Below are 195,462 nucleotides of genomic sequence, written 5' to 3' on the forward strand. Positions count from 1 at the left end.
GAAGAGACCGCATCGTCGATGGAGCAACTGACGGCCACCGTGCGTCAGAACGCCGACAACGCGCGTCAGGCGAGCCAGTTGGCCGTGAACGCGTCCGAGATCGCCACGCGCGGCGGGGAAGTCTCCGGGCAGGTCGGTGCGACCATGGACGGCATTTCGACCAGCTCGACCAAGATCGTCGACATCATCGGTGTGATCGACGGCATTGCGTTCCAGACGAACATTCTGGCGCTGAACGCGGCGGTCGAAGCCGCGCGCGCCGGGGAACAGGGCCGTGGCTTCGCGGTGGTCGCAGGCGAAGTGCGCACGCTGGCCCAGCGCAGTGCGGCGGCGGCGAAGGAAATCAAGGCGCTGATCGAAGATTCGTCGCGTCGCGTGCAGGACGGCACGGCGCTGGTAGCGCGTCAGCGTCAGACGATGGAAGAGATCGTGCAGGCCGTCAAACGCGTGACGGACATCATGGGCGAGATCTCGGCGGCGTCTGCCGAACAGTCGAGCGGCATCGAGCAGGTCAACCGCGCTGTGACGCAGATGGACGAAGTCACGCAGCAGAATGCGGCGCTGGTGGAACAGGCGGCTGCGGCTGCGGGGGCGCTGGAATCGCAGGCGCACGAGTTGCGCGCGGCGGTGTCGGTGTTCCAGACCGGCGGCATGGGCGGTGCAGCAGCGGCAGGCAGCGTGCATGCGCTCGGTACGCCGCGTCGCGACAGCGCACCGCGACCGATGGCACGCGCGGCATGAGTCGGGCAGGGCAGCGCTGGATTAGCAGTAACGACGTCGGCAGTTTAGTAGTGGAAATGGGGATCGGCGGGCACATGACGCCGTGACAAAGTGAGACACCATGACTGATTCGCGCAACACCTCGCATCTGACGCGTCGCGGTGCCTCCGGCACCGACGGCGACGCTGGCTCGCGCAGCGCGGATTTCGCGCGCGCAAGCGGTGCCGCCCTCTCGGGCGAGCGCGACTTCGCCTTCTCGCTGGCCGACTTCGGCCGCATTCGCAACCTGATCTACCAGCGTGCCGGGATTGCGCTGGCCGAGCACAAGCGCGAGATGGTGTACAGCCGCATCGCCCGGCGCCTGCGTGCGCTCGGCATGACGAGCTTCACCGAATACCTCGACATGCTCGAAGCCGACACCGGCGACAGCGAATGGGAGTCGTTCACCAACGCGCTGACGACGAACCTCACGTCGTTCTTCCGCGAATCGCACCACTTCCCGCTGCTGGCCGACTTCGTGCGCAACCGCGCCAAACCGATTTCCGTATGGTGCTGTGCGGCATCGACGGGCGAAGAACCGTATTCGATCGCGATGACGCTGGTCGACACGCTCGGCTCGCGTCCCAATGCGAGCGTGATCGCCACCGACGTCGACACCCAGGTGCTCGCGCGTGCCTCCGCCGCCGTCTACAACGGCGAGCAGACCGGCAAGCTCTCGCAGGAACAACTGCGTCGGCACTTCCTGCGCGGCACGGGAGCGAACTCGGGGAAGATCAAGGTGCGTCCCGAATTGCAGCAACTGGTCACGTTCGAGCCGCTCAACCTGCTCGCGCCGTCGTGGCACATCGGCGGGCCGTTCGACGTCATCTTCTGCCGTAACGTGATGATCTACTTCGACAAGGCCACGCAGGCGCGCATTCTGGAGCGCTTCGTCCCCTTGCTCAAACCGGATGGCCTGCTGTTCGCGGGCCACTCGGAGAACTTTACGTATGTGAGCCGGGCGTTCCGTCTGCGTGGGCAGACGGTGTACGAACTGGCCGGTGCGGGCGCACGGGGAGCCTGAGATGGCACAGCCACTGGCCGAAGCGCTCGCGACCAACCACTACTTCGACAATGCGTTCAACACGCAGGCGGTGAAGTTGCTGCCCTCGGAGTATTACGTCACGACCGAAGACATCATGCTCGTGACGGTGCTCGGTTCCTGTGTCGCCGCGTGTGTGCGCGACAGCGTCACGGGCATCGGCGGCATGAACCATTTCATGCTGCCCGACGATGGCGAAAGTGAGCGCGACCGGTTACTCTCGGCGTCCATGCGCTACGGCGCCTACGCGATGGAAATGCTCATCAACGAGCTGATCAAGCTCGGCGCGCGGCGCGAGCGTCTGGAGGCGAAAGTCTTCGGCGGCGGCGCGGTGCTCGCGGGCATGACCACATTGAATATCGGCGATCGCAACGCGAATTTCGTGTTGCGCTATCTCGAGATGGAGCAGATTCGCGTGACTGCGCAGGATCTGCTCGGACCGCATCCGCGCAAGGTGTGCTTTTTGCCACGCACCGGGCGGGTGATGGTCAAGAAGCTGGGCGACCGGGGCGATCCGGCCATCGTCCAGCGGGAACAGGCGTACGCGCAGCGTTTGCGTGCACGCGAAGTACGGGGCTCCGTAGAACTCTTTGCGCCACCGGCCAGAAATGCCAAGCCTCGGCCGGGGCCTGACAACCGAAAAATGGAGGAGGCTTGAGCGAACCAATCAAAGTCCTGTGCGTGGACGATTCCGCACTTGTGCGCAGCCTGATGACGGAGATCATCAATGCGCATCCGGACATGACCGTCGTGGCGACCGCACCCGATCCGCTCGTGGCGCGTGACCTGATCAAGCAACACAACCCGGACGTGCTCACGCTCGACGTCGAAATGCCGCGCATGGACGGGCTGGACTTCCTCGAGAAGCTCATGCGCCTGCGCCCGATGCCGGTGCTCATGGTGTCGTCGCTGACCGAGCGTGGCTCGGAAGTCACGATGCGCGCGCTCGAACTCGGGGCAGTGGACTTCGTGACGAAGCCGCGTCTGGGGATTCGTGACGGCATGCTCGAATACGGCGAGATGATCGCCGACAAGATTCGTGCCGCCGCGCGTGCCCGCGTGCGCAGCGCACCGCCCAAGAGTGCCGCGCCGGCGCCGGTGGAAGCCGCGCCGATGCTGCGCAACCCGCTGGTCTCGACGGAAAAGCTGATCATCATCGGCGCGTCGACGGGCGGCACGGAGGCGATTCGTGAAGTGCTTGTGCCGATGCCGCCGGACGCGCCGGCGATTCTGATCACGCAGCACATGCCGGCGGGCTTCACCAAGTCGTTCGCGCAACGCCTGAACGGGCTTTGCCGCATCACGGTGAAGGAAGCCGAGCATGGCGAGCGTGTGTTGCCGGGTCACGCGTACATCGCACCGGGCGGCGACACCCACCTGCAGCTCTCGCGCAGTGGCGCGAACTACGTGGCGCTGCTCGATCCGGCGCCGCCGGTGAATCGACATCGGCCGTCGGTCGATGTATTGTTTCGCTCCGCAGCCGTGCACGCGGGACGTAACGCCATCGGGGTAATTCTCACGGGCATGGGCCGCGACGGTGCGGCTGGCCTCGTGGAGATGCGCCGCGCCGGTGCGCACACGTTCGCGCAGGACGAAGCGAGCTGCATCGTGTTCGGCATGCCGCGCGAGGCCATTGCGATGGGCGGCGCGGAAGAGGTGGTGCCGTTGCACGAGATGGCCCGAAAAGTGCTTCATCAGGTCGCGAAATTCGGCGAACGCACGCAACGGGTATAGTTCGGTTTTTGGCGTTTTTTCGCCGTATGGTCCGCAGCGATTTGCGTCCACACTCAGGGCACTGAGTGACGGCGGAATTTGCCCATGAATATCGTCGGCCCCCCGAGGGGGACCGGCAGAATTGGAGTGATGATGGTTGATAAGAACATGAAGTTCCTGGTCGTCGACGACTTCCCGACGATGCGTCGCATTGTGCGAAACCTGCTCAAGGAGCTGGGTTTCTCGAATGTCGACGAGGCGGAAGACGGCGCGGCGGCGCTCGCCAAGCTGCGCGGCGGCAGCTTCGAATTCGTGGTGTCGGACTGGAACATGCCGAATATGGACGGCCTGACGATGCTCCAGCAAATCCGCGCCGATCCCAACCTCTCGAAGTTGCCCGTGCTGATGGTGACGGCCGAAGCCAAGAAGGAAAACATCATCGCCGCCGCCCAGGCCGGTGCGAGCGGGTATGTGGTCAAGCCGTTCACGGCCGCGACCCTCGATGAGAAGCTGGGCAAGATCTTCGAGAAAATGGAAAAAACGGGGGCCTGAACGTGACCCACGAGTCGAGCACTGAATGGCCGGGTGAGCCCAGTGGCGCTTACGTGACCGGCGAGGCGGATCCGGCCGAGCGCATGCTCATGCGCATCGGGCAGTTGACGCGCATGTTGCGCGACAACCTGCGCGAACTCGGTCTGGACAAGCAACTGGAACAGGCCGCCGAGGCCATTCCGGATGCACGCGACCGCCTGAACTACGTCGCCACCATGACCGAACAGGCGGCGGTGCGGGCGTTGACGGCGATCGAGCTGGCCAAGCCCATTCAGGACCGTCTCGAAGCGGACGCCAACGCGCTCGACGAGCGCTGGGCCAAGTGGTTCGACCAGCCGCTCGAACTCGACGACGCCCGCAAGCTCGTCACCGAGACCCGCACCTACCTGCGTCGCGTGCCGGACGACACCCGCGCGACCAACAACCATCTGATGGAAATCATGATGGCGCAGGACTTCCAGGATCTGACCGGGCAGGTCATCAAGAAGATCATGGACGTGGTGCAGGAGATCGAGAAGCATCTGCTCCAGACGCTGCTCGAGAACATGCCGCCCGAGAAGCGCAAGGAAGCGGAAGATTCCCTGCTCAATGGGCCGCAGATCAAGAAGGAAGGGCGCACCGACATCGTGTCGGATCAGGGCCAGGTCGACGACCTGCTCGCGAGCCTCGGTTTCTGACGTCTGCCGGATCGTCGCGGGCGGCTGAGCCCGTGATGGCGGCGTCTCGTCTGGTCCCCGCCAGCCTCTCAACCGGCTGGCGGAATCCCGTCTGGTGAGGGCTTTTCCCTACATTCGCGCCCCCGATCCCGACGTTGTCGCAACGTCTGCCCCAATATACCGCCCAATCCCGCCTCTATTCCCCCCTTTGTGACTTGACGGTTACCGCCATAATCAGTCGCGATAGGGTGGGTTCGTCCGCCCGCTGTGGATAGGGCATGGCTGAGGAAAGCGATCTCGAAAAGTCGGAATCACCGACCCCCCGGCGCCTTGAGAAGGCGCGCGAGGAGGGTCAGGTCGCGCGTTCGCGCGAGCTTTCGACGTTCGCTTTGCTGGCCGCCGGCGTGGCCGGCATGTGGATGACGGCCGACCGCATCTCGCAGGGTTTCGCGCAGTTGATGCGCCACGGCATGCAGTTCGAGCCGGGCACGGCGATGGACACCCGTCGCATGCTGTCGTACGCCGCCCACTCGGGCGCCGACGCGCTCATGGCCATCGCGCCGCTGCTCGGTCTGCTGGTGATCGCAGCCATCGTGGCGCCGATGGCCCTCGGCGGCTGGCTCTTCACGACCAAGTCGCTCGCCCCCAACTTCGGCCGTCTGAACCCGCTCAAGGGGCTGGGCCGCATGTTCTCCACGCAGGGACTGGTCGAGCTGATCAAGGCGGTGGCGAAGACCCTTCTGGTGGGCGCCGTGGCGTACTGGGCGATTGCCCGCGACAAAGACGCCGTGATGGGCCTGATGACCCAGCCGCCGCGCGCTGCGCTGCCGTACGTGGGCGAGATGATCGTGGTGTGCTGCGCGTTCATCGTGGCGTCGCTGCTGCTGGTGGCGGCCATCGACGTGCCGTTCCAGATCTGGCAGCACTACAAGAAGCTGCGCATGACCAAAGAGGAAGTGCGTCAGGAAAACAAGGAAACCGAGGGCGATCCGCACGTCAAGGCGCACATCCGGCAGCTGCAGCGTCAGGCGGCGCGCCGTCGCATGATGCAGGACGTGCCCAAGGCCGACGTGATCGTGACGAACCCGACGCACTTTGCCGTCGCCCTCGAATACAAGGACAACATGCGCGCGCCGCGCGTGCTCGCCAAGGGCACCGATCTGGTCGCGCAGCGTATCCGCGAGATGGCTGCGGAGCACCGCATTCCGATCCTCGAAGCTCCGCCGCTGGCGCGTGCCCTGCACCGTCACGTGGAAATCGGTCACGAAATCCCGGCCACGCTGTACACGGCCGTGGCCGAGGTGCTGGCGTGGGTCTTCCAGCTTCGCCGCTGGCGTACCGAGGGGGGCGTCGAGCCGATGACCCCGTCGGACCTGCCGGTGCCGGCAGAACTCGATGCGCCCCGGCGCCTCGGGTCGAAACGAGTGTAACGAATGAACCTCAACCCACGCGCGAACCAGCTGCTGCGTACGTCGCAAATGCTCCTCGGCGGCAATTTGAAGTCGCTCGCCGCGCCGGTGCTGATCATCATGATTCTGGGCATGATGATCCTCCCGCTGCCGCCGTTCATCCTGGATCTGCTGTTCACGTTCAACATCGCGCTGGCGGTGATGGTGCTGCTCGTGAGCATGTACACGCAAAAGCCGCTCGACTTCGCCGCGTTCCCGAGCGTGCTGCTGTTCTCCACGCTGCTGCGCCTGTCGCTGAACGTGGCGTCCACCCGCGTGGTGCTGCTCGAAGGCCACACCGGCCCGGACGCCGCCGGCAAGGTGATCGAGGCCTTCGGCCACTTCCTCGTCGGTGGCAACTACGCCGTCGGTATCGTGGTGTTCATCATCCTCGTGGTCATCAACTTCATGGTGATCACGAAAGGTGCCGGCCGTATCGCCGAAGTGGGCGCGCGTTTTACCCTCGACGCCATGCCCGGCAAGCAGATGGCCATCGACGCCGACCTGAACGCGGGTCTCATCGGCGAAGAGGAAGCCCGCAAGCGCCGTGCCGTGATCGCGCAGGAAGCCGACTTCTACGGCTCGATGGACGGCGCCTCCAAGTTCGTGCGCGGTGACGCGGTCGCGGGCTTGCTGATCATGCTCATCAACATCATCGGCGGGCTGATCGTCGGTGTGGTCCAGCACAATCTGGACCTGGCGACCGCGGCCAAGAACTACACGCTGCTGACCATCGGTGACGGTCTCGTCGCGCAGATCCCGGCGCTGGTGATCTCGACCGCCGCCGGTGTGGTCGTCTCGCGCGTGGCGACGGACGAAGACGTCGGCCAGCAGGTCGTCTCGCAACTGTTCAGCAACCCGCAGGTGCTGGGTATCACGGCGGCGATTCTCGGCCTGATGGGGTTGATCCCGGGCATGCCGCACTTTGCCTTCCTGCTGCTCGCGCTGGGTCTCGGCGCGCTCGCCCGCTGGCAGTTCCGCAAGGCCGCAGCAGCCAAGGTGCAGGCGACGCGCCCGGCACCGGTGGCCGCGCAGGCGCCGGCCGAAGTGGCCGAAGCCTCGTGGGACGACGTGGCGCTGGTCGACCCGCTGGGGCTGGAAGTCGGCTACCGTCTGATTCCGCTCGTCGACCGCAATCAGGACGGCGAACTGCTCAAGCGTATCAAGGGCATCCGCAAGAAGTTCGCGCAGGAAATCGGCTTTCTCGCGCCGGTGGTGCACATTCGCGACAACCTGGAGCTTCGGCCGAACCAGTACCGCATCACGCTCAAGGGCGTGATCATCGGCGAGGGCGAAGCGTATCCGGGCCAGTTGCTGGCCATCGACCCGGGACAGGTCAGCGCGCCGCTGCAAGGCACGCCGACGCGCGATCCGGCGTTCGGGCTGCCGGCCACGTGGATCGACGTCGGTCAGCGCGATCAGGCGCAGGCGTACGGCTACACCGTGGTCGATGCGGGGACGGTGGTCGCTACGCACCTGAATCACTTGATCAACGCCCACGCGCACGAATTGCTGGGACGCCAGGAAGTGCAGCAGCTCATCGAGCGTATCGGCAAGGACGCGCCGAAGCTCATCGAAGACCTGGTGCCGAAGACCATCGCGCTCACCACGTTGCAGAAGGTGCTGCAAAACCTGCTCGAAGAGCAGGTGCCGATTCGCGACATGCGTACCATCATCGACACCATCGCCGAGCATGGCGCGCGCGTGCAGGACCCGTACGACCTCACGGCGCTGGTGCGCCTGTCGTTGGGTCGCGCGATCACGCAGAGCGTGTTCCCGGGCAGCGGCGATCTGGAAGTGGTGGGGCTCGACGCCAATCTCGAACGAATTCTCACGCAGGCGTTGTCGGCCGGCGGTGGCACCGGCCTCGAGCCGGGCCTCGCGGACACGTTGTTGCGTGAAACCCAGGCGGCCGTGACGCGTCAGGAGCGTCAGGGCTTGCCGACGGTATTGCTGGTTCAACATCCGCTGCGTTCGCTGCTCTCGCGCTTCTTGCGTCGCAGCCTGCCGCAGCTCAAGGTCTTGTCGTATGCGGAAGTGCCAGATACCCGTAATGTGAAAATGACGGCACTCATCGGAGGTCAAGCGTGAAGATTCGGAAATTCTTTGCGGGCACGTGCCGCGACGCACTGCGCCAGATTCGCGAGGAAATCGGACCCGATGCGGTCGTGTTGTCCAATCGTTCGGTTGCCAACGGCGTCGAGATCGTGGCGTTGGCGGAGGAGGATCTGGACGCACTGGCCGGCGGCGACATGCCGACGCATCGGCCACGTCCGCGCCCGGCGGCGCCCCCGGTTTCCGCCCCGCAGGCGAGCGCGGCGAACGACATCGCAGCGACGAGCGCGTTTGCGCAGTCGATGATGGGCGAGTTGCAAAGTATGCGCGGGCTGCTCGAAGAGCAGGTCGCCGGACTGGTGTGGAACGACAAGCAACGTCGCTCGCCGGCACAGGGCGAGATTCTGCGCACCTTGCTCGCCGCGGGCTTCTCGGCGCAGTTGGGCCGTGCGTTGCTCGAACATCTGCCCGAAGGCAGCGACCGCGAAAGCGGTCTGGACTGGGTGAAGAATGCGCTCAAGCGCAACCTGCCCATCATGCCGAACGAAGACGAACTGATGGATCGCGGCGGCGTGTACGCGCTGATGGGGCCGACGGGCGTGGGCAAGACGACGACCACGGCCAAGCTGGCGGCGCGTTGTGTGATGCGTCACGGCGCGGAGAAGCTCGCGCTGCTCACGACCGACAGCTATCGTATCGGCGGTCATGAGCAGTTGCGTATTTACGGCAAGATTCTCGGCGTGACGGTGCACGCGGTGAAGGATGCGACGGACCTGCGTCTGGCGCTGACCGAGCTGCGCAACAAGCACATGGTGCTGATCGACACGGTTGGCATGAGCCAGCGCGACCGCACGGTACCGGAGCAGGTGGCGATGCTGTGCGGGGCGGAAACGCCGGTGCAGCGTCTGCTGTTGCTCAACGCGACGAGCCACGGCGACACGCTCAACGAAGTGGTGCATGCGTACCGCAGTGCCAGCGCCGAGGGCGGTGGCGATCTGGCCGGGTGTATTCTGACGAAACTCGACGAGACGACCAATCTCGGGTCGGTGCTCGATACGGTGATTCGCCACCGTTTGCCGGTGCATTACGTTTCCACGGGACAGCGCGTGCCGGAGAACCTGCACGTGGCCGACCGGCAGTTCCTGATCGACACGGCGCTGTCGGCGCCGGTGACGGGTTCGCCGTTCGTACCGTCCGAGGAAGATTTGCCGGCCGTGGTGCGCGGGGTCGATCCCAATTACAGCGGGCTGTTCGCGCCTGCTCAACCTTCAGGCGAGGCCTGCTTTGGTTAAACTCGTACTCGATCAAGCTGAGGGGCTGCGCCGTCTGGTGGCGCGTCATACCACGCGTATCGTCGCGGTGGTGGGGAGTGCGCCTGAAGCCGGTCAGACGAGTGTGGCGTTGAATCTGGCCAGTGCGCTGGCCCATCACGGTCAGGATGTCGTACTGGCCGACGAGAGCGGCCATGCGGCGCCTGCGCTCGGCCTGCCGCTGCGCGGCGACATCCATGACGTGATTGCCGGACGCGTGTCGTCCGATGCGATTCGCGTACACACGCGCGACAACGTGGTGCTGGTGCCCGTGGCGCATCGTCATCCGGAGCGTATCGATCCGCAGCACTCGTTGCCGATGTTGACGGCGGGCGAGCCCGACGTCGTGGTCGTCGACTGCACCCACACCGGCGGTGTGCTGAGCCCGCTCGCGGCGCATGCGCACGACGTGCTGGTGGTGCTGGGGTGTGAGCCGGCGGCGATCACGGGGGCGTATTCGTGGATCAAGCAGGCGCATTTCGAGTATGCGCTGGCGCAATTCCGGGTGTTGGTGAATCGGGCCGAGGATATGGAGGCACGCGTGGTGTGCCGCAATCTGGCCACGACGGCGAGCCGTTATCTGGCGGTGTCGCTGGAGTTGGCGGGACATGTGCCGTCGGATCGGCAGGTCGTGCGTGCGCGGCATCTGACGCGCACCGTGGTCGATGCCTTCCCGATGGCGCCGGCAGCGGTGGCGTATCGTCAATTGGCGTCGCAGGTGACGCATTGGCCGCTCGCCATGCGAGAGACGGGTCCGACGGGGATCGGTGATATCGGCGGCGATCGCGGTGGCGAGATGACGCATGGCGTGGGCGCGGCGAGCGCGCACACGGCCTGAGCGTCACGGCACGCGTCGAGAGGAAGCGGAGGGAAACATGTATACCGCGCGCGGGAAGGTCGACACGAACGACACGCTGACCCAATACGCGCCGTTGGTGCGCCGTCTGGCGCTGCAATTGATGGCGAAGCTGCCGGCCAGCGTGGAGTTGGAAGATCTGATTCAGGCCGGCATGCTGGGGCTGCTCGATGCAGCGAACCGGTACCAGGAGACGCAGGGCGCGCAGTTCGAGACGTACGCGAGCCAGCGCATTCGCGGGGCGATGCTCGACGAGTTGCGCGAGCTGGACTGGGCGTCGCGGGGCATTCGCAAGACGGCGCGTGAGATCGAGAAGGCGGTGCAGCGTCTGGAGCAGCGTCTTGGACGGGGACCGTCCGAGAGCGAGATTGCGGGCGAGATGTCGATCGGTCTGACCGAGTATCAGCAGATGTTGCAGGACGTGCACGGCTGCCAGCTGATCTATTACGAAGATTTCGAATCGGCGGACGAAGAGCCGTTCATCGACCGCATCTGCGCCGATCCGGGCGCTGACCCGCTGACGATGTTGCTCGACGAAGGCTTGCGCGGCGGTGTGGTCGACGCCATCGACCGCTTGCCCGATCGCGAGAAGTTGCTGATGAGCCTGTACTACGAACAGGGCCTGAACCTGCGCGAAATCGGCGCGGTGCTCGAAGTCAGCGAGTCCCGCGTGTGTCAGTTGCACAGCCAGGCGATCTCGCGTCTTCGCGCGACGTTGCGCGAGAAGGCGTGGACGTCGGCGAATTGACAGCGACGATGCGCTGAATACAAAGTAGAAACAGGCGTACGTCGAGAATCCCTCGGACCTTACCCCAGGTCGAGGGATTTTTTCATATCAGCATGCATTGGCCCTGCCGTTTTTCGGACAATGGTAGCTTGAAGAAGTGGTGCTATTATTGGCACCATTCTGGCATGTTACCTTCCACTAAACTTCTTGCCAAAATGACTCGCGAGCCCGCAAACGTGAGGTTTTGCGAGTTGGTATCACTATGCGAGGCTTACTTTGGTAAGCCCCGCATTTCGGGTAGTCACACAATTTTCAAGACACCTTGGTTCGGCGATCCTCGTGTCAATTTGCAGAACTCAGGGGGAATGGCGAAGGTTTACCAGGTGCGCCAAGTGTTAAATGCCATCCGCAAATTCGAGGGCAAAGCATGAACGTCAATCACTACACCTATCGCCTGACATGGTCGCCCGAAGATGGCGAGCATGTGGGATTGTGCGCAGAGTTTCCGTCACTTTCATGGCTGGATAAGACACCGGAAGGCGCATTGGATGGCATTCGCAGTACGGTCACCGAGGTTGTCGCAGATATGCGGGCTAACGGCGAAAAAGTCCCGGAGCCGCTCGCAGAGCACCGCTACAGCGGGGAATTCCGCGTGCGCATTCCGCCAACGCTACATCGCGCGTTAGTCATCGAAGCCGCAGAGATGGGGGTGAGCCTGAATCGGTTGGCAAGCCTCAAACTCGCGCTCAGCTAAGGCAGAGTGCCCGGTCAGCGCCAGCTTGGGGTTTGGTCGGGTCAGTTAGGCCGTAACGCTGCCCCCGCTCGAGCGCGGGGTGGTGCGGCCGTCGGGGCCGTAGAGTGGGGCGTTGTTGCTCGGGCCGTAGAGGACGTTCAGCGCCTGCTGCGTGTAGGTCAGGCGCGTATTGATGAGCAGGCCGTTCGTGTCGTTGGCGCGCTTGGCTTCGGCCGCAGCGGCAAGCAGTGCGTTCCACGCCGTGGCGATGCGGGCATCGGTTGCCGCCGCCGCTGTCGCGCCGGCTTCATCCGGGGTAAAGCCCAACGCCTGCAACTGCGCATCGCGGTCGCGACCGAGCGCCGAGAGTTCCACGACCGCGCGCGTCTTGCGCTCGGTCAGCTCCGGCAGCGCGTCCAGCGTGCCGCTCACCAATGCCTGCTGTTCTTCCCCGAGCAATGCCGAAAACGTACCGATAGCGGTCGTCTCGACTGACAGGGCGTTCAGCAGGGCTTCGGTTGTCATGACTTCGATTGCGCAGAGAGCAAATCGCGTGCGGTCGCAATGAGACCGTCCGCAATCTTGGATGTGTCGATGGCCAATTGGCCGTTGGCGATCGCCGCCTTGATCGCCTCTACCTTCGCCACGTCGATATCCGCCGTGCCCGTTTTCGCCAGCCCGTCCTGCAATGCACGCATCTCCGACGACAGCGAGCTCGTGCTCACGTTCGCGCCGCCGCCAACGTTCGCCGAAGGCGCAGCCGTCGCGTCAGCATTCACAGTGCCGGTCGTCGTCCGATCAGTCGTCGCCTTGCTCGCGCCGACACCAGTCAACGGATTGGCGGGTGGGTCGATTTTCATGTGCTTTCCCCAGAAACCTGCCTGTGTAACGGCATTATCCGCCATAACTTTAGGCAAGTAACATCCTGTTACCAGTTCAAGTGCCCGGGTGATTTCAGCGAATACTTAATGATAGTGAGCGATCACTTATAGGGCAACTTCGACTTCGACGTTGCCATTTTTTCCTGTCTTTACCGTGCCGCTGACGACTTGTCCGGCGCGGGTGCGCACCTGCACGGGATCGCCCGCGCTGGCACGCGTGAGCACCTGACCTTCCGTGCTCACTTCGAATCCTGAGCCGCGCGAGACCACGCGCACGGTTTGTCCCTGCTGGACGGCAATCGCACTGCGCAGCAGGTCCGAGCGAATCGGCAGACCGGACGTGATCCGGTTCACCGCCACCGTGCCGACGATCTGGCCGGCATCGGTTGCGACCGTGCGCGGCAGCAACGTGAGATCGCCCTGACGCGGCGACAGGTCGTTTGGCCCGATCGTCTCGCCCGGATTGATCTGACGGGCGGCGACGAAGTACGTGGCGTTGATGCTCACGCGGGCTTGCAGATACAGCGTCCACGGACGCTCCCCTGCACAGCGCACGCCGACGCTCGTCGTTCCCCACAGGCGCGCACCGGGCGGCAGGAAGGGTTCGAGCGCCGTACATGCGGGCATGTGGTCCGAGACCGACTCGCCCACGGTAATGCTCACCTGGCCGGGCAGGCCGGTCGTCTGCTCGCGCAGGAACCGCTCGGCAGTCTGACGGATGACCTGGGTGTTCTGGTATTGGGCAGTCTGCGGTTGCGCGACCTGAGGCGCTTGCACCGCGACGGCTTGCGTGGGCGCGGCGTTCGCCGTCACCGGACGCACCATGCTCGGCACGTTCGACGCGACACCGCCTGCGGCGGCATTGTTACCGGGGATGACGATGGCGCCGGGACCGAGCGTGCTGCCGAGGTTCTGCGCGGCAGGGTCGGTGGCGACACCGGGGTTCACGACGTTCTGAGCGGCGGCGGAAACCGGGCCGACCATGATGCCGAGGGCGCCGACGGTGGCAATGCCGAACGCCACAGCCATCAGACGCGACAGGACCGATCGACGGCGCGCGCGCTGGCCGACCCGAACGCCATGCGGGCGCGGGGCACGGGCGAGACGGTCGCCGGATTTGCCTGCCATGCTCACTCTCCTTGCGGCCGTCGCCCGAGATGATTTCGGGGCATCCGGCACTCAACCCACTTCAAGCTGTGAAGCCGACGACACCGGGCAGTGTCCCTGTGCCTGGGGGGCGAACCCCGCCCGATGCCGTCAGGAAGCCATTCTAGAGATGTCCCGCGACAGGGCATGGCTCGAAATGGCGGTCAATCTCCTTCCTATTCCTCCGATTGAATCCCAGGGGGTACGCATACGATGCGAAGCATGCCAAAAGGTCCGTATTTTTTCCGGACCCGGCAGGACATCCCGTCTGCGCAGCGCATCACCCGCCGTATTGGCCCGCTACATCAAGCCACATCAGGCCGGGCAGGCACCGCGAGCGCGACGGCAAGGTTTCTTTTGCATCACCCAAGTACCCAGCATCAAGGCAAGCATCAGGCGAGACGAGATCATGGACAAACTGGACGCGGCATTGCGATTCTCCCAGCAGGCGCTGTCGATGCGCGCCTATCGCCAGGAGGTGATCTCGTCGAACATCGCCAACGCCGACACGCCCGGATACAAGGCCCGCGACGTCGACTTCAATAACGCGTTGAGTCAGGCCGTCGAGCGCGGCGCGCAGCAGCAGCTCGCCACCGAGTCGAGCGTGTCGCTCTCGCGTACGTCCTCGCGCCACATCGCCGGGCGCGCCGTCACGAGCGCCCCGCCCATGGGCGGCCCCGAGCTGCTCTACCGCGTGCCTTACCAGCAAAGCGTCGACGGCAACACCGTCGAACTCGATGCCGAGCGTGTGAACTTCGCCGACAACGCCGTGCATTACCAGACGGGCCTCACGGTCCTGACGGGCCAGATCAAGACGATGCTGGCCGCCATCACGAATCAAGGGTAAGCGCCATGCCACTCATGAGCATCTTCGACGTCGCCGGCTCGGCCATGACTGCGCAGTCGCAGCGCATGAACGTGACGGCCAGCAACCTGGCCAACGCCGAATCGGTGACCGGCCCGGACGGCCAGCCGTACCGCGCCAAGCAGGTCGTGTTTCAGGTCAACCCGGTCACGGGCACCGACGTGGGCGGTGTGAAGGTCGCCGGCGTGGTCGAGGACCCGTCGCCGCTCAAGACCGTGTACGACCCGAAGAATCCGGCAGCGAATGCCCAGGGCTACGTCACCATGCCCAACGTGAATCCGGTGGAAGAGATGGTCAACATGATCTCCGCTTCCCGCTCCTACCAAGCCAACGTCGAAGCGCTGAACACGGCCAAGACGCTCATGCTCAAAACCCTCACGGTCGGCCAGTAAGGGGCCGCGCGGAGACCAGAAAGATGGCCAGCATCAATACGTCGAACACCGGCAACTTCTCGCAGAACTTCCTCGACTCGATCAACGGGACGGCGAACAGCAGCAGCTCGAAGTCGTCGGCCGGCAGCGCAGACGATCTGCAAAACAGCTTCCTCAAGTTGCTCGTCGCCCAGATGAACAACCAGGATCCGCTCAACCCGATGGACAACTCGCAGGTGACGTCCCAGCTCGCGCAGATCAGCACGGTCTCGGGCATCACCCAGTTGAACACCACGCTTTCGTCGGTCACCTCGCAACTGAACTCGACGCAGAGCCTGCAAGCGGCGGCGCTGGTCGGCAAGGGCGTGCTGATCCCGGGCACCAACATCGGTGTGGGCAGCACCAAGGCCGACGACGGCACGGTCACGAAGACCGCCACGCCGTTCGGCTTCGAGCTGCCGAGCGACGCCGACACGGTCAAGATCGAGATCAAGGACAGCACCGGCAAGACCATCCGCACCGTGAACGCGGGCGCGCTGGACGCCGGCGTGCAAGCCCTGACGTGGGATGCCAAGGACGATGCCGGCGTGGACGTGGCCGACGGCAAGTACACGCTGAGCGTGACGGCAACGGCCAACGGCAAGGCCGTCACGCCGACGCTGCTCTCGTACGCCCAGGTGCAAAGCGTGGTGGCCAGCACGACTGGCGCGCCGCTGCTCAACGTGGGCACGGGCTCGAACATCAAGCTCTCCGACGTACGCGAAATTTTGTAACCGACTCCATCACGACGTAAGTCTTTCACCGAACTCAACGATTGCGTCGCGACACCCGTCGTCGACAACCGAATTTCAGGAGTAACACATGGCCTTTTCGACCGGATTGAGCGGCCTGAACGCCGCTTCCAAGGACCTGGACGTCATCGGCAACAACGTTGCCAACGCGGCCACTGTCGGCTTCAAGCAGGGTCAGGCGCAATTCGCCGACATCTACGCCAACTCGCTGTTCGGCGCGGGTAACAACACCGTCGGTATCGGTACGCGTGTGGCAGCCATCGCGCAGCAGTTCACGCAGGGCGACATCACGGTCACGAACCGTCAGCTCGACCTCGCGATCTCGGGTAACGGCTTCTTCCGCGTGTCGAACAACGGCACCATCGCCTACACGCGTAACGGCCAGTTCTCGCTCGACAAGAACGGCTTCATCGTCGATTCGAACGGCGATCACCTGACCGGTTATCTGGCCGGCCCGAACGGCATCATCAACAGCGTGTCGCCGGTCGACCTGCAAATCCCGACGGGCGATCTGGCCCCGACGGCTACCAAGAAGATCACGGGTCAGTTCAACCTCGACTCGCGCAGCGCCGTCAACACCACGCCGTTCTCGATCACCGATCCGAACTCGTACACCAACGCCACGTCGCTCAAGGTCTACGACTCGCTGGGCAATTCGCACGACGTCAACCTGTACTTCAAGAAGACGAGCGTCGACGCCACGACCAACAACGCCACGTGGACCGTGTACGCCTCGGTCGACGGCACGACGCAGGTCGGCACCGGCGCGATCGGCACGCTGACGTTCAACTCGTCGGGTAGCCTGATCTCGCAGACGGACTCGACCGGCGCTACCGTGACCGGCCCGATCACCCTGCCGACGATCACCTACGGCAACGGCGCGGCACAGGGCAACCTGACGCTGAACCTCACGGGCACCACGCAGTTCGGTAACAGCTACACGCCGAACACGCTTACGCAGGACGGTTACTCGTCGGGTCGCCTGACCGGCTTCACGTTCAACGCCGACGGCACCATCGTCGGTACGTACTCGAACACGCAGTCGATGGTGCTCGGTCAGGTCGCGCTGGCGAACTTCAACAACGTGAACGGCCTGATCCCGCTGGGCAACAACCTCTGGTCGGAATCGGCTGCCTCGGGCATTCCGATCGTGGGCGTGCCGGGCGGCACGAACCTCGGCAAGCTCCAGGCGGGCGCCGTTGAAGCTTCGAACGTCGACCTGACGGCCGAACTGGTCCACATGATCACCGCGCAGCGCAACTATCAGGCGAACGCGCAGACGATCAAGACGGAAGACCAGTTGATGCAGACGATGGTCAACCTGTAAGACGGAGCGAGCGCGTATGCGTAACTTGCAGGAGGGGCGTCGATGGATCGTCTGATCTATGTGGCCATGACCGGTGCGAAGCAGGCGATGGAGCAGCAATCGACCACCGCCAACAATCTGGCGAACGTCTCGACGCCGGGCTTCCGCGCCCAGCTCTCGGCGTTTCGTCAGGCGCCGGTGCGCGCCGCCGACGGCTCGACGGGTACGCGTACGTTCGTCACGACGTCCACGCCGGGCACCGATTTCACGCCCGGCGCCATGCAGCAGACCGGTCGCGCGCTCGACGTGGCGATTCAGGGACAGGGCTGGCTGGCCGTGCGCGACGCGCAGGGCCGCGAAGCCTACACCCGTGGCGGTAACCTCGAAATGACGGCTGACGGCCAGATCACGCTGCACGGCCTGCCGGTCATGACCGACGCCGGACCTGCGGCGGTGCCGCCGGGCGCGTCGGTGACCGTGGGAACCGACGGCACGATCTCGGCGCTGGGGCAGGGCGACCCGCCCAACTCCATCGCCGTGATGGGGCAGTTGAAGCTGGTCAATCCGCCGGAAGGCAATCTGGTGCGCGGTGACGACGGGCTGTTCCGTCAGGCCAATAACGCACCGGCGCAGGTCGATCCGAATGTCGTGGTGGTCGCGGGCTCGATCGAGACCAGCAACGTCAATCCGGTGAGCGGTCTCGTGAACATGATTTCGCAGTCGCGGGCCTTCGAGATGCAGATGAAGATGCTGCAGACGGCCGATACCAACGAACAATCCGCCAACCAGTTGCTGAACTTCAGCTAACCGGCGTCGGATGCACCGGACTCGCCAGCGGCGAGAACGCGCACCGCCACCGTACACGGGGAGAAACATCCAATGATCCGTTCGCTCTACATCGCTGCCACCGGCATGAATGCCCAGCAGACGAACATGGACGTGATTTCGAACAACCTCGCCAACACCAGCACGAACGGCTTCAAGAAAGGCCGCGCGGTGTTCGAGGATCTGCTGTATCAGACGATCCGCCAGCCGGGCGCGCAGTCGTCGCAACAGACGCTGCTGCCGTCGGGCCTGCAACTGGGCACGGGTGTGCGTCCGGCCGCGACCGAGCGCATCTTCACGCAGGGCAACCTGACGTCGACGAACAACGCGAAGGACGTGGCCATCAACGGCGACGGCTTCTTCCAGGTGCTCATGCCGGACGGCACGACCGCCTACACGCGCGACGGCTCGTTCCAGGTCGACAACAACGGCCAGCTCGTGACGGCATCGGGCTATCCGATTCAGCCGGCGATCACGATTCCCGCCAACGCCCTGTCGCTGACCATTGCGCGCGACGGTACGGTGTCGGTCACGCAGCCGGGCAACACGGCCAACGTGCAGATCGGTACGTTCCAGCTCGCCACGTTCATCAACAACGCCGGCCTGCAAAGCATGGGCGAGAACCTGTACGCCGAGACGGCGGCATCGGGCGCGCCGAACGTGGCGCAACCGGGCACCAACGGCGCGGGCGTGCTCAACCAGAACTACGTCGAAACGTCGAACGTGAACGTGGTCGAAGAGCTCGTGAACATGATTTCCGCGCAGCGCGCCTACGAAATCAACTCGAAGGCCGTGACGGCATCCGACCAGATGCTGCAGCGTCTGACGCAGATGTAAGCTGCGGCCCGGCATGCCGGGCCATTGCCCCACCGCGTCATTGCGCCGCAAACGTAGTCAGTACTTGGGAATGAACGTCGATATGTCCGCACGAAAGACCGAAAAGCAACGCAGCGCAGGCCTGGCGCGGTTTCTTGCGCTCGTGGCCGCCACTGCGCTGACCGGTCTCGCGGGCTGCGCCTACGTGCCGCAGGAGCCGGTCGTCAACGGACCGACGACCACGCGTCCGCCGCCCCCGCCGGTTGCGGCCGATCCGGAAGGCTCGATCTACCGTCCGCTGTTCGAGGATCGCCGTCCGCGTAACGTGGGTGACATCCTCACGATCGTCATCAACGAAAACACGGCGGCGAGCAAGAACTCGGCAGCCAACACCACGCGCGCGGGCAGCGGCACGCTGACGCTGAACCAGACGCCCGGTGTGATCGGCGGCGTGCTCAACAATCAGGGGCTCGACGCCAGCGGCGCGAACAAGTTCGACGCCAAGGGCGCGGCCAACGCCAACAACGTGTTCTCCGGTCAGATCACCGTGACCGTGATGGAAGTGCTGTCCAACGGCAACCTCGCGGTCGCCGGCGAAAAGCAGATCGCCATCAACCAGGGCACGGAGTACATCAAGTTTTCGGGCATCGTCAGCCCGCAGACGATTTCGGGTGCGAATACCGTGCCTTCGACGCAGGTGGCCGATGCGCGCATCGAATACCGTGGCAAGGGCTACATCAACGAAGCCGAAACCATGGGCTGGCTGCAGCGCTTCTTCCTTAACGTTTCGCCCTTCTGATGTCGATGATGCCGTTCCCGTCGCGCCGCGCGCCTAACCTTCGCCCTCTGCCTCAGTCGCGCCAGTCGCTTGGCCGCAGCGTTTGCACGCTGGCCGTGGCGGCAGCCGTGAGCGTGGCCGGCGCGGCCGCCATGCTCGCACCCGGCGTGGCGCATGCCGAGCGTCTCAAGGAACTGGCGTCGATTCAGGGCGTGCGCGACAACCAGCTGATCGGCTACGGCCTCGTCGCCGGTCTCGACAACTCGGGCGACCAGACGACCCAGACGCCATTTACGGTGCAGAGCATGACGAACATGCTCTCGCAGTTGGGGATTACCGTCGCGCCCGGCACCAACATGCAGTTGAAGAACGTGGCTGCCGTGATGGTGACGGCCACGTTGCCGGCATTCACGCGTCCCGGTCAGGCGATCGACGTGGTGGTCTCGTCGATGGGTAACGCCAAGAGCCTGCGTGGCGGCACGCTGCTGATGACGCCGCTCAAGGGCCCGGACGGACAGGTCTACGCGCTGGCGCAGGGCAACCTGCTGATCGGCGGCGCGGGCGCATCGGCCAATGGGTCGAGCGTGACCATCAACCAACTGGCCTCGGGCCGGATTCCGAGCGGGGCGATCGTCGAGCGGGCCGTGCCGACCGCCATGGGCGGCCAGCCGGGCACCGTGCAGATGGAGCTCAACGCCACCGACTTCTCGACCGCGCAGCGCGTGGTCGATGCCGTGAACCGGCGCTTTGGCTACGGCACGGCGCAGGCGCTCGACGGCCGCGTGATCCTGTTGCGCACGCCGACCGATCCGTCGTCGCGCGTGCAATTCCTCGCGCAGCTCGAAAGTCTGGAAGTGCGCCCGGACAACACGGCCGCACGCGTCATCATCAACGCCCGTACCGGCTCGGTGGTGATGAACCAGAACGTGACGATCCAGCAATGCGCCGTGGCGCACGGCAACCTGTCGGTCGTCATCGATACGCAGAACAATGTGAGCCAGCCGGCGCCGTTCTCGGGCGGTCAGACGGTCGTGGCCCCGAATTCGCAAATCTCCGTCCAACAGGAGAACAACGCGCTCAAGATGGTCAAAGCGGGCGCCAACCTCGCCGACGTCGTCAAGGCGCTGAACTCGCTGGGAGCGAGTCCGGCAGACCTGATGTCGATTCTGCAGGCCATGAAGGCCTCGGGCGCCCTGCGCGCCGATCTGGAGATCATCTGATATGGCCGACGGCAACCGCCTGACCGGTGCGGCAGGCAACAACCTGCCCGATCTGACGCAACGCGCAGCCTACGAAATGCAAGGCCTCACAGCCCTGCGTGCCGCCGCGCACCAGCAAACGCCGCAGGCCACGCAGCAGGCGGCCAAGCAGTTCGAGGCGGTCTTCACGCAGATGATGGTCAAGAGCATGCGCGACGCCACCATGTCCGGCGGCCTGCTCGGCAGCGATCAGGAAAAGATGTTCAACGGCATGCTCGACGATCAGCTCGCGCAGCAGTTGGCGTCGCACAAGGGCATTGGTCTGGCCGACCTCATGCTCAAGCAGCTTGCCAAGACGGGCACCACGCTGCCGCCGGCGGCTACGGGCCGTCAGCAGTCGCTGGCCGGTCGTGCGTACAACGCGGCGGACGCGATCGGTGTGGCCGACGGCGCCCCGGCAGCCGCCGGCGAGTTCGTCGACCGTATGGCCAGCGCGGCACAGAACGCCAGCGCGAACAGCGGCATTCCGGCGCGTTTCATGCTGAGTCAGGCGGCGCTGGAGTCCGGCTGGGGCAAGCGCGAGATCCGTCGTGCGGACGGCAGCACCAGCCACAACGTGTTCGGCATCAAGGCGGGCAAGAACTGGAACGGCCCGACCGTGGAAGTGGCGACGACCGAGTACGTGAACGGCCAGCCGCGCAAGGTCATGGCCAAGTTCCGTGCCTACGGCTCGTACGACGAGGCGTTCGCCGACTACGCCAACCTGATTTCGAACAACCCGCGTTACTCGTCGGTCGTGGCGAGCGCCAACGACGCCGCCAGCTTTGCCAACAATCTGCAACGGGCGGGCTACGCGACCGATCCGCAGTACGCCAACAAGCTGATGAAGGTCATGAAGCACTTCACCTGAGGGTGAGGCCGCGCCGGGTGGCGTGGGGGCAGGACTGGCGGGATCATTGGGATCAGCCGGGGATGGCGCCGGTTCCCGCCGGAAGCTGACGGAAAACGGGACGAAAACAAGCGAGGCGACGGCCTCAATTTTGTCGCCGGGCTGCCGTAAACACATCGGTAACGGTGCGCATCGGACTTTTTGCCGCAGGGCGCGCCTCCAACTCAAGCCGCGAGATCATGAGCCTAATCAATATTGGCATGAGCGGGCTGAACGCCGCCCAGTTCGCCCTCAGCACCACCGGCAACAACGTCGCCAACTCGGGCACGGCCGGCTATAACCGTCAGATCGTCGACTACTCTCAGGCGGCCAGCCAGTACGCCGGTGTCGGCTATCTGGGTTCGGGCGTGCTGGTCAACGACGTCTCGCGCGTGTACAGCCAGTTCCTGTCGAACCAGACGAACCAGGCGCAGACCCAGTACAGCCAGCTCAATACGTACTACCAGCAGATCTCGCAGATCAACAACGCGCTGGGCAGCTCGACGACCGGTCTTTCCGCCACGATGAGCCAGTTCTTCACGAACTTGCAGAACATCGTGTCGGCCCCGGCCAACTCGGCAACGCGCGCGACGGTCGTGTCGTCGGCACAGACGCTCGCCAGCATGTTCCAGTCGCTCTCGGGCACGCTGTCCACCCTGCGCAGCAGCACGAACGCCAGCATTGCCCAGTCGACCGACCAGATCAACGTCTACGCCAAGCAGATCGCCGAGCTCAACGACGCCATCGTGCAGGCCCAGGCCAATGGCGGCGGCGCCACGCCGAACGACCTGCTCGACCAGCGCGATCTGGCCGTCTCCCAGCTCAACGCCATCATCCAGACCAATGTGGTCAAGGCGCAAGACGGCACGTACAACGTCTATGTCGGTAACGGCCAATCGCTCGTGACGGGCAATTCCGCGTACCAGCTCACGACGATGGCGTCGACCAACGACCCGTCGGAACTCACCATCGCGTACGTCACGCCCAGCGGCACGAAGGTGCCGGTGCCGGAATCGTCGATCACCGGCGGCTCGCTCGCCGGCTTGCTGTCGTTCCGCAGCGGCGCACTGACGCAGGCTCAGAACTCGCTCGGCCAGATCGGCCTGTCGCTCGCCGGCACGTTCAACGCGCAGAACCAGTTGGGGCTCGACCTCTACGGCCAGCTCGGCGGCAATGTCTTTACCGTGCCGAACCCGACCATCGTCGCCAACGCGAACAACTCGAATAACGCCGTACTCAATTCGAAGATCACCGACGCGTCGAAGGTCACCGCCAGCGACTACACGGTGACGTACGACGGCACGAACTACACCATGACCCGCAAGACGGACGGCGCGAAGTGGACCGCACCGGCCCCCGCCACGCCGGGTGCTCCGCTGACCTTCACGGACAGCGGTGGCAAGGCGTTCGACGACGGCTTCAACGTCACGGTCGGCAACATGGTGGCCGGCGACAGCTTCACCATCGAGCCGACGCGCAACGCCGCCGGCAACATCAGCGTGGCGATCACCGACCCGGGCAAGATTGCGCTGGCCGCACCGATTCTCGCGTCCACGCCGTCGACCAACACCGGTTCGCTCAAGACCGATCAGGGCACGGTCGATGCCAACTATCTGGCCGCGCCGCTGACGTCGCCCGTCACGTTCACGTTCAGCAAGAACGCGACGACGGGAGCGATCACGCTGGTGGCGCCGTCGCCGATGACGGTGACCGTGAACGGCACGACGACGACCTACGCTGCCGGCGACACGGTGCCTTACGACGCCGCGAGCGGCGCGAAGATCACGCTCGGCGGCATGACCGTGAACGTAAGCGGCACTCCGGCAGACGGCGACAAGCTGACCATCGCCCCGAACGCCTCGGGGGCGACGACGGACAACCGCAACGGGCTGGCACTCTCGGCCCTGCAAAACGACAAGACCAAGGTCGGCGGCAAGGACAGCTACGCCAGCGCCTACGCCAATCTGGTCTCGTTTGTCGGTTCGACCACGAACACGTACAAGGCGACGAGCGCTGCGCAGCAAACGCTGCTCAAGCAGGCGCAGACCGCCCAGCAGTCCAATTCCGGCGTGAGCCTCGACGAAGAAGCCGCCAACCTGATCAAGTTCCAACAGCTCTATCAGGCCAACTCGAAGGTCATCCAGACCGCGTCGCAGCTGTTCGACACGATTCTGCAGATGGTCAACTAAGGCCGGGGAGACGACAAAATGCGTATCAGCACCAGCATGATTTTCGATCAGGGAGCGTCGGCCATGAGCCGCAACACTTCCGATCTGCTCAACACGCAGGCGCAGCTCTCGTCGGGCAAGCGCGTGACCACGCCGAGCGACGATCCGCTCGCGTCGGCGCAGGCCGTGGCCGTGTCGCAGGACAAGGACATGAACGCGCAGTACGCGACGAACCGCAATTCGGCGACGACGGCGTTCCAGCTCGAAGACCAGACCTTTGGCAGCATCGTCAACACGTTGCAGCACGTCATGTCGCAGGTCGTGGCCGCCGGTAGCGCCTCGCTCAACGACAACGATCGCTCGTCGATCGCGACCGATCTGCAATCGAGCTTCCAGCAGTTGCTCTCGCTCGCCAACACGACCGACGCGAACGGCCAGTACCTGTTCTCGGGCTTCATGGGCAATTCGGCGGCTTACGTCGCCACGCCGACCGGCGCGAGCTATGCAGGCGACACGGGTATCCGGTATGTTCAGGTCGGCCCGAACCGTCAGATCCCGATCAACGACATCGGCTCGAACATCTTCCAGGCGATCCAGCCGGCCACGGCGAGCACGGTGATCAGCGGCAGCCTGTCGAACACGGGCACAGCCACCTTCACGCCGGTCTCGACGACCGACGTGACCAATGCAGGCGCCAACCATCAGTTCTCGATCAACTTCGCGATCGACAACACGACCACGCCGCCGACCACGAACTACACGATCAAGGATCTGACGAACACGACGACGCCGGACGTCACGGGCGTGTACACGTCGGGCCAGCCGATCACGTTCGCCGGCAAGTCGGTGACGTTCACGGGCGATCCCGGTAATGGCGACACCTTCAAGGTGGATCCGCCGGGCAAGTCCAGCACGAACGTGTTCGACAACCTGCAAGCCCTGATCAACACGCTCAAGACGCCGATCAGCGCGCAGGGTCCGTCGGGCTCGGCCAACATGACGAACGCGCTGACCACGTTCAACCAGATGTTCAGCAACAGCTACGACAACGTGACGACGGTGCGCACGACGGTCGGCTCGCGCATGAACGAGGTGTCGACGCTCAACGACATCGGCAGCGCCAACGATCTGGCGTACACGTCGCAGTTGCAGGATCTGCTCGACGTGGACATCATCTCGGCGACGAGCCAGTTCGCGCAGCAGCAGGCGTCGCTGCAAGCCTCGCAGCAGACCTTCATTCAGACGCAGAAGCTGTCGCTGTTTAGCCTGCTCTGATCCTGACGCCGGAATGATGGACAGGCCACCTTAGGGTGGCCTGTTTCTTTTTGTGCAACGAAAACGGTGACGTCGACCGGACTGAAAGCCCCGCCGCTCAAGGCTTGGGTACGAACGCGGCGGTCGCGCGGATCATCATGTCGATGCCGATGGCGTTGAAGTGGTCCATCACGGGCGCGATGCGCGGCATCATCAGTTCGAGCACCACCAGACCCACGCCCAACGTGAGCGGGAAGCCCACCGCGAAGATGTTCAACTGCGGTGCGGCGCGGTTCAGAATGCCCAGTGCCAGATTGCAGATCAGCAGCGCCGCGACGAGCGGCAGCGAGAGCATCAGCGCCAGGGTGAACAACTGGCCCCCCAACATCGCGAGGTAATGCCAGCCGCCGACCGACAACGGTGTGCTCGAGATCGGCAACACGTCGAAACTCTGGACCAGCGTCGCGTACATCACCAGATGCCCGTTGGTCGCGAGGAACACGAGCATGATGACCACGTTGAGCAACATGCCGAGCACGGCAGTGCTGCCGTCGGCGTTGGGGTTGAGCAGCGTGGCGAAGGACAGCCCCATCTGCAGGCCGACGAAGTCGCCCGCCATGCTCACGGCAGAGAACACGATCTGCATGCACCAGCCGAGCGCCGCACCGATGATCATCTGCTGGACGAGTATCCACAGACCTTCCCACGAGAACGGCGAGACAGCCGGCGCCGGGCCGATCACCGGCGCGAGCGTGAGCGCGACGATGCCCGCCAGCCCGATCTTGACCGTACCGGGCACCCGCGAGTCGCCGAACAGCGGCGCGGTCATGGACAGCGCCAGCAGGCGCACGAACGGGAAGAGGAACGTCGCGATGACGCCCGAGAGTTGGTCGTAGGTGAAGCTGATCAAGGCCGGACGGCTTACCCGACGAGGCCGGGAATGCCGGTGAGCAACTGACGCATGTAGTCGACCATCAGGTTGAGCATCCACGGCCCGGCAATCACGAGCGTGATGAACACGGCGAGCAGCTTGGGGATAAACGACAGCGTCATTTCATTGATCTGCGTGGCCGCCTGAAACAGGCTCACGAGCAGACCGGAGACGAGCGCGACGATCAGCAGCGGGGCGGCGAGCAGCAGACACACCTGCATGGCCTGATGGGCCAGCGCCATGACGGTTTCCGGAGTCATCTCGGTGGCCTCCCCGCTACATCGTGAAGCTCTGGGCCAGCGAGCCCAGCAGCAATTGCCAGCCGTCGACCACCACGAACAGCATCAGCTTGAACGGCAGCGACACGGTGGAGGGCGAGACCATCATCATCCCCATGGCCATCAGCACGCTGGCGACCACCAGATCGATGATCAGGAACGGGATGAAGATCGTGAAGCCGATCTGGAACGCCGTCTTGAGTTCGCTCGTGGCGAAGGCGGGCACGAGAATGCGCATCGGCACGTCCTCGGGACCGTTCATCGGCGGGGTCTTGGCAAGCTTGGCGAAGAGCGCGAGGTCTGCTTCGCGGGTCTGCTTCAACATGAACGAATGGAACGGCTTGGCACCGGTGTCGATCGCCTGCTCGAAGCTGATCTTGTTCGCGGCGAACGGCTGATAGGCGTTCGTGTAGACCTGATCGAAGACCGGCGACATGACGAAGAACGTCAGGAACAGCGCCAGTCCGATGAGGATCTGGTTCGGCGGCGAGGTCGTCACACCGATGGCATGGCGCAGCAACGAGAGCACGATGATGATGCGCGTGAAGGCCGTCATCATCAGCAACATCGCGGGCAGGAAGCCCAGCGACGTGAGCAGCAGCATTGTCTGCACGGACAGCGAATACGTCTGTCCGCCGCCGGGTGCGGGTGTCGTGGTGAACGCCGGCAAGGTGGCCTGCGCGAACGCCGTGCCCGGCCATGCCAGACAGAGCACACAGGCGAGGCAAGCGAGACCGAGGAGCGTCAGACCGGACAGACCGGACGGGAGCCGGGATCGGTTCGAAGCCCGGTCGGGCGTGCCCCGATTGGACGGCGTCGCGACCCAGCCGGTCATTTGCCCCAACGACATGCCGCGCGACATCAGGTGTCCTTCTTCATGGATTCGCGCAATTTTTGCGCAAAGGCTTGCGCGGCGCGATTGGCCTGAGCCCCCGGATGGGCCACAGCGGGGGCGGCGGGCAGATCGGCGACGCGATCGGCGTCGATGACGTGCAGGCTGCGGACCTGTCCCGGCGCCACGCCGAGTACGACCCAGTCGCCTGCGACTTCCACGACCACAACGCGCTCGCGTTGTCCCACGGCGGCGCTACCTACGATACGTACGTTGCCGCCACCCAGCGGTCGTTGCAGCCCGAAGCGTTTGGCCAGCCAGGCCAGCCCGAACAGCAGTGCGAGCACGAGCACGAGACCGAAGCCCGTCTGCACGATGCCTGCGCCGCCGAGGCTCGGCACGGCCGCCGCCTGCGAGGCGGCACCCTGAGCGTGGGCGCTGGAGACGAACAGACCGCCGAGGCCGGCGAAGACCGCGCCGGCGATCAAACGGGCCGGACGGATGGGAGAGGGCAGGCACCGCGCCATGGCGTGGACGGCGTGAGCCATGGTACGGCCGGTACGAGCGGACGCCGCCGTCGTGGCGGTGCTTGCCGCAGCACGCCGCACGGGCTTGCCGCGGACTTTCGTTGCAATCATCGGTTGAGCTTACGGATGCGTTCGGATGGCGTGATGATATCAGTCAGGCGGATGCCGAACTTGTCGTTCACGACCACCACTTCGCCCTGGGCGATGAGGCATCCGTTGACCAGCACGTCCATCGGCTCGCCGGCCATGCCGTCGAGCTCCACCACCGAACCCTGTGCCAGTTGCAGCAGGTTCTTGATGGCGATCTTGGTGCGGCCCAGCTCCACGGTCATCTGGACCGGGATGTCGAGGATCAGATCGATGTCGTTGTGTGTCGCCGTTGCAGGGTTACCCGCAGTGGCGGCCAGCGGCTGGAACACGGGGGCGGCAGCCGGTTGGGGGGCTGCGGCGGGCTGCGGCTCGGCAGCGGTCTGCTCCGCCATGGCACTGGCCCACTCGTCCGCCATGGCCTGGGCGTCGTCACCGGGCGTTTGAGGGGTATCGCTCATCACTCGTTGTCCTTCGTGTAATCGCTGTGCGAATGGTTGATCATCTGGTTCACGCGCAGCGCGTATTGACCATTGAAGACGCCGTAATTGCAGTGCATCACGGGCACGCCGTCGACCTTGGCTTCGAGCACCTCAGGCACGTCGAGCGGAATCACGTCGCCCACGCGCATGTTGAGCAACTGCGAGAGCGTCATGTCGATCTGGGCCAGATTCGTCACGATCTCCACATCGGCGGCCTGCACCTGTTGCGAGAGCAGACGCACCCAGCGCTTGTCGACTTCGAGCGTCTCGCCTTGCAGCGGGCTCGAGAGCTGATCGCGCAGCGGCTCGATCATCGAGTAGGGCATGCAGATGTGGAATTCGCCGCCGGCCGAGCCGAACTCGATGTCGAACGTGGTCGTGACCACGACCTCGTTGGGCGTGGCGACGTTGGCGAACTGCGTGTGCATTTCGGCGCGCACGTACTCGAATTCGACCGGATGCACCGGCTTCCACGAGGCACCGTAGTTCTCGAACACCAGATCGAGCAGGCGCGCGATGATGCGCTGCTCGGTCTGCGTGAAGTCGCGTCCCTCGACGCGCGTATGGAACCGGCCGTCGCCGCCGAACAGGTTGTCCACCACGAGGAACACGAGGTTCGGATCGAACACGAACAGTGCCGTGCCGCGCAGCGGTTTGATGTGGACCAGGTTGAGGTTGGTCGGGACAGGCAGGTTGCGAATGAACTCGCTGTACTTCTGCACGCGCACCGGGCTCACCGAGATTTCGGCGCTGCGGCGCATGAAGTTGAACAGCGCAATGCGGAACAGTCGCGAGAAGCGGTCGTTGATGATTTCGAGCGTGGGCATGCGCCCGCGCACGATGCGCTCTTGCGTCGCGATGTTGTATGGCCTGATGCCGGAATGATCTTCCGACTCCGACCGGTCATCCTGTTCGCCGGTGACACCCTTCAGAAGGGCATCGACTTCTTCCTGCGACAGGAACTCCTCATGCGCCATGAATCACTCACTGAATTACGAACGCGGTGAACAGGACGTCGCCCACGGCTTGCTGCGGCATGTTGGCGGCAAACGGCTGCGCGACCAACGTACGAATCTCGCTAGCCAGACGGCGCTTGCCATCGATCGTCGCCAGATCCTGCGGCTGCTTCGACGACAGCAACAACAACACGCGGCTACGCACTTCGGGCATGTGCTGCGTGATGCGGGCTTGCGTTTCGGCGTCGGCTACCTTGAGCGACAGGCCGATGTGCAGATAACGTTCCCCGTCGTCGCCCTGGAGATTCACCGTGAACGGATCCATGCTCACAAAGACGGGCGGCGGAGGCGGCGGCGGTGCTTTTGCCGTTTCGTGACGTCCGGTCAGCAAATACACGGCCGTTGCCGCGCCAGCCGCTGCCATCAGCGCAACCGCCACGATCAACAGAATCCATTTGCGCATGCCCCCTCCGGAGGGAGCCGCGGCTTGCGTCGGTGCGGGATTTGCCATGTATTCGCCTGCTATTGGGTAATGATTGTCGGCCAACCCGCCAGGGGGTGATCGGCCGAAAAGAAGGGACAATCGCGTCTAACTCGCGTCTTTGTCTTAACGGCAGAAAAACCCGCTTGCTTTAGGGCACCGTGATGCGCTGCGTCACGCGGTCGCGGCCCGTCGGGGCCGACGGCACGGACGTACAACCTCACGGATGCCGGTACTTGTGCCTGTTTTCGGGACGCACGGACGTAGTGCCGAGCGAGGCGACGTCGGTGACGTCGCCATCACCGGTATCTCGGACAGGCTTACGCGAACGTGTCGACGAACCCGTTGCTGGCGCGCACCGGTACGCTCACCGTCGTGGCGATCGGGCCGTCGTCGGTCTGGCCGAAGCCCGACGTGCCACGGCCATTTCCGCCATTGCCACCATTCCCGTTGCCGTTACCGTTCGCGCTTTGCTGGGCGAAGGCCTGTTGCTGCGAGCTGTCGCTGCTCACGGTCGCATTGCCCAGCGCGATGCCGTTGTTGGCAAGGCTGTCGCGCAGTTGCGGCAGCGCGGCTTGCACGGCGTCGCGCACGGCGGCGTGCTGGGAGACGAACATCGCCTGCGCCGAGTCGTTCGCTACGTTCAGCACCACGTGCAGCGGACCGAGATCCGGCGGGTTGAGGCTCAGTTGCGCCGTCTGGGCGTGTGCGCTGGAGAGCCACACGACCTGTTGCGAGAGCTGGTTGTTCCAGTCCTGCGTGCCGACGCGTGCGTTCAGTGCGAGCGCGGCGGGCAAATTGGCCTGCGCTTGCAGTTGCGGCTGGGCATCGACGGCAGGGGTTGCGGCTTGCGCGGCCTGTGCCGCTGCCTGCGTTGCGGTGGTCGCGGCTTGTGTTGCGGCGTCGCGGTTGCCTTGCGCCTGTGCGAGGGCGTCGGCCATGCGTTGGGCCGTCTGCGCGTCGGTGCTGACCAGCGGGGCGGCCTTGGCGTCCGTGGCGGCCGGCTGCGCGGTGGTCGCGGTTTGTGCGGACGTGGCGTTCTTCGCCAGCGTGTCGAGCGAGATGCCTCCCGTCGGGCTGGTCGTGGCGGCCGCGGGCGTGACCGTGCCCTTCACGGGCGCAGCGGGAGCGGCTGCCGTGGTCGTTGCCTTGGCGTCGGTATCGGTGCCTGCCGGCGGCTGGCCCGTCAACTGCGCAGCCCCTGCGGCCTGCATCGCACCGGTCGCGGCGGCGGTGATGGCCGCGCCCGTGCCGGGCTTGCCGTCGGTGACGGTCGCGTCCGTGGTTGTCGTCGCGGCGACGGGTGTCGTGACTTGCAGCGGTGCGTTGTTCATCGCGGCGAGCGCAACGGCCAGTGCCGCAGCCGGATCGCCCGGGGCGGCGGCCTGTGCGTCGTCTTCGTCATCCTTGCCGTCGTCGGTATTCGACTTCGACGGTTTGTTCGAAGCGGTCGTTTGGCCCGACTGCCCGGTTTGGCCCGATTGCGCCGTCTGGCCAGCCTGGGTGTTCGACGCGTTATCCGTCGACTTGGTGCTGTTGTTCGCGGCGTCGGACGTATTCGTCTGATTGGCCTGCGCAGCGTTGTTGTTCGTATTGGCGGCGCTCGGCTGAACGCTCTGACGCGTCTGTTGCGAGAGCACGGTGGCGAACGGCAATGCGCTGGCGTCGTCGCTGTTCGACGATCCGGCACGATTGTTACCGCTCACGGCCTGCCTGGCTGCGCCAGCGGCATCGGTCAGGAAGCTCAGAATCGACATAGTGGGCTCACCTATTCCTTCAAATCGGGGATTCGGCACGACGGCGCAGGCTGCGCGCGGCGTACTCGTCGTTTTCCTTCTGCTCGCGACGCGCCACACGCAACGCGGTGCGGGCCTCTTCGCGCGAGGCGAGCGTGCCAAAGGAGTTCAGGCGGCGCTGCTGCGCCTGCCATTCGCGGCGCGCGGCCGCCAAACGCTCTTCTGCCTGCTGGAGCAGCATGGCCTGCTGTCCGATGGCGGTATCGAGCGTATCGATGAATTGCTGGAAGTTGCGCCAGTCGCAACCCGCCATGCCCTGAATCGTCGCCGTCTGCATGCGCGTGCGGTATTCGTGACGATACTGACGCAGCGCTTCGAGCTGACGCTCGACCTCGGCGCGTTGCGTCTGACGCTCGCCAAGCAGGCGCGCAGCTTCGTCCACGTCCTTCTGGGCGAGTTCGATGAGCAACTTGAGGGGCAGGGTGGAATTCATGGCCGCCTCCAATTAATGGAACAGACCGCGCAACTGCTGCACGGCGTCCGGATAGCTGGCCCGCTCGCGCATTCCCTGTTGCAGGAAGCCTTCGAGACGGGGATAGAGCTCGATCGCCTGATCGAGCATCGGGTCGCTGCCCGGTGCATACGCGCCCACATTGATGAGGTCGCGGTTGCGCTGGTAGCGCGAAAGCATCTGCTTGAAGCGGCGCACCGTGTCGAACTGCGCGTCGTCGATGAGCGCGGCCATGGCCCGGCTGATCGATTGTTCGATGTCGATGGCGGGGTAATGACCGGACTCGGCGAGCTGACGCGACAACACGATGTGGCCGTCGAGAATGGCGCGCGCGGAGTCGGCGATCGGGTCCTGCTGGTCATCGCCTTCGGTCAGCACGGTGTAAAACGCCGTGATCGAGCCGCCGCCGTCGGGGCCATTGCCGGCGCGCTCGACCAGCGCGGGCAGCTTGGCGAACACGGACGGCGGGTAACCCTTCGTGGCGGGCGGTTCACCGATGGCGAGCGCGATCTCACGCTGGGCCATGGCGTAACGGGTAAGCGAATCCATGATCAGCAGCACGTCTTTGCCCTGATCGCGGAAGTACTCGGCCAGCGTGGTGGCGTACGCCGCGCCCTGCAACCGCAACAGCGGCGAGACGTCGGCCGGTGCGGCCACGACCACGGAGCGCGCCAGACCATCCGGTCCGAGAATGTTCTCGATGAAGTCCTTCACTTCGCGGCCGCGTTCGCCGATCAGACCCACGACGATGACTTCGGCCTGCGTGAAGCGGGCCATCATGCCGAGCAGCACGCTCTTGCCCACGCCCGAACCCGCGAAAAGGCCCATGCGCTGACCGCGTCCCACGGTGAGCAGGGAGTTGATGGCTCGCACGCCGACGTCGAGCACCGATTCGATGGGCGCGCGACCCAGCGGGTTGATCGGCACCGAGGCGAGTGAGGCGCTGTCCGTCATGCCGAGCGGACCGAAGTCGTCGAGCGGACGACCCGCGGCATCGACCACACGACCGAGCAGCGCTTCGCCCACGGGCAGGCGCTTGCCATTGTGGCGTTGCGACGGCAGCGGGCCGTCGGCGGCGGGCTCCATTGGGAACACGCGTGCGCCGGGCAGCAGGCCTGCGACTTCCGTCTGCGGCATGAGAAAGAGGCGATCGCCGCCAAAGCCGACGACTTCGGCTTCGGCCGTGGCCGGTTCGCGCGAGGCGTCGTGCACCGGCAGTTCGATGAGGCAACCGGCGCCGACCGGCAGACGCAGACCCACGGCTTCGAGCACCAGACCGGCCGCACGGGTGAGGCGGCCGCATCGGCGCGTCGGCTCGATGGCGTGCACGTGGGCGATGCGCTCGCGAAGCGTGTTCTGCCAGCGGCGCAGATGCGCGTCGCGTGCGATCTCGCGGGGATTCAGGGCGTTGTGTTGCGTGGACCCGGCGCTCTTCGGCGCGGACGCTGCCGCATCGGCATCGCTATCGGCGGCCGAGTCGGCGTCAGGTGACGGATCGACGATATCGCTGTCGTCATGATCGTCGGGTTGCAGCGCACCGGCCTGCGCCGTGTGCGTGGTCGTGTCGATCTCATCCCACAGTCGCACCGAAGGTGTGGTGCCGTCGTTTGCCGGGGTGGGCGCAGACGGCGTCGCCTGGTCCTGCGTATTCTCGGTGCTGGGCAGCACCGGCGCATGCGCGGCGAGCGGGGTGAGTTCGACGTTTACCATGGCAGATCCTTGCCCAGGGCGGCCATCACGCGTTGCCAGCGGGTGGCGATGGTGGCGTCGACTTCGCCGCTGGCCGCTTCGGCCTTGCAGCCGCCGCGCTCGATCGTGGGATCGGCGCGCACGGCCCAGCCGGCGGCACGCAGTTCCACGCCGACATGCGATTCGACGAGTTCGACGTCTTCCGGATTCAGCAGCAAACGGGGCGAGCCCGTCAGCGGATCGTTGGCCAGCAGGTCGCGCACGATCGGCAACAGCGTTTCCGGGCGGATCGTGAGCGTTTGATGCAGGGCCTGACGCGCAATGTCGAGCGCCAGCCCGAGCAGCGGCTCGGCCACTTCGCGGTCGATGGCGTTCACCGCGTCGCCGAAACCGTGGGCGATGTCGGCGAGTTGAGCGGCGCGCGTGTCGACTTCGTGCTGGCCGGCGGCCTGACCTGCGGCATACCCCTCGGCGTGGCCGGCGGCGTAGCCCTGTGCGTGACCTTCGGCGCGGGCTTCCTCGCGCCACGCGGCGATCTGTTCGACGAGCGCGGGGTCGTCGAGCGGGCTGGGCGGCTTGGGTTGCGGTGGTGGCGGGGGCGGCGGCGGATCGAACGACGCCATCTCCCAGCGTTGCCAGGCGGAGAGGCGTTCTTTCGGGATGATGGTCGACATACGCTTGGGCCCCGTTGCGTTACACGTAAGCGTCGTCGCCGCGGCCGCCGATCATGATGGCGCCCTGATCGGCCAGGCGCCGCACCACTTGCAGCACCTTCTTCTGTTCGGACTCGACTTCCGAGACTCGCACCGGCCCGCGCGATTCGAGGTCTTCGCGCAACAGCTCGGCCGCGCGGGCCGACATGTTCTTGAAGAACTTCTCGCGCAGCTCGGCCGGCGCGCCCTTGAGCGCGATGATGAGCGACTCGGACTCGATTTCCTTGAGCAGCACCTGAATGCTGCGGTCTTCCACGTCGAGCAGGTTCTCGAACACGAACATCTCTTCGACGATCTTCGCCGCGAGGTCCGAGTCGTAGTTGCGCACGGCTTCGATGACCGACTCTTCGTGCACGCCGCCCAGATAGTTGAGAATTTCCGCCGCGGTGCGTACGCCGCCCATCGGGCTGCGCTTGATGTTTTCGCTGCCCGAGAGCAGCTTCGTCAGCACGTCGTTCAGCTCGCGCAGCGCAGCCGGCTGAATACCGTCGAGCGTGGCGATACGCAGCACCACGTCGTTACGCAGACGTTCAGTGAAGAGCGCGAGCACTTCCGATGCCTGATCGCGATCGAGGTGCACGAGAATCGTGGCGATGATCTGCGGGTGCTCGTGGCGGATCAACTCGGCCACGGCGGTGGAGTCCATCCACTTCAGGCCTTCGATGCCGCTGGTGTCGCCGCCTTGCAGAATGCGCTCGATCAGGCCCGCGGCCTTGTCGTTGCCGAGCGCCTTGTTGAGCACCGAGCGAATGTATTCCGACGAGTCGAGCGAGAGCGCCGAATGCTGTTCGGCTTCGAGCACGAAGTCCTGCAACACGTCTGCGATCTGGTCGCGCGTGACCTGACGCAGCGAGGCCATCGCCGCGCCGAGCTTCTGAACTTCACGCGGGGCGAGGTACTTGAAGACCTCGGCCGCTTCATCTTCGCCCAGCGACATCAGGAGGATGGCGCTGCGTTGGAGTCCCTCAGCCGCGCTCATCGCCACCACCCACCCATGCTTTGACTACCGTTGCCACGATCTTCGGATCCTGTCGCGCCACCTGGCGCGCGTACTGCAAATTACGCTCGTAGGCGCTGATTTCGCCGCGCTTGCCACCTTCGCCGTCGGCGCTCTCGCCATCGGCCCCGTCGGCACCGGCCGCGCCGCCACTACCACCAGCACCGGCCAGCGTCGGCTCGGCCGGCGGCGGCGGGGTCAGGTGCTTGCGGATGGCCGGACGAATCACGCCGAACCACAGATACAGACCGATCAGACCGATGAGCACCCACTTGCCGACCTGCTTGGCCAGTTCGATGTTCTGACGCTGACGCCACCACGGCAGGTTGGCTTCCGGATCTTCCTCGACCGTGAAGGCGCTGTTGACGATGTTGATCGTGTCGCCGCGCTGGCCCGAGAAGCCGATGGCTTCCTTCGACAGATTCTGGATCTGGTCGAGCTGCGCCTGCGTGAGCGCCACCATGGCGGGCTTGCCCTTCGCATCCGTGCCAGGCCGGTAGTTCACGACAATCGCCGCCGACAGACGCTTGAGGCCGCCGGTTGCCTGTTGTACGTGACGAATCGTGCGGTCGATTTCGTAGTTGGTCGTGGCGTCCTTGCGATCGCTGCGCGGACCTTGCGGCGCGCTGGCGGCACCCGGCGTGGCAGCGCCTTGCTGGGCGAGCTGCTGCTGTTGCGGCTGCGTGATCGGTGCGGTGGCCTGCCCCGGCGGCTGGTTCGACAGGGCGCCCGGCACGCCGCCTGCGGCGTTCGCGCCGATCTGCGACGCTTCGCTGCTTTGCTGGCTGCGCACCGCCTGATCACCCGAGTTCGGCTTGTAGTTCTCCGACGTCTGCTCGACCTGATTGAAGTCGACGTCTGCCGTGACCTGCGCATGCACGTTGCCCGGGCCGACGATCGGGTTCAGGATCGCTTCGATGCGGCGGGCATACGATTGTTCGAGCTCGCGAACGTATTTGAGCTGGCTGGCGTCCAGACCTAGCGCGTTGCCGCTTTGGGCGGAGAGCAGATTGCCGTTCTGGTCCAGCACCGTGACATTCTTGACGGGCAGTTCCGGCACGCTCGACGCGACCATGTGCACGATGGCGCTGACCTGCGCATCGTCGAGCACGCGACCCGGGTAGAGCGTGACGAGCACCGAGGCGCTCGGCTTTTGCTGTTCACGCACAAAGACCGACGGCTTCGGGATCGCGAGGTGCACGCGGGCGGCCTGCACGGCGGAGAGCGATTCGACCGAACGCGCGAGTTCTCCCTCGAGGGCGCGCTGGTAATTGACCTGTTCGGCAAACTGGCTGATGCCGAACTTTTGGTTGTCCATCAACTCGAATCCGACCAGACCGCCTTTGGGCAGGCCTTGCGAGGCCAGACGCAGACGGACGTCGTGCACCTGTTCGGCCGGCACCAGAATGGCCCCGCCGCCCTCGGCGAACTTGTACGGCACATTCATCTGTTGCAACGACGTGATGATGGCGCCACCGTCGCGATCGCTCAGGTTGCTGTACAGCACCTTGTAATCGGGGGCACGGCTCCACAGGAAGACGGCGATCAGCAAGGCGACGAGCGCCGCGCCGCCGATCAGCAGCGGCAGGCGCTCACGCGAGCGCAGCTGCGCGAGCAGGGGCGGCTTGGCGGCGACGTCCGCCGTCTGGGTGGCGGCATTCATGCGCGGCTCCACGCCAGAGGCGTTGACATGACGTTCATCGCGGTGGAAGTGCTCACTAACATGCGACAGAATTCTCCGGGTACGCTTGGCATTGCGCTCACGTCCCTGGGGGGCTTAAGGATTGGAAAGAATCCTGTTGCCGGTGCGCACGATGCCGATGGTCCTGATTATTCGTTGACGAATGTGGAATCGTTCTGAGGATTAGGCGGGTCTTTTCCCGTTAATTAGGCTATTGAGGGCTTGCCAAGCGGTGGTAAGCTCCGACGTGACTGATAAAAGGCATACCGGCGGGGTTGGCGCGAATTCGAACCCATTCGCGTGACTGGCGGGGTGCCGACGTCGTTTTTACCGCTTCAGGCATCTTCATCGCATCGTCGACGAGACAAGCAAGGACAAGGATCATGGCCATTCCGGGGATCGAATCGGTACTGCAAAAGCTGGGCGGCGTAGCGTCGCAGGCGGCGGGCTCGATCATGGGCACGACGAGTGCCGGCGCGGGTTCCGTGTCGAAGACGGGCGGTTTTGCCTCCGAACTCGAAGCGTCGCTCAAGCGCGTGTCGGCCTCCCAGCAGGGCGCCGAAGCGCAGGCACAGGCGTTTGAAATGGGCACACCGGGCGTGGCGCTCAACGATGTCATGGTCGATATGCAAAAAGCCAACATCGGCTTCCAGATGAGCCTGCAAGTGCGCAACAAGCTCGTTTCGGCCTACACAACCGTGATGAACATGCAGGTCTGATACCGAGCACCGAGCCTGCCGTTGCGGTACCCAGAAGCCCCGTCCGATGACGGGGTTTTTTGTTGCTTGGTGTGAATGGTGTCTAGAACCAGTTCCGTGCACCATGTAAAAGACGCATGATCTCGATACGCGGTGGATCCCTGCGATGACGATAAATCGCGAGATAGGGCGTGCGTCGAACAAGGAATTCGCGAGTCCCCGTTACTCGGCCGAGACGGCCCAGGCTCGGATAGCGTTGCAGCCAGCAAATTTGTGCGGAAATCTCCTGAGATTGCCGCTTCGCCGCGGAAGCGTTTTTCAGGAGAAGGTATCTAAGCGCGTCATAACGTTCGTTTGCCGCGCAACGTGTCCAAAAAATCGGGATCACGCGTCGCCGCCCCCAATCAGATCCTTCGCAGCCGTTTCAACGTCCTCATTCGATACCCATTCCGTCGCAGGGTCGTCTGCTTCCAACAGGGCATCCTGAATGGTTTCCAGTACCCAGTTGTCATAGTCGATGGCGCTTCCCGGCGTTGATCCGGGAATGACCGAAAAGGTCAATACGCCCAAGGCATGCAGGAAATCCGAGGCGTCGCCAAGCGAAGAAAAGACCCGGCCGGTAGCAGATGCACCGTCGGTCAGTAATCGAAGCTCGTCTGCAATGATCACTTCAATACGCCAGTATTCACCTTCTGATACGACGAAGACACCGGAGCTGTCCCCGGTAACTCGATCAACAAAATCGTTACAGGAGAGCGTCGGCATGAGCGGGGCAGTGATATGTGACGTGCGGGAGTGCGCGTGCGGCAGACGGGTGCCTGCTGAGGCAGTGTGGTGCATAGTGGTCGGCAACGTAGGGGTCAAAGGGCGGGTGTTTCCGAAGAAACCCCGCAGACCATGCTATTGATCCCTTGGTTGCATGCGTACTGACGCCGAGCGCTGCTGCGAGCGCGGCTATTAAAAGCACTGAAAATTCAATTCACTAGAGAAAGCGCGCCAATAGTCGAAATCGGAAACTTCACGTCGCGCGTGCGATGGGTGACCTAGCGCCTGCGTTGTCAGGTAGACGGCGTTGGCGCTGGCGGTGTGGCGGACGCCGAGGCGTCGGTCGGGACTTCAGGCGGGAGTACGCCCGGCGGCAGCGGGGGCGGTTTGCCGCCACGGCCCGCTTCGAGCTTGTATAGCCAGGCAAGCAACTCGGCGACCGCCTGATAAAGCTGCGCCGGAATTCGCTGGTCGAGATCGACCTGCATCAGAAGGCTTACCAGCTCAGGCGATTCGTGCACGTACAGACCGTGCTCACGCGCTGTGCGCACGATCGTCTCGGCGAGCAGGCCGTACCCCTTCGCCACGACACGCGGGGCCGAATCTTTCGCGCCGTAGGCGAGCGCGACGGCCGTGCGACGCTCCGGTGGCAACGTCATGCGTTACCTCCGGCATTCGTTACGTTGGGCGTCTCATCGCTGACCGGGACCGGCAAACCGGCGACCTCGGTATCGGACATCGGCGCTTGTGCATTCGCACTCATCATCGCACCGACCGCCGACGCGGCATCCGACGCCTGCGCCACGTCATCGGCTTCGCTGAGCGCGCCAAACGACAACTGACTCGCTATCAGACCGACGGACGCCAACCGCTGACGCAAGTCTTCGCCTTCGTTGGACAGCACATCCGTGGACGCGCTCGAATCCGTCAGCAGCTTCGCCTGCAACTGCTGGCCCGACAGGCCGAGCGTGACGTCGATGGTGCCCAGCGACGGCAACGTCAGACGCAAATGCGTGTGCCATGTGGACGGCGCCGCCGCTTCGCCCGGCGCCTGCTGGCCTGCGCGCTCCTCGACCTGCCACTCCATCGGCGCACCCGGCCACGCCATGCCGTTCCATTGGAACTGGGGATTGACCAGCATATCGAGCTGTTGACGCACGAGCGTCACGCTCTCTGCGGGCGTGTTCGCCACGGCGGCGATTGCCCCGGCGGCACCGTGCTGCTGCGGATTCGTCGCGGCATTGGCCCCCAGCGAAAGGTCTCCGCCATCATGCCCCGTCGGCAGCACACCGCTGGTCGTATGCGCCACGCTCGCGGCATGCGCCAGCGCGGTCGCGGTGTTGGGAAGATTGGCGCTCGCGCGCAAACCCCCGTCGGCAGCATCGGCGTTCGCCGCCTGTGCCGGTGCGCCCGGCGGGGCGGCCACCGGGTTCGCCGTGGCGGTCGGCAGCGTTAGCGCCGATGACAAGGTAGACGGACCCAGCGCCGGCCACCCCGTCGCCAAAGCCGCTTCGCCGCCTGCCGGTCCGAGCAGGCGCGTGAGTGGCCCCGGGCCCGGCAAGGTGGCGTCGGCGCCAGCGGCACGCAACTGTGCCGCCAGATTGGCCGAAGCCGGCCAGCGCAACTGGGGCTCGGCCTGCAATTGTTCGAACGAACGGCTGCCCGACGCCCATTGCGACAGATGCGATTCATAGAACAGCCCGCTCGTCGACAGCGCTTCCTTGAGCGCTGCGGCGACCAGCGGCGCAAGCGCCGGGGCGCCGGTGCCGGGGGCGGCCGGCCACACCGGCACGCTCGCCTGCACGGGGCCGGGCGAGTCGGGGGCGAGACGCAGAATGGTATCGATGGTGCGCGCTGCCGCCGAGAGTGTCGCCTGCTGGATCGGCGTGGGCGCGCGCGCCGCGGCTTGCGACGTCGCATTGCCCAGGGCAACCGCAGTGGGGGAAGTCTTGGTGGCGAGATCGCCGAGCGCGGAGGTGGCGTCGCCGGACGGCTGCGAGCCGGCAATGGCGTTGGGGGCCGTCGTCGAGGAGACGCCTTGCCCCATACCGAGCAACGAGTCGAGCCGCCGGGCGAGCGTCGTGGCCAGAACCGAGTCGAGACCGGCCATGCCTTACTCCGAGATGCGGACGACGTGACGCGCGTCGCGCGTCAGGCGCCCAGGTTCAGGCCGTAGACTTCGTGCAGGGCACGTTGACGGCGCGTGCTGTTGATCATGGCGTCGAGGTGCGCCAGGTGCGGTACCGCGAGATCGCGAATGGCGGCGTCGTCAGCCAGAATACGGCGGATGATCGCGTGCTTGCGCGAGCGCTCGTCGTCCGAGAGCGGCAGGTCGGCGTCGAGCTGCTTGATCGAATCGACCTGCGCACGATACTGCGTCTCGAGGTCGATGAGGGCATCCCAGTCGCCGTCGCGCGCCACGCCGAGCATACGCTCCGTGAGGCCGGCAATACTTTCGTAACAGTTCAGCAAAGTCGTCGCTTCATTCATAGCGCACTCCGGTGCCCGCCTGAACGGCGGGGGCACCCGTGCCGGTGCTCGGCGCGATCGCTCGCCAGGCCGATGCAATCGTCTCAAGCAGGGTGTCGACTTCTTGTACCTTGGCGACATCGTTCTCGAGATTCGCTTCGAGCAGACGTCGTCCCATGTAGTCGTAGAGATCACGCAAGTTGCGCGACAGTTCCCCGCCGACTTCCATATTCAATCCGTCGCGCAATCCGCCGATGATCTCGATCGCTTTCGAGATGGCCTGGCCGCGTTCGACGATGTGGCCGGCCTCGAAGTGGATACGAGCTTTGGTGAGCGCAGCCTTGGCACCATCGAACAGCATCACGATGAGCTGATGGGGGCTCGCGGCGACGACGCCGGTTTCGAGCCCGACCTTGCGATACGCATTGGCGGCGTTCTGACCGTACATGTCTGTCTCCGCCGCTTACTTCGAGGACGACGACGAGGAGCCGCCGCCAAGCACCTGCTTCAGATAGTCGCTGGTGTTCTGCAGCTTGGCCATCGTGGCGTCCAGCGCCGTGAACTGGGCCAGATAACGGTTCTGCATCTGCGTCATCTGATCTTGCCAGTCCGATTCCTGCTGCTTGATCTGCTTGATCGAGGAATTCAGGTTGTTCGTCGCGCTGGTGACGGCGCCCTTGGCGCTCAGGAAATCCGTGACCTGCGTGTTGAGCAGCGAGGCGAAGCCTTGCGAGAAACCGATATTGCCGCGGCTGCCGGTGGCGGTGCCCGAGATCGTGAGCTTCAGCCCTTCGACCGGCGTGCCCGAATTGCCGGTCAAGGTCTGACCGCTGCCGGTTGCGCCAAAGCCGCCGATCGTGCCCACGACGTCCTTACCCGTCGTCGTGTTGTTGCCGTTGAACAACTGGTTGTACGCCGAGCCGCCGGTGACGACGACCTTCGAGGCCGAGCCGTAACGGTTCGACGTGATCGTCAGAATGCCGTTGTTCGAGGCAACCGAAACGCCGGACTGCGCGGTGGTGAACTTGCTGTTGCCGTTGATCGCGGCCTGGATGGCCGATGCCAGCTTGTCCTGCGTGTAAGTGCCCGGCGGAATCAGCACGCTGGCGATGTTGCCGTCGAGCGAGACCTGGAGTTCGTTGCTGCCGGCGGCGATCGTGGTCGTTGCGCCCAGCGTGATCGCGCCGGTCGTCGTGCCTTGCGTGGCCGCCTGCGAGATGTTGATGGCGTACTGGCCCGGCTGCGTCGCGTTCGACGAGCTGGTGAAGCTCACCAGCGAGTCCGTCGTCTGGCCGTTGGTCGCGAACAACGAGGCGAGCGCATTGAAGCCGTTCGGCGAGGACATCGCCTTGTTCAGCGCCGTCGTGTCGACGGAGAGCGTACCGTCCTTGTTGAAGCCCACGCCGACCTGCGCCAGCGATGCGAGGCCCGTCGAGCCTACGCCCGGCAGCTTGCCGTTGAGAATCTGGGTCAGGCGGTTCTGCACGAGCTGAACCGTCGAGTCGCCAATCAGCGGACCGTTGTTCGCGCCGTTGCCGGCCGAATCGAACGCGGTCAGCTTGCCGATCGTCGTTTGCAGCGTGTTGTAAGCCGTGGCGAACGACTGCACGGCCTGGGTGACGGCCGACGTGTTACGGCTCGTCGTGACCGTGGTCGAACCCGTCTTCGAGAGCGTGAGCGTGACGCCGGTGACCGACTTGGTCACGGTGTTCGTCGCACTGGTGACCGCCAGACCGTTGATGGTCAGGTTGGCGTTCTGCGCCGCGCTCGTTTGCGTGAGGTTCTGCGTGCCGGTCGGATCGTTGGCGAGCAGGTTGGTGACCGTGGGGTCGCCGCCGGCGGCCACATCGATCTTCATGCTCATGTTCTGACCCGTGGTCTTCGAGGTCAGCACGAGACGGTAAGGCGTGCCGCTGCCGTCGTTGACGATCGTCGCCACGGCATCGCCGTTCTGGGCGTTGATCGCGTCGCGAATGCCGGTCAGCGAGTTGTTGCTGCTGTCGATCGTCAGGTTGATCGGCGAGGAGCTGGCGTTGGCTGCGAAGCTCGCGCCCGTGTACTTGCCGTCGGTGAGGGTGCCGCCCGTGATCGTGCCAAGGGTAATCGTCACCTTGGTCGATGCGCCCGTGCCGATCGTGCTCGTCTGGCTCGAGAAGCCGGTCGTGGTCAGGCTCTGCGCCTGCGCCAACTGCGTGACGTTGATGCTGTACTGACTGACGTTCGCCGTCGAGTCCGCCGTGGCTTGAAGAATCGTGTTGTCGCCGACCGCTGCCGCCACCTGCAGGAACTGGGCGGCGCTGGAGAGCGTGCCAAGCGATGTCTGGAAGGCGGAGAGCGCCGATTGCAACTGGCCGATGGCCGAAAGCTTCGTGTTGTACGCCGCTTCCTGGTTTTGCAGCAGAGTGAGCTTGTTCGTGGCAGGCGTCATCAGACTCTTGACGAGTGCATTGACGTCCAGCCCGGACCCAATCCCAGGGGAGGAAATAGTGCCCGGTCCGTTAGAAGTTGCCATGATTTGCTCTCACTCCGTTGAATTGATCGTTACTACCTGGCCCGCTGGAAAACACGATGGCCTGTAAAACAGGCGGCGGCGGCACCGTTTCGCAGTGACGCCGCCGTCGACCCGGCGAGCTTGCGCTCACCGGGAGTGTCAAGCACTACTCCGCTATTACTGGAGGAGCTTGAGCACTTGTTGCGGCAGCTGGTTGGCTTGCGACAGCATCGAGATACCTGCTTGTTGCAGGATCTGCGAGCGGGTCATGTTGGCCGTTTCCGCTGCGTAGTCCGTGTCCTGAACGCCCGAACGTGCCGAGGTCAGGTTTTGCGTCGTCGCCGACAGATTGCTCACGGCCGACTGGAAGCGGTTTTGAATAGCGCCCAGCGTTGCGTTGAACGAGTCAGCCGTGCCGATGGCGGCGTCGATCTGAGCGACCAGCTTCGTTGCCGAGTCAGCCGTCAGTGCGTTAGCCGTCGAGAGGCTGCCGCTCACTGCCGAGCTGCCTGCTGCAACACCGATCTGGGTCAGCTTCGCTGCCGTGCCCGACACCGTGAAGTTCTGGCTCGAAACCAGGTTCAGCTTGCCGGTCGAGTCGACGAATGCCGTCACGCCGCTGCCGCTGGCGCTGATGGCGTCAGCCAGTTCGCCAACCGACTTGAACGTGCCGGTGATCGACGTCGCGGTGGTCGCACCGGCTGCCTTGATTTGCAGGTCCGTGCCCGACAGGGTCAGCGGCGACAGCGCCGTCTTCACGCCCGTCGACGAACCCGTACCCGTCGTTGCCGCCAGGGTGGCCGGCACGGTGATGCCGGTCAGACCCGTCGTCGTCATGTTGATGGCGGCGGCGGTCGTGTTCGTGAAGTCGATTTCACCGGTCGTCGCGTTGGCGGCGGCGATGTTCGTGCCAGCGGCGGTGTTGATCGCAGCGGCCAGGTCGGCAGCCGTGTTGTACGTGCCGCTTGCCACTGCCGTGCCACCGACCGAGATCGTGTTGGCAGCGTCGAGCGTGATCGAGCCGAACTTGGCAGCCGTCGTTGCCGTTGCCAGCGCAACGCCACCGATCGAGCTGGACGACATGTTCTGCGTCAGGCTGACCGAGATGTTCTGGCCGGCGTTGGCGCCAACCTGGAAGTTCGCCGTACCCATCGAGCCGTTGAGCACCGACAGACCGTTGAACTGGGTTTGCTGGGCCGTACGGGTGATTTCCGACAGGCGTTGCTGAACTTCCTGGTCGATAGCAGCACGGTCCGACGCCGAGTTCGTGGCGTTGGTCGCTTGCACTGCCAGCGTGCGGATACGTTGCAGGTTGTCCGAGATCGACGACAGGCCGCCAGCGGCGGTCTGCACCAGCGAGATGCCGTCGTTGGCATTGCGCTGGGCTTGCGTCAGACCGTTGATCTGCGACGTCATACGGTCGGTAATGGCCAGACCGGCGGCATCGTCAGCGGCGCTGTTGATGCGCAGACCCGACGACAGACGCGTGATCGACGTTTGCAGGGCGGACTGCGACGTGCTCAGGTTACGCTGGGCAATCGTCGAGAAGATGTTGGTATTGATGACAGATGACATTTAGCCACTCCTTTCCCAAAATTTTTTGGCTCCGGCTTAAGCGCCGTAACTTTGGCTCACCAGCCAATCGCCGAAAGCCGCCGTTGTAGGGGATATCGGACGCCCTTTGGGAAAATTTAGGGTGGTTTTGCAAAATGCTTCGACCGCCCCCTTCGACTTGGCAGGTCGATGTCGGAAAAACGCTATCGGGCCAGTCTACGAAATTCCTCCACGATTGATCCATCAAGGAAAGGGGCAATCTGCCGCCTATTCTTGTCCTGTAAGGCTCGGAGAGGTGAGGGTGTCGCCGTGGCACCCGGTCGGACGGCAAAGAATTCTCAAGCCGTGACGCCCGTCGGCGGGCGTCGAAAATATTTTTCCGACGCTGTGAAAATTCTTCGCAAGCGCGGTGAGCGGTGAGCGAAATGCAAGTGGCCCGCATCGGCGGGCCACGAAGTGAGTACTTAGTTCTAATGATTCCCGGAGGAATCTCGCAGGAAATGTGGCGGCGCTGTGCCGTGAGCGTTCAGATGCTCAGGCGCAGACCGGTCCCATCTCGGCGCTGACCAGACCGTGTTGCATGACGTAATACGTCAGCTCGGCGTTGTTGTTCAGGCGCATCTTTTCCAGCAGGCGCGTGCGATACACGCTCACCGTCTTGACCGAGAGCGACAAGGCGTTGGCAATGTCGGTCAGGCGTTTGCCCGAACCGATCATGCACAGCGTCTGGTATTCGCGGTCGGACAGGCGTTCGTGCGGCGGCTGATCGGCGTCCGGGCCAAGGTAGTCGGCGAGCGTCTCGGCGACCATCGGGCTCACGTACTTGCGGCCCGCCGCGACCTGACGAACGGCCGAGACCAGTTGCTGGGCGTTCGAGCGCTTGCTCAGGTAACCGGCGGCGCCGGCCTTGAGGGCGCGCAGGGCAAACTGCCCTTCGCCGTACATGCTGAAGATCATGATCGGCAGGCGCGGGTGTTTGCGGCGCAAGGTCTTGAGAATCTCCAGACCGTTCGTGTCGGGCAGCGAGATGTCGAGCAGGACGATGTCCCACTGGGCTGCGTCGGTCATCTCCAGCGCTTCTGCGCCGCAGTCGGCTTCACCGATGACGGCGATGCTGCCGCTATCGGAGAGCAATTGCCGGACGCCCTGGCGCACGATGGCGTGGTCGTCGACGATGAGCACTCTAAGCGTCATGATGCGTATCCAAGAAGAGCAAGCGATTCCGGGCCGTGCTGGCCGGTCGGGGCAGGCAGGATCTGATGCCAGGGAAGTCGTGCGCTCACGAGCGTCCCCGATCCTTGAACACTGCCGATACGGAGCATGCCGCCGAGCGCCGTGCAGCGCTCGCGCATGCCAACCAATCCGAAATGTCCCTGCTTGCGACGCGCGCCGCGAGCGAGCCCGCAACCGTCGTCGGAAATCGTGAGTTTGAGTGAACGGTGGCTGCCATCGAGCGCCACCACCACGCGCGTGGCGCGGGCATGGCGGGCGACGTTGGTCAGCGCTTCCTGTGCGATGCGATACAAGGCGAGCACCGCGTCGGGTGTGAGGTTCGCGACGCGCTCGCGCGTCACGTCTTCGCAACGCCAGATGCACGTGAGACCGCTTTGCTCGCCGAAGCTGCGCAACCAGGCGCGCAGCGAGACGACGAGACCCGCGTCGAGCGCGGGCGGGCGGTTACGGCCGACGAGTTCGTCGGCGGCATCCTGTGCGGCATTGGCGACATGCTGAATCTGGGTGCAGAAGGATTGCCATTCGGCGGCGTCCGCCGGCGCGCGGGTCGCCAGTCGTGCCACGACCATCTGCAATGCGGTGAGATGCGCGCCGAGGCCGTCGTGCACTTCCTGCGCGAGACGCGTGCGCTCGGCTTCGCGGGCCGCGTCGATCTTGCGGGCCACCGATTGAGCGAGCGGCCGGGGCGATGTCTTGGCGGGCTTGGCCGGTGCACGTGCGGCACGCGAGGCCGGCTCTGCCGGGAGCGCACCTTCGCAGGCGGCGGGCTGATCCATGACCGATGTCTGCGGCGTCGTGGCGCGCGTATGCAGCGCGTCGTCAAGCGACACGCGACGTCTCGCAGCCTGTGCGGCAGGATCGACGAGAAACGGCATGGAGGCAAATCCCTGAGAGAAAAAGTCCCGTGCCGCAACCCACGCGGCGAGACCCAGATTCAATTTAACAAACTTTACATTTCGTCACAATTACACGCGGCGGGTACCCGCATGGTTGACAGAGATGCGTAACTATTTGATTTGGATCAAGAAGTTTTCGCTTGCTTGAGGGGATTTCTATGAAGACCCCGAATATATCAGGGTTTGTCCTAGCGCATCCAGTCGAGCGTATGTTTCAAACGACATTCTCGGTCCAAAACGGTCATAACGCCTGAATCGACGGCGTTATTTCATACGATTGTTATTTTCTTTCAGACGAGAGCACGGGTATACCACGCGCTTCATCGGTGAACTGCTTCTCGTGACGTGCCCGATGAGACGTTGCTTTCGGTCTCCGAATCTACGGGGAGCGTCACGGTGACGATGAGTCCGGGGCCACCGGTCTCACTGTCACCCGGTGCGAGCGTGACCGTGCCATGACTGGCCGCCACGATCTCCTTCACGATGGCCAGTCCCAGACCCGTGCCGGGCTGACCGGGCGGCGCGTTGCGATAGAAGCGTTCGAACACGCGCGCACGCGCCTCGGCCTGAATGCCGGGCCCGTCGTCGATGACGCGCAGGCGGGCAGTGCTGTCGTGACAATCGATAGCAACCGTCACGCGTCCACCCTCGTGGATATAGCGGATCGCATTGTCGACAAGATTCATGACCATCGCATGAAACAATTCGCCATTGCCCGCCACCCACACGTGCGCCTCGGTGGTTTCCAGTCCCAGATCGATATCGCGTCGCTGCGCCAGCGCAACGAGTTCTTCCAGCACCCCGGCCGCTACGGCCACCAGATCCACGCGCGAGCGCGAGAACGCCGGGGTGTCCGCTGCCTCGGCCTGCGAGAGCAGCAACAACTTGTTCGTCAGATCGGCCAGCCCCCGGCTGCTCGTCTGCATGGCCGCGAGCACGTCGGCCAGCGCGGCACGGTCGTCGAGCTGCGCGGCGAACTGCAACTGCGTGTCGAGCAGCGTGAGCGGCGTGCGCAACTGATGCGCCGCATCCGCCACGAAACGTCGCTGTTGCTGCGCCTGCACCGACAACCGTTGAATACACAGGTTGATGGCGTCGACGATGGGCCGCAACTCGGTCTGCAACTGTCCCGCGCGAATCGGCACCAGCTCCTGCGGCGCGCGTCCGGCGACTTCGTCCTTGAGTCGGATGAGCGGATGCAGCTCGACCGTAAGTCCAATGAGCACCAACACTGCGGCCAGCGCTGCCATGGCGATCTGCCGGTGCAGCGACGGCTCCCACAACTGCGCGAGCATCTCGTCTCGGGCATGCATCGTCTCCGCGACGATCACCGCGACCCGATGGGGCTTGCCCGAGTCATACATCGTACGCACGAAACTGATCGCGCGCAGCGGCTCTCCATTCACTGTCACGTTCGAATAAGTCGGCACTGTCGCCGGAAAGAGCGGCGGATGCGGGAAGTCGGGCGGGCCGGCCAGCAGTCGACCGTCTTCGGTAATGACCTGATAGAACACCCGGTCGCGCGCCGGCGATGCGAACAGCTCCAGCGCAGAAGGCGGCACGACCGCGCGCAATGCGCCGTCCACCCAGGCGAGTTCGCCGGCGATCACCTGCGCGGACGTGAGCAGTGCCCGGTCCTGAACGAGTTCCGCCGTGTCGTGGGCGCTCCGATAGGCCAGCCACGCGCTCGCGCCGATATACAGCGAGAGCGGCAGCATCAGCCACATCAGCAACCTGACGCGAAGGCTAAGCATCTTTCTCGCGCAGCAAGTACCCGAGCCCGCGCAGGGTCATGATCGCGGCCCGGCTCGCTTCGAGTTTCTTGCGAAGACGGTGGATGTAGATTTCGATGGCGTCGGCACTGGGTTCGTCGTCGAGACCGAAGACGCCGTCGACCAGCGCGCTCTTGGCCACGGTCTTGCCCTGCTTGCGCATGAGAATTTCAAGCACCGCGTGTTCGCGCGACGGCAATGCCAGCGGCGCGCCGCCGATCGTGAACTGCCGCGTGCCCGCGTGATAGCTCAGATCGGCGCAGACGAGGTCGGCGCTCTGTTCGGGCGCATGACGACGTGCGAGCGCCTTGACCCGCGCGATCAACTCGCGCACTTCAAAGGGTTTCACGAGGTAGTCGTCGGCCCCGGCGCCCAGACAGTCGACCTTCTCGTCGACCGAGCCGCTGGCCGTCAGGATGATGACGGGCACGTTGTTGCGCCGCTCGCGCAGCCGTCGCAGCACGTGTTTGCCGCCGAGCTTGGGCAGCATGAGATCGAGCAGCACCACGTCGTACGTTTCCGTTTGCAGCAGACGATCGGCAGCGTCGCCGTCGCGCGCGGCGTCGACGGTGAAGTTGTCGTCGCGCAGCATGCGGGCGAGCCAGTGGGCCAGAGTCTCGTTGTCTTCGATCAGCAGCAGTTTCATAGCGGGAAAGCAGAATGCGACGGCGAGTGTGCCCGCGTAATGCAAGCGCGCCAACAGTGAGCGCGCCAACAGCGGGTAAACACCCATGAGCGGGGGATGAAAACCTGCATGTCGCGAAAGCTTGATGAAAGCTTCGCTTTTCTACAATTCGTGACAAGGCAGAGGAAACCGTACCCAACACCATGGACCGCTGCCCGGGCCGCGTGTATCGCTCACGTCAGGCCGGCCGACGCCGCCAACGGCAGCTCGAGCCATTATCCCTAAAACGATGGAGACACCACAATGCGAGCAAGCCTTGGCGTGCGTGCGCCGAAAGCCTTCGTGAAACCCCTTCTGGCCGCTGTCGTCGGCGCGTCGCTGGCGCTGGCCGCTGCACCGGGTTTCGCCGCCGATAACGGCAAGATCACGATCATGGTGGGCGGCATCACGAAGATGATCTATCTGCCGGCCAAGCTTGCCGAGCAGTTGGGTTACTTCAAGGAAGAGGGCCTGAACGTCGAACTGCTGTCGCAGCCCGCGGGTGTCGACGCCGAGAACGAACTGCTCGCCGGCGCCGTACAGGCCGTGGTCGGCTTCTACGACCACTCCATCGACTTGCAGAGCAAGGGCAAGGAGATTCAGTCGATCGTCGTCTTCGGTCAGGTGCCGGGCGAGGTCGAACTGGTCAACGCCAAGAGCAAAGACACCATCAAGAGCATGGCCGACGTGAAGGGCAAGACCCTTGGCGTGACGGGGCTGGGCTCGTCGACGAACTTCCTCACGCAGTATCTGGCGGCCAAGCACGGCCTGACCTCGGCGCAGTACTCGGTGCTGCCGGTCGGCGCGGACAACACGTTCATCGCCGCCATCAAGCAGAACCGCATCGACGCCGGCATGACCACCGAGCCGACCGCTTCGCAACTGATCAAGACGGGCGACGCTGCGGTGCTCGTCGACATGCGCACGATGGAAGGCACGGTGGCCGCGCTCGGCGGCGCTTACCCGGCGTCGAGCCTGTACGTGCAACGCGCGTGGCTCGACAAGCACAAGCCGGAAGCCGCGAAGCTTGCCCGCGCTTTCGTGAAGACGCTCAAGTACATCAACACGCATTCGGCGGCTGAAATCACCGAGAAGATGCCGAAGGATTACTACGGCAGCAACAAGGCGCTGTACGTGCAGGCGTTGCAGAACTCGCTGCCGATGTACTCGCCGGACGGCCGCATGCCGAAGGACGGTCCGGAGACCGTGCTCAAGGTGCTCGCCGCGTTCAACCCGAACGTGAAGGGTAAGCACATCGATCTGTCGAAGACGTACACCAACGAGTTCGTCGATCAGGTGAAGTGATTCGCCGGTGCCGCGAACCCGATGATCCAGTTGACCCTGTAGTACCGGCGCGCGGTCCCCACGACGCGCAGCCCTTGATCCGTCCCTAAGCCAAGCACGACGCGACGCTGCCCGCACCCGACGACTGTCCGGTGTGCGGGAGAGTGTCGCCTCAAGAAACCGTAACGACCGTTCCGACGTCACCCAGGAGCCGGGCATGACCCAGACCATTACCCCCACGGCACCGGCACGCGCAGCAAGCGCCGTGTCGCGTGATACGCCCGCCATCGAATTCGACAATGTGTCGTGCCGCTTCATCTCGCCGGACGGTAAAGCCACCGTCGCGCTGCGCAACTTCAGCATGTCGGTCGCGCGTGGCGAGTTCGTCGCCATCGTCGGGCCGACCGGTTGCGGCAAGTCGACCACGCTGTCGATGATCACCGGGCTGCTGCGTCCGACCGCCGGCAGCGTGCGTGTGATGGGGCAGCCGGTCAACGGCATCGACCCGCGCATCGGCTTCGTCTTCCAGAACGACGCTGTCTTCCCGTGGCGCAGCGTGCGCGAGAACGTCGCCGCCGGCCCGCTGTTTCGCGGTCAGTCGAAAGACGCGGCCTACGCGCAGGCCGACGAATGGATCAAGCGCGTGGGGCTCGACAAGTTCGGCAGCCACTATCCGCACCAGCTCTCGGGCGGTATGCGCAAGCGCGTGGCGCTCGCGCAGACGTTCATCAACAACCCTGAAATCCTGCTGATGGACGAGCCGTTCTCCGCGCTCGACATGCAGACCCGCACGCTCATGCAGGACGAGCTGCTGCAACTGTGGTCGTCGACATCGGGCTCGGTGGTGTTCGTCACCCACGATCTCGAAGAAGCGATTGCGCTGGCCGACCGGGTGTTCGTGCTCACGGCGCGCCCGGCCACGTTGAAGAACACGTACACGATCGATCTGCCGCGTCCGCGCGTGATGTCCGAGATTCGCTACGAACAGCGCTTCATCGACATCTCCCGCGAAATCTGGGCGGACCTGCGTGAAGAAGTGAAGATCGGTTGAACCTTGGAGATGAACATGAGTGAACAGGCCGTGGTGGCAGGCATGGCGGGCATTGGCGACGCCGATCTCGCACGCGAGGAAGCGGCGGCGCAACGCCGCATCAAACAACGTCGGGCGCTGGTGGTGTTCCTGCGCGTGGCGATTCTGGTGATCGGGCTCGGCGGCTGGGAAGTGGCCGCACGCGTGGGCTGGATCGATCCGTTCTTTTTCTCGCAGCCGACGCTGATCGTTCAGCAGATCTACGACTGGTGTGTCGAGGGGACGTCGCAAGGGCCGTTGTGGACGCAGGTGCTCGTCACGCTCGAAGAGACGGTGCTGGGCTTCCTGATCGGCGGGGTGGCCGGGGTGATCTGCGGCATCGTGCTCGGCCGTAACAAGCTGCTCTCGGATGTCTTCAGTCTTTACATCCAGATCGCCAACTCGATTCCGCGCGTGGTGCTGGGCTCCATCTTCGTGATCGCGTTCGGTCTGGGCATGGCGTCGAAGGTGGCGCTTGCCGTGGTGATGGTGTTCTTCGTGGTGTTCGCCAACGCGTTCCAGGGCGTGCGCGAAGCCGATCGTTACATGATCGCGAATGCACAGATTCTCGGGGCGTCGCGCCGTCAAGTGACGATGTCGGTGGTGATTCCGTCGGCGCTGTCGTGGATTCTCGCGAGCTTGCACGTGAGCTTCGGCTTCGCGCTGGTGGGGGCCGTGGTCGGTGAATTCCTCGGCTCGAAGCAGGGCATCGGTCTGCTGATCTCGACCGCGCAGGGCGCGTTCAACGCGAGCGGTGTGTTCGCCGCGATGATCGTGCTGGCCGTGGTGGCGCTCGGGGCCGACTGGCTGCTGACGTCGCTGGAGAAGCGGTTGCTGAAGTGGCGTCCGGCGGCGTTCTCGAACGAGTAACGATCGGCGTGAACGGGATGGCCGAGGCATCGCGTCGGCCCCTGTGCGGCAATAAAAACAAAGCGGCGCCCCCTGTGAGGGAGGCGCCGCTTGTCCTTTGGAGACGATGGTGCTGCGCGGGCGTCAGATCTTGAGCTTCGTGACCTTCGTGCCTTCGATATTCAGGTTGGCCATCAGGCCGGCGTTGGTCATCACGATCACTTCCACCGGCGAGGTCGCGGTATTCAGGTCGACGGCGCCGTTCGCACCGATCTTGACCACGGCGACCGAAGCGTCGGCCCCGGCCGTCCAGCCATCCGTGCGCTGGAATTTGTCGAGCGCGTCCTGCGTCATGAACAGGAAGATCACGGCCTTCGACTGCGCGCCGATCTGCAAACCGAACGACGCGGTCACGGTGTTGTAGTAGCCCTGCGTGGCGCCGCCCACGCGCAGCGCGCCTTCGCCATACTCGCCCCCCACCACGAAGCCGGCTTGCAGCACGGACGGGAACACGAGCACGCCGCGCGCCTTGCTGACCAGTTCGCGCGAGCCCTTTACGGACGCGTACATCTTGTCGAGCGCCCCATTGACGGCGGCGTCGATCTCACGACGCTTGTTGACATTGGCGCCTGCGGCGTTGTCGCTCTTGTCGGCTTGCGACGGGGTGGTCGTCGTGCAACCGGCCAGCGCGAAGGCGGCAGCGGCAACAGCGACGGAAGTTTTCATCAGGAATTCGCGTTTTTGCATTTTCTCCCTCCGGAAAGCGTGTGCCGAGTGCAGCGATATTGCTGCCATACGGCGAACGGTGTGGATGCGGATAAAACGTCAGGCCGATGAGATCGCCTCTGAGGAGGCGGGGACCAGCGGCAGCTAAACGGACCATGAAGCGGACAATGAAGCGAATGCTGGGGACGGTCGTTCGGCATCCGATGGATGCCGGTGATTGCGGGTGGCAACGCGCGACGTCGATGTTTCGACATCGGCGACGGCTTCCTGATCGACCGGCCAGAGCGCGTAGCGTGTCGTTCACTTCGCGATTTCGCGGTGTCGCGAGCGCGGACGACTTTGCATCGGCGTGACGTCGATTATGCGGTCTCTATCGGTATTGTCAAGAAAATGGCGAGATAAGTTTCGTTAACTTGCCGCTATCTTTCGTCATATTGTAGGCATCCGCCTACGTGCACTCGCGCATGTATTGCTCTTTGAGCGCTTTGCGCGGGTTCGTGCGTGTAGGAATGTCGACGCGATTGCCCGCGGGCGAGTCGACACGTTGATCGCGCTTGTAAACCGGTTTGTCAGGTGTGCTGGCGATCTTGTCGGCGAGCGCCTTGCAATGCTCGCGCTTCGACGGCTCCGTTGCGCTGGCGGTCGCCTGTTGTGCGGCGGCCTGATCGCGGGCGGCTTGCGAGCATTGTTCGGGAGGAAGGGCGCGACCGACGCTGTCGAAGCACACCGGGGTTTGCGCCATGGCGAAGCCGCTGGCGCCGAGTAGTGCGCTTGCGACGGTGGCGTTGAGCAGTGATTTGAAGTGCGTGAGCTGTGAGCGGCGGCTCGGGAACATCGGGGGTGGCGTGGCGGTGCGGCGTGGCATCGACATTCTCCTCAATGGATCCCCGCTGTGGCGCGGGTGCGCCTATTCTGGCATCGCCGCAGCCGGATTGTCGATAGCCGCGACGACTTGCCGCGTGGCCGGCATCGCCGTGCCCGGACGATCCGTGCGCAACTCCAGCCGATAGCCCACGCCGTAGATCGAGCGCACGATCTCCTCGTCGGGCCGGATCGCCTGCAACTTGCGCCGCAGGTTCTTGATATGGCTGTCGACGGTGCGATCCGCGACCACGCGGTGATCGTCGTACATCCGGTCGAGCAGATGCGCGCGCGGGAAGGTCTTGTCGGGATGGCTGGCCAGCGTGGCGAGCAGGCGCAGTTCGACCGGCGTGAGCGGCAACTCGTGACCGTCGAGTTTCGCGTGATGACGCACGGCGTCGATCACCAGTGCGGGCGTTTGCGGGGCAGCCGCAGTGTTGGCGGTCGTGGCCACCGGCGCGGCGGCACCCCGCACGCGTCGCAGAATGGCCTTGACGCGCGCGACCACCTCGCGCGGGCTGAACGGTTTGCAGATGTAATCGTCGGCACCGAGCTCCAGACCCAGCAGACGATCCGTCTCCGCAGCACGCGCGGTCAGCATCACGATCGGCACTTCGGAGACTTCGCGCACGGCGCGGCACACTTCGAGGCCATCCATGCCCGGCAGCATCAGATCGAGCAGCACGAGACGCGGCTGCGTCACGCGCACCGTGGGCAGCACGTCGCGCCCGTCGGTGAGAATCCGGCAGGGCATGCCCGCTACGCGCAGGTACTCGGCGAGCAACGCGGCGAGCTTCGGCTCGTCTTCGACGATCAGGATCGGTGCGCTGTCGGCGAGTGCCGTCGCGGGCGGCGCCGACGGCATCGACGTGATGGACGTCATCGATGCGGCGACGGGCGACGCCGTCGACGACAGGGATACCGGCCCGGATGCGATCGCCGGGGACGAAACGGGCTGCGTGTGCGTAAGGCTCTGCATAGGGATCGATGGAAGGCAGGCTTAACTCAAAGTCGTCAGGGTCGTCAGGGCTTGGGTACTGAAACAGCTCGAGACCGCGCTCAGTGCGCAGGTCGATGAAGGGGTAGGGATGGCCGCGTCGTGATGAAGCGGCAACGTGATCGACAGCGCCAGTCCCCCCAGGGGCGAGTGTCGCGCGACGATCTGGCCGCCGTGCGCTTCGACGATGTGCTTGCACAGCGCCAGCCCCAGACCGGCACCGCCACTGCGCCGGCTGCGCGACGCTTCCACGCGGAACAGCCGCTCGAACAGACGGGGCAGCGCATCGTCGGGCACGCCGGGCGCGGAGTCTTCGATCTCCAGCCGTAACTGTGCCTGCGTCGACGACAAATAGACACGCACTGCGCCACCGCCGTCGGTATAGCGCAACGAATTCTCAAACAGGTTGCCGATGAGTTGCGTGAGACGGTGCAGATCGCCGTCCACGAAAAGCGTGTCGTCGGGAAGGTGCACGTTCAGCCCGATGCCCTTGGCCTCGAACCAGTCGCGGAAGGCGGCCACCGACGTCGCCACGCGCTCTGTCATATCCACTGGCGCGAACTCGTAGGTCAGCGCGCCCACGTCAGAGAGCGAGAGTTCGTAGAGATCGTCGATCAGCTTGGACAGTTGAGAAATTTCGACACGTAGCGATGCCAGGGCGTCCTGCGTGAGCGGGCGCACCCCGTCTTCCATCGCCTCGATCTCGCCGCGCAGAATCGAGAGCGGCGTGCGCAATTCATGGGAGATGTCGGCGAGCAGGTTACGGCGTACCTGATCGTTGCGCGCGAGCGTGTCAGACAGACGATTCAGGTCGACGGCCAGCCGGGCGAGTTCGTCTGCGCCGGCCGTGGGCGCGCGCACGCTGTAATCGCCCATCGCCATGCGGTGGGTGGCTTCCAGTAACGGTGTGACGGGCACGAGCAGACGTTGCGCCACGCGCAACGCAATGGCGCCGAGCAGCGCGATGCCGAGAATCGTCAGATACATCAGGTTGTCGCCGCGCAGCCAGCCGTGGCCGGTCATGGCGGCGCGCACGACGACCGTCGTGGCCGCCATCGTGACCAGGCCCGTCGCGAAGATCGCGAGGAACAGCTTGCGGGTGATGCCTGAGTTCATGCGTTCGGTGAGTCTCGCTAAGTGCAACGCCGGACAGCCGGACCGGACGCGCGGGTAACGACAGGGGAAACGGGGCTGATCCGGCGGGCGCGGACGCCCCTGCCAAGGTCGGCGCGCCATTCTCTCAGCTTCGGAGCCCGGCGCGTCGTGCCTCCACAAATTTTCCTCTATTTGTGCGCAGTGGCTGCACGCCCGGTTCTTACTATCCATCACGAGACTGGCCGCCGAGCCGTTCTCCTCCGACGCGTCGTGCCGCTGTGCGTCGGGTCGCTCATCGTTCATCTCTTTCGAAAGACATCCGGATACGGCATCCGGGGCCGGCGCGGGGGCGCCTCACCATGTCGAAACCGTCGATCCTTGCGCGCTCGCTCGCGTGTGTCGTGCGCCTGCGTGCCGTTCTCGTCCCTGTCATGACCGCGGTGACCCGCGCGCGAGCGTGGCAGGCGACGTGCATGACCATCGCGAGCCTCGTTGGCGCTAGTGCCGTCCTCTCCGGATGCGCCAGCCCGCAGGTCACGGCCACGCCGATGGCCGTCATGCCAATGCCGCGTGTGGCCAACGTCCAGACGGCCGGCTCGATCTACCAGCCGACCACGGCGACGAACTGGTTCGAGACGCCCGTGGCGCACCGTGTCGGCGATCTGCTGACGATTGCGGTGTCGGAGAACTCGACCGGCAGCAGCAAGTCGCAGAGCGATACCTCGCGAAGCGCGAGCGCGACGGCCAAGAGCGCCAAGGCCGACGGCGCCGACTCGGTGCTCGAGCGCTGGTTCAACATCGGCCAGCAGGCCAGCAGCTTCAAGGGCAACGGCACGAATACGTCGAGTTCGGCGCTGACCGGCACGATTGCCGTGGCGATCGTGGAGGTGCTGCCTAACGGGGCCTACGTCGTCGGTGGAGAAAAGCAGGTCATGCAGGGCCGCAATATGGAGACGTTCCGCTTCACCGGGGTGGTCAACAAGTTCGACATCTCGCCGGCCAACGTGGTGGCGTCGAGCAAGGTCGGGCAGGCCAAAGTGGCGCGCGTGGACGCTGGTCAGACTGCTGATGGCAGCAACGGCGGCTGGTTGCAATCGATTCTGCTCGACGTTTCGCCATTCTGATGAAACGCCTCGCGATGGTGCTGGCGCTGGCGGCTGTGGCCAGCGTGACCCTGGGCGGCTGCCTTTTTGCCACCCCGGCCCCGGTAATCGCCGCGCAGGTGGCCGCCACGATGGTCTCGACGGGCGTGGTGCTCTCGGACCAGTTGCCGTCGATCTCCCCGCCGACGCAGGCGGCCGCGCCGGAATTGCTCTCGCACAACATGTGCATCGAATTGCCGTCGGACGGCATCTCCGATCTGTTGCCGGCGATTCAGGGACGGCTGCGGGCATACGGCATCGTGAGCACGATCTACAGTCCGGGCACATGGCCCACGGGCTGCGTCGTGCTCAATTACAACGTGCGCCGCGCGTGGCGCAATTCCTTGTGGGGCAACGCGCCCAGCGAATACCTGGCCTACGCGACGCTCACCCTCAGCCAGAACGGCTCCGTCATCAACACGGTGTATTTCGATGGGCGCTCGTCGACGGTGGAGTCGTGGTCGGCGTCGAACTCGCGCATGGCGCAGCTTGTGGATCGGTTGGTCGTGTTCTGACGGGCAAGGCGTATTCGACATGGGCGTTGGCGCTGCCCGGGTAGGGTGGCGAGTGAAGGTGCCGGACTTGCGATGACGTTGGTGCGCTGCCGGGTAAGGTCAGCCTGGCCCGTGGGGGGCGTCCTCGCCCCGGCCGATCATATGGGGTCGTTGCACGCTTGATGATGCCGCGCACGTTACTGACGTCCAGTCGCGTGAGCTTCGCGATCTGCGTGGAGTTAAGCGTCGGATGCATTAGGTGCAGTTGACGCACGTGATCGGATTTCGTCTCGTGGGGTTGACGCGGCGTTGCCGCGAGCACCTTTTGCAGCTCGGGGGTGAGGACGACGTATCTTGGGTCGCTCCGAAGATTCGACTCGTTCGTCCCGACAAGCTTCGCGAGTCGGGCGAATGGGATGTAGGGACTGGCCGTCAAAATGCGAAAGGCGTGGTCACGATAGCTCTCGCCTTCTTTTCTTGGGGGAATCGCTGTGATCGATGCCGGCTTGCTCCGCGCGACGAGGTCGGGAGAGCGATATCTCAACGAGTGGGTATTGCAACCGACCAGATAGGCGAGTTCTTCGCGGGTCAGATCGGGGTGGTTCGCCCTGATGCGATCGGCGTGCGCCTGCACGCCCTCTTTCGGTAGGCGCGGAAAAGCGTCACGGATGGCCGCCAACGGATTGCGTGCCTTTTGAAACACCGGATGATTATCCATCTGCCATCGCGCTGCGCCGGATAGCGTTCCAATCTGTGTTCGCGTCAGTTCCGGACACGCCAGATACAGGCGCGCAGCGTATCGGATATTGCTCTCAAGCCGATAACGGCTGACAGGCAGCACCGACGTGTCGACATCAGAATCGGTGCCGGGAAGTGTCGACATCGCCTGCGCCGTGGGGGGCTCGTCAACCGTATCCGCAGCGGATGACGGTGGCGCTAAGGGAACCAATGCGTCTGGCGTGGTCGACAGGCGCGGCGCCACATAAGCGATCTGCGGCGCGCTCACGTGATGCGTTGGCGAAAGGATCGGGGATGTGCTGCCGCGGTAAGCGACGGACGCCGTCGTCGGTGCCTGACGCACGACACGGAGATCCAGCGCCATGTCCTCGCCGGATGACGGGCCCATGGTCCGCGCGAGGCGTCTCGCGTCGGCTACCGGGTCGCTGGGGCACCACAGCACGCCCGTATGGGCGGGGGGTGGTAAGGGAAGCATAGGCTTTACTCCGGCACAGCGCAGCGTGCGCCGCGCGTCATCGTCAATGGATCGCGCACACCGAACTACCGGCCGGCATTCGGTCGTGCGATACGCGTACGTTCATGTCGTTCGAGAGCCTTCCACGGGGCTGCCCGCAGGAGGATCGGGCGGCGGCGCTTGTCGAAGCGCGGCGCTCAACGCCGGTTCATCGTCTTCCCGACGCATCGTCAGCCTGCGCTCCTCCCGGAGCACATACCGGGCCACATTCGTTTGATTGACACCAGAGACGATGGCGAGATCTTCTACCGTGAACTCGGGGAAGCTGGCATGAACGCGCCGGGCATATTTGGTGTTGTCTTCGTCGGGCCATCGTGGCAATTGCGCGCGCACCCGTTCCTGTTGGGGCGTCAATGCGTAGAACATGGGGGCGGCGCGCATGTTCGAGGCGGTTGCCCCCGAGAGTTGTGCGATTTGTCTGAGGGTGAGCTTGCCGTCGTACCGATGCAAACGACGTGCGTAATGCAGCGCCGCTTCGTTGCGTAACTTCGGGACAGCCTGGGCAACACGTTGCAGGTCGTCCGATAACGCCGCACGGTCCACCCGCTTCGGATTGGGGGTTCGTGCCATCGCGAGCCATTCGATTGCTTCGTTCGGGAGGTTGGGGTACGCGTTACCCAGGCGCTCGGAGAACTGCTGGTAAGACTCGCGCGATCGTGGCGGAAACGCCAGCAGGATGCGGGTCAATTCAGGGGTGAGCTGTTGACGCGCAAATTCACGCTTGATGTCGCGTGACGGCATATCCACCACGCGGGCGATGCCGTCGATTCCGAGATGGGGCGACGTCGTCAGAAGACGCTGTGCCCATCGGATTCTCGGTTCGCCGGGCAGGCGACCCACACCGGGCGTTGTGGCGACCGGCGCAGTCGCTTCGATCATCGTCAGGAAGACCTCGCCCTCGTGCGCTTTTGGCATGGGGCCGACGTTCACTAGCGCAAAAGGTACGGCGGCACTGATCACCGGCGCCACGAAGGCGGTGGGCCGGAGGGCGGCGTCAGGCGCGGACTGAGGCGCGACAAGGGGGACAGCGGGGACGAGGGGGACATGAGATGCGGCACCGGCGAGCGGACTTTCCGGGGCGGCAGGGGCAGGCAGGGGACGTACGACGCGCAGGTCCAGGGCAATCTCCTGGCGGGCGGCGCGCGTGACAGTGTCGGACGCGGGGGCAATGGGTTGCGAGACCCGGCTGTCGGCCAGTGCCGGCAAGACGCTCGGGGAGAAATTCAGGGGGGTCGAACGGATATGCATGCGCCAAATGGGTCGGAAGCGGATGGCGCGCTACACGTTGTCGTCGAAGCATCATGACGATCGGGATCGTCCCCCGGGCCATCGACCGGATGCCAGATCGTGGCATGCACGGGTGTCGACAGCCTTCGAGATTCGCCCAATGGCCGACAAGGTTGGGGGGGCTGAACCGGTGAGGGGGAACGTATGATGCAGATTGGTGCGCCCGACTGGAATCGAACCAGTGACCCTCGGCTTCGGAGGCCGATACTCTATCCCCTGAGCTACGGGCGCTAAGCTGACCACCGGTGGGAATGCGCGAGCGCGCGTACCGGCAGGCAAAGAGGTAGAAGCATAGCGGTTTTGCCGCGTGACGTCCATGCCCCGTGCATTCCCATGCCCCACAATGCGGCAATTCGCTATCGGAAGCCCGTCGGGCGCGGTTTTGCTGTGCATGCAACGCGGCCGCATTTTGCGCAGAAAGCACGCGGAACACCGCTTTGGCTTTCGCGTAAGTTAGGGAAAATACGGGACTTTTGCGGCGTCTGCGCACCGCCTTGGCATGTCATCGGCCGAGGGTTTGTTGCTACAATGGTTCGTTATTTTGACTGGATGGTGCCAGCTTCCCATGCGAGCTATCCGGTGTGATGCACTCGGTTTCCACAAAAACTATTGAGAGATCCCGCATGAGTGAAGCACATAACGAGCACGAGTCCCTGATCAAAACACCCAAGCAGCTCATCGCCGCCATCATTGCCGGTTTTCTCGTTCCCATCGTCATCATCGTCTTGCTGGTCAATTACGTGGGCAACAACGCCCTGACCGGTGCCGGCAGTTCCGCCATGACCGAAAAAGCCATCGCCGAGCGCATCGCGCCCGTGGCCCACGTCGAGATCAAGGATGCCAACGCACCGCGCGTCTACCAGACCGGGGAACAACTCTATAAAGCCGTTTGCGCGGCCTGCCACGCCTCCGGGGCCGCAGGTGCACCCAAGGTTGGCTCCACCGAAGACTGGGCGCCTCGCATCAAGCCCGGTTACGACGAAATGCTCAAGATCGCGCTGGCCGGCAAAGGCGCCATGCCCGCGCGCGGCGGCACCAGTCCGGACGACGTGACGGACTACGAGATCGGCCGTGCCATCGTCTATATGGCGAACGCCTCGGGCGGCAAGCTGCCGGAACCGGCGCAGCCGGCCCAACCGACGCCTGGCGCTGCCGCGCCGGCCTCGGGGGCACCGGCCGCGGCTTCGGGTGCGGACGCCGGTAGTGCGGCTGCGGCTGCCGCCGCCATGGCGTCGCTCAAGACTGCGGCGCCCGCAGCGGCCAGCGCCGGCGGCAATCTCGACGCCGGCAAGAAGCTCTACGACACCGTCTGTATGGCCTGCCACGCCAGCGGCGTGATGAACGCACCGAAGTTCGGCGACAAGGCCGCCTGGGCGCCGCGTATCGCCACCGGTATCGAGACGCTGCACAACGCGGCCATCAAGGGCCTGAACGCCATGCCGCCCAAGGGCGGCGCAGCGGGCGCGTCGGATGATGACGTCAAGGCTGCCGTCGACTACATGGTGAGCGCCGCGAAGTAAGCGCCGCGCCTGTCGTCGCCGTCGGCGATGCCGCAATAAAAAATCCCCGCTTCGGCGGGGATTTTCGTTTCGACGCCGGCTCACGCCTTCGGCGCACCTCTGAAGTCCGACAGTCGGGGCGACAGTTGGGGCCGTGGCCCGTGCGGACCACCGTCCGGGCGCGCAACGCCTGTCTCAGACGAACACGCAGACGACCACGCAGACGACCACTCAAACGCGCACGATCATCTGCGGATCGAACGCCGGATTCTCCACGCGTCCCTCGAAGCAATAGCCACGGGGATTGCACAACACCCGGGTGTGCCCAACGCGATAATCAAACGAATCATGCGTATGGCCATGCACCCATAGCACGGCATCGGACTGGTCGATGAGCGAGGTCAAATCCGAAATGAATGCCGGATTCACGAGCGATCCCGCAAAGCGCGGATGAATGCTCTGGGGTGTCGGCGCGTGATGGGTGACGACCACCGTCGGGCCGTCGTGCGGTGTGGCCAGTGTTCGGGTGAGCCAGGCGACGTTCTCGCGACAGAGCGCCGCGCAATCGTCAGGTGTGAAGAAAGGCAGATCGGACCACGGCGCGGCCGGGTCGCCGATGCGAATCCGCGTGAAGTCGCGCACGAACTTCTGCGACTCCTCGACCACGGCGTCATGTTTGCCCTCGGTGTCGTACAGCGCGAAATCGGACCACAACGTCGTCCCCACGAAACGCACGCCGCCCAACGTCAACGCACTGCGCTCAAGCAGATGGACGTTGCTTCCCACCGTCAGACGTCGCAATTCGGCCAGCGTGCCGGCGAGCGTCGCACCGTAGAACTCGTGATTACCGGGAACGTAGATGACGGGGCGTGGCAATTGCTTCGCCCATTCGATCGCTTGCGCCGGACGGCTGATGTCGCCGGCAAGAATCGTCACATCGGCTTCGACGTCGGGAATGGCCAGCGGCGCCACGGACAAATGCAGGTCAGACAGGATATGCAGTCTCACGCACCACGCTCCACAAAACTTGGGGATCGGTGCCGCACACGCGTCGCCGGGGTGAGCGTCGGGCATCGGATGGCCGGACGCGGCAGGAAGGTGTGGGCATTGGGCCGAAATCAACGCGATTTGCGTTATGTTTCGCCCGTTTTTTACCGACTATCACCCGCGCTGCGTCGATGGTCAAGATATCTTTGTCTTCGAAAGGATGCGCTCCTATAGTGAAACTTCACCTGATTTCATCCGACGAGAGGAGGCGAGCCTATGCGAAAACTGATGGTGGCAGTCCTGCTTTGTTTGACCGGTCTTGCGGGCGTTGTCGTGGCGTCGAGCCCGGCCACCGCGTGTGACCAGACGTCTTCGGGTAGTGGCAAGTAGCGTTTCCAGCAGCAAGCCAGCATTGGCTTCACGGCGCGCCTGCTGCCGCCGACAGCCCCGGTAAGGACGTCGCCGTTCCTCAGACCAGCCCCCGTACGCGGGGGCTATTCGTTTGTCCGCAGAGGCGGACGCCCGGAGACTCAGGCGCCGGACGACGACGGTGTCTTGTTCGCGCCGCCCGCGAGCATCGCCTTCAGGCTGGCGAGACGGTCCTTGGGCGACATGGGGGCGTCTTCGGGTGGCGGGGGCGGCGCTTCGTCGAGTTGCATCTCGGGCACGAAGCGCGACACTTCGCAGGAGTACGTCTCACGGGCACGCTTGCGCTTCTTGCACCACGACAGTTGCAGCGTGCGTTGCGCGCGCGTGATGCCGACATACATCAGTCGACGTTCTTCCTCGATCTTCTCGGCGGTAACCTCTTCGTCTTCGCGAAGGTGCGGCAGGATACCTTCCTCCACGCCGACGAGAAACACGTGCGGGTATTCCAGTCCCTTCGATGCATGCAGTGTCGACAGACGCACGGCATCGGGATCGTCGCCGTCGCGGCCTTCGAGCATCGACATCAACGCGATGGTCTGCGTGAGTTCCATCAGACTCTTGGCGTCGTCGTCCGCGTCGAGCGAATCGAGCCCTTCGGCAGTGGCCGACGTCTCGCTGCGGGTACCCTTGCGCTTCATCCATTCGAGGAATTCGAGCACGGTGGTCCAGCGCGACTGCGCCTGACGTTCGTCGAACGTGTCGTACAGATACGCCTCGTAGTGAATGCCTTCCATCAGGTCGTCGATGACCTCGTTGGCCGGGTCGCGCGCCGCACGCGCCGCAATGCGCTGGATGAAGTCGCAGAATGCACGCAGCGGGTCGAGCTGACGCGGTTGCAGACGCGCTTCGACCGCCCCCATGTAGACGGCTTCGAACAGCGACACCTTGGCCTGCCCCGCGAAGCTGCCGAGCACTTCGAGCGTGGTGCTGCCCACACCGCGTCGCGGTGTCGTCACGGCACGGATGAAGGCCGGGTCGTCGTCCGGATTGGCGAGCAGGCGCAGATACGCGCACAAGTCCTTGATTTCGGCCTTGTCGAAGAACGACTGACCGCCGGAGAGCACGTAAGGAATGCGCTCGCGCCGCAGCACCTGCTCGAAGATGCGCGCCTGATGGTTGCCGCGATAGAGGATCGCGTAATCGCGAAACTCGGCGCGTCGCTCGAACTTGTGGGCGGACAGGCGAAAGACGACCGACTCGGCTTCGTGCTCTTCGTCATTCATTGCGGTGACGGTGATCGGATCGCCGAGACCGTGTTCGCTCCAGAGCTTCTTCTCGAAGATTTTCGGATTCTTCGCAATCACGTTGTTCGCCGCCGTCAGAATGCGCGACGTCGAACGGTAGTTCTGTTCGAGCTTGATGACTTTGAGTGTCGGGAAGTCGACCTGCAACTGCTTGAGGTTTTCCAGTGTGGCCCCGCGCCAGCCGTAGATCGCCTGATCGTCGTCGCCCACGGCGGTGAACGCGGCACGCGGCCCGGCGAGCAGTTTGAGCAGCAGATACTGGCAGGTGTTGGTGTCCTGGTACTCGTCGATCAGCAGGTAGCGCAGCTTGTTCTGCCAGCGATCGCGCACTTCCTCGTCGCGCTCGAACAGCTCGGCGGGCAGCCGGATCAGATCGTCGAAATCGACCGCCTGATAGGCCTGCAACGTCGCCATGTAGTTGCGATAGACGAGGGCGGCCTGATGCTCGTCGGCCGTCTCGGCAGCGGCCAGCGCGACTTCCGGGGTGACGAGGCCGTTCTTCCAGAGTGAGATCGCCGTCTGCACGCCGCGAATCATCGCCTTGTCGGTGGTGCCGAGCTGCTCCTGAATCAGGCCGAAGCAGTCGTCGGCGTCGAGAATCGAGAACTGCGGCTTCAGTCCGACGTTCTCGGCTTCGCGTCGCAGAATCTGCACGCCCAGCGAGTGGAACGTACAGATGGTGAGCTGATTGACGGGAACCTTGCGGCCCTCTTTGCCCGGCGTGGTGAGTGTCTTGCCTTCGAGCTGCTTGGCCACACGCTCGCGCATTTCGGCAGCGGCCTTGTTCGTGAAGGTCACGGCGGCGATGTGCTTTGGCTCGAAACCCTTCGCTTCGATGAGCCACGCGATCTTTTGCGTAATCACGCGTGTCTTGCCGCTGCCCGCGCCGGCCAGCACGAGGCAGGGGCCGTCGAAATAGTGCGTGGCTTCGTTCTGGGCAGGATTGAGCGGAAAGGACGACATGGTGTGACGCGATGGGAACGAGGAGTGACAACGGAAGCGATGGCCGCGTGCGGCATGCCTGATGAGAACCGCGACCTCGACGTCATCCGAACGTCCAGCCGCTTCATGGGAAGCGGCTCGTGTGCTCAGGGGCTCAAGGTCTAAGGGTTCACGGGCGACTGACGGGCATGCGCCGGGTGGTGGGCAAGTCTATCACGCAGGTGGCACGCCGCCGTGACACGCCGAGGGCGTTGCCAGCGTGTGTCATCTGTGCGGTGTCGACTGTGGGGCCCACGCGACGGGCGGCCGCCGACGTCATGGGACGTGCTGGCGTCGACGCCGACCGGGTGCCTATAATGAATAACGTTGCCATCGTGGTGAGGTCGCCGTGCAATGCCCAACCTGCGGGACGAACAATGCGACGCGCGCGCTGCACTGTGTGAAGTGCGGCGCAACACTCATGGACGCCGAACCCGGCTTTCGGGATGACGGTCCGGGTGCCGCAGCGGCGGCCGGCGTCACCGGCACCGCCGGCGCGGTCGGGGTCATCGGCGTGATCGATTCGCTGGGTGCGCCGTCGCCCGGTCCCGACGATGGAACGGCTGACACCTCGCCGTCGGCGTCACCTGCCTCCAGGCGCGCGGGGCGTGGCAGCGGCAAGGCTAACGAAGAGCCCGGCTGGCTCAATAGCGCACTTGTCATCGGGACGGCCGTCTTCGCCGCCATCGCCCTGCTCGGGATCTGGTGGAATCTGCGCGCCCCCTACGTCGACCCTGTACCTAAACCGCCCGGCGGGCTCGCCGTCACCCCCTTTAATTCCGGGAACGACGCGCCGGTCGTGACGCCACAGCAGGGCGGCCCGGCGAACCAGACCAATCAGACCAGTCAGGCGTCCGCCGCGACCGCGCGTGCACAGGCGCTCGCCGCCGTGGACGCCGCCGCTTCCGACGCGGCCGCCGAGGTGGCCGCCACGGCCAGCGCGGTCAGTCCGCCGCCGCTCTCGGCATCTGCCGCAACGGCTGCCCTGACCGCTGCCGCGACCACGCTACCTGCGCCGCCCGCCACGAAACCGGCACCCGACGAGATGATGCAATTGCTCAGTCGGCGCGAAGGCACCGACACCACCGCACGTCCCACCGCGAATGCCGATCTGCCCGCGCACTACGACGGCGGCGACATCGGCCCGATCGCGGCGGCCGAGGCGCAGCCGCCAACGTCTGCACCGGTCGCCTCCGCGCCGTCTGCCGTCAACACAATCGCGGCGGCGCTCGCGCAATGCGAACGCTATCGCTGGTTCGAGGTGATACCGAAGCAGCGCTGCATCTGGGCCGTGTGCAACGGACGTTGGGGCAAGGACGGCTGCCCGGCGGGTACGAATCCCGGCGAATCGCGCTGACGGCATCACGCCGAAGGTATGGAAAACCGGGCCGTATTTACGGCAAATTGACAGCCTTTGGCTTTCCCCGTAAAGTGCGCGAGCGTGGTCGGGAGAGCGCGCCGGGAAGCACATGCCGGCGCCGCCGAAGGGGTAATACCCATAAACTCTCAGGCATCAAGGACCGGCCGCGCCGAGGGCATCGCCTTCGATCTCTGGAGAGCGGTTGCCGTGTGCGAGACACGCGGGCAACCCACCGAAGGGGCCGGTCAGTACGTACCGGGCAATCTCTCAGGTACCAAGGACAGAGGGGTCATCTCGCCAACTGGCATTGCGCAGGGCAAGTGCATCAGCACGCGCCGTATGAGTTGTCTGCGCCAAGTGCCGGTCGTCGAGATGACCCCTTTTTGCATTTTCGGACGATGCGTCGCGCGTGGCTTTCGCGGGGCGGCATCTTCCGGAATTCATGAACCTTGATGCCTGACGGCCAGATGCCCCGATGACCGAACTCAAACGCACCCCGCTTAACGATACGCACCGCGCCGCCGGCGCCCGCATGGTCGATTTCGGCGGCTGGGACATGCCCGTGAACTACGGCTCCCAGATCGAAGAGCACAACGCCGTTCGCACCGACGCCGGCATGTTCGACGTCTCGCACATGTGCGTGGTCGACCTGCACGGCCCGAGCTGCCGCGAATTCCTGCGCTTCGCCGTCGCCAACAACGTCGACAAGCTGCAAACCCCGGGCAAGGCGCTCTACACCTGCATGCTCAACCCGAGCGGCGGTGTGATCGACGACCTCATCATCTATTACATCGCTGAAGACTGGTTCCGCATCGTCGTGAACGCCGGTACGGCCGACAAGGATCTCGCGTGGATCGGTCAGCTCAACGCCCACGGCGACTACAGCCTGACGATCACCCCGCGCCGCGATCTGTCGATCGTGGCCGTGCAGGGGCCGAACGCTCGCGCCAAAGTCTGGCAGGCCGTGCCGGGCAGCCAGGCCGCGAGCGAAGCCCTCAAGCCGTTCAACGCCGCGTTCGCCAAAGACACCGCCTTCGGTGAGCTGATGATCGCGCGCACCGGTTACACGGGGGAAGACGGCTTCGAAGTCATCGTGAATTCCGACCACGTGGCGGCGCTGTGGAAGGCGCTGGTCGCCGCAGGCGTGCGTCCGGCCGGTCTGGGCGCGCGCGACACGCTACGTCTGGAAGCGGGCATGAACCTCTACGGTCAGGACATGGACGACGACGTGTCGCCGCTCGACGCCGGTTTGGCCTGGACCGTCGAGAAGGAGAGCGAGCGTACGTTCGTCGGCAAGGATTCGCTGCTCTCGCGCGGCCAGACGTGGCGCTTCGCGGGCCTCGTGCTCGACGGCAAGGGCGGCGTGCTGCGCGCGCATCAGGTCGTGGTGACGGACGCGGGCGACGGTGAAATCACCAGCGGCACGTTCAGCCCGAGCCTCCAGCAATCGATCGCTTTCGCCCGTCTGCCCAAGGGCGTGCCGGACGGTGCGACCGTGCATGTGCAAATTCGTGACAAGCAATTGCCCGCACGTGTGGTCAAATTACCGTTCGTGCGTCACGGCAAGGCCGTGGTGGCCTGAGATCGGCGCCACGGTGCGGCGACACGAATTACCGAAAACCGAATACCCCAAACACTGAATCCCGGAGCGTCAACATGGCGAACATCCCCGATAACCTCAAGTACACCGAGTCCGACGAATGGGCCCGCCTCGAAGCCGACGGTACCGTGACGGTCGGCATTACCGACTTCGCACAGGAATCGCTGGGCGACATCGTGTTCGTCGAGCTGCCTGACGTCGGCCGCACGGTCGCCGCCGACGAAGCCTCGACCGTGATCGAATCGGTCAAGGCGGCTGCCGATGTGCACTCGCCGGTCAGCGGCGAGATCATCGAAGTCAATCAGGAAGTGCCGGGCTCGCCGGACCTGATCAACGGCGACGCCTACGGCAACTGGCTGTTCCGCGTGAAGCCGTCGAACACGGCCGAACTGGACAAGCTGCTGAACGCCGAGCAATACGCGGCGAAGATCGGCGGCTGATGCCGACACACGGCACCGGGAGGGCTTCGGTCCCCCCGGTGCCGCTGACTTACCGATCTACCGATATTGCCCCGCCGTCACTTGCCGTGATCGAACGAGAGATCTGACCCATGAATGCTTTGAACGACCTGCACGCATCGCGCCGCTCGCTTGCCGAGCTTGAGCAGCGCGACAATTTCTCCGCGCGCCACATCGGCCCGGATACCCCCGAACAACAGGCCATGCTCTCCGAGCTTGGTTACGCGTCGCGCGCCGCGCTGATCGACGCCGTCGTGCCCGCCTCGATTCGTCGCGACGGCACGCAATTCTCGGCGTCGCTCGGCGAGTTCGCCGCCGCGAAGACCGAAACGCAGGCGCTGGCGCAACTGCGCGCGCTCGCCGACCAGAATCAGGTCTTCAAATCGTTCATCGGTCAGGGCTACTACAACACGTTCACGCCGGGCGTGATCCTGCGCAACGTGCTCGAGAACCCCGCCTGGTACACGGCTTACACGCCGTATCAGCCGGAAATCTCGCAAGGCCGCCTCGAAGCGCTGCTCAACTACCAGCAGATGATCATCGACATGACGGGGCTGGCGATCGCCAACGCGTCGATGCTCGACGAAGCGACCGCCGCCGCCGAAGCGATGACGCTGGTCAAGCGCACCGGCAAGTCGAAGTCGAACACGTTCTTCGTGGCCGACGACGTGCTGCCGCAGACCATCGAAGTGGTGCAGACGCGCGCCAAGCCGCTCGGCATCGAAGTGCAGGTCGGCCCGGCTGCGGCTGCCGCCGAAGTCGACGCGTTCGGCGTGCTGGTGCAATACCCGGGTGTCGGCGGCGACGTGCGCGACTATCGCGCGCTGGCCGATGCCATCCACGCTAAGGGCGGCATGCTGATCGCTGCCGCCGACCTGCTCTCGCTCACGCTGCTCACGCCGCCGGGCGAGTGGGGTGCGGACGTGGCCGTCGGTAACAGCCAGCGCTTCGGCGTGCCGATGGGCTTCGGTGGCCCGCACGCCGCCTATCTGGCCACGCGCGACGAGCTCAAGCGCTCGATGCCGGGCCGTCTGGTCGGCGTGTCGGTCGATTCGCAAGGCAAGCCGGCGCTGCGTCTGGCGCTGCAAACGCGCGAGCAGCACATTCGCCGCGAGAAGGCCACGTCGAACATCTGTACCGCGCAGGCGCTGCTCGCCATCATGGCCAGCATGTACGCCGCGTATCACGGCCCGCAGGGCCTGCGCATCATCGCCGAGCGTGTGCATCGTCTGACGGCCGTGCTGGCCGCCGGTCTCACCGCGCTGGGCGCCGCACCGCGTAACGCTACGTTCTTCGACACGCTGACGGTGCCCGTCGCCGGTCGTGCAGACACCGTCCACACCGTGGCCGCTGCGCGTCGCTTCAACCTGCGTCGCGAAGATGCCGACACCGTGGGCCTGTCGCTCGACGAAACCAGCACGCGCGCCGATGTGATCGCGCTGTGGGAAGTGGTCGCCGAGGGCCTTGGCAAGAGCGCAGTCTCGCTGGACTTCGACGCCATCGAAGCCACCGTCACGAACGGCTTCCCGTTGACGCTCACGCGTCAGAGCGCCTACCTCACGCACCCGGTGTTCAACCGCTATCACTCCGAGCACGAAATGCTGCGCTACCTGCGCAGCCTGTCGGACAAGGACCTGGCGCTCGACCGCACGATGATCCCGCTGGGTTCGTGCACGATGAAGCTCAACGCCACCTCGGAAATGCTGCCGGTGACGTGGCCGGAGTTCGGTCAGATTCACCCGTTCGCACCGACCACGCAAACCGTCGGCTATCGTTCGATGATCGACCAGCTCGAACAGATGCTGGTGGCCGCGACGGGCTACGCCGCCGTCTCGCTGCAACCGAACGCCGGTTCGCAGGGCGAGTACGCGGGTCTGCTCATCATTCAGGCGTATCACGCGTCGCGCGGCGAAGCGCATCGCGACATCTGCCTGATTCCGGCGTCAGCACACGGCACCAACCCGGCATCGGCACAGATGGCCGGCATGCAGGTCGTGGTGGTCGCGTGCGACGCGAACGGCAACGTCGATCTGGCCGACCTGCAAGCGAAGGCCGAGCAGCATCGCGAGCGTCTGGCCGCGATCATGATGACGTACCCGTCCACGCACGGTGTGTTCGAAGCCGGCGCGCGTCAGATTTGCGAAATCGTGCACGCCAACGGCGGTCAGGTGTATGTCGACGGCGCGAACATGAATGCCATGGTCGGCCTGTGTGCGCCGGGTGAATTCGGCGGCGACGTCTCGCACCTGAACCTGCACAAGACGTTCTGCATTCCGCACGGCGGTGGCGGCCCGGGCGTCGGCCCGGTCGCGGTGGGCGCGCATCTGGCGCAATTCCTGCCGAACCAGCGCTCGACGGGATACTCACGTGATGCGGACGGCATCGGTGCCGTGTCGGCGGCGCCCTACGGCTCGGCGTCGATTCTGCCGATCTCGTGGATGTACGTTGCCATGATGGGCGCACAGGGCCTGACGGCGGCGACCGAGACGGCCATCCTGAACGCCAACTACCTCGCCAAGAAGCTCGCGCCGCACTACCCGGTGCTGTACTCGGGGCCGGGCGGACTGGTGGCGCACGAATGCATTCTGGACCTGCGTCCGCTCAAGGACACCAGCGGTATCACGGTGGACGACGTGGCCAAGCGCCTGATGGACTTCGGTTTCCATGCGCCGACGATGAGCTTCCCGGTGCCGGGCACGCTGATGGTCGAGCCGACGGAGTCGGAATCGAAGCACGAACTGGATCGTTTCATCGAAGCGATGGTCGCGATTCGCGAGGAAATTCGTGCGGTGGAAGAAGGCCGCGCCGATCGCGAAGACAACCCGCTCAAGCATGCACCGCACACGGCCGCCGTGGTGACCGCCGACGAATGGACGCACGCGTATGCGCGCAGCCAGGCGGCGTACCCGGTGGCGGCGTTGCGTGAGCGCAAGTACTGGCCGCCGGTCGGACGTGCCGATAACGTCTACGGCGACCGGAACCTGTTCTGTGCCTGCGTACCGATGAGCGACTACGAGTAACAGACGTCGCAAAGATTCGACAAACGGGGGCCGGCAGAAACATTGCTGGCCCCTTTTTGTCTCTATAGATGTCACGCGAATGCGCCAGACTGGCGGCATTCGATGCGTCACAAAAACGTTTCAGAACTTCAGGAAAGCGTCATGGCCGTTTCAGTTTTCGATTTGTTCAAGATCGGTATCGGACCGTCGAGTTCGCATACCGTGGGGCCGATGCGCGCAGCGCTGATGTTCGTGCAGGGATTGGAGCGCGACGGATTGCTGCCGCAGGTGGCGACATTGCGCGCCGAGTTGTACGGCTCGCTCGGGGCCACCGGCAAGGGCCACGGCACCGACAAGGGCGTGCTGCTCGGTTTCATGGGCGAGGCGCCCGATACCGTCGATCCGTCGACGATTGCCGCGCGTCTGGCGACGCTGCGCAAGGAAAAGGCGCTCTCGATTCTCGGCAAGCACGATGTGCCTTTCGTCGAGAAGGAACACATGGTGTTCTACCGTCGCGAGGCGATGGCCGAGCACCCGAACGGCATGAAATTCCATGCGTTCGATGGCGCAGGCAACAAGCTGCGCGAAGGGCGCTATCTGTCGGTTGGCGGCGGCTTCGTGGTGACGGCGGGCGCGTCGAACGCGCAGGTGCTCTCGGCGCACAATCAGCTGCCGTACCCGTTCCGCACGGGCAAGGAGTTGCTGGAGATGTGCCGCGCGAGCGGCAAGACCATCGCGCAGTTGATGTGGGAAAACGAGTTGGTCTGGCATCACGGCGAGAATGCGGAAGACGATATCCGTCGCGGCTTGCTCAACATCTGGAGTGTGATGCAGTCGTGCGTGACGCGCGGTTGCGGCATTGGCAACGACGAAGCCGACGGCGAACTGCCGGGGCCGTTGCACGTGCGGCGTCGCGCGCCGGAGTTGTACCGTCAACTGACGCAACGTGCGGAACGCACACTGTCCGACCCGCTGTCGGTGATGGATTGGGTGAACCTGTACGCGATTGCCGTCAACGAAGAGAACGCCGCAGGTGGGCGCGTGGTGACCGCGCCGACGAACGGTGCCGCAGGCATCATCCCCTCGGTGCTGCATTACTACGACCGGTTTGTCCACGGCGCGAACGAGCAGGGCGTGATCGACTTTCTGCTCACCGCCGGTGCTATCGGCATCCTGTACAAGCTCAATGCGTCGATTTCCGGCGCGGAAGTGGGCTGTCAGGGGGAGGTCGGCGTGGCGTGTTCGATGGCAGCGGGCGCACTCGCGGCGGTGCTCGGCGGCACGGTCGAGCAGGTCGAGAACGCGGCCGAGATCGGCATGGAGCACAACCTCGGTCTGACGTGCGACCCGGTCGGTGGTCTCGTGCAGATTCCGTGTATCGAGCGCAACGCGATGGCGTCGGTCAAGGCGGTGAACGCAGCACGTATGGCGCTGCGCGGCGACGGCGCGCACTATGTGTCGCTCGATTCCGTCATCAAGACGATGCGCGAAACCGGCGCCGACATGAAGACGAAGTACAAGGAAACGGCGCGTGGCGGGCTGGCGGTGAATATCGTCGAGTGCTGATGGTCTGACGTCGATACCGACGAAAGCCGCGTGACGAAAGTCCCGCGGCTTTTGTTTTTTGCGATCCGGCTTTCGAATTGGTGACCTCGCAAGAGACTCGCCGCACAAATGCCAAAGCTTGCCGGAGTGCCCTCACAGAGAATGTCGGGATTTTTCAGCCGTCGTTGTCACCGGTGTCCATGGTGGCGGCGGTGGCCGTTCTCAAAGGGGGGTGGTCAATGCGAAGGAAACAATCCGGCATTTTCCTGGTGTCTGCCGCGATTGCGGTTGCTGTCGTGGGTGCACTGATTACGTTCTGGGGTGTTCAGCAGGCACGCCAGATGCGCATCGAGCGGGCGGAGCGGATCGGGGAATCGCTCAAAGCCATCGGCAATGCCGTCGAGACGTTCACGGTCAAGCATCACGGGGAAATCGACAAGTTGCTGTCGGGCAAGGGAGGGGATGTGCTCCAGATCAACGGCGTCGAGTTCAAGCGGAAAGTACTGCCGGATAACAGCGTCCGCCTCGACAATCTGAACGCCACAACGTTGATTCAGGCGTTGCGGCTACCGGGCGTCTCGGACAAACCGCCGCCCGGTGTGGGGCAGTACGAGATTCACGTCGACCGTGTGTGCGAGGTGAAGGACGCCTGTCGGATCGAAACGCTGACATTCCTGACCGAACCGATACGGCAGACGTACTCGTCCGACGCGGATATCAATATGTCCAGCATTGCGGCACGCAAGATCGGGACATACGGTGGACTGTCCACGCCCGATAACCCGGACCAGATCCGATTCATCGATCAGGCCGAGGGCGTGTTGCCGATCGTCAATCCGAAGGCGGGCGTTGCGGGATTGCTCGCCATGCGTGGCGGATCGCAGACCAAGGACCTCAACAATACGGTCTCACGCGACGGATCACGCGCCATGTCGGGCGATCTGAATTTTGCGGATGCGGAGGCGAAAGACGCATCCAACGAGCCCATTAGGCACAACATTGCGGGAGTGGGGAACATCAAGGGCAACGGACATCTGGAAATGGGGGCGTTAGCCGTCGGTGACGCCTCGTTCAAAGGCAGGCTGAATCTGAATTCCGAAAGTGACATCGTCGGTGCCAAAGACATCAGGGGGGACGGTGAGCTTTCGATGAGCGCGGTGACCGCGAAGAGTGTGGACGTCGGGGTGCTCTCCGCGAACGAGGATGCTGCGACGATGCGCGGCAAACTGCAAATGACAGGCAATGACATCGACGATGCGAAGAAGGTTTCTGCGGAGGAGGTGTTGGCGGATGCGGTCCGGTCAAAGAAACTCAAAGCGATGGAAGGCATCGTCGAGTTCGACAAAGATAACCTCGCGTCCGAGGGCGGCGGTTGCAACGTCAACGGCATCAGTCTGGATACGTCCGGCAGAGTGCTGTCGTGCCAGTTCCGCAACAATGCCTGGGTGTGGCAACTCGCGAGCATGCCCCGGAGCGTGACGGACGTACCGACCAAGCTGGTGGAGGAGATCACCGACGTGGCGCGTCAAGGCAATCAGCTCTGGCTGGCCGAAATCCCGGTTGACGGGTCAAGGCTCGACAACCGTGGTCGGAACCGCGTGCGCGCCGACAACCTCGCACTCATCGAAATCAAAGGGGCGCTCGGCTGTTCGGATTCTCGCCACCCCGAGAATTCAGACCAATGGGAAAGGCGTGGGCACCTTTATACGGACAGGTATTGGAGCGACGGACGCATCCAGTTCTCCAACTACTTCGATGGCGTCTCGTTCGCCACAGACGCGCGCGCGCTCATCAACACCAGTGCCAACCGGTCACGGAAGATCTTTTGTCTGGTCACCCAGAAGGAAAATCTTTCCGTGTTCGCCTACGAGCCGAAACACATCTCCCAATTTTCCATTGGCTGGATCAGCCACCCCGGAGGCCAAACGAAGCAACGTGTTATCGAAGGGATTCGCAGCGGTGACTCGGGCGTGAAGGTTATTCCGACGTTCCACGGTAGCAGTAGTCCGGATTTCATGCGTCAGATCAACACCATGTTCGCCGGCAGTCCGAGCGAGATCTGGGACAGGAAGGACGTCGTCAAGTGAGTCCGCTCGGAACGTGCCTGAGCGTCATATGACAGTCACATTCCCCCGCTAATCTACGCATCGATGTCTCCTTGCCTTGTCTTTGAGCCGCCCGGCGAATGCCGAGCGGCTTTTTTATTGCCTGTCGTCCAACAATGATTCGCAGATAGGAAAAAGCGCAAAGTGCCGCGTCTATCTGTCGAATCCGCCCGATTCTTGCGATTCTCCGTCCCTTGCCTCCTGTTCCCCAACGGGACAGAGGCTGTTCGAAATGACAACAGGAGACGATCGCTATGGAGAGTTGGCTCAAATCGATGGTCGATGCCATCGGGGGGGTGTTGTCCGGTTACCCGCTTGTCATCGCGTTGCTCGGCGCAGGTCTGTACTTCACTTTGCGGTTCGGCGGCATACAGTTCCGCGCGTTGGCGCACAGCGTTTGCCTGTTGCGTAAGTCGGGCAGCACCGGCGGCATCTCACCGTTTCAGGCCTTCGCGACCGGGCTGGCGAGTCGTGTCGGTACCGGAAATATCGCCGGGGTTGCCGTCGCGCTGACCATTGGCGGTCCCGGGGCGATTTTCTGGATGTGGATGACGGCGTTGCTCGGTATGGCGTCGGCGTTCGTCGAGTCGACCCTCGCGCAAATATTCAAGGTGCCGCATCGCGACGACACCTTCCGGGGCGGCCCGGCGTACTACATCCAGCTCGGCCTCGGATCGCGCAAGTTCGGGATCGTGTTCGCCATCGCACTGCTCTACACATTCGGCTTTGCGCTCAACTCCGTGCAGTCGCACTCGATTGCGGAAGCGCTGGAAGCGTCGTTTGGCTGGGAGCGTCAGTGGATCGGTATCTCGCTGGTGTTGCTCACAGCGCCGATCATCTACGGTGGCGTGCGACGTGTCGCACGAATGGCGCAATGGATCGTGCCCGTGATGGCCGTCGCCTATCTGAGCCTTGCGGCGTTCGTCTGCATCGTGCACATCCACGAGATCCCGGACATGATCGCGATGATCTGGCGTCATGCTTTCGGGCTGGAACCTGCGGCGGGCGGCATCGCCGGATATGCCGTCAGTCAGGCCGTGCTGATGGGGGTCAAGCGCGGACTCTTCTCGAACGAGGCCGGTATGGGCAGTGCGCCGAATGCGGCGGCGGTGGCGACGACGAAGCATCCGGTTCAGCAGGGGTTGATGCAGATGCTCGGCGTGTTTTTCGACACGATCGTGGTGTGTTCCGCCACGGCTTTCATGATCCTGCTTTCGGGGCAGCTCGTGCCGGGCGCCGCGCCGGAAGGCTCGGTGCTGACACAGCGCGCACTTGCCACACACTTCGGCGAGTGGGCGGTCGTCTTCACCGGTATTACCGTGTTTTTCCTTGCCTACTCCAGCGTGCTCGGCAATTACGCGTACGCGGAGGTGAACATGGACTACATGACGCAACGCCCCTGGCTGCTCAACATCTTCCGCGCTTTCGTGCTGCTGGCGGTCATGCTCGGCTCGGTTGCGAGCTTGCCGATGGTATGGAGTCTGGCCGATGTCGGCACCGCGTTGATGGCGTTCATCAACCTCTTGGCGATCGGATTGCTGATGAAGTACGCGCGGGTCGCGTGGCACGACTATCAGCGCCAACGTAAAGCGGGTGTCGCCGAGCCCGTCTTCACGCGCGACGCCATGCCGCCGGAACTGCGTGAGCGGTTGCCCAAGGACGTCTGGTGAAGTGAAAAAAAGGCCGGTGAGTCATCCTCACCGGCCCCTGCCTGTCTTGCGTGGCTTAACGCGTTATTGCAAACGCGTGATGGCGTGACTTACTTGCCACCGACCGTTTCCAGCACGGTCCACTTGCCGTCGACGACCTTGTACAGCGTGATCGAGCCGTACTTCAGGTCACCCTGCGCGTCGTAGGCCAGTTCACGTGTGGTCACACCGGGCATGCTCGTCTTGGCCAGTACCGTCAGGTACTTCGCCGGGTCCGTCGAGTTGGCCTTCTTCATGGCCGACATCATGGCCATCGCGCCGTCATAGGCGTACGGCGAGTACGTTTCCGGACCCGCACCGAACTTGGCCTTGTAGCGCGACTCGTAAGCGGCGCCGCCGGGCATCTTGTCGAGCGGCAGACCCGCCAGCGAGACGACCGAACCGTTGGAGGCGTCGCCGGCGATCTTCAGGAAGGCGTCCGACTTGACCATCTCGCCTGCCATCAGCGTGGCCTTGATGCCGAGTTCGCGCATTTGCTTGGCGAGCGGGCCGGCTTGCGCATCGGCGCCGCCGTAGAACACCACGTCCGGGTTGGAGCGCTTGAGGTTGGTCAGAATGGCGCGGAAGTCCACGGCCTTGTCGTTGGCGAACTCACGACGCACGATCTTGCCACCGGCAGCCTTCGCGGCCTTCTCGAACTCGTCGGCCAGCCCCTGACCGTACGCGGTGCGGTCGTCGACGATGGCGATGTTCTTGAAGCCCAGCTTCTTGACGGCGAACGTACCGACAACCGAACCCTGCTGGATGTCCGACGTCATCATGCGGAAGGTCGTCTTGAAGCCTTGCTTGGTGTATTCCGGTGCCGTCGCCATGGCGATTTCAGGGATGCCAGCCTGTGCGTAGATACGCGAGGCGGGAATCGTCGTGCCGGAGTTGAAGTGGCCGAGCATGCCCTTGATGCCGTTGTCGACCAGCTTCTGCGCAACCAGCGAACCCTGACGCGGGTCAGCCTGATCGTCTTCGGCCTGCAACACGAACTTCACCGGCTTGCCTTCGATGGTCGGCTTGGTGGCGTTGTACTCGTCGACAGCCAGCTGGATGCCGTTCTGCATGTCCTTGCCGTAGTGGGCCTGTGCGCCCGTGAGCGGTGCGGCAAAACCCAGCTTCACTTCCTGCGCCTGTTGCGCATTGGCTGCGCCGGACGCGACCAACCCGGCAAGCAGTCCCGCGACTGCGACGGCGCTAGCCGTAAGCTTCGATTGCATCAACCCTCTCCTTGCATGTGTTTGTCGTTGAGTGGCGTGTCTGCGGGATCGCCGCGGCACACCTTTCTTGAAACGCCGTCTGTACCAGGCCGGTTGACCCGGGACGGCATCTATCGCAATCAAACGCAAAATGCGTCCGACGCGGCAGTATTGGATGGCTGCTCGCGCCGGTCAAGAGGGAGAAATTCCGATAGAAGGTGCTACCGGGTTATGGCGACGGTTGCGCCGCCGGGGTCTGGGTGCCACCCGACCCGTCTACGGCATCGGTGTCGGACGTCTTGCCGTCGCGGATTTCCTGCAACCGAGTCTCGGCGGCGGCGTAGCGGGCCAGCACGGCGGCGCTCGGTGCGCGGTCCAGTCGACTGACGACGAACAGCGCCAGCCCGCCCAGCGTGAAGCCCGGCACGATCTCGTAGAGGTCGAACCAGCCGAACTGCTTCCAGATCAGCACCGTTGCCGCACCGACGACAATGCCCGCGAGCGCGCCGTTGCGCGTGACGCGCGGCCACAGCAGCGTGGCGAGCACCAACGGACCGAACGCGGCGCCGAAGCCCGCCCACGCGTAGCTCACCATGCCGAGCACACGGCTCTCCGGGTCGAGCGCGAGGAGGACCGCGATCACGGCCACGGCCAGTACCATTGCGCGACCGATCCACACGAGGCGCCGCTGACTCACCGGGCCGCGCGCGAACGTCTTGTAAAGGTCTTCCGTCAGCGCGCTGGAGCACACCAGCAATTGGCAGGACAACGTGCTCATCACCGCCGCGAGGATGGCCGCGAGCAGCACACCCGCGAGCCACGGCGTAAAGAGTTGCTGCGTCAACGCGATGAAGATCGTTTCCGAGTTGGCGTTCACACCAGCGCCGAGTTCCGGGCGTGCGCTATAGAACGCCAGCCCGAAAAAGCCCACGGCAACGGCGCCCGTCAGGCACAGCACCATCCACGTCATGCAGATGCGGCGCGCCTTCGGGATCGCGGCGGCCGAGCGCGCGGCCATGAAGCGCACGAGGATGTGCGGCTGGCCGAAGTAGCCGAGGCCCCACGCGAGCAGCGACAGCACGCCGATGGGGGCGAGGTCGCCGAGCAGGTCCGTGTGGGCCGGGTGGACGGCGGTCACGGCGTCGATGGCGGTGAACGGACCGCCGTCGATGCTGATCACGGCAATCGGCGTGACGACCAGCGCCGCGAACATCAGCGATGCCTGCACCGTGTCCGTCCAGCTAACCGCCAGAAAGCCGCCGATGAAAACGTAGGCGATGGTGGCCACGGCGCCGATCCACAGCGCGGTGTGATAGTCGAGGCCGAACATCGTCTCGAACAGACGGGCACCGGCCACGACGCCCGACGCGCAGTAGATCGTGAAGAAGATGAGGATCACGAGCGCCGTGACGATGCGCAGCACATGGCTACGGTCGTCGAAGCGTTGCGTCAGATACTCGGGCAGCGTGAGCGCATTGCCGCAGACTTCGGTGTGCACACGCAAACGTGCGGCCACGAGACGCCAGTTGGCCCACGCACCGATCGCCAGACCGATGGCGATCCACACGCCCGACAGACCGCCTACGTAGATGGCGCCGGGCAGGCCGAGCAGCAGCCAGCCGCTCATGTCGGACGCCCCGGCGGAGAGCGCGGTGACGAAGCTGCCGAGGCGGCGTCCGCCGAGGATGTAGTCGGACAGATTGTTGGTGGCGCGGTAACCGAGCCAGCCGATGACCAGCATCAATATCAAATAGACGGTGAATGACACCGCCGTGGGGTTCCAAACAGACACGTTGGACATGTTGCCTCCTTGTACGGCGCACAAGCGCGTAGTGCCTCTTTCGGCATGACGAAAGGGGTGCTACGCGTGCTGAGGGCCGCGGTGGCCGGCGATACGTGTCGCCGGCACGGGTTAACCGCGCTGAAGCGGTGAGACGCGTTATATGTCGGGGGCGGGCGCGACGATACTCCGAAATCGCTCAAATTGCGCATCTACGCATTTAGCGGTGCGTCACTTGTGCATCCGGAAATATGACGTCAAATATTTCCCGCGGCGTGTGGCAAAACCGAGCGATTCGTTTCAGACCGGTGGTCGACGAAGCGGTGGCTGAGCGCGGGAAGGCGGGGAGACGTCGGGAAATGCAGGGGAGGCGGGGGAGTTGGGGGAGTTGGGGAGAGGGGGAGCGAAGCGGAGAGGCGCGCGTGAGAAGCACGACAGAAGCACGAGAGCCGCGTGCGAGAAGCGAAGGAAACGCGAGTACGAGCGAAGAAGATGTAGGCGAGCGGGCCGCCAGATTTAGGACGAATCCGGGAGGAGACGTCGCTAAATCCGGCGGACGACCCGCGATTAGCCGATGGTCATGAGGTTGGCATTACCGCCCGCTGCGGCCGTATTGACGGACACCGAGCGTTCGCACAGCAGACGCTCCAGCGCGTAGTCGTCGCCGGCGGCCAGGGCTTCCGGTGCCAGACCCTGCATCGAGAGGATGGGGCCGTTGCGCGTTGCGATGCGACGGTTCAGCGCGCGCAGTTCGTCGCTATCGCCTTCGAACAGCACGGCGGCGAGGGCGGCTTCGCTGGCGGCGTCAACCCCGGCAGCGAGCACCGACGCCCGGCCCTTGAGGGCGGCGGGCAACGCACTCACCAGTTCGCGGGCGGCAGCGCTGTCCGCGAACACGGCGTTGTTACCCGTGGCCAGCACAGCGGCCAGTTGCGTGCGTGCGCCGAGCCCCGTCGCTGCCACACACAGCACCGGGCCACGCGGCTCCAGACCATACGTGTTGCGCTCGCCGGTCGGGCCCGGCAGCACCGCCGTGGCGTCGAGGGCAGACGTCGCCAGATAGCGGTCGACGCGATCGATGGCGGCGGCGCTCTCCGGTTGCTGACGCAGCCAGTCGCGATAGCTCACCAACGGCGAGAGGGCGGCTTCGTTGCGGTTCAGTTCCGGCGCGAGTGCCGCCGGACGCGTTGCCAGCAGACGCGGCAGATACATCGGGCCACCGGCCTTCGGACCCGTGCCGGAGAGGCCTTCGCCGCCGAACGGCTGTACGCCGACCACGGCGCCGATCACGTTACGGTTCACATAGACGTTACCGACATGCGCCCGCTCCGTCACGTAGGCGATGGTCTCGTCGATACGCGTATGCACGCCGAACGTCAGGCCATAGCCGGTGCCGTTGATCTGATCGAGCAGCTTGTCGAGCTGCGCGCGCTTGAAGCGGATCACGTGCAACACCGGGCCGAAGACTTCGCGTTGCAGCGCCTTCAGGTCGGTCAGCTCGATGAGCGTCGGCGGCACGAAGGTGCCGTGACGGGCGGCGTCCGGCAGCGTCAGTTGCTCGACCGGGAAGCCCTTGCCGCGCATCTGTTCGATGTGACGGTTGATGCCGTTCTGCGCTTCGGCGTCGATCACCGGACCGACGTCGATCGACAGACGGTCCGGGTTGCCGATGGCCAGCTCCTGCATCGCGCCCTTGAGCATGTGCAGCGTCTTGTCGGCGATGTCGTCTTGCAGGCACAACACGCGCAGTGCCGAGCAGCGCTGACCTGCCGAATCGAAGGCGGAAGCGAGCACGTCGTACACGACCTGTTCGGGCAACGCCGACGAGTCGACGATCATCGCGTTCTGACCACCGGTCTCGGCGATCAGCGGAATCGGACGGCCGTTAGCGTCCAGACGATCGGCCAGCGTGCGCGCGATGATGCGCGCCACTTCGGTCGAGCCGGTGAACATCACGGCCTTGGTGCGGGCGTCGGCCACCAGCGCAGCGCCCACGGTTTCGCCCGTGCCCGGCAGCAGTTGCAGTGCGCCGGACGGAATGCCTGCGGCCTGCATCAGACGCACGGCTTCCGCCGCGATGAGCGGCGTTTGCTCGGCGGGCTTCGCGATGACCGGGTTGCCTGCGGCCAGCGCTGCGGCGACCTGACCGACGAAGATGGCGAGCGGGAAGTTCCACGGGCTGATGCAAAGCACCGGGCCGAGCGGGCGGTGGGTGTCGTTGGAGAAGCCCTGACGGATCTGTGCGGCGTAGTAGCGCAAGAAGTCGATCGCTTCGCGCACTTCGGCCACGGCGTTCGGCAGCGACTTGCCGGCTTCGCGCACGCACAACCCCATCAGCGTGGGCATGTGGGCTTCGAGCAGATCGGCGCCGCGCATCAGGCAGTCGGCGCGTTCTTCGACCGGCGTGGCTTGCCAGATCGGTGCGGCGGCCACGGCGTGGGCGAGTGCGGCTTCGACGTCGGCAGACGTCGCTTCGACGACCTGACCCACGATGTCGCGCAGATCGGCCGGGTTACGCACAGCACGCGGCGTGCCTTCGGTACGTTCGCCGTCCGCCAGCATCGGGGCGGCGCGCCACGGCGTGCCGGCGCTGGCCAGCAAGGCCGACGACAGCGACGCGAGGCGGTGTTCGTTCGAGAGATCGAAGCCCGACGAGTTGGCGCGCGATACGCCGTACAGGTCACGCGGCAGCGGAATCTTGGCGTGCGGCGCGCCGAGCGGTTGCACCTTCTCGGCTTCCGAAATCGGGTCGGCGATCAGTTCGTCGACGCTGACGGTCTCGTCGGCGATGCGGTTCACGAACGACGTGTTGGCGCCGTTTTCCAGCAGACGTCGCACGAGGTAGGCGAGCAGCGTTTCATGCGTGCCGACCGGAGCGTACACACGGCACGGACGCGCCAGCTTGCCCGCAGCGATCGGCCCCACGACTTCCTCGTACAGCGGTTCGCCCATGCCGTGAAGGCATTGGAACTCGTACTGACCGGGGTAGTAGTTGTTGCCCGCGAGGTGATAGATCGCGGAGAGCGTGTAGGCGTTGTGCGTGGCGAATTGCGGGTAGATGGCATCCGGCACGGCCAGCAGCTTCTTCGCGCAGGCGAGGTACGAGACATCCGTATAGATCTTGCGCGTGTAGACCGGATAGCCTTCCAGGCCGTCGACCTGCGCACGCTTGATTTCCGTATCCCAGTAAGCGCCCTTGACCAGACGCACCATGATGCGGTGACGGCTGCGACGCGCCAGATCGATGATGAAATCGATCACGAACGGGCAGCGCTTCTGATACGCCTGCACCACGAAACCGATACCGTTCCAGCCGGCCAGTTCCGGGTCGAAGCACAGGGCTTCGAGCAGATCGAGCGAGATTTCGAGGCGGTCGGCCTCTTCGGCGTCGATGTTCAGGCCGATGTCGTACGAGCGGGCCAGCTTGGCAAGCGACTGCACGCGCGGCAGCAGTTCCGAAACGGTGCGCTCGTGCTGGCTGCGCGAGTAGCGCGGGTGCAGCGCCGAGAGCTTGATCGAGATGCCGGGGCCTTCATAGATGCCGCGACCGGCCGAGGCCTTGCCGATAGCGTGGATGGCCTGTTCGTAGCTCGCGTAGTAGCGCTGCGCATCTTCTTCCGTCGTCGCCGCTTCGCCGAGCATGTCGTACGAATAGCGGAAGCCCTGCGCTTCGTACTTGCGGCTGTTGGCCAGCGCTTCGGAAATGGTTTCACCCGTGACGAACTGTTCGCCCATCAGACGCATGGCGATGTCCACGCCCTTGCGGATCAGCGGTTCGCCGCCACGGCCGATCAGGCGCGTGAGGGCCTTCGTGAGACCGGCTTCGCTGGTGGTGGTGACGAGCTTGCCGGTGATCATCAGGCCCCAGGTGGCGGCGTTGACGAACATCGACGGCGAGTTGCCCATGTGGGCGTGCCAGTCGCCCTTGCTGATCTTGTCGCGAATCAGGGCGTCGCGCGTGGCCTTGTCGGGAATGCGCAGCAGCGCTTCGGCCAGACACATCAGCGCCACGCCTTCCTGGCTGGACAGCGAGAACTCGTGAATCAGTCCCTCGACACCCCCGCCGGTGCTCTTGCCGCGCAGGGCGACGACGAGCTTGCGCGCGAGGTCCGATGCCAGCGTGGCCGTGGCCGGCGCGAGCTTTGCCTGACCGACCAGCACGGGCACGCACTCCGGCTCGGGACGGCGATACGCCGCCGTGATCGCCGCACGCAGCACCGATTGCGGTTGCACGTTCTGGGCGAATTCGAGGAACGGGTGCGGCACGGTGTCGTCGCCGGCATGGCCGTCGATCACCTCGGTACCCGACTGGGTTGCACCACTGAGTTCGGGCGGCAGCGCGCCGCTCTCGATGCGCTCCAGATAGGCGAAGATGGCCTGTTTGATGAGCCAGTGCGGGGTGCGCTCGATTTGCTGGGCAGCCGTCTTGAGCCGCGTGCGCAGGATGTCGTCGACTTTGACGCCGAGGGTGGTGTTAGCCATGAGAGGGTTACCTGATGACGCAAAAACGTGACACCCATAGCGGGTGAATTGCGGCATCGTAACCGGGTTTCGAAAGAGGTGCAACCAGAGTCAAAAATGCGGTTGCACCACCGGGGTCGCTTCGGGGTTGCGCCCCCGGTGCGGCTACTTCTGGTCGTTGCCGTACGCCTTGCCGAGGTACTCGGAAATCAGCTTGACCTGATCTTCGGGAATCGGCGCGCCGTAGACCTTCACCATCTTCGTGACTTCGGCGCTCCAGAAGGCCGACGGCATTGGCGGCTGCGAGTTGATGTAGTCCACGGAGTGGCACATCACGCACCAGGCGCTGGCCGCCTGATGGCCCGCGAGCGTCGAGGCCTTGAGTTGCGCCGTTTCCTGCGGCAGCTTGATGTCGAGTGCGTGGGCAGGTGTTCCTGCCGATACACCTGCCAATATGCCGGCCAGACCCAGCGCCCGCGCTGCTGCGCGCGTCAGATCACGCGTGAATTTCGGATTTTTCATGATCATCCCCCGCCTTAAGCCGCAACTACGCGTACGGATTCCACGCCGTTACGCAGATAGCCCGCCGGATTCCACAACGATTGCAGCGGTTGTGTCACCCCGGCGCGATTCGTCGCCCTGACTTTCAGGACGTACTCGCCGGCCTGCGGTGGCGTGAACGACGCCGTCCACTCGCGGAACGAATACTTCGACAACTCGCTACCCAGCTTCGCCGTTTGCCACGTCTGGCCACCATCGGTGGAGAACTGCACGTCGCGAATCCCTTCGCCGCCGTCGAACGCAATGCCTCGCACCCGCATCGCGCGGCCCGCCGCGACTTGCTGACCGTCGCTGTGGCTGGTGACGAAGGAGCGTACGGTGAAGCGCCCGATCGGCTTCGTCTTTTCCGGCGCTTTGCCCGGCTCGACGCAGTTGCAGTCGTTATCCGGAATGCGATAGGCCGTGGCCATCCAGAAGCCGTCGAAGACTTTGTCGATGACGTTGATGTCGGCCAGATGCTTGACCCAATAGGTGCCGTAGTAGCCGGGCACGACCAGCCGTACCGGAAAGCCGTTGAGCATCGGTAAATCTTTGCCGTTCATGGCGAAGGCGACCATCACTTCGCCGTCCATCGCGTGATCGAGGTCGAGGGCCTTCACGAACTCGGGGGTGGCAGGGACGATGGGCCGGTCAAGGCCTTCGAACGTCACCTGCTTCGCCCCGGCCGACACGCCCGCCCGCTCGAGAATGCGCTTGAGCGGTATGCCGCGCCACCGCGCGTTGCCCATCGCCCCGTTGGCGATCTGCCCGCCGCCGACACGCGGCTCGAAGAATCCCCGGCTGTTGCCCGAACACTGGTGCACGGCAACGATTTCCACGGGCGGGCCGAAGTCCTTCTTCAGCGACGCGAGCGAGATGTCGAGCGGTTTCGCGACGCTGCCGCCCACGCGGATGCGATGTTTCGCCGGATCGATGTCGGTCGGAATCCCGGCGAGGTGATAGCGCACGAAGAAGGCATCGTTCGGCGTGATCAGGCCGTCGTTGAAGACTTCGAAGGGGGTTTCCAGTTGTGGTGGACGCGCCGTGAGCCGGATCAGCGGGCGCTTTTGCGGATACGCCACGAGTTCGCGCTCGCCGTTCGCGAACGGCAGCGTGACCGTTTGCGGCGCGGCGGTTGCCGCGAGCACGTCGAGGGCGCGTCCCGCGAGGCTGGCGCCGATACCTAGCGCACCGGCACGGCGCAGAAAGCGACGCCGCGAGACTTCCGCCGTAACGGTTTCGAGCGGCGATTCGGAAAACGCGTATTCGGGAGGAACGAGAGGGGATGCAACAGCTTGCGGCGCCGTGGGGGCGGCGCTCCGGTCGTGCGACTTCATCGGATGTCTCCTGTAGGACGAACTTATCTTGCAGATGACGTGAACCGTTCGACGTGCAGCGTTCTTTTTATCGTGGGGTTATGGCTGCATCGTCGGAGATTCTTCCGATGTTGTCAAATTTTCGGAACGTTATATACCGTTTTATATTTCGAGAGGGTCGACTTCGAGATGCCAGCGCACGGGGGCCTTGAGCGCGCGCAGTTCGCTCATCCACTGCATGAGGAAACGCTGGAGCGCCCCGCGATGCGGGCTTTCGACCACCAGTTGGGCGCGGTCGGTGCCGGCGATCCGGACCATCGTCATCGGCACCGGGTCCCAGAGCGAGATACGCGAGTCGTGCAACGCCGGCGTCGCGGCGATCTCGCGGGCTTGTTTGAGGAACGTCATGGCGTCGTCGAGCTTGCGGGCTTCAGCGCGCAACAACGCCTGATGCGTATATGGCGGCAGCAGTGCGACACGACGCTCTTCCAGTTGCTGCGCCGCGAAGCCCGCGTAGTCGTGACGCATGAGCGACGCGAATAGCGGGTGCGACGCGTAGCGGGTCTGAATCAGCACGTCGCCGGGGCCATCGGCGCGTGCTGCGCGTCCGGCGCGACCGGCCACCTGCATCAACTGGGCGAAGAGACGTTCGGCCGCGCGGAAATCGTGGGAAAAGAGGGCGCTGTCGGCGTTGACCACGCCCACGAGCGTGACGTTACGGAAATCGTGTCCCTTGGCCACCATCTGCGTGCCGATCAGGATGTCGACTTCGCCCGCGTGCACCTGCGCGAAAAGCGCCTGAGCGCTGCCTTTACGGCGGGTGCTGTCGGCGTCGATACGCGCGAGCCGCGCGTCGGGGAAGTGCTCGGCGAGGGCTTCTTCGATGCGTTGCGTGCCGCGTCCGAGCGGGGCGAGGTCGAGGTTGCCGCAGTCGGGACACGCGTGAGGAATGCGCGCCTCGGCGCCACAGTGATGGCAGCGCAGTCGCCGCTCGGGCTTGTGCAGCACCATGTGCGCGCTGCATCGGCGGCAATCGCTGATCCAGCCGCAGGCATCGCAGTTGAGCACCGGCGCGTAACCGCGGCGATTGAGGAACAGCAGACTTTGTTCACCTGCTTCCAGGCGTGCGCGAATAGCGGCGAGCAACGGCTGCGAGAGTCCTTCGTGCACGACACGCTGGCGTTTGCGCTCGATCTCCATGTCGATGAGCGATACGCGCGGCAACACGGCATCGGGCGTGGCGCGCTCGGGCATAGCGAGACGCACGTAGCGGCCCTGTTCGGCGCGGTTCCAGCTGTCGAGAGACGGGGTCGCCGAGCCGAGCACGACCGGAATACGCAGCCGGTTCGCGCGCCAGATGGCAAGGTCGCGGGCGGAATAGCGCAGACCTTCCTGTTGCTTATAGGACGGGTCGTGTTCTTCGTCGACGACGATGAGGCGCAGGTGCGGCATCGACGCCATCACGGCCAGACGCGTACCGAGCACGATCCGCGCTTCGCCGCGATGCGCGGCCAGCCAGTGCCGCGCGCGTTCGCCCTCGGCCAGCCCGCTGTGCAGCGTGACAAGGGTCTCGTCGGGGAAGCGCGCACGGAAGACGCCTTCGAGTTGCGGCGTCAGATTGATTTCCGGGACGAGAACGAGCACCTGGGCGTCTCGCGACGCTCGCGTGTGCAGCGCTTCGGCCACGGCGCGCAAATAGACTTCCGTCTTGCCGCTGCCGGTCACGCCATAGAGCAGGAAGGGCGCGCACGCCGGCGTGTCCTTATCCGGCTCGGCACCCGGCGAATCGAGCGGTGAATCGAGCGACTTAGCGCCTGCGGCGAGCAGAGCGTCATGGATGGCGACGACGGCGTCGGCTTGCCCGGTCGTCAGCGTTTTCGTCCCGTTCGTGCCGCTGAGGGTGGCATTGCTGTCGTCCAGCACATCGGCCATGCCGTCTTCCATGCCGTCGACGGATGCTGCCGGTTCGTCATCCTCACCGGTGTCGTCTGCGTCCCGAACGGCTTCATGAAACGGCACCGTCTCCACGACGACCCAGCCCGCGGCGGCCCATTGCTTGAGCACGTCCGCTGCCTTCGAGCACAGGGCACGGGCTTCGTCGGCATCGAGTGTGCCCGCCTGTGCCAGTCCTTCGGCGAGTCGGCGCTGTGCCCGCAGGCGGGCGGGGACGTTCTCCATCAACGTGCCAAGCGCGCCGTCGGCGATCCGGTAGCGCTGCACGCCGCGTTGGGCGAGCAGTCGCGGCCAGCGCATCGGCGTGCGCAGATGGCCGGGGATGGCAGGCAATGCGACTTCACCGATGCCGCGCTGATAGTAACGAGACGCGAATTGCATCAGGTCGCACCAATCGTCGCCGAGCGGGGGCAATTCGTGCCAGACGGATGTCACTTCCCGTAGCTTTTTCGGGTCGACTTCGCTGCGCTGCGTCAATTCCCAGACAACGCCCACGACCTGTCGTCGTCCGAAGGGGACTTGCACCAGTTGGCCGGGGCTCGCGGCCTGATCGAGGCGGTAGTCGAACAGGGTGAGCAGCGGCGTGTCGAGCGCGACACGTGCGATGGCGGGTGCCGGGCCGCGCGGCTCGGTCACCGGGAACAGCGTGTCGTGCGCGTCGTCGGGCGATGCGGTTGACGCAGGAACGGAGAGATCGTCGGCGCGGGTCAAACTTAAAGTGAATCCTGAGAAGTGCCGGTAAACCCCGGATTTGAGTCGGCTTTCCAGTGCGTTCGAAACGCTTGTGGATAACTATGTTGAGAACTGTGGGGATTATCTCCCGTCAGCCTCGTCGCACGGTCTTTGCGTCGCGCGGCGTCCCGACTTTGCCAGATTCAAAAATGCTTTTTGATCAATAGCTTATGAATGACGTCGACGACCCCTTCCATTCGTCTCTCACTTGCGGCGGCGCAGCGAGAATTTGTGCATAAGTCTTCGGGACAACTCCGAAAATTGGAGGGGTTATTCGACCGCTTTTCTCTTGACATTCCCCGCTTGAAACGGCGGTTGGGTTTGCAGAGCGAAATGCCCCGCGAACCCGCATCACCGCTTGTGCGGGGAAGTGCCGACGCCTATCTACGCCCGTTTGTACCCGTTTACGCCGCCTGGCGAAGCTTCCGGCTGTAGCTGTGAACCTCATCGACGAGTGCTGCGACGTGTTCCGGGTTGGTGAACTGCGAGATGCCGTGCCCGAGGTTGAACACGTGACCCGGCGCATTACCGTACGCGTCGAGCAGACGTCGCACTTCGGTGCGGATGGCGTCGGGGGCCGCAAACAGTGCGGTCGGATCGAAATTGCCTTGCAGTGCACAACGATCGCCCACGCGACGGCGCGCTGCGGCGAGATCCACGGTCCAGTCGAGCCCAATGGCATCGGGACCGGTGTCGGCGATGGCTTCGAGCCACTGGCCGCCGCCCTTGGTGAAGACGATGTGCGGAATGCGCACGCCGTTCCACTCACGATGCACGCCTTCGAGCGCCTGCTTCATGTAGGCCAGCGAGAAGCGCTGATACAGACCGTCGGCCAGTGCGCCGCCCCAGGTGTCGAACACCATGATGGCTTGCGCACCCGCTTCGATCTGCGCATTCAGATAGGCGGCGACGGCACGCGCGTTCGTCTCGAGAATGTGCGTCATCAGGTCGGGACGCTCATACATCATCGTCTTGACGGTACGGAAGTCGGCCGACCCGGCGCCCTCGACCATGTAGCACGCGAGTGTCCACGGGCTGCCCGAGAAGCCGATGAGCGGCACGCGGCCGTTCAGGGCGCGGCGGATTTCGGCGACGGCGTCGAACACGTAGCGCAGGCTGTCGAGGTCGGGGGCACGCAGGCGGCGCACGTCGTCTTCGGTGCGCAGCGGATGCGCGAAGCGCGGGCCTTCACCGGCTTCGAACGACAGGCCGAGGCCCATGGCGTCGGGAATGGTGAGAATGTCCGAGAACAGGATCGCGGCGTCGAGCGGGAAGCGTTCGAGCGGCTGAAGCGTCACTTCGGTGGCGTAGGCGGGATTCTTCGCCAGCGCGAGGAAGCTACCGGCCTTGGCGCGGGTCGCGTTGTATTCGGGCAGGTACCGGCCCGCCTGGCGCATCAGCCAGATCGGCGTGTACTCGGTCGGCTGGCGCAGCAGCGCGCGCAGGAAAGTATCGTTTTGCAGAGCTTGGGACACGTCGCAGCGGTGGTAGGAAGGGGTTGGGCAAGCGGCCATTTTACTCGGGTATCCCGAGGCCGGTCGCGTGGCGGGCTGTTATGCCGCAGATAAGTGCTGGCGTTGGGCTTGAACCGGGCGGTGAATCCAGAGCCCAGCGCTCGGAAACTTCTCATTTTTGCGACGGTTGGCGCGGGCGCTGCCGAACAGTAGTATGAAGGCCCACGAGTCGCGTCAGACGGCTCGGAACGTCAGGGCGTCACTACGCCGACAGAACAATACGGAGACAAGCATGACAGTCATGAAGACGGCCGCCCGCGCGGCCTTCGTGACGGGGACGGCGCTCGCCGCTTCCGCCACGACCCTCGTCGCTACGATTCTCACCACCGCCACCGTCGCTACCGTCGCCACTGCCGCTCACGCGCAAACGGCAACGACTGCGGTCCCCGTCGCCGTCCACTCCCGACTCGACGACATCGTGAAGTCAGGCACGCTGCGCGCCTGCGCAACCGGTGACTACAAGCCCTATTCGTACCGCCGCCCCGACGGACAGTTCGAAGGCATCGACGTGGATCTCGTCGCCTCACTGGCCAAGTCGCTCGGCGTGAAACCGGTGATCGTTCCGACGACCTGGAAAGGCCTGATGGACGATTTCACCGCCGGGAAGTGCGACATCGTCGTCGGCGGCGTGTCCGTCACGCTCGATCGCGCCGCGCGTGCTTATTACAGCCAGGTGGTCATGGTCGACGGCAAGTCACCCATCGTTCGCTGCGCCGACGTGGCGAAGTACCAGACGCTCGCCGATCTGAATAAACCCAGCACCCGCGCGATCGCCAACCCCGGCGGCACCAACGAACGCTTCGCCCGCCAATACCTGCCGAACGCCACGCTGACGATTTATCCGGACAACGTCACGATCTTCCAGCAAATCGCCGATGGCAAAGCCGATGTGATGGTGACGGACTCCTCCGAAACCCTCCTCCAACACAAGCTCAATCCCTCACTCTGTCCCGTCAATCCCAATAAACCGCTTCAGTTCGGCGAGAAAGCCTATCTGCTGCCCCGTGGCGACGATGTCTTCAAGCATTACGTCGATCAGTGGCTGAATCTCGCTCAGAAAACCGGTGAGTATCAGAGCGTTGTCGATAAATGGCTGAAGTGATTCGTTGATTCACCGCTGCATCGTTCTCCCCAAACGCAGCGACACCGAAACAAGGGGGACGCTTCCCTCCGCTCCAACTTAAAGTCGCTGCGGTAAGCGTCCCCCTTGTTCCGGCCTGTATTGCCCAGGGTTTTAACCCCCTTATCCGACCCCGCTTATCCCAGCCATTCGCGCAGGCGCTGCGCGGCGTCGTGCATCACCATCCTCGCTTGCGGCACGAACGGCTGCAATCGCGCGAAGCTATGCGTCAAACCCGCCGCCTCGATGACCTCCGCCCGCGATCCTGTGCGCGCGACGAACTGCGCATACGCCACCGCTTCGTCATGCAACGGATCGTATTCCGCAGCAATCACCAAACTGTTCGGCAACGGATGACGCGGTGCTTCCGCCATCAGATTGACCCGCACATCACTCTCTGCCGGCTCCACGCCACCCAGAAATTCCTTCCAGTACCAACGCATTTCGTCTCGCGTCAGTCCAATGCCATCCGCCAGACGCTCGTAACTCGGCGTGTCGAACCGATACTGCACGACCGGATAGATGAGCAATTGCGCACCCACCATGCCCGGATGCTTGTCGTTGAACCACGCCGCCGCCTGCGCCGCCAGATGTCCGCCCGCACTGTCGCCCGCCACCGCCAACCGGTCCAGACTCACGCCCAGCCGGGCACGCTGCTCCGCCGCCCACGCCAACGCCTCACGCGCATCGTCGACCGGTACCGGGAACGGATGCTCCGGGGCCAGCCGGTAATCGACACTGAGTACCGCGACGTCGGCATCCTGCGCCAGCAAGGCCGCAACCGTCCCGTGCGTGTCGACATCGCCAACGACCCAGCCGCCACCATGGAAGTACACGACCAGCGGGACGACGCGACCCTCGGGTCGATAGAGCCTCGCCCGAAGATTGCGACCCGGCAGCGGAATCTCGAAGGTCTCGCTTCGCAGTCCGGCAGGCAACGGACGTAGCGCTTCGACAGCGACCGTGGCGAATTTGGCGCGCACGTCTTGCGGTGTTGGCGCGGGGGCATCTTCGGGAGTGGGGTACTTGCGCGCCATCAAGTCGTAATAGGCGAGCAGATCGGCGTCGATGGTCATGGCAGCGAGATGTTGACGTTAGAGGGAGTCGGAGGGCGACGTTGAACCGTCGGCTTTTTCTATTTTCGGGACGACGTTCGGCACAAGCGTTTGACGCGTCAGCGGCCGGTGGCCTGTTGGCCCCCCGGTTCGGACAACCCGCCGCCTTGCATTAACCAACGCTGATGCTCGATCTTGACGCAGCGGTCCATGACGACGTCCAGCCCGGCCGCCAATGCCTCGGCCGCCGCTTCGTCGTTCTCGATGCCCAACTGCATCCACAAACTGTTCGCGCCGATGGCGACAGCCTCGGTCGCGATCGGCGGAATGTCGCCGCTGCGGCGAAAGCAGTCGACCATCTGAATGCGCAGACCTTCGGCGCGAAGGGCTTCTGCCGCGTCGCTCAGGCTGGCGTAGACGGTCTCGCCCAGAATCTTTTCGCCGGAATCGGCGGCCTGCGGGTTGATCGGCACGATCCGATACCCATGCTGCTGCATGTATCGCGAGGTGGTGAAGCTCGGCCTGTCGGGCCGCGGCGATAAGCCCACAACCGCGATCACCCGGTCACGCGCCAGGATCTGCCCCAAACGTTCAATGGTTTCCATTGCTCACTTTGTTGCCACGCACAAAGTTTGAAGTTAGCACATTGCCGACACGTGCGTTCGGGACGCCAGGATGCGGTGCGTTTGTCGACGATGGCTGGAGATGGCCGTTAGTGGCGCGGCCGAGACGCTATCACCGACCCTCAGCCGGGATTGGGGTGCCGATAGCGGTGAGGTATCGATGGCGGGGAGGGATTGCCTTGCGGAGGTCGGATGGACGTCGAGTGGATGGCTTGGGCGGCGAGTTATTCAGGATGACGAACAAAATATAGAAAGTTGTGTCTCAGCGCAGAGCCTTGTGCCGCAAGGCGCAGGCGCGATTCACGGAGGCGATGAAACGCGCTAGGTGTTACAACCTGAAACACTTTGTTACCCCTCCCTCCATACGTTTCCACCACAATGCATCTCAACGCTGAAGTGCTTATCCCCCGGTAACACAGCAGCGCGACTGTATCGGCAAAAACGCGTCCCCCGGCGCAATTTGCAAGGTGGTTCGATGCAGTGCTCCGAATCTGGTCTCCTCGCGCTAACCCCGTAGCGTGTGGTTTTGGCGGGCCCGTGTGTCCCGCCATTTTTTTTGCCTGATTCGTCCTACATCTTTCCTAAGACTTTCTCCGACCCCATCCCGGATGTTTCTCTTCGCAGCGCACAATGCTTCGACCTCCGATTGATTTTCGGAAATCGATTCACGTCTGCGTAATTCCCCGGAACATGACGCAAACGTGACGTCGACCTGACGCGAAAGTGCGTCGGAATGGTCGCGATCTATCGATTGGCGGTCGCTCTGAGCCACGGCTTGAGCCAGCCAAGTCCCGCGCGCGTCGCCCCCTGTGGGCGATATTCACACCCGATCCACCCGGCATACCCCAGTTCGTCGAGCAGACGGAACAGGAAGGGATAGTTGACTTCGCCGGTATCGGGCTCGTGTCGAGCCGGCACGCCGGCGACCTGCACGTGGCCGATATGGCCGATGAACTGGCGTATTTTCATCGCCAGATCGCCCTCGACGATCTGGCAGTGATACGCATCGAACTGGACTTTGAGGTTGCTCGCACCGACTTCGGTACGAATGGCATGCGCCTGATCCTGGCGCGTGAGGAAATAGCGCGGAAAGTCGCGCGGATTGATCGGTTCGATCAGTACGGTCACGCCGTGTGCCGCCGCCTGACCGCTCGCGTAGGCGAGATTCTCGAGGTAAGTCGCGCGGCATCGCTCGGGCGACTCGGTGGCGTCGGGGCAACCGGCCATGACATGCAACTGCCGGCAACCCAGCGCATCGGCGTAGTCCAGCGCGAGTTCGATCCCGTCGCGAAATTGTGCCTCGCGGCCGGGCAACGCCGCGATCCCTCGCTCACCGCTCGCCCAGTCGCCAGCCGGACCGTTGAACAGGACTTGCGTCAGCCCGGCGTCGTCCAGTCGCTTGCGGATTTCTTGTGCGGGATGCTCGTACGGAAACAGGAATTCGACACCTCTGAAGCCATCGCTCGCCGCTTCCTGAAAACGATCGAGAAAGGGGACTTCCTGATAGAGCAGGGTCAGGTTGGCAGCAAATCGCGGCATGAGCGTCTCCGTCGCCCCCTATCCGTTGCCCCAAGCGGGCCGGGCAAAGCGGGCGGATGCCTGTCACGATATCACTGCCCGTCGATCTGCGGCGCCGCCACGCTGCGCAACTGATACCGGCCGTCGTTGTTGAAGAGCCAGGTCTCGACGGCACGCACACGTCCGCTACTGTCCACCAGCGCCCGGCTCGGTGCCGGCAAGGGGCTCGCCCGTCGCAAACTGGCGATGGCGATCCGCTCGGCTTCGTGATCGCCGTTGCTGCGATAGAGCGCCACGCGCGTGACATTGCCACCGCGATCGACCCAGTATTCGAGCGAGACGACCGAGCGCAACATCGGCTGCGGATTGCCCGGCGTGATCTCCCGGGCATTGACCTCGGTCACGCGCTGCGCCGCCGCCACCTTGTATTGATCGAGGCCCGACAGGGGCGGCTGGCCGAGCGGGAAATTGAGGACGAGCGGCTTCTTGGGCTCGAAATCGGGATTCGCACAACCGGTCACCAGCAACATGCCGGAGATGATGGCGAACCATCCGGTGAATGCGGCGCAGCGTGCGTGACGCATATGACGAACATGACGCGCACACCGGCGCTGAGAAGGTTGCGTATTCATGACTTGTCTCCCGCAACGTTCGCGACACTTTTTCTTGTTGTGACTACCTGTGCTGCGCGGCGTCCGTCCCCTCGCCGGGGAGGGACGACCGCTTCACTGCAACGCCGGCGCTCGCCGACAGGCGATCTACTGCGCCTTGGTGCCGAACGACCAGTTCGGCATCAGGCCGTTGGACGCCAGGTTCTCGTCCTGCAACTTGCGCGCGGTCTCCACGCCGGCGACCGGCAACCCTGTCGGATCGAGCAGACCGATCTGCACGAGTACGCTCGCCTGATCCCAATATATGTGTTCGTGCTCCAGTTTGTCTCCCCGGAATCGTACGATGGCCACCAACGGAATTTCGACACGACGTCCCGTCGGCGCCACGCCCGGCAACATCCAGTCCACCGTCGTCGTGTGGGTGAAGCAGAACAGCAGCTCGTCGACGAGCTGTGTCGCGCCGATCGTGCGCGATATCGGAATCAGCTTCGTGTCGGGCGGGTTGCTGTTGACGAAGTGATGCCGGTAGAAATGCGCCAACTGCTGATGGCCGACGCCGCCCGTCATCGTCGGAACGTGATTGACGTAGGGCTCCGCCACCATCGTCTTCATCAACGGATCGATCTCGCGGATGGCAAATTCGTACGCGCAATGCGTTTCCCACAGCGACGCGAAGTCGAAGTGCGGCCCGATGGTGCGCCGCACCGCGCCGAGGGTGCGCTGATGGGCGAGCTGGGTGGCGGCGCGGTTGAAGTGGTCGCCGGGACGCGCAAAAGCATGATCGGCGTCCGGGTACAGATATAGGGTGACGTTGGGATGCTTGCCGAGCCGCTCGGTCAGCGTGTCGCGCACTTCGGCCGGCGCGTATTTGTCGAGCTCGGCGACGTGCAGCACGAGGGGCGGATGCTCGCCCGCGAGTTCGTCGATGTGCTGCTCCAGCCCCACGCCGTAGTAACCGACGGCCACATCCGCACTCGTGCGCGTGACCGACAGCGCGGCGAGCTTGCCGCCGAGGCAATAGCCGACCACGCCCACGCCACCGACGCATTCGGGCAAGGCGCGCAGCGCGTCGACGGTAGCGCCCACGTCTTCCATGCCGAGATCGACGTCGAAACTCTGGAACAGGGCGAACGCGCGCTGCCAGTCGCCGGACGAGTAACCGAGTTCGATGCCGGGCTCGATGCGCCAGAACAGGTCGGGCGCCAGGACAACGTAGCCCTCTTCGGCATAGCGGTCCGCCAGTTCGCGAATGTAGGCATTTACGCCGAAGATTTCCTGACACAGCACCAGTCCGGGGCCCTTGCCCTCGCTAACGCCTTTGCTGTCCGGCGTTGCCAGATATGCCTGAAACGTCTTGCCGTCGCGCGACTTGATGCTGATGAAGCGTCCTGCCATGTCACTTTCTCCTGAGTTGCCGGATCAGATGTCCGTGGTGGCCGTAGCTAGCGGCATCCGACGATACCATGCATACTCGGAGCGCACGTCCCAGGCGTGACGCGGGGATGCGAGGGCATCGTCACTGCATCGAGTGATTGCTGGCCCCTCGTTGTCCTCTCACGCCGGACGCTTTTTGGACGCATTGGAGTGACCATGATTACCGTGTATCACAACCCGCGCTGCTCGAAGTCGCGCGAGGCGCTGGCGCTCGTCGAGGGTTCCCCGGCGGGTGGCGACCTGCAAGTCGTCGAATATCTGAAGACGCCGCCGACGCTGGCGGATCTGAAACGTCTGCACAAGCTCCTGGATGTGCCCGTGCGCGACATGATCCGCAGCAACGAGACGGAATTCGCGGAACTGGGATTGGCCGACGAGGCACTTGGTGACGACGATCTGCTCGCGGCCGTGGCGGCCCATCCGAAGCTGTTGCAGCGTCCCATCGTCGTGAACGGCAAGAAGGCAGTGATCGCCCGGCCGCCGGAACTCGTGAACGACGTGCTGTAAGCCGTCTGCCGGGGCTGGAAAAAGAGAAGGGAGCGACGTTCGATACGTCGCGCCCTTCTCTTATTTAGGCAGTCGCGAATCAGCGATGCGCCGTGCTGTCCTTGCCGGGGCCGGTGTCGGGCGACTCGGCGTCGTTGGCGACGTCGGTCTCCTGCGCGGCTTCAGTCGCTTCGCCCGCTACTTTTGCGGCGGCCGAGCCGAACACCGGGGTATCGGCGCTGACGGTCAGGCCTGCGCCACGCCAGCCGGGCAGCTCGGACAGCGTCTTTTGCTGTTCGCGCAGCTCGGCGAGCATGTTGCAGAAGAGGGCGCCTTGTTCGAGGGCGTCGTCGAGCGCGACGTGGGTGTGCGGCAGCGGATCGAGCCAGACCTGCGGCAGACGCGGCTTGATGCACTTGCGATACGGCATGCCGGTCATCGCGAAGGCGAGCGTCTTGATGTCGAGCGCGGACCACGAGAACGGGCAGCGGCCGACGAAACGCATCATGTACCAGAACATGAACGTGAAATCGAAGCCCGCCGGGTAGGCGACGAACACCGGCTTGCCGGGCAGCTTCTCGACCCACTTCACATACGCCTTGAGCGCCTTGGCCGGATCCTCCGGGTCGACGCGGCACGCCGCCCACGCCTCGGGCTCGGTCTTCCACCATTTCATCGTGAGCGGATGGCCCTTCGCGTCCGGCAGGCATTCGAGATTGGCGCTGAAAGTGCCGATCAGCTCTTTGTCGGCGGTGTAGGCCGCCGAGGCGAAACTGAGCATCGAGTGCGGACCGGGAATCGGGCCGTCGGCTTCGACGTCGGTACTGACGAAAATTTCCTCGTCGACAGGAATGATGCGCGACGGGGTCCGGGACATCGCCTCGCTCATGAGGCGCTCCGGGCGAGCACGGCATCGGCCACATACGGGTTCGTCTGACGCTCCTGCCCGAACGTGGACACCGGGCCGTGACCCGGGATGAACGTCACGTCGTTGCCCAGCGGCCAGAGCTTGTCGCGAATCGACGCGATCAGATCGGCGTGATTGCCGCGCGGAAAGTCGGTGCGGCCGATGGAGCCGGCGAAGAGCACGTCGCCAACGCTTGCCAGACGCTCGTCCTTCGAGAAGAACACCACGTGACCCGGCGTGTGGCCCGGGCAGTGGAAGACGTCTAGCGTCACGTCGCCGAAGGTCACGGTGTCGCCGTCGCCCAGCCAGCGATCGGGGGTGAACGGTTCGGGCTCGGGGAAACCGAAGCGCGCGCTTTGCGCCTGAAGCTGGTCGATCCAGAAGGCGTCGTCCGGATGCGGGCCTTCGATGGGGACATCGTACTTGGCCGCCAGTGCGCCGGAGCCACCGCAGTGGTCGAGGTGGCCGTGCGTGAGGAAGATCTTCTCCAGCGTCACACCCTGGCGTTCGATCTCACCCACGATGCGGTCGATGTCGCCGCCGGGGTCGACCACGGCGGCGCGCTTCGTGGCGTCGCAGACGAGCAGGGTGCAGTTTTGCTGGAAAGGCGTAACGGGAATCAGGGTGACGTTCATGAGTGATCGGGGACGCGATTTTTGTCTATTGTATTCGGCCCGGCGACCCGTCGCGCGTCGCGGTGCCCTGCGTGCCACCCCGCAGCCTTGCCCGGTGTCGACGTGCGGTCTTTCGCAAAGCGCTTATCGGTGGGGGATGCTCATTTTGAGGTAACGCTTTGTAATCAAGTCTTAGCGAGTAAGTGAACGCTCGCTGATGGGTTGATTTTTACGTCGTGTTAGACTTGCGGGCTATGCGAACACGCGACATGCTCACACGGTTCGCGGTCTGCTGCGCCCTCGCCCTGACGTTGACAGCCTGCACAACGCCGCTCGAACCCCCCAGCCAGACGGCTGCCGCCACTTCGGCGACAGGCGCGCGCGCCCGTGCGCGCGAAGCCAATGCGCCGGTCGGCTCCAGCTTCGATCTGCATTGGCCGGGCCGTACGTATCGCAACGAAGGCCTCAATCCCGGTGACCCCGATGCCCCGGATCGCGACGGCGAAGCGCGTCTGCGTGCCGATGCGGGGACTTTCTTCCAGACGGGCACGGCATCCTGGTACGGCAAGAACTTCCACGGCCGGCGCACCGCCACCGGTGAAGCGTTCGACATGAACGAGGCGACGGCCGCCCATCCGACGTTGCCGTTGGGCAGCTTCGCACTGGTGCGCAACGTCGCCAATAACAAGACGGTCGTCGTGAAGATCAACGACCGTGGCCCGTACTCCCGCAATCGCATCATCGATCTCTCATACAGCGCAGCCAAGCAGCTCGACTTCATTCGGGCCGGACACGCCAAGGTCGAAATCCGCCGCCTGTCGCGCAGTGAAGTCGCCGCCCTCGGCCTCGACGAGAGCAACAACGCACCCTGAAGTCCGCACGCGCGCATCCGCCGCGCAATCTGGTGCAACTTCCATAGCGTTAATTCCGAACATCATTCTGAATTGGTGCCGATCCCTCTCAAAAAGTGGGACGTCGGTCGCCTTTTTGTTGTGTAAAAAACGCCCATCCGTGGTGAATTACTGCGCATTGTTTCGTTTTTCAGCGAATCTCATTGGCTGAACGCGTCGCATGAACGTGCGCGCATTGGAACGCTCGCGACCGAATCGACTATTTTTTTTCCGATTACCGCATCAATCTGCCAGCGTTTGGGCGCAATCCGATGTTCCACGGGCTTCCCGGGAAGTTGCGTTGGCAACCGTTGTTCGCTGCCGGGGATGTGGGTAGACTGTGCCCCACGCGCAGGTGCACGCTTTGTGTGCATCCGAAAGAGGCTCGCGGAGACCCGGGCCCGGCGCACCGATATCTACTATCAAGAGCATTCCTGGAGGAGTTTTGATGTCGACGATGGGTAAATTCGCCACGCGCACCGTGCTGTGCGCAGTGGCCGCAACGTTGTTGGGGACGACCGGCGCGGCATTCGCGGCGGAGACGAAGTCGGTTGCCGTCGTGGCGATCGTGGAGCACCCGGCACTCGACGCCATTCGCGACGGCGCGAAGGACGAACTCAAGGCGGAAGGTTACGAGGTCGGCAAGAACCTCAAGTGGGAATACCAGAGCGCACAGGGCAACACCGGTACCGCCGCGCAGATCGCGCGCAAGTTCGTGGGTGACAAGCCGGACGCCATCATCGGTATCGCCACGCCTACGGCGCAGGCCGTAGCGGCTGCGACCAAGTCGGTGCCGCTCGTGTATTCGGGCGTGACCGATCCGGTCGCCGCACAACTGGTCAAGAGCTGGGACGCCTCGGGCACCAACGTGACCGGCGTGTCGGACAAGCTACCGCTCGACAAGCAGGTGGCACTCATCAAGCGTGTCGTGCCGAACGCGAAGACCGTGGGCATGGTGTACAACCCGGGTGAAGCCAACTCGGTCGTGGTCGTGAAGGAGCTCGAGAAGCTGCTGCCGGCCGCCGGCCTCACGCTCAAGACCGCCGCTGCGCCGCGTACCGTGGACATCAGCTCGGCCGCCAACAGTCTGGTCGGCAAGGTCGACGTGATCTATACCAACACGGACAACAACGTCGTGTCGGCATACGAGTCGCTCGTGAAGGTCGCCAACGACCGCAAGATCCCGCTCGTCGCTTCGGATACGGACAGCGTGAAGCGCGGCGCCATCGCGGCACTGGGCATCAACTACTACGACCTTGGCCGTCAGACGGGCAAGGTGGTGGGCCGCATCCTGAAGGGTGAGAAGCCGGGCTCGATCGCCTCGCAGACCAGCTCGAATCTGGAACTGTTCGTCAACACGGCCGCTGCCGCGAAGCAAGGCGTGAAGCTGTCGGACGATCTGGTGAAGGAAGCCAAGACGGTCATCAAAGAGTAAATAGAACGAAGCAGGAAACCCGCGCGCGAGTCACGCGCGGGGTGCCGATGTCGCGAGCGATCGTTGGCGACACCGGCAAGCGACAGGGCGGCGCCCGGACACCATCTGTCCCCGCCGCTCTTTTCCTATCGAATGGGCGAGATGGCTCCCCCCGAAACGCGGTCGCACAACGACCGGCTATGACCTGAACTGGCCGACTCGGCCGTGCGGGCGCCGATGCCGAGACCCGGCACAGGCTGTCTTGCGCAGTGGAATTACGACAATGTCCTTCTTTTCTCTCATGGGCGCACTGGAGATCGGCCTGATCTTCAGCCTCGTGGCGCTCGGGGTGCTGATTTCCTTCCGCATCCTCAATTTTCCCGACCTGACGGTTGACGGCAGCTTCGCGCTTGGTGGTGCGACCGCGGCCATCCTGATCGCCAACGGCGTCAATCCGTTCGCGGCGACTGCCGTGGCGATGGTGGCTGGTGCGACGGCGGGTTTCATCACCGGCTGGCTGAACGTGCGTCTGAAAATCATGGATCTGCTCGCCAGTATCCTGATGATGATCGCGCTTTACTCGGTCAACCTGCGCGTGATGGGTGCACCGAACGTGCCGCTGATCACGTCGCCTACGGTCTTCACGATGCTGTTGCCCGAGAACGCACCGGCCTGGTTGCCGGACTATGTGTTGCGTCCGGCGATGTTGCTGCTGGTGGTGGTGGTGGTGAAGCTCGGCCTCGATTACTTCTTCTCGTCGCAGCAGGGTCTCGCGATGCGCTCGACCGGTGCGAATCCGCGTATGGCGCGTGCGCAGGGCGTGAACACTGGCCGCGAGATTCTGGCGGGCATGGCGCTCTCCAACGCGCTGGTCGCGCTCGCGGGCGCGTTGTTCGCGCAGTCGCAGGGCGGCGCCGATATCTCGATGGGGATCGGTACCATCGTGATCGGTCTGGCGGCGGTGATCATCGGCGAGACGATTCTCCCGGCGCGACGCCTCATTCTCACGACGCTGGCCGTGGTGATCGGTGCGGTGCTGTACCGCTTCTTCATCGCGCTCGCCCTCAACAGCGATTTCATCGGTCTGAAGGCGCAGGACCTCAATTTGGTGACGGCATTGCTCGTGGCGGTGGCGCTGGTGTTGCCGGCAACGCGTCGCAAGCTGTTCGCCCGCAAGAACGGAGGTGCCTGATCATGTTGAGCGCAAAAGACCTCAAGATCACTTTCAATCCGGGCACGCCCATCGAAAACCGTGCACTGCGCGGCATGACGCTGGAAATCCCGACGGGTCAGTTCGTCACGGTGATCGGCTCGAACGGTGCGGGCAAGTCCACGTTCCTGAATGCCATCAGCGGCGATCTGTCGGTGGACTCCGGCACGATTTCCATCGACGGCAACGACGTCACGAAGAAAACAGCGTGGCAGCGCGCCAATCAGGTCGCACGCGTGTTTCAGGACCCGATGGCAGGCACGTGTGAAGCGTTGACCATCGAAGAGAACATGGCGCTGGCCGTCAGACGCGGTGAGCGTCGCAGTTTCCGCTTCGCGCTGAACAAGGACCTGCGCGAGCGTTTCCGCGAAAAGCTGAGCCTGCTCAATCTCGGGCTGGAGAATCGTCTTTCGGATCGCATCGGTCTGCTCTCGGGCGGGCAGCGTCAGGCGGTGAGTCTGCTGATGGCGTCGTTGCAGCCGTCGCGCATTCTGCTGCTGGACGAACACACGGCGGCGCTTGATCCGAAGACGGCTGCGTTCGTGCTGGAACTGACGGCGCGTATCGTCGAGGAGAGCAAGCTCACGGCGATGATGGTCACGCACAGCATGCGCCAGGCGCTCGACTACGGCACCCGTACCGTCATGCTGCATCAGGGCAAGGTGGTGCTCGACGTTGCCGGCGAGGAACGCAAGGGGCTCGACGTGCCGGACCTGCTGCAAATGTTCGAGCGCACGCGCGGCGAACAACTCGACGACGATGCGCTGCTGTTGAGTTGAGTGTCATGCGCGGCGGTGGGACGTTCGCGTCTGCCGCCACCGCTTGAGAGAGGCAACACACGATGCCCCCGGCTTTCCGGGGGCATCGTCGTTTTTGCGTCCTGACAAGGCGTTACCTGTTTGCTGGGGGGCGATGCAGAAGACGTCCGGCAGGGCTCCCTCGTTGGCTCGCCGGTACATGAGGCTGCCGTAGCCGCTGGGCGAGTTTCGCTTTGAACTGTCGTTGAACGGAGGCGTCGAGGGCACACCACGCCTTGAGGGCGGAGGGAAGGAATTGCAGGTCATAGATCGCCAAGCATCGGCGCGGAAGTTTGGGGAATTACCGAGAAATACGCCGGAAACTTCCGATTTTCCGGCGGCGTGGATTGTCGGCTGATGCACGCCTCGCGGCGCGGGTCGTTCAGCCGTTTTTCAGTGCCAATGCGCGCTCGTACAGCGCATTCTTCGGGGCGCCGGTGATGGCTGCGGCGAGTTTGGCGGCGCTTTTCGTCGGCAGCTCTGCGACCAGCAACGCCAGCACGCGCTGCGCTTCGGCATCCACGCCGTCGTCGCTCGCGCTGGCCGCCGCGCCGGAGACGGCGAGCACGAATTCGCCGCGCTGACGGTTGGCGTCCGCCTTCAGCCACGCCACCCCTTCGCCCAGCGCGCACTCATGGATGTCTTCGAAGCGCTTGGTCAGCTCGCGCCCGATCAGCAACCGGCGCTCGCCGCCCAGCCCCTCGGCCAGTGCGGCAACTGTCTCCACAATGCGGTGAGGCGCCTCGTAGAAGACCTGCGTCGCCGTGGACCCGGACAACGCCGTGATGGCCTGCGCACGCTGCTGCGCCTTCGACGGCAGGAAGCCCACGAACGTGAACGTCTCCACCCACGCGCCAGCGGCCGATAGCAACGTGATCACCGCACTTGCCCCCGGTACAGGCACCACGCCGAGGCCCGCCGCGCGTACTGCGTCGACAAGCCGCGCGCCCGGGTCCGAGATGCCGGGGGTGCCGGCGTCCGAAATATAGGCGATGCGCTCGCCGCCGCGCAGGCGCTCCACCAGTCGCGTCGCGGCTTCGTTCTCGTTGTGTTGATGCGCCGCAATCAACGGCCGATCGATGCCGTAACGCTGCAACAACAACGCGCTGTTGCGCGTATCTTCACAGGCGATGGCATCGACCATGCCAAGAATATGCAGCGCCCGCACGGTGATATCGGCGGTATTGCCCAGCGGCGTTGCCACCACGTAGAGCGTGCCCGCCGGGTAATGCTGGCCCTCAGCCAGCGACATCAGGCGTTCATCCATCGCATCGGACTCCCGCGTTCTGGGGCGCACGCACGCGAGGTGCGGCGCTCATCGGATCTTGAACAGTACCGGCGTGGCCGGTCAGGGAAAACATCGGAACAACCATGTCGAATCAGCTAGGAGTGTCGTTCGAGAACCGCGCGCAGACGCTACTGGAGCGGCGCGGCTGGCGGCTCGTCGCACGCAATTATCAATGCCGGGGCGGCGAAATCGACCTCATTATGCGGGATCGGGCCGGAGTGCTGGTATTCGTCGAAGTCCGCGCGAGGGCGCGCAGCGACTTCGGCGGTGCCGCGCAGAGCATCACGCACGCCAAGCGGCGACGCCTCATGCTGGCCGCACGGCACTATCTGCTGCGGCGTCCGGCGGCACGCTGCCGCTTCGATGTCGTGACCTTCGATGGACGGCCGCCCGTGGTGAACTGGCTGCCCGATGCCTTCCGGGCCGATGATCTCTGAGGAAACCCGCGCCCGCCACCCCTGTTACACTTGCGAAATTGCCGTGTGTTCACCATGCACGGCATTCGTAGGCCGGCCCGGCAGATGCGCCCCAGGGGACGCTGCTCAAGGCAGGCAGCTTTTGCGACACCCTGGCAAACGACCATGTCGATCGAACGAATTCAGAAACACTTCACGGATAGCGTCGAGACCAAGCTGGCCGCGCGCGATGCGCTCGCAGGCCCCATCGCCGCTGCGGCGGATGTCATGGTCGAAGCGCTGACCAACGGCAACAAGATCCTCGCTTGCGGCAACGGCGGCTCGGCCGCCGACTGCCAGCACTTCGCCGCAGAACTCGTCGGTCGTTTCGAGCGCGAGCGCCCGGAACTGCCGGCCATTGCACTGACCACGGACTCGTCGATCCTGACGGCCGTCGGCAACGACTACAATTTCGACGTCATCTTCTCCAAGCAGGTCCGCGCGCTGGGCCAGGAAGGCGACGTGTTGCTGGCCATCACGACGTCCGGTAACTCCGGCAACGTGCTCGCGGCCATCGAGGCGGCTCATGAGCGTGGCATGCACGTGATCGCGCTCACCGGCAAAGGCGGCGGCAAGGTCAACGACGCGCTCTGGGAACTGGACGTCCACATCTGTGTGCCGGCTGTGCGTACCGCCCGCATTCAGGAAGTTCACCTGCTCACGATCCACTGTCTGTGCGATCTGATCGACTCGGCGCTGCTCGGCGACGAGTGAACCTATTGTCATCTTGAGGCGTCAAGATCATGTGACGGGCACCGGGTCGCGGGGGCGGGCGGTGCTGATTCGGCGCGGCGGGGGCCGTCCCGTTCGAAAATCCAATAAGGAGAAAGCCCGATGAGTTTCCGACGCGTCCAAGGCGTTGTTAAGCCGCTTGCAGCGGCAGTGTTGATTGCAGCGACCCTCGCGGGTTGCGCCCCCATCATCCTCGGCGGCGCCGCTACCGGCGCACTCGTCGCCACCGACCGGCGTTCGGTCGGCGCGCAGACGGAAGACCGCGAAATCCAGGTCAAGGCCGAAGCCAACATCGCGAATACGCTGACCGACGACGCCGTTCACGTGAACGTGACCGTCTTCAACCGCCGCGTGCTGCTCACGGGCGAAGTCCCGAACGACGCCACCAAGCAGGCTGCGGTCAACATCGTCAAACAGATCAGCAATGTACGCGGTATCGTCGACGAACTCGCCATCGGACCGAAAAGCTCGTTCGGCTCGCGTTCCAACGACGCGTGGATCACCAGCAAGGTCAAGGCCAACCTGATCAACACCAAGGAGATCTCGGCCAACGTCTTCAAGGTGGTGACCGAGCGCGGTGACGTCTATCTGATGGGACTGGTCTCGCCGGAAGAGGGCACCATCGGCGCCAACGTGGCGAGCCGTATCGATGGCGTGCAGAAGGTCGTGAAGCTGTATGAGTACGTAAAGCCGGAAGAGGCGCAGCGTCTGTCGACCGAAGCCGAAAAGAACCCGGCGCCTGCACAGGCCGACGACAGCAACGCCGCGACCGTCACGGCCACCCCGATCGGTAACGATACGGTCACGGCTCGACCGTTGTCGTCGCCGGCGCCGATCAGCGAAGGTCCGGTCAAACCGGGACCGTCGACCAAGACGGGTAACTGATCCACCGCGCTGCGGATCACCTCCTCTTGCGCACCCGTTTGGGCCATCGTCCGACACCGAACCGCCACGCGCTGCTGCGTCACTCTCGTGTGACGCAGCGGCTCGTGGCGGTATTCGTTTTGGCAACCGTCGGGGGCTGGCTCGTCATGCCGGGCGTTGCGATGGCCGGCACGACGTCGGCGCCGGGAGCCGGAGGCGCATCGCCGGTAGCCGCTCCGGCATCTGCATCGGTATACCAGACGGCGGCCACGCCCGCCCAACCCGACTGGCAAGCCCGCGATTGGGCCATGGCTTGCATGAGTTGCCACAATGCCGCTGCCCCGGTGCATGCAGGCAAGGCGACGTTGCGCACCCTCGAAGGGCGCTCGGCGACGGCAATGATGGCCTCGCTCCAGGCGATGCGCGACGGACGGCAACCTGCCACGCTGATGCCGCAACTGCTCAAGGGCTATCGCGACGACGAGCTGCAACGCATCGCCGCGTATTTCGCAGCACAACCGGTCGCTGCACAGCCAGTCGCTACGCGGCCCGCCGCGAAGCCAGCCGTCGCCACACGACCGGCAGCGCCACGATAGCGAGCCCATCATGGATCGTCGCCAACTCCTTTTCGGCTTGAGTTCGATCGCTGCGCTGGCCGGGATGTCGCATGTCCCGACGGCAGTCGCGGCGCCGCTCTGGCCGACACCGGTCAAGGGGCGCGCCCGCATCGTGGTCATCGGCGGCGGCTTCGGTGGGGCAACGGCCGCGAAGGCGCTGCGTGTGCTGTCGGGCAACACCCTCGACGTCACGCTCGTCGAACCGGGCGCGGCCTTCGTCTCGTCGCCCCTGTCGAACCTAGTCGTCGGCGGCAACTTGCGCGTGAGCGATCTTACGGTGCCATACGACCGACTCGTCGCGCGGCACGGCGTGACATGGCGGCGTACGCGCGCCGAGGCTATCGATGCCGAGCGCAAGCAGGTCCGGCTGGCCGATGGCGCAACGCTGCCGTACGACAAGCTGATCGTCTCCCCCGGCGTGTCGCTTCGGCGTGAAGCCATTGCCGGGCTGAACGATCCGGCCGTTCGTGAAGCGCTTCCCGTCGGCTGGACGGACGCTCGCGAGAGTGCGCTGCTGCACGCGCGTCTGAAGGCCATGCCCGAGGGCGGTGTATTCGCCATCACGATTCCCGAAGCGCCGTTCCGTTGTCCGCCCGCACCCTACGAACGGGCGTGTCAGGCCGCCGCGTGGCTCAGGCAACACAATCCGCGTGCCAAAGTGCTCATCTTCGATGCCAACGATCAGGTGCTGGCCGAAGCGGAACAGTTTCAGGACGTCTGGCGCTCGCAGTTCGCAGGGATCGTCGAGTATCACCCGCAGTTCAACTGCACGGAGGTCGAGGCAGACGGCAAGCAACATCTGGCGCGTTTCGAGCTGGGCGAGGAAGTGCGCGCCGACGCGCTGAACGTCATCCCGCCGATGCGCGCGGGCGATATCGCCGTGCAGAGCGGTCTGGCGACGGCCAACGGTCGTTGGTGCGACGTCGACTTCCTGACGTTCGCGTCGAAGGCGCAGCCCGACATCCATGTGCTTGGCGACGCCATCCAGATCGCGCCGCAAATGCCCAAGTCCGGCCACATGGCCAACCAGCACGGCAAGGTCTGTGCGGCGGCCATCGTGGCGACGTTGTCCGGCAGGCCGGTCAATCCCGAACCGCTCTACAGCAACACCTGCTACACGTTCGTTTCGTCGACCGAAGCGATGCACGTGGCGAGCGTGCATCGCTATGACGTGTCGCAGCGCACCATGATGCCGGTGCCGGGGACCGGCGGCGCGTCGCCACGGGCCACACGGGACGAATTCGCGCTGGGACTCGCATGGGCACAGGGGATCTGGGCCGACATGCTGGCCTGATGCGGATTCCGGCGGCATCGATCGTGCTCCTGAATGGTTTGGAAAGGCGGCTCAATCGCGTTTGGAGGATTGGCTCTAAGCGCTGAAATCTACGTCAAAGGCACGCCCCGGTTACCCCTGTCCGAAGCGCCCATGCGCCGTGTTGTCCGTGCGCTGCAAACCCCCGGTTTCCCTTGTTGACGGGGCCTCACCCCTCGCGGTTACACTGGCTCCACGAAAAAATAAGCGTTGGGGGGCATAGGGATGGCGCATCGCCAGGGAGAGTCCCGTCTTGCGTCACGCGTCGCGCGTGAGGGCTCGGTCAAGTCTGTTCGCAATCGCAGTGTTCGTAGCGTTTCTAGTATCCGCAGTGTGTCGAGCAGTGTCGCCGTATCCGTTTGCGTCTCGCTTGGCTCCCTGAGTCTGCTCGCCTCTCAGCAGGCCTGGGCCGATGCCAGTCCGGTGCGCGGCGATCCGATGCAAAGCATTCCGAAGATCGAGGCGCCCAAAGCCGCCGCGCCCACGATTCACATTCAGCCACCGACGCAGGAGGACGCCCTCAAGTCGCTGCTCGCGCGCAAGATCACGCCGCAACGCTTCGGTATCGAAGGCGTGAAGTCGCTGCCCTTCGAGCAGGTCGCCGGTCTGTTTGCGCCGTTGGCGGGTAAGGAAGTGTCCATTGGCGATCTGGTCGAGAAGGCCAACCAGGTCACGAAGATGTATCAGGACGCAGGCTATCTGCTGTCGTTCGCCTTCGTCCCCGCGCAGGATTTCAACGACGGCTTCGTTCGTGTGACGGTCGTTGAAGGGTATATCTCCAGCACCAAGATCTCCGGCACGCCGGGGCCGTCCGAACAGCGACTGCGCGACATCGCGGCGCACATCGAGGCGGAGCGTCCGCTCAAGCGTGCGACGTTCGAGCGTTACCTGAACCTGCTCACGCTCGTGCCCGGCATGAAGATCAAGGCCGACGTGCAGCCGCCCACGCAGACCGACGGCGCGACCGAACTCTCGCTCGACGTGTCGCGTCAGCCCGTCGCGCTGGGCACATCGCTCACGTACAACAACCCGGGCATTCGTGGCGTCTTCACGGTAACCAGCAATGCGCTGACGCCGCTCGGCGAACAGATCCAGCTCACGGCCATCGCGCCGAAGGGCCATAACGACGAAGAGTTCTACGCGGCGTCCTACGTGCAGCCGCTGGGCTCGAACGGGCTTCAGGCGCGCCTCGATGCCTCGCACTATCGCGGACAGCCGGACGATCAGGCGCTCGCCGGTCTTACGCGCCATCTCGATACCAAGCGCGTGGCAGTGAGCCTGTCGTACCCGATCCTGCTCAACAATCAGCGCAGTCTGACGGTCAGCGGCGGTATGTACGGCGTGAATTCGCGCGATCGCTATGAAGTGCCGAATTCGCCGAACAACATCAACTCCCAGACGAACGTGCGCGCCACGCAGGTGCAACTGGCATACAACGAGGTCACGGAAAAGCAGACACGCAGCGCCACGCTGGGCGTGTTCAAGGGCTTCAACGGGATGGGCGCCAGCCAGTCGTATACGACGAACCCCGCCGGCATTCAGCAGATTCTCGGGCCGTACGATCTCGCCTTCTGGCGCTTCAACCTCGATGCCAAGCAGGGCGTGGTGCTGCCGTGGGAGTTCGGTGTCGTTGTGTCCGCCGGGGCGCAGTACAGCGGCAACACACTGCCAACGTCCGAGCAGGCCACGTTCGGCGGGCAGCGCTTCGGTCTGGGCTATCCCGCCGGGGAAATCGCCGGGGACAAAGGCTGGGGCGCGTCGATCGAGCTGAACCGGATGTTCCGCACCGATTTCCGCTATCTGAAGACGATCCAGCCATATCTGCTGCTCGACACCGCGCGCGTCTATCTGAACTACGGCCAACTGTTCCACAACCAGTTGGCATCGGTGGGGCTGGGCGTGCGGATCTCCGATAGCAAGTACTACACGCTCGACCTGTCGGTGGCCAAACCGCTGGCCGATGCGCCGACGAACTCGCCGAACCGTCCGCTGCGCTTCAACGCGAACTGGTCGTATCAGTTCGAGTAAATCCGCGAGCGCATGCAGAGATGGCGGTCACCGCACTCGCCATCTCTGTCTCTCGCGTTGCCCCCCGTGCCCATTACCCGCCTTCTCAGCCGCCTCGTCCATCCCATCCGTGGCTTTCTCGCGTCGTCTCCCGCCATCTTTTTTATCGGGTTTTTCCCTGATGCCTGAACGCGCCATGCCGCGATGCCCTCAGATGTGCGTTTCAGCGCCGGTGCAAACGGGCGTCTCGCAGTCGCATGCAGCGTCGCGCGCTATATCCGGCGGTATACATGGAAACGCCTTGATTCCCGATGAAATGCCGTGTGGCGACGACGATATCTCGGTGTCCGACGTGTTGCAGTGCAGCTTGCTTCCGTCGTCCGTTATTTTGATTATCCGTATATGCGTATGTAGGCATATACGAACCTCTCTGTGCCTTCGCACGAATTTGAAGACTGACCGTCATGGAAGAACTCGATCGCGTATTCGAAAAGGTATCGCACTACTTCAGCCTGCTCTCCGAGCCGACGCGGCTGCGGATTCTGCACGCGTTGTGCGGGGGCGAGCGCTCGGTGAACGAGGTGGTGACGGAAGTGGGTTCGTCGCAGACGAACGTGTCGCGGCACCTGGGGGCGATGTATCAGGCGGGAGTGCTCTCGCGGCGTCGCGACGGGAACCAGGTGTACTACACGATTGCGGATACCGGGGTGGTCGAGATCTGTCGCGCGGTGTGCGTGCAGGTGGCTGGCCGAATCGAGGAGGAGGCGCTGCCGGAGCGTGCCGTCGACGGCTTCATGCCGCGCGGGAGCTGAACCACGCCATAGCGCACAGCAGGACCGTAGCACCGCAGTACTGCAAGACCCGTAACAAAGCGCGACAAGAAAACGCAGACGAGGCCCGCGTGCCCGTCAATCGTTCGTAGCCGCCGGTGTCCTCGCGACGCTGGCGCACGCCACAAAACGCGAGGAGACAGGGTGAGCAAGATCAGCGATGGCGTATCGCGAGCCGGCCGTTTGCGCCGGGCGCCGGAGAATTTCGTCGATGGCCCGCTGGCCGACGACATCGTCCGCAACGGGATGAACCCGGCGCGGCGCGGGTTCCTGCAACGCAGTTTCCTCGCCGCCGGTGCCGCCCTCGCAGGCGGTGCGGCCTTCGCGGCCGACGCGCCCGCGGCTGCCGGCGATCCGATGATTCTCGAACCGCGTCCGTGGGCGACGTCGCTGGGGCAACCCGTGGCGGCGCGGCCGTACGGCATGCCGTCGAAGTTCGAAGCGAACCTGCAACGGCGTCAGTCGCCGGGCCTCACGCAGACGGCGCAGGCGTCTGTCGCCTTCACGCCGCTGCAAGGGCTGTTCGGCATCATTACCCCCAGCGGTCTGCACTTCGAGCGCCATCATCAGGGCTGGCAGGAGATCGACCCGACGCAGCATCGCCTGATGGTGCACGGCCTCGTGCGCGAGGCGAAGGTGTACACGATGGACGACATCATGCGTCTGCCGTCCGTCTCCCGCATGCACTTCATCGAGTGCGGCGCGAATACCGGCATGGAGTGGGGCAATGCCGCCGTGCCGACCGTCCAGTACACGCACGGCATGCTGTCGTGCTGCGAGTTCACCGGCGTGCCGCTGTCCGTGTTGCTCGACGACGTGGGCGCCGACACCAAGCGCGGCCAGTTCGTGCTCGCCGAGGGTGGCGACGGCTCGGGCATGACACGCACGATCTCCATGGAGGCGGCGCTCTCCGACGTGCTCGTCGCGTGGGGCATGAACGGCGAGATGCTGCGCCCGGAGAACGGCTATCCGCTGCGCCTTGTCGTGCCGGGCGTGCAGGGCGTGTCGTGGGTGAAGTGGCTGCGTCGCATCAAGGTGGGCGACGCCCCGTGGAATACCAAGGATGAAACGAGTCACTACGTCGACCTGATGCCGGACGGCCAGCACCGTCAGTACACGTCGATTCAGGAGTGCAAATCCGTCATCACCTCGCCCTCGGGCGGACAGGCGTTGCTCGATCGCGGCTATTTCAACGTGACGGGGCTGGCGTGGTCCGGGCGTGGGCGCATCAAACGCGTGGATGTGTCGACCGACGGCGGCAAATCGTGGCGCGCTGCGCGACTCGAATCGCCGGTGCTGCCCAAGTGCCTCACGCGATTCAATTTCGACTGGCAATGGGATGGCTCGCCCGCATTGCTGCAAAGCCGCGCGGTCGACGAGACCGGCTTCGTCCAGCCGCGTTATCGGCAACTGCGCGACGTGCGCGGCACCAAGTCGATCTATCACAACAATGCGATCCAGACGTGGCAAGTGGCGCAGAACGGGGAGGTGACCAATGTCCACGTCGACTGATCGCCAGCCGCCTGTCATGGCGATGACGGCGGGGGTGCCGACGCCCGCGTCTGCCTCTCGGCACGGGAAGCCCGCGCGGTGGCATCACCGGGCGCAGGCGCTTGCCGTGGGCACCCTGTGGGCCGGGGCACTGACGCTCGCCGGCATGACGATTGCCGCATGGTTCGCATCGCCCGCCCACGCCGCACCGCCGGCGGCGACGAAGTCCGCAGGGGCAGGGCAGATGGCCGCTACGCCAGCGTCTCCCGTCAAGGCGCCGACCGGCATGGCCGCTATCGGGCGCGATGCGACCCCGGCGGAGCTGGGCGCGTGGGACATCGACGTGCGTCCCGATTTCAAAGGCTTGCCGAAAGGGCAGGGCTCGGTCGCGGACGGACAGAAGCTCTTCGATGCGCGCTGCGCCTCGTGCCACGGCACCTTCGGCGAGAGCAACGAGGTCTTCAATCCCCTGGTGGGCGGCACCACGGCGGACGACATCAAGACCGGGCATGTGGCATCGCTGCGGGCGAACAACCAGCCGGTGCGCACCACGCTCATGAAGGTCGACACGATCTCCACGATCTGGGACTACATCCGTCGCGCCATGCCGTGGAACGCACCGCGCTCGCTCACGCCCGACGAGGTGTACGCCGTGACGGCCTACATCCTGAATCTCGGCGAGATCGTGCCGGCGGACTTCGTGCTGTCCGACAAGAACATCGGCGACGTACAGAAACTCATGCCCAATCGCAACGGCATGACGCGTGCGCACGGCATGTGGCGCGTGGGCGACAAACCGGATACCCATAACAAGGCGTGTATGCAGGATTGCCCTGAGGCTGGTATCGTGACGTCCGCACTCCCTGCGTACGCCCGCGACGCACATGGAGATCTGGCCGCGCAGAACCGGGTCATCGGCCCGGTGCGTGGTGTCGATACGAAGCTGCCGCCGCTGTCGGGTACCGCCGCGCAAAATGCGACGGTGCGCAAGACCGCGGCCCTCGCCACGCTTGGCATGGCGAGTCCGGACGCGCCGGCTCAAACCGCCGCTGCGACGTCACCGGCAGCAACGCTTGCGGATAAGAACGGTTGTCTGGCCTGTCACGGCGTTACCGACAAGAAGATCGGGCCCGCCTTCTCGGAGGTCGCCGCCAAGTACCATGGGCAGTCGAATGCGACTGAAATACTGGTGGCGAAGATACGTGCCGGAGGTGCCGGTAATTGGGGCAGCATGCCTATGCCGCCGCAATCACAGGTTGCAGAAACCGATGTCCGTACGATGGTCGACTGGATTCTTCGTGGTGCACATTGAGCGGGCAGGGTGTCCGACGGATGCGCCGACGATGTGTCGTGCCGCCGCAGGACCCCGTCCCCTACACAAACCGAAGGAGCAAGAATGAAGAAGATGCTGATCGCTGCGGCCATGCTGGCCGGCACCTCGCTGGCTCACGCCGGCGTCGACGTCGCCGCTGCGACCAAACTCGCTGCTGCCAACGCCTGTATGGGTTGCCACGCCGTGGACAAGAAGCTCGTGGGCCCGTCGTATCAGGAAGTCGCCGCCAAGTACAAGGGCGACAAGGATGCCGTGGCCAAGCTGACGAAGAAGGTGAAGGCGGGTGGTGTGGGCGTCTGGGGGCAGATCCCGATGCCGGCGCACCCGAACTTGTCGGATGCCGACGCCAAGATCCTGGTGGATTGGGTTCTGGCGGGCGCCCCGGCGAAGTAAGTCCGGGGCAGGGGGCTCGCCGCAGTATCGGGCGAGCGAACGGCGGCCGGTGCAGGTCGTGACGTCATGACATTCGCACCGGCGGCCTTCAGAGAAGGAAACACACAGAGATGAACCAACAGCGACGCGACATGCTGCGGTTTTCCGCGGTAATGGGACTGGCGGTGGCCGCCGGGCTGATCAAGCCCGAAGAGGCCCGCGCGGCACAGGTGGAATGGAACAAGGCGGCGTTTGCCACCAAGAGCGTGGCCGACACGGTCAAGGCGCTCGGCGGCACGAGCGCGAGCCCCAGCGACCTGGTCGTGCTGACGGCTCCCGACATCGCCGAGAACGGCGCGGTCGTGCCGGTGGCGGTTACGAGCAAGGCGCCGAACACGCAATCGATCGCGATCCTGATCGAGAAAAATCCGAATACGCTCGCGGCATCGTTCGATATCCCGGACGGCACCGAGCCGTCGGTGACCACGCGCGTGAAGATGGGGCAGACCTCGAAGGTCTACGCGCTCGTGAAGGCGGACAACAAGTACCTCGTGGCCGAGAAGGAAATCAAGGTCACGCTGGGCGGCTGCGGCGGTTGAGCGACACATCGTATAAGGCTAGAGGAGCACAACATGGGTAATCCGATGCGCATTCGCGCAACCGAGGCCGGCGGTGTCGTCGAGGTCAAGGCGCTGATGAGTCACATCATGGAAACCGGCCAGCGCAAGGACGCTTCCGGTAACATCGTCCCCGCACACTTCATCCAGACGGTCACGGTCACCTGCAACGGCAAGACGGTGCTCACCGCCGAATGGGGTCCGGCCGTGTCGAAGGATCCGTTCATGTCGTTCAAGTTCAAGGGCGGCAAGAAGGGCGACAAGGTTGCGGTCACGTGGACCGACAACAAGGGCGATTCGCGCACAGACGAGGCGACCGTCGCCTGAGTCGGCATGCCGGGGGTGTGTCGCACCAACCTACCCCACAAAGAGGAGAGCCAGATGAAAGATGCGCAACATAGCGCACAGGCGACCACCCCTGCGACCGTTCGCGGTTCCGCATGGTTGCGTCGCACCGTGCTCGGCGGCATGCTCGCCGTCGCGGGTGCCAGCGTTCCTGTAGCACCTGCGTTGGCTGCCGACAGCTCGACGGCGGACGCCATCGCGCAATATCGCGAGATGCTGGCCGACGGCAACCCGGCAGAACTCATCGAGATGCGCGGCGAAGAACTCTGGAAGACGCCGCGCGGCCCGAACAACGTGTCGCTCGCGCAGTGCGACCTCGGGCTCGGCGCCGGCGTGGTGAAAGACGCCTACGCGCAACTGCCGCGTTACTTCCCCGATGCGAAACGCGTGCTCGACGCCGAGTCGCGCATCGTCGAATGCATGGTGAATCTGCAAGGCTTCAAGCGTGCCGACGTCATCAAGCAGCCGTTCTCCAAGGAAGGCCAGGACCCGACCGATCTCGAAGCGCTCACGGCTTACGTGGCGGGACAGTCGCGCGGCGCGCAGATCCGTGTGCCGCAGTCGCACAAGGAAGAGAAGGAAGCCTACGCGCGTGGCCAGAAGATATTCTATTACCGTGCCGGTCCGTACGATTTCTCGTGCGCGTCGTGCCATGGCGCCGACGACAAGCGCATTCGTCTTCAGGATCTGCCGAACCTGACCAAGCCGGCGGCGGCGCGTCAGGCGTTCGCCACGTGGCCGGGCTACCGTGTCTCGCAAGGCGCACTGCGCACGATTCAGTGGCGCATGTACGACTGCTTCCGTCAGCAGCGCATGCCTGAGCTGAATTACGGCTCGCAGGCGTCGATCGATCTGATTACCTTCCTCGGTGTGATGGCCAACGGCGGCAAGATGGACGCCCCCGGCCTGAAGCGCTGACCGATCACGAGGCACACCCATGAAAACATTCGCATTGCGCGCGACCGGTGTCGCGCTGGCAGCGGCCGGGGCTCTCGTCGTCGGCATGGCCTTCGCTCAGGGTGAGGGCGCGAAGCTCGTCACCGGTACCACGGACGCGGCCGTCGTGCAGGAATTGCGCGACTCGTTCCGTGGCGCGGGCATCGCCCAACTCGATCGCATCGACCAGAGCGAACTGCAGAAGCTTTGCACGCAGTACGCCGTGAAGCCGATGCCGGCGAAGATCGCCGAGCGTCTGCAAAAGGCCGAGCTGGCGAACGTCAAGGCGCCGGCCGACGGCAAGTATCTCGGCGACTGGAAGGAAGGCGAGAAAGTTGCCCAGAACGGACGCGGCATGCAGTTCACCGACAAGGCCGACACCGTCAACGGTGGCAACTGCTACGCCTGCCATCAACTGACGAAGAGCGAGATCTCGTTCGGCAACATCGGCCCCTCGCTATACAACTACGGCAAGCTGCGCGGCGATTCGCCCGAGGTCGTCAAGTACACTTGGGCGAAGGTCTACGACTCGCACAGCTACATGGCGTGTTCGAACATGCCGCGCTTCGGTGCGGCAGGCATTCTGACGGAACAGCAGTTGAAGGATGTCATGGCGCTGCTGCTCGATCCGGCCTCGCCGGTCAACCAGTAAGGCGCGTCGTCATGGTGCGCGGCGGCGTCTCCCGTCTTGCGATGGGGGCGCGCCGCCACCGCCTTCCGGAGTCCAGCATGAAATCCCTGATCGGTTCGATGCGTCGCGTGATCTCGCGTGCGCTGGCGGTGTTCGTCGTCACGCTGGGTGCGGCGGCTGCCTTGGCCAGTGCGCCGGCGCATGCGGTGGAGGTCGGCGACACGGTGATGCTGCCGTCGCTCACGTTGCTCGACGGCAAGACGATGCCGGCGAGCGCGTTCCGGGACCGCACGGTCATCGTGGAGTACTGGGCGTCGTGGTGTCCCTTCTGCGCGCAGCAGAATCCGCACCTACAGAAGCTTTACGAGGCGACGCGCGGCAAGCCGATCCAGATCGTCACGCTTTCCATCGACAAGAAGCCGCAGGAAGCGATCGACTACCTCAAGGCCCACCAGTACACGTTCCCGGCGGGGATGGAGACGGACGCGTGGCAGGCGGCGCTCGGCAAACGTCGCGGCTTGCCGGAGCTATACGTGATCGGCCGTAACGGCAAAGTGCTGCGCAAGGAAGTGGGCGAGATGTTCAGCGAGGACGTGGCGGCGCTCGCGGATTACGCGGGTAAGTAAGGCAAGTCGGCCCGGGCCAGCCGGCCGGGCGAACCGTCGACGCATGACAGCGGCTGCGGTATCGACGCAGCGCCGCAAGACGGATGCGCAGGGTGCGACGCCATCGTCGCTCAATGGAAGACGAACGAACAACGACAAGATCGGCGCACTGCGCATGCATGTGCCATGGAGACGAAATGAATCGACGCGAGTTCATGCAGGTGCTGGCCGTGGCGGCCGCTGGCGGGATGGCCCTGTCGCATCACGAGACGGCGGCGGCGAAAGCGGCGGCCGCGTTCTACGATCTGCCGAAGTTCGGCAACGTGCACCTGCTGCACTTCACCGACTGCCATGCGCAGTTATTACCGATTTACTTCCGTGAGCCGAGCGTCAATCTGGGCATCGGCGAGCAGGCCAACAAGCCGCCTCATCTGGTGGGCGACGCGTTCCTCAAGGCCTACGGTCTGCGTCCCGGTACGCCCGACGCCTACGCCTTCACCTATCTCGATTTCACTGCCGCTGCGCGCACGTACGGCAAGGTCGGTGGCTTCGCTCACCTCGCGACACTGGTCAAGCGGATGAAGGCGTCGCGCCCCGGTGCGCTGCTGCTCGACGGTGGCGACACGTGGCAGGGGTCCGGCACGGCCATGTGGACGAAGGGGCAGGACATGGTGGACGCCACGCTGGCGCTCGGCGTGGATGTCATGACGGCCCACTGGGAGTTCACTTACGGCGCCGATCGCGTGAAGTCGGTCGTCGAGGAGCAGCTCAAGGGCAAGATCGACCTCGTCGCGCAGAACGTGCAGACGAACGACTTCGGCGATCCGGTGTTCGCGCCGTACACCATGAAGACGATGAACGGCGTGCCGGTGGCGATCATCGGGCAGGCGTTCCCGTACACCCCCATCGCGAACCCGCGTTACTTTGTGCCGGACTGGACCTTCGGTATTCAGGAGGAGCGGTTGCAGTCGATGGTCGACGAAGTGCGGGGCAAGGGCGCGCAGGTGGTGGTCGTGCTCTCGCACAACGGCATGGACGTCGATCTGAAGCTGGCGTCGCGCGTGCGCGGCATCGACGCCATTCTCGGTGGCCACACCCATGACGGCGTACCCAGACCGGTGGTGGTGGAGAATGCCGGTGGCAAGACGCTCGTCACCAACGCCGGTTCGAACGGCAAGTTCCTCGCCGTGCTGGACTTCGACGTGAAGGGCGGCAAGCCTGTGGACTTCCGCTACAAGTTGCTGCCGGTGTTCGCGAACCTGCTGCCGGCGGACACGCAGATGCAGGCGCTGATCGAGCGCGTGCGCGCGCCGTTCGCCGCGAAGCTGGCCGAGCCGCTGGCGGTGACAGAGGGCGTGTTGTATCGCCGGGGGAATTTCAACGGCACTTTCGACCAGTTGCTGCTCGATGCGGTGATGGCCGAGAAGGACGCCGAGATCGGTTTCTCGCCGGGTTTCCGCTGGGGCACGTCGTTGCTGCCCGGGCAGGCGATCACGATGGAGCAGTTGCTCGATCAGACGGCCATCACCTATCCGTACACGACGCTCACGCCCATGACCGGCGAGACCATCAAGACGGTGCTCGAAGACGTGGCGGACAACCTGTTCAACCCGGACCCGTATTACCAGCAGGGCGGCGACATGGTGCGCGTGGGGGGAATGGATTACGTCATCGATCCGATGGCGCCGATGGGGCAGCGGATTACGGAGATGCGTCTGAACGGCAAGCTCATCGAGGCGGGCAAGACGTACAAGGTGGCCGGCTGGGCGCCGGTAGCCGAAGGCGCGCAGGGCGAACCGGTGTGGGACGTCGTCGCGCGTTACCTCAAGGCCCAGAAGACCATCGTGGCGAAAGCGCCGAAGGTCCCGGCCATCAAGGGAATGAAGGGGAATCTGGGTACGATCTGAGCCCGCGGGGCCGACGGCCGAATGTGGCTGGCGGCCCGGCATGACGGTATTCCCGAGCAATTTTGTCGGCGGCTCGCCGCGCTCGGAAAAATCGATATAATCAAAGCTTCGTGTGGGGCGGTAGCTCAGCTGGGAGAGCGTCGCGTTCGCAATGCGAAGGTCGGGAGTTCGATCCTCCTCCGCTCCACCATCAGGTAGTCCAATCGGTTCCAAAGTATTCCCGAAACCCCGCGTCCCGTAAGGCCTCGCGGGGTTTTTGTTTCCATTCCGGGATTGTGGTTTCCGTTGACAGCCGGGGGCCTTTTGGCGCAGGTTTGGGGGCATGGGGCTCAATTTTGAGCCCAGCCGGAATTTAGGCCCCCACGTTGCGGGAGGTGTCCCATGCCTCTTACCGATCTGGAAGTTCGCCGGGCTGTCCCACACGAGAAGACGTATCGTGTCTCTGACGGCCGCGGGATGTATCTTGAGATATCTCCGTCCGGCGGGAAATACTGGCGCCTCAAATACCGGTTCAACGACCGGGAGCGAAAGCTGGCGCTGGATGTCTATCCCGATGTCACACTTGCCCACGCCGGAAGAAAGCGCGATGAAGCCCGTGCGATGCTGGCCGATGGTATTGACCCCGGCCAGGCCAAGAAGGACAAGAAACGCTTGGCGAGGCTCAACGCGGCCTCTACCTTCGAGGCCGTCGCGCTTGAGTGGTTCGAGCAGCAGGCGCCCGGCTGGGCACAAAGCCACTCCGAGAAGATCATGGGGCGCCTGAAGAAGGACCTGTTTCCGTGGCTTGGTTCGCGTCCCATTGCCGACATCAGCCCCCCTGAAGTGCTGCGCCGTGGTGACCGGGCGCGCGATGCGCGGCGTGAGCGCCGATCTACGCGGAGCGCTGCGGCCCAACCGGCATACCCACTTCGCCTCGATTACGGATCCCGAGAAGGTCGGAGAGATGCTGCGGGCCTTTGACGGCTTTTCCGGCACATTGGTTGTGCGCGCAGCGCTGCAACTTGCGCCGTTGCTGTTCGTGCGACCCGGCGAGTTGAGGAAGGCTGAGTGGGCGCAGATTGATCTGGAGCGGCACGAGTGGCGCTATACCGTTTCCAAGACGAAGAATGAGCACCTGGTACCGCTGGCTACCCAGTCGGTGCGTATCCTGAAGGAATTGCAGGCGCTGACGGGCAAATGGCGTTGCGTTTTTCCAGGTCGTGACCGCAGAAAGCCCATGAGCGGCGCGGCGATCAACGCCGCGTTGCAGCGGCTCGGCTTCGATACGAAAAACGAGATCACCGGCCACGGATTCCGTGCGATGGCTCGAACGATCATTCATGAGCGGCTTCGGTTTCCGGCCGAAGTCATCGAGCACCAGCTGGCCCATCGGGTGCCCGATTCGCTCGGGAGTGCCCATAACCGCACCCGGTTCATCGACGACCGGGGCGCGATGATGCAGGCATGGGCCGACTATCTGGATCGGCTGAAGGCTGGCGCCGAGGTGGGGCCGATTCGTCCGGTAGGCGTTTGACGCGAGGTTTGCCGCCGTGGCGGAATGCAGTTGTGGGCCGTCGACGGAGGGAAAATCCACTGCGACATGAACTCAGACACCCTGTGCAGCAGTTCGATCGGAGGGCGTCGTCAAAAAATATATCCGGAGTTTTCTCATGAGCAACTCAGGCAAGGGCCGACGGAGCGCTGATTCCGGTGGCAAGTCAATTTAACAGCAGCCTGATGGACGGCCACGCCGTGTACACTTGCACCAAAGCCGCGATGGAAGCATTCGCACGCGCATGAGCTTTGGAGTTCAAAGCACGTAGCATTCGTCTCAATGCAGTGAGCCCTGGACCGGTGGACACGTCGATCTTATCGAACTCGGCATCCCTCCGTCCGACGCGACCTGCGTTCGAAAACCATGTCGCCGATTTGATTCCACTCAGCCGGTCCCGACACGCCGGATAGCTGGCCTGTGCAACAGTTTATCTGAGTCGCGATGACGGGAGTTTCATCACCGGAATCAACATAAGAGTTCACGGCGGGATTTCCTTGACCCAACTCATTCGGCTTGGTGACGGCCTCTCTGCTGCCGAACGCTGTAACCAATCGATGTGGACGAAGGCGAGAACCAGCTCGTCTCCTTCCTTTGCTTAGCTGACATGTCGGACCGGAAGGTGAGCATACAGAGACTCACCTTCTGATCGCGTTCGTTTCCTCTTCCTCAAACAAGACTCGCCGCCGGAAGATGCAAATCCCTGCCTTGGAGTAGAGAACTTAGCTTCAAACCGGCACTGCACAACTCGCTCTCGACGAGACGAACCGTTGCATGCAGATACTGACGCGAGGGATTGAGATACGTGTCATACAGTTCGTCCCACTCCTGCTGTACGTCCGTTTGACACTGATCAATAACAGGTTGCGGCGCATTTCCTGCAATCGCCTGATTCAAAACCTTAGCCGCCTTGATATATCCACGCACGGCATACTTTACGCTCTTCAAGTGCGCTGTCCGCATACGGACAAGCCCGTCACGGTTGATCCCCAGTATTTCCATCGTCCCAGTTGCACGAAACTGCTCGGCGGTGGTTTTCAGATGCTTAATCGTAGCGAACGAAAGATCGTCGAGGACGCGAAAAGTAAAGTAGTGTGATGGCTCCTCGTAAGAGGGGTCAATTAGAACCGGAAGCTCAGCATTCTCCTGCCCCGGCCCATTTGCGCGCGGCGACCCAGGAAGGAGCGGAAATCGATTACCCTTGCCGGATCCGTACGACAATCCCGTGGGGTGATCAACACCCGGGGAACGGTTGCAGTGCCCACATGCCGGAAGCAGATTTTTCCAGGCTGCTCCCAACCACCAGTAGCCACGCTGGCTCGGATCGTCCTCGATATCTACCTGCTTCTTCGGCCGGAAATGTTCGGTGTGCATATCCTGACCGTCAAGTGACGTTTCGCAAAATGCACACTTGTTATCGAATAATACCGAGAGGGCGTGTTTAACGTCTTCATTCTTGCTGTATACGTTAAAGACTAGGGTCGTGCACCACGTTTTCCACGGTGCCCCGATTGCGTCTTGTGCCAGTACGACCGCCTCGTTAGCCGCATTTTCATTCTGAACATCAACGCAAGCAGGATCGATTGATTGTGGTTGATTCACCCGGGCTCTGTCACGACGAATCATTGCCCGCGCCCCTCATCTCGCCCTGACACAGGCTGCTCGTCTATCTTATTCTGGACGTCGGAAGCCAATTTCTTAATGGTTGCCGGATCCCATTCATCGATGGTGCCAGTCTGCTGCGCAAGGAGTCTGTCGATTACTCCGTACATCAGACGTTCTCGACGCGTCTTGCCCAGGACTCCAAGCGCCTGCAATTCAACTCTTAGTGCATCGAGCTGAGCACGTTCTTGAGGAAGCAACGGGCCAGCCGAATCTTCCTTCGCTAACAAGTCATAGTAGGACTTGAAGGTCGGCTCCCAATCGGGGGCATGCGTGTTGAACAACCCAAATATCTCGGACGTCAGAATTTGATCAACGTCGAGCGCGTCTGAGTATCTGTCGGCCCGCTTAGCGTTAGCGGCACCATTCGCATCCCGGTACAATATCTGAACCTGATCAGCACTCAAACCTCGTAACGACAGCGGATCATGTGTGCTGAAGACAAGTTGAGCGTTAGGAAACGCCCTGTTAAGACGTTTCACAATTCCCATGCGCCATGCAGGATGAAGATGGGCATCCAGTTCGTCAACCAGAATGACGCAGTTGGTCGCAAGCGCACTGTCCCCGGTTGCGTACAATGCCTCCGCAAGGTCGGTGCACATGGAAACCACGCTTTGCATGCCCGAGCTGAGCGCGTGCAGCGGATGTGGTCGACCGTTCGTGGTGATTTCGAGATTAGCCGGACTTACTCGAACGTCTGTCCCGGGTGACGTGATCAGTAGCTCCAGAATCTCTGCAAGATCGCGCCGCTTCGCATCGCTTAAGTTGTCAAGCCATCCGTGATACCCATTTAGCCTTTCACCATCATCAAACAGCGATGCCAGGCGGTATCGAATGCCGCGCTTGGACTTCTTGAGTGGTCGCTGTGCGAGCAGTCTGTATGGGCCATAGCCGTAAACTCGCACGGGCAGCTCGGCGACTCCGCCGAAGCGGGGAGATTCACGGATTATGTCGATCTGGTTACTCCGGTCATCGCCCCAAAAAGTGACCCGAACGCTCGAGCGTTGACGTCCGTCCGGCAAGAAGATACGAGCGTCTTTTACCACTTTATTCGCTTCCTCAGGTCCTATGAGCGCCAAACCAAGCGCCTGAAGAATAGTGGATTTACCTGCAGCATTTTGCCCCACGATCGCAAGAGCACCACCGGCAGATTCGGATGCGATCGGAAACTCAATATCGATCGAGTCGATGCCTTTGAATCCGACAATCTTCAATGACTTGAGCGGCCGAGAACGGATGCTTATGCCGGCCAAATTCTCGTCCGCTGGCGATCCATCTGACTCGGATGATTGAGATAGTTCGTCGATATCCGGCAATCGGGCAATGCTCGCGAGTAGCGCAGCTAAACCATTTCGATACACACCAACACGAATGAAACGGCTGACAATCTGCTTATGCTTTTTAGATATAATCTGCCAAAGATAGAGGAAGAGAACACCGACGTGCGGCGCGCGATGATCAAGCATCTGAGCTACCGACTCTATCTGAGGAGACTCCATCAAGTCGCCGTTTCGAGACACTTCATTCCAGGTCGTACGGAATTCCCACAAAATTCTAGACCGTCGTTCACAAAGACTTCCACGGTTAAGGTTAAGAATCTTGATGGTTGCCCGAGCCCTCGTTGACTTCGCAAGCAATCTCCCTCCCGCGCCGACTTCAAAATGTCGTTCGGGCTGGTCAAAACATGGATCTATCAAAAATGCGCGCTCGGTGCGCCGGAGCATCGATAAGGGTGCACCCCACTCTGACTTTCCATTAACAGGGAACAGATTTTTCTTGTATGCGTTGCATTCCCGGCAGCAGACATACAAGTTATTCCACTCCGCAACCAGCCACGAATAGTGCGACTGATCTACATTGCCATTACCTCTTTGCGCACCAAACATTGGACGGAACCAGTCGACATTTTGGTCAGCCTCTTGGAGCGAGGTTTCGCAATAGGCACACTTCCATAGAAACTGCTCGTTGAGATCAACGCGCGCGGGACGGATTATCTGATCGCGGATGTTGAATATCTCACCCCGTATGGTCTCGTCCGCGCCAGCGGTCGCAACGATTTTTTCCAGTCTATTGCGTACCCCTTCCACCGCCGTGAAGAATGCCGACGAGGCTGGGTTTCTTTCAACAAATCGCATATATGTTTTTCTTTGCGGCCTATGATAGCGTGCGAGTCACGCCGTATCGGATCGCCAATCTTCACTAAGGCAGCAACTCATGATTGGAAAAAACCGTGTGATGTTGATTATCCGAACGCGATTATATCCATGTGGTCTCCACACACATGGGCCGCGCGGCACGTGCGCTATGAATACCCGACGATGTCGAGTTCACCTTCTGCAACTCTCTCGAGCGCACGAGCCGGGTACAGCCAGCTGATTCACCCGTGACGACGAGAAACAGGAGTCACTTTGGCGAACATAGTGCTGAACAATGCGCGCCAGCGCAGGAGCTCTGCTCTCTCTCCGATATGCATAGTTTCTGCCGCCTTGCGTATCGACAGACGTTGGCTGCGCAGTTCGTCTGCGACACGATCAGCGAGATCAGGAAAATCCAGCGACTGACCTTGCATCTCGATCGCCTTGCGAAGGTTTGACTCCCGGTACAACGCGGACTTTTCCGACGCCCCGAAATGACCGTTGCGCACAACATGTGTAGCAGTCCTCGGGAAAATGGCGCCGAATTTCAGAAGCAACTCCAAGCTATCACGTTGTCGATTGATGACTCATAGTACGACAAGACGTCGCGCCAGTTCGTCGAGAGCATTGACGAGCGTCGCGCCGTAATGCGCTACACCTGTCTGGCTCCGAGCGGCCGTATTAACGACGACCACCGAATCACGGTGCGCATCGCAAAAATTGACGAGATCCATCCATCCACTTACGTCATCCAAATCGCACGATGCGCACTCGACTTCATCCTGAACGGCCTTCATGACATCGGGATTGGACGTATCGGTCTCGACTAGCGCGACATTGAAGTCCACGCGTCTGAGGTAGTCGACTAGCGCCAGCGTCACGAAACTCTTGCCAACACCGCCTTTGCTGCCGCCGATCATATAGATGGGAGGATTTTCCGTTGCCATGTCTCACCTCTACAAATTTTCGGTATCAGGACTGATAGGAAATCCGAGGTAGCCCTGCCTCTGTGTTACCTCAGGCATGTTTGCTTGCCCACTTCGATTCTGCTGTGGTTTCGCCAGCGGAAGGCTGTCCCGTTCCGTAGTTGTCCGGGTCGATTTGTTTGCCCGTGCTGTCCCAGCGCCATAAGTTCGTTTCGGTTCTTTGCTTTCGCGACGGATTCGCGTCTTTTCAGCGCGTCGCATCGCATACCTCAACGAATTGAGATTCACGTCGATCCCTTCCTGCGCTGCGTGCTCTATCAGTTCGCTGAGGGTGTAACCCTTATCGCGCGCCGTACTGATTTTCGCCCGAATGGACTGAACGCCATCTCCCACCTTGAGATGCTGATCGTCTTTCGCCTTTTCCGGTAGTGCATCCAGCCTGCGGCCAAGTGCCTCCCGCTGCGTTCGGGTGAAACTCCTGACGGCCGGCATGATTTGCTCCAACGCAACGTCTCGCATATATCTTGAGTGGGCATTCGTCCATCGTCAATATGCGTTCCTGCCGATCGCCGCGGCTGATGGAATATATTGGAATCCATAGGAACATAGAGTAAAAGAAAATATATTTAATTCTGTTATTTGAAAATCATCGTGTACGTAGAAGGCAACGTGCTTTTCCAGCGCGCAGACGGACGTCGACGGCGCCCACAATCAGATGTGTGTCGAGCACCATGGAGTATAGCTACGACGTCTATCCCGACTACAGGTAGACAAGCGCAATGCTCGCGCTGAGTGAACCGTCTTTAACGCACTGCTGTCTCACGAACGTCATCCGAAGATCACAGCGATGCAACAGCGCACACACACGAGTATGACCTGTGTTACGCAGGATGGTATGTATGTGACACTTTCTGTTTCTCGGGCTCAGACCGCAAACCACACTGGCTCTACATTCGATATGCTCCGGATCGACCGTCCGCACTCGTTTGAGTTTGCTTTTTATAGCCTGCGTTGAGCCCGGTGCGCACCATGTTTACGCTCGACTGCAAGTCTGTCGCATGTAAGTTGTAACTCGCGTGCATCAGAGTAATGCTGGGCCAAAAAAACAATCCTAAAACTGAGGTATTGCAGGAAAGGCTTGCGCCGGCCTTTGGCGCCGTTACGACGGTGATGAGCGCTTGGGCGAGCTTTTCCTCATGGCTTGCCTTGAAGAGGTCGAATCGAAGGTTCGCGGTTTCACGGTCGAACACGCCGCCTTTGTCTGGTGCAAATATATTGGCAAGCTTGTTAGGGTCCTCGTAGCAGCACTCTTGTGAAAGCGGCCACAGCTCGTCGGGGAATATCTCACCAATGTGACCATGCGTTGCCGCCGGGCATCAAGTACGCGTGGCCGACTTGAAGGTTGCGGCCGTCGCGTTCGAGCTTCTCGACGATTAGTCTGTTCAGGGCGTAGCCAAGTGCTCGGTGTGATGTCTGCAATGGCGCCGGCTCGAAGCAGGTGCGGTTCCGGTAGCAGCTCCTTAAACGCAAAGCGGCGGCGGAGCGGGGTGTCGAGCAAGAGGATGGAGCGGTCCGCTGTATTGATCGTGCCGATGACGAGCAGGTTGTCGGGTACGTTTACTGTCGTTCGATGTCGGCACACTGGCCACGCTGACGCTTGGCATCTTGGGGCTGGAGGGGCTGCATATGGCTGAGCGAGTGAATGAGGGCGGCGTAGAAGTCTGATGCCCCGCAAATACTGGCGAGCCGATGATGTTTGCTGCTGACGGATAGTGTGTCCGCATGATAATATCACTAAATCACAATAGGGACCGAAGAAATGCGCACGGTGATCGGCATCCGTTCAGGCAAACCGGCAGCGAGAAACCTTGATCAGCCAACCCCCACGGTCTGGTTCGACACATGGCGGCAATTGGCCGGCGTGCTCTCTGATGAAAATCGCGCCTTACTGCGACTGATGCGCGAGCGTGAGCCGCGCACAGTACTGGAATTGGCTGAATTGTCAGGCCGTGCCGCCAGCAATTTGTCACGCACCTTGCGCACGATGGAGAGTCATGGGCTGGTGCGGCTGAACCGCAGCCCAGAGTCCCGTGCCGTCCGGCCCGAAGCTTTGGCCACCGAATTCCTGGTGGTGCTGGATTGACCCTGCAGCCAGCCGCCACCCGTTAACGAATACACAGCAACCCAGACCATATGCCCACTGCCAAGCTCACTCTCGCCAAACTTGAAAGCCTGTTGCTTACCGCCTGTGATGACCTGCGCGGCAATATGGACGCCAGCGAATACAAGGAATACATCTTCGGCATGTTGTTCCTCAAGCGCGCGAGCGATTTGTTCGACCAACGCCGTGAAGAGATCAAGAAAGAAGGCAAAGCTGCCGGGCTATCGGATGCCGATGTCGCGCTCAATCTAAAAGACTCGGATCAGTACTCTGGCAAATACTTCTTTGTGCCCGCGTGTGCGCGCTGGAATGAACCTTGGATCGAAATCAAGACGGATAACGAAGGGAACACAGAAACAATTAATCACCCGGCGCTCAAGCACATCAAGGAGAACGTCGGCTCCAAACTGAACATCGCACTGGCGGCGCTGGAAGAGGAAAACCCAGACGCTCTCCAAGATGTGCTGAAGCACATCAACTTCAATAAAAAGATTGGCCAGAACACGCTGGACGACGACACCCTAGTCAACTTCATCCAGAACTTCGAAAAGATCCCCCTCAAAGATTACGATTTCGAATTCCCGGATCTGCTGGGCGCTGCCTACGAATGGCTGATCAAACACTTTGCCGACTCGGCTGGCAAGAAGGCAGGAGAGTTCTATACGCCAACCGAGGTCGTGCGTGTCTGCGTCGAAATTTGCGACCCCAAAGAAGAACATCGCGTTTACGACCCTACCGTAGGGTCGGGAGGCATGTTGATTCAGGCACGCGACTACGTGCGCGAATGTGGCGGCAACCCGGAAAACCTGCCGCTGTTTGGGCAGGAAAAGATCGGCACCACTTGGTCCATCTGTAAAATGAACATGTTGCTGCATGGTATTTCCCATGCGGTGATTCACCAACAAGACACGCTGCGGGAGCCTCAACATCAAGCAGAAGATGGCAACTTGATGCGCTTCGATCGCGTCTTGGCCAACCCCCCCTTCAGCCAGAACTACATCAAGAAGGACATCAAGCACTCTGGCCGCTTTCCGGTCTGGATGCCCGAAAAAGGGAAAAAGGCCGATTTAATGTTCGTCCAGCACATGCTGGCCGTGCTCAAGGGAGATGGTCGTATGGCCACGGTGATGCCGCACGGCGTGCTGTTCCGTGGTGGTGAAGAGCGCGAGGCGCGTCAGTACTTCATCGACAAGGGCTATCTGGAAGCCGTGATTGGTTTACCCAGCAACCTGTTTTATGGCACCGGTATCCCGGCCTGCATTCTGGTGCTCAACAAGGCTGGCGCCGCACAACGCGATCATGTGCTCTTCATCAATGCCGACCGTGAATTCCGGGAAGGCAAGGCACAAAACCATTTGCGTCCCGAAGACATCGACAAAATCGTGCATGCCTACCGTGCGAGAGAGAACGTCAAAGGCTACGCGGAACTTGTTTCCGTTGAGAAGATTAGGGCCGAAGACTACAACTGCAATATCCGTCGCTATGTGGACAATTCACCGCCACCAGAGCCACACGACGTGCGCGCCCATTTGCACGGCGGCGTGCCCGTCAGCGAGGTGGATGCCCTCGGCCACTTCTGGCAAAACTACATTGGCCTGCGTGAAAGCACTTTCGTTCCGCGCGCAGCTTCTGCCGGCGGCGTGCCCTATGCCGACTTCGCGGTCGCACTGCAAGACAAGCGTGCCATTGCACAGCACATCAACAACAACCCCGGAGTTACTGAGCGGCAAACTCAGTTCATGACCGAGCTGGAGGCCTGGTGGCAACAACATTTACCCATCATCGAGGCACTCGCCCCTGATGCCGAAAACCAGCATGGTCGCGCCAACAACGTCTACCAGATGCGCGCCACTTTGCTAGACAGCATTGAGAGGACGTTCTCAGGGCAGTACCTGCTCAGCCGCTATCAGGTGCGTGGCGCCTTCGCCAACTACTACAAGCTGCTGGCTTCTGACTTCAAGTCTATTGCCGCGAGTGGTTGGGGGCCGGAACTGATCCCGGATGAAGACATCTTGCAAAGCCAGTTCCCGCAGGTGCTGACCGAGCTTGAGCAGCAACACGCGCGGCTGGCCGATTTACAAGCGCTGTTTGCCGCCGCCAGCGAGGAAGATTTCGAAGATACGGATGAAACCGGCGTGTTGCCGGCCGATGAAGTCAAAACCCTGAAGGATGAACTGAAAGAAGCCACAGCCGAATGGAAGGCACAGCTCAAAACCCTCAAGGGTGCGGTGGGCGACTTGTTCACCGAGATCAAGGCGACAGGCATGCTCCCTAAGAGCACCGACAAGGGCCATCACTGCAGCGATGGCTTCACCGCCAAGGAAGCACAGTTTGGCAATGGTCAGCGTGTGCTCGACCTAGCTGCATCGGTCGGCCACACCTCTGCCATCGAAGCCGTGATCGAACAGGCCATGACGACCGGTCAGCAGGCCCAAACCACGGCTCGTCGCGCGGAAGCCAAACTGGCCACACACAAAGCACTGGAAGATGAAGCCAGGGCCCTGAAGGCTGCCATCAAATCGACCGAAGCCAAGAAGGACGAGCTGGTCGAGCAGGCGCGACTGAAGATTAGCAAGGACGAAGCTCGCGTGGTGATTGTTGAGCGCCTGAGCAAGGTGCTGTTCGAAAGCTATCGCCAGTACCTGCGTGCCCATCAGCGCGCCAGCATCGCCGCGGTTGAAAACCTGTGGAGCAAGTACGCGGTTACGGCCAAACAGATTGAGGCCGAGCGCGATGATGCTGCGCAAGCCCTTCAGGCATTCTTGGTGGAGTTGGGGTATGCGTGACAGCCTTGAAATACTGGCTAAAATTCATTACGGAAAATCGCCGAATGAGGTCGCTTCTGTAGACGGGAACATTCCGATTGTCGGAACCGGTGGCATCTACGGCTTGGCCAATCAATCCATGTTCGAGTTCGGCATCGTCGTCGCCAGAAAAGGGTCGCTAGGTACTCCCCATTTGTTTAAGGTGCCGTTCTGGCCGGCCGACACGACCTATGCAGTTATCCCGAGAGATGATGTTGACCTAGACTGGCTCTATTTCTGTCTGCTGAACTTCGATCTCACCAAGCTCAACGAAGCAACGGGCGTACCAAGCATCAACCGTAACTGGTTGGCGAAGACATCATTCAATAATCCCGGGGCTGCGCGCCAGAAAAGAATCGCCGCCATCCTCACAGCCACAGACAGAGCAATCGAAAAAACCGAAGCGCTGATCGCCAAATATCAGCAGATCAAGGTCGGGCTGATGCACGACCTGTTCACCCGTGGCGTGCTGGCCAATGGCCAACTGCGCCCGCCGCGCAGTGAAGCGCCTGAGCTGTATCAGGAAACGGCGATTGGATGGATTCCGAGGGAATGGGAGGTAAAGGACTGTTCAGCTGTCGTTGATTCGGTTGCGGATGGTCCATTTGGATCAAATCTGAAAACCGAGCACTATGTCGCCGATCCTGGTGTTCGGGTAGTTCGTTTGCAGAATGTTGCGGAATACCAATACAACGATAGTGATCGAGCGTATGTATCTGATCGACACGCCGCATATCTGGTCAGAAACAAGGTTGTGGGCGGTGATGTATTAATTGCTGGATTGGGCGAGGAGCGCTACCCGGTTGGTCGCGCTTGCACCTATCCTGAAGATTTGCCGCCTGCAATCAATAAGGCTGATTGTTTCCGTACACGCTGCGTGGAGGAAACTATGCACAACAAGTTTTTTATGCTTTTTCTTAATAGCGAATTGGCGCGACAGCAAATTCGACGCTATGAGCAAGGCGTAACACGACCACGAATTAATACAGGAAACATGAAGCGCTTGGTTGTCGCCGTACCTGCTCTCAGCGAGCAGGCGACATTCATCGCAAAGTTCGAAGCAATACAGGCGGCCATTCAAGCCCAGCAATCTAGCGTCGAGAATCTCTTTGCTCAAAAATTCGGCCTGATGCAAGACCTGCTCACCGGTAAAGTGCCGGTCCAGATCAATGAAACTGAGCTGGCTGATGCCTGAAAACTTGCCGGTAACAGCCACACAGAGGGGATCCAGGGATGAGTGAATACAGCGAAGTCGAGCAACCGTTCCTCCAGCAACTGGCCTCTCAAGGCTGGACGGTGATCGACCAGGGCGCTGGCATCCCGCGGGATGCTGCGCCCAGCCTACGCGCCAACTTTCGACAGTGGTGGCTGCCTGAAGTGTTCAGCAACGCCGTGCGCGCCATCAACCGCACCGATGATGGGCGCGAATGGCTGACAGACCGGCAACTGGAAGATTTGCTGCAACAACTGCTGCGCCAGCCCAATCGCACCCTGCTGGAAGCCAATGAAACCATTCAGGCACTGCTGTTCAAAGCCCAGGTAGACGATAATGAGCTGACCGGCGAGGCCGACCCGGTGGCGCGCCTGATTGATTTCCACAAGCCAGAGAACAATCAGTTCCACGCGATCAATCAGTTCCGCATCGACACGCCAGGGTGCGTGAAGGCCTTCATCATCCCGGACATCGTGCTGTTCGTGAACGGCATCCCCCTGTGCGTGGTGGAGTGCAAAAAAGGCTCGGAAACTTGTGCCAACCCGATGCAGGAAGCCTTTGTGCAACTGCAGCGCTATATGCGCATGCGCAAGGAAACTGAAAACGCCGGCCTGAGAGAAGGCGAACCGCGTCTATTTCACAGCAACCTGATGTTGATTCGCAGTTGTGGTCTCGAGTCTGACTACGGGACCATCACCTCGGGCGAAGAGCATTTCTACGCCTGGAAGACGCTTTACCCACAAGATTATGCCACCAAGGAAGGCTTGAATTCCCAGCAATTGTTAATTGCTGGGATGCTCACCAAGGCCAATCTGCTGCAAATTCTGCGCACCAGCGCGGTGTTCATGGATACCGACGGTGGTCCGCGCGTCAAAGTGTTATGTCGTTACCAGCAGTTCCGTGCGGCTGGAAAGATTTTGCAGCGCTTGCGCGAGGGCGAATCGGCCATGGATCGCAGTGGTGTGGTGTGGCACACGCAAGGGTCGGGCAAATCGCTGACGATGGTGCTTTTGGCACGGATGATCCGGGCCAGCCGAGACTTGAACGACTACAAAATCGTGTTGGTGAACGACCGGCAGGATTTGGAAGAACAGCTGGGCAAGACTGCCACACTGATAGGTGGGCGCGTGAACGTAATTGAAAGCCGCCAGGGCCTCCGCGCGCATCTTTCCACGGACAGTTCGGACGTGAACATGGTGATGGTGCACAAGTTCCAGGAGCACAAGCAGACTCTTACCAATACCGTAGCCGAAGCACTGGGCACCTATCTGGCCATGCCATCGAGCAAGACCTTCGGTGTCGTCAACACCTCGGAGCGTATCGTCCTGATGATCGACGAGGCGCACCGTACGCAAAGTTCCGATCTGGGCGACAACCTTTTCGAGGCATTTCCCAACGCGGCACGCATCGCCTTCACCGGCACGCCCTTGATCACCGAACGCCACGGCGAGAAGAAAACTCACAAGCGGTTTGGCGAGTACATCGACACTTACCGTTTGCTGGACGCGGTGAACGACGGCGCAACGCTGCAAATTCTGTACGAAGGCAAAACGGCCGACAGCGCGCTGAATGAAAAGCACGCGTTCGACGAAGCCTTCGAAGACTTGTTTCGTGACCGCAGCGACGAGGAGCTGCTGGCGATCAAGAAAAAGTACGGCGCCACGGGCGACATCCTTGAAGCAGAAAATCGAATCAACGCGATTGCGCGTGATCTCGTCGCACACTACGTCGACAACATCCTGCCCAATGGTTTCAAAGCGCAGGTGGTGTGTCACTCCAAGCTGGCCTGTGTTCGTTATCAGGCAGGCATTGAAGTCGCACTGGCCGAGCGAATTACTAAGGAGCAGGCGCAGACCGCGCCCGACGCCGAGCTGCTGAAGCGCTTGAGATTCCTGAAAACTGCTGTGGCTGTGTCATCCGACGGCACCAATGAGCCCGCTTACATCACCCGCGCGCGCAAACAGGCACAACGGATGAGTGCGGTCGAGAACTTCTGTCGCAGTTTTGATCTGGAAGATCCGGACAAGGAAAACACAGGCGTTGCCTTCCTGATCGTGTGCGACATGCTGCTGACCGGTTTTGATGCGCCGATTGAGCAAGTGATGTACATCGACAAAAAGCTGCGCGAGCACACCCTGTTGCAGGCCATTGCCCGTACCAATCGAGTCAAGAAGGGCAAGCAGCGCGGCTACATCGTGGATTACATCGGCCTTGCCAATCACCTGACTGAAGCGCTGACGCTGTACGCCGCCAGCGATGAGCTACAAGAATTGCACGACGGCATGCAGAACATCACTTCTGAACTGCCAGTATTGGATGAGCGCTATCAACGCCTGTTGCAGCAATTCACGGCGTTGGGCGTGAAACAGATCAAGGCCTTTGTGAATGGCGAGCTGCCCAATTTGGATGCGGATGCAGTCGTGGTGCATGAAGCGGTGAAGGCACTGAAAGACGAAAAGCAGCGTGCGGATTTCGAGGTGTATTTCAAGAAGTTCCTCATGAGCATGGACATCATTCTTCCACACAGTTCAGCCCAGCCTTACCGTGTTCCGGCAAAGCGCTTTGGCTACATCCTGCAAGTGTGCAAAGAGCGCTACAAAGACGAGAGCCTCAATTTGGGCAGTGCGGGTGAAAAGGTCAAGGCGCTCATCAATGAGCATTTGATCAGCTTGGGGATCAATCCCAAAGTGGCGCCGGTGGAGTTGCTGGCCGAAGACTTTCTTGAAAAATTGGCAGCGCACGCAGGCAAGAACAGCGAAGCCAAGGCCAGCGAAATGGAGCACGCAATCCGCAAGCACTGCACCGTGCACCAAGACGAGGATCCTGCATTCTACAAGAGCTTATCTGAGAAGGTCGACGCCCTTATCGAAAAGCACCACGATCAGTGGGATTTGTTGGCAGAAAAGCTGGCCGAGTTGCGCCATGAGGCCATTGCCGGTAGGCAGCAAGGCGAAGACGGAATGAGCAAGGAGGCCACGACATTTTACGAATACATCATTCAGCTTGGCTTCGCCGGTGGTTTCGTCAATGATGGGGACAAACCCGCATTCAAGGCACTGATGGAAACCACCGTGGAGATATTGCAGGAAACTATTGCCAGCATCGATTTCTGGCAAAACCCCGACAAGCAGAAACGTGTACGTGGATTGTTGAAAACGGAAATCGCCAAGTCGGGCATGGAAGATCTGAAACTGAACCGCGAGCGTGTCGCGATCGAGATCATGAAGCTGGCCAAAAACCGGCACGATGAACTCATCAACACCGCCCGGGCGGGAGCCGCGTGATGCAGGTTCGGCACGTTCGAGACATCGAGTACCAGCTTCTGCCTGGATCTGATCGGCAGACCACGGACATCGTCATCGAACGTGATGGCGTTATCACCGTTCGTCCGCCCAAGCGAATGACGCCAGAACAGGTAGACGAAACCGTGCGCAGCAAGCGGATGTGGATCTACCGAAACCTAGCCGAATGGCGTGACCTCAATGCCACACACGTTACCCGAGAATGGGTCAGCGGCGAGTCATTTCTCTATCTCGGCAGCCGCTACCGCCTGCAACTGGTTACGGGTCAGGACGAGCCGGTGAAACTGAAATATGGTCGTTTCTGTCTGTTGCGATCTGTTGTGGAATCGGGGGGGAAGAAAGCCGCACATGGGGCATTCGAGAGGTTCTACAAGGAAACGGGGCTACCTCGCATTCAGAAGCGAGTGGCTTACTTCGCGCCGAGGGTGGGAGTGGCAGCTGGCTCGGTGCAGATCAAGGACCTTGGATATCGATGGGCGTCGTGCCTGAAAAATGGCGACTTGCACTTTCATTGGAAGTGCCTGATGGCTCCTCTCACCATCATCGATTACATCATCGTCCACGAACTGTGCCACCTTCATTACCGCGATCATTCGAACGCTTTCTGGAACGAAGTGGACAAGGTTCTGCCGGATTACCGAGAGCGCAAAAACTGGCTTAGGGTGTACGGGGCTGAGCTTGATCTTTGACAATGACATTGTTGCCTGACACCGCTATCTGTTCGGTTTGGAGACTATCGATGCGATGCACCGAATAATTGTCTCAAACGCCCACACCAATTCCAGTGCAGTACGCAGTTGTGCGTGGAGTAAGACGGAAGATAACTCGTTGACTTCGACGAAGGCCGCGATGGCACCTTCCGGCGAGGCGCAATCGGTATCGTGTCGTCAGGAACAATTTGCTTGCCATAATTTCGAGGAAGTCAGTTCCCGCGAACGACTCGACGAGGAAGGCAAAGCGGTCGGGAATTGGATTGCATTTTGCAATGAGCAGGCGCAAAGCCTGTTTTTGGGGGCATCTCCGAGATTGATGTGTGCCCCTTTTGCCCTTCCGAAGGCTCTCAGCGACATTGTTCGACCCCTCTCCGCTCCACCATATAACACCTGGTTTCCTCAGATGCTTAAGCATCAACCCCGTCAAGCCTCAGGCTCACGGGGTTTTTGTTTTTTTGCCGTCGGCATCGGTTGACCGACGCCAGTGGGCCTTATCGTTGCGCGCCAAGGGCTACCGCGTCGGTCAGCGCCTGCACAATGTGGGCCTGCTGCTCTGCCGTCAGCCCGATCCACATCGGAAGACGGATCAGCCGTGCAGAATGCCCATCGGTGACGGGAAGGGCGGCTGCGGTGCGGCCAGCTTTGATGCCCGCCGGTGCGGAATGCAGCGGCACGTAGTGGAATACGGCGTGAACGCCGACGGACTTGAGGTATTGCAGGACCCGGTCGCGGTCGAGTCCCGGTGCAAGCAATACGTAGTACATGTGCCCGTTGTGCTCGCAGTCCGCCGGAATCACCGGGCGACGAATGACACCTCGATGCTCGAGTTCGGCGAGCGATGCGTGGTAGGTGTCCCACAATGCCAGCCTACGCTGGGTCAGCGACTCCGCCTGCTCCAACTGGGCCCACAGAAACGCTGCGGTGATTTCTCCCGGGAGGAACGACGAGCCGATCGACTGCCACGTGTACTTATCGACTTCGCCACGGAAAAAGCGGCTCCGGTCCGTTCCCTTCTCGCGGATGATCTCGGCCTGCTGGGCCAACGCTTCGCGATTGACCAGCAACGCGCCGCCCTCCCCACTGATGACATTTTTCGTCTCGTGGAAGCTGAATGCTCCAATGTCGCCGATGGCACCTAATTCACGCCCTTTGTAACGCGACATGACACCTTGCGCCGCATCCTCCACGACTTTGAGCCCATGTCTGGCCGCAATCGCCAGCAATGTGTCCATCTCGCACGACACGCCCGCGTAATGCACCACCACAATCGCCCGAGTTCGCGGCGTAATCGCGGCTTCCACGAGCGTCTCATCGAGATTGAGCGTGTCCTCACGAATGTCGACGAACACCGGCGTGGCACCGCGCAGCGCGAAGGCGTTCGCCGTCGACACAAAGGTGTAGGACGGCATGATGATCTCGTCGCCCGGCTGCAAGTCGAGTAGCAGTGCCGCCATTTCCAGCGCCGCGGTACATGAGTGCGTGAGCAACGCCTGATGGCTCGTGGTCTGGGTTCTGAGCCACGCCTGACAGCGCGCTGTGAATGGCCCGTCGCCGGCAAGCTTGCCGAGCGTGTGCGCCTGCGCGATGTACGTTAGCTCATTGCCCGTCATGTACGGTCGATTGAACGGTATTGCGTGAGGAAGCGTCGAGTTCATGCGGGCATTGGTCAAGATCACGAAGTCTTTTGTGCGACGATCAGAAGCGAGCCGCCAAACGGAAAGCGTACACCAACTTGAATCATGCCGAATTCGAGTCCCATGACGGCCCCCATGATGGCGTTGACCGGTCGGCTCAACCGCAGGTCTGCCGTCATGTCGTATTCGGCGTCGTCGACGCGCGATCGCTTGCGAGATGCCAGCATCGCCGGAAACAACAATGAGACGAACGAGGTGGCCAGCGTTACCCGGAACCCGTTGCGTTCCAGTTTGGCGCGAATGTCTGCGCGCGTGTAACGACGCACGTGGCATACCTGCTCGTCCTGTTGGCTCCAAAGGAACGGATGCTGCGGGACAGTCAGCAATAACGTGCCCTTCGACTTGAGCGCGCGATGCAACTCGCGCATGACGGCTTCATCTTCTTCGATATGCTCAAGCACATCGAAACTGCCGATGACGTCAAACTCGTCGGCAAAGGCGAAGGAGCGCGCATCCATTTGATAGAACGATGCAGACGGCAGACGTGTCGCGGCGAACGACAGTGCGGTCGAATAAATCTCCGTGGCCGAGAATTTCACGTGAGGATAGGCACTCGCCAGACCGGCAAGCACATAGCCGGTGCCGCATCCCACTTCGCAGAACGTGGCGCCGGCGCGCATGAAGGGCCGCGCCGCCCAGGAGATGATCCGGTTACGGGCGCGAAACCAGAAGTTGCGCTCCTCGACTTCTGCGAGCGGGTGAAAATGCTCGGCCCGGAAGCCGTCGTTGACCGATGCCAGTGCGGGCGCCAACTCCAGCACCTCACCCACTCGACGTGGCGCCGCGCCGCAAGCCTGGCAATTCCATGACGCGTCGACACCGGTATCGCCGCAATTCGGACAGCGTTTCATTGACAGTCAGACCGAGATAGACCGGCTTCGGAATACCCAAAGCCGTTGGGCAAGAAACATGAAAATCGCAACCACCACGACCATGACGGCCTGAACGACGCGATGCGGGAATCCTTCGACGTCGACCAGCACCAGCATAGCCGTCAGGTTGATGCCATAGGCTGCTACATAGGCAATCGCGTAACGCAGCATCGCGCTGCCGCCCGGCCCGCGGTAGGCAAACGACCACCGCTTGTTGAACACGAACGTCTGGATGACGCCCAGCGTGAACACCGCCGTCATCGCGACGGTATGCTGCACACCGAGGCTCGTCGCGATGATGTAGAGCCCATAAAGCACCACGTTCGAGACGAGCCCGACGATGCCGAAACGTACGATCTGCCTAGTTAGCGCCATTTATTGAAAATTCGATGTCGCGGGGGCGCGTCGCTGAATTTGCATTCTTGCTGTGCGACGCACGATGAGGCCGCATAACCCATGCGCCATCAGGCAAAGCGCGAGCGAAATTTTGCCAGTGGCAGTAACGATTCGCCGCTCGCAATATCTGTCAGCTCGGTGATTTTCAACAGGCCCCGTCCACAAACGACGACGGGCAAGCCGTTGTCGACCCGAATGACTTTGCCGGGTGTGCGGTTTTCGATCGGCACGTCCGGGAGCGCCTGCGCTCGCCCGACGCGGGCAAGCGTGCCGTTCACGAGCGTTCTGGCACCTGCATACGGACTGCCCAGCGCATCGATGTGACGCACCAGCCGCGTGGCCTCGCCATGCCAGTCGATCCGGTAGTCCTCTTCATCGCGCCACAGACTATAGGTGGCGGCGTTGTCGTCTTGTGGTACGCCCTGAAGCGGCGATCCTTGTGCCAACTGAGGGAATACGGCCAGTGCAGCGTCGCGATAGCAAGCGCAAATGTCGTCGATGGCGCGCGCGATCGTACAGGGATAGGCGACTTCCATGGATGCCTGCGCCAGAATCGGACCGGCGTCGTATTCCGAAGCGCCTAGCAGTGCGGTCACACCCACACGATCGTCGCCGTTGATCAGCGCACTGACCAGCGGATTGAAGCCCCGGTAGCGCGGCAGTAGCGAATCGTGAAAGACAATCAGTCGGTCTTCCGGGAAGTCGATCATCCAGCGCCAGCCGACGGCCATCGCATAGTCGGTGTTGATCTCACGATGCTGGCTGCGCTCGGTCCACGCAATGCCGTGACGCTCGCATAGTGCGATGGTCTGCTCGGCATAGTCGTCATCGAGGGTGGCGTCGCGACCGACGACCACTTTCGCAAACAGATCCCGGAAGGTGTCTACCGTGTCGGCCAGAAGTTGATACCCCTTGCGGGTCATCAGAAACAAAGTCAACGTGCTCACGAAGCGCTCACCGGATTGTCGTTACCAAGAGAGTGGCCAGACGTCGTTTCTGCAACCGAATAGACGGGCTTGTCCATGCTGCGGAAATACATTCGGGCAAGGTACTCGCCGATCATGCCGAGCGCGAACAATTGCGCGCCGGCAAAGACCGTGATGATCGAGGCGATGAAATAGAAGCCGGGCACGACACGGCCGTGCATGGCGAATTGCTGGAAGATGTAGCCCAGCAACACGATGCCAAGAAGTACCGACCCGAAGCCGATGAAGCTCGCGAGTTGCAGCGGGATCGTGCTGAAACCGGTGATCATGTTCATCGCATGGGTGAACAGCTTCCAGACACTGTAATTGGACACGCCGATGCGTCGCGGTTCGTGACGCACTTTCAGGTGTGTGAAGCGTGTCGTCCCCCAGGTCAGCAACACGTCGATGGATACGAGCGGGCTGCTGTAATTCGCGAATGCATTGCGTAGCGACGTGCGGAATACGCGAAAGGCGCTCACGTGGCGGGCGGTTTGCGCACCCATCGCATTCATCAGTGCGATTTTGGTGACGACCGATGCCGTATCGCGCCAGAAGCTGTGCTGCTCACGCTCAGGGGCGCCGTAGACCACGTCGAAACCGCCTCGTCCGAGGGCTTCGAGCAGGCGCGGGATTTCTTCGGGGGGATGCTGGAGGTCGTCATCGAGCGTGACGATCAGGGGATGCACGGCCGCGCGAATCCCACACAGCAAGGCATTGTGCTGCCCGTAGTTGCGACTCATGCGAATGCCGCGCACGCGCGAATCGGCGGCGGCAAGCGAAGTGATGATGTCCCAGGTGCCGTCGTTGCCGCCATCTTCGACGAGAATAATTTCATGTGCCGCAGAGATAGCTTCAAGCACGGCGGTCAGCCGCTCATGCAAGAGAGGCAGGGAAGCGGCCGATCGAAAGACCGGCACGACGACGGACAACGCTTCGCTTTCGGCGAGACTCACCGGGCCGAGAGACGCCATGTATTCCAATTCCTGAGATTTATGAAAAGGAGGCAATCGAACAAGTCGTGAACAGACGATCTTTATGCGCTAATGCCGGGCAACCTTAACCACGGGGTTGGGCCTTCCCGATCGGGCCAAAGTATCTCATATTCCAAATTCGGAATGACGTGCATCGGGCTCCGCCAAGTATTATATGCTCCGTGCTTTGCCGCGCCAGCGGCGCTGTCGCATGCCTTAAGGGACTTACGCCGGCATGCATTTGCCCCACCCTTGATGAAGATCGAATGAACCTCCGAAGTCATCGCTTCCTGCCATCGTGGCTGCTGGTAGCGCTCGTCACCGTCTGTCATTTCCCGCTCTTGCTCAACAACGGCGCCTACTGGGACGGATCGCTGATCTATGGGCTTTATCAGGACCACAACACCGATCAGCTTTTTGCGATGTTTCGGGAGAACGGTCTTCCGTGGCTCGCTTATCTGCATCGGTTGATGTGGTTCGCGCCGAACGTACTGCTCGCGTACAAGGTAACGGCGTTTCTTTCGATTCTGGTCGCGACTCTGATGGTCGACTCGATCGCACGCCGGACGCGCTTGCTCTCGATTGGTGAGAGCGCGATTGCCGCAGCGATCTTCTGCTCGTACACCGCCTATCAGATGTATTTCGAGCTGATTACGCTGCCCTACGTTTTCTGTTACGCCCTATTCCTGGCGGCATGGCGTCTTGCCATGGTGCCGCCGTCGGGGAGCGTGGCCCGCCTTGCATCCCGACTGGCAGCGCTGACGATGTTTTTCGTCAGCTTCCTGACGGCGTCTTTGATCGCCGTCTATGGCGTGGCCTTCCTGGTGCTACTGTGGCATCGCCGCCACGAATGGCTGGCCAGGAACCCGTTCGTCGCATTGCTTCGCCTTGGCAGGTTTGCCGACTATCTGTTGGTGCCGGTCTTGTTCATGGGTATCAAGTTTGTCTTCTGGAAGACTTCCGGCTTATACGCAACGTACAACCAGGTGGAAATCGTCCCGGAGACATGGCCGGCGGCGTTTTCTCAATTCGCGCAGACTACGCTGCTCGGACCGTTCGAAAGCGCATGGACGCTGCTGTCCACGAACATGATCGCTTTCGTGGCATGGTGTGTTTGCTCGGCCCTGGTGGGATACGCGACGCTACGGTTCATCAGGGCACAGCGCGGGGCGGAGCCAACTCAGACGCGTCTGCTCGGCACATTTGCGCTCATCGTTTTCTGCATGCTGTTTTTCGTGGCGGCAGCGCTTCCTTACGTCGTGGTCGGCAAGTTGCCGTCCACCTTTGGATGGGACACGCGTCACGCCCTGCTGGTGAACCTGCCGGTCGCGCTGGCCGGCGTAGTGCTCGGGCGTATGCTTGGCGGGGTACTGCCGTCACGCCCGGGGGCCGCGGCGAGGGGCGCGCTGTCTGTTGCGCTGATCGGCGCATTCGTTGTTGGTACGTGGAATATTTATCTGACGTGGGAGATGCGTTGGATCAAGGATGCGTCGACGATCGTCAATCTTCGCTCGTTGCCGCACGAACCTATCGCGCGTTCCTCGATGATCTGGGTGGACGACGATATCGCTCGTTGGCACGAGAAATATATCTATTACGAATATGCCAGCATTTTCAGGTCGGCCTGGCATGAGGAGCGTCGGTTCGGGAATCCCGCGGACGAACCGCTCGACGTTGCGGCGTTCGCGGCCACGCTTCCGCTATCGCGCTATCTCCTCAAGGATCTGGATCTGGCTGCCATTCGCGACTGTCGCGTCACGCTACACGTGCGTTTTACGCCGGATTCGGCGCACGATCTGGCGCTCGTCAGCCGGTACTATTGGACACTGTGGTTCCGGCATTCGGACATTGACTCGTTTCTCGCGCCGCTTACGCACCTGAGCTTGTCCGATTTTTCGTGTTCGGCCGACCGTTACGCGCACGTCGTTTCCGATCTCACCGCCATTCGCAACGCGTTGAGCGCGTACTACGTCGACAATGGCGCGTACCCAGTGGCCGAAGTCAGCGTGAACGACGCTTCGCATCCGCCGCGAGATCGCTGGATTCCGGGACTCGTTCCCAAGTATCTGTCGGTGGTGCCGACGGATCCGCGCGGGCTGGCTGCCGCCAATCTCCAGTACCTGTACATGTCAAACGGCCGCGATTACAAAATTATTGCGCACGGTGCGGAAGATGCGGCATACGGTCGCAAGGCGAGGCCCGATCTGGTAGACCCGCTACGGCCTGAACATGCGTTCGGATTCTGGAGTCCTGGCTTCGCAAACCAATAGGCATGTGTTCGCCGGGGCAGGCGTCAGTGCCTGTCCCGCGATACCCAACGACTCACTGATCCAGACGACCTTCCCCCGACCGTGTCCACGAACACTCCATCGAAAACTTCGCTCGCCGCATCGAGCACCATGCGCGGCATTGGTTGGCTCCTCGTCTCGCAGTTGTTGCTCGTCTCGATGGATGCCACGGCAAAAGCCCTGTCGCTGAGCATCGCCGTGCCGCTGCTCGTGTGGGCGCGTTACGCCGTACACCTGGCATTGATGGTGATCGTCTTCGCGCCGTCGCGCGGCTGGTCGATAGTGCGGACGAAACATCTGACCGCGCAGGTGGTGCGTGGCCTCTTGCTGCTGGGTACCAGCCTGTCGGGACTCATCGCGCTGCGTATCCTGCCGATGGCGGAGACGGCAGGCCTCGCATTCATGTCGCCATTGATTGCAACGATGCTCGCGGGGCCGCTGCTTGGTGAGAAAGTCGGACGTCTTGGCTGGTGCGCGATCCTCGTTGGCGCATCCGGCGCGGTACTCATCTCACGGCCGAGCAGTCATTTGCCGCTCGAAGGCGTGTTGCTGGTCCTGCTGTCCGCTGTTTCGTTCAGCTTTTATCAGATCCTCACACGCAAGCTCAGTCACCTGGAAGACAGCATCACGATGCTGTTCTACACCGCGTTGGTGGGCACCGTCTGTCTCAGCTTTGCCTTGCCGTGGATACCGCTTGAAACGATGCCGACGTTCCCGCAGACGCTGGGTATCTTGTCGTTGGGCGTCTACGCAGGTATTGGGCATTTCTGCGTGATCCACGCCTTTCGTCATGCACCGGTGTCGACGCTGACGCCGTTCATGTACGTGCAGTTGGTGTGGGCGGCGCTGCTCGGCTGGTTCATCTTCGACCATTTTCCCGACGGCCTGAGCATCGTCGGCATGCTCATCATTGTGGGGGGTGGCCTGTTGCTGTCGTTTGCGCGAGCTCGCCGGGTAGCGACGAGAGTCACGCTCGGCGCAGCGTCGCAGACGCGCGAGCTTTCCCAGACGGATTGAACGCATGCGTCGCCGAACGCTCGGGCGCGAGATGTCCGAAACCTACGATGCGCGATACGTCGAATTCACGCTCTGAAGCGCCGGTCCCAATGCGGGCTGATATTCAGGCACCCAGCGTTGCAGGTCTCGACGCACTTCCTGATCGCTCGGCAGGCGGCGCTGTTCAAGCCAGGGCAACAACTCATCGAGCAGATTCTGCGGTGTGGCGCGTGCCTGGGCGATGCGCAATTTCGGATGCGGGGTCCGCGTCGTGGCTTCGTCGTCGGCCAGCAGCTCTTCGTAGAGCTTCTCGCCGGGTCGCAAGCCGGAGAATTCGATGCGAATCTGGTCCTCGTTGAAGCCATGCAGACGAATCAGATCGCGTGCGAGATCGACGATCTTCACAGGTTCGCCCATGTCGAGGATAAAAATCTCGCCGCCTTGCCCCATGCTCGAGGCCTGCAATACCAGTTGCGCCGCCTCGGGAATCGTCATGAAGAATCGCGTGATCTCCGGATGCGTGACCGTCACGGGGCCGCCCTGTGCGATTTGCTGCTGGAACTTCGGAATCACGCTACCTGCGCTGCCCAGTACGTTACCGAATCGGACCGTTTCGAATTGCGTTCGGGTACTGGTTTGCTGTAACGCCTGACAGGCCATCTCGGCGAGACGTTTGCTCGCGCCCATCACATTGGTCGGATTGACGGCCTTGTCGGTCGAAATCAACACGAAGTGCCTGACATCGTGACGGATCGCCGCGCGCGCTACGCGATAGGTGCCGAGCACGTTGTTGCGCATCGCCTGCCACGTGTTGAACTCTTCCATCAGCGGCACGTGCTTGTAAGCGGCTGCGTGGAACAGGATGTGCGGCTTGAAGCGCGACATCACGTGATCGAGCAGCAGCGAATCCTTCGCGTCGCCGATTACCGGGACCACGAGCAGATTCGGAAACCGCTCGCGCAATTCCTCCGTCAGCCGATACATGGCGTATTCGGACTGATCGTACGCGATCAGTTGCGCAGGCTCGAAGCGCGCGATCTGGCGGCACAGTTCCGAGCCGATGGAACCGCCTGCGCCCGTGACCATCACCACACCGCCACGCAGCAATGCCTTGACCTCCGGCATATCGATCTTGATCGCCTGACGGCCCAGCAGGTCTTCCAGATCGATCTGACGAACTTGCGACAAAAAGGCACGACCCTGCGTGAGCGCCGTCAATTCAGGCAGTACCATGGCCCGAACGCCAGCCCGCACGCAAAGCGTGGCGACGCGCCGATGCGCGTCGACCGATGCCGACGGAATGGCAATGATGGCGTTCTCCGCCTTCAGCTCGGCGGCCCAACGGGGCAGATCGGAAATCGGGCCCAGCACCTTATAGCCGTAAATTTCGCGGCCCTGCTTGCCGGGATCGTCGTCGAGCAGCCCGACCAGACGCCACTCGCTCGATCGCGACAGTTCGCGCGCAAGGCTGGCGCCGGAGTTGCCGGCACCAAGCACGATGACCGGCTTACCTTGTCCGATCAGACCGCCATACAGGTAGAACTCTTTCGACGCACGGTACATCGCGCGGGAACCGCCCATGACCAGAAACAGGAAGAGCGGGGAGACGAGCAGGACCGAGCGCGGAATGATCGGGTGGGGTTGAATCATGGCCGCGCCCATCATCATGACGAAGCCGCCGGCCAGCACCGCTTTGGCGATGCGCATCAGGTCCGGCAAGCTGGCAAATACCCACATGCCCCGATAAAGACCGAAGGCGAAGAACATGACGCCGTAGACAGGTAACGTCCATGCCAGAGCGTCCACCGCGCCTGACCAGAACACGGGGGGCACTTCGCCGTTAAAACGAACCAGATAGGCGGCCAGCCAGGTTCCGGCGACCGCGACCAGGTCGAACAGAAACGCGCCAAGTGATCGCCATGATGCTTTGTGCTGCGCCATCTGCGTCACACTCCACGTTTTTCCAAAGTTGCTGAATTGAAACGGCGCCATCTTGCGTCGACGCCAATGCCGATAATGGCAAGCACAAGCACCCAGACGCCAACGCTAACCCATTGAATTATCGGGGGCCAGCCAAGTGCCGATACGGCGAGAATTATGCCACTTAGCATCGCGACGTACCAAACAGCCGCCGTCTTCGCATGCCCCATCCCACTGCGTACCATGCGTTGATAGTAATGCTCCCGGTGAGCCTCCCAGATTTTCTCCCCACGCAGCAGGCGTCGCAGCAGCGTCACGGACGCGTCGCAAATGAAGGGCGAGAACACCAGCGCCGGGAACCAGATCGGCCAGACGTCGTCTCGCCATCCCCAGTAGCCGAAAGCGCCCGCCAGAAATCCGAGCGAGATCGAACCGGCGTCCCCCAGAAAAATCCGGGCGGGATGGAAGTTGAAGTATAGGAAGCCCGCCGCCGCGCCGGCCACTGCCAGCGAGGCAAGCGCCAGTGATGGGGCGGCGTTCGCGCTAAGCATGGCGGCTGCGGCATATCCTGCGAAGCCGAAGAGGGTCATGCCGCCCGCCAGACCGTCGGCGCCGTCCATGAAGTTATACAGGTTCACGAGCCACACCATCAGCATCGCGATCACGGCGAGCGCCCATATCGGCACGGCGGCCGGATACACGCTCACCGTCGTGATGACGACGAACAAGTGCGCGGCAAACCTTACCCGGGCGGGAAGCCCGCGTCGATCGTCGATCTGCGAGATGGCTGCGACAAACAGCATCAGCAAGGCGATAAGCCACAACGAAGGCGCGAGTTGCCAGATGCCGATGGCCGCGACCGGGACAATGCCCCAGCCGCCAACCCTCGGGGTCGGGCGCGTATGCAACGAACGGTGGTTCGGCACGTCGGTGGCGAGTTGCCACGCGAGGCCCGACTTCAGTAGAAAGCCAAGAATCAGCGCGCACGCTGCAGCCGCTGCGACGCCGGTCAGCGTCAGCGAAAGCCAGGGGGGAAGCGCAAGGAATTGCGTCGACATACGTCTACCTCAGTGCTGGGAACGGTACCACTCGGCTGTGGCGGCCAGACCCTCGTCTGTCGAAAAGGCCGGCTGCCAACCCAGAACGGATTCGATGTGCGATGTGTCGAGTCGCAAATTGCTCACGAGGCGCTCTACGGTGTCGGCGCGGCCCGTTACCCGGCCCGCCAGCCGCAGCCAGCTCACCGGGATCGGCACGAGTCGGCCCGGCTTGCCCAGATGACGGCCAATGGCACGCACCAGCGCGGCAACCGTCGGGGCGTCTCGATCGGCGACATGGAAACAGTGGCCGGCAGCGCGCGGATCCGTTGCGCATTGCGCTAACGCCTGCGCGAGATTGTCCACATAGACGATGCTGCGTCGGGCTTCAACCCGGCCTAGCGGCAGAGGAACGCCACGGGCTACCGCCGTCATTAAACTTAGGAAGTTTGCGCTCACTTCCGGTCCATACACCAGTGGCGGGCGAACGATGACGATTTCCATGCCGGTGCGCGCACCGAAGGCGATGAGCGCCTGCTCTGCCTCGCGCTTCGAGTGCCCATAAGCGTCTTCCGGACGTGGGGGGGCGTCTTCGCGCAATGGGCGTCCGTCATCGATTTCCGCGATGGCCTTGACGCTGCTCGCAAAGACCATACGTCGCACGCCATGGCGGTGGGCGGCTTCGGCAATGTTCAACGTTCCTTGAACATTGGTTGAGCGAAATTCACGCATCGGGTCTGCCGCCGGGTCGCGCATGACGTGAACGCGCGCTGCGAGGTGAATCACGGCGTCAAAGGATGGCCCCTGAGGCCAACCGGCATCGATGCCGTCGAAATCCTTGCCGGCGTGCACCCATTCCTGTACGCCAGGAATACAACGATGGGAGGCCCGAACGAGCCCGGTGACGGTATGTCCGCGCTGGAGCAGCGTCCGGCACAGCGCCCGGCCGACGAAGCCATTTGCACCGGTGACAAGCAGACGGCTCATAACAGTTTCCAGCCGAAGCGGTTGAAGAACTTTAGCGCCGACGCGCCGAACATCTTCACGTGCCCCCAGCCCTTGCGCGACGCGCCGCCGCCGAAATGCAGCACGCGCACCGTCGGCACGTAGGCGACCTGCCCCTCGTCATGGGTGCGCAGACTGAGGTCGTAGTCCTCGAAATATAGGAAATAGCGAGGGTCGAAGCCCGCGAGCGCTTTCAGCGTGTTGGTTCGGAACAACATGAAACAGCCGCTCACGATGGGAGGGTTCCAGACCACATCGCGTTCGTTGATCACATCGCGCATTTCGTAGCGTGCGAGGCGCCGCTGGAAAAACCTGCGCATGCCGTTCGGCAGGAAGCCCCGTACGAACAGGTCGAGCAACGTAGGGAAGCGACGGCACAGATACTGGATGCCGCCGTGTTCGTCACCGATGCGTGGCGTGAGCAAAACGGCATCGGGGTGCTGATCGAAGAACGCGAGCGCTTCGACGAACGCCGTCGGCGCGAGGTCGATATCGGGATTGAGTACCAAATGGTAGTCGCTCCGGGTTTGCTCGATCGCAAGATTGTGCCCGCGTCCGTACCCCACATTGCCATGACCGCTGATGACCTGATAGGAGATGCCGGGGCATTCCAGGGCATCCAGACGGACCTGTGCCTGTGCCAGGCCGCCATTGTCGACAAGGCTTACGGCAAGGTGCATGTCCGGCCGTTGACGCAGCAATTCGGCGCTCGCCTCTGCCAGACTGGTCAGGGTTCGCTCAAGCAATCGGGCGTCGGGCCGATACACCACAAGCGAGACTGAGAGTCCGCCTGGGCCCTGCGGCCGGTGATTTGTAACAGTCATAAGCAATAGTAACGATGGGCGCTTTCCCGGGGAGGTTTTGATAGTTTTGATAGCATCGACAGACACGTCGCCCGGCCCGGGACAGCTCGCCAGTGTGCGCAAATTTGGCGGTGCGCGCAAGGCGTGAGCCATGACCTCCATTATCTTGAGAATTCATGTTTTGAGAGTCGAACCGGTCGATAAGTTGCTTTGCCGGTTGTCAAGTCCGGTGCGGGCCGGTGTCAACTTTGCCTCACAAACCGTTTGGAACGTCTGGGATCAGGTTGACGAGGGTGAAAAGTGGCTGTGTATAATCTCGGGTTTCCGAAGCTTGGTTTTCGTCTGATGTATGGATGAACTTTGCCGAAGATGTGCTCGGGCCTCACTCATGTAGTGCTTGTGAAGCGTCAAACTACGAAAAATTTTGATAAGCGGGATGTCGGGCATCGATTCAGGGGCTTCAGAGGCGCGTTTTTTGAATTCGTGATGCCTCACATTGGGGGATGCTTGTTCGTTGGGAATATTCCCGTCATGAGCGTAGAGGCGTGTGCTCAAGGGTCGGGTGGCGGGGTGTCCGCTCAGCCCTCGGTCGTTTGCTGCGACTTATAACTATAGACGGGTCTGATAATTATTCTATTCCAGGTGTTGGTTGATTGCATTTCCCGGGAATTTTAAAGCTCTATTGGTTTGAGTTTTGGAGATTCTTTAAGAGCCTGGGGGTGATTGTTGAGACTGAAGCAAGCACCGATTTTTCGACCCGGTTAAAGAGGACGCAATTGAAATGAAAGCAGTGTTGCTTGCTGGTGGTTTAGGTACCCGCATTTCGGAGGAAACCTATCTGAAGCCGAAGCCGATGATCGAAATCGGTGGACGGCCTATCCTCTGGCACATCATGAAGACGTACTCCGCTCACGGCGTCAACGATTTCATCGTCTGCTGTGGGTACAAGGGATATGTCATCAAGGAATACTTCGCGAACTACTTCCTTCACATGTCCGATGTCACGTTCAACATGCGTGACAACAAGATGGAAGTGCATCAGAACAACGCTGAATCGTGGCGCGTGACGCTGGTCGACACCGGCGAACAAACGATGACCGGTGGGCGTCTGAAGCGCGTCGCGTCGTATCTTAACGGCGAAGACTTCTGCTTCACCTATGGCGACGGCGTGGGCAACGTCGACATCACCAAGCTGATCGAATTTCACCGTGCGAGCGGCAAGCTCGGTACGCTGACCGCGACCCAGCCGCCCGGCCGGTTCGGCGCGCTCGATCTCGAAGGTAATCTCATTCGCAGCTTCCAGGAAAAGCCGCACGGCGACGGCGCGTGGATCAACGGTGGCTTCTTCGTGCTTTCGCCGAAGGTCATTGACTATATCGACGGCGACGACACGATCTGGGAGCGGGGTCCCATGGAGCGACTCGCCCGTGAGGGGCAGATGCAGGCATGGTTCCACAAGGGCTTCTGGCAGCCGATGGACACCCTGCGCGACAAGAATCACCTTGAAGACCTCTGGAATTCCGGCCAGGCCCCTTGGAAAATTTGGGAATGAGCGAGCAATTCTGGCGGGGTAAACGGGTTCTGGTAACCGGCCATACCGGCTTCAAGGGCGGGTGGCTGTGTCTGTGGCTGCAGCAACTGGGTGCCGAGGTGACCGGGTACGCGCTCGAAGCGCCGACGCAACCCAGTCTGTTCGAAGCGGCGCGTGTCGCCGAAGGCATGACGTCGATCATCGGCGACATTCGCGACCTCGATCATCTGGCGCGCGTTTTTTCCGAAACTGCGCCCGAGATCGTCATTCACATGGCGGCCCAGCCGCTGGTGCGCTTGTCTTACAAAGAGCCGGTGCAGACGTACTCCACGAACGTCATGGGCACCGTGCATCTGCTCGAAGCCGTGCGGCGCACACCCTCTGTGCGCGCAGTGGTCAACGTGACGAGCGACAAGTGCTACGAGAATCGCGAGTGGGTGTGGGGATACCGCGAAACCGAGCCGATGGGCGGGTTCGATCCGTACAGCAACAGCAAGGGCTGTGCCGAACTGGTGACCGACGCATTCCGTAACTCGTACTTCCACCCGGATCACTACGCTGAACACCGTGTCGCGGTGGGCAGCGGTCGTGCCGGCAACGTGATCGGTGGCGGTGACTGGGCGGGCGATCGCCTGATTCCCGATATGATGCGCGCATTGAGCACTGGCACGCCGGTGCAGATTCGCAATCCGCACGCGATCCGTCCCTGGCAGCATGTGCTCGAACCGCTCAGCGGCTACCTGCGGCTCGCCGAGAAGCTTTATACAGAAGGTCCGGCGTTCGTCGGCGGCTGGAATTTCGGCCCCAACGATTCGGATACGCAACCTGTGCAGTGGATCGTCGAGCACCTCGTCGCCCGCTGGGGCGATGGCGCGGCATGGCAGCGCGACTCGGCACCGCAACCTCATGAAGCGACATATCTGAAGCTCGATTGCTCGAAGGCAAAGAGTCTGCTCGGCTGGACGCCACGCTGGACGCTTTCCGAAGCGATCGACCATATCGTCGAGTGGCACCAGGCGTTCCTGCGCAACGCCGACATGCGCCCGCTGACCCTTTCACAAATCAACGCTTACCAAACAAAATGACGTCCCCCACTAAAGAACAGCTCCGCGAGCAAATCATTCAGTTGGTCGGTCAATACGGCGAACTCTCCACGCGTCCGGCCGATTTCGAGGCTGGTGTCACCGTGATTCCGCCGTCCGGCAAGGTCATTGGCGCGCGCGAGCTGGAGTTGATGGTCGAAGCCTCGCTCGACGGCTGGCTCACCACCGGGCGCTTCAACGATGAGTTCGAGAAGCGTCTGGCGAAGTTCATTGGCGTGAAGCACCTGATTACGGTCAACTCCGGATCGTCGGCGAACCTGGTCGCGTTCTCCACGCTGACGTCGCCGAAGCTCGGCGACCGTGCGATTCAGCCGGGCGACGAAGTGATCGGCGTGGCGGCGGGTTTCCCGACCACCGTCAACCCGATCCTGCAATTCGGCGCCGTGCCGGTGTTCGTTGACGTCGAACTGGGCACCTACAACATCGACGCATCGAAGATCGAAGCGGCGATCAGCCCGAAGACCAAGGCGATCATGCTGGCCCACACGCTGGGCAACCCGTACAACCTCGAAGCGGTTGTCGCGATTTGCAAGAAGTACAACCTGTGGCTGATTGAAGATTGCTGCGACGCGCTCGGTTCGACCTATGACGGCAAGATGGTCGGCACGTTCGGCGACATCGGCACGCTGAGCTTCTATCCGGCTCACCACATCACGATGGGTGAAGGCGGCGCCGTCTTCATGAACGATCCGGATCTGCGTCTGATCGCCGAGTCGTTCCGCGACTGGGGCCGCGACTGCTACTGCCCGCCGGGTAAGGACAACACCTGTAACAAGCGCTTCTGCTGGAAGCTCGGCAATCTGCCGGAAGGTTACGACCACAAGTACACGTACTCGCACCTCGGCTACAACCTGAAGATTACGGACATGCAGGCTGCCTGTGGTCTGGCGCAGCTTGACCGTGCACCCGAATTCATCGAGGCGCGCCGCCGTAACTTCGACTACTTGAAGGACCGTCTGGCGAGCTGTGCCGAATTCCTGATTCTGCCGGAAGCCACGCCCAATTCCGATCCGTCGTGGTTCGGTTTCCCGATCACGCTCAAGCCGGAAGCCGGTCTGCGCCGCGTCGACCTGCTGTCGTACCTCGATCAGAACAAAATCGGTACGCGTTTGCTGTTCGCAGGCAACCTCACGCGTCAGCCGTACATGCTCGGCCGCAATTTCCGCGTGAGCGGTGAGTTGACCAACACCGACGTGATCATGAACGATACGTTCTGGGTCGGCACGTTCCCGGGGCTGAAAGCGCCGCAGCTCGACTTCATCGCCGAAAAGATCGAAACGTTCCTGGGCGTGAATTTCTAAGCGCGACGACTCGGACACAACGTCTCAACGAAAGGCGGCAAAGCATCATGTTGAACAAGCTGAAAGCGGCTTTTACCGGCGATAAGGAAACCCGTAAGAAGATGTTGCGGTACCTGATCGTGGGCGGGTGCAATACCGCTTTCGGCTACTTCGCCACGGTCGGCCTTTACTACACGCTACGCTCGCACCTGCACATCGTGGTGATTGGTGCGATCGCCAACGTCGTTTGTATTACCGAGTCGTTCATTACCTACAAGTTTTTGGTATTCAACTCGCGCAACTCCTGGTGGCGCGAGTATTTGCGTTGTTACGTCGTCTATGGCGGCAGCGCGCTTCTCGGCATTGGCGGGTTATGGCTGCTGGTGAATGTCCTTGGGATGCCGTTCTGGCTGGCTCAGGGGCTGCTCATGGTCATCAGTGTGGTCATTTCCTTTGCAGGCCACGATCGATTCACATTCAAAAAAGTACAGCGCGGATGAGCGAAAAGAAACTGGTTAGTATCGTTGCTGGCTGTTTCAACGAGCGCGATAACATCGCTGAACTCCATCAGCGCATCACGGCCGTGATGGCGCAAGTGCCGCATCTCGACTATGAGATTCTGCTGATCGATAACGCGTCGACCGACGGCACCGTCGAGGTGATCCGGGAAATCGCGGCGAAGGACAAGCGCCTCAAGGCCATCGTCAACGTTCGCAATTTCGGTCATATCCGCTCGCCGTATCACGCGCTGTTGCTCGCGCAGGGCGATGCCGTGATCGGCATGGCATCGGATCTGGAAGATCCGCCCGAACTACTGCTGGAATTCATCCGCAAGTGGGAAGAGGGCTACAAGGTCGCGATCGGCGTGCGCCGCAAGCACGAAGAGCGCGGCCTGATGCCGTTGATGCGCAAGATGTACTACAAGCTCATCACGCGTATCTCGGAAGTCGAGCAGGTGCAGAACTTCACCGGCTTCGGTCTTTACGATAAAGCGGTCATGGATATTCTCCGCAAGATCGAGGACCCGTATCCGTATTTCCGCGGGCTGATCTGCGAGATCGGCTACGCTCGTGCCGAGATTCCGTTCGACAAGCCGGTGCGCAAGCGCGGCATCTCGAAAGGCACCTTCCTCGTCTATCTCGACAGCGCGCTGCTCGGTATCGTCAACCATTCCAAGGCGCCGTTGCGTCTGGCGACGATGATTGGTATCGGGATGAGCGGTCTGAGCTTTCTCGCGGGCATTTACTATGTCGTGCGCAAGCTATTGGCGTGGGACGAATTTCAGATGGGCCTCGCGCCGCTGGCGGTCGGCGTGTTCTTCTTCATGGGCATGCTGTTCCTGCTGATGGGACTGCTTGGCGAGTATGTCGGCCTGCTGGTGACGCACACGGTGAAGCGTCCGATGGTGGTCGAGCGCGAACGCATCAACTTTGACTGAGAGTTTTATGGCGCAGACGATTCCGAGCGGTCACACCCTGTTCCAGGAAGATCTGGAGCATATTGCCGCTCAACTCGAGGGTGATCTGGCGCAATTGCGCGGGGCGCACCTGTTCATCACGGGCGGCACGGGCTTTTTTGGCATCTGGCTGCTCGAAAGCCTGCTTTGGGCGAATGAGAAGCATGCGCTGAATCTGCGTATTACCGTGTTGAGCCGGTCGCCGGAAACATTCCTCGAACAGCGTGCGCCGCATCTGCGTGGACGCGCAGGACTGCATTTCGTCGCGGGTAGCCTCACGAACTTCGAGTTTCCCTCTGAGCCGTGCACGCACATTTTGCATGCGGCATCGGAGACCAATCTCGAGCAGTCGGGCGACTGGGCGCAGCGGCATCTCGATGCCGCCATCGATGGCACTCGCCGTCTGCTCGACATGGCTGCGGCGCATCGCTCGGAAGCGGTGCTCATCACCACGTCGGGGGCGGTTTATTCGCCGATGGATTCGGTGGTCGAGAATCTGTGCGTGGAAGGTCCGGCTGGCGTTGCGGATTATGCTTCCGAGCGGATCGTCTACGGTCAGTCCAAGCGGATGATGGAAATTCTGACGTCGGTGGCCGCGCAGCAGCATGGCTACCGGGCGTTGATTGCGCGTTGCTTTGCGTTCGTCGGGCCGTATCTTTCGCTCGACAGCAACTATGCGATCGGTAACTTCATGCGCGATGCACTGGCGCAACGCGACATCGTCGTGGGTGGCGATGGCACGCCGCTGCGCTCGTATCTGTATGCCGGCGATCTGGTGACGTGGCTGATTCGCATCCTCACGCGCGGGCGCTCGGGCGTGCCGTATAACGTGGGCGGCGACGAGATCGTCTCGATCGGTGAGCTCGCGAATACGGTGGCGAATGTCGCAGGCCGTCCGGGCACGGTCGTCATCAAGGGCACGCCGGTGCCTGGTGCCAAGCCGTCGGCGTATCTGCCGTCGTTGCAGCGAGCCGCCACGGAACTGGATTTGCAGGTCTCGATCCCGCTGGAAGACGCTATCCGGCGCACGATGGAGTGGCATCGCGCGCGAGGCAGCAAGGTCACCTGACGAGTGGTGAACCTGGGGGGGTCTGGAGCGTAGTGCGTCGACAGATCTACAAAAGTTTCGTCACTCTCGAAGCGTTGAAATTCTTGTTTCAGTCGAGCTGATTCATGACAACTGTAGTACGTAACCGTCCGCCGATCGATGCGCTGACCAGCTTGCGTGGCGTCGCGGCGCTGCTGGTCGTCGTGCATCATATGGGGCTTCTGATGTTGCCCCTGCGCGGCACGGTAGTCGGCCCCGCCTTGAACAATTTCGGTGTGCTCGGCATGACGACGTTTTTCGTGCTGAGCGGTTTCGTCATTCACTACAACTATGCGGATCGTCTCGCCGTTGAGCGGGAACGTGGTGTCATCTCGTTCATGTTTGCTCGCTTCGCCCGGCTGTATCCGTTGTATTTGCCGGTGGTGCTGATTAATTTCATGCTCAATTTCGGTGCCGCAGCCTATCGGGGCAATCAGGCGGCGGCCAATGCTTACATGACGGCGCTTCCTGCCAACCTGGCGGGAATGCAGTCATGGTTCTATGCGACGTTCAACGGTTTCAACATGACCATCGCGCAGGGTTACGCGAACAATTCGTGGTCGATCAGTGTTGAATTCCTGTTGTATCTGATTTTCATCCCGATTGCGATGTTCGGCGGTTTTCAACGTCATTCGTTGTGGCGAGGGATTGCGCTGACCGTGGTGGCGATGGTCTTGCGCACGGTGTTCATCCGCATCGCGAATCAAGACGTCGTTGTCAACGGCATCAGCCAGATCTGGGGCACTCCCCAGATGATCGATGCGACGACCTGGCTCGTCTACTACTCGCCATACGGCCGATTCTTCGAGTTCCTCGCAGGCATCGGTATCGCTGAGATATGGCTGTCCTCGCAGGGACACTCGCAATCGGCTCGTGCGCGACTGATATCGCGCGTGTTGGGTCTGATCGCGATGGCCTACATCGTTGGTTCGGTGTTCGACCGTTCGTTGTACGACTTGCCGGAGCTGTTCGGCGGGTATCGACTGTTCTCCGGGTACGCTATCGCATTGCCACTGGCAATTTATGCAATCTGCCAGAGCCGTAATTTGCTGGGCAAGCTGGCGAGTGCCGCGCCCTTGTTGCTGCTCGGCGAAATTAGTTACTCGCTGTACATGCTTCACGGCAATCTGTTCCCGCTCTTCCGGGTATCGGCAGGCGATCTCGCTGCGAAGACCCCGGAGATGATCTGGAAATCCGCAGCATTTCTTGTGATTCTGTTTGTGTCGTCATGGCTGGTATATCGTTACTTCGAAATGCCGGCTCGCCGCTGGATCATGAATTTCTATAAACGCGGCATGACGCCGTCGTCTTCGCCGATGGCGGGCGCGGGGACGCCACAGAAAGCCCTGGAGTGTTGATGCGAGCGCTCCTACCCCTGTCGCGCTACTCTCGCGCCAAGAGCAAGAGAATGGCCTATTGTTGCAGTATCAAGGGCGCATTAGTGCCCGGTGCCAGGCCGTCGGCGTATCTGCCGTCGTTGCGGCACGCCGAGACGGAACTGGATTTGCGGGTCTCGATTCCGCTGGAAACCGTCATCCGGCGCACGATGCAGTGGCATCGCGCGCGGACCCACCTCACGAACCCGATTTGATATCCGAGTAAGACATGAAACAGCTTGTTTGCATTCAGGGCCTTGGTTTTGTCGGTGCGGCCATGGCCGTTGCCTGTGCCCGTGCCGGGACACGTCACGGTGGGGATCCGGTATTCGAAGTGGTCGGGCTTGACCTGGCGACCGAAACGGGGAAGCACCGTGTTAGCAAGATCAACAACGGAGAGTTTCCGTTTGGCACGACCGACCAGAACCTCATCGACCAGACGCGTCGCGCGCACGAGGCCGGCAATCTGAAGGCGAGCACCGATGTGGGTGTGCTGGCATCGGCGTCGATCGTCGTGGTGGACGTGCATTTCGACATTGGCGATCTCACCGGCGAGGGTCACCTGGAATTCGGTCCGTTTATTCGCGCGATCGAGACACTGGGTGAGCATATTCAGCCGGGTACGCTGGTGGTCGTCGAGACGACCGTGCCACCGGGCACCTGCTCGAAGGTGATCCGCCCGGTGCTCGATCGCTGTGCCGAGGCGCGTGGATTCAAGGCCGGCGCTTTCCTGCTTGCACATGCCTACGAGCGTGTGATGCCGGGCGATAACTATCTCGCGTCCATCACCGATTTCTGGCGCGTGTTCGCCGGAGATACGCCGGAAGCCGGCGACGCATGCGAAAAATTCCTTTCCCATGTTGTCAATGTCGAGGCATTCCCGCTGACGCGTCTGTCGCATACCACGGCATCGGAAACGTCGAAGGTACTGGAAAACAGCTACCGGGCCGTCAATATCGCATTCATGGACGAGTGGGGGCGTTTCGCAGAGAAGGTCGGTATCGACATGTTCGAAGTGATCAATGCGATCCGCAAGCGCCCGACGCACAACAACATGAAGCAACCGGGCTTCGGTGTCGGCGGATACTGTTTGACGAAAGATCCGCTGTTTGCCGATCTCGCCGCAAAAGACATTTTCAGCCTTTCAGGTATGGAATTCCCGCTGTCGCGCAGCGCGGTGAAGATCAACCAGGACATGCCGCTTTATTCCCTCGACAAGGTTCGCGGTGCGCTTGGGAGCCTTGCTGACAAGCGATTGCTGCTCGCGGGCATCTCTTATCGTCAGGACGTTGCGGATACTCGCTATTCGCCATCGCAACCGTTCTACGAAGGCGCTGTCATCGAAGGTGCTGAAGTTGCGTGCCACGATCCTTTGTTGGCCCATTGGGACGAACTCAAACTCGATGTCTCGACGCACCTGGACAATTGCCCTGATGTCGACGCCGTCGTGTTTGCTGTGCCACATAAGGAATTCCGGGGATTGCAGCCGGCAGCGTGGCTCGGTGGGCGTAAGCCTTACATTCTCGACGCCAACGATTGTCTCTCGCACGAGCAGCGAGCACAGTTTGCGGCACTTGGGTGCCGCGTCGAGTCGATCGGACGAGGTTCGCCCGCCTGAGACCTGTCGGGGCGCGGGTGAATCCCGGGACCCCCGGCAACGGCGAGTATATCGACGGCGCGACGAACGCGCCGATACACAAACAAACAGGAGTGAAACGTGAAGGTTTTGATTACAGGTGGGGTTGGTTTCGTGGGCGGACACCTCGCCAACAGTTTGGGCGAGGAAGGTCACACGGTTCATCTTCTCGATAATTTCAAGCGCGGTGTTCAGGATCCGTTCATCGAGGACGCGGTCGCCAGACACGGCGTGAAAATTATCAACGCGGATCTGCTCGACGAATCGACGTTGCAGTCTCTGGACGATGATTACACGCACATCTACCATCTCGCTGCGATCATCGGCGTGGTGCACGTGTTGCAACGTCCGTACGAAGTGCTGACCGCCAACGTGCGCATGACCGAAAACGTGATCAACCTCGCACGCCGCCAGAAATCGCTCAAGCGACTGCTGTTCAGTTCGACCTCGGAAGTGTATGCCGGCACGCTGATTCACATGGACATGCCGATCCCGACGCCGGAAACGACGCCGATCGCGTTGACGGCGCTGGAGCAGCCACGTACGAGCTACATGCTCTCCAAGCTGTACGGCGAGGCGATGTGCAACATGAGCGGTCTGCCGGTCACGAACGTGCGTCTGCACAACGTGTATGGTCCGCGCATGGGCATGTCCCACGTCATTCCCGAATTGCTTTTCAAGGCCTGGAAGTCGAAGGACGGCGATTCGCTCGACGTCTTCAGTGTCGACCACAAGCGCACCTTCTGCTACGTCAGCGACGCCGTGCGAATGATTCGTGCACTCACTGAATCGGATAGCGCGCTCGGTCAGACGGTCAATATCGGTAACGAGTCCCCCGAAGTCAGCATTGGTGAAGTCGCCAGCGCCGTGGTCTCGGCGGTGGGTCGCAAGTTGACGTTGATCCCGCAAGCTGCCACGCCGGGGTCGCCGGCACGTCGGTGCCCGAGCACGCGCCTGCTCGACAAGCTCACGGGTGTCCAGGGTGTCGTATCGCTGGACGAAGGTATCGCGCTGACGTACCGTTGGTACCGCGATACGGTATTCGAAGGTCACGGGAAGACCGCACAATGATTCCATTAGCCATCCCCAATCTCGCAGGCAAAGAGCGCGAGTATCTGAACGAGTGCATCGACAGCACCTTCGTCTCGACGGTCGGCCCGTTTGTCACCCGCTTCGAGCAGCAGATCACCGAGGCGTCCGGTTACGCGTACACGGTCGCGACATCGGCCGGCACCACGGGGCTGCATGCCGCGCTGGTGGCCGTCGGTGTCCAACCCGGAGATCTCGTGGTGGTGCCGGGGCTGAGCTTTATCGCAACCGCGAACGCCGTCGCACATGCGCATGCGCAGCCGTGGCTGCTCGACATCGACGCCGATTCCTGGACGCTCGATCCGGTGGCGCTGAAAAATGCGTTCGAACGTGAGACGAAGCCGGGAGCCGATGGTTTGCCCGTGCATATCGCGACGGGCAAGCGCGTGGCCGCCATTGTGCCGGTCTATACGCTCGGGATGCCGGCAGACATGGATCCGATCGTTGCCACGGCTCGGCAGTATGGCGTGCCCGTGGTCGCCGACGCGGCAGCAGGTCTGGGTGCCAAGTACAAGGGGCGTGAGCTCGGCGACATGGGCGCCGATCTGACCATGTTCTCGTTCAACGGCAACAAGACGGTGACGGCTGGCGGCGGCGGTGCGATCTCGGGTAACGACAAGCCGCTCGTCGACCTGGTTCGTCACCTGACCACGACGGCGCGTGTGGGTGCCGACTACGATCACGACCGTGTCGGGTTCAACTACCGAATGACCAATTTGCAGGCGGCCGTCGGCTGCGCGCAGATGGAGTTGCTGGACACTTTCGTCGCGAAAAAGCGTGCGATTGCACGTTTTTACGATGAGGCACTCAAGGATCTGCCGCAAGCGTCGCCGTTCCCGACGCCTGAGTTTGCACAAAGCGCTTGCTGGTTCTCGGGCTTCATTCTGAAGTCGGGCGACTCCGTGTCGCTTCGTGCGGCGCTGCGCGCGGCGGGTATCGACGCACGGCCGTTCTGGAAGCCGTTGCATTATCAGGCCCCGTTTGCGAATGCGCCACGTGGCGATCTGCGCGTGAGCGAAAGCATCTGGCAACGGATCGTGACGTTGCCATGCTCCACGTCGATTACCGAGGCACAATTGTCCGAGGTTGTCGCCGCCGTTCGTCGTGAGATTGCCGGCTCATGAGTGCTACGCGCCGCCGGATCTGCTTCGTCACGGGTACGCGTGCGGACTATGGTCATCTGTATTGGGTGATGCGCGAGGTCCAGTCGGACCCCGAGCTGGAATTGCAGGTCATCGTCACAGGTGCGCACCTGTGCAATGCATGGGGGCGTACCGTCGACGTCATTGAACGCGATGGTTTTCCGATCGATGCACGGGTCGACATGCAGTTGTCCGGTGACTCTGGTGTTGCGACGTCGAAGTCGACGGGACTCGCCGTCATCGGTCTGGCCGACGCGTATGAGCGTCTGGCACCGGACCTGATCGTGCTGTTGGGTGATCGCTACGAGGAACTCGCAGCAGCGCAGGTGGCGTTGCTGATGAAAATTCCGGTCGCCCATATTCACGGCGGTGAGACCAGTGAGGGCGCGATGGACGAATCGATCCGCCATGCGGTGACGAAACTGTCGCACCTTCACTTCGTGGCTGCCGACGATTATCGTCGTCGAGTCCTGCAACTGGGCGAGAACCCTGCCGCCGTATTCAACTTCGGTGCACCCGGTCTCGATCATCTGACGCGTACGACGTTGCCGGATCGGGCCGCGCTCATGCAACACACTGGCCTCCCGCTCGATGCGCCAGTTTTTGCCGTGACCTATCACCCGGTAACGCTTAACGCGCAGGACCCCGCCATTGCGGCAAACGCCCTGATCGCCGCGCTTGAACGTTTTCCGACGGCCAATATCGTGTTCACCGGTGTCAATGCAGACCCCGGCAACGCGGCCATCGCGCGTGTCATCAAGGAGTTCACCGTTGCGAATCCGGAGCGGGCCCGACTCTTCGACTCTCTTGGGCAGCAACGCTATCTGGGGTTGCTTCAGATGGCGGACGTGGTCATCGGGAATTCGTCCAGCGGGCTGATCGAGGCACCGGCCCTGCGTGTGCCGACGGTCAATATCGGCGATCGGCAACGTGGACGCCTCAAGGCGGCCTCCGTCATCGACTGTGCCGACGATGCCGACTCGATCGAGACGGCGATCAACCGTGCGCTGTCTGGGCAGTTCCGCGCGGAACTGCCGGCGAACGTGTCGCTGTATGGTCAGGGGCAGGCGGCCCCACAGATCAAGCAGGTGCTAAAGACCTGTGATCTGTCGAACATCCTGATGAAGAAATTTTTTGATTTTCACCTTTGATCGCCGCGATGGCGATGAACGCAGCATGATGAACTCGAAACTCTATGTTCTGGGCGGTGGCGGTCACGCAAAGGTCGTGATCGATTCGCTGATCGCAGCCGGTGAGACGATCGATGGTCTGATCGATCCCCGGCTGGAAGTCGGAACGCGCGTGCTTGGTGTTCCCGTCATCGGCGGGGACGAATGGATGGATAAGCTGGACCCGAACGAGGCCCGACTTGCCAACGGCGTCGGTGCCACGGTCAAGAGCCGGGTGAACCGTAAGTTGTTCGACCTCTGGTCAGCCAAGGGCTTCGCCTTCGTGTCGGTGATTCACCCGTCGGCGATCATCGGCGCGGAAGTCGAACTTGCGCAGGGGTGCCAGATCATGGCGGGAGCAATTCTTCAGCCGCACGCGAAAATCGGCACCGGCACGGTTATTAACACAGCGGCGAGTATTGACCACGACTGCGTTGTCGGCGCGCACTGTTTCATCGCGCCGATGGTGACGCTTTGCGGCGCCGCTGCGGTGGGCGAAGGTTCGTTCGTCGGTGCGGGCGCCACGCTGTTGCCCGGCGTCAAAGTCGGCAACAACGCGCTGGTTGCGGCCGGTGTCGTAGTCGATACCGATGTCGCGGACGGCGACTATTTTTCGCGCTGATTTTTTCGGCAAATATTGCTACCCCCAACATCCTTAAGAGCTGGTTATGAACGTATCTGACGTTGTTATCCGTTTTCTAGAAGAGCGCGGTATCGGTAAAGTTTTCATGCTGTCCGGTGGCGGCATCATGTACCTGCTCGATGCGCTTGGTAAAAGCGAAAAGTTGGGTTACGTGTGCAACTACCACGAGCAGGCGTGTGCAATTGCCGCCGACGGTTACGCGCGGATGAACGGTTTCGGGGTCTGCTTTGCGACGTTTGGCCCGGGTGCGGTTAACGCATTGGCCGGCGTGGTCGGCGCCTGGTACGACTCTGTGCCGATGCTGGTCGTGTCGGGGCAGGTGCGCTCCAATCTGGTGGCGGATTACACGAAGGTGCGTCAGGTCGGCCCGCAGGAAGGCAACGTGCTTGAGATGGTTAAGCCGGTGACCAAATATGCCGTGTCGCTGCGTGATCCCAACACGATCCTGAGCGAACTGGAAAAGGCTTATCACATTGCCAAGTCGGGACGTCCGGGACCCGTGTGGCTCGAACTGCCGCTTGACATGCAGTCGGCCGAAGTCGATTGGGATGCTCTCCCGCATTGGGCGGGCGAGCCTGAGACGCCGGATCAGGCCTCTTTGCATCTGCCGGAGATTCTCGCGTCGTTGAAGAGCGCGAAGCGGCCGGTGCTGGTTTTGGGCAACGGCGTGCGTCTATCGGGCATGCACGACGCGGTGCTTGATCTCGTCAATAAGCTTGAGATCCCGACGCTCATCCCTTATACCGGCAAAGATCTGCTGGAGTGGGACAACGAGTATTCCTTCGGCGTGTTCGGGACTGCCGGCCAACGCCACGCGAATATCATCCTGCAGAATTCAGACCTTATCCTCGGTCTCGGCGTGGGTTTCTGTGTTGCGAAAACGGGTTTCGAAACCAAGAAATTCGCCGTCGGTGCGAAGAAGATTTTCGTTGACGTCGATGCTGGTCAGCTCGAAGGACATCCGTTGAAGGCGGATTTGCCGATTCTGGCCGATTTGCGCAACTTCGTACCGGGTTTGCTCGGCGCGTTGCGTGAATATGAGGGCGCGCATGGCTCGTGGCTCGATTTGTGCACGACCTGGAAGACTCGCTATCCGATGGTCACCGACGAACTGCGTGTCGACGGCGAGTTCATCAACTCCTACGTGTTCATGGACACGCTCTCGGATGTCGCAGCCGAAGGCGATGTGGTCGTGACTGGCAACGGCCTCGATTGCGTGAGCTTTTATCAGGCTTATAAGATCAAGAAGCACCAGCGCGCCGCATTGAACGGTAACTGGGGCTCGATGGGCTGGGATTTGCCGACGGCCGTGGGAGCGCATTACGCGACTGGCAAGCGCACGCTGTGCATTACCGGCGACGGCAGTCTGATGCTCAATGCTCAGGAGTTGCTGACGATCGGGGCCAACAAGCTTCCGGTCAAAGTCTTCGTGTTCAACAACGATGGCTACGGCTCGATCAAGGCGACGCAGAACAATTTCTTCGAAGGCCGTTTCGTTGGTAGCGGTCCCAGCTCCAACGTCTACAACCCCGACTTCGAGGCACTGGCGAAGTCGTTCGGGTTGGGTTACGTGAAGGTCAGCAAGCACTCGACGCTGCGCGACTCGCTGGCTGAAGTGGTGAACACCGACGCGCCGATGCTGTGCGAAGTGATGGTTTCGCCGGAGCAATGGATTTCGCCGAAGGCAACATCCTTCAAGAATGCAGAAGGCAAGATCGAGTCGAAGCCGCTTGACGACATGTTCCCCTTCCTGCCGGCTGAAGAAATCGAAGAAAATCGCCGTCTTGCACAAGCCCTCTGACACGGCCGCGCAACGCCATAGGCATGACCTCTGGCGTTGCGCTTATTACGAACGCCCTACAAACAAGAAGGATGCTTGACATGAGCGAGCGTTGCATTGTGATCGCCGAAGCCGGTGTGAATCACAACGGTTCACTGGATCTGGCTCATCGACTCGTCGACGTCGCGGCGCAGGCCGATGCCGACTTCGTCAAGTTCCAGACTTTTCGCACCGAAGCTCTTGTGACGCGCTCGGCGCAGAAAGCCGACTATCAAAAGCGAACCACAGGGCATTCGGAAAGCCAGTTCGAAATGCTCAAGAAGCTCGAACTCGACGAGAGTGCCTTCCGCGACCTGGCCGCTTACGCGAAATCGAAAAACATCGGCTTCTTGTCGACGCCGTTCGATATCGAGTCTGCGCGCTTTCTCGCGACGCTCGGTGTGACAGCCTTTAAGGTGTCGTCAGGGGATTTGACGAACATTCCGTTCCTGCGCGAGTTGGCTGCCATGGGATTGCCGATCATCTTGTCCTCGGGGATGGCGACGCTCGGTGAGATTGAGGAAGCGGTAGAGGCATGCGAGAAGGCTGGCGTGTCGATCGATAAACTGACGCTGCTGCATTGCACGACGGAATATCCCGCACCCGCAGAAGAGATCAATCTTCGCGCCATGCAGACGATTGCTGCGGCCTTTCCGGGAGCAACCTTCGGTTATTCGGATCACTCCGAGGGCATTGAGATTCCGATTGCTGCCGTTGCATTGGGTGCTCAGGTCATCGAGAAGCACTTCACGCTGGACCGTTCCATGGAAGGCCCGGATCACAAGGCCAGTCTCGAACCCGACGAATTAACCGCCATGGTGCGCGCGATCCGGCGCGTTGGTGTGGCGCTCGGCGATGGCCGAAAGCGCCCGACAGCTTCCGAATTGCCGAATCGGCAGATCGCACGCAAGAGCATCGTTGCCGCACGCCCGATTGCGAAAGGCGAGATCTTGTCTGAACAAAACCTGGCTATCCGGCGGCCGGGCAATGGCATTTCGCCGGCCCGCTGGGATACTTTGATTGGCCAACCAGCCGCACGCGACTACGCGCAGGACGAGGCAATTTAATCGCAAGACAGACAAGCCACGCCACGCCTGTTCATAGCAGGCGTGGCGTGGCTCACTTATGCAGGCGCCAAGTAATTGAGGATGTAGCCGAATGAATCAGGCGACTCTCTGGATCAGACGTCTCCCTATCGCGTTATTCGCGATACTCGGCGGGACGGCCCTGATTCTGTGCAATCCCGGATATTTCTGGGACGACTGGGTTTGGATCTTCAAGGATTCGACCGAAACAATTCGAATCGGCAAAGAGCTCGGTATCTGGTGGGGCGGGTACGTAACGAGCTTTATCAACGCATTGTCGTCGCCTTCGCTGGCGATGCGCGGAATTGCGCTCGTAGGATGGGTGATCTCGGGGGCAGCGTTTGCGTATGTGCTGTATCGCCGCAAACGCCTGAGTGGTGCCGAGGCGTTCGAGCTGTTCCTGCTTTATTGTGCAGCCCACGTGGCGCTGATCCGTTTTCTCACGAGCGTCGCATTCTATAACGTCTATATCGCGTCGTTCTGGATCGGCGCTGCAGTGTTTGTCGCGAACACCGATCGGCGTCGTGCGATCCTTTTCAGCATTCCATTTTTCTTTTTCTCGTTCTATCTCAACTCGCTTCTGCTGCTTTATGGCTTGCTGTTTGCGTTTCTGCTTTATGAGGATCGACGGGGTTGGTTGGTGGCGCCTGGTGAGCAGGTCGTTGCCGATGACGCCTGGACTTTGCGGTGGGCCAAGCACCGGCTGATCGGTTTTATCAATCGCTACCGGCCCCATCTCCTGGCGTTCATGCTGCGGCATGTGTTGTTGATTGCTCTGCCATTTATCTTCATGATGGTAAAGCGAATCACCAGGGTCCAGTCACCGTTATACGATAGCTACAACGAGATCGTTCGCAGCGATTTGCTTGGTGCGATTGCCAAGTCTTTCACCCTGATCGTGCCGGTGATGCGCGACTATTTTGCGTCGCATACGCCTGCTCCGTTGATTATCGGTGGAACGGTTATCGCGTTTGCCTTGCTTCAATTGCTGCCGCGTTTGCAAGAGCGCCGGTCGCTGAAGTTCATCGTCGTTCAGTTCGTGCTGGGCATGCTGTTTTTTGCCGCAGCGACGTATCCCTACATCGTGGTCGGTAAAACGCCCGACCTGAAGAGTTTCTACGAAAGCCGTCATATTCTGCCCGCCGTCGCGGCTCTCGTACTACTGATCCTCTCGTTGATCAACCTGATTGACCTGACGTTCAGCAAATGGCGTATGTGGCGCTTTTTCGGCCGCAATTTGCTCGTCGCGTATGTTGTGGGGGCGTCACTCGGGGCCGGAGTCAATGTCGGATCTCAGCTTTGGCGCGATTTTTTCCGCCAGACCGCGATCATGGATTTCGTCAAGGCGCACGAGTCAGAGTTGAAGGACACGCGAACCTTTGTGTTCTACGACCAGTCGGCGGGGACACGTATCGGCAACCGGATGATCTGGAATTACGAGTACACCGGTTATCTGATCACGGTTTACGGTACGCGCGACCGATTCGGGGTTTCGGCTGCCGAGTACGCCGGCTGGGGACCCGGGGTGCCATTGCTGTGGAACAGTTATCTGCGTCAGCGTTTTAACATCGCGGACTACGACTTCAAGAAACAGCACGCCATCATTACAGTGAACAATGGATTCGCGCGGACCAGGACGGTCGATGTGCTGGACGTCGTCATGAAGTATCTGCGAGGTGACAACTGGCGGTATGGCGCCGAGCAGTTCACGACGATTTCCCTCTCATACGAACGGATTCAGGCAGAAGATCGTATCCGGGAGATGTACGAGATCGCCAAGCAACTCGCACACTATAAGCAGGAGCATGGGGCATACCCAGCTCAGGTGCCTCCAGCGACCAACGGAACGCCATATCAACAGGTCATGGGTGAAAAAATCATGCCAGCGCTGGTACATGGAGATATTCCGGGACTGTTTCCGCAATACATGGCGCGACCCGCTGCCATGCAACCGGGTTCTCCGGGAGCGCCTGAATATCTGTATCTGTCCGACGGCGAGGATTACAAGCTGATCTATGCCAATCCGCCGGATTACGCGTATGCCAAACAGGCCCACCCGGCGCTTATCGATCAGGAGCGAGGGGCATACGGTATTTGGACCTCGGGCGCCCGACTATGGTGAGCGACTTTGTGGGGGAGGTGACATGCTATCCTTGGATTAACTCGGGGATCGCTGTTTATTGCAGCGCCGCAGGCGTCACACTCGCGTGAAGTCGGGTGCCTCGGGCTTGTTTCACGCCCCTCTGTCGCCGCATGCAGCATAGGCCGCGGCTTTGTCAAAGCCCGGCCAGGGAGCGAGCCGCCTGATTCGCGGCTTTCGCCCCGGCTGCGTATTCATTCCTCAGTTTTTATTGCAGTAGTGATCATGATGAACTTCGACAACATCGATAGCCTCAGTGTATCGTTCGACTCCAAGATATCCGACGTCATCGCCCGAATTCAGGCAAGCGGACCGGTTGCCTGCGCACTGCTGTTCGACCAGGGGAAATTCGTCAATATCATCACGGACGGCGATGTCCGGCGTGCATTCCTCGAAGGCAACAAACTCGAAGACCCGGCCATAGAGATTCATAGAATCAAAAGCAGCAGCGCGCGTCCGACGCCGATTACCGCGAGCGTTCATTCGACGCGGGAGGAGCGCGAACGCCTCTTTCAAACGCATTCGCTGCGGCAGTTAGTATTGACCGACGCCGGTGGACAGCCCGTTTCCGTCATTGATCATCAGGCCGTCAACCACGCCCCCCACTACATCAACCGGAATTTCACGGCGGTGGTGATGGCGGGCGGGTTCGGCAAGCGTTTGCGTCCGTTTACCGAGGACACGCCGAAGCCGATGTTGCAGGTCAACGGTCGGCCGATGCTCGAAATCAGCATTGAGAAGCTGGTGAGCCACGGTGCGAATCGCATTTTTATTTCCACCCACTATCTGCCGGAAAAGATTACCGAACACTTCGGTAATGGCGAGAAATTCGGTGTGGATATTCAATACGTTCACGAAACGACGCCGCTTGGCACCGGTGGTGCCCTCTCGCTCGTGCCGTTCCAGGACGAAAACACGCTCGTATTCAATGGCGACATTCTGACGAATCTCGACATCGGCATGTTTCTCGCTTTCCACCTGCGCAGCGAGTCGGCCATGACCATTGCGGCAACGCAATACAGTTATCAAGTGCCGTTCGGCGTCATTAGCGCGACGGATTCGCTCGTCACGCATATCGAAGAAAAGCCGAGTTTCAGCTTCCTTGTGAACAGCGGCATCTATTTCCTCTCGAAGCGAGTGTTCGATACGCTCCCGAAGTCAGGGCACTACAACATGACCGACGTCGCGGCCAACCTGATCAAGGCGTCGCAGCCGGTTTCGTGCTTCCCGATCTTCGAACATTGGCTCGACGTTGGCCGTCCGAGCGATTACGATCTCGCATCGAAGATTTTCTAAGCAAATTTCGCGTATGACTGTCATGACCGACGTCGAAACAGGAGCACGGCGCCGGTGAGCAGCATACCTTTGCGCAAGTCGTTCATTTCACGAGATCTCGCGCTCGTGCTCTCGCTCCGGCTCTGGCAAGCCGGAGCTGGCCTCCTGACGACGATCCTCGCCGTTCATTTCCTCTCGCCGGAAATTCAGGGCTGGTACTACAGCTTTATCAGCGTTGCTGCGCTCTATTCGCTGTTCGATCTTGGGCTCTCCATGGTGCTTGTGCAGGTGTCCGCACATGCGTTCACCGGCCTGAGCTGGAAGCCGGACGGTAGCGTCGAGGGCGAAGCGACGGCCTATTTTCACGCCCTCGCACACAGCGCGCTGCGCTGGTATGGCGTCACTGCACTGGTCTTTCTGGTGGTGATCGTGCCTGGCGGTATCCTGTTCTTTGGCACGAAACACTCGGCATCCATCGAGTGGCTCACGCCGTGGCTCGTGCTGTGTTCGTTCACTGCGGCAGGCCTTATCGTTACACCGTTCCTGTCGATTCTCGAAGGCACCGGCCAGATCGGTCGCGTGTACGCGCTGCGCCTGACGCTGGCGGTCTGCGGGTCGCTGTCCTGCTGGGCCACACTCGCCAGCGGCGCAGGGCTCTGGGCCACGGTCATGGTGCCCGCCGCGACACTACTCATTCCGTTGATCTGGCTGCTGCGCTACCGGCGTGGATTGCTGCAAATCGCACTGAGCAAAGCTGGGCAAGGTTTCGCCTGGCGCAACGAAGTGTGGCCTTTGCAGTGGCGGCTCGGGATCAACCTGCTGTGTGGCTACTTGCTCACGCAGATCAATATCCCGATTCTGTTCCACACACAGGGCGCGGTCATTGCGGGGCAGTTGGGGTTGTCGCTTGCGATTGTGAATACGCTCGGGCTTGTTGCACAATCCTGGATTACGCGCCGGGTTCCGCAGATGGCGCGTGCGGCAGCCACGCGTGACTGGCACGCCCTCGATCAGATGTTCAAGCGTGATTTCACGATATCGTCCGCGATTTTTGTCGTGATGGCGTTGGGCGTGCTGGCGGCAGACGCGTGGTTCGCCGATACGAAGTACGCGCAGCGCGTGTTGCCCTTCTGGCAACTGGCCGGTTTGCTCGTCTTCGTATTCAGTAACCAGTTGATCGGTGGCCTTGCCGCACATCTGCGCAGCTTCCGTCGCGAGCCGTTCATGGCGGCGCTGTCGACATCCGCGATCGTGACCGTGCCCATTATCTTCTGGGCCGCAACCCACTATTCTTCGGCCGGACTGGTGACGGTGCTGGCATCGGTTAATCTGCTTGTGAATTTACCCATTGCCTGCTTTATCTGGTATCGGTGCAATCGGGCCTGGAGACATGACTCGTGAACGTTGAAGCTTCACCTCTGCTGACCATCGCAATTCCGACTTTCACTCGGGCGAATTATCTCGAACTGAATTTGCGGAGCCTCATCGAAGAGTCACGTTCACTAGCGCCGGGTTTGCTCGAAGTGATCGTGTCCGACAACCACTCGACGGACGCCACCCCCGAAGTTGTTGCGCGAGCCATCGAGCAAGGTCTGCCGATCCGATATATTCGCAACACCGTTGATATCGGCTCCGACGCGAACATTGCGCAATGCTTCAACGAAGCCCAGGGCCACTACGTCCAGATCATGGGCGACGACGACATTTACGTCGCCGGTACGCTCTCGTATCTGATCGATCATCTGCAAAAGGCGGAATACGGTGTGGTCGGCCTGCGTCCCTTCGGCTATGAGGTCGATCCGGTATCGGAGCACCCGGGAGGTGACTCCCGGGTCGACGTGTTCGACGACATGGGGGCGTTCCTTTCCGAGCTAGGCTCGCACATTACGTTCATCTCGGCGTGCATCATCAATCGCCGCGTTCAACAGGATATCGACGCACGCCAATTCTGCGGCAGCAACCTCGTACAGGTGCACCTGGTCGTGAACGCTGCGCTCAAGGTCGGCCACAACGCTTATCTCAAGCGCTACATTCTTGCGTGCAAGCGGGCAAATTCCGGCGGCTACGACTTCTCCGAGGTCTTTGTCGAGCGTCTGGGCCGTATTCTCGACTCCTATCGACCGGAAGGGCTGAGCGCGAGCGCCATCGAGCAGTTCGAGACGCGCATGCTGAAGTCCTACCATCCCTTCAATCTGGTGCGTCAGCGACTTGCGCGTCAAGGCGATCTGCGTGAGACGTACCGACGTTTCTCCGCGCGCTTCGGCAAGCGTGCGTTGTTCCGCTTCTGGGTGGCGCCGATCATCTGCTGGCCGCGTCCGCTCGCACTCGCCTGGGGCATGATGGCGACGACGGTCGGCCGCGTGTCCAACGGCGACCTCCGCCGTGGTGTGCACTTTGTACTGAATAAGGTGCGTCGGCGCGTCGCTATCTCATCTTGAAAATTAACTTCGTGTAACTCCCGCAAAAAAATAGCAATTGTTGCGGAGAGTACGTGCGATACGCAGGGTGCGCGCCTAATTTCGGCGCGCCACGCGCAAGTTGATCCTCTAGCGAAAGACGCGAAGGGCGACATGCTGAAGCAGCATGATCGTCTTCGCGTCGGTAATCTCCCCGCTTGCGACCATGTCGAGCGCGCGGTCGATGTCCAGTTCCACGACAGTGATGTCCTCGCCTTCCTGTATCAATCCACCACCATTGCCGATGCGATCGGCGGGTGTGTACGGTGCGACGAAGCCATGCACGAGGTGCGGAATGCATCCGGGAATCATCAGCGCCTTGAATGCCTGCTGCACCTCCCCCACCCGGTACCCGGCTTCTTCCTCGGCCTCTTCGCGGGCGCGCACTTCCGGCGCGATACCGTCGACGAAACCGGCAGGAACCTCAAGCATCCAGCCGCTCTCGCCGCGCAAATAGGCCGGCAATCTGAACTGATCGACGAGGATCACCGTGCGTCGCGCGAGATCGTAAAGCAGCACGGCCGCGCCATCGCCAACGTGATAAATCTCGCGGTCCAGCACCTGCTTCACACCATCTTCGCGCGCATACTCGAAGGTCTGCCGCTCCAGCCTGCGCTGTTGCGCCGACAGCGTTTCGACGGACAGGACCCGTATCCGCTCGCGCCTGGACATCGTGGGTCAGTCCTTCTTGTAGACGTGCTTGTTACCCGCAACACCGTGCGGGAACAGCGTGCGCACGACGCGCCGCGCTGCCGCATCGGCTTGCAGCACGACATCGCGCACTGGCTGATCGGGACGTCCGCGAAACGACGTCGGGTGGAAGTATTCGTCGTCACCGACCGGGTGATCGGAGAAATAGTAGTTCGACACGCAGCAGCGCTGCTCCTGACTGAGGTTAGGAGAGACGGAGTGCCAGGAATGCTGGTTCGTCACCATGACGGCCAGACGGTTGAATTCGCTGACGATCGTCACGGGTTCCGCCTTCGTGCCGTTCGGCCATACTTCGAGATTGCCCCCGAACGACTCGCGCCAGCCCGGTGATGCGTAATACAGCAGGTTCAGCACGCGATAGCGCGCGCGATCCTTGTCGTGTGAATTGTCCAGATGGGGGTTGAGGAAGTGTCCGGGACCCATCATGGAGATGCCGCCCGCGTAGAGATGCTCGTCCGGATACAGGGAGCGCAGGCCGGTGATTTGTGTGACGAGGTCGACGACCTCCGGCATTTGAAACGCGAAGATCACTTCTTCGAGAATCGGTGCGTGCTGATTCATCTGCGCCGACACGTATTTCAACTCACGCAGGCTCTTGCGCAACATCATCGTCGAGGCATCGGGAAAACCCGCGCGCACAGACGCGGCCAAGTCTTCCGGCAATACATTGTCGACAACGAAGTAATTCACCGGCGCACTCTGCTGCCACTGCGTACGGGCACTCTCGAGATTTTCCTGTAGACGTGCGGCGATGAACTGGCCAATTTCCTTACGATGCATTTCCATTGCACTGATCTCTCGTTTGCAAGCAATTTGAGCGAATGCTACGCCGGATAAGGTTACGACGCCAGCGCACGAAGTTTGACCTTGACACGTCGTCATGTCCGACTAGCCTTAAAGCACATAACAGGAGGGAGACCGACATCGTGCAAGACGACTCGTTCGGCAAGGGCCGTGCGGGCGCGCACATCGGCGTGTGCGTGCCGCGCGTGCTTCGCGCGCCATGGCCCTCCCGATCCTCCTGATCGTCGTTGTCGCTGCCGCGCTCGCTTTTCATTTCTGGAGTCCGTGGTGGCTGACCCCGCTGGCGTCGAACTGGCGGCAGATGGACGACACCCTCACGATTACGCTGGTGATCACCGGCGTGGCCTTCGTTGTCATCAATCTTTTCGTGGCATGGGCGATCTTTCGCTATCGGCATCGCGACGGGCATCGGGCGGCGTACGAGCCCCATAACCGTCGCCTCGAAGCCTGGCTGATCGGTATCACCACCGTCGGCATCGCGGCCATGCTCGCCCCCGGGCTGTTCGTCTACGCCAAACTCATCGATCCGCCGAAAGACGCCCGCGTGGTCGAGGTCGTCGGCCAGCAGTGGCAATGGCGTTTCCGGCTGCCGGGACCGGACGGGCGGCTGGGCACTTCGGACCCCCAATATGTCACCGCCGACAATCCGCTGGGCCTGAATCCCCGGGATCCCGCCAATCAGGACAACCGCATCGTCGATGCCCCGGAGCTGCATCTGCTCGTCGGGCAGCCGGTGAAATTGCTGCTACGCGCCAAAGACGTGCTGCACGATTTCTACGTCCCGCCGTTTCGCACGCGCATGAACATGGTGCCGGGGATGGTCACGCAGATGTGGCTGACGCCGACGCGCACCGGGCGTTTCGACATCCTGTGTGCGCAACTGTGCGGCGTCGGGCACGCGAACATGCGCGGCGTGGTCGTCGTCGACGACAAGCCCGCTTACGACGCCTGGGTGGCTACCCTGCCGACCTTCGCGGCATTGCAGGCGAAGCACGCCGGGGCGGCGGCGGCCGATCCGCTTGCGGCGAAGGGCAAGTTGCTCGCGCAGGCCAAGGGATGCGCCGGCTGCCATTCGGTGGATGGCTCGCCCGGCGTCGGACCGACATGGCACGGTCTCTACGGCAAGATGGAGACGTTTCAGGACGGTAGCTCCGCGCACGTCGACGAGGCTTACCTCGCCACGTTCATCCGCAATCCAACGGCGCGGGTACCCAAAGGCTTTGCGCCGATCATGCCTATAGTGGAGCTGAGCGACGACGAACTGAAGGCACTGATTGCCTACATCCGTACGCTGGGCGCGAGCTCGTCGGCGAAACCGGATGCACCCACGCCCTCGGCTCCATCAGCTCAGTCAGCTCAACCGGCTCAACCCATAGCCTTTTCTTCGGTCGATATGTTCAAACCTCTTCAACGTGCCGCTGCCGTCGCGATCCTTCCTCTGGCCATGGCGTCGGGCGCCGTGCACGCCTCACCGTCTGCGCAAACCGCCGCACTGACGCTCGCGCAGAACACGCCTCTGACGCCGCGTCCGCCCGTGCAGTTCGCGCCGCTCACACCGTCATCGCCGTCGGGCAACGGCGCTCAGGCGCCGTCGCAGCCCGCGCGCCGCTCGGGCGGCACGCCCGGCCTGCCGTTGCAGAACGATCCGAGGACCACGGCGCCGCCGCTGGCGATACCGCCGCGGCAGTCCACCGGTCCGCAGCCGTCCGGGCCTGCGCAGCCAAGCGTGCCGATGATCCGTCCGGCGCCATAGACGGTCCGGTGCGATGAGCGCTTGTGCGCCGCGCACCGGCAATCACAGGAAATCGTAGCGATTTCACCGGGAGGTTGGTCATGACAGGCAATGCCGACAACGACAACTCCGCCGCCCACGCAGGGGGCTACGGTTCAGGTGCGCATGGCCCGCAAAGCTTCTGGACGAAATACGTCTGGAGTCAGGACCACAAGGTGATCGCCGTGCAATACACATGCACGGCCATTGCCGTGGGACTGGTCGGTCTCGTGCTGTCCAACCTCATGCGTCTGCAACTCGGCTTTCCCGGCAAGTTCTCGTTCATCGACGCCAGTCATTACTACCAGTACGTCACCATGCACGGCATGATCATGGTGATCTACCTGCTCACCGCACTGTTCCTCGGCGGGTTCGGCAATTACCTGATTCCGCTCATGGTCGGCGCGCGCGACATGGTCTTCCCGTTCCTGAACATGCTCAGTTACTGGGTTTACCTGCTGGCCGTCGTCGTGCTGATGGTGAGCTTCTTCGTGCCGGGCGGCCCGACCGGCGCCGGCTGGACACTCTATCCACCGCAGGCCATCCTGCCCGGGACACCGGGCACGGAGTGGGGCATCGTGCTGATGCTGATCTCCCTGGTGATCTTCATCGTCGCCGCGACGATGGGCGGGCTCAACTACGTCACCACGGCGCTGCAAGCGCGTACCGAGGGGATGACGCTGCTGCGCATGCCGCTGACGGTCTGGGGCATCGTGATGGCGACGGTGCTCGCGCTGCTCGCCTTCCCGGCGCTGTTCGTCTCCGGCGTGATGATGCTGCTCGACAAGACGCTGCACACGAGCTTCTTCATGCCGGCGATCGTGTCGCTGGGGCAGCCGCTGGACTATCGCGGCGGCAGCCCGCTGCTGTTCCAGCATCTGTTCTGGTTCTTCGGCCACCCCGAGGTCTACATTGTGGCGCTGCCCGCGTTCGGCATCGTGTCCGATCTGATCAGCGTGCACGCGCGCAAGAACATCTTCGGCTACCGCATGATGGTGTGGGCGATTCTCGCCATCGGCGTGTTGTCGTTCGTGGTGTGGGCGCACCACATGTTCATCAGCGGCATGAATCCGTATTTCGGGTTTCTCTTCGCGACGACCACGCTCATCATCGCGATTCCGACCGCGATCAAGGTCTACAACTGGGTGCTCACGCTCTGGCGCGGCGACATCCATCTGACGGTGCCGATGCTGTTCGCCATCGGCTTTATCAGCACCTTCTGCATCGGTGGGCTCACGGGGCTGTTCCTCGGCAACGTCAGCGTGGACATGCCGCTGTCGAACACCTACTTCGTGGTGGCGCACTTTCACATGGTGATGGGCGTGGCGCCGCTGCTGGTGATCTTCGGCGGCATCTATCACTGGTATCCGCTCGTGACCGGCAGGCGCCTGAACGACCGCCTCGGACAGTGGCACTTCTGGATCACGTTTCTCGGCACTTACGCCATCTTCTTTCCGATGCACTACCTCGGTATTCTCGGCATGCCGCGTCGCTACTACGAGTTTCAGAACTACAGTTTCATTCCCGACTCGGCACACACGATGAATACCTACATCTCGGTGGCAGCGTTCGTGGTGGCGCTCGGGCAGTTGCTGTTCCTGTTCAACCTCGCGTGGAGCGTGCGGCACGGCAAGCTCGCCGGCGCGAATCCGTGGCGTGCAGCGTCGCTCGAATGGCAGACGCCGCAAGTGCCGCCCGTGCACGGCAACTGGGGCCCGGTGTTGCCCACGGCGTATCGCTGGCCGTACGAGTACAGCGTGCCGGGCGATATCGACGACTTCGTGCCGCAGAACCTCGCGCCGGACCCGCGACGTCCCGCCACGCTGGTGCATGGCGATTCGGCGGCGCTGCATCGCCGTCCCACCGCGCCACCCGGGCAATCCGAACCGCCCGCATCGCGCACGCCACCGCCGGATTCCCCGAAAGGAGCGACGCCATGAAACCCGTTCCGTCCTGGCCCCCCATGCCGCCCGGCGGCGCACCCGTGGCACAGCCGCGCAGACGGTCGGCATCACAGGTCGCGCTCTGGTGGCTCATGGGCGTGATCGGCATGCTCTTCGGGCTGATGCTCGTGGCGTACGTGATGCGCATGAGCCTCGGCGACTGGCGCCCGTTGCCGCCCGTCAATGCGCTGTGGGTGAATACCGGCCTGCTGGCGGCCGCATGCATCGTGATGCAATCGTCGGCGTCGCAGGCCCGCCACGGTGAACTGCGTCGCTCGCGACGCGAATGGGGCGCAAGCGGTGTGCTGGCGCTGGGGTTCGTCGTGGGGCAGGTCTGGGTCTGGCACGACCTCACGATGCGTCGTTACGGCGTGAGCGGCAATCCGGCCAACAGCTTCTTCTATCTGCTCACTGGCCTGCATGCATTGCATCTGCTCGGCGGGATGGCGGCGTGGGCGTTGCTCGCGTCGCATCGCATGTCACATGCGGCCCGCGCGCGACGGCTGTCGCTGACCGCACAGTACTGGCACTTTCTGTTCGTGTTGTGGGTGGTGCTGTTCGCGGCCATCGTCAACCTCACGCCCGAGATTGCGCAGCGGCTTTGCGGCACGGGCGCGTGATCCCGTGATCCGCAGGTGCCGGGCCGAGCCGGGAGGCGTTGCATAGGAGTCGTATCGTGAACACTTCGTCGTCAGCAGCCACGACCGCCGAGCCGCCGGACGGCTGGCGCGGTGTCGTCACCGACTGGGCGGGAGATCGCGCAGCGTTTCGCGTGCCGTGGGGCAAGGCGATGATGTGGATCTTCCTGCTCTCGGACACCTTCGTGTTCAGCAGCTTCCTCATCGGCTACATGACGGTGCGCATGTCGACGACCGCGCCCTGGCCGAATCCGGCGGAGATCTTCGCGCTGAACGTGAACGGTCATCCGGTGCCGCTGCTGCTCATTGCGATCATGACGTTCGTGCTCATCACCAGCAGCGGCACGATGGCGATGGCGGTGAACTACGCCTATCGACGCGACCGCGACAAGACCGCCGCCTGCATTCTGGCGACGGCGTATTTCGGCATCGCCTTCGTCGCCATGCAAGCGTTCGAATGGACGAATCTGATCGTGCACGAAGGCATTCGTCCGTGGGGCAATTCGATGGGGGCGGCGCAGTTCGGCGCGTGCTTCTTCATGATCACCGGCTTTCACGGACTTCACGTGAGTGCGGGCGTGATCTACCTGCTGACCGTCATGCGCAAAGTGCTCAACGGCACGCTGGAGCGACGCGGCAACTACGAACTCGTGGAGATCGCGGGCCTCTACTGGCACTTCGTCGATCTCGTGTGGGTGTTCATCTTTGCGCTGTTCTATCTCTGGTAGGAGGAGCGATGCAATCCGCTGCGACATCGGCCGACGCTGCGTCGTCGGCACCACCGGTCACGCCGGTCGAACACACCGGACAGCAACACGCCGTTGGCCTTTATCTGAAGGTGTGGGGACTGCTGTTCGTGCTCTCGACGCTCTCGTATCTCGTCGACTACGCGAACCTGCAAGGCATGTTGCGATGGGGCCTGATTCTCGCGCTGATGGTCGCGAAGGCGGGCCTGATCGTGGCAGTGTTCATGCACATGCGATGGGAGCGTCTCGCGCTCGTCTACGCGATTCTGATTCCGCCGCTGGCGTTGCTCGTGCTCATGGCGTTGATGGCGGCGGAAGCCGATTTCACGTTCGTCACGCGATTGGCGCACTTCCGCTGAATCGCCGACGCGCGCCGAGCCTGAAACCTCAAACCCTCACAACAATTCCACCAGACGGCGATCGCTTTTCTGGCAGTACTCGGCGCATGCCGTGCGCGCGGCGGTGGCGGCGCCGTGAACGAAGAGTGGCGCATCGGCGCGTCGCGACATCGACACGACGATGGACGGCGGTGCGGGCTGCAACGGCAACTCCACCACTTCACCATTCGCGATCAGCGTGTCGACGAACAGACGCGGAATCGCCGCCACACCGAAGCCGTCGCGCACCAGTTGCACGATCACGGCAATCGAGGGCGATCCGGTCACGCGCGTTTCCGAGAGCGGCACGCCGTGCACGCCCGCGAGCTTGGCCACGATGTCTTCGAGCGCGCGATGTGGCGCGGTGCCGCGCCCATACGTCAGGATCGGATGCTGAAGCACTTGCTTCGCGAGCCCGCTGCGTGTGTTCGGAAACATTCCCTTGCGCGCAATCCAGTGCACCGGATAGTTGGCGAGGGCGTTGCACACCACGCTGCTGTCGTCGCTGCCTTCCACGCGAATGATGAGATCGAGTTCGTCGGCCATGAGGCGGCGCTGCAATTGCACGGAGACGTCGACCGTCAACTCGACTTCGAGGGTGGGGTAGTCGGCGGCGAGGCGTCGCAGATAGTTTGGCAGCCAGCTATGCACGACGGTCTCGATCACGCCGAGCCGCAACCGTCCGCGCAAGGTGCTCTCGCCTGACGCTGCCGCTTGCAGACGTCGCGCCGCCTCCACGACCGCCTTTGCATACCCGAGCAGATATTCGCCGTTCGGCGTGAGACGAAACTCGCGGCTTTCGCGATCGACCAGTTCCGTCTTCAATTCCTCTTCGAGCACTTTGAGCCGTTGCGAGATGGCGGCCGGGGTGGCGTGCAGGGCGGCGGCCGTTGCGCGGAAGTTGCGCAGTACGGCGAGCGTGACGAACGTTTCGAGAAAGCGCGTGTTCATGAGGGCCTGCGAGCTGGGAAGCTACCCAAATCACGCAATGTACGGTGAACGGGGCAGTGAAAATAAATGCAACGAACCTCGGGAAAACCCCCGAGGTTGTTAAGAAATTCTATACGGCGGTGCGAACAAAAACTCGTTAGCGATAACTTTTTTTTCTTTCTATGCTTCTGCCTATCCGATGCCGCCATGGCATCTCCCCCAAACGCAGGATGCAGGATCCGTCATGAACCAACGCGCCACCCCGCACGACTTCACTTCGCAGCGCGAGACCATCACGCCTTACGAATTCCGTCAGGCGGTGCGCTCGGCGCAGTTCCGTGGGCCGACGGCAGGCTACTGCGGCGACTTCGCGCAGGCGAATCTCGCTATCCTGCCGGTGGCGCACTCGCATGACTTCCTGCGCTTCTGTCAGAGCAACCCGAAAGCGTGCCCGTTGCTGGGCGTGGGCGAGCCGGGCCAGTGGCACGTGCCGTCGCTGGGTCGCGAGGTCGATATCCGCACCGACGTGCCGGGCTACAACGTCTATCGCGACGGCAAGCTCGATGCACAGGTCGATAACCTCGCCGAGTTCTGGCAGAGCGACTTCGTGGTGTTCGCCATCGGTTGCTCGTTCTCGTTCGAGGACATGCTGGCCAAGGCGGGCATTCCGCTGCGCCACGTGGACGAAGGCTGCAACGTGCCGATGTATCGCACCAAGATCGCCAACCAGCGCGCGGGCAAGTTCGGCGGCGAGCTGGTCGTGTCGATGCGCCCGATGAAGGGCGCCGATGCGATTCGCGCCGTACAGATCACCACGCGCTTTCCCGGCGTGCACGGCGCGCCGATCCATATCGGCGATCCGGCCGAACTGGGTATCGAGGACCTGTCGAAGCCGGATTTCGGCGACGCCGTGACCATTCGCGATGGCGAGCTGCCGGTGTACTGGGCCTGTGGCGTGACCCCGCAGACGGCGCTCATGGGTGCGAAGCTGCCCCTCGCGATTGCGCATCGTCCGGGTTACATGCTGATGACGGATATTCCGAACGCTTCGCTTGCCGTCTTCTGACGGCGACACCGGCGCGCACGGGGCGGCTTGCATGAGTGCGAGTGTCCGGGCGCGTCGCGAGTGAGCTTTCGACGTTTTTGCACAACGTATTCGATGTGATGTATTCGCTTCGGGACATTCGTCTTCGCATCGCATCAACCCCTGCATCACCCGCGTCAACAAGTATCACGTATTAACAAAAGAACCGCGCCATGAAGGGCTGCGGCGGGAGAGGTGTTGCCCGCCGGTGACGACTCACGCCTATCGGATGAGCGCGGCCCGAGTGCACCACACGGCAAGTCAGGACATCACCGGAGTCTTTTTCTCATGGAAAGCAAAACCCCACTCGCGCCCCCCGCAGCGTCGAATGCCTCCGCCCCCGCGGAAGCCGGCGGCAGCCTGTTCGGCTGGTATGGCGACGCCACGCCGCGCGAAAAGCGCGCGTTCTGGAGCTGCAAGGTCGGTTACATGCTCGACGGCATGGATACCCAGATGCTGAGCTTCGTCATTCCGACGCTGGTCGCGACGTGGGGCATCAGCCTCGCCGACGCGGGCTTCATCGGCACGCTCACGCTGCTCGCTTCCGCGCTCGGCGGCTGGGTCGCCGGCATTCTGTCGGACCGCATCGGCCGCGTGCGCACGCTGCAACTCACGGTGCTGTGGTTCGCCGTGTTCACCGGGCTGTGCGGTCTCGCACAGAACTACCACCAACTGCTCGCCGCACGCGCGCTCATGGGCTTCGGCTTCGGTGGCGAATGGACGGCCGGTGCCGTGCTCATCGGCGAAGTGATTCGCGCTCGCGATCGTGGTAAAGCCGTGGGGCTCGTGCAGTCGGGCTGGGCCATCGGCTGGGGTCTGACGGCGATTCTCTACTCGGTGCTGTTCTCGCTGATGCCCGGCGATCTCGCCTGGCGCGCCCTGTTCCTGATCGGTCTGCTGCCCGCGCTGCTGGTGCTGTTCATCCGCCGTTACGTGCAGGAACCGGAGGTGTACCAGAAGGAGAAGGCCAAGCAGGCGAAGTCGGAAGACGCGCCGGGTCTTGCCGCGATCTTCAGCCCCGCGCTGCTGTCGACGACGATCCGTGCGGCATTGCTGACGACGGGTGCTCAAGGGGGTTACTACGCGATCACGACGTGGCTGCCTACGTTCCTGAAGACGGAGCGTCATCTCACGGTGATGGGCACCGGCGGCTATCTCGCGATGATCATCTTCGGCTCGTGGGTCGGCTATCTGGCGAGCTCGTATCTGACGGATCGTCTGGGCCGTAAGCCGAACTTCATTCTGTTCGCCGTCGGCTCGATGGTGATCGCGTTCTCGTACACGTCGCTGCCGCTGACCGACAGCGCCATGTTCTGGCTCGGCTTTCCGCTCGGCTTCTTCGCCTCGGGCATCTTCAGCGGCATGGGTGCGTTCCTGACGGAACTGTTCCCGACGCGCGTTCGCGGTTCCGGCCAGGGTTTCTGCTACAACGTCGGCCGCGCCGTCGGTGCGCTGTTCCCGTTCCTGATCGGCATGCTCTCGAAAGAGTACGGACTTGGGACGACGATCGGCATCTTCGCCGGTGTGGCGTACGGCGTGCTGATCCTCGCAGCGCTCACGCTGCCTGAGACGCGCGGTCGTGAACTCGACTCGCTCGAGACGCGCACGCACTGATCGGCGAACGACCGCACGACATGTGCCAATGATCCACCGCGGCAGCCGTCGCTGCCGCGTCCGATGCGCTCTGTTGAACCTCTCCCGATAGCGAAATCGCTAGTGTGAGGATCCGTTCGGTGACCTCCGAATGGATCCGCGCCGGGATTCGTGCGTCTTGTGTTTCGGACTACGAATTGAAAAACCGATAACGGGAGACGATACGGCAACGTGTCGTTCTCTCTTCTGATTCTCGTTTGACCTTTGCTTTGCGAGTGACACCATGACGAACGCTCTCACGCCCTCCGCTCAAAACCGCGCCCCTGCGCATCAGACCGCTTCGCGCTGGCAGTTCTGGATCGACCGTGGCGGCACCTTCACCGATATCGTGGCACGCCGTCCGGACGGCTCGCTGGTCACGCACAAGCTGCTCTCCGAAAACCCGGAGCAGTACCGTGACGCAGCGGTGGCCGGTATCCGTCATCTGCTGGGACTGGCCGCCGGTGAGCCGATCACGCCCGAGCTGGTCGACATGGTGAAGATGGGCACGACGGTGGCGACCAATGCGCTGCTTGAGCGCAAGGGCGAGCCGCTTGCGCTGGTGACCACGCACGGCTTTCGCGACGCATTGCGCATTGCGTACCAGAATCGTCCGCGTCTGTTCGATCTCGACATCGCCTTGCCCGAAGCGCTGTATGCGGAAGTGGTGGAAGTCGACGAGCGCGTCGGTGCGCACGGCGAAGTGGTGCGTGAGCTCGATCTCGACGCGGCACGCCTCGCGCTCGAAGGCATCTACGCCAAGGGCATTCGAGCGCTGGCGATCGTGCTGATGCACGGCTATCGCTATCAATTGCACGAAAAGAAACTGGCGGCGATGGCGTGCGACATCGGCTTCGCCCAGATCTCCGTTTCCCACGAAGTCTCGCCGCTGATGAAGCTGGTCTCGCGCGGAGACACGACTGTCGTCGACGCGTATCTGTCGCCGATTCTGCGCCGCTACGTCGAGCAGGTCGCGAAGGAAATGCCCGGTGTGAATCTGCAATTCATGCAGAGCAGCGGAGGGCTCACGCGCGCCGACAACTTTCAGGGCAAAGACGCCATCCTGTCGGGTCCGGCTGGTGGCATCGTCGGCATGGTCCGAGCTTCGAGCGCTGCGGGCTTTGAACGCGTGATCGGTTTCGACATGGGCGGCACGTCGACGGACGTCTCGCATTACAACGGCGAGTTCGAGCGCGTGTTCGAGACGCAGGTCGCCGGCGTGCGCATGCGCGCACCGATGATGAGCATCCACACCGTGGCCGCTGGTGGCGGCTCGGTGCTGTCGTTCGATGGCACGCGACTGCGCGTGGGGCCGGACTCGGCCGGTGCGAATCCGGGACCGGCGGCGTATCGTCGCGGCGGCCCGCTGGCGGTCACGGACTGCAACGTCATGCTCGGCAAGATTCAACCGGCGCACTTCCCGAAGGTCTTCGGCCCGAACGCCAACGAACCGCTCGACCGCGATGTCGTCGTTGAGAAGTTCACTGCACTGGCCGCCGAGATCGAGCAGGCGACGGGGCGTCGTCAGACGCCTGAAGCCCTCGCGGAAGGTTTCCTCGAGATCGCCATCGGTGCGATGGCCAACGCCATCAAGAAAATCTCCGTGCAGCGCGGTCACGACGTGAGCCGTTACGTGCTGACGACGTTCGGCGGCGCGGGCGGTCAGCATGCCTGCGGTGTGGCCGATGCACTCGGTATGACGAAGGTCTTCGCGCATCCGCTCGCGGGCGTGCTGTCGGCCTACGGCATGGGGCTGGCCGACCAGACCGCCATGCGTGAACGCATGATCGAAGCGCCGCTGGCGGACGACGGTCTCGTCGCGCTGGAAGACGCGCTCGGCGCACTCGCCGACGAAGCGGTGAACGTGCTGCTCGCGCAAGGCGTGCCGCCCGCACGCATCGAGACGGTGCGTCGCGTTCACGTGCGCTATGCAGGCACGGACTCGGCGATCGCCGTGCCGTTCGGCAGCGTGGCGCAAATGCGTGACGCGTTTGAAGCCGCCTATCGTCAACGCTATTCGTTCCTGATGGACGGCGCGGCGCTCATCGTCGAAGTGGCGTCGGTCGAGGCGATCGGCCTGTCGGACGCCCCCGTCGATATCACCCCGCTGCAAGCGCGCACGTCGGGCGTGCCGCAGCCGGTGGATCAGGTGAAGCTCTACGCAGGCGGCACGTGGCACGAAGCGTCGCTGTTCGAGCGCGACACGCTGCTCGCGGGCGACACCATCGACGGTCCGGCGATCGTCGCGGAAAAGAGCGGCACGACGGTGGTCGAGCCGGGCTGGCAAGCGCAAATGACGGGGCAGGGCAATCTCGTGCTCACGCGCGTGGTGCCGCGTGAGACCCAACGTGGTCTGGGTACGCAAGCTGATCCGGTGCGTCTGGAGATCTTCAACAACCTCTTCATGTCCATCGCCGAGCAGATGGGGTTGCGTCTGCAAAACACGGCGTACTCGGTGAACATCAAGGAACGTCTGGACTTCTCCTGCGCGTTGTTCGATCGCGACGGCAATCTCATCGCCAACGCCCCGCATATGCCGGTGCACCTCGGCTCGATGGGCGAGAGCATCAAGACTGTGATCGAGCGCAATCGCGGCAAGATGCGCGAAGGCGACGTCTTCATGCTCAACGATCCGTATCACGGCGGCACGCACTTGCCGGACGTCACAGTGATTACGCCGGTGTTCGTCGCGAGTGAGGACGACGCCACGCGCGTGGGCGCGCCCGAGCCGCTGTTCTACGTCGGCTCGCGGGGTCACCATGCGGATATCGGCGGCATCACGCCGGGCTCGATGCCGCCTGACTCGACGCACGTGGAAGAAGAGGGCGTGCTGATCGACAACTGGCAACTCGTGGCCGCGGGTGAGCTGCGCGATCGCGAGACGCGCGAACTGCTCGGCGGCGCACGCTATCCCGCACGCAACATCGACCAGAACATGGCCGATCTGCGCGCCCAGGTGGCGGCGAACCAGAAGGGCGTGGACGAATTGCGCCGCATGGTGGGCGAGTTCGGGCGCGATGTCGTGCTTGCTTACATGGGGCACGTGCAGGACAACGCGGAAGCCGCCGTGCGTCGCGTGATCGGCGCGCTCGCCGACGGGCACTATCGCTATCCGCTGGACAACGGCGCGGTCATCGAAGTGACGATTCGCGTCGATCAGGCCACGCAGCGCGCGACCATCGATTTCACCGGTACGTCGGCCCAGTTGCGGAACAACTTCAACGCGCCGCGTGCGGTGTGCATGGCGGCGGTGCTGTACGTCTTCCGTACGCTGGTGGATGACGACATCCCGCTCAACGCGGGTTGCCTGAAGCCGCTGACGGTGATCGTGCCGCAAGGCTCGATGCTCAATCCGGTGTTCCCGGCGGCAGTGGTGTCGGGCAACGTGGAGACGTCGTCGGCGATTACCAACGCGCTTTACGGTGCGCTGGGTAGTGTGGCGTCGAGCCAGGGCACGATGAACAACTTCACGTTCGGCAACGAGACGTATCAGTACTACGAGACCGTCTCGGGCGGCAGCGGAGCGGGCAACGGCTTCAACGGGTCCGACGCCGTGCAGACGCACATGACGAACTCGCGTCTGACCGATCCGGAGGTGCTGGAGTGGCGCTATCCGGTGCGTCTCGAAAGCCACCGCATTCGTACGGGCTCGGGTGGTCAGGGACGCTGGCAAGGCGGGAACGGCGCGGTGCGTCGCATTCGCTTCCTGACGCCGATGACCGCGTCGATCCTCTCCAATAATCGCGTGTACGCACCGTTCGGTGCACAGGGCGGCGGCACCGGGGCGCTCGGTGCGAACTACGTCGAACGCGTGGATGGTTCACGCGAGGATCTGGCACACATCGGACGTACGCAGATGCAGCCGGGCGACATCTTCGTCGTGGAGACCCCGGGAGGTGGCGGTTTCGGTCAGGCGTGAGCGCAAGTTAAGGCAACGCCCTTCGATCACCGCGGGCGCGGACGTCGACGTGATGGCTTCGTCGGCACGTCCCGCCGGATAAGGTGACAGCGCATCGTGCAACGCGATGCGCGTAACTTCTGCGTCACTGGGAAATGACTGAAGCGAGGCCGGTTCCCGGAAGCGATGACGGGCTTTGCAAAGGCGGCTCCCTCACGCCTCCGTACGATGCGACATGTCTGAATTGACTGACCGCAACGTACGGAGGCGTTTTCATGTCTGAGTCGTCGCAACAACCTTCCCAAGCTGTACCCGAGTCCGCCGGGACGGACGATGTCATCGCGCAATACGAGCGCGCATGCGCCGAGATGCGAGGCGTCGGGCAGAAGCTGCACCGGCAGATGCAGGAGTATCAGTCGGTACTCGACGAGGTTGCTCGTCTGGAAGCGACTGATACACCGCAGGCCCGCGAAAAACTTCAGCGACTCGAAGCGCTGATGCGCAGCGAAGACTTCCGGCGCGACGAGCGTGAGATCCGTCGCATGTCGGCTGCGCTCACGCACAGTGTCGAGCGTCTGATGGCCGACTCGTCACTGGCGTCTGCGTTGTCCGCATCGTCCTCAACGTCCCCAACGTCCGCTTTGCACGGTGACGCGAAGCCGGGGCAACCCGTCAAACGTGCGCCGTTTCGGCGTCGGACGTGCGCCTGATGCGGAGCCGCTCATGATCTATCGACATCAAGGGCAGGCATCGCGGATGTATTTCGATGCACCGGGCGCGTCCGGCACCGCGTCGCTTCCTTCCTCCGTCTCCCGTTCCGAAGATCCGTTGCTCTCGACGATTGCCGTCGCCGACGACCGTCTGAGTGACTTGCAGACACAGGCAGATGCGTGGCTCGCAAACGCGCAGGCTCGCATGGCTGTCGCTCGCGAGGCCGGTGCGTTCGTCGCGTCGGTCAATGCCATGCAAAAGCAGGTGAGTGCTGGCGGCAATCCGCAGCGGCTGCCACAGGCGCTGCGCGACTTTGCTGTGCATCACGGGCTGGTGGCGACGCGCGTGGCGGATGCGTCGTTCGATGCAGCAGGTCTGCAAAGCCTTGGCGCGAAGCTTCAATCACTCGCGGCGAACGATGGCGCGTCGAGCACGAGTGCGCAGATCGAACTCAAGCGTCTCGTGACCCGCTACGACAACACGCTGACGTTGTACAACGCCGTCGTCTCCAAACTCGGCGAAATCATGAAAAGGCTCGTGAGCAGCATTTAAGCCTCGCTCGCGATCGGTATTTCGCTTTCTCGATTGACCTCAATTTTCAGGAATCCAACGTTATGACTCTTGTGTCCGGCACGAACTCGTCGCTGCGTACCGCTTCATTCAATAGCCCGCTCATGGGCGGTTTGATTCGCGATGTTTCCATCGGCGGCGTCGTCCAGAAGCTCGACTTCCACGGCACGCTCGCCGCCTACGCCATGTTGATGATGGAGATGAACAACGGCGAAGCGCAGAACATGATTCAGGAGATGCAAAGCCGCCAGAAGGAAGGACAGGAAGCGCGCGATGCCGCCAATCAGATCGAATCGCTGATCAACGACATTGGCTCGGATACCGCGAAGAAGGTCGCACTTGGCGATGGGGTGCGCGGCTTCTTCGACAAGCACAGCATCGAGATTACCGTCGACCAGAACGGAACGAAGAAGACGCTGATGCAATGGGAGGGCCGCACCAGGCGTCTGGGCGAGAGCGGCTATCAGGCGCCGACCGGTACCGATAACGAATACTCTGCCGCGAACCTTCGTGCGCTCAAAGCGGCGGCGGAAGGGTTTGTCGAGAAGGCGTCCGACAGCCGTACCGTCGATCAGATCAAGATCAACAAGAAGCTTCAGGAATACAACGGCGCGTCGACGCTCGTGAACACCATCTACTCGTCGCAAGGCTCGCAGCTCAACCAGATCAACGGGTCGATGCGCACGTGAGCACGCCGGAGATCCCGGACGTCGCATCGTCGGCTGACGCTGGCGAGCACACCCCCGATGCGCCGGCCATTCTCTCGAGGTTCTTCGAGCGCGGCGGCGCGTTGCGCATGCTCGCCGATCTCGATGAGACCGATCTCGCAAGTGTGCGGGCCTACGCTGCACGACGCTTCCGTGAGGGGCATATCGCGCGCGCTCAGCGCGTGTACTTCATTCTCGCGACACTCGACCAATGGTCGTTCGACGACTGGTACGGGCTGGGGCTTTGCTATCAGCGTCTCGGGCAGCACGAGCAGGCGTTGCCGTGCTTCGCGAAGGCGGGCGTGATCTGCGGATCCGATCCGCGTCCGCCCTATCTCGCGGGGATCAGTTACGAGCACATGGGCAATCTCGCTTATGCGGGACTGTCGTATCGCGCGACGCTGCGCATCTGCGCACAACTGCCTCAGCACGAAACACTCGCGCGCTCGGCCCGAGGCCGGTGCGACGCACTCAACCGCAACACGGAACCCACTTCATCATGACAGTCATTCACTCCATAGGCGCGGGCTACGCGCCGATTGCTGCCGGTGGCGTTGACGCGGTGTCCACGGGGAACGGGACACAGGAATCGCTCGAATCTGCCGACGCCTCTCGTGCCCGTCGTCAGCGTCAGGACTGGCTCGCTACCGAGGACTTCACCCCCGACACGCCGGGCGGCGCCGACTGGCGCGACGCCAACGACGCGTTCTCCCGCATGTTGAACCGCCTGCTGACTATCGGCAGTGGCCTGGCTGCGAGCGCGTTGCGGTCGTCGAGTCTTGCCAACGGATCGACGCAGGGTTCGGATCTCGCCGCGCTGGAAAACGTCGATCCGTCCACGCTTGCAATGCTGGCGTCGATGATCGCGATGGACTCGCTGGGCGATACGGCGAAGTCGACGCAGCGAGCCCTGGCGTTGCTCGCAGAGCGGCAGGACAAGCTGCGTCAGGAAGACATTCAGAAGTATCGCGAGCAGATGGATGCAAAAACCGAGGACGCGAATCAGGCCCGTAAGGGCGGCATCTTCGGGGTCGTGTTCGACTGGCTCATCGCCGCCGTCGATGTCGTGGTCGGCGCAGTGAAGGTCGTGACGGGCGTACTGACGATGAATCCCATGATGATCGCGGGCGGCGTGGCCGACGTGGGCGCAGGGATCGCGGGGTTGGGCGCGGCGTATCACAAGACGATGGCGCTGACCGATCCGAAGAACGCGGCGTATCACGAGAAGGAAGCGGCCAAGTGGGGGCATGCGCAACTGGCGTTCCAGATGCTCGGCATGGTCGTGGGCTTCGGCACGTCGGTGAAGGGCTTCCTTGCCAAGCGCGCCACGACGAAGGCCGCCAGCCGTGTCTTCAAGGCCGGTGCCGCCGAAGCGCTTGAGCAAGCGGTGAAGTCGGGTGACAAGGCCGCCGTCGATGCGATCAAGACGCGGGTGGTCTCTGAGATCGGCTATGTGATCGGCAACGAAGTCGGCAAGCGCGTGGGCAGATCGCTGCTTCAGAGCGGCACGCAGAGTGCACGTCGGCTGGCGCGTGCGGGGTTCAACCGCATGGCCGAGCAGTTCACGCAGCAGATGATCGAGAAGATGGCGGCGCGCGCCTTCGACAAGGTGGCGAAGACGGCGGCCAAACAGGTCGCCCGTGGCAAGAGCGTTAGCGCGAAGGGGCTGACCCGCTCGTTCACGTCGCGCATGAACACGCAGGGCTACTTTGCGCTGGCGCGCGGTTCGTGGTCGTTGTCTCACGCGGTGCGCGGCACGTTCGCTGGGGCCAATGCACTGGGGCAGGGCATCGTCGGCGTACAGCGCGCGAAGTTGCAGAACGAGGCGCGTGACCTCTCCGTCGACATGATGTGGTTGCAGATGCTCATGCAGATGAACGGCGACGACAAGAAGCAGACGGCAAAGCGCATGGAAACGCTCGTGGGGCAGCAGAACGACATGGCCGTATCCACGGGGGAGCAGGTGCAGAAGACGGGCGAGATGCGCATCCGGATGGCGGCGTCGTCGGCGCGCGCATAAGGCACTCGGACACATTGATCATTCGAAATCCACGGCACGGCGACAGGTCGTGCCGATTCATTCTGGAGCAGGACATGACGACGACTATGCATTCCGCTTTCACCTTCGCGAATTACGTTTCGGCGGGCGACGATGCATCTGACATCCATCACCGCTCGACGGCAGGCGACGCGAACGTCGGCACATCGCGTATGACGGGCGCCGTGCCGCGCCTTCGCGAGCAGGTCGACGGCCTGCAATCGGCGCAGATGCTCATCGCGCTGTTTCTCTCGATGCGGGTCGCGGAGCGCAACACCGATCAGGCCTACCGCACGCGTCACGATTCGATGGTGTTCGAGCGTGGATTAACGGCACGTGCCGAGAAGTTCAACGCCAACCGGTCGCACTACAACTCGGGCCTGATGTCGGCCATCGGCGGAATCGTCTCCGGCAGCTTCTCTCTGGTCGGGGGCGTCGGTTCCGGTGCCGCCGGGTTCGGCGGTGAGCTGGGCAAGCTGCGGGTCGTGGGGACGGCGGTGGGGGAGACGACCAAGGGCGTGAGTCAGTTCGTGAAGTCGCCGTTCGACGTGGTGTCCAACGACGACGCGCTGGCCGGTCGCGATAACGACGTGCTCGGCGAGTTCGAGATGTCGCTCTCCGAGGAGACGCGGCGAACCAACGACCGGCTGCGTCAGCGGATCGACGCGACGAGTGCCGATATCCGCGATGTGTCGCGTTCGATGTACGGCATGATCGGACAGCAGGTCACGAAGATGTACGACACGATTCGCTAAGCCATGACAGTCTGCGAGCGCGCCGTTGCGGCATTTTTCAGGACTCACCGTTTCACGGCGCGCGCAGAGGTTTGCGAACGCATGCATATCACGATGGGACAACGCGTCGAAAACGGCGAGTTGTCCCTTTGTCATCGTCTGGAGAAGCGCGCCGTCGGTAACGTGCTGACGATCACCGACTTTCGGCTTCACGCCGAAGCCCGATCTGGCGAGCATGCGGTGCGACGCTTCTGTCAGCTGATCCGGACGTTGCTTCGCACGGTGCCGCATCTGAGCTACGTGCGCGGCATGATCCTGCCGGGCGTGAGCGACCCGAGGCGTCGCGACATGCGTTTGCGACTAGGCGCAATTCTCGAGCGTGAGGGCGCATTCTGGCGTGAGGAAGACGGCGATCGCTGGCTCGTGTTCTGTCGCGATCCGCAAGGCGTGCCGACGCGTCACATGACGACGCGCGGCACATCGTCGGCAACGGTGGCGGACTACGGCAGCATGCCGAGCACACGCCACCAGACGTAATCGAGTGGGAACAGCAGCACGAGCGTGATGAGCGTCATCGCTACTGTCAGGCGCGTGCCGTCGCGCATCCCGACACCCCCGAGGTGCATCGCGATCATCATCGGCGGACTTTGGTACGGCAGCAACACCGTCGAGAAGACCGGCACTTGCAGCATCAGCACGGTGTAGAGCGGCAGGCCGCTGGCCGTCGACAGTTGCCCCGCGAGCGGTGTGAGCACGGCGGGCAGACCCGGCAGGGTGGCGACGAGGCCGATGGCCGCACCGATGGCAATCAGCCATGCGGCGTTGATGACGGGGGTACCGGGCACCATGCCCACGGCATCCAGACAGAGCCGCGCGACCTTTTCTCCGAGTCCCGTATCGGCGACCACCGCACCGACCCCGAGGAATCCCGCCACGTAGATGAGCGGGGTGATCTGCATCTGATCGGTGAAGGTCTTAGGCGTGACGATGTGAATCGCGGGCAGCAGACAGAGAATGGCGGCGGCCACCGAGATCCACGCGGGGGAGATGCCGTGCCACGCGTCTGTGGCGAAGCCGGCGAGTGCGAGCGCCAGCAGAATGGACAGACGTCGCGCGTCGGCGGTGAACGGCGGGGGTGTTGCGGTGGCAGTGTTCGTGAGCGGGCCGTCGTCCGGGAACAGGCGGCAGACGACCCAGATCAGAATCGCGGCCTTGAGTGCCCCGAGAATAGGGAAGTGCAACAGCAGGTACGGCGCGTAATGCAGCTTCACGCCGTAGAACGAGTCGGCGGCGCCCATCAGCACGCTGTTCGGAATGTTCGCGGGCAGAATCGTCGTCGGTGGCATGTAGCTGGCGGCGGCGACCATCATCACGAGGCCGGTGCGGCCGCGACGTCCCTCGGTGAGACCGATGCGGTCCGCGAGTGCGAGCACGATGGGGATGAGCAGCAGAATGCGCCCGGTAGTAGAAGGCATGACGAACGCGAGCCCGACGCTCGCGATCAGCACGGACGCCACGTAGCGCGGGTACGTCGGACGCTTGAGTGCGAAGACGGTCGATGCCAGACGCGAACCGAGGCCGGTCGTGCGAACGGCGAGCCCGGTCACGGCGCCGCCGAAGACGAGCCACCACGCCGCCGAGTGAAAGCCTGCGAAGATCACCTCCGGCTTCGCTACGTGAAGCAGCACGGCGAGCAGAAAGAAGGTGAGGGTCGTGACGGGCTCGGGAAACAGACCGAACGCCCATGCGCCGATCGTGAAGAGCACGAGCACGGCGGCCTGCGCAGCGGTCGGCGACAATCCCAGCGTAGTGCTACCGTGGCTCGCCGCCCAGAGGGCGAGGGCAAGCGCGGCATAGGCGGCGTAACCACCGAGTGCGCGCAGGCGAGCCCGTAAGCGTTCGCGTCGCGCGACGTCGGCCGTATGCGCGGACTGGGATGGGTGAGGTGTCTCCGGTGCAGCGGACTCGGTCATGGCGCTTGTCGTTTTCGTGTTGGGCCAGTGGATGTGTGACGTTACCCCAAGATGCGACTTCGCGGGAATAATGAAATCATTTCGTTCGAAAGTTGCGATTTCGGGAGTAAATTGGCCGCTTTGCGCCAGATTGGCTCGAACGGAAGGTGAGTCGTCGTGGGCGATGCTTCTGCCCGCGCTGTCGCCCTGGTCGTCAAGTGAGTGAGCGTGCGTTGAACGTGAAAGAAGCAACTAACAGAGTCGAAGACGAAGCCTTCGTCACCCCACCACCGAAGCCATGGTTTCTCTACTTGCTGGAGTGTGCGGGTGGACGGATTTATACCGGGATAACGGTTGACGTCGAGGCGCGCTATGCGGCGCATGTCGCAGGGAAGGGGGCGCGGTTCACGCGGGCGTATCCGCCCTCGCGCATTCTGCTCTCGCTCTCGTTTGCCGATCGCTCGGCGGCTTCGCGGGCCGAGTACCGCATCAAGCAACTGACCGCGTCGCAGAAGCGCGGTCTGATTGCAGGGACCTACGTTTGCGATCTCACGGATCTTTGCGGTCCCGGCGACGATGCCGTCGCCAGGACCGACGCAACCGCCCTCAAGGGACCAGACGCGCCTGACGAATGATCCGGCGCACGTCGCGCTGAATCGCGCCGAACTGACCGCGCGACGGAATCGGCGACACCACCAGCGCCCAACTGTCGCCCGGTACCGTCTTCTCCACCACCGTGTAATAAGTCGACTGCGTACGGAAGAAGTCCGCGATGCCGTCGTGACTGATGCGATAACTGCGGTCGCCCGCACCCGGCAGCATGAACACGCCCAGCGTGTAATACACATCACGATCCGAATTCACCGGCCCCGACTGCTTGTCGAGCAACAGCGCGCGCAGCGTCTTCTCCGTGAGCAGGCTCGGCCGCCGGATATCGAATACACGCCACACCTTGAGCAACGCGCCCGTCGACATCTGCCAGCCCGCGAACGGCGCAAGCAGACGCCAGCTGTCCGGCAGCTTCGCATCCGTCACGCCCAGCGGTGCGAAGATGAACTTCTCGCAGAAGTCCTTGTAGTCCTCGCCCGATACCGCTTCGATCACCATCCCGAGCAACAGATATGAGACGTTCGAATACACGAAGTCGGAACGGCCCGTCGAGTGGCCGGCGTCGCCCGCGTCGAGATAGTTGAAGAAGTCGGCACTGCCGCCCACGCGACGAATCGCCAGGCCGCTGAACAGGCCGTTGACCGGATCGTTGAAGCCGTTCGTCGCGAGCCCCGCCCGGTGCGCGAGCAGACGCCGCACGGTCAGCTCGCGCAAGCTCGGGTCGAGCGGCTTGCCATGCTGCTTCGAGTAGACGTCGAGCAACTCGCCGAGCTTGGCGTCCAGCGATAGCTTGCCCTGCTGTACGAGCAGCGCAATGCCGATGGCTGTTACCGATTTCGACAGACTGGCCACGGGCAGCAGTTGCTGGACGTCATCGCCCGGCGTCGCGGCTTCCAATGCAACGCCACCGTCCGTCTCGGTGCGCAGCCAGACGTGCGAGAGGTTGTAGCGCTCCTTGAGTTGCGCCACCCCCTGCGTGATGGTCGACTGACCGATCGGGACCGCCGGTTTGATCGCCGTGGACGCTCCCGACGAGGGCAGCGCAACGACCGCACTGTTGGCGCTGGCCGTGGCAGCAACTGTCGCCGACGGCTCGGCATTGGCCGGCGTCAGCGGTGACTGAGATGTCTGCGCGAGCGCGACGCTCGTGCTCATGAATGTGGCAGTGCCCAACAGGATCGTCAGGACAACACGGCGTGCAGATGCGCCAGCGTGTCCCATAGCTTGCGCAATGGCATGCGAATTGCGTCGCATGGCCGACTGCGCAGCTTTTTGTGTATTACGTGCCCCTGTCGGACGGCGATGCCGTACGACGTTCATTCGTTAACTCCCCCCGTGCACAAAACTTCGAACCCCGGATCGACTCTCTTCGGAGTCGGAATGGTTCGGAGTGCACACGTGCCGCACTGCGGCGATATTCGAAATCGAAGTTTAGGAAAAACTTCGGGTAAGTACCCAGTAAAACCCGCGCATTTTACATTAAGTTGCATATATCGCGCCAATCGATCAATAGTCGGACGCAATCGTGCCGCCCCGCACCCGCGCGACGGGGCTGTGCCAACGGACGTCACCGATATTGCGCTGCCAAAACTGCCTTACGTTGTGAGAGATCCAAGGGGAAACGCCCGTCACACGGGGCTTTGCCGTCGATGGAAGCTTGACGGCGGCGCGCGTGTCAGTGGCGTACCGACAAGACCTCCGCGAGACCTGTTACGCATCGCGGTGTAAGCTATCTCCCAGACCGACAGGCTCCGACTCGCCCACAGGCCGTGAGGGCGGCGTCTCGTAGATGACGTCGTGCCGGCCGAAGGATCGACCGAAACATGAA

The 195,462-nt window shown here is 62.6% G+C and carries 168 protein-coding genes, 2 tRNA genes, 3 pseudogenes and 2 riboswitches; of the genes and pseudogenes, 103 read left to right on the top strand and 70 right to left on the bottom strand.

All coding sequences use genetic code 11. The annotated features are described in order from the left end of the window. From A9762_RS23875 to A9762_RS23930, 12 genes are all read left to right on the top strand, one after another. Positions 1-741: methyl-accepting chemotaxis protein (locus A9762_RS23875; RefSeq protein ID WP_240493692.1), on the top strand; the 741-nt coding region annotated here is incomplete at its 5' end. Between the two features lie 100 nt (positions 742-841). After that, entirely contained in the window at positions 842-1,783 is a 942-nt protein-coding gene (locus A9762_RS23880) for a CheR family methyltransferase (protein WP_139133372.1), read from the top strand. A gap of 1 nt (position 1,784) precedes the next feature. Continuing rightward, positions 1,785-2,459 (top strand): chemoreceptor glutamine deamidase CheD, encoded by a 675-nt coding sequence (gene cheD / locus A9762_RS23885; protein WP_069344481.1) that lies wholly within the window; start codon positions 1,785-1,787, stop codon positions 2,457-2,459. Next, complete coding sequence (locus A9762_RS23890) at positions 2,456-3,535, top strand: chemotaxis response regulator protein-glutamate methylesterase (RefSeq protein ID WP_083254242.1); 1,080 nt, start codon at positions 2,456-2,458, stop codon at positions 3,533-3,535. The genes cheD and A9762_RS23890 overlap by 4 nt, the downstream gene beginning before the upstream one ends. A 132-nt stretch (positions 3,536-3,667) precedes the next feature. Next, positions 3,668-4,066 carry a chemotaxis response regulator CheY gene (gene cheY, locus A9762_RS23895; protein ID WP_042113604.1) on the top strand — a complete coding sequence of 133 codons (399 nt, stop codon included), beginning with the start codon at positions 3,668-3,670 and terminating at the stop codon, positions 4,064-4,066. A gap of 53 nt (positions 4,067-4,119) precedes the next feature. Continuing rightward, positions 4,120-4,743, top strand: a complete 624-nt coding sequence (gene cheZ, locus A9762_RS23900) for a protein phosphatase CheZ (RefSeq protein WP_256388788.1) — start codon at positions 4,120-4,122, stop codon at positions 4,741-4,743. 257 nt (positions 4,744-5,000) lie between these two features. Next, positions 5,001-6,152, top strand: coding sequence for a flagellar biosynthesis protein FlhB (gene flhB / locus A9762_RS23905; protein ID WP_069344482.1), 1,152 nt, complete (start codon positions 5,001-5,003; stop codon positions 6,150-6,152). 48 nt (positions 6,153-6,200) lie between these two features. Further along, the gene (flhA, locus tag A9762_RS23910) at positions 6,201-8,261 is read left to right on the top strand and encodes a flagellar biosynthesis protein FlhA (protein WP_371443321.1); all 2,061 of its coding nucleotides are present in this window, start codon (positions 6,201-6,203) and stop codon (positions 8,259-8,261) included. After that, a complete protein-coding gene (gene flhF / locus A9762_RS23915) occupies positions 8,258-9,517 on the top strand; it encodes a flagellar biosynthesis protein FlhF (RefSeq protein ID WP_069344484.1) in 1,260 nt (419 codons plus the stop codon). Before flhA ends, flhF begins: the two co-directional genes overlap by 4 nt. Next, the gene (locus tag A9762_RS23920) at positions 9,510-10,373 is read left to right on the top strand and encodes a hypothetical protein (protein ID WP_069344485.1); all 864 of its coding nucleotides are present in this window, start codon (positions 9,510-9,512) and stop codon (positions 10,371-10,373) included. The genes flhF and A9762_RS23920 overlap by 8 nt, the downstream gene beginning before the upstream one ends. A gap of 37 nt (positions 10,374-10,410) precedes the next feature. Continuing rightward, complete coding sequence (locus A9762_RS23925; RefSeq protein ID WP_046290192.1) at positions 10,411-11,139, top strand: RNA polymerase sigma factor FliA; 729 nt, start codon at positions 10,411-10,413, stop codon at positions 11,137-11,139. 406 nt (positions 11,140-11,545) lie between these two features. Further along, complete coding sequence (locus tag A9762_RS23930; protein WP_069344486.1) at positions 11,546-11,872, top strand: type II toxin-antitoxin system HicB family antitoxin; 327 nt, start codon at positions 11,546-11,548, stop codon at positions 11,870-11,872. A gap of 45 nt (positions 11,873-11,917) precedes the next feature. Here A9762_RS23930 and A9762_RS23935 read toward each other — a convergent pair whose 3' ends face one another. The 3 genes from A9762_RS23935 to flgA all read right to left on the bottom strand — a co-directional run bounded on the left by A9762_RS23935 (position 11,918) and on the right by flgA (position 13,860). Beyond that, a complete protein-coding gene (locus A9762_RS23935; RefSeq protein WP_069344487.1) occupies positions 11,918-12,376 on the bottom strand; it encodes a flagella synthesis protein FlgN in 459 nt (152 codons plus the stop codon). Next, a complete protein-coding gene (flgM, locus tag A9762_RS23940; protein WP_069344488.1) occupies positions 12,373-12,711 on the bottom strand; it encodes a flagellar biosynthesis anti-sigma factor FlgM in 339 nt (112 codons plus the stop codon). The genes A9762_RS23935 and flgM overlap by 4 nt, the downstream gene beginning before the upstream one ends. 126 nt (positions 12,712-12,837) lie before the next feature. After that, entirely contained in the window at positions 12,838-13,860 is a 1,023-nt protein-coding gene (flgA, locus tag A9762_RS23945) for a flagellar basal body P-ring formation chaperone FlgA (protein ID WP_069344489.1), read from the bottom strand. Positions 13,861-14,284: 424 nt separating this feature from the next. Here flgA and flgB point away from each other — a divergent pair, with 424 nt between their 5' ends. The 11 genes from flgB (at position 14,285) to flgL (ending at position 25,200) form a co-directional block, all read left to right on the top strand. Next, the gene (gene flgB / locus A9762_RS23950) at positions 14,285-14,725 is read left to right on the top strand and encodes a flagellar basal body rod protein FlgB (protein ID WP_069344614.1); all 441 of its coding nucleotides are present in this window, start codon (positions 14,285-14,287) and stop codon (positions 14,723-14,725) included. Between the two features lie 5 nt (positions 14,726-14,730). Continuing rightward, the gene (gene flgC, locus A9762_RS23955; RefSeq protein ID WP_039394038.1) at positions 14,731-15,135 is read left to right on the top strand and encodes a flagellar basal body rod protein FlgC; all 405 of its coding nucleotides are present in this window, start codon (positions 14,731-14,733) and stop codon (positions 15,133-15,135) included. 23 nt (positions 15,136-15,158) lie between these two features. After that, positions 15,159-15,887: a flagellar hook assembly protein FlgD gene (flgD, locus tag A9762_RS23960; protein WP_069344490.1), complete on the top strand. Its 729-nt coding sequence runs from the start codon at positions 15,159-15,161 to the stop codon at positions 15,885-15,887. Between the two features lie 88 nt (positions 15,888-15,975). Then, on the top strand, positions 15,976-17,232 hold the full coding sequence (flgE, locus tag A9762_RS23965) for a flagellar hook protein FlgE (protein WP_069344491.1): 1,257 nt from the start codon (positions 15,976-15,978) through the stop codon (positions 17,230-17,232). Between the two features lie 42 nt (positions 17,233-17,274). Next, a complete protein-coding gene (locus A9762_RS23970; RefSeq protein WP_069344492.1) occupies positions 17,275-18,018 on the top strand; it encodes a flagellar basal body rod protein FlgF in 744 nt (247 codons plus the stop codon). A gap of 72 nt (positions 18,019-18,090) precedes the next feature. Further along, entirely contained in the window at positions 18,091-18,873 is a 783-nt protein-coding gene (flgG, locus tag A9762_RS23975; protein WP_069344493.1) for a flagellar basal-body rod protein FlgG, read from the top strand. An 82-nt stretch (positions 18,874-18,955) separates the two neighbouring features. Continuing rightward, positions 18,956-19,651 (top strand): flagellar basal body L-ring protein FlgH, encoded by a 696-nt coding sequence (locus tag A9762_RS23980; RefSeq protein ID WP_069344494.1) that lies wholly within the window; start codon positions 18,956-18,958, stop codon positions 19,649-19,651. Further along, on the top strand, positions 19,651-20,850 hold the full coding sequence (locus tag A9762_RS23985; RefSeq protein ID WP_139133374.1) for a flagellar basal body P-ring protein FlgI: 1,200 nt from the start codon (positions 19,651-19,653) through the stop codon (positions 20,848-20,850). Before A9762_RS23980 ends, A9762_RS23985 begins: the two co-directional genes overlap by 1 nt. Before the next feature lies 1 nt (position 20,851). Continuing rightward, positions 20,852-21,739, top strand: a complete 888-nt coding sequence (gene flgJ / locus A9762_RS23990) for a flagellar assembly peptidoglycan hydrolase FlgJ (RefSeq protein ID WP_069344495.1) — start codon at positions 20,852-20,854, stop codon at positions 21,737-21,739. Between the two features lie 218 nt (positions 21,740-21,957). Beyond that, positions 21,958-23,946 (top strand): flagellar hook-associated protein FlgK, encoded by a 1,989-nt coding sequence (gene flgK / locus A9762_RS23995; RefSeq protein ID WP_069344496.1) that lies wholly within the window; start codon positions 21,958-21,960, stop codon positions 23,944-23,946. An 18-nt stretch (positions 23,947-23,964) separates the two neighbouring features. Next, positions 23,965-25,200, top strand: a complete 1,236-nt coding sequence (gene flgL / locus A9762_RS24000) for a flagellar hook-associated protein FlgL (protein WP_069344497.1) — start codon at positions 23,965-23,967, stop codon at positions 25,198-25,200. 97 nt (positions 25,201-25,297) lie between these two features. On the opposite strand, the gene fliR is transcribed toward flgL, so the two are convergent. From fliR to fliF, 13 genes are all read right to left on the bottom strand, one after another. Further along, the gene (gene fliR, locus A9762_RS24005) at positions 25,298-26,089 is read right to left on the bottom strand and encodes a flagellar biosynthetic protein FliR (protein ID WP_069344498.1); all 792 of its coding nucleotides are present in this window, start codon (positions 26,087-26,089) and stop codon (positions 25,298-25,300) included. A gap of 11 nt (positions 26,090-26,100) precedes the next feature. After that, on the bottom strand, positions 26,101-26,370 hold the full coding sequence (gene fliQ / locus A9762_RS24010; RefSeq protein WP_069344499.1) for a flagellar biosynthesis protein FliQ: 270 nt from the start codon (positions 26,368-26,370) through the stop codon (positions 26,101-26,103). 16 nt (positions 26,371-26,386) lie between these two features. After that, the gene (fliP, locus tag A9762_RS24015) at positions 26,387-27,223 is read right to left on the bottom strand and encodes a flagellar type III secretion system pore protein FliP (RefSeq protein WP_371443323.1); all 837 of its coding nucleotides are present in this window, start codon (positions 27,221-27,223) and stop codon (positions 26,387-26,389) included. Between the two features lie 26 nt (positions 27,224-27,249). Further along, a complete protein-coding gene (fliO, locus tag A9762_RS24020) occupies positions 27,250-27,768 on the bottom strand; it encodes a flagellar biosynthetic protein FliO (RefSeq protein ID WP_240493694.1) in 519 nt (172 codons plus the stop codon). A gap of 86 nt (positions 27,769-27,854) precedes the next feature. Next, on the bottom strand, positions 27,855-28,295 hold the full coding sequence (fliN, locus tag A9762_RS24025) for a flagellar motor switch protein FliN (RefSeq protein ID WP_083254245.1): 441 nt from the start codon (positions 28,293-28,295) through the stop codon (positions 27,855-27,857). Continuing rightward, a complete protein-coding gene (fliM, locus tag A9762_RS24030) occupies positions 28,295-29,293 on the bottom strand; it encodes a flagellar motor switch protein FliM (protein ID WP_069344501.1) in 999 nt (332 codons plus the stop codon). Before fliM ends, fliN begins: the two co-directional genes overlap by 1 nt. A 7-nt stretch (positions 29,294-29,300) precedes the next feature. Next, positions 29,301-29,735, bottom strand: a complete 435-nt coding sequence (fliL, locus tag A9762_RS24035; RefSeq protein ID WP_240493695.1) for a flagellar basal body-associated protein FliL — start codon at positions 29,733-29,735, stop codon at positions 29,301-29,303. 338 nt (positions 29,736-30,073) lie between these two features. Then, positions 30,074-31,510, bottom strand: a complete 1,437-nt coding sequence (locus A9762_RS24040; RefSeq protein WP_069344503.1) for a flagellar hook-length control protein FliK — start codon at positions 31,508-31,510, stop codon at positions 30,074-30,076. A 19-nt stretch (positions 31,511-31,529) separates the two neighbouring features. After that, positions 31,530-31,982 (bottom strand): flagellar export protein FliJ, encoded by a 453-nt coding sequence (gene fliJ, locus A9762_RS24045; RefSeq protein ID WP_069344504.1) that lies wholly within the window; start codon positions 31,980-31,982, stop codon positions 31,530-31,532. 12 nt (positions 31,983-31,994) lie between these two features. Next, a complete protein-coding gene (fliI, locus tag A9762_RS24050) occupies positions 31,995-33,710 on the bottom strand; it encodes a flagellar protein export ATPase FliI (RefSeq protein ID WP_240493696.1) in 1,716 nt (571 codons plus the stop codon). After that, positions 33,704-34,363 (bottom strand): flagellar assembly protein FliH, encoded by a 660-nt coding sequence (gene fliH, locus A9762_RS24055; protein WP_069344505.1) that lies wholly within the window; start codon positions 34,361-34,363, stop codon positions 33,704-33,706. Before fliH ends, fliI begins: the two co-directional genes overlap by 7 nt. 19 nt (positions 34,364-34,382) lie before the next feature. Continuing rightward, the gene (gene fliG, locus A9762_RS24060) at positions 34,383-35,381 is read right to left on the bottom strand and encodes a flagellar motor switch protein FliG (RefSeq protein WP_083254264.1); all 999 of its coding nucleotides are present in this window, start codon (positions 35,379-35,381) and stop codon (positions 34,383-34,385) included. Then, complete coding sequence (fliF, locus tag A9762_RS24065) at positions 35,368-37,062, bottom strand: flagellar basal-body MS-ring/collar protein FliF (protein WP_069344506.1); 1,695 nt, start codon at positions 37,060-37,062, stop codon at positions 35,368-35,370. The genes fliG and fliF overlap by 14 nt, the downstream gene beginning before the upstream one ends. A gap of 401 nt (positions 37,063-37,463) precedes the next feature. Here fliF and fliE point away from each other — a divergent pair, with 401 nt between their 5' ends. Then, positions 37,464-37,799, top strand: a complete 336-nt coding sequence (gene fliE / locus A9762_RS24070; protein WP_069344507.1) for a flagellar hook-basal body complex protein FliE — start codon at positions 37,464-37,466, stop codon at positions 37,797-37,799. Between the two features lie 82 nt (positions 37,800-37,881). Here the strand turns inward: fliE and A9762_RS29480 are convergent, their stop codons facing one another. The 12 genes from A9762_RS29480 to A9762_RS24125 form a co-directional block, all read right to left on the bottom strand. Next, a complete protein-coding gene (locus A9762_RS29480; protein ID WP_083254246.1) occupies positions 37,882-38,166 on the bottom strand; it encodes a type II toxin-antitoxin system RelE/ParE family toxin in 285 nt (94 codons plus the stop codon). After that, positions 38,163-38,543 (bottom strand): hypothetical protein, encoded by a 381-nt coding sequence (locus A9762_RS24075; protein ID WP_069344508.1) that lies wholly within the window; start codon positions 38,541-38,543, stop codon positions 38,163-38,165. Before A9762_RS24075 ends, A9762_RS29480 begins: the two co-directional genes overlap by 4 nt. A gap of 293 nt (positions 38,544-38,836) precedes the next feature. Then, positions 38,837-39,202 (bottom strand): EscU/YscU/HrcU family type III secretion system export apparatus switch protein, encoded by a 366-nt coding sequence (locus A9762_RS24080; RefSeq protein ID WP_083254247.1) that lies wholly within the window; start codon positions 39,200-39,202, stop codon positions 38,837-38,839. Further along, complete coding sequence (locus A9762_RS24085; RefSeq protein ID WP_069344509.1) at positions 39,199-40,653, bottom strand: flagellar hook-length control protein FliK; 1,455 nt, start codon at positions 40,651-40,653, stop codon at positions 39,199-39,201. The genes A9762_RS24080 and A9762_RS24085 overlap by 4 nt, the downstream gene beginning before the upstream one ends. A 41-nt stretch (positions 40,654-40,694) precedes the next feature. Then, the gene (locus A9762_RS24090; protein WP_069344510.1) at positions 40,695-41,033 is read right to left on the bottom strand and encodes a flagellar protein FliT; all 339 of its coding nucleotides are present in this window, start codon (positions 41,031-41,033) and stop codon (positions 40,695-40,697) included. Beyond that, complete coding sequence (gene fliS, locus A9762_RS24095) at positions 41,026-41,460, bottom strand: flagellar export chaperone FliS (protein ID WP_069344511.1); 435 nt, start codon at positions 41,458-41,460, stop codon at positions 41,026-41,028. Before fliS ends, A9762_RS24090 begins: the two co-directional genes overlap by 8 nt. Before the next feature lie 15 nt (positions 41,461-41,475). Continuing rightward, positions 41,476-43,524 (bottom strand): flagellar filament capping protein FliD, encoded by a 2,049-nt coding sequence (gene fliD / locus A9762_RS24100; RefSeq protein WP_069344512.1) that lies wholly within the window; start codon positions 43,522-43,524, stop codon positions 41,476-41,478. Positions 43,525-43,680: 156 nt separating this feature from the next. Then, complete coding sequence (locus A9762_RS24105; RefSeq protein WP_069344513.1) at positions 43,681-45,078, bottom strand: flagellin; 1,398 nt, start codon at positions 45,076-45,078, stop codon at positions 43,681-43,683. Positions 45,079-45,591: 513 nt separating this feature from the next. After that, positions 45,592-46,251: a response regulator transcription factor gene (locus tag A9762_RS24110; protein ID WP_010807699.1), complete on the bottom strand. Its 660-nt coding sequence runs from the start codon at positions 46,249-46,251 to the stop codon at positions 45,592-45,594. Beyond that, positions 46,248-47,165, bottom strand: coding sequence for a sensor histidine kinase (locus A9762_RS24115; RefSeq protein WP_083254248.1), 918 nt, complete (start codon positions 47,163-47,165; stop codon positions 46,248-46,250). The genes A9762_RS24110 and A9762_RS24115 overlap by 4 nt, the downstream gene beginning before the upstream one ends. 341 nt (positions 47,166-47,506) lie before the next feature. Continuing rightward, a complete protein-coding gene (locus A9762_RS24120; RefSeq protein WP_240493697.1) occupies positions 47,507-48,940 on the bottom strand; it encodes a sensor histidine kinase in 1,434 nt (477 codons plus the stop codon). Continuing rightward, a complete protein-coding gene (locus tag A9762_RS24125; RefSeq protein WP_069344621.1) occupies positions 48,933-49,604 on the bottom strand; it encodes a response regulator transcription factor in 672 nt (223 codons plus the stop codon). The genes A9762_RS24120 and A9762_RS24125 overlap by 8 nt, the downstream gene beginning before the upstream one ends. Positions 49,605-49,886: 282 nt before the next feature. Here A9762_RS24125 and A9762_RS24130 point away from each other — a divergent pair, with 282 nt between their 5' ends. From A9762_RS24130 to A9762_RS24140, 3 genes are all read left to right on the top strand, one after another. Beyond that, positions 49,887-50,927, top strand: a complete 1,041-nt coding sequence (locus A9762_RS24130; protein ID WP_277990376.1) for an ABC transporter substrate-binding protein — start codon at positions 49,887-49,889, stop codon at positions 50,925-50,927. A 196-nt stretch (positions 50,928-51,123) separates the two neighbouring features. Further along, a complete protein-coding gene (locus tag A9762_RS24135; protein WP_069344515.1) occupies positions 51,124-51,957 on the top strand; it encodes an ABC transporter ATP-binding protein in 834 nt (277 codons plus the stop codon). 9 nt (positions 51,958-51,966) lie between these two features. Next, complete coding sequence (locus A9762_RS24140) at positions 51,967-52,845, top strand: ABC transporter permease (protein WP_069344516.1); 879 nt, start codon at positions 51,967-51,969, stop codon at positions 52,843-52,845. 123 nt (positions 52,846-52,968) lie between these two features. Here the strand turns inward: A9762_RS24140 and A9762_RS24145 are convergent, their stop codons facing one another. From A9762_RS24145 to A9762_RS24160, 4 genes are all read right to left on the bottom strand, one after another. Then, positions 52,969-53,571 (bottom strand): YSC84-related protein, encoded by a 603-nt coding sequence (locus tag A9762_RS24145; RefSeq protein ID WP_069344517.1) that lies wholly within the window; start codon positions 53,569-53,571, stop codon positions 52,969-52,971. A 427-nt stretch (positions 53,572-53,998) separates the two neighbouring features. Beyond that, positions 53,999-54,415, bottom strand: coding sequence for a hypothetical protein (locus A9762_RS24150; RefSeq protein ID WP_069344518.1), 417 nt, complete (start codon positions 54,413-54,415; stop codon positions 53,999-54,001). Positions 54,416-54,457: 42 nt separating this feature from the next. Continuing rightward, entirely contained in the window at positions 54,458-55,276 is an 819-nt protein-coding gene (locus A9762_RS24155; protein ID WP_083254265.1) for a response regulator, read from the bottom strand. A 135-nt stretch (positions 55,277-55,411) separates the two neighbouring features. After that, positions 55,412-56,524 carry an ATP-binding protein gene (locus A9762_RS24160; RefSeq protein WP_069344520.1) on the bottom strand — a complete coding sequence of 371 codons (1,113 nt, stop codon included), beginning with the start codon at positions 56,522-56,524 and terminating at the stop codon, positions 55,412-55,414. A 338-nt stretch (positions 56,525-56,862) separates the two neighbouring features. Here A9762_RS24160 and A9762_RS24165 point away from each other — a divergent pair, with 338 nt between their 5' ends. Beyond that, positions 56,863-57,627 (top strand): flagellar basal body L-ring protein FlgH, encoded by a 765-nt coding sequence (locus tag A9762_RS24165; RefSeq protein ID WP_083254250.1) that lies wholly within the window; start codon positions 56,863-56,865, stop codon positions 57,625-57,627. Then, complete coding sequence (locus A9762_RS24170; protein WP_069344521.1) at positions 57,627-58,160, top strand: hypothetical protein; 534 nt, start codon at positions 57,627-57,629, stop codon at positions 58,158-58,160. Before A9762_RS24165 ends, A9762_RS24170 begins: the two co-directional genes overlap by 1 nt. On the opposite strand, the gene A9762_RS28720 is transcribed toward A9762_RS24170, so the two are convergent. The 3 genes from A9762_RS28720 to A9762_RS24190 all read right to left on the bottom strand — a co-directional run bounded on the left by A9762_RS28720 (position 58,060) and on the right by A9762_RS24190 (position 60,909). Beyond that, on the bottom strand, positions 58,060-59,241 hold the full coding sequence (locus A9762_RS28720) for a hypothetical protein (RefSeq protein ID WP_139133375.1): 1,182 nt from the start codon (positions 59,239-59,241) through the stop codon (positions 58,060-58,062). The genes A9762_RS24170 and A9762_RS28720 overlap by 101 nt on opposite strands. A 213-nt stretch (positions 59,242-59,454) precedes the next feature. Next, the gene (locus tag A9762_RS24180) at positions 59,455-60,639 is read right to left on the bottom strand and encodes a hypothetical protein (protein ID WP_139133376.1); all 1,185 of its coding nucleotides are present in this window, start codon (positions 60,637-60,639) and stop codon (positions 59,455-59,457) included. A gap of 194 nt (positions 60,640-60,833) precedes the next feature. Next, a tRNA-Arg gene (locus A9762_RS24190) sits at positions 60,834-60,909 on the bottom strand. Positions 60,910-61,301: 392 nt separating this feature from the next. Between A9762_RS24190 and A9762_RS24195 the strand changes: the two genes are divergently transcribed. Further along, positions 61,302-62,198 (top strand): cytochrome c5 family protein, encoded by an 897-nt coding sequence (locus A9762_RS24195; protein ID WP_069344525.1) that lies wholly within the window; start codon positions 61,302-61,304, stop codon positions 62,196-62,198. 210 nt (positions 62,199-62,408) lie between these two features. On the opposite strand, the gene A9762_RS24200 is transcribed toward A9762_RS24195, so the two are convergent. Beyond that, positions 62,409-63,185 (bottom strand): metallophosphoesterase, encoded by a 777-nt coding sequence (locus A9762_RS24200; protein WP_069344526.1) that lies wholly within the window; start codon positions 63,183-63,185, stop codon positions 62,409-62,411. A gap of 509 nt (positions 63,186-63,694) precedes the next feature. Then, positions 63,695-65,800 (bottom strand): UvrD-helicase domain-containing protein, encoded by a 2,106-nt coding sequence (locus A9762_RS24205; protein WP_069344527.1) that lies wholly within the window; start codon positions 65,798-65,800, stop codon positions 63,695-63,697. 439 nt (positions 65,801-66,239) lie between these two features. On the opposite strand from A9762_RS24205, the gene A9762_RS24210 reads away from it, so the two are divergent. The 7 genes from A9762_RS24210 to A9762_RS24240 all read left to right on the top strand — a co-directional run bounded on the left by A9762_RS24210 (position 66,240) and on the right by A9762_RS24240 (position 77,555). Continuing rightward, positions 66,240-67,175: a hypothetical protein gene (locus tag A9762_RS24210; RefSeq protein WP_069344528.1), complete on the top strand. Its 936-nt coding sequence runs from the start codon at positions 66,240-66,242 to the stop codon at positions 67,173-67,175. Positions 67,176-67,254: 79 nt separating this feature from the next. After that, a riboswitch (glycine riboswitch) is annotated at positions 67,255-67,351 on the top strand. An 8-nt stretch (positions 67,352-67,359) separates the two neighbouring features. After that, a riboswitch (glycine riboswitch) is annotated at positions 67,360-67,472 on the top strand. Positions 67,473-67,653: 181 nt separating this feature from the next. Next, positions 67,654-68,760 carry a glycine cleavage system aminomethyltransferase GcvT gene (gene gcvT, locus A9762_RS24215; protein WP_069344529.1) on the top strand — a complete coding sequence of 369 codons (1,107 nt, stop codon included), beginning with the start codon at positions 67,654-67,656 and terminating at the stop codon, positions 68,758-68,760. A gap of 74 nt (positions 68,761-68,834) precedes the next feature. Then, positions 68,835-69,218 carry a glycine cleavage system protein GcvH gene (gene gcvH, locus A9762_RS24220; protein WP_069344530.1) on the top strand — a complete coding sequence of 128 codons (384 nt, stop codon included), beginning with the start codon at positions 68,835-68,837 and terminating at the stop codon, positions 69,216-69,218. Between the two features lie 110 nt (positions 69,219-69,328). Further along, complete coding sequence (gcvP, locus tag A9762_RS24225; protein ID WP_069344531.1) at positions 69,329-72,256, top strand: aminomethyl-transferring glycine dehydrogenase; 2,928 nt, start codon at positions 69,329-69,331, stop codon at positions 72,254-72,256. Positions 72,257-72,397: 141 nt separating this feature from the next. Further along, the gene (locus A9762_RS24230) at positions 72,398-73,801 is read left to right on the top strand and encodes an L-serine ammonia-lyase (RefSeq protein WP_069344532.1); all 1,404 of its coding nucleotides are present in this window, start codon (positions 72,398-72,400) and stop codon (positions 73,799-73,801) included. A gap of 218 nt (positions 73,802-74,019) precedes the next feature. Next, positions 74,020-75,867, top strand: a complete 1,848-nt coding sequence (locus tag A9762_RS24235) for a hypothetical protein (RefSeq protein ID WP_139133377.1) — start codon at positions 74,020-74,022, stop codon at positions 75,865-75,867. A gap of 272 nt (positions 75,868-76,139) precedes the next feature. Further along, positions 76,140-77,555 (top strand): sodium:alanine symporter family protein, encoded by a 1,416-nt coding sequence (locus A9762_RS24240; protein WP_069344534.1) that lies wholly within the window; start codon positions 76,140-76,142, stop codon positions 77,553-77,555. Between the two features lie 89 nt (positions 77,556-77,644). Here A9762_RS24240 and A9762_RS24245 read toward each other — a convergent pair whose 3' ends face one another. The 7 genes from A9762_RS24245 to hemE all read right to left on the bottom strand — a co-directional run bounded on the left by A9762_RS24245 (position 77,645) and on the right by hemE (position 91,035). Next, a complete protein-coding gene (locus A9762_RS24245) occupies positions 77,645-78,799 on the bottom strand; it encodes a branched-chain amino acid ABC transporter substrate-binding protein (protein WP_069344535.1) in 1,155 nt (384 codons plus the stop codon). 208 nt (positions 78,800-79,007) lie between these two features. Then, positions 79,008-80,579, bottom strand: a complete 1,572-nt coding sequence (putP, locus tag A9762_RS24250) for a sodium/proline symporter PutP (RefSeq protein ID WP_083254251.1) — start codon at positions 80,577-80,579, stop codon at positions 79,008-79,010. Positions 80,580-81,125: 546 nt separating this feature from the next. After that, the gene (putA, locus tag A9762_RS24255; RefSeq protein WP_069344536.1) at positions 81,126-85,040 is read right to left on the bottom strand and encodes a trifunctional transcriptional regulator/proline dehydrogenase/L-glutamate gamma-semialdehyde dehydrogenase; all 3,915 of its coding nucleotides are present in this window, start codon (positions 85,038-85,040) and stop codon (positions 81,126-81,128) included. A 144-nt stretch (positions 85,041-85,184) separates the two neighbouring features. Next, positions 85,185-85,541: a hypothetical protein gene (locus A9762_RS24260; protein WP_069344625.1), complete on the bottom strand. Its 357-nt coding sequence runs from the start codon at positions 85,539-85,541 to the stop codon at positions 85,185-85,187. A gap of 14 nt (positions 85,542-85,555) precedes the next feature. Further along, positions 85,556-86,896 carry a molybdopterin-dependent oxidoreductase gene (locus A9762_RS24265; RefSeq protein ID WP_240493698.1) on the bottom strand — a complete coding sequence of 447 codons (1,341 nt, stop codon included), beginning with the start codon at positions 86,894-86,896 and terminating at the stop codon, positions 85,556-85,558. Positions 86,897-87,037: 141 nt separating this feature from the next. Continuing rightward, positions 87,038-89,464 (bottom strand): primosomal protein N', encoded by a 2,427-nt coding sequence (locus A9762_RS24270; protein ID WP_371443326.1) that lies wholly within the window; start codon positions 89,462-89,464, stop codon positions 87,038-87,040. 500 nt (positions 89,465-89,964) lie between these two features. Further along, positions 89,965-91,035, bottom strand: a complete 1,071-nt coding sequence (hemE, locus tag A9762_RS24275; RefSeq protein WP_305778321.1) for a uroporphyrinogen decarboxylase — start codon at positions 91,033-91,035, stop codon at positions 89,965-89,967. 271 nt (positions 91,036-91,306) lie between these two features. Between hemE and A9762_RS24280 the strand changes: the two genes are divergently transcribed. Continuing rightward, positions 91,307-92,176 (top strand): transporter substrate-binding domain-containing protein, encoded by an 870-nt coding sequence (locus A9762_RS24280; RefSeq protein WP_170836313.1) that lies wholly within the window; start codon positions 91,307-91,309, stop codon positions 92,174-92,176. Between the two features lie 155 nt (positions 92,177-92,331). Here A9762_RS24280 and A9762_RS24285 read toward each other — a convergent pair whose 3' ends face one another. The 5 genes from A9762_RS24285 to A9762_RS24305 form a co-directional block, all read right to left on the bottom strand. Continuing rightward, complete coding sequence (locus A9762_RS24285; RefSeq protein ID WP_069344538.1) at positions 92,332-93,270, bottom strand: alpha/beta hydrolase; 939 nt, start codon at positions 93,268-93,270, stop codon at positions 92,332-92,334. Between the two features lie 98 nt (positions 93,271-93,368). After that, complete coding sequence (locus A9762_RS24290) at positions 93,369-93,854, bottom strand: CoA-binding protein (protein WP_069344539.1); 486 nt, start codon at positions 93,852-93,854, stop codon at positions 93,369-93,371. Positions 93,855-94,616: 762 nt separating this feature from the next. Beyond that, positions 94,617-95,411: a 2-oxo-tetronate isomerase gene (gene otnI / locus A9762_RS24295; protein ID WP_069344540.1), complete on the bottom strand. Its 795-nt coding sequence runs from the start codon at positions 95,409-95,411 to the stop codon at positions 94,617-94,619. Between the two features lie 71 nt (positions 95,412-95,482). Then, positions 95,483-96,022 (bottom strand): energy transducer TonB, encoded by a 540-nt coding sequence (locus A9762_RS24300; protein ID WP_139133378.1) that lies wholly within the window; start codon positions 96,020-96,022, stop codon positions 95,483-95,485. Positions 96,023-96,148: 126 nt separating this feature from the next. Further along, entirely contained in the window at positions 96,149-97,396 is a 1,248-nt protein-coding gene (locus tag A9762_RS24305; RefSeq protein WP_069344541.1) for a dienelactone hydrolase family protein, read from the bottom strand. Positions 97,397-97,591: 195 nt separating this feature from the next. On the opposite strand from A9762_RS24305, the gene arsC reads away from it, so the two are divergent. Further along, positions 97,592-97,942 carry an arsenate reductase (glutaredoxin) gene (gene arsC / locus A9762_RS24310; protein WP_069344542.1) on the top strand — a complete coding sequence of 117 codons (351 nt, stop codon included), beginning with the start codon at positions 97,592-97,594 and terminating at the stop codon, positions 97,940-97,942. 79 nt (positions 97,943-98,021) lie between these two features. Here the strand turns inward: arsC and A9762_RS24315 are convergent, their stop codons facing one another. Together A9762_RS24315 and A9762_RS24320 are read right to left on the bottom strand one after the other, a co-directional pair. Beyond that, positions 98,022-98,798: an exonuclease gene (locus A9762_RS24315; RefSeq protein WP_240493704.1), complete on the bottom strand. Its 777-nt coding sequence runs from the start codon at positions 98,796-98,798 to the stop codon at positions 98,022-98,024. 8 nt (positions 98,799-98,806) lie between these two features. Continuing rightward, on the bottom strand, positions 98,807-99,463 hold the full coding sequence (locus A9762_RS24320; RefSeq protein WP_069344544.1) for an MBL fold metallo-hydrolase: 657 nt from the start codon (positions 99,461-99,463) through the stop codon (positions 98,807-98,809). Between the two features lie 248 nt (positions 99,464-99,711). Here A9762_RS24320 and A9762_RS24325 point away from each other — a divergent pair, with 248 nt between their 5' ends. The 4 genes from A9762_RS24325 to A9762_RS24340 all read left to right on the top strand — a co-directional run bounded on the left by A9762_RS24325 (position 99,712) and on the right by A9762_RS24340 (position 103,735). Beyond that, on the top strand, positions 99,712-100,314 hold the full coding sequence (locus tag A9762_RS24325) for a septal ring lytic transglycosylase RlpA family protein (RefSeq protein WP_069344545.1): 603 nt from the start codon (positions 99,712-99,714) through the stop codon (positions 100,312-100,314). 466 nt (positions 100,315-100,780) lie between these two features. Beyond that, positions 100,781-101,767, top strand: coding sequence for an ABC transporter substrate-binding protein (locus A9762_RS24330; protein ID WP_069344546.1), 987 nt, complete (start codon positions 100,781-100,783; stop codon positions 101,765-101,767). A 262-nt stretch (positions 101,768-102,029) separates the two neighbouring features. Beyond that, complete coding sequence (locus tag A9762_RS24335) at positions 102,030-102,938, top strand: ABC transporter permease (RefSeq protein ID WP_069344547.1); 909 nt, start codon at positions 102,030-102,032, stop codon at positions 102,936-102,938. A 2-nt stretch (positions 102,939-102,940) separates the two neighbouring features. Beyond that, complete coding sequence (locus A9762_RS24340; RefSeq protein ID WP_069344548.1) at positions 102,941-103,735, top strand: ABC transporter ATP-binding protein; 795 nt, start codon at positions 102,941-102,943, stop codon at positions 103,733-103,735. Between the two features lie 400 nt (positions 103,736-104,135). On the opposite strand, the gene rsmI is transcribed toward A9762_RS24340, so the two are convergent. Further along, positions 104,136-105,020, bottom strand: a complete 885-nt coding sequence (rsmI, locus tag A9762_RS24345) for a 16S rRNA (cytidine(1402)-2'-O)-methyltransferase (protein ID WP_069344549.1) — start codon at positions 105,018-105,020, stop codon at positions 104,136-104,138. Positions 105,021-105,124: 104 nt separating this feature from the next. Between rsmI and A9762_RS24350 the strand changes: the two genes are divergently transcribed. From A9762_RS24350 to A9762_RS24435, 18 genes and pseudogenes are all read left to right on the top strand, one after another. Next, complete coding sequence (locus tag A9762_RS24350) at positions 105,125-105,478, top strand: YraN family protein (protein WP_069344550.1); 354 nt, start codon at positions 105,125-105,127, stop codon at positions 105,476-105,478. A gap of 144 nt (positions 105,479-105,622) precedes the next feature. Further along, positions 105,623-106,210, top strand: coding sequence for a phosphoheptose isomerase (locus tag A9762_RS24355; RefSeq protein ID WP_069344551.1), 588 nt, complete (start codon positions 105,623-105,625; stop codon positions 106,208-106,210). A gap of 120 nt (positions 106,211-106,330) precedes the next feature. Beyond that, positions 106,331-107,113 (top strand): BON domain-containing protein, encoded by a 783-nt coding sequence (locus tag A9762_RS24360; RefSeq protein WP_069344552.1) that lies wholly within the window; start codon positions 106,331-106,333, stop codon positions 107,111-107,113. 26 nt (positions 107,114-107,139) lie between these two features. Next, a complete protein-coding gene (locus A9762_RS24365; RefSeq protein ID WP_139133379.1) occupies positions 107,140-107,688 on the top strand; it encodes a hypothetical protein in 549 nt (182 codons plus the stop codon). A 10-nt stretch (positions 107,689-107,698) separates the two neighbouring features. After that, entirely contained in the window at positions 107,699-109,003 is a 1,305-nt protein-coding gene (locus A9762_RS24370; protein ID WP_069344554.1) for an NAD(P)/FAD-dependent oxidoreductase, read from the top strand. Between the two features lie 243 nt (positions 109,004-109,246). Then, positions 109,247-111,049 (top strand): POTRA domain-containing protein, encoded by a 1,803-nt coding sequence (locus tag A9762_RS24375; RefSeq protein ID WP_083254255.1) that lies wholly within the window; start codon positions 109,247-109,249, stop codon positions 111,047-111,049. A gap of 443 nt (positions 111,050-111,492) precedes the next feature. Beyond that, complete coding sequence (locus tag A9762_RS24380; protein ID WP_069344555.1) at positions 111,493-111,840, top strand: metalloregulator ArsR/SmtB family transcription factor; 348 nt, start codon at positions 111,493-111,495, stop codon at positions 111,838-111,840. A 162-nt stretch (positions 111,841-112,002) separates the two neighbouring features. Then, positions 112,003-113,370: a sulfite dehydrogenase gene (soxC, locus tag A9762_RS24385; protein ID WP_069344556.1), complete on the top strand. Its 1,368-nt coding sequence runs from the start codon at positions 112,003-112,005 to the stop codon at positions 113,368-113,370. 223 nt (positions 113,371-113,593) lie between these two features. Next, positions 113,594-114,661, top strand: a complete 1,068-nt coding sequence (locus tag A9762_RS24390) for a c-type cytochrome (protein ID WP_069344631.1) — start codon at positions 113,594-113,596, stop codon at positions 114,659-114,661. Positions 114,662-114,745: 84 nt separating this feature from the next. Further along, entirely contained in the window at positions 114,746-115,075 is a 330-nt protein-coding gene (locus tag A9762_RS24395) for a c-type cytochrome (RefSeq protein WP_069344557.1), read from the top strand. Between the two features lie 110 nt (positions 115,076-115,185). After that, positions 115,186-115,653 carry a thiosulfate oxidation carrier protein SoxY gene (soxY, locus tag A9762_RS24400; protein WP_039393898.1) on the top strand — a complete coding sequence of 156 codons (468 nt, stop codon included), beginning with the start codon at positions 115,186-115,188 and terminating at the stop codon, positions 115,651-115,653. 33 nt (positions 115,654-115,686) lie between these two features. After that, positions 115,687-115,998: a thiosulfate oxidation carrier complex protein SoxZ gene (soxZ, locus tag A9762_RS24405; RefSeq protein ID WP_044457410.1), complete on the top strand. Its 312-nt coding sequence runs from the start codon at positions 115,687-115,689 to the stop codon at positions 115,996-115,998. 141 nt (positions 115,999-116,139) lie between these two features. After that, positions 116,140-116,934 (top strand): sulfur oxidation c-type cytochrome SoxA, encoded by a 795-nt coding sequence (gene soxA, locus A9762_RS24410; RefSeq protein WP_371443328.1) that lies wholly within the window; start codon positions 116,140-116,142, stop codon positions 116,932-116,934. 19 nt (positions 116,935-116,953) lie between these two features. Next, positions 116,954-117,604, top strand: coding sequence for a sulfur oxidation c-type cytochrome SoxX (gene soxX / locus A9762_RS24415; RefSeq protein WP_069344558.1), 651 nt, complete (start codon positions 116,954-116,956; stop codon positions 117,602-117,604). Positions 117,605-117,681: 77 nt separating this feature from the next. Beyond that, a complete protein-coding gene (locus tag A9762_RS24420) occupies positions 117,682-118,209 on the top strand; it encodes a TlpA disulfide reductase family protein (RefSeq protein ID WP_240493700.1) in 528 nt (175 codons plus the stop codon). 176 nt (positions 118,210-118,385) lie between these two features. Continuing rightward, on the top strand, positions 118,386-120,095 hold the full coding sequence (gene soxB / locus A9762_RS24425) for a thiosulfohydrolase SoxB (protein ID WP_069344559.1): 1,710 nt from the start codon (positions 118,386-118,388) through the stop codon (positions 120,093-120,095). A 114-nt stretch (positions 120,096-120,209) separates the two neighbouring features. Then, positions 120,210-120,285: transfer RNA gene (locus tag A9762_RS24430), tRNA-Ala, on the top strand. Positions 120,286-120,476: 191 nt separating this feature from the next. Next, a pseudogene (locus A9762_RS24435) lies at positions 120,477-121,608 on the top strand (tyrosine-type recombinase/integrase). Between the two features lie 687 nt (positions 121,609-122,295). Here the strand turns inward: A9762_RS24435 and A9762_RS24440 are convergent. From A9762_RS24440 to A9762_RS24455, 4 genes and pseudogenes are all read right to left on the bottom strand, one after another. Further along, a complete protein-coding gene (locus tag A9762_RS24440) occupies positions 122,296-123,252 on the bottom strand; it encodes a hypothetical protein (RefSeq protein WP_139133380.1) in 957 nt (318 codons plus the stop codon). After that, a complete protein-coding gene (locus A9762_RS24445) occupies positions 123,249-125,423 on the bottom strand; it encodes an AAA family ATPase (protein WP_083254256.1) in 2,175 nt (724 codons plus the stop codon). Before A9762_RS24445 ends, A9762_RS24440 begins: the two co-directional genes overlap by 4 nt. Positions 125,424-125,665: 242 nt before the next feature. Beyond that, positions 125,666-126,370: pseudogene (locus A9762_RS24450) on the bottom strand (protein mobD). Positions 126,371-126,379: 9 nt separating this feature from the next. After that, the gene (locus A9762_RS24455) at positions 126,380-126,853 is read right to left on the bottom strand and encodes a hypothetical protein (protein ID WP_240493701.1); all 474 of its coding nucleotides are present in this window, start codon (positions 126,851-126,853) and stop codon (positions 126,380-126,382) included. 1,315 nt (positions 126,854-128,168) lie between these two features. On the opposite strand from A9762_RS24455, the gene A9762_RS24460 reads away from it, so the two are divergent. From A9762_RS24460 to A9762_RS24480, 5 genes are read left to right on the top strand one after another with little or no spacing between them, the layout of a single operon-like run. Beyond that, entirely contained in the window at positions 128,169-128,492 is a 324-nt protein-coding gene (locus A9762_RS24460) for a helix-turn-helix domain-containing protein (RefSeq protein ID WP_069344562.1), read from the top strand. A 50-nt stretch (positions 128,493-128,542) separates the two neighbouring features. Continuing rightward, complete coding sequence (locus A9762_RS24465) at positions 128,543-131,296, top strand: type I restriction-modification system subunit M (RefSeq protein ID WP_069344563.1); 2,754 nt, start codon at positions 128,543-128,545, stop codon at positions 131,294-131,296. After that, positions 131,289-132,509, top strand: coding sequence for a restriction endonuclease subunit S (locus A9762_RS24470; RefSeq protein ID WP_069344564.1), 1,221 nt, complete (start codon positions 131,289-131,291; stop codon positions 132,507-132,509). Before A9762_RS24465 ends, A9762_RS24470 begins: the two co-directional genes overlap by 8 nt. Positions 132,510-132,547: 38 nt before the next feature. Next, on the top strand, positions 132,548-135,811 hold the full coding sequence (locus A9762_RS24475) for a type I restriction endonuclease subunit R (RefSeq protein WP_069344565.1): 3,264 nt from the start codon (positions 132,548-132,550) through the stop codon (positions 135,809-135,811). Continuing rightward, positions 135,811-136,518 carry a M48 family metallopeptidase gene (locus tag A9762_RS24480; RefSeq protein ID WP_069344566.1) on the top strand — a complete coding sequence of 236 codons (708 nt, stop codon included), beginning with the start codon at positions 135,811-135,813 and terminating at the stop codon, positions 136,516-136,518. Before A9762_RS24475 ends, A9762_RS24480 begins: the two co-directional genes overlap by 1 nt. A 515-nt stretch (positions 136,519-137,033) precedes the next feature. Here A9762_RS24480 and rffA read toward each other — a convergent pair. The 5 genes from rffA to A9762_RS24505 form a co-directional block, all read right to left on the bottom strand. Beyond that, complete coding sequence (gene rffA, locus A9762_RS24485) at positions 137,034-138,197, bottom strand: dTDP-4-amino-4,6-dideoxygalactose transaminase (protein WP_069344635.1); 1,164 nt, start codon at positions 138,195-138,197, stop codon at positions 137,034-137,036. Between the two features lie 17 nt (positions 138,198-138,214). Beyond that, positions 138,215-139,087, bottom strand: coding sequence for a bifunctional 2-polyprenyl-6-hydroxyphenol methylase/3-demethylubiquinol 3-O-methyltransferase UbiG (locus A9762_RS24490; protein ID WP_083254259.1), 873 nt, complete (start codon positions 139,085-139,087; stop codon positions 138,215-138,217). A 6-nt stretch (positions 139,088-139,093) separates the two neighbouring features. Next, positions 139,094-139,483: a GtrA family protein gene (locus tag A9762_RS24495; RefSeq protein WP_069344567.1), complete on the bottom strand. Its 390-nt coding sequence runs from the start codon at positions 139,481-139,483 to the stop codon at positions 139,094-139,096. Positions 139,484-139,572: 89 nt separating this feature from the next. Beyond that, a complete protein-coding gene (locus tag A9762_RS24500; protein ID WP_083254260.1) occupies positions 139,573-140,451 on the bottom strand; it encodes a methionyl-tRNA formyltransferase in 879 nt (292 codons plus the stop codon). Continuing rightward, positions 140,448-141,443, bottom strand: a complete 996-nt coding sequence (locus A9762_RS24505) for a glycosyltransferase family 2 protein (RefSeq protein WP_069344568.1) — start codon at positions 141,441-141,443, stop codon at positions 140,448-140,450. Before A9762_RS24505 ends, A9762_RS24500 begins: the two co-directional genes overlap by 4 nt. A 266-nt stretch (positions 141,444-141,709) precedes the next feature. On the opposite strand from A9762_RS24505, the gene A9762_RS24510 reads away from it, so the two are divergent. Then, entirely contained in the window at positions 141,710-143,713 is a 2,004-nt protein-coding gene (locus A9762_RS24510; RefSeq protein WP_069344569.1) for a type II secretion system protein GspG, read from the top strand. Positions 143,714-143,842: 129 nt separating this feature from the next. Then, positions 143,843-144,748: a DMT family transporter gene (locus tag A9762_RS24515; RefSeq protein ID WP_069344570.1), complete on the top strand. Its 906-nt coding sequence runs from the start codon at positions 143,843-143,845 to the stop codon at positions 144,746-144,748. A 42-nt stretch (positions 144,749-144,790) separates the two neighbouring features. On the opposite strand, the gene A9762_RS24520 is transcribed toward A9762_RS24515, so the two are convergent. The 4 genes from A9762_RS24520 to A9762_RS24535 are packed head-to-tail and all read right to left on the bottom strand — an operon-like array spanning position 144,791 to position 149,513. Next, a complete protein-coding gene (locus tag A9762_RS24520) occupies positions 144,791-146,668 on the bottom strand; it encodes a nucleoside-diphosphate sugar epimerase/dehydratase (protein WP_139133381.1) in 1,878 nt (625 codons plus the stop codon). 5 nt (positions 146,669-146,673) lie between these two features. Next, complete coding sequence (locus A9762_RS24525) at positions 146,674-147,705, bottom strand: glycosyltransferase family 4 protein (RefSeq protein WP_069344572.1); 1,032 nt, start codon at positions 147,703-147,705, stop codon at positions 146,674-146,676. 9 nt (positions 147,706-147,714) lie between these two features. Beyond that, positions 147,715-148,671: an SDR family oxidoreductase gene (locus tag A9762_RS24530; RefSeq protein WP_069344573.1), complete on the bottom strand. Its 957-nt coding sequence runs from the start codon at positions 148,669-148,671 to the stop codon at positions 147,715-147,717. Beyond that, complete coding sequence (locus tag A9762_RS24535; RefSeq protein WP_069344574.1) at positions 148,668-149,513, bottom strand: glycosyltransferase; 846 nt, start codon at positions 149,511-149,513, stop codon at positions 148,668-148,670. The genes A9762_RS24530 and A9762_RS24535 overlap by 4 nt, the downstream gene beginning before the upstream one ends. Before the next feature lie 760 nt (positions 149,514-150,273). Between A9762_RS24535 and rfbF the strand changes: the two genes are divergently transcribed. The 19 genes from rfbF (at position 150,274) to A9762_RS24635 (ending at position 171,761) form a co-directional block, all read left to right on the top strand. Then, complete coding sequence (rfbF, locus tag A9762_RS24545) at positions 150,274-151,044, top strand: glucose-1-phosphate cytidylyltransferase (RefSeq protein ID WP_069344576.1); 771 nt, start codon at positions 150,274-150,276, stop codon at positions 151,042-151,044. Continuing rightward, positions 151,041-152,108 carry a CDP-glucose 4,6-dehydratase gene (gene rfbG / locus A9762_RS24550; protein ID WP_170836314.1) on the top strand — a complete coding sequence of 356 codons (1,068 nt, stop codon included), beginning with the start codon at positions 151,041-151,043 and terminating at the stop codon, positions 152,106-152,108. Before rfbF ends, rfbG begins: the two co-directional genes overlap by 4 nt. Continuing rightward, entirely contained in the window at positions 152,105-153,427 is a 1,323-nt protein-coding gene (rfbH, locus tag A9762_RS24555; protein ID WP_069344578.1) for a lipopolysaccharide biosynthesis protein RfbH, read from the top strand. The genes rfbG and rfbH overlap by 4 nt, the downstream gene beginning before the upstream one ends. A gap of 47 nt (positions 153,428-153,474) precedes the next feature. After that, a complete protein-coding gene (locus A9762_RS24560; RefSeq protein ID WP_069344579.1) occupies positions 153,475-153,906 on the top strand; it encodes a GtrA family protein in 432 nt (143 codons plus the stop codon). Continuing rightward, positions 153,903-154,844 carry a glycosyltransferase family 2 protein gene (locus A9762_RS24565; RefSeq protein ID WP_069344580.1) on the top strand — a complete coding sequence of 314 codons (942 nt, stop codon included), beginning with the start codon at positions 153,903-153,905 and terminating at the stop codon, positions 154,842-154,844. The genes A9762_RS24560 and A9762_RS24565 overlap by 4 nt, the downstream gene beginning before the upstream one ends. Before the next feature lie 7 nt (positions 154,845-154,851). Beyond that, entirely contained in the window at positions 154,852-155,931 is a 1,080-nt protein-coding gene (locus A9762_RS24570) for an NAD(P)-dependent oxidoreductase (protein ID WP_069344581.1), read from the top strand. Positions 155,932-156,035: 104 nt separating this feature from the next. After that, positions 156,036-157,307 (top strand): acyltransferase, encoded by a 1,272-nt coding sequence (locus A9762_RS24575; protein WP_069344582.1) that lies wholly within the window; start codon positions 156,036-156,038, stop codon positions 157,305-157,307. Continuing rightward, on the top strand, positions 157,307-157,540 hold the full coding sequence (locus A9762_RS24580) for a hypothetical protein (protein ID WP_069344583.1): 234 nt from the start codon (positions 157,307-157,309) through the stop codon (positions 157,538-157,540). The genes A9762_RS24575 and A9762_RS24580 overlap by 1 nt, the downstream gene beginning before the upstream one ends. 14 nt (positions 157,541-157,554) lie before the next feature. Continuing rightward, on the top strand, positions 157,555-158,943 hold the full coding sequence (locus tag A9762_RS24585; RefSeq protein WP_069344584.1) for a nucleotide sugar dehydrogenase: 1,389 nt from the start codon (positions 157,555-157,557) through the stop codon (positions 158,941-158,943). Positions 158,944-159,042: 99 nt separating this feature from the next. After that, positions 159,043-160,032, top strand: a complete 990-nt coding sequence (locus A9762_RS24590; protein ID WP_069344585.1) for an NAD(P)-dependent oxidoreductase — start codon at positions 159,043-159,045, stop codon at positions 160,030-160,032. Beyond that, on the top strand, positions 160,029-161,174 hold the full coding sequence (locus tag A9762_RS24595; protein ID WP_069344586.1) for a DegT/DnrJ/EryC1/StrS family aminotransferase: 1,146 nt from the start codon (positions 160,029-160,031) through the stop codon (positions 161,172-161,174). The genes A9762_RS24590 and A9762_RS24595 overlap by 4 nt, the downstream gene beginning before the upstream one ends. After that, positions 161,171-162,343 carry a UDP-N-acetylglucosamine 2-epimerase gene (gene neuC, locus A9762_RS24600; protein ID WP_069344587.1) on the top strand — a complete coding sequence of 391 codons (1,173 nt, stop codon included), beginning with the start codon at positions 161,171-161,173 and terminating at the stop codon, positions 162,341-162,343. Before A9762_RS24595 ends, neuC begins: the two co-directional genes overlap by 4 nt. 25 nt (positions 162,344-162,368) lie before the next feature. Then, a complete protein-coding gene (locus A9762_RS24605; RefSeq protein WP_139133382.1) occupies positions 162,369-162,983 on the top strand; it encodes an acetyltransferase in 615 nt (204 codons plus the stop codon). 46 nt (positions 162,984-163,029) lie between these two features. Continuing rightward, entirely contained in the window at positions 163,030-164,805 is a 1,776-nt protein-coding gene (locus A9762_RS24610; protein WP_069344588.1) for a thiamine pyrophosphate-binding protein, read from the top strand. A gap of 80 nt (positions 164,806-164,885) precedes the next feature. Further along, complete coding sequence (gene neuB, locus A9762_RS24615; protein ID WP_069344589.1) at positions 164,886-165,890, top strand: N-acetylneuraminate synthase; 1,005 nt, start codon at positions 164,886-164,888, stop codon at positions 165,888-165,890. A 91-nt stretch (positions 165,891-165,981) separates the two neighbouring features. Next, on the top strand, positions 165,982-168,030 hold the full coding sequence (locus A9762_RS24620; protein ID WP_069344590.1) for a hypothetical protein: 2,049 nt from the start codon (positions 165,982-165,984) through the stop codon (positions 168,028-168,030). Between the two features lie 243 nt (positions 168,031-168,273). Further along, positions 168,274-169,344, top strand: a complete 1,071-nt coding sequence (locus A9762_RS24625; RefSeq protein WP_069344591.1) for a nucleotidyltransferase family protein — start codon at positions 168,274-168,276, stop codon at positions 169,342-169,344. A 54-nt stretch (positions 169,345-169,398) separates the two neighbouring features. After that, on the top strand, positions 169,399-170,724 hold the full coding sequence (locus tag A9762_RS24630; RefSeq protein ID WP_139133383.1) for a hypothetical protein: 1,326 nt from the start codon (positions 169,399-169,401) through the stop codon (positions 170,722-170,724). Further along, entirely contained in the window at positions 170,721-171,761 is a 1,041-nt protein-coding gene (locus tag A9762_RS24635) for a glycosyltransferase family 2 protein (protein ID WP_069344593.1), read from the top strand. Before A9762_RS24630 ends, A9762_RS24635 begins: the two co-directional genes overlap by 4 nt. A gap of 108 nt (positions 171,762-171,869) precedes the next feature. On the opposite strand, the gene A9762_RS24640 is transcribed toward A9762_RS24635, so the two are convergent. Together A9762_RS24640 and A9762_RS24645 are read right to left on the bottom strand one after the other, a co-directional pair. Next, the gene (locus A9762_RS24640) at positions 171,870-172,451 is read right to left on the bottom strand and encodes a hypothetical protein (protein WP_069344594.1); all 582 of its coding nucleotides are present in this window, start codon (positions 172,449-172,451) and stop codon (positions 171,870-171,872) included. 6 nt (positions 172,452-172,457) lie between these two features. After that, the gene (locus tag A9762_RS24645; protein WP_240493702.1) at positions 172,458-173,276 is read right to left on the bottom strand and encodes a 2OG-Fe(II) oxygenase; all 819 of its coding nucleotides are present in this window, start codon (positions 173,274-173,276) and stop codon (positions 172,458-172,460) included. A 217-nt stretch (positions 173,277-173,493) separates the two neighbouring features. On the opposite strand from A9762_RS24645, the pseudogene A9762_RS24650 reads away from it, so the two are divergent. The 5 genes and pseudogenes from A9762_RS24650 to A9762_RS24670 all read left to right on the top strand — a co-directional run. Further along, positions 173,494-174,612 (top strand): annotated as a pseudogene (locus A9762_RS24650) (c-type cytochrome); the annotation flags it as partial. A 515-nt stretch (positions 174,613-175,127) separates the two neighbouring features. Beyond that, positions 175,128-177,005, top strand: coding sequence for a cytochrome c oxidase subunit I (gene ctaD, locus A9762_RS24655; RefSeq protein ID WP_069344596.1), 1,878 nt, complete (start codon positions 175,128-175,130; stop codon positions 177,003-177,005). Continuing rightward, entirely contained in the window at positions 177,002-177,628 is a 627-nt protein-coding gene (locus A9762_RS24660) for a cytochrome c oxidase subunit 3 (RefSeq protein WP_139133384.1), read from the top strand. The genes ctaD and A9762_RS24660 overlap by 4 nt, the downstream gene beginning before the upstream one ends. 56 nt (positions 177,629-177,684) lie before the next feature. Further along, positions 177,685-178,374, top strand: coding sequence for a heme-copper oxidase subunit III family protein (locus tag A9762_RS24665; protein ID WP_069344598.1), 690 nt, complete (start codon positions 177,685-177,687; stop codon positions 178,372-178,374). 8 nt (positions 178,375-178,382) lie between these two features. Beyond that, a complete protein-coding gene (locus A9762_RS24670) occupies positions 178,383-178,751 on the top strand; it encodes a cytochrome C oxidase subunit IV family protein (protein WP_069344599.1) in 369 nt (122 codons plus the stop codon). A gap of 36 nt (positions 178,752-178,787) precedes the next feature. Here the strand turns inward: A9762_RS24670 and A9762_RS24675 are convergent, their stop codons facing one another. Further along, positions 178,788-179,720 carry a LysR family transcriptional regulator gene (locus A9762_RS24675; protein WP_069344600.1) on the bottom strand — a complete coding sequence of 311 codons (933 nt, stop codon included), beginning with the start codon at positions 179,718-179,720 and terminating at the stop codon, positions 178,788-178,790. A 223-nt stretch (positions 179,721-179,943) separates the two neighbouring features. Here A9762_RS24675 and A9762_RS24680 point away from each other — a divergent pair, with 223 nt between their 5' ends. The 10 genes from A9762_RS24680 to A9762_RS24725 all read left to right on the top strand — a co-directional run bounded on the left by A9762_RS24680 (position 179,944) and on the right by A9762_RS24725 (position 191,610). Next, positions 179,944-180,765: a putative hydro-lyase gene (locus tag A9762_RS24680; RefSeq protein WP_256388787.1), complete on the top strand. Its 822-nt coding sequence runs from the start codon at positions 179,944-179,946 to the stop codon at positions 180,763-180,765. A 306-nt stretch (positions 180,766-181,071) separates the two neighbouring features. After that, a complete protein-coding gene (locus A9762_RS24685) occupies positions 181,072-182,397 on the top strand; it encodes an MFS transporter (protein WP_069344601.1) in 1,326 nt (441 codons plus the stop codon). A 262-nt stretch (positions 182,398-182,659) separates the two neighbouring features. Next, a complete protein-coding gene (locus A9762_RS24690) occupies positions 182,660-186,334 on the top strand; it encodes a hydantoinase B/oxoprolinase family protein (protein WP_069344602.1) in 3,675 nt (1,224 codons plus the stop codon). Between the two features lie 254 nt (positions 186,335-186,588). Beyond that, positions 186,589-187,023, top strand: a complete 435-nt coding sequence (locus A9762_RS24695; RefSeq protein ID WP_069344603.1) for a hypothetical protein — start codon at positions 186,589-186,591, stop codon at positions 187,021-187,023. Between the two features lie 13 nt (positions 187,024-187,036). After that, complete coding sequence (locus A9762_RS24700) at positions 187,037-187,576, top strand: hypothetical protein (RefSeq protein ID WP_139133385.1); 540 nt, start codon at positions 187,037-187,039, stop codon at positions 187,574-187,576. A 62-nt stretch (positions 187,577-187,638) separates the two neighbouring features. Then, positions 187,639-188,283, top strand: coding sequence for a hypothetical protein (locus A9762_RS24705; protein ID WP_069344605.1), 645 nt, complete (start codon positions 187,639-187,641; stop codon positions 188,281-188,283). Further along, on the top strand, positions 188,280-188,804 hold the full coding sequence (locus A9762_RS24710) for a CesD/SycD/LcrH family type III secretion system chaperone (protein ID WP_240493703.1): 525 nt from the start codon (positions 188,280-188,282) through the stop codon (positions 188,802-188,804). Before A9762_RS24705 ends, A9762_RS24710 begins: the two co-directional genes overlap by 4 nt. Further along, positions 188,801-190,321, top strand: a complete 1,521-nt coding sequence (gene sctE, locus A9762_RS24715) for a type III secretion system translocon subunit SctE (RefSeq protein ID WP_069344606.1) — start codon at positions 188,801-188,803, stop codon at positions 190,319-190,321. Before A9762_RS24710 ends, sctE begins: the two co-directional genes overlap by 4 nt. 74 nt (positions 190,322-190,395) lie before the next feature. Beyond that, entirely contained in the window at positions 190,396-191,094 is a 699-nt protein-coding gene (locus tag A9762_RS24720; protein ID WP_069344607.1) for a hypothetical protein, read from the top strand. A gap of 81 nt (positions 191,095-191,175) precedes the next feature. Then, entirely contained in the window at positions 191,176-191,610 is a 435-nt protein-coding gene (locus A9762_RS24725; protein ID WP_069344608.1) for a hypothetical protein, read from the top strand. Here A9762_RS24725 and A9762_RS24730 read toward each other — a convergent pair. After that, the gene (locus A9762_RS24730) at positions 191,574-193,046 is read right to left on the bottom strand and encodes an SLC13 family permease (RefSeq protein ID WP_069344609.1); all 1,473 of its coding nucleotides are present in this window, start codon (positions 193,044-193,046) and stop codon (positions 191,574-191,576) included. The two genes, A9762_RS24725 and A9762_RS24730, sit on opposite strands and share 37 nt — an antisense overlap. Positions 193,047-193,264: 218 nt before the next feature. Between A9762_RS24730 and A9762_RS24735 the strand changes: the two genes are divergently transcribed. Beyond that, positions 193,265-193,660: a GIY-YIG nuclease family protein gene (locus A9762_RS24735; protein WP_069344642.1), complete on the top strand. Its 396-nt coding sequence runs from the start codon at positions 193,265-193,267 to the stop codon at positions 193,658-193,660. Here A9762_RS24735 and A9762_RS24740 read toward each other — a convergent pair. Further along, positions 193,632-194,888, bottom strand: a complete 1,257-nt coding sequence (locus A9762_RS24740) for a serine hydrolase (RefSeq protein ID WP_170836315.1) — start codon at positions 194,886-194,888, stop codon at positions 193,632-193,634. The genes A9762_RS24735 and A9762_RS24740 overlap by 29 nt on opposite strands. Between the last annotated feature and the right edge of the window lie 574 nt (positions 194,889-195,462).

The organism is Pandoraea sp. ISTKB (assembly GCF_001721285.1).
GTDB lineage: Bacteria > Pseudomonadota > Gammaproteobacteria > Burkholderiales > Burkholderiaceae > Pandoraea > Pandoraea capi.

Excerpts from the sequence above, each read along its gene's own strand:
- A9762_RS23880 (WP_139133372.1), top strand. The coding sequence starts at position 842 with ATGACTGATTCGCGCAACACCTCGCATCTGACGCGTCGCGGTGCCTCC.
- cheD (WP_069344481.1), top strand. The coding sequence starts at position 1,785 with ATGGCACAGCCACTGGCCGAAGCGCTCGCGACCAACCACTACTTCGAC.
- cheY (WP_042113604.1), top strand. The coding sequence starts at position 3,668 with ATGGTTGATAAGAACATGAAGTTCCTGGTCGTCGACGACTTCCCGACG.
- flhB (WP_069344482.1), top strand. The coding sequence starts at position 5,001 with ATGGCTGAGGAAAGCGATCTCGAAAAGTCGGAATCACCGACCCCCCGG.
- flhA (WP_371443321.1), top strand. The coding sequence starts at position 6,201 with ATGCTCCTCGGCGGCAATTTGAAGTCGCTCGCCGCGCCGGTGCTGATC.
- A9762_RS23925 (WP_046290192.1), top strand. The coding sequence starts at position 10,411 with ATGTATACCGCGCGCGGGAAGGTCGACACGAACGACACGCTGACCCAA.
- A9762_RS23930 (WP_069344486.1), top strand. The coding sequence starts at position 11,546 with ATGAACGTCAATCACTACACCTATCGCCTGACATGGTCGCCCGAAGAT.
- A9762_RS23935 (WP_069344487.1), bottom strand. The coding sequence starts at position 12,376 with ATGACAACCGAAGCCCTGCTGAACGCCCTGTCAGTCGAGACGACCGCT.
- flgM (WP_069344488.1), bottom strand. The coding sequence starts at position 12,711 with ATGAAAATCGACCCACCCGCCAATCCGTTGACTGGTGTCGGCGCGAGC.
- flgA (WP_069344489.1), bottom strand. The coding sequence starts at position 13,860 with ATGGCAGGCAAATCCGGCGACCGTCTCGCCCGTGCCCCGCGCCCGCAT.
- flgC (WP_039394038.1), top strand. The coding sequence starts at position 14,731 with ATGCCACTCATGAGCATCTTCGACGTCGCCGGCTCGGCCATGACTGCG.
- flgD (WP_069344490.1), top strand. The coding sequence starts at position 15,159 with ATGGCCAGCATCAATACGTCGAACACCGGCAACTTCTCGCAGAACTTC.
- flgE (WP_069344491.1), top strand. The coding sequence starts at position 15,976 with ATGGCCTTTTCGACCGGATTGAGCGGCCTGAACGCCGCTTCCAAGGAC.
- A9762_RS23970 (WP_069344492.1), top strand. The coding sequence starts at position 17,275 with ATGGATCGTCTGATCTATGTGGCCATGACCGGTGCGAAGCAGGCGATG.
- flgG (WP_069344493.1), top strand. The coding sequence starts at position 18,091 with ATGATCCGTTCGCTCTACATCGCTGCCACCGGCATGAATGCCCAGCAG.
- A9762_RS23980 (WP_069344494.1), top strand. The coding sequence starts at position 18,956 with ATGTCCGCACGAAAGACCGAAAAGCAACGCAGCGCAGGCCTGGCGCGG.
- A9762_RS23985 (WP_139133374.1), top strand. The coding sequence starts at position 19,651 with ATGTCGATGATGCCGTTCCCGTCGCGCCGCGCGCCTAACCTTCGCCCT.
- flgJ (WP_069344495.1), top strand. The coding sequence starts at position 20,852 with ATGGCCGACGGCAACCGCCTGACCGGTGCGGCAGGCAACAACCTGCCC.
- flgK (WP_069344496.1), top strand. The coding sequence starts at position 21,958 with ATGAGCCTAATCAATATTGGCATGAGCGGGCTGAACGCCGCCCAGTTC.
- flgL (WP_069344497.1), top strand. The coding sequence starts at position 23,965 with ATGCGTATCAGCACCAGCATGATTTTCGATCAGGGAGCGTCGGCCATG.
- fliQ (WP_069344499.1), bottom strand. The coding sequence starts at position 26,370 with ATGACTCCGGAAACCGTCATGGCGCTGGCCCATCAGGCCATGCAGGTG.
- fliP (WP_371443323.1), bottom strand. The coding sequence starts at position 27,223 with ATGACCGGCTGGGTCGCGACGCCGTCCAATCGGGGCACGCCCGACCGG.
- fliO (WP_240493694.1), bottom strand. The coding sequence starts at position 27,768 with ATGGCTCACGCCGTCCACGCCATGGCGCGGTGCCTGCCCTCTCCCATC.
- fliN (WP_083254245.1), bottom strand. The coding sequence starts at position 28,295 with ATGAGCGATACCCCTCAAACGCCCGGTGACGACGCCCAGGCCATGGCG.
- fliM (WP_069344501.1), bottom strand. The coding sequence starts at position 29,293 with ATGGCGCATGAGGAGTTCCTGTCGCAGGAAGAAGTCGATGCCCTTCTG.
- fliL (WP_240493695.1), bottom strand. The coding sequence starts at position 29,735 with ATGCGCAAATGGATTCTGTTGATCGTGGCGGTTGCGCTGATGGCAGCG.
- A9762_RS24040 (WP_069344503.1), bottom strand. The coding sequence starts at position 31,510 with ATGTCGATTCTGAGCTTCCTGACCGATGCCGCTGGCGCAGCCAGGCAG.
- fliJ (WP_069344504.1), bottom strand. The coding sequence starts at position 31,982 with ATGAATTCCACCCTGCCCCTCAAGTTGCTCATCGAACTCGCCCAGAAG.
- fliI (WP_240493696.1), bottom strand. The coding sequence starts at position 33,710 with ATGGTAAACGTCGAACTCACCCCGCTCGCCGCGCATGCGCCGGTGCTG.
- fliH (WP_069344505.1), bottom strand. The coding sequence starts at position 34,363 with ATGTCGACCATCATCCCGAAAGAACGCCTCTCCGCCTGGCAACGCTGG.
- fliG (WP_083254264.1), bottom strand. The coding sequence starts at position 35,381 with ATGAGCGCGGCTGAGGGACTCCAACGCAGCGCCATCCTCCTGATGTCG.
- fliF (WP_069344506.1), bottom strand. The coding sequence starts at position 37,062 with ATGAATGCCGCCACCCAGACGGCGGACGTCGCCGCCAAGCCGCCCCTG.
- fliE (WP_069344507.1), top strand. The coding sequence starts at position 37,464 with ATGGCCATTCCGGGGATCGAATCGGTACTGCAAAAGCTGGGCGGCGTA.
- A9762_RS24075 (WP_069344508.1), bottom strand. The coding sequence starts at position 38,543 with ATGCCGACGCTCTCCTGTAACGATTTTGTTGATCGAGTTACCGGGGAC.
- A9762_RS24080 (WP_083254247.1), bottom strand. The coding sequence starts at position 39,202 with ATGACGTTGCCACCGGAGCGTCGCACGGCCGTCGCGCTCGCCTACGGC.
- A9762_RS24085 (WP_069344509.1), bottom strand. The coding sequence starts at position 40,653 with ATGGCCGGTCTCGACTCGGTTCTGGCCACGACGCTCGCCCGGCGGCTC.
- A9762_RS24090 (WP_069344510.1), bottom strand. The coding sequence starts at position 41,033 with ATGAATGAAGCGACGACTTTGCTGAACTGTTACGAAAGTATTGCCGGC.
- fliS (WP_069344511.1), bottom strand. The coding sequence starts at position 41,460 with ATGTACGGTCAGAACGCCGCCAATGCGTATCGCAAGGTCGGGCTCGAA.
- fliD (WP_069344512.1), bottom strand. The coding sequence starts at position 43,524 with ATGGCAACTTCTAACGGACCGGGCACTATTTCCTCCCCTGGGATTGGG.
- A9762_RS24105 (WP_069344513.1), bottom strand. The coding sequence starts at position 45,078 with ATGTCATCTGTCATCAATACCAACATCTTCTCGACGATTGCCCAGCGT.
- A9762_RS24110 (WP_010807699.1), bottom strand. The coding sequence starts at position 46,251 with ATGACGCTTAGAGTGCTCATCGTCGACGACCACGCCATCGTGCGCCAG.
- A9762_RS24115 (WP_083254248.1), bottom strand. The coding sequence starts at position 47,165 with ATGCCGTTTCTCGTCGATCCTGCCGCACAGGCTGCGAGACGTCGCGTG.
- A9762_RS24120 (WP_240493697.1), bottom strand. The coding sequence starts at position 48,940 with ATGCTTAGCCTTCGCGTCAGGTTGCTGATGTGGCTGATGCTGCCGCTC.
- A9762_RS24125 (WP_069344621.1), bottom strand. The coding sequence starts at position 49,604 with ATGAAACTGCTGCTGATCGAAGACAACGAGACTCTGGCCCACTGGCTC.
- A9762_RS24130 (WP_277990376.1), top strand. The coding sequence starts at position 49,887 with ATGCGAGCAAGCCTTGGCGTGCGTGCGCCGAAAGCCTTCGTGAAACCC.
- A9762_RS24135 (WP_069344515.1), top strand. The coding sequence starts at position 51,124 with ATGACCCAGACCATTACCCCCACGGCACCGGCACGCGCAGCAAGCGCC.
- A9762_RS24140 (WP_069344516.1), top strand. The coding sequence starts at position 51,967 with ATGAACATGAGTGAACAGGCCGTGGTGGCAGGCATGGCGGGCATTGGC.
- A9762_RS24145 (WP_069344517.1), bottom strand. The coding sequence starts at position 53,571 with ATGCAAAAACGCGAATTCCTGATGAAAACTTCCGTCGCTGTTGCCGCT.
- A9762_RS24150 (WP_069344518.1), bottom strand. The coding sequence starts at position 54,415 with ATGCCACGCCGCACCGCCACGCCACCCCCGATGTTCCCGAGCCGCCGC.
- A9762_RS24155 (WP_083254265.1), bottom strand. The coding sequence starts at position 55,276 with ATGCCGTCGGCGCCGCCCGCGACGGCACTCGCCGACAGCGCACCGATC.
- A9762_RS24160 (WP_069344520.1), bottom strand. The coding sequence starts at position 56,524 with ATGAACTCAGGCATCACCCGCAAGCTGTTCCTCGCGATCTTCGCGACG.
- A9762_RS24165 (WP_083254250.1), top strand. The coding sequence starts at position 56,863 with ATGTCGAAACCGTCGATCCTTGCGCGCTCGCTCGCGTGTGTCGTGCGC.
- A9762_RS24170 (WP_069344521.1), top strand. The coding sequence starts at position 57,627 with ATGAAACGCCTCGCGATGGTGCTGGCGCTGGCGGCTGTGGCCAGCGTG.
- A9762_RS28720 (WP_139133375.1), bottom strand. The coding sequence starts at position 59,241 with ATGGCGCTGGATCTCCGTGTCGTGCGTCAGGCACCGACGACGGCGTCC.
- A9762_RS24180 (WP_139133376.1), bottom strand. The coding sequence starts at position 60,639 with ATGCATATCCGTTCGACCCCCCTGAATTTCTCCCCGAGCGTCTTGCCG.
- A9762_RS24195 (WP_069344525.1), top strand. The coding sequence starts at position 61,302 with ATGAGTGAAGCACATAACGAGCACGAGTCCCTGATCAAAACACCCAAG.
- A9762_RS24205 (WP_069344527.1), bottom strand. The coding sequence starts at position 65,800 with ATGTCGTCCTTTCCGCTCAATCCTGCCCAGAACGAAGCCACGCACTAT.
- A9762_RS24210 (WP_069344528.1), top strand. The coding sequence starts at position 66,240 with ATGGACGCCGAACCCGGCTTTCGGGATGACGGTCCGGGTGCCGCAGCG.
- gcvT (WP_069344529.1), top strand. The coding sequence starts at position 67,654 with ATGACCGAACTCAAACGCACCCCGCTTAACGATACGCACCGCGCCGCC.
- gcvH (WP_069344530.1), top strand. The coding sequence starts at position 68,835 with ATGGCGAACATCCCCGATAACCTCAAGTACACCGAGTCCGACGAATGG.
- gcvP (WP_069344531.1), top strand. The coding sequence starts at position 69,329 with ATGAATGCTTTGAACGACCTGCACGCATCGCGCCGCTCGCTTGCCGAG.
- A9762_RS24230 (WP_069344532.1), top strand. The coding sequence starts at position 72,398 with ATGGCCGTTTCAGTTTTCGATTTGTTCAAGATCGGTATCGGACCGTCG.
- A9762_RS24235 (WP_139133377.1), top strand. The coding sequence starts at position 74,020 with ATGCGAAGGAAACAATCCGGCATTTTCCTGGTGTCTGCCGCGATTGCG.
- A9762_RS24240 (WP_069344534.1), top strand. The coding sequence starts at position 76,140 with ATGGAGAGTTGGCTCAAATCGATGGTCGATGCCATCGGGGGGGTGTTG.
- A9762_RS24245 (WP_069344535.1), bottom strand. The coding sequence starts at position 78,799 with ATGCAATCGAAGCTTACGGCTAGCGCCGTCGCAGTCGCGGGACTGCTT.
- putP (WP_083254251.1), bottom strand. The coding sequence starts at position 80,579 with ATGTCCAACGTGTCTGTTTGGAACCCCACGGCGGTGTCATTCACCGTC.
- putA (WP_069344536.1), bottom strand. The coding sequence starts at position 85,040 with ATGGCTAACACCACCCTCGGCGTCAAAGTCGACGACATCCTGCGCACG.
- A9762_RS24260 (WP_069344625.1), bottom strand. The coding sequence starts at position 85,541 with ATGAAAAATCCGAAATTCACGCGTGATCTGACGCGCGCAGCAGCGCGG.
- A9762_RS24265 (WP_240493698.1), bottom strand. The coding sequence starts at position 86,896 with ATGAAGTCGCACGACCGGAGCGCCGCCCCCACGGCGCCGCAAGCTGTT.
- A9762_RS24280 (WP_170836313.1), top strand. The coding sequence starts at position 91,307 with ATGACAGTCATGAAGACGGCCGCCCGCGCGGCCTTCGTGACGGGGACG.
- A9762_RS24285 (WP_069344538.1), bottom strand. The coding sequence starts at position 93,270 with ATGACCATCGACGCCGATCTGCTCGCCTATTACGACTTGATGGCGCGC.
- A9762_RS24290 (WP_069344539.1), bottom strand. The coding sequence starts at position 93,854 with ATGGAAACCATTGAACGTTTGGGGCAGATCCTGGCGCGTGACCGGGTG.
- otnI (WP_069344540.1), bottom strand. The coding sequence starts at position 95,411 with ATGCCGCGATTTGCTGCCAACCTGACCCTGCTCTATCAGGAAGTCCCC.
- A9762_RS24300 (WP_139133378.1), bottom strand. The coding sequence starts at position 96,022 with ATGAATACGCAACCTTCTCAGCGCCGGTGTGCGCGTCATGTTCGTCAT.
- A9762_RS24305 (WP_069344541.1), bottom strand. The coding sequence starts at position 97,396 with ATGGCAGGACGCTTCATCAGCATCAAGTCGCGCGACGGCAAGACGTTT.
- arsC (WP_069344542.1), top strand. The coding sequence starts at position 97,592 with ATGATTACCGTGTATCACAACCCGCGCTGCTCGAAGTCGCGCGAGGCG.
- A9762_RS24315 (WP_240493704.1), bottom strand. The coding sequence starts at position 98,798 with ATGTCCCGGACCCCGTCGCGCATCATTCCTGTCGACGAGGAAATTTTC.
- A9762_RS24320 (WP_069344544.1), bottom strand. The coding sequence starts at position 99,463 with ATGAACGTCACCCTGATTCCCGTTACGCCTTTCCAGCAAAACTGCACC.
- A9762_RS24325 (WP_069344545.1), top strand. The coding sequence starts at position 99,712 with ATGCTCACACGGTTCGCGGTCTGCTGCGCCCTCGCCCTGACGTTGACA.
- A9762_RS24330 (WP_069344546.1), top strand. The coding sequence starts at position 100,781 with ATGTCGACGATGGGTAAATTCGCCACGCGCACCGTGCTGTGCGCAGTG.
- A9762_RS24335 (WP_069344547.1), top strand. The coding sequence starts at position 102,030 with ATGTCCTTCTTTTCTCTCATGGGCGCACTGGAGATCGGCCTGATCTTC.
- A9762_RS24340 (WP_069344548.1), top strand. The coding sequence starts at position 102,941 with ATGTTGAGCGCAAAAGACCTCAAGATCACTTTCAATCCGGGCACGCCC.
- rsmI (WP_069344549.1), bottom strand. The coding sequence starts at position 105,020 with ATGGATGAACGCCTGATGTCGCTGGCTGAGGGCCAGCATTACCCGGCG.
- A9762_RS24350 (WP_069344550.1), top strand. The coding sequence starts at position 105,125 with ATGTCGAATCAGCTAGGAGTGTCGTTCGAGAACCGCGCGCAGACGCTA.
- A9762_RS24355 (WP_069344551.1), top strand. The coding sequence starts at position 105,623 with ATGTCGATCGAACGAATTCAGAAACACTTCACGGATAGCGTCGAGACC.
- A9762_RS24360 (WP_069344552.1), top strand. The coding sequence starts at position 106,331 with ATGAGTTTCCGACGCGTCCAAGGCGTTGTTAAGCCGCTTGCAGCGGCA.
- A9762_RS24370 (WP_069344554.1), top strand. The coding sequence starts at position 107,699 with ATGGATCGTCGCCAACTCCTTTTCGGCTTGAGTTCGATCGCTGCGCTG.
- A9762_RS24375 (WP_083254255.1), top strand. The coding sequence starts at position 109,247 with ATGGCGCATCGCCAGGGAGAGTCCCGTCTTGCGTCACGCGTCGCGCGT.
- A9762_RS24380 (WP_069344555.1), top strand. The coding sequence starts at position 111,493 with ATGGAAGAACTCGATCGCGTATTCGAAAAGGTATCGCACTACTTCAGC.
- A9762_RS24390 (WP_069344631.1), top strand. The coding sequence starts at position 113,594 with ATGGCCGCTACGCCAGCGTCTCCCGTCAAGGCGCCGACCGGCATGGCC.
- A9762_RS24395 (WP_069344557.1), top strand. The coding sequence starts at position 114,746 with ATGAAGAAGATGCTGATCGCTGCGGCCATGCTGGCCGGCACCTCGCTG.
- soxY (WP_039393898.1), top strand. The coding sequence starts at position 115,186 with ATGAACCAACAGCGACGCGACATGCTGCGGTTTTCCGCGGTAATGGGA.
- soxZ (WP_044457410.1), top strand. The coding sequence starts at position 115,687 with ATGGGTAATCCGATGCGCATTCGCGCAACCGAGGCCGGCGGTGTCGTC.
- soxA (WP_371443328.1), top strand. The coding sequence starts at position 116,140 with ATGCTCGCCGTCGCGGGTGCCAGCGTTCCTGTAGCACCTGCGTTGGCT.
- soxX (WP_069344558.1), top strand. The coding sequence starts at position 116,954 with ATGAAAACATTCGCATTGCGCGCGACCGGTGTCGCGCTGGCAGCGGCC.
- A9762_RS24420 (WP_240493700.1), top strand. The coding sequence starts at position 117,682 with ATGAAATCCCTGATCGGTTCGATGCGTCGCGTGATCTCGCGTGCGCTG.
- soxB (WP_069344559.1), top strand. The coding sequence starts at position 118,386 with ATGAATCGACGCGAGTTCATGCAGGTGCTGGCCGTGGCGGCCGCTGGC.
- A9762_RS24440 (WP_139133380.1), bottom strand. The coding sequence starts at position 123,252 with ATGATTCGTCGTGACAGAGCCCGGGTGAATCAACCACAATCAATCGAT.
- A9762_RS24445 (WP_083254256.1), bottom strand. The coding sequence starts at position 125,423 with ATGCGATTTGTTGAAAGAAACCCAGCCTCGTCGGCATTCTTCACGGCG.
- A9762_RS24460 (WP_069344562.1), top strand. The coding sequence starts at position 128,169 with ATGCGCACGGTGATCGGCATCCGTTCAGGCAAACCGGCAGCGAGAAAC.
- A9762_RS24465 (WP_069344563.1), top strand. The coding sequence starts at position 128,543 with ATGCCCACTGCCAAGCTCACTCTCGCCAAACTTGAAAGCCTGTTGCTT.
- A9762_RS24470 (WP_069344564.1), top strand. The coding sequence starts at position 131,289 with ATGCGTGACAGCCTTGAAATACTGGCTAAAATTCATTACGGAAAATCG.
- A9762_RS24475 (WP_069344565.1), top strand. The coding sequence starts at position 132,548 with ATGAGTGAATACAGCGAAGTCGAGCAACCGTTCCTCCAGCAACTGGCC.
- A9762_RS24480 (WP_069344566.1), top strand. The coding sequence starts at position 135,811 with ATGCAGGTTCGGCACGTTCGAGACATCGAGTACCAGCTTCTGCCTGGA.
- rffA (WP_069344635.1), bottom strand. The coding sequence starts at position 138,197 with ATGAACTCGACGCTTCCTCACGCAATACCGTTCAATCGACCGTACATG.
- A9762_RS24490 (WP_083254259.1), bottom strand. The coding sequence starts at position 139,087 with ATGAAACGCTGTCCGAATTGCGGCGATACCGGTGTCGACGCGTCATGG.
- A9762_RS24495 (WP_069344567.1), bottom strand. The coding sequence starts at position 139,483 with ATGGCGCTAACTAGGCAGATCGTACGTTTCGGCATCGTCGGGCTCGTC.
- A9762_RS24505 (WP_069344568.1), bottom strand. The coding sequence starts at position 141,443 with ATGGCGTCTCTCGGCCCGGTGAGTCTCGCCGAAAGCGAAGCGTTGTCC.
- A9762_RS24510 (WP_069344569.1), top strand. The coding sequence starts at position 141,710 with ATGAACCTCCGAAGTCATCGCTTCCTGCCATCGTGGCTGCTGGTAGCG.
- A9762_RS24515 (WP_069344570.1), top strand. The coding sequence starts at position 143,843 with ATGCGCGGCATTGGTTGGCTCCTCGTCTCGCAGTTGTTGCTCGTCTCG.
- A9762_RS24520 (WP_139133381.1), bottom strand. The coding sequence starts at position 146,668 with ATGGCGCAGCACAAAGCATCATGGCGATCACTTGGCGCGTTTCTGTTC.
- A9762_RS24525 (WP_069344572.1), bottom strand. The coding sequence starts at position 147,705 with ATGTCGACGCAATTCCTTGCGCTTCCCCCCTGGCTTTCGCTGACGCTG.
- A9762_RS24530 (WP_069344573.1), bottom strand. The coding sequence starts at position 148,671 with ATGAGCCGTCTGCTTGTCACCGGTGCAAATGGCTTCGTCGGCCGGGCG.
- A9762_RS24535 (WP_069344574.1), bottom strand. The coding sequence starts at position 149,513 with ATGACTGTTACAAATCACCGGCCGCAGGGCCCAGGCGGACTCTCAGTC.
- rfbF (WP_069344576.1), top strand. The coding sequence starts at position 150,274 with ATGAAAGCAGTGTTGCTTGCTGGTGGTTTAGGTACCCGCATTTCGGAG.
- rfbG (WP_170836314.1), top strand. The coding sequence starts at position 151,041 with ATGAGCGAGCAATTCTGGCGGGGTAAACGGGTTCTGGTAACCGGCCAT.
- rfbH (WP_069344578.1), top strand. The coding sequence starts at position 152,105 with ATGACGTCCCCCACTAAAGAACAGCTCCGCGAGCAAATCATTCAGTTG.
- A9762_RS24560 (WP_069344579.1), top strand. The coding sequence starts at position 153,475 with ATGTTGAACAAGCTGAAAGCGGCTTTTACCGGCGATAAGGAAACCCGT.
- A9762_RS24565 (WP_069344580.1), top strand. The coding sequence starts at position 153,903 with ATGAGCGAAAAGAAACTGGTTAGTATCGTTGCTGGCTGTTTCAACGAG.
- A9762_RS24570 (WP_069344581.1), top strand. The coding sequence starts at position 154,852 with ATGGCGCAGACGATTCCGAGCGGTCACACCCTGTTCCAGGAAGATCTG.
- A9762_RS24575 (WP_069344582.1), top strand. The coding sequence starts at position 156,036 with ATGACAACTGTAGTACGTAACCGTCCGCCGATCGATGCGCTGACCAGC.
- A9762_RS24580 (WP_069344583.1), top strand. The coding sequence starts at position 157,307 with ATGCGAGCGCTCCTACCCCTGTCGCGCTACTCTCGCGCCAAGAGCAAG.
- A9762_RS24585 (WP_069344584.1), top strand. The coding sequence starts at position 157,555 with ATGAAACAGCTTGTTTGCATTCAGGGCCTTGGTTTTGTCGGTGCGGCC.
- A9762_RS24595 (WP_069344586.1), top strand. The coding sequence starts at position 160,029 with ATGATTCCATTAGCCATCCCCAATCTCGCAGGCAAAGAGCGCGAGTAT.
- neuC (WP_069344587.1), top strand. The coding sequence starts at position 161,171 with ATGAGTGCTACGCGCCGCCGGATCTGCTTCGTCACGGGTACGCGTGCG.
- A9762_RS24605 (WP_139133382.1), top strand. The coding sequence starts at position 162,369 with ATGATGAACTCGAAACTCTATGTTCTGGGCGGTGGCGGTCACGCAAAG.
- A9762_RS24610 (WP_069344588.1), top strand. The coding sequence starts at position 163,030 with ATGAACGTATCTGACGTTGTTATCCGTTTTCTAGAAGAGCGCGGTATC.
- neuB (WP_069344589.1), top strand. The coding sequence starts at position 164,886 with ATGAGCGAGCGTTGCATTGTGATCGCCGAAGCCGGTGTGAATCACAAC.
- A9762_RS24620 (WP_069344590.1), top strand. The coding sequence starts at position 165,982 with ATGAATCAGGCGACTCTCTGGATCAGACGTCTCCCTATCGCGTTATTC.
- A9762_RS24625 (WP_069344591.1), top strand. The coding sequence starts at position 168,274 with ATGATGAACTTCGACAACATCGATAGCCTCAGTGTATCGTTCGACTCC.
- A9762_RS24640 (WP_069344594.1), bottom strand. The coding sequence starts at position 172,451 with ATGTCCAGGCGCGAGCGGATACGGGTCCTGTCCGTCGAAACGCTGTCG.
- A9762_RS24645 (WP_240493702.1), bottom strand. The coding sequence starts at position 173,276 with ATGGAAATGCATCGTAAGGAAATTGGCCAGTTCATCGCCGCACGTCTA.
- ctaD (WP_069344596.1), top strand. The coding sequence starts at position 175,128 with ATGACAGGCAATGCCGACAACGACAACTCCGCCGCCCACGCAGGGGGC.
- A9762_RS24660 (WP_139133384.1), top strand. The coding sequence starts at position 177,002 with ATGAAACCCGTTCCGTCCTGGCCCCCCATGCCGCCCGGCGGCGCACCC.
- A9762_RS24670 (WP_069344599.1), top strand. The coding sequence starts at position 178,383 with ATGCAATCCGCTGCGACATCGGCCGACGCTGCGTCGTCGGCACCACCG.
- A9762_RS24675 (WP_069344600.1), bottom strand. The coding sequence starts at position 179,720 with ATGAACACGCGCTTTCTCGAAACGTTCGTCACGCTCGCCGTACTGCGC.
- A9762_RS24680 (WP_256388787.1), top strand. The coding sequence starts at position 179,944 with ATGAACCAACGCGCCACCCCGCACGACTTCACTTCGCAGCGCGAGACC.
- A9762_RS24685 (WP_069344601.1), top strand. The coding sequence starts at position 181,072 with ATGGAAAGCAAAACCCCACTCGCGCCCCCCGCAGCGTCGAATGCCTCC.
- A9762_RS24690 (WP_069344602.1), top strand. The coding sequence starts at position 182,660 with ATGACGAACGCTCTCACGCCCTCCGCTCAAAACCGCGCCCCTGCGCAT.
- A9762_RS24695 (WP_069344603.1), top strand. The coding sequence starts at position 186,589 with ATGTCTGAGTCGTCGCAACAACCTTCCCAAGCTGTACCCGAGTCCGCC.
- A9762_RS24700 (WP_139133385.1), top strand. The coding sequence starts at position 187,037 with ATGATCTATCGACATCAAGGGCAGGCATCGCGGATGTATTTCGATGCA.
- A9762_RS24705 (WP_069344605.1), top strand. The coding sequence starts at position 187,639 with ATGACTCTTGTGTCCGGCACGAACTCGTCGCTGCGTACCGCTTCATTC.
- sctE (WP_069344606.1), top strand. The coding sequence starts at position 188,801 with ATGACAGTCATTCACTCCATAGGCGCGGGCTACGCGCCGATTGCTGCC.
- A9762_RS24720 (WP_069344607.1), top strand. The coding sequence starts at position 190,396 with ATGACGACGACTATGCATTCCGCTTTCACCTTCGCGAATTACGTTTCG.
- A9762_RS24725 (WP_069344608.1), top strand. The coding sequence starts at position 191,176 with ATGCATATCACGATGGGACAACGCGTCGAAAACGGCGAGTTGTCCCTT.
- A9762_RS24730 (WP_069344609.1), bottom strand. The coding sequence starts at position 193,046 with ATGACCGAGTCCGCTGCACCGGAGACACCTCACCCATCCCAGTCCGCG.
- A9762_RS24740 (WP_170836315.1), bottom strand. The coding sequence starts at position 194,888 with ATGCGACGCAATTCGCATGCCATTGCGCAAGCTATGGGACACGCTGGC.